Here is a 230,686-nt window from a genome sequence, read left to right on the forward strand (position 1 = left end):
TCAGAATGACCCCGGTTAGCGGCAGGGCTTCATGAAAAGCTTTTGCGGTATTTGCAGCATCTTGCCCGGTCATGCTGTCGACAACAAACAGGGTTTCAATTGGATTAATTTCTTTGTGCAGGCCTTTAATTTCAGCCATCATATCCGCATCAATATGCAAGCGGCCTGCTGTATCAATCAGCAAAACATCCATATATTGTTTTTTTGCGGCATCAAGCGATTTTTTTGCAATGGCAAGTGGCTGTTCATTGGCCTCTGCTGGAAAGAAGGTAACACCTATTTGATCGGCCAATACTTTAAGCTGTTGTATTGCTGCAGGTCGATAGACGTCGACGCTGGTTACCATTACTTTTTTATTCTCAGACTCTTTTAAATAACGAGCTAATTTCGCAGTACTGGTTGTTTTACCAGAGCCTTGCAATCCTGCCATTAAAAAAACTGCAGGTGGTTGGGTTTTAAAATTAAGCTCGGCACGCTCATCGCCCATGATATGGATTAATTCATCATGAACGATTTTAATAAAGGCTTGATCAGGATTTAATTCCGTTAAGACTTCTTGCCCTAATGCTTTTTGTTTTACTTGTTCAATAAATTCTTTAATAACAGGCAATGCAACATCTGCTTCAAGCAGTGAAAGCCTGACTTCGCGCAGGGCGTGTTGTACATTCTCTTCAGTTAATCGACCCTGTCCCCGTAAATTTTTAAAGGTGCGAGTCAAACGTTCGGTTAAGGTTTCAAACATAATGTAGTGCCCGAAAAAAATAGAAACTATAGCACAGAGAAGCCATGATATGAAACTGTTGGGAATATCGTCTCAACTTAAGGGGATGCAGCTCGGGTTGGAGCATGCCGTAATCCGCGATTAAGGCCACACTCCCCAAGCCGGCTAATATGGGCTCTATCTAAATATCAGTAGTGTCCACTTCTCTTGCGGGGACGAGTGATTTTGTGCATAAAGACAGGAAAAAAGGCAGAGATTTTCTGATTAAATCATGTTATTTTACAGTGCGTATTAAAAATTCGCGGGTTACCAAACAAAATTAAGGAACATTTTGTTTAATTATTACCCTATTATTAAGGGTTTCTTAAGCTAATTTCTATATAATTAAGCTTCTGCATGCCCAAAACTGCACTGAAGGAATGCGATGATCGATAAAAAACATTCACTGACAATTTTCAGTCTGACTATGATAACCGTTGGCTCTGTTGACAGCATACGCAATTTGCCTGCTACAGCCTTATTTGGTAGTCAATTAATCTTTTATTTTGTTTTGGGTGCTTTATTTTTTCTAATTCCCACCGCCTTGGTTTCAGCAGAGTTGGCTTCAGGATGGGCTCGTCAGGGGGGATTTATATCTGGGTAAAACAGGCTTTTGGTAAAAAAATGGGGTTCTTGGCCATTTGGTTGCAATGGATCGAAAATGTCATTTGGTATCCCACAATTTTATCTTTTGTCGCCGGAACTATTGGCTATTTAATCAATCCTGAGTTAACCAGCAATCCTGTTTTTCTATGGGCAATCATCGTCAGTTGTTTTTGGGGTGCTACGATTTTGAACCTGCGCGGAATGAAATCTTCTGCCGCATTCAGTAATTTGTGTTCTCTTGCGGGTTTATTGTTACCTATGTCATTAATTATTGGTCTTGGGGTTGTATGGATGACCCAAGGGAATCCCTTACAGATTCAATTTGATATTCCCAGTATCGTGCCTCATTTGTCTGATAAATCGATGTGGGTATCCTTAACCGCGATTATTATGTCCTTTTGTGGTATCGAGATTGCGACAGTCCATGCGAATGATGTCAACAACCCACAACATGCTTTTCCCAAGGTTTTAATCTATTCGGTAGGGATTATTTTAAGTACTTTAATTCTTGGATCCTTAGCCATTGCGATTGTTTTACCTGGAAAAGATATCAATTTAGTAGCGGGTATTATGCAAGCATTCGAGGCATTCTTTTCCAGCTATCAAATGTACTGGATGATGCCTGTAGTTGCTTTAATGCTGGTGCTGGGCGGTCTCGGTGGTGTGAGTAACTGGATCATTGCCCCCACAAAAGGATTATTGGTTGCTGCTGAGGATGGTAATTTGCCAGATTACTTCCAACGTACGAATGCAAAAGGTGCCCCAGTGGTGATGCTTTATACTCAGGCGAGCATTGTCACCGTCTTATCCGCCTTATTCTTATTTATGCCGAGTGTGAATGGCTCTTATTGGTTATTAACTGCTTTAGCAGCACAATTGTATATGTTGATGTATTTCATCATGTTTGCTGCAGCAATTAAATTGCGTTTTTCGGAGCCGCACCATCATCGACCTTTTGCAATCCCAGGCGGAATAGCAGGAATGTTATTTGTCGCAGGTATTGGCATCGTTGGGGTATGTGCTACCTTAGCGGTGAGTTTTATTCCGCCAGAAGGGATCAACGTTGGCGGTATTGTCCGTTATGAAATGACCTTAATTGGTGGCTTAATTTTAATGTGTTTACCCCCATTTATCAGTTCTTGGTCGCAAGAAAAAGCAGCAGTATTGGAGGCTGTTCCAGATTAACGATCCTTGCATACGTTTCTTGTCCTCAGTAAGAAGGGGCATTTATGGACCAAAGCATGATGGCCAAAGCAAATGGATAGACCAGCAGAATCTAATGAATTACTAAGCCAGTTAATGGCAAGGTTACCCGAATTGGAATGGAAAATTAGCGAGCTTGGTCCATTTTTTTCAGGTAAACGCTTGCCTAAAGGCCTATTCCGTCTTGATGCAGAAATCAGTGGTGCTGCATGTATTGCGGAAATTAAAGCAGACATCCACGCTTTAGGTAAGCAACAAAATAAACGCAGCGCGTTTTATTTGGCAGAACGAATCCGACAAAAAATTAATGTTTTGGTTGTCTTATGTCAAATGCATCAGGGTAAGAATAAACCAGAGGAAAAACCTTCATTTGGCATTAAGATGCTAAGTACTCGGCGGCAATGGATCAGTGATCTGGAGACGGAAGTCAAAACCTTGGAAGAACAACAGCAAGCAATGACTAAGGCTTTGGAACATCTGAGGCATAATCCCAATGCCAATGCGATTTTGCATTTAAAAGCAGAGTTAGGGGAAGTCGAGCGTCGCCTGACTTTAGCTAAAGAAACCCTCAATCGAGCGGTTTCTTAATCAATGAGAAATTGCCTGATATCAAGATTTAGGGCATAGACGCATGGATCCTGGCAAGCGTTGTCCAATTTCGTGCAGTGCCTTGTAGGCCAAGTTTTTTCTCTATCAATTGATGGGTTAATTTGGAACGGCCTATCCCATCAGGATAAGCCAAATAGAGACATTGATGACCACCAATGATTTGTTCTCGTCCCTGGATGCATTTGATGAGCGCTTCCAGGGCTGGAGATGAAGGATTCTTATCCACAACCATGACCAGCAAATGGCTTGGGTCGGAAATCGCCAGCGCAGAAAATGGGTTGTTGCGGATTATTTCAACGAGCGATTCTTTGCGGCGCACCAATACGGCAATGTCTAATTGCAATTGTTGATCAATAGCAGAGGCAATCTGCTGCTCAAGTTGTGTCTCCGACACGTGAGGCGTTGCCTCAAACACTATATTCCCGCTTTGCAGAATGGATTTTACTTGCTTGAAGCCCAGAGTCTCAAACAAAAGACACAAATCACGCATCGCAATTTTTTTGTGCCCACCCACATTGATCCCACGCAGCAATGCGACATATTTCATATTTTATCCCCTAAATCTTCAGCAAAGCGCAACATATAACCATCGGGATCTAAAATAATGAATTGGCGTTGGCCGATTTTAAGATCACCCGCTTGATACCATCGGTCTTCGATAGGCATAAAGAGGTTGATTTTATAGCGTTGAATGTGGCTGTATAATTGATCGACCGCAGTCGTTTTTATTTGTAAATTTATCCCCCGACCAAAAGGGACCTCGAGTGGGGCAGTTAACCATATTCGCCCCACTTGCTTTATTTCCTCCAACATCAAACGCGCTCCTTGACGCTCGAGCATCGCAAATTGTTCTTCGCTACGTTGATATTGAATATTAAATCCTAATATTTCGGTATAAAAAGACAAGCTAAGGTCTATATTAGAACAATATAACTCAGGTATAAGTGCTGTAGTCAATCGTGCGTTATTCATGGACTCAGATTGTATCGTGAAGGAATTTAAGCTAATAATTTACATTAAACGTCGATAAATAACAGCAGGCCAAGGTAGGTTTAGTCTTGATGCGTCAGGATTACTTTCCATGCCGATCAGCAGTCGAAATGTACCAAACAAAACATTGGGAGAAAATCATGCGATTTAAGGGAAAGACGGTGGTGGTTACTGGTGGAAGCAGTGGTATTGGTTTTGCTGTTGCAAAACGAATTACTGATGAAGGTGGGCGCGTGATCATCACCGGCCGCAATCAAACGAAACTGGAAGCTGCTGTAAAAACCCTTGGAAAAAAAGCGCACACCCTTGTTTCTGATGCCAGTCGCATCAGTGATATTGACGCCTTGTTTTCTTCAATTAAAAAAGAGGTGGGTCTTATTGATGGACTCTTTGCCAATGCAGGCACGGTACTCTTTGAACCGGTAGAAGCAGTGACGGAAGAGCATTTCGATTATCTCATGAATACCAATGTTAAAAGCGTCTTTTTTACCCTGCAAAAAGCAATTCCACATTTGGCGGAGGGTGCATCCATTGTGGTGAATTCTTCTGTTGCTGGAAGTACAGGTCGCGCAACCGCCTCAGTGTACAGTGCGACTAAAGCGGCAGTACGCTCCATGGCACGTACTTTTGCAGCCAGTCTTTTGGAGCGAAAAATTCGGGTCAATGCCGTCAGCCCAGGACCAATTGATACACCACTGTGGTTCGTCGAAGGGGGGCTTCCCGCAGATCAGGTGAATAAGGTTTTAGAAGATATCAAGGCTGCCAATCCGATGAAACGCTTTGGATCTGCAGAAGAAGTTGCTGCGGCTGTTGCTTTCTTGCTTGCCTCGGAGTCTTCTTATATTACAGGAAGTGAGCTTTTCGTTGATGGGGGAGTGACTCAACTTTAGAGGGTGTGCATCGTCATTGTCTTGAAAGGTATTGCTTTAGAAACCAGCCTTCCTTGGCTTATGTCCGATTTATAGAGTGGGGGTGTAGTGGGTTGACTCCTCCGGCATAAATCCGAATTTATTTTCTATGACATTCGTTCTATCTATAAATTGTTGCAACGTTGAGGCTATGTTAAACAACTCATCTTGATCTTGAGTTTTTGTTGTAGGGCTAGCTAAATTGCTGAAATCTTTATTTGCAAATAAAGATTCGTTAGAACGTTGTGTTTTTGCATTGATATCAGTAGCACCACCAAAAAATCTGTCCTGGAATCCAAGAGAGATCATGGAGTGAGTCAGAAGATTTAAATCAACATCGTCTAGTTTTTTCTTTTCATCAAGTGTTACTTGCTTGGATAGGCTGAGTTGTTTCTTAATATCCTCAAGAAACTCTTCGATTGGTTCTAATAATTCGTCTGGGTCCTGAATAATCTTTTTTGCTAACGCGTGGCTAAGTTTATTACGACTTTTTGCAACCTGCAGATTTGCTCCTTCAGCGAGTTGTAATGTACCATTAGTTTGCTCTAAGAGCATATCGGCAAAAAATTCATTGAGATCTGCTAATTTTGCTCTAATCTGTTTTAATTGTGGAAAATTAAGCGCGAACTTCTCTAAACACGCCAGAAAAGATTTTGTAGTTTGATAACAATTTTGAACTTTAACAAGAGGGTTTGATTTTATTGCATCAAAAGTTGGGTCGAACGCCGCAAAAGTACTTATATAATCAGTCAGATTTACTTTCAAAATGTACTCCAATTGGTTTTGTTTTAAATTGAAAAGCATTCCTTGCTGTATGTCCTTCAGAAGCTACCTAAATTTTTTAAATTGGCAAAAATCGCGCGATTGTAGCTTTTGAGTTAAAAAGAGTCAAAGCGAGGGTAATGACTATGTTTTTGATTTTTCTATTCTGGGAGGTTGCTGGAGTGGGTAAAGTAACCGCGCCATGCAAATAAAATTTCTGTTGGTTTATTTCAGCATAGTTTATAGAGAGCGGGATTTATTTTTCACGCTCAAGTTTTTGTATCGGGACGCAATTTCCAAAGTGCTAAGCCAGTGAGCAACCAGGTGGTCTATACTAACAGAAATAACATCCATTAAAGACTGAAGGAGATAGGACTATGGACAAAAAGGTGATTCAGGTACCTGAACTTCTTTCTTATGATAAGTATGGTTTTACACAATGTGTTCAATTCAATGATTTAATTTTTGTGACAGGACAAGCGGGAGAAGATAGGGACGGAAGATTGGTGGGTAAGGATATAGAGTCTCAAACCCGGCAATTATTCAAAAACATAGAATTTGCTTTACATGCTGCGAACTCCGATTTATCACAGATTCTGGCCATGACCTCCTATGTAGTTGATATAGAAAAAAATGGTTTAGCTTATTTTACTACCAGAAAAGAATGCATGCCCGTTTCTTCTTACACGAGCACATCAGTTGGAGTAGCGGCATTGGCTAATCCCGGACTTTTGGTTGAAGTCACCTGCATTGCAGCTGTGCATAACCATAAGACCTAGGGCATCAAAGTAAACGAGTTGGATAAACCATGGAAAAAAGACCTATTTTGATTCGTAATGGTTTGCTACTAGACAGAACGAACCCTTGGTTCATGCATCAAGTAGACATTTTAATTATCAACGACAAGATTAATGATATAGGGCCAAACATCGAAAAAAATGATGCAGAAATTATAGAAGCTCATGACATGATTATCATGCCAGGGTTGGTGAATGCACACATTCATGTATGGCAAGCAGGATTACACGGAGTGGCCGGAAATTGGAGCTTATCCGATTATTTTGAAAAAATGCTCGATACTCTTGGTTGTGAATTTACACCAGAAGATATGTATCTTGCCAACTTGTGTGGTGCTTTGGAACAACTGGATGCTGGAGTAACTTGCCTACTTGATTGGTGTAATAACATTAATGGACTTGATTATGCAGAGAGTGCTCTGAAAGGCTTGGAGGATTCTGGCATTCGAGCTGTATTTACTTATGGCACGCCTGGAATCGATGCTGCAAAGTGGTGGTTTAACAGTTCTGAAAGGCATTCCCATGATGCGGTTGAGTTTTTAAAGAAACACCATTCTCAAGCTGAGGGGCGAATACAAATGGGACTTGCTTTGCGAGGACCAGATTTCACAACGAATGAAGTATTTGTTAGCGATATTCAATTAGCCCGAGACTTGAATGTTTTAGCGAGCATGCATATCGGTGTAGGCTTGGCAAAATTAGGCGTGAAAAAGATACATGAGGCGGGCTTGTTAGATAGCCGAATTAACTTTGTGCATGGTAATAATCTGACATTGGAAGAATATCAAATGATCGCTGATCATGGTGCATCACTTAGCATAACACCTGAAGTTGAAATGCAAATGGGACATGGTTTTCCAGCAACTGGGAAATTGTTGCAAGCTGGTGGAGAGCCGGCTTTGGGAACAGATATTCCATCAAATATTTCTGGAAATTTATTCGCACAACTACGCTTTGCCCTGCAAACACAGCGCGCGCTTGATAATCAGACCCTATTAGACTCAGGTTCTGGAGTCAACGGTATTGGTCTCTCTTGTGATCAAGCTTTAGAGTGGATCACGATTAATAGTGCAAAGGCTCTCCATTTGGATAAATTAATCGGTAAGATAGCTAAAGACATGAAGGCTGATTTGATACTTATTAATCTTAAAGATATAAATCTTTGGCCAGTGCACAATCCTCTTCAGTCAATTCTTTTTTATGCTGAGAGGCACAATGTTGATACAGTGATCGTTGATGGCAAGATTGCAAAGCGTCAAGGAAAATTAGTTTATCCTGGTCTAAACAAGCTGAAAGAAAAACTAGTTGAATCAAGTACCCGCATAGTCAGGAATGCCAAATTACTTGGGAATAATTGAACAGCATGAAAGATAATACTCTTCAAATCTCCGCATTCAAAGATATTGTATTTTTTATCTTAGAGCCTGTTAAAAATAATCTGGGAATCCATGTAAATTACGTTAAAAATGCTGAGGAAGCGCATCATGATTTGAGGGATCACAGGTCAGACATCGTATTCATGTCTTATGACGATACTTTATCTATGGCACTTCAAGACAAATACACGGATATTGCGGCAATAATGCCTGTTCATGGAGGAATTTTAGATTTATGCGGAACTATAGATTTAAAAAAAGATGTGATTATCACCGGTATTGACACTCCTACAGGATATGCACGGCTTTTAAAATCATATTTAAAGCATATTTATCCTCAAGATTTTGATAAATTTGATTGGGTTTTAGCTGGTGCTACGAACATTCGCTTTGAAAAACTAAAAGAATGTTCATTAGATATTACCTTACTTAATCCTCCATTCTCATATGATCCAATCATAACTAAGATAATGAATATGTACGATTTTATTTCTGAATATCAAGGGGTTGTCATGAATGTGAATCAATCCAACCTCCAGGATCCATCTCAGCGGGTAAAAATAAAAAATTTTATTCATAATTTCCATCTGAGAATTACAGGACTGAAAAACGATTCAGAAAAATCAATCTCAGAACTTGCTTCATTCTATAGAATCTCCCTAAGCGAAGCGAAGTTAATCTATGCACGATTATGGCAACCCGATGGACTCAGCCAAACGAGTCGTTTTGAGGAAATGAGGCTAGTCCATACAGAAAATATTTTTAGTCAGGATACTGGAATTAAAATTCCGGCTAAACGAACGTGGCTTTATTGAAATCTCGAGCTACGTTTGAGATTAAGTGAACAACACATATGCACATATGGGGTCAGGCCTTGAATTGTGAATTTTCAATTATAAGTTCATTCATAATTCAAGGCCTGACGTTCAAACTCTAGACATTCCCTCGCGGATGGTGATTTCCGGCTCGTAACGCAGTACTGTCTTAGCGCGACTTATGTCCAGCGAAAATGGGTAGCCAATCAGCCGGACCAACTCTCGCGTCAGCGGCGGATCTCCAGGCAACCAACCGGTAGCCCAAAGCTTTTCTATTCCTCTACCCATCCACCAGGCAACCGGAGCAGGTACCGACATCCGTGGTGCCTCCAGCCCACTCGCATGCAGGCGTTGCGTTAGGAATTCGCGGAATGTGATTTCTTCGTCATCTGTCAAGAAGAACGCTCCGCTCACCTCGGAGCGCAATGCGAGCGCTATAGCGTGGCACAGGTTTTGAACATGACAGGTGGCATAGGGGTACTCCCCTCGATTGATCCACGCAAACTGTCGTTTACGGACTCGGTCGCCCAAGTCACCATCGACCGTATCGCCGGGCCCCCAAATGAGAGGCGGACGCAAAGCCACCGTACTGAAACCATCGGAATGTGCGGCTAAAACATGCGACTCGGAGATTGCCTTAGTTGTTGAGTAAGGCAGATGGCGCAACTCGGTCAATGGCCAAGACTCATCGGCATGGGCAATCGGCTTCGCCTCCTGCATAACCACGGAAGCGGCACTAACGTGTACAAAGCGCTTGATGCTGCATGCTTTCGCTGCATTAAGCACTTGATCCGTCAAGGTCACGTTGTTGACTTCGAAGTCCTCCCACGACCCCCACATCTTCAGGTGCGCAGCAATATGAACGGCAGCATCACACCCAGCCATTGCTTGCTTAAGTGCGGCCGGATCTGCATATTCGAGGACAGTCGACGATGCTCCAAGTGCGCGCAGCCGTTTACAGGCCACCTCAAGCCTAGCGGGCGCGACCACCGAATGCCCATCTGCCAGTAACCGCTTGATGCTATGCCCACCCACAAACCCAGTGCCGCCTGTGACAAAGACTTTCATACACTACTCCTGTAAAGGATTGCAATAAACACCTATGGGGTCAGGCCTTGAATAATGAATCAACTTATAATTGAAAATTCATAATTCAAGGCCTGACCCTCTAACTCCGATTAGCTGGATAAATCATGATAATTTTTGAACTATAATTTGGTGTAATATTAGATAAAGGATGACTAATGAATCAATATAAGTTATGCATTACTGATCCAGAATTAATGGCTTTAGTAAAAAAATACAAAGAATAAACACATATGGAGTCAGGATCAGGCCTTGAATTATGAATCAACTTCTATTTGAAAATTCACAATTCAAGGCCTGACCCTCTAACTCCTTTAATAAATAGATGTTAAAATTTTGTTCTTTACTGGCTAACAATAGACCACCATGAAATCTAAAGATGAAAATATTTCTCTCAAAAGAAAAGCAAGCGCAATAGAACAAGTCCAATTAGATGGGCCGAGAAGCCTAGAGGTAGATGGGATAATGGAAATAGGGAAAGAAGAATTCTATCAGCAAAAAGCGCCTAAAAGGCAAAAAGAGATCACTGATAACAGCTCTAATGAATTGCTACCCCCTACAATCATGGAAGAGCTACTGAAATTGATGTTTTCTCAACCGGAAGTTTTAACACCCCAACCACTGAATCCTAATTTATATTCATCCATATTTTCCCCACTTAATGAGCCACAACAAAAAGAGGTTATGACTCAAACAGTGGAGGGGAATAATGAAGGGGTACAGATCCTTACTATTGATGATGAAGACAAGGGAAGAGAGAAAGAGTTGGTGACAGACGACAACCGTTTTTCTACAACTACTCCTGCACAAAGTCACAGACCAATATTCTATCTTGATGATATTAATTCCATTCAAGAGCTAGAGAATTCAATTCACTTATCAGTCAATGGTTCCCAGGTTAACTTTCAATACAAAAGTGGCAAAAAAGACCAACCCGATCTGGTTTACATTGCTCCTCTGAATCTCATTTCATCACAGCAAATTCACTATGGTGTTTACGCCAGGCGTTTCATCAAAAAGGGAACTGTTTTATTCGAGTACACTGGTGAAAAAGTTTCCGATGAGGAAAATCAGGATGAAAAGAAAGACAGAGATTATTTTATGTTTTTGAAAAACAGAAACAAAATACTTGATGCAAAATACCAGGGAAATGTTTCTCGTTTTATTAATGCTTCAACCATTCAGGAAAATGTCGAATTTATAGAAAAGAAAAAGAGAATGTTGGTCGTTGCCGCCAGAGATATTTATGAAGATGAGCAATTATTAGTTGATTATGGTAAAGATTATTATTTTTGCTTTAAACCTCTCTTTTTACACCCTTCGGATAATTTTAGATGTGCTCAGGAAATTTTTGAAGAGTATCAGGATAACTATCATCCTGTTCCTTACAATTTTGCAAACTGTACATATGATCTTAGCCCCTTAGGTATTACCAAAGAAGATACTGCTTTTCTACCTAAACCTGTTTACGAAATGCTACAAAATAGAAATATCAGAAAATATGATTCTATTTCTCATTTGCCGTTACCAATTTTAAAAGTAAAAGATGGGCAATTCATGCCGCTGTGGCAGCAGGAGCGTATCACTTTACTTTTGATGGCCGCTTTTCTGGGTAACGTAACTGTATTGAAGAAATTACTCCAGAATCCTAAAATGGATACAACGATTCAGCAAGCAATGTCGGGCCGTACCGCATTACATCTTGCTTGCTTGGGTACCTCCCTAGATAGAACACCTCGAGACATAAAAAATCGATTAGCTGCTATAGATCTGCTTTTAGAAAAACCGGGCTTAGATTTCAAAGATAGGAATCATAGAACGCCTATTTTTACATTGATTGATAATGGTTCCCCCAATTATTTAAAGCATCTACTGCAGAAAATTAAACCTTCTGTTACTAATTTCCAACGTCATAAAAAAAATCAGCTTGACCCATTTTTCTATGCATTAAAAAAGAATAAAAAAGATCATGCTTCAGTTATTATTGATTATATGGATAGCATTGGAAAATTATCTAAATATGCTGAGCACATAAAAGAGTTTGTGCGTAAAGCGCTAATATTTAATAATGGTCGCTGTGATCTCAAATTAATCGCAGCGTGTAATGAAGTGCTTGAAAAAAAAGGCATCCCTGGGATAGTTGTTAAAATGCCAAACCTTTTCAAACCTCTAGTATCAATACCTAATGACCAGAATATGATTTGTCGAGGAAATTCTCAATCTAATTTGCCGCTATAGGATACCTAATCCAGATAGGAAGTGGTTTGACAGACACAACACGGGGACGGTCCGCACATATGGGGTCAGGCCTTGAATTATGAATCAACTTATAATTGAAAATTCACAATTCAAGGCCTGACCCTCTAACTCTTCATTGTGGATTTAGCTCCAGAGAAGAAAGCATAGGCAATCCTTGGTACAAATTATTCAAATCCACCTCTATTAAACCCTCTGTAGAAAATAACAATGAGGTCATGAAAAAACAGCAATATAAAATAGTAGAGGAACATGCCAACCTTAATGATGACAAGCCACTTCATACTCTTTCTATTAAAATGCCATGGTATAGCAATGAGAACGAAGTAATTGGATTATTTGGCTGTACGATTGTTTTAGGCAATCAACCTCTAGCTGATTCATTATTACAGCTCACCAAACTAAATCTTTTGAGCAGTAGTTCTTTTCCACATTTACCTAAAGGTGCACACATATGGGGTCAGGCCTTGAATTGTGAATCAACTTATAATTAAAAATTCACAATTCAAGGCCTGACCCTCTAACTCGCGAGAGAAAAAGCTTTAACAAAACAGTGTATTCAATCCCTATTTTTAAATGATGTTAAAAGCGATGGGTAAGAAAATTTGATATAAAAATAACTATAATTGTATAAATTTTACAAAAATAAAATTATAAATATGCTATATATTTAAAATAAATACATATTGAATTGGTTTTTTGCTCATGAGGTCAAAGAGTGATAATAATGTAGCATTTGTATCCGGTGGCGGGGACACTTATACTTCTGTCACTTTAAGTCATTACAAAGAAAACAAGAAAAATATAGAGTTTTGTCAACAATTTGTTGATACCCGAGGAAAGGAATTTGATTCAACTTATGAATATACTTTAGATTCGAAAGCGATGGACGAAACTGTTGCTAAATTTATAAGTAACCCGCCGGTTAAAAAAGCAAACGAGCCTTTAAAAGAAGCTGAAGATTTAAAAAAATCCTCCTTTATCATTGGCGAAGCCCATCAGCATATTAGTTCTAAACGATTTTTAATTGAAAACATGAAGATGTTAAAAAAAGAAGGCTTTGAAATTTTATTTATGGAACATTTTTTTTATGATACCGATCAAAATGATTTAGATAAATTTTTTCAAACAAAAGATGCTCCTTTATCAGGTACACTTCAAGCAAGATTAAGGGAAATGGAAAGACATCAGCTGATCATAGGTGAAGAAGTGGTAAAGTATAGTTTCACCGATGTTTTATATGCAGCGCGTGAGGCCGGTATAAGAGTTGTTGGAATTGATGTTAGCACGACTTATAAAGCACAAAAGATTGGCTATAACAATGAACAATTAGATGATAAAAGACAGAGATACATGAACTATACTGCTCATGAAATTATAAAAAAGGAAGCTGGCTCAGGGGAAAAGTGGTGTGCACTGATGGGCAACACACATGTTCATTCTTTTAAAGATGTTCCTGGTGTCGCAGAATTGACAGGTGCTAGAAGCGTGCAAATATTTGATACAGGAACTCATAATAAAAAAAGTGAAGTGACTTTAAATTCAAGTTATAAAGTAGGCGACGTTGAATTAAAAGGTGATTTAGTCATTACACAAAATCCTAAAGAGAGCACATTTAAAATTTTATTTCAAAAAGAATATGAAGAATCTATTAAAATTCAAAACTATTTAACTGGTTTAAAAAATAGTTTTAAAAAACAACATTGGAAAGATTTATTTAATGGAAATCCAGAAGACCCCAAACGTAAAAAAAAGGATGATCCTAAATACAAAGCAATCAGAGATTTAAAAGAAAAGATAGAAGATGCCAAGGATATGAAAACACTAGAGGAAGTTCAAAAATATTTAAGTCAACCGATTGCTAATGTGATAAAAACATCCAAGGATCAACAAGTTCATGATTTTATTCTTTTTAAGAAGGCGTTTAGAACTAGTCAAGTAGCTGACGATTTAGAAGAATTTTTAAAAAATACGCCTAAGCCTTAATTATCTTATAAATCCAATCCTAGCACACACATATGGGGTCAGGCCTTGAATTGTGAATCAACTTATAATTAAAAATTCACAATTCAAGGCCTGACCCTCTAATTCTGCGAGTCTTTGGAAACGAAAAAATTGCTTTCAACGCAGTTAGCTCTGAGCCAATTGGTACCACTGTGTTTCGTATGGGTATCAAGTACATAAGGTTCTAGAGGATCTCGAGATATCCAATCGACTATTTAAATAATAAATCTTGAAAGAAAAATCGGTTTAATAATCTTTATCTTAAACTTGAGTAATCAATATGATATGCTTGAGTTAAGTTTAAACTTGAAGGGAGTTAAGCCATGAGCATCGTAAAACTTCTAGAACAATTAGCTAGTACAGTGCATCATAAAGTCAATCTTGATATATTATTAAAAGATGAACCTTCTACAATTCAAAAAGCATTCTTTTATAATGATGCTGCATATTTTAAAAAAAATTTAAATGAGGATATAGCATTAGCTGATCGAACTACAATTTTTGAAATTTAAATTAATGTATGATATGTCTCATAAAGCTTCATTGATCGTTGTTGGTTGCGGTATTAAATTTTTTGCTCATCTTACGAATGAAGTAATAGCATATATCAAACAATCTGATATTGTACTTTACTTGGTGAATGATCCTATTCTAAAATTGTGGATTCAACAGCAAAATCAATATACAGAGTCATTAGATCAATTATATTTTTCATGCCCAAATCGCGCCGATTCTTATTGCCTGATAACAGATTATGTTTTAGAGCATTTATATCAAAATAAGCATATATGCTTTGTTCTTTATGGACATCCCAGTGTTTATGCTAAACCTGGTTTAGATGCTGTAAAAAAAGCAAAGAAAGAAGGATATTATGCAAAAATCCTACCTGCAATTTCAGCTGAAGCTTGTCTTTTTGCAGATTTATTAATCGATCCTGGCTCATCAGGTTCTCAATCATTTGAAGCTAGTGATTTTTTGATTCATCAACGGCAAGTTGATATAAGTTCTCATTTAATTCTCTGGCAAATTAACGCTATAGGAATTCTAAATCATGAAACAACAAACAATAAGAAAATAGGAATTTTGTTACTATTAGATTATTTAATAAAATATTATAAAGTTACAGATGAGATTATTATTTATGAAGCAGCGCAATATCCTGGATTTGAACCTACCATCAAACAAACTCAGTTAAAATATTTGCCTGATATTCAATTATCAAATCTTTCAACTCTATATATACCACCTACTAAAATTGCTGCTTGTGATCAAGCCACTTTAAAAGCTCTTGAACTCGCATAAAAATGTACAACTATTTTATCACTTTCATCAAAGATTATTCTGAAAACTATTTAGGACTACCCAAGTTTTGTTGGCAGAAAATAAGCTTAATTTGTATCAATGCATCTACTATTGGCATTTGTTTTTTTCTATCTTTGTATTTTGTGAATGAACAACAATTGGGCATTCCAACAGCTGGACTACTAATTTCTTCTTATGGTTTAGGTACTGTGATTGGTGGTTTCGTGGGGGGGAAACTCTCAGACAAAATTACACCGTATTTTGTTTCAATCATCAGTCTTTGCATCCAATCTGCATGTTTTTTCTTTTTAATGTATCTGCATTCTTTTCCGACTTTACTGATTGATCAGTTCTTTCTTGGCTTATCTGCCTATGGCTTTAAAACATCAAATAACATGAGTTTGCTAAGTTTATGTGCTAATGACTTCGATTTACGCTATAGAACCATCAGTATCTCTCATGTAGCATCAAATTTAGGACTTGGGTTATCAGGTATTTTTATTGCTGGAGTTGGAACATATGGATTTTTTATTATTTTTGGCTTATCAAGTTTAATTTTATTTGTTTCAGCAATTTATCTTGTACTACAAGGCAATATAACAAATCTCATAGCCCAAAAAGACACTGTAGAACACCATTCAAATCAAATAAAAAAGTCAGCAAAAATTAATATATTAATTCTTTCCTGCGTTTTTCTTGTAGGGCTTATCATTGCGCAGTTGAGTTCTACTTATCCACTATATGTTCAAGACTCATTTCCCAAATTAAAGGAATTAGCTGTTAGTATTTTATTTCTTTTAGATACCACTTTAATTGTGCTATTCCAAGCGCCACTGACTGTATTAGTGAGTAAACAAAATAAGCTGCTAATTACTGGGCTAGGTGCTTTATTTATGGGCGTAGGAATGTTAATTCTGAGTTTTTCATTCATATTTGCATTTGCTATTCTATCTTGTATTGTTTGGACAATGGGCGAAATGCTCTTTATATCTACTGCTCAACTGATTTGTTATGAAAACAGTGATAGTAAGAGAAAAGGGCAAACTTTAGGGCTTTTTCAATCTACCTTTGCTGTTAGTAACGTAGTTGGCCCTTCTCTTGGAAGCTTCATTTATCAATATTGTAGTGGAAATATATTATGGTATTGCAGCACAATCATTGGCGTATTTTGCTTCCTGCTTTGTTGGTATTTTAGCCGTTTTAATGCTAACACAGCCTCGTAAAAACGAAGCATCTGCAGCAAAGATTGCTCCCTGTTGTTCTTTTGCAAATTGAGAGTTATTGAATCGGCTATCAATATTTAATATTTCAAGGGAACTTTGCATGACGTTGTGTATGTCTTGTGTGTTATGAAAGTAGCTAAACTCAACTGATTTTGCAATTTTTCCAATAATGGTATCAGAAGACAAAGCATTATTTTTTGACAACTCTTGGATAAAAACACTCATTATATGCTCTAATTCACGCACCTATGGGGTCAGGCCTTGAATTATGAATCAACTTATAATTGAAAATTCACAATTCAAGGCCTGACCCTCTGACTCTTACAACTTGGTATTTCCTGTTTTCGAATTTTCATTAATTCCATATTTTCTGTAGAGTTTTTTGTAGCCGTTTATAACGAATGGACTAATGATTTAGTGAAAATCGATAGTGTAATGGAGTTTATAAAAGCGCAATGGGGTCAGACTCGATTGATTATTTCAGAATTTATTTAGATACCGCACAAGTTGGCAAGCCAAGCCTGGCTTTTGCGGCTAATTGATATAGAGCATTTTATGAATTTATTTTATTGCATCATCAATTTTATTGAGTAGGGCGTCATTATCTAATTCTTCGCCATAATTTTTTCCGGGACGTGTAAGTACATTTGATGATATAAAAGAAACAAGCAATTTTATTTAATTTCTAATTTTGGTGGAAAATAGGCTGTAGATAATGCTATTAATCCTTTTCCTCAATCAAATTAAATTCATTTATAGGGTTACATGCTTTTCTGAATCCGCGAGGTTTGTTCGCCCTCATTCACAACCTGGGGTATGTTGTAGTCGAAGATGGTGCTGCAAAAGATCGATTTAAAAACTAATAAATTGGAAATCCTTTTTCAGAAAATCCAGTTTTAGATTATGTTAGATATTTCTTAAATTCTTTTGGCTAGTTAAATTAAAACCCTCTGTATATAATAACTTATCAAAATGCTAAATTGTGGGAATTCTGTCACAAAGGAGATATAAAATGGATGACATTGATTTAATAAAAAAATATATAGGTTATGAATATCTAAGGGATGATATTCAGAACAACATTGAGATGGATAAGCTAGATAAAAAACAATATCCTCATACTAATTCTATATTTGTAATCAGTGGTAAAACAGATTGTTCACTATGGGTCGATTAATAGTAATTGGTTCTGGTATTAAATCGATAGCTCATTTAACTGAAGAGTCATTAGTCTTATTAAGAAATTCTGAGAAACTTCTTTTTTTAGTAAACGATAAGATTATGTCGGATTTCTTAAAAAGAGAGCATCAAAATAGTGAATCATTAGATGAGATATATTTCAACTATACCAATAGACAAGATTCATATAAAAATTTAACTGACAAAATTATCTCTGATTATTGTTTATACAGCAGTGTCTGTGTAGTTTTGTACGGACATCCTGCTTTTTTTGCTGATTTTGCTTTAAATGCTGTTATAAAAATAAGGCAGCAGGGAGGTACAGCTTATGTATTGCCAGCCATTTCTTCACTAGATTGTTTATTTGCTGACTTACTTATTAATCCGGGGCAAGGAGGACTTTGCGTTTATGATGCAACTGATTTGTTAATTTATAAAAAAAATATAGATGTAAATTCAAATTTAGTTTTATATCAAGTAAGTAGCTTGGGTATGAACGATATCAACATTTCCAAGTATTTAAATGTTCTTAAAGAATATTTAATGGCATATTATCCACCTGATCATGAATTGGCTGTGTACACTGCATCACAAACACCTGGCAAAATATTTTCTAATGAAGTAAAAGAATTAAAAGATCTAGCCATAGAAAATATTTCTCATATATCAACTATATTTATACCTCCTCTAAAGAGAGGAGAATTAAATTCTAATATATTGGAATTATTTAATTATATTATTTGATCTTGAAATTCTTAAACAACCTCTAAAAAACTTAGCATCATTAGATATATCTAATTTCTTATATTTGGAAATTTGAAATCTTACGTCATGCTCAGTAATTTGTTTTGCAAGTAAAATATTATCTTTTGGATCCGATGGCTTATTATGAAAAAAAGAAAGTTTTATGTTTTGACAAGCCCAATATAAATCGCTGCCGAAAGAATTGGAGTCATCTGAAGAAAATTCGTCTAAATAAGAGATAAGAATTTTCCTTAGTACAGCTAATTCTTGGTAAGTGCTGTTATTCATTCTAATTTTGAAAGTATTTATTTTTTTGCTTGGCTGCTGAAGAGAATAATATATGTGCTCTAAGTTATTATTAAAACTAGAAGGTACCATTAAGATCGGAGAATAAGTTAGCTGGTATATTTTATGGTATATTTCTTGTATAGGTTCTACAGGAAGAAGTTTAGAATTTTGTGCCGGAATATATCCAATACCTTTTCCCATTATTATATTGAAAATATATTTGGCAGTATCGATGAGAAAGGGAGTAGGTCTATGTTTATTTACACTGTTCGAAGTCATAAATAAATCATTATAAAATGAATTATACAAGTCCCGACTAATTCTTTTTCTTAAATTCTCTGAAAAAAAGAATTTTACACCTAGCCATGCTGGGTTATTTCTTATCTCATCTATCCATTGTTTCGAAAAAAATAAAATCGTGCTACGCCAGTCTTTGTAATATCCTGTTTTATATAGTATTTCTCTAAACAAAGCATAGTGCTCATTAGGATCTTTAGGGGCTTCAGATTCAATACCTAAGGCTAACTGAATTTTTTTATGGTGAACCTTGCATCCTATATTTGGTAACATAAAAATAGATTTTACACCTGAATGGAGAGATATAGTATTATTTTCAATTGTTTGTTCTTCCTGGAAAATAATTTGTTGATTAAAAATTGTACCTTCACCTTGCACTGCAAAAGGAAATATTACATTACTTTCTTCGTAAGACCATTCACAATAATTCTCCATTATTAATCCAAGGGGAGAGCTATTTTTTCCGTAATCCAAATCTTTTGCTATTTCATTTGGAATAATATTAGATCCTAGATAAGATTCATTACCAGTATGATCGGGGATAAAGAAATAACTTTTAGAGCCTATTACCTTACCATAATCATATGTAGCAAGATAAAGTGGCATAGAAGATACAGGAGATATACTTTCAATTAAATTAAAGAAATTTTTATTAATAATTTTGATTTTATCCTTGACTTCATCCCAATTAGTTTTAATTATAGTGCTCAATTTTTTATCCCTAATTTAATGTAAAAAAATCCCAGTTAAAAATTTACATAACAAAAATGATAGTTAAAATTATCATACAGAATTTAATCGGTAAAGGATTACAAAGTAATGTTTTCATTGAGAAAAAAAGGAATCAGCCTCAACTTACTTCATTTAATTAGCGGGATTGTTACATTTAGCTATGCAGTTTTGTTTTCATCGCTAGTATTATATTTAACTAGAGGATTGGGTTATACCAAAACTGAAGCCAATTCTTATATCGGGATGTTTTTGGCTTTTAATTTCGCATTACATCTTGTTGCTGGATATTTGGGAGGCCGAATTATTAGTAATAGGGTTCTATTAATCACATCCACATCTCTTCAGGTTATAGGTACATATATTTTAAGTTTGTCATCTTCAACTGGTTTAATGTATGGATTAAGTTTATTTTTGATAGGTTGCGGAATTAATTCTACTTCCTTAAAGTGCATTCTTACTCAGAAGATAGAAAATGATGCAAATGGAGAAATCTCATTTTTCATCAACTATTCAGCTATTAATGCTGGATTTTTATTGGGATTTTTTGTTGGTGGGTATTATGAGTTTTATTCTAATTATACTCGTCTCTTCGATATATGTAATATTTTTAATGTTCTCGCAGTTATCTCGATTATATTTAATTGGAGATCATATGAGTGTGGAATGGAACAAAGGATAATTAGCTTTTTTAAGGAAATAACATTGGCGTTAGGAATAATGAGCATATTGTGCTTCCTTATTATAATAGGCTTTAGTTATGCATATTTTTCAAATAGTTTAGTTGTTGTTTTAGGTGTTTTTACAGTACTATTCTTAATTCATCAAAGTAAGATAACAAAAATCATTACTGAAAAAAGGAATATATACGCGTTTATTTTATTATCTCTATCATCAATAATATTTTGGACTTTATTTTATATTGGACCAATGGGTATAACATATTTTTTAAAAGAAAATATAAAAGCCCAGATATTTAGAGTTGTTATTCCACCACAATGGTATATGAACCTAAACTCAATATTTGTGATTATATTCTCACCTATATTGGGTATTTTTTTCCAAAAACTAAAAAAATGCGGATTAGATTTAAGTCTATCCCACAAATTTATAATTGCCATAACATTTATTGGTATCTCCTTTTTTGTATTTTCATTGGGAATTATTAATTCAGATGATTCTGGTTTTGTATCTCCGTCTTGGGTTGCGCTTCATTTTATTTTGCAAGCATTTGGTGAGGTGTTTATAGCGCCAGTCGGTTATTCTATGGTAGGCGTATTAGCTCCTCAAAGGTTACAAGGTATAATGATGGGTTTTTGGATGATGGTATCTGGTATAGCGGCTTCTTTAGCTAATTTTCTCTCAAATTCGATTCACTATGAAATACCATTAGATCCATTGAGCAGCAATCCTAACTATTTAAGTTTTTTTGATAAATTAGGAGCATCCGCATTGTTTTTTGCAACTATTATGCTCTTTTTTTCAAAGAGAATTGATCACCTTATTGTAAAAAATTATGAAAACGACTGTTCCTGTCAGGGCACCTCATAAAAAATATTGAGATAGAATAGTAACATCTATCCTCGGTATCTGCTTTATTAAGAAGTATCCTCGATACTATTTTTACTCGCTAAAAAATATGTTGCTTTCTAGATTTCACCTCACCTTAACCCATCTCGGATGTTAGGGCTAAGGAAGATATTGGACCATTAGAATGGAATCATAAGATCAGTTAATTAAACTGTTTATAAAAACACCAGTAAGACTTTTATTTTCCATTAAAAATTTACATGTAAAAAAAAAATTTTTTCATTGTTTAATTACGACTAAATTGCTCATCGATAAGGAATTAATAATAAAAGGAGCAATCATGTTAGTTACAATGTTAAAAGCAAAAATTCATCGAGCAACAATAACTCAGGCAAATCTGAATTATATAGGAAGTATCACTATTGATGAAAATTTACTACAAGAAACTGGAATACAGGAAAATGAAAAAGTTCAAATTGTGGATATAAATAACGGTTCACGATTTGAAACTTATGTAATAAAAGGGCGCAAAGGAAGTGGGGAGATTTGTGTGAATGGAGCGGCGGCAAGGCTTGTTCATGAAGGTGATAAAATTATAATTATTTGTTACTGCAATCTTAATGAAAATCAGGTATCAAAACATATCCCCAAAGTTGTTTTTATGAATGAAGATAATACCATCCACAGTCGTTCAGACCAGGAACTTCCTAATACCTTATTTGTAAATTAGCTCAATATCAAAAATTCAAATAACAAGAAATTTAAACTAAATCGTTATCTCTCAAGATAATCAAATTACATCAATTGGAGAATTATTATGGACAATACTGTAAATCCCAAAATTAGCTTTATCTTTGGTGGTGTTTCTGTTGAACGCGATCTTTCTTTGAGAACTTTTCACAGCATTTATTCTGAGTTACAGCATCAAGTAAAAGATACAAACCTATATCAATATGTCTACTATGTAACTGAAGGAGGTTTTGTTATTAGAAAACCATGTGATTTTGAGAAAGATCCTGATTATTACATGACGAGCAAAAAAGCTCCAATCTCAATTATCGAAGCATTCCAACAGATTAAAAAAAATAATGAATATGTATTTTCTTTATTATATGGGCAGTTTGGTGAGGATGGACATATTCAAGGTTTAGGAAAAATATTCGATATAAAAAATTCGTTTGGATCAGTGCTTTCTTCTAGCCTAACTAAAAGTAAATTTCACTGCTCAAAATACATTGAATCCATGTATCCCGAGCTAGAGCCAATACCGATGCTCTCAATCAGAGATGCAAGCATCTCACATATCAAGTCAAAGTTATTGCTTTTTTATAATCAAGAAATAGTGATTAAACCTAATTCACTTGGCACAAGTATGTTTACTGAGCGTATGTTGCTCAATGAAAATTCAATCGATGCTGCGATAAACTTAATCATGGATATCTTAAAGATCGATAATATTGCTCTTTTACAGAAGTATATCCCAGGGGAGGAATATTCTTGTGGCTGCATTGAAAATCTGGGAACTATTGAGGTGTTACCTCTAATTTTGGTGAGAACCCGAAATAGATTTTTTGGTCGTAAAGAAAAACTATGTAAGTTTGGAGTGAGTGAGCGAATTATCCCCCAATCTTATAATAAATTTACAACTCAAATTGCTGATATCTCTAAACGAATTTTCTCTGATTTAATGTTTGAAAACATGTTTCGACTTGATTTTATTGTTTCAGAAGGGAAGATTTATTTCCTTGAAGTTAATTCATTGCCTGGATTAAGTCATGCTAGCTTTTTCCCGAAAATGCTCAAAGAAATCAATATCTCAATGTCTGATTTTATTCAGTTGACATTTAAAAACAGTCTAAACAGGAAGAATAAAACAAGTAATTATAATGAAGAAATGGACTTACGAGGTGCAGCATGAAGTGCATTGGTTTACTGGGTGGTGTTAGCTGGGCTTCTACAATGGAATACTATAAGCGACTTAATTTAACCATTAATAGAGCAAAAGGAAAAAATCACTCAGCCAAAATAGTAATGTATAGTTTTGATTTCGAAGAAATTCTTGAGCATCAAAAAAAACAAAATGAAGTGATGGAATTAAGATTACTTCAAGAAAAAGTGATTTTGTTGGATAAGGCGGGTTCAGATGTAATCGCAATTTGTTCTAATACTACGAATAAGTTGGCGAATCAATTGGATGCTAAGATCCACAAAAAATTAATTAACATCATTGATGCAACCGGTGATTATTTACATCGTTTGGGTGCACAAAAAGTGGGTTTAATTGGCACTCGTTATACAATGGAGCAAGATTTTTATAAAAATAATCTGCTTAAAAAAGGACTTCAAGTGGTAACTCCCGATGCTTATGATCGGGAGTTGCTTCATCAGATCATTTATCATGAACTATGTCACGGTATTGTCACGAGTAAATCAAAAGAGATCGTCCTAAATATTATTAATAAATTAGCCTCGAGTTACCATTTAGATGGGGTCATACTTGGTTGTACGGAGTTGCCTCTATTGGTATCAAAAGCGGATGTTAATATCCCACTGTTTGATACGATTGAAATACATGTAAATGCAATTATAACAAAAATTGAACGACTTAATTAGGGGTATAATAATGAGATTTTTTAACCCTAATTTAAAGCTGATTTGGTGTTTGCTATTTGGCATTGTTTGCGTGAACTCAGCAAAATTTATGTGCCTTCCTTTTTTAATCTTATTTCTTAATCATAATACCCACTTTTCATTATGGATAAGTGGTTTAGTCTGTGGAATTGCTCCCTTTTGTTCAATATTTGGTGGTTTTATTGGTGGACAATTATCGGATAAATATGGACGAATTCCACTATTATATATTTCGATTTTCACATCAGCCTGTATCTTTATATTATTAGGTTTAAGCTGGCAAATTAATTCTCGGTATCTTCAGTTAGCATTGATAGGCATGCTTAATGGAATGTTTGGGTTATTTTCTTCTTTCTTTCAACCGGTCGCACTCGCTTTAATCAGCGAATTAGTTGATAAAGAACATCGAGAGTTATTTTTTAACTTACGCTATGCCGCAATGAATATTGGTGCTGTTTTTGGACCTCTATTAGCAGTATATCTAGGAGTTACTTTATCTCCCATTGCTTTTTATATATCAGGCTTCATGTATTGTAGTTTTGGCTGTTTCTTGTATGTCGTTCTCTTAAAGGAACCCAAACAAATTTTTAGAAACAAACAAAGCAATGTATCTTTATCTGAAACTTTTCGTGCTATTTCTTTAGATCGTAGGTTATTAAATTTCATTCTCTTTAATATAATATTTGCCTTATGTTACTCACAAATCGATTCAACTTTAGCTCAATTCATATCCCAGCAAATCGATGAGGGAGTTCGTGTTTATTCTTTAACGATTGCATTAAATGCATTGTTTGTGCTGATTGGACAGCTTCCAATTTTTCTATTGTGTCGGGGAATACCGAAGCATCAAGCTATTTTTTATGGTTGCTTTTTATTTTTCCTTGGCTGTTTGGGTTTTTCTTGTTGTGGTAACAAAGCAAGCTACTTTTACTATTCTATTTTAATTATCACTGTGGGTGAGTTGTTCATATTTCCTTTTGCATTCTTGTTTGTTGATGATATGGCACCTTCGCATTTGAAAGGTTCTTATTTTGGAGCATTAGCTTTTAGAGAGTTGGGCCTGGCTTTAGGACCAGTTTTAGGTGGGGCTATCCTTGAATCTTTTGGAGGTCAGATCCTGTTTATCATAATTGGAATGCTGTCATTGATTTCATATTTTTTTGTTTATTTAGGTGAGTGCGGGAAACCCACTTATGAAGCAGTCTTTAGGAAGAGCGTTTAATAATATGGAGTAAATATGAGTAGAGCGATTTTATTTGTAAATGTTTCTGATAACCATAATTTGGTAAAAATAGAGGCTGCGAAAAATCTAGGGGTAAAGGTTTTTTTGATAGCTCCTCATTTGCCTGATTGGGCAAAAGCTATAGTTGATAAATTTATTCAGGCAGATACCACCAATTTTGCAGAGACTATTTCTGTTTTAAAAGAAGAGTATAAAGAGACACCTTTTGATGGTGTTATTACTATACTGGATAAGAGTGTTGAGTTGGTTGCAGCAATCGCTGAAGAATTTAAACTACCTGGTAGCTCACTTGCAGCAGCAACTACAGTGAAACATAAATACAAAATGCGAGAAGCGCTGAAGAGGAGCGAGGTTCCCCATCCAAAATTTCAATTGGTAAAAACATTCAAGGACTTGCAAAATGCAGCAAATACTATCGGATTCCCATTAATATTCAAACCCGTAGCTGCATCAACAAGTGTCGCGGTTTTTAAATTAAACAACCAAGCTGAACTCGAGGATGCATTTGCGCTGATGAGTACTTGTGATCGTGTCTCTTTTTGGTTGTATGCTGATGAGTATATTGCTGAGGAGTTTATGGCGGGGCAGGAAGTTAGTGTAGAAGGGATTATTAATCAATCTCAAGTTCATTTTGCGGGGATTACCAAAAAATTTGTAGAAAAGCCTGGTTTCACAGAATGGATGCATTGTTTCCCATATGAGCCGGAACCAGAGGTTTGTTCTTCAATTTATAAGGTGGTTGAAAAGGCCATTCATGCCGTTGGCATCAACAATTGTGCCTTTCATGTAGAAGTCATGTTGACCTCCGAAGGGCCTAAAATTGTTGAAGTGAACTCCCGAATGGCTGGTGGCTTTGTTTCAAGCCACCTTGTTCCACTAGCCTCCGGAATTAATTTAGCGCAAGCAAGTATACAAACCGCACTTGGTGAACCGATTGAGTTAAAAGCGACTAAAAATAAATTTGCATGCGAACGAAATTTATTCGCCACCGAGAAGGGTACCATTATGGATTGGAAGCATGTTGAAGAAATGAGTAATCAACCTGGGGTGAGGGATTTTAAAATTTTGCGACAGGTCGATGAGTTGGTTACGGTTCCGCCGCAAGGATATGACCATTTATTATGTGCCGTGATTACCGAGGGAGACACCTTTGAAATGGCAATCGATTTAGCCGATGCTGCTTTGAATCGGGTTCATTGTGTTTATCAGTAAATGCTTTTTAAGACCCTATTTTTTTACTTTTTGTAATTGTCCCTTCCAAACGCACAGAGGGAAATGAGGAGTGAGGAGAGGCGAGGCGAGCGTGGAAGTGGAGAGTACACGCAAGTACAGAAGCGATTTGAGCACTGCATCAATGAAGCAATTCCCCCCCTCAGTAGCGTTGGAAAAGAGGGGCAATTACAGAATGGGCGGGCCAAGGCACGACCTAGGTGTTCGTGTTTTCAAGAGGATAGGCGCTGAACTATTTATTTGCTATTTAAAAAATAAATTACGATGAAACCTCATGGGATAAAATGTTGATTAAGGTATCAGAATAAGGATTGAGCACCAGTTGCTCTTTTTGGTGTTTAGAAAGTTTTTTAATGTAGCGTTCTATGCGCATGGCGATGAGTTTGCCTCCTTTTATCTCCCAGCTTTGAGCAATGGCAAGCGGTTTAAAGCTTCGCGTATATTTACTGCCTTTACCTGAGAGGTGCTCTTGAAAACGTCTTTCGAGATTATCGGTATATCCTGTGTAATAACTTTGGTTGTTGCATTGCAAAATGTAAACCCAATAGCTTTTCTCAGACATGGTGCACGATATAATCCGATTTCAAGGTAGTTCAACTATAGTGAGATACGCATCATGAAGCAAACATTTAAAAATATCTTGGGAGAGGAAACTTCTACTAATTTAAGTGTGCTCTGAATCAAGAGGTTGCAAAAATAGTTGATTGATCTGAGCCAGTACTGTTGCAAAGGCCATGGATATCCTTAAAAATTATGGGACTAACAACTGAATACTTAAACCATAAGGTATAAAATCATATGCCTATAGACAAAATCGTTTGTGTAGGAAAAAATTATCTTGAGCATGCCAAGGAGCTTGGTGACCCAATACCAGAAAAACCGGTATTGTTTTTAAAACCACCCAGTGTTCTCAAACAAGCCTCTAGCTGGGGTGCGCATCTCCATCTTGATTTTCCCAATGAAGACAACGCAGTACAACCTGAATGTGAAATTGTTCTACGCATAGCCTGTGATGGCTATAAAATGACCCATGAAGAGGCCCGCAACGCAATTACGGACATTACCCTTGGTCTGGATATGACGTTAAGAGCACGTCAATCTGAACTGAAAAAACAAGGTCATCCCTGGACTACGGCCAAGGTATTTAAAGATGCGGCTGTTCTGGGTCCATGGATTGCCTCTCATCAGTTTCAGGATTATATGAATACTGAATTTCAACTGCTGATTGATGGCGTGCCTAAGCAACGTGCTCAAGGAGCAGACATGATGATGCGGCCTGAAGATTTATTAGTGTATATCAGCCAGTTTTTTCCCTTAAAATCAGGGGACATTATCTACACAGGAACACCAGCAGGAGTGACCTCAATATCAAAAGGCACTACTGCGGAATTACACTGGGATAATTACTCATACCGCGTAACCTGGGACTAGTGCTTGGTGTTTTGAGAATTAATTAACATTCTTTTCGGCGAAAAGATGGGTTTGCGGACTATTAGATGCTTAATTGTAATCTTTATCCCATGACGTAGCATCAGGTGTATCTGTATTTTCTGATTGAGGTTGTGTTGATGGGCTTTTGCTTTTATTGATTGTTGAAAATATTCCCAACCTTGTTTCAGAAATCCGAATAGGAGTATTGCCGCTCTCTTTGCCAGGAGCTACTTCCGGTTCGCGGCCAGAGTTTATAGGTGGCAATGATGTTAATTCTTGATATTGCGGCGATTTTAATAGCGCATACAACTTTTCAATGTTGGTGTTTAGCTCTTGGGGTAGTGAATTTTTTTGTATTGAGCCAGGAGGGGGTAATAGGGGGATTAACTCATTTAACATTAAATTTAATTGATGAGTGAATTCCGCAGACGACATATTGGTTACATTGGCCATGCTGGTAAAGCTAATGATGTTGCGCAATAGAGGATTATCAGCAACAAGATGGGCTAATGCCAGTTGGTTTTCGATTGCTATCAATAGTTCTCGTAAATGAATAAGAGTTTGGTTAAATACAATCTGATCGAGATAGGGAAGCACGGGTCTTGCTTCATCAAGATGTAATTCAGTAAATCTAAGGGTTTCTTTTACGTCGGTAACCAGATATTGGGTTTGCCCTGGTTTCAGTATTTCTTCTTCACCGGGATATGCCGACAAGCTGCTAATGTCCATTTCATTCGCGTTATTGATATAAAGCATGACGGGCAATTTTTCGTCGGTGGTAACGCCTGCAAAATTTTTAGCAGTTTCTACTGATGTAGAGGTGCTAGTCATTGCATCTTCAGTGAAGGTGCCATTGACTAAATAGCTGTTCATGATCTCGGGGACGGCTTTATTTTTCATTACCTCTGAAGAGGCTGTCATACCCCGCACGGTTTGAAAATGTAAAAGATGTAAATGTTCAGCAGGAATATGATTAATTACCTTATTAGTAATGGAATCAATTTGTTGGCGATAGGATTCAAGTGCATGAGAATCGGCTACAAAGCGGCTCAGCTTGTGTGGGTTCGTTGTGCAGCGTGATGAATTCATCAGCATATCATGTTCCGTTTGGGACAATTTTAAATCGATACTCAAATACGTTGCCTGATCATCCAGTTTTATAAAGCTTTTATTGTTAATAAAATAAGCTTTATAATCGAGCGACCCAGGGGGTGTATTGATTAGAACGATACCTGGTTTTGTAGATAATTTTTGATTTTTTAAAAAACTCGTTGAATCCATTGTTGCCTTGGCTTTATGGTCATCACGAATATCTTCTTCTATCTCTGAAATATCATTCGCTAAATAAAGGCCAATGGGTGCTTTTTTATTAGTTGCTTTTATCAAGATGGCTAATGTGGGAAGCGCCTCTTTAAATGCCTCTGCTCTTTGCCTATCGTCTTCTAATTGAATTGAACTGCTTTGATCTTTTCGTGGTAGGCTGCCAAATCTTAGTAATGCATTGAGTTCTTTATATCGATTAGTGGTATAAGTATGTATCGCTCTCTTTTCGGCATCTAATAAATCACCGGTATTTTCGACAGGATCTAATTCTTTCCTCTCTTTAATAAAACTATCTACGTCTATGGGTGTATCATTTTTCTTTTTTTCAGGTATCCCACTTTTATTAGCAGGATACATATACTGAAAATGTTTCGTGTTTGAGTAATATTTTTGCAGTATGGATTCATCAAACTCCATCACGCCAAAATCAATATATTTATATGCCTGGGTATAATTGATGACAATATCGCCTTCAATAATGGGTGGTTTACTGGGTGCTTGTGGTTTGGGTTGATTAAGACGTTCCGCTTGCTCGCATAATTTAATGTACTCTCTACGGTTTTTTGCATATTCATTAATCAGAAGGGTTTGCATCGTATCTCGAGGTATTTTTAGTATATATTCACCTCGTGCATTGATCTCAGTGTGAACATCCATCCCTAAAATAATCGCCTGAATAGCCTGTTCCATGGTTTTGGTCAGCAAAGTCTTCTGCCGTGGCCCTTGCAGTACATTCGACTCTTTTACTTTTTGTTCTTCTATAGCAGGATAACGTTCTTTATCCGTTTGCAGGAGTTGGGGTTTGAGCCAATCGATGACACTTTCTTTGGTTGCTTCTTTTAGGATAGCGATAAATGCATCCGTGGTGTTGAGGGGATTTTGCTTGCTCTTTTCTCTGCATTGTTCAATGTAGTGCAACAGATTTTGTGCATTTTCTTTATCTGATTCTTCTGCATCTTTTGAATTGACAATTAACTTGCAGCGAGTTAACAACAGTTCAATCGTTTCTTCAATAAATTTTATTTTTACTTCATTGTTATTGTTGCCATCACTGATGAGTCCCCTTAATTTTTTATAGTACTCATCCGTCGTTTGTAATCTATTCCATTTTGTCCCCTCGGTATCGAGTATTTTTAATACTAATTTCATGTATAAATAAACAGCATCTTTGTACTGTTCTGATTGGATATTTAATGCTTGAGTTTTTTTATTGATTGTTTCAGGCTTTGCATCATTAATTAATGCTTCAATTTCTAGTGCATGGCCGGGTGCTGCAGTGCCACTAACAACCGACATTGCTTTAGCAACACGTGGCCCATGTTTGCTCATTGGATAATTTTCATTTAAAAACTCTAGATTCATTGACTCAATTCTATTTATCAGTTCATTGATTTTTCTAATGGTATTGGATCTATCTGAGGCGCTCGAACTTTTACTGTTCATGTACATATCCTCTTCTTCTAATCTTATAAAAAATTATTTATTATTTAATTGATATGATTATAGACCAATTGATTAATAATTGATCCGGATGATTATTTATCGATCTTATTATAAATAAGAAACACTGAGTCACTTGTCACAAAATTGCTCTACAGAGTCCGCATTTTTGGGTGTGGAGAATTGATCCACGAATCAACGAATCTCACTTAAGCAGAGGGTGGAAAGGAGACTATTAAGGAGTTTTCGGGCCAAGGCCCGACCCAGGTTTACTTAATATTTTCTTAATATAAAGTAGTTATAATAAACATACGACATATCCTCTCCTTAGGGAAAGCTAGAGGACTGGTACTTCACTTAGTTTTAATCATTAAACGGGTTTGTCGCTGAGGCAAAGAATAAGGAAAAGCAAAAGGCTTTTTCTTGAGACTTTAATGCGGCGAAGCAAATCCTGTAAAGACCCATCCGAAGAATTTCTCACTTGCCTCTAATTACGTTTTATATTGATTTGAGCGATTGGAGCTATAACTATGGGCAATTTCTTACTATTCAAAGTGCAAGGTACTAAAGGTACCCCTCAAAAACAAACAGCAAATCTAAAAATGATACCTGATCGATGGGGTAGAAATTGGATTGATTGTCTTGTAGAGGAAGAGACGCCAATAACAAAAGAGCTTCTCAATGAAGCATTTGATTTGGTCGAGGACTTGCCGCTCAAAAAACCGGATATCATTATAACAAGTCCGGAAATGGCTGCAAAATTGGATCTGTTTCCCCCCAAATTCTCATCGATTATGTTTTTTCATTCAGTGTTTAACGCTCCTACTCCATCTGGAAAGGCGGAGCAGTCCAGGCAGGATTGCATCAAGTATCTAAGACAACTTCCTGATTTTATTACTCAGGTTCATTTTAATGTCTGCCATAAATGGAAAAATCCACAAGAAGTAATAAAGGCTATTCCAAAACAGGTCACTCATTTCACGATTAATGCAGACGTCATTGAAAATTGCACTCATCAGGAACTGAGTTCATTTTTTAGCAGTTTCCCAAATCATGTAAAAGAAATTTCTCTTTTAGGGAGTGACACAAAAAACCTCGTTATTGATGATAAGGTCTTACGTGATTTAATTATTAGATTACCTCTCTCTGTAAAAACGCTCAAGGTTCCTAGAGAGATCAGCATGTTCGATAATGGGGCAGAAAGAACAATAAACCTGGATGCATATAGAAAAAAAGAGTACTTCCCAAAGAGTTATGAAGAATTTACCTCAGAAAATTTATTTGATAGTGCGAAGGATCTTTTGAATGATTATACTAAAAATAACAATTGCCTCCCTGGTGTTGCCCGTTTTTTTACAGGTAACTGGTTTCGGCATCATGTGGATAAAGTAAATGAAATAGTGCAAAAAAGCACCGGCCTCGAGGATTTATTGAATGAGCTTGAAGAGATAAAGAGCCAAAAAGATTTCAATCACACAGGCTCTTTGGCACGCAGAATTCACTATATAAAACAGATGCAGTATCAGTCTCAAGAGGCCAATCATGAGGTGAAGCCGTTAAGTGGTGTAACCATGAATAGGTAAATTTAAAATATTCAAAAAGAAAACAAGCGATATAAGGTGAAAGGGCGTAGAAGGAAGCCATAAAACGATGCTTTTATAAAATGATACTCTTTTTAAAGTACTAAAAGGGTTTCGCTTTGCACTTGCTAACCGGGTTAGGATGGTTTTCGCCCCTGAGTTGTAAAACTTTAAGGGGCGAATAAATTAGAGAGAAAAACTCTTTTCTGAAGTTGTTTCTTCTTGGTCATTTTCAGGAACAGGATTTTGGTAAATCGTAAATCGGGTTAATAATGATGCGACTGAAACATCAGAAGGTATGGACAAGAGCTTACAAACAAAATCGGTAAGTGTCTTGATAAATCCAGCAACTTCATTTCTCATTTCGTGAATACTTTGGAATCGTTCCTTATCTTCATGTCGAAGGTAGGATAAATCCAGGTTTTGAATGGTGTCCAATACATGCTGAGGGTTTTTATGATGTTTTAATGCATCTTTCATTAAGCTTGAAATCTGCAGACTGGAGTAGCCACCATTTGCAATAAGGCGCTCAATAAAACAGGCCACTTCATGGTCATACGCTTCCTGATCAAGAGAGCCTTTTAACGATTGTAGCTTTAGAACTTTATCCAAAAAATTGGAACAAGTGCTGGTACCCGTTGGATCGATCCACATCCCCGTTGTCTTGCCTGTTGATAAATCCTTTACCTGGAGTAGATGGGTAAAACCAGAAGAATTGTTTTCGTTTTTATAATACAAAACAAATTGGTCATTTTTAAAAATTTCAAACATGATTATTCGCTACTGTGGATTAAAGAATGGGCGCATATTAGCATAAAATTATCTAAAACGCTTTTTCTATGAACAAATACCATTTTTAGTATGTACCCTTTGAAAGAGCCTCAAGATTTTATTTTTAACAAGAAAAGTCTGGAACAGTGGGTGGCCTGGCTCCTTGCAGCCAGGCTTTGCATGGATCGTTTGGAAGAAGCTCAGGTAGAGACTAATTCATTGTTAAGTCGGTCGATACCTCATCGTATGGCGTATTGATGTCTATGCCGTAGGTATCTTGCCCAAATTTTCTTAACGTTTCCCATGAATTTGGGAATTTATGCGCATCAAAATAGTGAAAGAAGCGATACAGTGTTGAACCATAGATCGTTGCTCCTTTTGCGTCGGTGCTGATATTGAAATGAAGTTGTAATGGTGCTTTAAATTGATCGACTCGTGCTAAAAAATCTGCTAATGATTCTGCCTCTTTAGCGTAGTCTACCAGGGCTTTTTTTAGCGCTTGCCAATTACCTTGGTTTTTTTGGCTTCGTGCCTCGAGTAATTGAGCTTTACTTTGTATGGGATCGAGTTTAGTTTCTACAGTCGCTGATTTGGATTGATTTGGTTTATTCAAAGCCAATTTATCCAGTTTATTTACGTCTGGTAATCCTGAATAAGGCAAAGGTTTATTCCCTGATAAAACACGTTCCAGGTTCCTGAGTTGATGAAATTTTTTGTGTAGACTGATTTGGTTTTCCTTGGTTTCATGGGAAATCACACTTAAAAAGTGATTTTCCTCTTCAAACGTTTTGATCCAATAAGCCCCATAACTTAAAGCATAGCGACGAAGCATTCGATCAACGATATTTCTAGCATACTCAGAAGCGGTAAGTTCTATGCGGGATGGGGCTGTATCCGTTCCATAATAGGGATTTTTCCGCTCAGTGAGTGTAAAAGTAGCTTTAGCATGAGGATTTGCCCCATGTGCAATTAAGGCTTGAATGACTTCAAGATGGTGATCCATAGCTTGAAACGGATCCTCCTCTGTACGAGTCATATTATCAACATAGAAATGCAATAACGACATGTTTTGTGCAGATACTTCTCTCCCTTGGTTATATAAAGCATCTTCGAAGGGATCTGCAGGAGAATGATAGTCGATGGTTTGATCAAACTCTAAACCCTTCTCTTTCAATTTGGGCAATAGTCCCAGAACATCCAATCGACTCAATCGATTCTCTTCTCTGTCCAGCAATTGAAAGAGTAAGTAATAGGGTTTCATTTGAGCCTGATGATGCAAAGTTCCTGCATCTGCCTGATCTACAAGGAGAGCAAACAGTTTTGGCAAGCCTACTTTCATGGCAAGCATCAAGGGGGTATAACCACGAGCATCGGTCACATCAAGAGAGGCACCATGATGAAGCAGTAAATTGACTGCCGCCAATGCAATGAATTCTTCGATATTGCTGCGAGTCATCCTCATAAGCAGGTGAATTAGTTGCGGTGCATCCTCTACATCGGGTGTCTGGGGACTGGAACCGTGTTCCAGTAAGTACTTTAATATCTCCAGCGTGTTCTTTTGACCATCAAGCATGGCGTTGATCGCGGTGCTAAGAACACTCATTCGACTGATATCGCCTGCTCTTTGCAGGCCTCCCGCAGCGCCTACCACCTGCTGAACCAAATCGATACGGCCCGCTTGAATGGCGACGTGTATGGGGAGCTCATTGAGCCACGCTTTTTTTAAATTTGCTTTTTTAAATGCTTCATCCAGCTTCTGATTTGTTTTTAACTTTGCCCAGGTGAATAGGGGACTTTCTTTGTCCCTTAGCACCCATTCAAATAATTCGCCTCTTTCATGGTAATGGTCTCGAGAAAAATAATGGTTTATAAAAAAGTCGATTGCCGATGGCCTATCAGGTTTGGGCTTCCAATAGGGATCAGCACCGAGTCCTACTAATAATTGAAATACGGGGATAGAGCCTGCGGCTATTGCCGCTTCAAGCGGAGTATGTACGTAATCAGAGTCCTCCTGGAACACATTGAGTGTATGGTGCTTTTTTAGAACTTTCTGTGCGAGTTCTTCAATTTTTTTTAATTGCGTTTCTATCTCTTTTTTATTTTTGATCTCTGCAATTGCTGCAAATAATTGTTTTATAGACTTACCCATGAGTCTTGTTATTCCTTAAGTTAATTAAAAAAGCCGATTAATCAGCAACTTATCCGCATGAATTCAATTTTTGATCTTAGTGTGCAATTTTACCACTAAAGGTTTTTAGGCTCAATGACAAGGGGATTTTCAGGTTAATGAGTCAGTTGCCCGATTACTCAGGCTAAAAATCTGAATTTAAGTCTATGCAACTGGGAGGGGTATTGAAATGTCATGCGTTCTAGCACGATGAGTTTCTAGTTGTTATTAATAATTTTTATGGCAAGGGTACTTGGAGGATATTCCGTTTTTTCACGCATATCTTGCAAACTCTTAAAGAAATTAAATGTCCAATTGCGATCTTGATAAGCTGCTGTACAGCATCCAGATGTTGTGCCTGCATCACGTTCAAGAAATCCTTTTTCAGTAGTAGAATCTGCAATATTAACTAGGGCATGAATGGGATTGGAAGCATCCTTTTTAACCAGACAAACTCCTTCATTTAAACCAATTGATGTAAAATCGCAATCAACAATTTGGTATTTTTCTGCACTGGTCAATGCACGAACAAGTAATTGGATGTCTGCAACTTGAGTACTTACCCTAATTTCAAAGACCTTTTTTTCCTTATTGTAGGTGATGCTGACATTATTTTGATTTAACGTATTATCGTATTGATGCATGAGACTTAAAATGGCTTTTGTTTCATGGCGGACATTAACTCGCTTTGAATTACTCGATAGGGCAATCAGATACATCACATTCTGTTTTTCTTTAGGTTCCAGCTCCGACTTAAAATCTGTCACTTCATCCTGCATCGCAACAACATGCTCTGTTGACGCCAAACAAGAAACGGGAAGTTTCGGGGCATTAGGATCGCGTGAAATCAGATAATGCTCTTTATCTATTTTTCGTTTTTTTACCATGGATGGATTGACTGCAACTTTCTTTCCCTTGAACAGATAAGCGGAATAACCTGATTCACGGGCCGTATTTGCCGGAGTGACTGAATGATGCGTTTTCATAAAGGCATCTATTTTTTGTTGCTCTTTTTTGTCGTCTATGACCACAATTTTCTTTTTCACTTCTTTGTAATAGTGCTGTTCGTGCTTATTTAATTTATATTTTCGTTTCAAGGTGCTGTTGCTCCTAATCACACAAAAAGATTAACAATTGAGCAATATTATATTGGAATAAGATTAAGAAATCATTAACGATTCATTTCGTGAAGGGGTTTGCAACTGGAGAAATTTTCCTGCGATTGAATCGGCAATAACATTTTTGGTGCGCACGAAGAACATTATGAGTGACCCTGAATCGTACTTATCCTACCATCTCCCTCTCCATCATGGGGAGAGGGTGGGGGAGAAAACCAGTCTCTTTCTTTACTCGACGGCGATGAGTAAATTCGGTATTAGCTAAGCTTTATTTTTTTTTGAAAACTCTTTTTCCAAAATTTCATCACATTTATTTTCTTCGTATTTAAATAGAGAATAGTATTTTCTTGCCTTGTTTGAAGAGGTCCAAGAAAGTTCCTTCTCTTGGCCTATCTGTAAAAATTCTTTTTTAGCCTCTATATAATTATCACTTTTTCTGGCTCGTTTTATAACCTCTAATTGTTCTGCTACAGTAGCCGGAATTTTCTTCTCTTTGCCCTCTACTTTTACTGTATGCGGCGTCCATTGAAATCCAACGTTCCAATCTTTAGTAAGCAGATACTGCTCCGCTTTATCCAAAAAGAGTTTGGCTTGGTATTCCTCGGAGGATTCAATTTTTTTGGTGTAATCGCTTACTTGTTTCAATAGGGCAGTGATTTCTTGATTATAATCAACCCCGGCTTCGTCTTTTAAATTGTGCGCCATATTTTGGTAAGGAACAATGTTGGCTAACTCGCCACATAATTTTGTCACCAGAGGTAATTGGCGATGGATTTTAAACTTATTATTTTTGTCAGGATCCATCTGTGTTATACATTTCTGGATAAAATCACAAAGAGAGAGGAAAGAAGGAACTACCTTCTCCTTATCCTTCGCACTAATATACTTATTAATAACAAGTGCCAACTGTTGCATGGCGCAAAGTTCATATTGCTCCGCTATAAATGCACTATTGAAAAGATCCATTTTTTTCAAGGTCGGATGAATCTCTTTCAGATAAACATGCGGTTCATTGGTTATCGCTTGTGTATAAAGCATTGCTCGAGTTTTATCATGATCTTTTTTAAACCGTACCTGTTCTGCTTCTACTATTAAATCATCAATATTTCCTTTAAGTATTCGATCAATCATTGACTGTAATAGCTTTGCCTCTGAACTTAAAAACGTTGGTGAAACTCCTTGTGCAAATTTCTCATCCTTTTTAATAATTTCAAGGAGAGGTTCTTTGAGCTTTCTTAACTCATCCATAAATTCTGACACTTTCAGTTTAGGGGCAGATTGGATTAGCTCTTTGAATTTTTGATTTATTCCTTTTAAAGCACGATTCGCGTCATCATAATAATGAGTCAGGAAATCATCTTGCAACTCTGTAGGTAATTGATCAAAACGCTCAATGGCAGCCTCAAAAAATTGCTCCATAAAGCGTTTTTGTACGGCTTCTTTTGTGCTTAATTCAGGTAGTTTGGCCAGGATTGTTGACATTTTTACATGCAATACCACAGGAGAATGCTGAAATTCGTGTTTGGTAAAATTGGGAATGGACTTTAGGTACGATTCTAATGTTTTGTTGATGCCCTTTGGCCCATAACCTATAGGGGCATGCTTTTTATCATCGTTTAAGTAAGCAATGACACCATTATAGCAACCCATCTCATAATTCAAATCAATCATGTATTGCAATGAGTCTTGATCATAATCACTTAATTTAATTGCCCGATAATTACTGAGTTGATGCGCTTGATCGATAAGGTCTTGCTCGGCCTTAAAAAATACGATTTCTTCTTCATGCAACATCGCGTCGCTTTCATACTTCGATTTTTGGATGGCAAGACGTTTTTGATAGAATGAGTCGATTTGAGAAATATATTGGAGGAAATATTGTCTATTTCCATTAATTTTCTCTATCGCTTCAGGCAATAGAGGGATATCAGCATATTTTTTCTGCAATACCTCGGGTCTATTGGCATCAAAAATAATATCTTTTAATACAGTTTGTAGTGAAGGCTTTGGTTTTTTAAGCGACTTAGAGTGCATTAGACTTTTGGCTAATCGAAATAAGTCAGTCCAAATTGCTCTTTTTTCTACAAAATCACTAATTCCTATATTTTTTGTTAGCTCAGGATTTTTAAAATCCTTTAAAACACCTCGTTCAACCGCTTGATAATAACGTTCTAAGTCTTTAAACCCATGAGAATGTCTGATGGCGTCTAAATTTAAAAGCGTGCCTGAGCTTAATCTAACGGGAACTGACTTCTCGTTTAAAGAATCAAGTTTCAGTTGTAACTTTTTGATAATGGCTTCTAATTTTTTCTTATCTTCTGTTGTAGGGATTTGAGCCTTTAAGCGTTCAATTTCTTGTTGCAAAGAAGAGGCTTTGTTTTGAAGATATTTAACTATGGCTTCATTTTCGTGACGCAAAGGAACAGAGTCTAAGTAAGTCACCTGATTCGAAATATCAATATTTGCTTGTTTGGCGATTACCTTTTTTAACTTGGTAATGAGTACTTGTTCCTCAGTATCTGGAGAGGGACTGTGATTTGTAGTAAGAACTACTTCTATATCTTGTTTCTCGGCATATTGTAGGACATTGATTAGTTCACGTACTCGTTTCTGTTGTCCGCTACTCATATCCACAAGAACATCATCGATATCAAACACAATGAGTTTGGGCCGATTAGGATATTGAATCGATTTAGGCATGTGCTTTTCAATGCGTGATTCAAAATAATCAATTTCATCGAGAGTGGTTTGGGAAGCGCCAGATTTAATCGCTTTAATTCTTAAAAGATTATCCAGCGAGTGGCTGTATTTTTCTGTTGCCGAGTCGAGACGAGACTGTTCTTCCTCATCGAGATCAACCCCTTTTTGGATTTGCACTTCCATTTTTGCCATCAATTGCTTTATTACCACATCCTGTGGGTTGCTGCTTAGATATTCCGATCTCAATGCATTAAAGCGTGTTTTTAATTCCTGAAACTCTGGAGTTCTCAATTGAGAATGCTTTTCCAGGCGTGAGAAATCTTTATCTAAATTTTCAAGCCGTACTCTCAGACCATCTGATGAGGTAATTAAAAAGGGAACATGTTTTGCAATTAACTGAAGAACTTGCTGTCGCGCTTGCTCACATTCCGTTTCAGTTAAAGGTTTGGGTTCATGAAGTAAATCAACTTTTTCTGGCGCGGGTTTTTTATAGCTGTCAGCTAAATCATTCATCTCGCCAAACAATCGGTGAATTTCTTTAGAATAAGCACCGTCGGCACTCTCACCGAAATACTCTTTGGGAAGCTCTTTGTAAGCGGCCTCCAATACGGCAAAACATAATTCACCTACATAATTTTCGAGGTATGCTGTTTTGATTTGCTTTTGTAAAACAGCCAATCTAAAGGGATGCGTGATGTGTTCTCTTTTTCCTTGGAATAAGTTATCCAAAGTGCGGAGTACATCGGGTTGTTCTTTATGGGGGTTAACAAAATTAAATACTGTTTTCAGAGCAGCAAACTGTTTTTTTAACTCGTCCCACTGTTGCGGACTCAGCTCGTTAGCGACATTTAATTCACCTAAACGTTGATAAATCAAATGCATTTTTGTAATGATACGTTCTTCCTCTACTTCAAAATGGTCATAACCTAAAACGAACAGCTGCTCTATGACTTCGCTGCGTTGGAGTAAGCTGTCGTCAAGCACTTTATGGTCTGCCCCATCAACCTTTTCCAAAAGCTCAATACGTTGTTTGCAGCGCTCGTACTCTTTTTGTAAATTTTCAAATGCTGCTCTGGAGAATTTGCTAGGAACGTGTCCAATAATCGCATCTGATATTCCAGTCAGTGTTGCTAAAACCTGATCATTTACTGCAATACATGCTTTTTGATCTTCTTCAGATATCTTATTCCAGTTTTTTAAACAAGCGTCTTGTAGGTGTGCTACGAATAAAGATTCATATTCTTTTGACTGTTCTTGTTTTTCTCGAGCCTGTTCAGAGAGTGCTTCACTCTGAGTTTCTTTGGTAATTTCATCAAGAAGAACCTGATAACCTCCACTGCGTGCCTGTAAATCAAAGAACACCTCCAGCTCATCAGGGTTCCATCTTTCTTTAAATGCGTGCACTAGTAAATCAGTAGCGCTTTTAATTGTAGACAATAATGTTTTTGTTCTGCTCGAAGGAATTGAGTTTTGACTAACTTTTAACACCCAATCTGCTAATTGTGGAAAAGGAGTGGCGTTTAACTCTTGATGGAGCTCCACCAAGGCAAGAAGTTCCTTATGCTCTTCTTTTACCAGTTTTTGAGATGGACTAATCTGCTTCAGGTAATGATCAATATCTTGCTTTAATAAAGTGCCATAAATGATATAAAGCTCGGGATTTTCGAATTCAAGAGAGGCGTCAGCTTCCTCTGCCGTCATCTGGGCAATTAATTGCTCCCGATTTACTTTTTGGTGTTGAGGATTTAAAGCGCGTAAAAGATCGGCGATTTGGGTGCTACTTCCTTTCCCGTCTCGGCAATGGGTATGAATATTTTGTTCAGGAAGAGTATTCTTGCCTACTTTTTCAACATAGGCTAACTCTTCTCGAGTGAACTTCAAGGGTTGTTTCTCTTGAATTGGAAAATGATGTACTTGGATGGGCTTACTGCCATTGATGCTGATTTCATAAGTTATAAATCGTCCGACTTTTTCAATGGGACGTGAAGTAATGTGGGTGTCCTTTAGTTCGGGAAGATGAGGAAGTGTCACTCGCCCGTTGGCATCAGGTATGAAATAGTCAATAAAATCTTTATCTAAACCCCCTTGCATTTGAGCATAGGGAAACACCCTGCCCATCGCAAAAACATGAGTCACATTATTGGTTAATAAGTTGTTTAAAAATCTTGCAATGTCACGTTGTGGTTCGTAAACTTCGGAACTCTTTGAAGGAATAAGTGAGCGGGCGGAATAAGGGCCTGGTGAAATTGAAACGTTGATGTCTTTCAATTTAAAATAACCCATACCCACCATTTGTTTGGCGGGAATTGCTAATTCCATGCTTAAGGGTTCTGTCAGTTTAAATTCTTTCACCGCTTCCCCAAATTCAGCAAAGCACTCTTTAGCTAATCCCTTCTTAGGCGTATGCGATCTGACATAGTCTAGTTCTTTTTTAATCGCTTCTTTTCTGCTTCGTGAGTTCGGGCTCCAATCATTTGCCAAAGACTTAAGCTCATCTTCGAGCATCATCTCTTTTTTACTGTTAGCGGTGGTGAGATCGTGAATTACCGAACTAATAACCGATTCAAAAATTATCATTTCTCGAAAGGAGAGATGTTTCAGTCCATAAGATTCCAGTCGTTTTTTAATTCGATTCTCTTCAAATTGAATCTCATATTGGGCGGCAATGCTTTTATTTACAGAACCGTCTGCATTAAATACTTTATAAGCCTCAAGTTCACGCAAGGATGCGAACTTGAATGTTCCGAATGTACTTTTTATTTTGGCAATTTCTTTGTCAAGAACGACTTTGTCTACCCTATCAGGATTAGAAAGTTGTTTCGCTAATTGAACCCAAAATTCACGTTTGTCCATTTCTGAAAACTGAAGATCTCCTCGTTCAATTTCTTCGCGTGGTACAGGTGCTAGGGGGCTGATTTCTAATGTTTTGGATAGCGCTCGACTTTTTTTGCGCAACTCATCATTTTTATTACCCTGAGTATCCAACACATTGATATAATCTTGATTGTACGCGCTACTGGGAGCGCCTAGTGCTTTCATTTTTTTATGGCTGTATGCACAGGTAAAATCACCGCAGGCATATACATCGCGTTGTGGATAAGTGGGGCCTGTGAGGGTAATGGTAATTTGATTCTCTTTTATTCCACATTTTGCTAATAAATTCAGCGTAAAGGCTTTGATTCCCTCCGCACCGCTGGGGCCAAAAGGGTCAAACAGTTCAAGCTGATATTTTCCTGCAGCCCTATCAGGTTTCGTTAAATAAATGCCTCGCCAATGACCTGGACCTACTGGAATGAAAATATGCTGAATACCTTCATTTTTTAAGGCTGCCATTAAATATTCTTGCACGTCGAGAGAGGTTGGATCGTAGCGATCTGCTGCGGCCAGTACTTCGATATTCCCATAAGATTGAGGCATTAACCGGTCCATATCATGGTCTTGCAATTGATCGTGCATACTACGTTGATCAATATATTTTTTATCGAAATGTCCTTGCGCGCGGTGCCGGCGTTGAATTTCAGCGGTTTCGCGGTCAAATTGATCGGTGATCTGAGAATAAATAGAAAGAACCACGTCTGGGAGTGCAGAGTCTTCAAAGGGGATTTCAAGGCTTTTACTAATCAGAGCAATTACTTCATTACTTTGAAAACCTAAAGGTTCATCATGAGCAGCAGCAAAAGCATTAACAGCTTTTAAAAGTTTTATCTTTTGCTCAGTTAACTTATTTGTGCAACGTTTCATTAATTGTTCTAAGCTTGATTGTTGCACTTCTAAACTTAATGCCATGCTACTCTTCCTCTAGTATGTTGCTAGTTAATTACTAAATTATAATTGACTATTTATTCTGAATTTCTCCGAGATATCAGCGTCAATCGCAATCCTATGGCCCTACAAAAAGGTCCCATGATTACTACAATATTAGTACACTCACATTACAGAACATGCACTACTCATTGTAAACCAAATGGATCATTTTGAATATTTTAAAATCAAATAGCTTAAAGGTAAACATTTTGAACAACAAATTGCAGAATTTTTACATCAGGAGCTCGATTGAATCAAAATATCTCATGTTATTTTTCCTGATCATCAAACACGCAGCACAATATGAAGGTAAAATTCGTGCATTAATAGGATAATTTGACTCTTGACCTTGCCGTTACGTAATCCCTTATCGTGTGAACTGTTCATTTAGAGGAAGATGAGATGCCTTACACAGTAAATAAATTAGCTAAGATTTCAGGAGTGAGCTCACGAACTCTCCGTTTTTATGATCAGATTGGTTTATTGAAGCCTGCTTATTATGGAGAGAATCAATATCGTTATTACGAGGAAGAGCAACTTTTGATGTTACAGCAAATTTTATTTTTCCGTGAACTGGGTTTTCCTCTCAATGACATACAGAGGATTATTAGTAGTGATGGGTTTGATAAAATTGAAACATTGACAACTCATAAATCAATCCTCTTGGAAAGTCTTGAAAGAGCGAAAGTGCTTATTAAGACCATTGATAAAACTATTTCACATATAAGAGGAAATTTAATCATGAGCGACATTGAAATGTATGAAGGATTTGATCCTAAAAAGCAACAGGAATACGAAAAGTACCTTGTTGAACGCGGTAATATAACCCAAAAAGAAATTAATGATAGCTGGAAAAATATTCGTCATTGGAAGAAAGATAACTGGGACGAACATGCCAAAGAGGGGGAAGAAATTAATCTCGGCTTGGTGAACTGCATGCTGAATCAAGATAAGCCGGGGGCTAAGAAGGTTCAGGATTTAATCCACAGACATTATAATTGGGTAAAACACTTCTGGACACCTACCCGAGAAAGTTATATTGGACTAGGGCAAATGTATCTTGAGCATCCGGATTTTAAAAACTTCTACAATAAATTCCATCCTGATTTAGTGGTATTTTTAGTTGAAGCAATGAAAATCTATGCGAAGGAACGATTGAATTAGCAGATGTAGGTCTGAGAGACTCTCAACTCGTGAGACACACGTTATTTTATCAACTAGGCAGGGCTATTTAAGCCCTGTCTATACTTTGCTTGATGTGCAGTACACCGAAAAAAACCTTTGATTACCCCCTTTATGATGCTCAATTTTTCCCTATACTGTTCTTGACAGCGCCATTATGAATCACAATAATTCGATGGATTTGTCGAAAACTCAGTTTGCTGCACGGATTGCCGGCTCTAACTAGGAAAAAATATGAAAAATAAAATAGTTATGTTGGCACTAACCTCTTTACCTTTTACATTTTGTCTCGATACTTATGCTGCTGATTACCGCTTGAATGGTTTGTCGTTAAGTACTTCGGTAGGAATTCTATCAGGTAAGGCCCACGAATATGTTTATTATCCAGATACAGAGAGTAAGTTAAGCCAGCTGGATTGGCGTATAAAAAACGCCGCAATAATCAACGGGGAATTCAATTATGATTTCCTCCCTTGGTTGAGCATCAATGGTAGAGGATGGACAACTCTGGCAAAAAATAAGGCGGCCATGGATGATTATGATTGGTTCAATCCAAATCAAGAAACCTGGACTGACTGGTCACATCATGAAAATACCCATCTTAATTATGCGAATGAATTGGATTTGAGCTTACGAGCATGGTTGATGCAAAAACCAGAGTACAAGCTCGGTTTGGCGGCGGGTTATCAATGGAACTCCTTTAGTTGGCGCGCAATGGGGGGGTGTTACCAATATAACAATGGCGCATATACCGGTTGTTTTTCTAGCGATCAGCCTGGCATTGGATACCGGCAAAAATTCAGTACGCCTTATGTGGGTCTGGCCGGAAAATATTCGATCAATAATTTTGAGTTTAATGCGCTTTTAAAATTTAGCGATTGGGTGTCAGCGCGCGATCATGATGAGCATTATGCCCGCAACTTAACGTTCAATGAGCATGGGAATAACTTCACCTATTATGCTGCAACCCTCAATTCAGGCTACTTTTTAACACAAAATGCGAAAATTTTTGTTGAAGCTTCATACAATCATTATTCGAATGGACATGCTGATACTGAAATAATTGATAACGATACAGGGGAACACGGCTATGAAAGCAATTCAGCGGGTTTATCCAACAAAAATTATACTGTCGCTCTTGGCATGCAGTATCTTTTTTAAGTACAGCTGAATCCATTTGAATGAGCCATTATGCATTGGCAAGAACATGTTGGGCCAAGGCCCAACCACACTTACGGTGGTCATTGATACTTCGTTCTGAGATGTGATTTGGCCAAAGACAGTCAGGATTTTACAATTCAATCGCGAGCGATTTCTATTTTATATTAGGGCTCAGTTGTGGTTGTTGTGGCATTTCTTGAAAAACTTGATTCACAAAATAATTCATTTTTCCTGATTCAGCTTTTTTTCTAAACAACATATTAACAAAATCTTCGGCTACAAGCGGCCAATGATCCTCAGGATTCGGCTCTTTTTTATTTTCCTCATCGATAAGTGCTTCATTTGCTTTTAAAAATGCATTTACAGCTTCTTCATCGTACGCTACAAGGGCTCCTGAACGAATACTTGCAAAACCACCCTTGGGAATGACTTTGTATTCCTTATTATCTGCTACATGCACGTATATATTTTTAGTGGGATTATAAGCATATAACTCTTCACTGGTCGCATTTGGAATCATGAAAACTTTGAGCCCCTTTTTTTTCAATAATTGAAAAACTTGAAATGATTCAAACCCAGAACCACGAATTGTCTCCAGTGGCAGATACCCCAATGCTTTTTTTGTTCCAACCTGAGCTAAATCGCTCATTTCTGGATGGGAGAAAAAGTCATAAGATGGTGGAGGTGTAAACAGTGGTTTGCTCATCGGTACATCATCGTGAGAGTTCACTTCATTAGAGGTTATTTCACTTTTTTTTTGTGAGGAGAATTTTTTAAGGAGTTCTTTGAATGCTTTCATAATTATCATGCCGATTAATATTTATTCAAATTATATGCAAAATATTCTGATGCAGCAAAAAAGTAGATTAAAATTTCTTAAAACATATAAATCATTACTAAAAGTTGTTCTGGTGACTATACTTTAAGGTATGTTCAAACGAGGAGTAAGCATAATGCCTCAAAATAAAAAGAAATTACTTCAAGATGCGTCGCTCCAGAATGGCGAGGTTCAAGGATATAAATTTCAAGAGGATAATTACGCAAATCAAATGGCTTATCTTTTTGGCGGTGATAAAGGAGAAAAAGCCGCAAAAAAAATATTAGACGATGCGAATGCGCAATTCCCAAATCCATTAGACCTTTTAAAGAAAAAGAAATTTATAGAAGATCAGGTAAAACAAAGAGCAGCTGAGGTTGATAGTGGTTTTCATGCTGGAATAAAAAACATTTTTGAGGGCTTAAAGAATATCGATCATCCAGTGAAAGGTGAAGAAGCAGGGAAGGAGGCAATGCTCAGCCTCATGAAAGGTCTTGGATTAAATGTTGATGATGATAATGTGCAGACACATTATTCACCTGGACCACCTCAGGTTTTCCAAGTCACTTGGGTCAATCGTCCCTCTGAAAATCTTGCGAAAGAAGACTCTAATGTCAATAAGCTTGCCCAATGTTACTCAGAATGTTTGTCACCGAAAACAGGCGAAAAAAAAGAGTTCGATACGGCTTGGCAAACCCATAAAGCCCATGCGCTGCAGGGTGGACCAAAAATCGAAAAATCCGAATTTCTAAGTCAGGCTGATCAATCGTTTGAAGCTCATTTAGAGTCCCTAAAAAATCCAATAAAACAAACTGCACCTCGAGAAGAACCGGTCAGCGATTCTAGATTAACCCATCATTGATCGATTAATTATTGGCTCATGAGTCAGTAGGGGGGATACATACACCTAGTCGCTGGGTTAAGAAGTGTTCACAATGCACTCCTAGCCTTCACTGCTATTAAGTTTGGAAACCCCTCTCCCATTCATGGGAAAGGGGCAGGGATGAGGGTATCCTCAACCCTCATCCGCCCTGACGGGCACCTTCTCCCGGTTGGGAAAAGGGAACTTTCTTGGTTACATATTCGCCATGGCGACAACAAAATTTGGAATATTAGGCGAACCAACTCCAACGCCATCATTCCAAAATTGATCTTCGGGCTCAAGAGTAAGCGCTGAATCCCAGCCAAACGTTTTATTCTTAATGCTAAATGCCGATGCGGGAGCAGGAATCCCCTGGATCGTTGTCGATGGTGGAGGGGTTGCGCCACTTATTATAAGCGATGGTGGAATAATCAGATTAATTGCCCTATTTGAAAGTAAAACATCATTCATCTGATACAAATAAGGTGCTGCATGGCCTATAGGTGTACCTTTATTGAGTAGGCTTCGTGCTTGATTGACTAAAATTAAAGTTGCCGAAAATAAGGGACACGCTAAGCTGGTGCCTCCATCCTGCACGGTTACGTCATCGGCAATAATCAGTAATCCTGTTTGCGGATCGCCCAGCATGGCGATATCAGGTAGTGCACGATGATTTCCATGATTACTAATGACCCCATAACCACCAGCCGTATAGTTGCTAATGGAGCTCTGCCAAGTCACTGGTCCATAAAAGCGGCTAATGCCCCCACCGGTACCCCCATCAAAGGCATAGCTCCCACTATCGTTTTTCACTGATCCCCAGACTGTTTCAAATGCATAACGGTAATTTGTATCTACAAATAAAGCAGTCGCCCCAACCGCAGTGACATAAGCCGAGCTGGAAGGATAATCAACTGTTGGTGAGGAAGGGCGGGGTGGAGTGCATTTTTTTTGCGTGACGTAAGTATTGTCACCACAATCGCCAGAAGAAAAGTTAACACTGATTCCCGCCGCCGCAGCTAATTCCAAGGTTTGTTCGAACGAAGTATCTAAAGTTTCTTCGCCACTCCAACTATTAGAAATCACATAAGCATTAGAAAAACCTGCAATGGTAAATTTATTCTGAATCAGCGTGTGAATCACATCCGTTAATATGCTCTTTTGATCCTTACCTAACACCAAAACGGTATTATCTCCAGGTGCTATAGTATGGGATGATTCAATGTCCAGGTCGATTTCATTACTAAAAGAGGATGCATTAGGGCATTTTGTAAAGGGCGTGCCATCAGGATTAATGATCGCAAAATTTTTCGCTGGTCCTGAGGTCACAAAAGGCTTGATATTATTCGCATTAAAATATTTATTGGCATCATGTAAAATTTGATGGGGCGTATTCGTGCCACATGCATCAACGACCACTAATGTTTGCCCCGTTCCATCGAGATGTTTGCCATTAATGCGAGGGATGTTTTTCAAATTATAAGTCTTTTGCAAATTGGCTCCTGTAAAGCCTTGCAATGAAATGTCTGTAGGAATTGCAAAGGGAACAAAAGAATTCCAGATAAAATTTAAATCATGAACTTCTTTAGCGTCATGTTGAAGATTCTCTATGTTTGAGTGAAATTGTGGGATGGTACTCAGGCCAGTAATTTCAGTAACATATTGAGCAATCTCCCGATTGAGTTGGGGAGGGGTTGTATTCGCATGAACGGTTTCGTTTTGATATTGATAATAGTTGATTTGTACATGAAGCGCTTGCTCAATTTGCGCCACGGTTCCTGTGACACGCACGCTGTGGTTAACCACTTTTGTTTGCATCCCTTGAGAAGAAAAAAATTGTTGTACCGTCTTTTCTGCTTCTTTGCTTGGTGCAAACTCTTGTTCATAAAGGTTTGCAGTTAAAAATTGATGATAACGGGGGCTGTTGGGATCATAAACCTCTTGAACAAGCCTATCTAATTCTGCCTTATTCCGTAATTTTAACCAGACAATAAATGAAATTTTTTTCTCAGAGGGCACTGGTTTTATCCAGGTTGCCTGATTGAGTAAATTTAACCCTGGATTGGGCAAACTCAATAAATCATTTTCTGGTTTTGCATAGGAAGTTGATGTTACAAAATTCAATGACAATAAAAGAACTACTACTTTTTTAAGTTTCAACATAATGATCTCCCTATGTTACCCGAAGAAAAATAAACTAGTGATTGGGCTGGATGTGATAAATCCCAAGTCATCGCCAGTGGTCAAGGAGAAAACATGACCGTTTTGTGTCCCGGCGTGTATCAAGCTTGCATCCGAATTAACAAACAAGGTGTACGTTATTTGGGATAAAAGGGTCCAGGTTGGATTTGGATCCGTCAAGCTGTTGGCGAAATAGGCATATTCAAAATTGATGGTTCCAGGGGGTAACGTACTGTTCGTTGAGGTTTGTCGTGTATTGACATAAAGTTGACCATTCACTGCAAAAACATTTTGGACTGGTACCGGAACACTTGATTCGGGGCCACGGATTTGATTCCAGTTCGTTCCATTATTCGTAGAATAATAGACATTGCCATCATTACTTCCTACATAAATCGAAGAAGGGGTCAAGAATATGCTGTTTATAGGACCGGTACCTGGATTTGTTGTGGTTGCAGTCCACGTCACCCCATTGTTACTTGAATAATATACTTTTCCTTCTTGTGTTCCGGTATAAATTGTGGAAGCAGTGGTAACAAAAACACTATTTACTGATGAAGTCCCTGGTGCATTAGTCGCAGTCCAGGAAGTACCATTATTGGTTGAGTAATATACTTTACCATCCGCGCTGCCTACGTATAAAGCGCTTGGTGTTGCAAAGACACTATTCACCGCATTACCTGGCGATGGCACAGAGGTCGCAGTCCAAGTTAAACCATTATCAGTAGAAAAGTAAACGAAACCTTTTGCAGTTCCTGAATATATTGTGCCGACGCGAGTAAAAGTTACTTCTACGGTGTGATTGTCATCAATATTGGCGAAGGTAAATGTCGTTCCCCCTTTTTGGGCTCTACCTCCGTCGACTATCCATTCATCCACTTGATAACCGGTGTTAGGGGTTGCTGTAAAAGTCAGACTGCTTCCTGCAATAACGGTTTGTGGGGTATTGGGATTAATAGTCCCATTTGCGCCAGCACTTGGTGTAATCATATAGGTTGTGACTGGAATGAGAGTAATGTTTAAAATGTTAGCTAAAGCAGGTTGATAGCACTCCAGTACTCTTCCTTGCTCACAGACAACAGGGCCCTCTTTAATATTATTTTGTAATGTGCTCCCATTGACGAACAAATTAAGCGTACAGGATTGATGGCCTTGCAATATAAATGGATTGGGACAATTTCCCGCTGAAGTAACCTGGGTAATCCCAGTAATGGACTTCATAGACAAGGTATGTGTTCGGCGAGATTGATTGGTAATCGTGTACTTAATGGTTGCCGATCCAATTGATGTGACCGAAACTGTTGGTGGATAATTAGGATCAGGTGTGAAAGTCCATACGGGTTTCACTGCATGACTTAGTGTAAAGAACAAAAAAGCAATTACAGCGATGAAAAGCTGGGGCAAAGTCATTTTAAATCGTTGCATCTTCAAATCCATTTTCAGGTACATTTTTAGTGAACTTTATCTTAAATTGAATACTTAATAGAGATCAATAAAAATAGAGGGATGAAAATACTTTTTTTTCAATGGGTTAAAAAATGAAAAATCATACACAGATTCTCAATTGGGCCACTGATTATCTACTCTCTAAAGGATATTTCCTACCCCGTTCACCCGAATTAGTATTAGAAACACCTTGGTCAAATGTGATTCGATTTCCAACCTCAAAAGGCGACGTCTATTTAAAACAGCCGGCACCCTTAATAGCCCAAGAGCCAAAAATCACACAACTATTGGCTACTCAATTTCGCGCCAATGTACCGATTGTGATCGCAATGAACGAGGAGTTGCATTGTTTTTTGATGAATGATGCTGGGCAATCACTGCGTGACTATCTAAAAAATGAATTTCAACTGGTCCTATTACGTCAAGCCATTCTGCAGTATACCGCGATGCAGCGATCGACAGAAAATCATATAGAATCTTTATTTGCCCTGGGAGTCCCTGATTGGCGATTAGATAAATTACCTCAACTCTATGATTACTTGATCAACCAGAGAGTTTTTTTAAAAGCTGAGGGTATGAACGACAACGAACTGCAAACCTTGCACGATTTAAGACCCCAAATCTCATCAGAAATTGAATCCTTATCCCGGTTTCAGATTCCTGAAGCTCTAGTTCAATCTGATTTTCACACGAACAATATTTTGATTCATCCGAAAACCAAAAAATTAACCTTCATTGATTTGGGAGAGATAGTGATCACCCATCCATTTTTTTCCTTACATACTTTTCTGCGTCAAGCCATCATGCACCATGGCCTAAACGAGCTCGATCAAACCTATCATCAACTTCAAGAAACGTGTTTCGAAAACTGGCTGGATTTAGCATCAAAAAAACAGCTATTTGAAGGATTTATGTTAGCCAAAAAATTATGGCCCATTTATTCCGCGCTCGTTTTTTATCGTATCCTACATAGCGTGGATCAACAGTCCTTTAAGTTGTTTTACGCCAATAGACCTAATCGACTCGCAGGTTTTTTTAGAGAGTATACGGCAGCTAGTGGTCTTTAGGTTTACCTGATCTTGGGGCTGAAGGATTAAATAAATTTTAATATGTGACGTTTGTCAAAATTATTGGTAATGTGGAAGGCTTTTAAAAGTAGGAAAAAATTTTACATATTTTCATGTTGCTAAAAAGTAATAGTACTGACGGTGAAAATTACCGAAAAGCGCAGTAACTATTTATGGCAGGAGCTAGATAGACTATAGGAGTAGTAAATGAAAAAAATCACTATAAAAGAAGCCCTAGATAACTATGATAATAATAAGGGTCATAGAAGAACCTATATCAAGGAAGAGCCCCATATTAGAGAATTGCGAAGCTTTTATGAAAACTTGCAGGAGGATGATTTATCTCCTTCGTCGTTAGTGAAATTAGCGCTGATTTTAATTGGCAAAAACACACGAACTGAGGAGAGTGCAAGCGGCAAAACATTCAAAGGCTTGGTTAATAAACTGGGAGGATATGAAGCACTTGACACCTTATACGCTGCAAAACAATTAACTGAAGATAATGTCGTATTTTTGGAAAGACACCCCAATGAAGCCAAAGCTTTAGCCCCTCTCATCATATCTATCGCCAAGAACCCAATGGGTTCCGATTTAAAGAAGACACTTTCTATAGCCGAAAAAATAAAAAATCCACACGAATTAATGGCTGTCTTTAAAGAGTTGGCATTAGTTGCACACTCTTATCACACCATTAATATTTTATTTCTGTTAAATCAACACAATTTAAATACAGATGAGGTAATGCCCCTATTAAAAGGATCTGATCAACATTTTATAATTATTAATCAAATACTTGTTACATTGGAAGAAATAAATCCATCGCTGATTACTCTACCTAATCTGACTAATATTTTAAAATTAAAACACCATTATGATTTCCATGCTCTATTAAAAATCCTGTCGCCAGATCAGGAAACCCTGGATAGCCTATTTCAATCAGGCGATAACTATACCTTGGGACAATATTATTGGATCGGAGAACTCGTTACCCAATTTAAAAACGCAAGTTGGGACTTTCACCCCTATTTAGGGATCATTCTAAGTGGGAAAATCAATGGCGTGGCCGTGAACAAAGCCATAACAGAATTGATTGAATTGAAAGTAAACCCTGAACTTTTACCCCTAATCATACCCACTATTTTGAACAACTCCCATGAGAGTGCCCAATTAATGGAGGCGTTGAAAACACTGCATAAAGAGGGTTTAGATGAAGGTTTTCTTAAAATTGCATTTGCAATACCTAAATTTTCCAACGAGCTTGCGGCAGCTCTTGTGATGCTGCAAAAAGCAAAATGTTTTAATGAGACCACAAAGGTATATATTAGTCTTAATCCGGAATATGCTTTGGGTTTGGCGCAATTTTGGATTGAATTCTCGAATGCAGGATGCGTCGATTTATCCCATCGTGCCGAGATGTTGAAACAACCCCAATGTGCTTCCTACACTGCTGAAGTGATAGAATTTTTACAACAACATAAACTTCATGATGAAAAGAATATTATTGCAGTTTGTAAAGCAAAATTAACGAGTAACGCGTTACTTAATTTGCTGAATCTTATGCTTGAAGCAAAAATTCTAAATCAGGACAGTTTAGATATTCTCTTGCCAAGATTAGCTTGGGTTAAAACTTTGCATCATGGGGCGCAGTGTCTGGCGAATGGTAATCAATTAAATGCATTGAATTTTGATTCACTGGTTTCTGATCCTATTAATGCAATTGCCTTAGCAGGAAACTTAGGGGGGAAACTTTATCCTAAAGACAAACCTTCCCTTAAAAACCCCGGAGCTCAGGATTTCGCCACCATTCGTAGAAATACCTTAATATTGTGTCAAGGTTATCGACAAGGACTTTTTTCCACCGGAATGTCTTCTGAGCAGAGAAAGGATTTCGAAAAGAAGCGTGGTAAGACTGTCGAGGAAGCACACAAGGAGGTTTTAGTAAAAATTGCTCAATATACAGGTAACCATGTGTTAGAAAGAGCAACCGAACATAACATTGCCCAAGAAACTTGTTCCTCCTCTTTAAAAAACAGATAGATAGTAGTTATCAGATGCTCCCGGTGTATTAGCCGCTCACAGAAGTGGGCGGTTTCTATCGGAAGGTTGCTTACAAAATGGAACAATTTTAGTCTTATCCCAGCGCTTAGCGTCCCCGCACACGCTGAGCAGCGTTCAATGAGTACAATTGCACCGTTCTTTTCGGATTAACCCGCTTTAAATCGACATTCAGGGTAATAATTTTCGTTTGGTTATTTTAATTCTACTATTTTTATAGTAGCATCTACTAAAAAAATAGTAGAGAGTGCTCTATTTCGTTACTGGAGAGGAAAATGTCCGTAAAAAAAGTATCGTCAGCCCATGATCGTCTGCTTACAGAAGTAGAGCTTGAATTAATGAATATTATTTGGAGTCTTAATAAAGTAACGATTAAAGAGGTTGTTGCTCATCTGTCACAAGAACGGCCTTTAGCTTACACCACAGTGGCGACGGTGGTAAAAGTGCTTGAACAAAAAGGGTTTCTTGAATGCCAAAAAAACTCCTATGCCCATGTGTTTGTGCCAATTGTTACAAAATCTGACTATGAAAATACCTGTCTTGATCATCTTGTTGCTAATGTTTTTGATGGAGAGCCTGTTGCTCTTGTCCAAAGACTCTTGATGGCCAAGAAATTACAACACGATGACCTGCAAGCCATAGAGGAGGCACTGAAACAATTAGCTACTGACACCCAAAAAGAAGGGGTGGAATAATGTTATTCATAGAAATCTTTCTGAGTATTCATTGCTTACTCATAATCAGCTCATACTTTATCGGGGGGCGTTGGTTAGCGAACCAGCCTTCTTTTAAACTGAAACTGGCCCGTTTTTTATTAGTCAGCTGTGTGGTTTCTCCATTAATTGTTCATTGTGTGAACTTTAATCAAATGCCGGAGCGCCCGAGCTCTGTTTCATTTGATACGCTGCAAGAATATATGAATCAGCCTATTTTAAAGCAAGAACCTGCAAAACGTGTAAACGAATCAGCATCTGAGTTAACCCTGAGAAATGTCAGTTATTGCCAGCTCTTTTATGTAATATTGGGTTTCATTATCTTATTTCGTGGTTATCACCTATTATCAGGCTTGGGCAGCTTACGCGCATTGCTGGATGAAGCAATTCCTTATCGACGCGCTGGAAAACTGATCATTAAAGTCTCTGATCGCTGCCATATTCCCTTCTCAGTATTTTTATTAAACAAAGCTTATATTGTATTGCCCGTATCCTTATTTTCTTCTTCCAAGAATGTGAACATTGCGATTGCGCATGAAGGGCAACACCATCGTAATGGAGATTGCCTATGGTCCTATTTTATTGAAACCTTGCGCATTATCTTCTTTGGAAATCCTGGTGTTACTCGATGGCATAACGTTTTAAATGAATTACAAGAATTTTCATGTGATGAAGTACTGGTTGGCCACCCAAAAATTTCGGCACATGACTATGGCCACTGTCTGTTCCAAGTGATTCAGACAGTATCTCAAAGTTCTCAGTCACCTAATCGAGAATTTGCATGCGCGGTGGGCATGGCTTTGAACAATGAAAACGAAGACTGTACTTTCATCATAAGGAGAATTTCAATGTTATCAACTTATCCATTTAATGCATCTAAGCCCTTTTGGTTAGGGATTGCATTGGTTGGGTTATGTATTTTGGCGCCCATGTGTGTGGCTTATTCAGCAGTAGGGTCCTTAAACAGTGCTAAGACAAAAGGAGTGGATACAACTCATTTAGATCCTAAAATGCAAAACATCGCCGAGAAAGAAATTAGCGCAGCGGTCAAGCGCTATCATGCAACATCTGGGGTTATTGCTATTGCTGATCCCAATACCGGCAATATCATTGCATTTGCTGAATCAAATCGGCAGGGGCAAAACAGTTGGCGAGCACGTGTTTTTTCACCTGGCTCGACAATAAAACCTTTTATTGCCGCCGCGGCAATCGACTCTGGTACAAGTTCTGCAACCAAAAACTATGATTGTCATTCACCTTATTCCCTAAAAGGGAAAACATTTGCAAACTACAATCCTGATGTAGGCTCTGCTTCTCTAACAGAGGCGATTGCACAGTCGATTAATGTTTGCCTTATTAAGGTGTCGCAAGAAACTGGAGCACCAATAATCCGAAAAAAACTTGCTGAATTTGGTTTTGATATGAATTCGTGGTGGCAAGCAGATCAAGACGACGAAGTGCAACTGGCAATGGCTTCTCTGGGTGAGAATATCCCTGTCACCATTGAGTCGTTAACAAAATCCTATGCTGTTCTTGCGAACAAAGGACGTCCATTTGCTCGAGGAGATAAACCTGTTATCTCAGAAACCACGACCAATGCGGTGAATCATATGCTTCAGTATGCTGTCGATAATGGTACAGGGAAACGTGCGGTGATTCCTGGCGTTGCTGTGGCTGGTAAGACTGGAACTGTTATCGAGAATGGGAATAAGCATCTTGCTTTATTTGCTGGGTATGCGCCAGCTGATAAACCTCGTTATGTGATGTTAATCGTGATTGAAGACGGTCATTTAAACATGAAGGGCAAGACATTGAACTCAGGCGGGGGATTAGCTGCTCCTGTATTTCATAATGTCGCGATGAATAGTCTGTATGGGACAAGCCGATAGCTGGCTCATCCGGTGAGTACCTCTTCCTCTTGAGAGAGGAGGAAAATTTCCTAATCTAATTAAAACAATTTTGAGGTTGTGATGAAAAAAAATATTGTATTCCTATGTATGGGTTTGTTCTTTTGCACTCCGATTTGGGCTCAAGGCACCTGCTTCTTGGCCTATGAAAATCAAACCGTGTTAAAACATGAAGGTGATGAGTGTAATCAGCGTTATGCACCCGAATCGACCTTTAAAATTGCATTAAGTCTTATGGGTTTTGATTCAGGGATATTAAAAGATGCCCTTCATCCTGAATGGCCTTATAAGAAAGAATATGAACTTTATCTCAATGTATGGAAATACCCTCATAACCCGCGTACTTGGATAAGAGATTCTTGTGTTTGGTATTCGCAGGTATTGACTCAACATTTAGGTATGAAGCGATTTAAAAATTATGTAACGGCATTTCACTACGGCAACCAAGATGTAACCGGCGATAAAGGTCAGGACAATGGACTAACCCATGCCTGGCTTTCAAGTTCGCTTGCCATTTCGCCCACAGAGCAAAATAAGTTTCTACAAAAAATAGTCTATAAAAAACTTCCAGTGAGTAAAAAAGCGTTTACTATGACTAAAGACATTCTCTATATTCAGGAATTAGCGGGTGGTTGGAAACTGTATGGAAAAACAGGAACTGGTCGACAATTATCGGCAGATAAAAGCAAGAAGCTTCCTTTACAACATGGATGGTTCGTAGGGTGGATTGAAAAGGATGGTCGCGTAGTTACTTTTGTGAACCATATTGCTGACAGCAAAGAAAAAGCGACTTTTGCGAGTTTTAGAGCGCGAAATGACGCACTTATTAAATTACATTACTTGATTAATGAGCTGGAAAAATAAAAGATCCTTGTCGAAACGCTACTGCAGAGGACAACTGCATTGTCGGAACAGTGCCCGAATCCGCATGGGAATAACACTCCGGTTCTGCGCTCCGTTCCTCTGCCCATTTGTTTCCGCGCAGCGAGTTTCAAAAGCGGTGTAATGACGCAAAAAGTTGAAAAAAATGCTTGACCCTATTGTTGCTATATACCTTACCTTTGTATTTAAGGAGGGAACATTATGACCCAATGGTTCGTTAAAGACATAAGTAAATTAACCGGTGTTTCGGTGCAAACCCTGCATCATTATGACCGTACTGGGTTACTTAAACCTTCATTGCGTCGTGCCAATGGGTATCGTGTTTACTCCGAGAAGGATTTATTGAGGTTGCAACAAATTATTGCTTTGAAATTTTTTGGTTTTGAGTTGTCACAAATAAAAACCTTACTCAATGAAGAGCAAAGCGTGCTGAAACATTTTAACAGCCAAGCCCAAGTCTTGGAACAAAAAGCAGCTGCTTTACTTGAGGGTGCCAAAACTTTGAGAAGCATAATTGACTCTGTTGACAACCATCAGTCGATTCCTTGGGAAACCATTATTCAACTTATTGAGGTATATAGAATGACAGCGCATCTTGAGCATGATTGGGTTAAAGAAATATTCACACCGGATGAATTAAAGCAGTATGTAGCGTTTGAACAAGAAATGAAAGCCAATGTGACACCAGAACAACAAGCCGCTTTTGAAAACAATTGGAATCAGTTGGTGGATGAGGTGAGCAATCATCTTAAGCACGATCCCAACTCAAAAATAGGGGTTGAGTTAGGAAAAAAACTTATGGATTGGGTTAATGGAGTATACGGTACAAAATATGCCCATTTAAGAACCAAAAAATTTGAAAAAGGTTTTGGGGAAGGCAAAGGTCTTGATGAGGTGGGTTTGACACCAGAAATCGTATCATGGATGGATAAAGCGATGGATGCGTACTGGCGGGAACGAATTTATGGCATTCTGCAACAGGTAGGAAAAACCTCTTCTTCAACTCTGTTAACACTTTGGAATGACGTATTGGTTGATATGTATGGAGATGAGACTTCGCGCCAAACAGGCATATATGACCTTCTTTTTAAGGATGATAAGGTGAGTACAGAGGCAAAAGCTTGGCTTAAAAGTATCATTAATCCTTAAAAATTGATGCCCTAGTAATAGCTTATGCAAGGTAGGTTTTGAACGAAGCTCTGCGTCGTTAGGTGATTTTTAAATCCCCTGAGCTCATACAATGTGTATACCGGATCAGTAATAGTACCGATCCGGTGACTTTATGAATAAAAGTGGAGCGTTCACTTATTTTTTTGATTCATGAAAAAAATTGCTGATTTCGTCCATAAATGCTTGATGTACTTGTTTTTTCTCCATTTTATTTTTCCAACGGTGATGATTTCCTTCGGCAACTAATTTAGCCAATTTCTCCATACGAATCATTTTGAGTTTTTAAAATATATGCTTTAATTTTGTCTATTAATAGCTCTTCCCATGCCTCATCAGCAAGCTCTAAAAGTAATCTGATGGCATTTCTTCTCCATGGGCATGATCACAATGGCCATGTTCTCCATGATGGTGTTCTTCATGCATATAATGACAAGGACAATGGCATTCGCCTTGAGCACATCCATAGCTTCCCATATTTTCTCCTTTAAGATTTTTTCAAAATTTGAAACATCGCCCCACATAAAAAGACAACCTTTCTAAAATAGATGGCAACTCAATTCATTGCAAGGGGGAAGCGGCATTAACGAACCAAACGAAGTTGGATAAGCATGCCGTCCAATTTTGGATGCAGTTGATTAGTTTGCTGCAATGGAGTATTTTTTAGATATCACAATTACCTTATGTTATTCACCAGAAATCCTAATAACTATTAAATAGCTAGATTTTTTGAAACTAGGTTACAAGGTAAGAAGAACTACTAATTTTGAATTGAATCATCACTTTTTAAACCATCTCTGGGGTTTTCTCCTATTTTTTATACATTTTGAATGAGTCTTTGTTGCTCTCCCTCCCCATGAGATTCTTGCGAGGGATTTATGTCTTTTGACAATGCACTGGATGCTAATCCTACTGAAACAATACCTGAATAGATCAACAAAAGTAAAAACGAAGCAATGCACATATTTTCTTGAGAAGAAACATTGCATTCTTGCTTATCAAACATTAAAGCAATTGCGAGACCAAATCGAGCTAAAGCGATAAGTCCTTGCAGTAAATGCAAAAGCTTTTCTGAAACATGGGAGTCACTATGGGAAATCGCATAAACTGAACCTATTGTTTGTGCCACGGTACCGGGTATAACCACTGAGGGTGCATAGGATTCCACGGTTGTTGTAAGTATCTGAATGATGCTATTAGAAACTTGTACATTATGGTGAACGGTTGAAGTCTGTTTCGAACCACTAAAAAATCTGGGCATGTTTTTTCCTTAAAATCATGAGTTACGATATTACTATACTCTTCATCAAGAGATCATCAAGCGCTGCTTGCTCCATCACCTCAGCAAATCTCACCCAGAAAACATCTAATCACGGATGAATTTAGGCTAAGTACTACACAGAAATTGAACTCATAATCGATCAATTAATCAAAAATCACATCGCTTGAATGTATAAAAAACAATCACTTAGATCGATTGTTGAATTATTATTTATATGCACTATGATAAAAATATATACATAAAAATGATTTTTGAATCTATTGGGGAGGCATCCATGAAAGGAAAACAAATTGTGCAGCACGGATTTTCGCATTATGTGCATCATGGAGTATCAGCTGGATCACAATCAAGGAGATTCCGTTTTCCACTGGATGCAACCTACTTTCAATATAAGCCCCAAGAAAGAACTGAAAGGATACAATTGCTTCGGGATAAAATACCGACTGGGCCCAGTTTGATATATCGAGGTTCAGAAGGTACTGCAGAGGTTCTCGCTACAATGAAGTCGAAGCGGTTAGGCAGAAAAGCTGAAGAAAGCAGAAAGACACCCACACATAATATCATAGGATATGTTCGTGATAATGACAGTAGTTTTTTCCTCTCCTTTACTCCCTGCAAAGAAACTGTAAAACCGTACACGGTAGGCTTATCATTAATTCCCAAAACGGGTTATATTTTCGTTACTGCACTACCGAAAGTTTATACGACCCCACAAAAGCTTCTCCTTTTGAATGAAAAAATGTTTGAGCGTTACGATAAAAGAATGCTTGAGTCTATGCCTCTGGATGAAGCTCGAGGATATCAGAGTATCGTAAAGATGACTAAAAATAATAATGAAATTACCGGGATTATTGGGGCCTCGTTAAAAGACGATTGGCGTTCTGATGTTGACAGGCGAGTGCATAGCGTTATTGAAGTTTGTGGTCCTGGGCGTATTGCATCAAAGGTTATGAGTTCTAATGAGCCCGCCCATGTAAGACAGTGGACAAATGAAGATTTTTCTCCTGAACTTTTTGCATTGGATATCGTGTTTGCTGATACTCCTGAAGAATTTGAAGAAATGAATGAAAAAGCAGTAGACATGGGACTTATGCCCAAAGGTTTTCGATTACCGACTATTGAAGATGCGTGTGCGGTGATGCGTTCGAATCAATTAGGAGTATGGGAAGGGATTTATGGTACCACTGAGACCATGAAAGTCGCGTCACTTCCGAGTCATATTAAACCTGGTGACACACCGGCTCTTCTCGAGTTTATGGAGGAACAACTCAAATCAAATCCATCCGTAAAACCGCTAGAAGAACTAAGATCTCCTTTTTCCCAATTATGATTCGAGGCAGTCAGAGTAGGATCTAATTATCCTACTCTTGATTTCAAAAAAAAAAGCATTTATTAAACTCCAACTGCTGTGCTCCACGGCTAAGAATCACGGTCCTTGCATGATTCAATGTAATCGTTTTGAGTTAATTGACGTTTGTAAAAATATATAATAGGGTATTCCAGCTGCATGAGGTTATGGAGCAAATTGTTAAGGATAATTATGCGCTTACCTAAAATACTCTATATTAGCTTTGCATTACCTATTGTTTGTTCTGCAGGGACTATGGGCAATGTAAGTCCTTCTAATCTCTGGTCTGTCCCCATTCAAGGAGGCTTTTTTGGAGCATCTCAGGGCAAAGAGCAACATATCGATATTGATGGGTTGATAGGTAACCAATATACCTTGGATAGCAATTCTCAAATTAGCGGACTTGTTGGTGTCGGGTTATATTTTAATGGTCCTTCTTTCCATTGGTTGCAGCTTTCATATGGAGTCGACGCTTTTTATTTAGGTCAAACCAAAGTCCGAGGTGATATTAATCAAGAGGACCTGTTTACTAACTTTTCTTATCAGTACAGTATTCAAAACGTCCCCGTCTATGCCGCTGCCAAGGCCCTTATATCGACGAACAACCCAAAGTACAATATTACGGTTGACGCAGGAATAGGTCCAAACTTTATGTGGACTTCTGGCTATCATGAAACACCATTAGAAGACTTTGCAATCCCTGATAATGCATTTGAAGGGGCCTCCACAACCCATTTTTCTGTAATGGCTGGAGCCGGTATTCGTTTAAACAATATTATTGGTCCAATGCCAGTGGAATGCGGTTATCGTTTCTTTTATTTAGGAAAAAGTCATTTAAATGCGGTAAATGATCAATATCTCGATAACTTAACTACTGGCGATACTTATGCCAATGCACTGGTGTGCGCAGTAACACTGTAATACATTTATTCGATAGCGATATTGCATGACAAAAAGGTATGGAGTGTCGTTTTTTTCATTGTAGAAACCTGAGCTTCTTATGAGGGCTCAGCATTATCCTATCCACTATAATGCGATAAAATCCATCTTGGATTATTCGAAAACCGCAACTGTCTTAAATCGTTTAATCTAAGACAGTTGTCGTTACAGGTTATGCTAATTTCATTGAGGATAAAGTGAGTTCTTCCAATTGAGCCTCTTCTTTTTTTAGACTTAAAAGCTCCTTTCCTAATTTATCGCGCTGAACTTTAAGATCCCAAATTTTGCGATGAGTTCCATTATCTATTTCCTTTTTAATCACACCAATTTGTTCTTTAGTAAGTTCCCCGGTATGACGATAGTAAGCGTAAAGTTGGGCACATATCTCCTCAATTTTTTCCTCATCACCTAATTGTTCATTCTCAGGTTGTAGATGAAAATCAATCACACAACATAATGTGGCACACACCTTGTTAAAATGAAGCCCTGATAAAAATGCACGGTAAGCAGCGCTGTTGCGAACAAATAAAGGAATAAGGGAGTTTTCTAAACTCGAGAAACCATCAAGTCTGACAACATGAATCGGGGTTTTATTCATCAATGCCAGTTTGGCTGCCCCTGTGTAGACTCTAGGTGGTTCTTGGCCTATTCTGGCAAAGTTACCTTGAGGGAAAAGTGCGACGCATCCATTTTCATCGAGTGCTTTACTTGCCAGTTCGAGCGAGTCTGCATTAGCAGAGCGTCCATTATTGCTTTTAGCATGTGCATCAACTGGTATCGTGTTAAACATTTTCAAAAAAGAAGCAACACCCGGTACCGAATTAAAAGAGGTGGTAGCAAAAAATCGAGGTGGAGTCCCCTTCATCTTGGAGGCAACAACAACGGCTTCCCACCCCGTTCGATGTGGGCCTATCGCAATGAGTTTCTTTTCATTTTCATTATTCGTAATTTCCAGATCACCACTTTTTGTATGCATCATACGCATCATGAGTACCAACAGACCGGCTATTATACGAGCAAAACGATTGTCAAAGTTAAGGCGATTATTTGACTCAGCGTATCGTGCAAGTGCATACGTTGCTACAGCAAGACCAGTGAGTAGGAACAATATAGTATAAGCACTTGATGCAGACTCATCAGAATTATTAAATTGATCTAAATGGCTATACATGAAAATTACTCCTTTAAAATCAGATACGAATTGTATTCTATGATTCGTTAATTGAATCACACTCCATTAAGTAGGTTGGCTTCGCTGTGCGTCAATGAATCAATAGAGCTCGCTCTGGCCAAGATTTGCTATAGTACCTTTAAAATTGATGTTGTCAATTAAATGGTGATGCAACTGCTTGAATACGTAAATGATCGATTCAAGCCAGTTGCTCCCTGGTTGATGCATCAGGACAGCAATTTTTAATTGAAGGCCAATAAAAGATCTTCCTCTTCAATGGGCGTAATCTCATCACAGAACTGATCAATATTTTTACCTAAATTATTTAATTGTTCCGTCATAGGGTTTTTTTGTGAAGAATAGATTCCATAAGAAAAACCACCAACACATAGAGCAGGAATTCCAATACTTGCGAGAGCGACTGCAAGGTAATCGGTAAAGTAACTTGCAGTAAGAAAACCAAAATACCAGGCACCGAATGAGGCACCGATGGTCAATGCGAGACTGAATAACAAGATGTACATACAAACCAGGGCAAGCTTATAATTTGCGCTGGGTAAATCAGTAGGGGTATGGATTGTAGCGGGGATGCTCAACGCATTAGTTTGTAGTTCTTTGCATGCCTCTGAAATTTTTTTTTCATGATCGGATGACTCTTTTGCTGGAGTTTCTGCAACTAATGACATGAGATTTGTGGTATTGCGAATTATCAGATTTAACTGTTCCTTGGTATAAGCGTCATCGGTTAATGCAAGGATACTTTGACATTGATCGATGATATTGGCACCACGTTTTGCGATTTTCTTCAGATCTAGAGTATCTTTTTTCTTTTTTTGGGGTTTCAAAAACCAATATTTGGATAATCGCATTTCTACATCATGTTTCATTGGTAACTCCTTATATTTAAATATCCAAACAGGGTAAGTCAGGGAAACGAACTAGCTTACTCCGCTAACACGTGTTAAATAGTACAACAAAAGCAGAGGATCTTTAATCTGGTTATCCTGTTGTCAACATGCCACAAGAAATGCCGGTGACCGTTTTTCTTAAAAGAGGTAAATCCTTTCTTTTCATCGCCTCGATTTGAATGAGATTTAAAGGATGAACCAGAGTTGATCTTAATTGAATGCTTTCCCCAAGCCAGGGTTGATGAAAACAAAAATCTTGCTCACCCGTTATCTGACGGAAGAATAAGATGGTTGACTTGAGTTCTGATTGAAAGGGCTTGAGGTATTCATTGGAGCCAGTCAATTGGACCAGGTATTGTTCCCAGATAGGGAGGTACACTTTAGAAAGCGTTACGCCTAATTGTTTTACAAAAGCTGCCAAAAGAGCATTTTCCTTATAAAGCACCTTAAGTCTATTTTTTCCAGATGCATCGAGCTCTAACCAAGTGGAACCAATACCCCACCAAGTCGGGAAAAGAAGTCGGGTTTGAGTCCAGCATAGGATCCATGGGATGGCGCGAAGTTTTCTTTGATCGGGGCCTGATTTTCGTTTGGTCGGACGAGATCCAATCTTTAGTTCGTTTAAAAAATGATAAGGCGATGCCTGCTCAATGGTTGGCCAAAACCATTCGCTTTGTATCAGTTCTTTATATTTCTGACTGACTTTTGCGGAAAATAATAATAATTCTTCGGGATAATCATTATCCATGTTCTTCTCTTTGTATGAATAGATATCAAGAAATTTATCAATCTGACTTTTAAGTATGGAACTGGAACCAAAAAGTCGAGCGACCATTTCACCTTGAATGGTCACTTTGTAATTACTCATCATCTCCTTGGACCAAGAAGCAGTTTGTTCCTTGATATCCCCACCTCCTCGTTCAATGCTGCCACCTGATCCATGAAAAAAGATGGGGCGAAGATTTTTATTTTCCAGGGTAGTCTGAATACGTCCTAGACTTTTTGCAATCATCAGTCGGGAAGGCAATACTCCGTTTTCTTTAGACGAGTCGGAATAGCCCAGCATGACCTCATAATTTCCATCCCACTGTTTCAGATGCTTCTGTCGAATATCATCAGTGATTGAATCATTTAATATAGTATCTGCGCTGGTAAGCGCGAGTTGATTTTCAAACAAGGGCACAACAGGTAAGGCGTAGCTTTTAAAAACTTGCTTCACCAGGTTAATTCCATTTTTTATATCCTCAGCAGATTCAACCATACTGAGAATAAAACCGCGTATATAGTTTTTGGGATCCGTCCCCTGAGTGATAGAGTAGACTTGCTCAAGCATTTTGGTAATCGTTGTTTTTTTGATGCTGCTTAAGCTTTCTTTTACTACAGCTGAATCTTCTCTGAGCTCTAATGGTATCACCAGAGTGGGGTAGAGCTGAAAAATACTGGAGATTATGGAAAATTGTTCGAGTTCGAAATTTAAAAACCGAAAGGTGTCTGTTTGTAACCCAGTTAATTCTTTTTTGAATGCAGCTACTGTTTCATGATCTCTTGGTTTTATTTTCTTAAGGTGGTTCGCTTTTTTAATAAACTGATGGAGCTGATTTTCCAAGACTTTATTTTCATTTAATGCGGTTGAGAGTTTGACAGTTTCCAATACTTCTTTGAGACATTCCTGGATATAATTGATAAAAAAAGATCGGGAAAGTTCGAGACTTTTAACCATGATTTTTTCATTAACCCCTGAATGCCCATCTTTATCACCTCCTACCCAAGTGCGTAATTGAATAGGGGCACCTTTAGATAAAAAAGAATGATACAGTTTGATGTTGTATGGATTGAGTGCGTATTGATAGATATATTGAGCCTCATCTTCTACGCTTGGTTTTTCATAAAAGGAAATATTAATCTGCAGTGCAATTTTCAGCATTTGATCAAGATAAGACTCATTCATCAAATAAGGGGATTTCAGCACTTCGACAAGATAGTCACGAATTGCTTTAAACAGTGTTAAAAATTCATTGGTGCGAGCTTCTGTCGGATGCGCTGTTAAGACATAATGAATTCCCTGAGGTTTGTCCGCGTAGATTTTTTCTTTTCTTTGATTAATACGAAAAATGCGGTAGGCATTCTCACAGGCATTAATGAGCTCCATCATCAGAGAAAAACCATGAGCAATGTGATAAAGCTGAGTACCATCAAGCTCGGAAAGCTCCATTTGAAGACTAGAAAGAGCAGCTCTAAGTGAATATGCTTCATTCCCAATGGTGTTTTGCATGGAGAGTCGGATGTGCTCAATTCGTTCGAATGTTTCTTTTCCATAAACTTCTGCAATCGCGTTTCCTAAACGAGTAAGGGACCAGGAAATCATATGACTGAGTTCTCTTGGTAGATGGGAGATATTTTGTTTCATCGAACACTCCGATTTTTAAAAGGTGTTCTGAATGTCTTACAGAGTGATTTTCCCTGGTTTATCGAAAAAATCATCCTTGACTCACGCAGATCATGCATAGGTTAACCTTCTGCTCGTGATCTAACGCCGATTAGACACCTTTATACGCCTTTTTTCAGTTTGGTAATTTACGGAAGCTAACAGATAAGCGGTTCCAACTATTAATCGCAATAATTGCCATAGTAAGATCAATGAGCTCCTTTTCACTGAAACAAGTTAAGGCTTCCTGATAAACATTATCAGGAACATGAGTTTCTGATAATAAAGTCACTGCTTCAGTCCAAGCTAAAGCGGCTCGCTCACGAGTTGTGAAAAACGGAGATTCTCTCCATACGACCACTGAATGGAGACGGCGTTCAGACTCACCTTCTTTTTTGGCTTCAGTACTGTGTAGATCGACACAATAGACACAGCCATTAATTTGAGAGGCACGTAGTTTAACCAGATTAATAAGGGTCTTTTCTAATCCACAACGATTAACGTACTGTTCAACGCCTAACATGGTCTTAACCGCATCAGGTGCTGCTTTATAAAAATCAATTCGTGAGTCCATTATGATTCTCCCTAAATTTTTAATCTTATTTATAGCATGCCCTTGCATTTTCTAGTACAAAGTTGAAGGTATTTTGTTGGCTGAACGCAATCATCACTTTATTTGCTCGTGGTCAAATAGCAAGCGTAGGCAGGGCTGTAAAGCCCAGCAAATGATGTATAGGCTGATACTTGAGTTAACTTGATGTTTTTAGCTAATAATCAATTTTTAGGTAACGTTCAAGATTGGGTGCTGCGCTTCGCAGCCCAGCCTAGGTTCGCTTTCGTGGCGTTAAAACTGCTAAAACAAAAGCAACGAGAAACAAAACCGGGACATCACCATATAGATGAGCAAAATGGTTGGGGTAGTACAATGCCTGGACGGTCATGATCAATCCATGTACCACACTGGACCAAACGGTAAACCAAATTAAACTTAAATGCTGAGTTGGATTTTTTGCTGCCAGGATTAAAAATACGCCTAATGTCGCATAAATTCCCAAGATCATTTGTAAATAGACGTTTTGGCCAACTTGATGCCAAGCCCATCCAGAAGGCCATAAAAGGGTTAATGGATATAGAGCGAAAATAAAAAGCAGTCCTATGATAACCAAAACAACCCGAAGTATTTTATAATCGTTTTTGGCGTCCATGATTAAGCTCCATTCCAAAATAAGTCCTAATGTTTTTATTATAGCAAGTCTGGATGAAACAACCTCTTATAAACTGGTCATTTGTTCGATTAAACTTAGTTACCCCGTTTAGATGGGCCTGAATGAGATTCGTCAGGTTCTGGTTGATCCAGTTTTAAAAAAGACTGCCTCGATTGGTACACCAACTCCCGCAGTTGGACACTTTTTGGCGTGGGGGCTTTTTTCATCAGTGGTGTTAGTGTATACCCTTCCAAAGCAAGCAGGTTAGGTAATCCATATTTACCCGAATTATGCATTGAACCACAGGCTACTAGCGTTGATTTTTTCTGAGAAAGAATATCATCTAACCAATATAGGTTCCGTCTTATTGCCGAATGTAAGAGGGGATTTGCTTTACTACGTTCATCAAGTTTCAAAGGGGCTATTGACGTTAAATATTGCTTGTTGAAATCTTCTTTGTCAGATTGTGTCGGTTCATCTTTTGTGCTTGTAGTTTGAAGCTTGACAAAACCTGACGCAGCGATAACAGTCCGATTTTCAAGAGACTTGAGATTTTTGTTTAATTCAATCGCTTTTTCTTGAATTAAATCATCAACAGAAGTTTCCACTCTTACCTCTGAGACTACTTCAACCATTACTTCATCGACTTTATCTACCACCCCTTCACATACATCAGCAAAATAATCTTTAGTATCCAACAGGAACTCATGACAGGTACTGAATAAATAAATTGGTGGACATCCCTCCTTCTCAGCTTTCCATAAAAATGCAACATCCTTCACAAGCTCAGGACAATCGGTGTATCTATTTTCAGCCTCATCCATTTTTTTACTAATGGTTTCTTGCTCTATTAATTTATCCGATAAGGAGTCGTCTAAAAAAAAGTTTTGGGATGATTCTGTGCCAATTTCTTTAAAATTCGCCTCAATCTGATTTTTTAAATCAAATAACCTGTTTTTAAGATTATTTAAATCATCGAGAACAAAGGGATTTATTGACTCTACACTTTCATCCTCAATGCGAATTGGCTCGGGAGCTGACTCAATTGATTTCAGCGAATCATGTCGATTGGATGCAATTTCAGGTCCGCTGCCCATAAGTCGGTCATAAGCTTCTCGAACTAATGTAAATTGACGCGCCGCATCTTCTCTCTCTTTCTGGCTCTTACCAGCCTGTTTATCGGGATGATACTTCAAAATAAGCGCTTTATACGCTCCTCTTATTTCTCCTCGTTTTGCAGATGGATCAATACCCAATATTTTGTACGGATTCATTTACAAACCTCTTATAATGCAATTAGATAAACATTAGATGGTTTTTCCATTCCTTGCAGAGATGGGCACAAAAATTAAAAACATCTAAGCTATCGGATAAAACTCATATTATTTATATTAAAGCACAACCCAAGGGGATTGTATAAAAATTACTCGATTTAGATTGAACATTTAATCCGGTAATTTTCTGATTGATTGTCCGTTTTTTGGCCCTCGTTTCTCGTTTTTCAGAGCATTTTCTCCCTAAAAAATTGCCATTCCTGAATTGTGTTATGATTCATAAAAATCTTGAACCTATAATAGGCTAAAGGGATGCCGCAGCGTTACAATAAGTAATAGACTCAAAAGGTTTGTTCTCCCTCGGGTAGAGAAAATATGATGATCCAAATTGAAAAAGTAAGCGGTGAATTGGCTCAAACTTTGTGTCAAACAATTACCAAAGATTTGCCTGAATACTTTGGCCTACCAGAGGCCAATGAGCACTATGCAACAGGTGTGACAACACGTACGAATTTTGCAGCGAAAAAAGGGGGTAGCTTTATTGGTCTTGTCTCGATTGATTTTCCTTATCCTAATAATGCCACTATTTACTGGATGGGTGTAAGACGCGACTTTCATCGTCAATGTGTAGGTAGGCAATTAATCGAAGCGGCTTGTCATTTTGCCAACACGCAAGGGGCAACGACTATAACTGTTGAAACATTAAGTCCTTCTGAAGCGGAAGAGAATTATCTTAAGACATACTTATTCTATCAATCCGTTGGTTTTAAGGCTCTTTTTGATTTAAAACCTGCTGGCTATGAATGGAATATGGTGTATATGGTGAAAAAGCTTAAGCCTTTATCAGTAATGCAACACTCAATTGTTATTAAGACACTGGAGCTATCTGATATTCCTATTCTCGTCGATGCTTTTCAAAAGGCAAATTGGCAAAAACCTGCATCATTGTTTAAGACGTATTATCAAGAACAACAAAACTCTGAGCGAGTGATATGGCTCGCTTATTTTCAAGACCAGATTGCTGGCTACGTTACTCTAAAATGGATATCACAATATGAGCCTTTTGCTCAGCAAAAAATCCCGGAAATTATGGATTTGAATGTATTACCTTCTTTTCGCAAGCGTGGAATAGGAAGTGCTTTACTCTCTGTTGCTGAGGAACAGGCAGCGAATCGGCGTGATCGAGTAGGCATTGGTGTTGGGTTATATGGAGGCTCTGATGGCGGATATGGACAAGCCCAGCGTCTTTATGTAAATCGAAGTTACATTCCAGATGGTTCAGGGGTAACTTATAACTATAAGCCAACGGTTCCCGGGCAAACATACCCTCTGGATGATGATTTAATTTTATGGTTTACCAAAGATCTAAAATAAAACTACTTAACTCTGACGCTCTAGGTTCTTTTTTTCGTACTCGGTCCTCTCAAGGAGATCAGTTAATCATCAATTTCTAGGTACGCTCAAGATGGGGCGCTGGGTTTTTGCAGCCCAGCCTATGGGAGCATCCATACAAAGAATAATCTGCACACATCTTGTCTATGGCAAGTACTTATTTTTAAAATCTGCTTAAAAATAATTTATCTTCTATGATAAAATTATGATCATTTTTTAATGGTTATCAATGAGGATTGAGGGTGTTTAATACATTTCATAGCGCTGGAGTAAAGGCATTTGATCAAAAAAACTATGGAATTGCTAAAGATTTTTTTCTGCAAGCAATTAATAAAAATCCAGAAGTAGCGGAAAGCTATTTTTATTTAGGACAATGTTTCTTTTTTGGTGATGAAAAACAACAAGCGATTCCTCCTTTAAAAAAATTCATTGAATTGAGACAAACTAATTCAGATGAAGTAGCCAATATTGCTTATGCATTCGACTTATTAGGCCAATGTTATGAAACGCAAAACAGGGACTCGGCTGCACTCAAATGTTACGAGACGGCAACCAAAATTTATCCCTCTGGTGCCTCTGCCTGGAATAACATGGGTTTGTTTTATATGAAATCCGCTCAGCATTATCTTGAGGCTGACTTGACCAATAGCGCGAAGCTGTTTAAAGGCGCATATGCTTTTATCAAAAAAGCCTTGGAACTATGTTGTAACAACCCTGTATTTTTACACAGTCTAGCCAGTTGGTATGAACAATACGTTGAACTTCTTGGACGAGTGGTTGAAGACGAAGAAACTGTTCAGAAGAATATCGCAAGCAGTTTTAATGATGCGATAGATTATTACCGAAAAGCATTATCAGCATGTAGCGAACAAGACGTGGCATTGAGAAACATTATTTTATCTAACCTCACAGAATGTCTCGCGCAATATGGCCATCATTTCTATCAAAATAAAGACTATAAAAAGGCGCAAGAGACTTATTTGGCAGCACTTTCTCTTGATCCAGAACATCTTGTTGTGATGAATCAAATTGGAATGGCTCTTTCTAAACAGGAGCATTACTTAGAGGCACGACACTATTTTTCTTCGATTTTGGATATAACAGAGGATAAACAAGAAATTGCGGATGCTTATTTAAATATTGCTTGTACCTATCGATTAGAGAAAGAGTGGGATAAGGCGGAAAAGGCACTGAGTGACGCTAAGAAATTTGCACCTGAGGACGCTTCTATTGCCGAAGAAGAAATAAAGTTGAATGAATCAAAATCAGCTGCTCTTCTTGTATCTACACCTCAAACCCTATTTGGCAACTCAAATTCAGACTCTCAAATTGTAAGTAAAACAGGTCCAGAATCAAGTTTTTCTATTTGAGTTTTAGCAAGTAGGATGGGTCATTTGACCCAACCTAACTTCTAATTTTGATCAAAAGAAGAATTTCTGTTTAGTTAATGGTTTTATTGAATCAATAAATCTTGGATTGAGTGTATTGTTGGAGCCAAATGACCAACCGAAGCTTGCTTAACAAAATATCAAAATTAGCTCATTTTTATTGGTGGAATTGATTTTAATTTGAGAAAATAGCGTTATTAGAAAACATTTAGTAAAATAATTAAATAAGTCTGTTATGTTTTTAGAGGTTAATCAGAAAATATCAACTTGAGTAAGTTATGACCCCCAAACAGAGTTCACTGGATATTCGCATTAAACGTATCTTGGCAGTATCCAAAGAGAGGAATTATTCTAATGATTGCAGAAAAGTTAAACATCAAGTTTGATATTGAGCGCATTCAAAATTATTTTAATCAACACGTCAAACATCTGCAGCCCGTCCAACAAAATGAGATGTTCGGTGGTTGGAGTATACTGAGTACAAGTGGTGATTATCGAGATGGTTTTCAACAAACAGAAAAGCGTTTCTACTTTGTTGATCAGGCTAGTGGCGAATATAAGTTTGACTATGAAAGAGCCCATCGTGAAATTGGTTATACATGGCCGAAGATGCATGTTAATCCCACTCAAGTAGCTACTGGATATATTGCTGACATTATTGAGACGATTGACAAATTAGGATTACAACCCCACCATGCTCGTTGGACAAGGATTTCGCCCCAAGGAACCACTATTTGGCATCGAGATACATGGGAAAATTCCTATAAAGTTCGATTGCATATTCCTGTGATCACCAATCCTGAATGTAAATTCGAAACTGAAGAAGGTGCATTTCACATGCCAGCAGACGGTTATTGCTATCTTGTTGCGGTTAATTGCTTGCACAGAGCATACAACCATGGCAATGAGGATCGCATTCATATCATCATGGATGTGATTGATGATGTCGGTATCAGCCAATATCACCGGACCGCCAAATGCCTTCAAACCAATAATCGTTTTATCAATTGGCCTATGCGCGTAATTAAAAAAATTTGGGGCTCTTAGGTCGCAAAAATGATGACTAAACGTAAGCCATAGTTCAAACTAGGGTTCTTATTATGATGATAACAAAAGTATGAGTATCACAAATATTAATCACATTACGCTTGCATGCACTGACATTAATCGGTCCTTCTTGTTTTACAAGGATATTCTGGGGTTTAAGCCTCTCGTAAAATGGGATAAAGGAGCATATTTTCTTATAGGGGATTTTTGGTTCTGTCTCAATGTTGATTTAGCCAGGAAACCTCAGCCTTGTTATACTCACTATGCCTTCAGTGTCAGCAGCGAAGACTTTCAATTTCTGGCTCAGAAGATTACTGAATCAGGGGCATATCTATTCAAAGACAACACTTCGCCAGGCGACTCACTCTATTTTCTGGATCCAGATGGACATAAACTCGAAATTCATGCTGGCAACTATCAAACCAGAATTGCAGCTAAAAAAATAGATATGGGTAATTGGAAGAATGTGGAATGGTTTGTATGATCAAAATTGATTTTTATAAGAAAACATCCACACCCTACACCCGAACTTTAGAGTGAGTTATGTGGGAAAAATAAAATCTTGGTTTGCATCTCAGTGGAATAAAATAGACCGTATTTTGACTCATAAATAAGGAAGGTTATGAAATAAGCTTCCTTATTTATTAAGCAAATCCAAGGCATTAAGAAATTAGGTCGAATCTTTCGATGCGTACTTCATCATCTGCTTCACTATCTAATTCAACCTTGGGGGTAGGTAAAGATTTCATTGGCTTTGCTGTAAATATACTTAATGGCCAGGCAATGGATGAACTGTTGGGAATAGCCCTGGGCAAAGCCATCATGGAAGCCTGATTCTCAAGACGAGTTAAACTCAACGCTACAGGTAGATATAAGCTTGCCCCAGGCAATTTAACGGGTCCAGTTAACAACTTCTCCAGAAGAGTATTTCGTTCTTGCGAGTCTAAAGGGATTAATTCATGTTGGGTAGTATGTTCACATGCGTCTTTAGCCTGATTGGAAAGAAAAACCTGCTGTAAATAACTACTATGGCAATCAGCATAAGAAGGAGCAACAAACTCGACTGTTCCAATTGGATTAGTACCGGTTTTTCTAAATGAAATCGAGGTAATTTGTGGTTTAGAAAAGTTGAAGCGTAATTTATTGGTCCCTTTAATTCCCACGAGCTCTTCTTCTAATTCAGTGGCAGCCGTTTCAACTACCAAATTATTTCCATTATAGAAATTTAGTCTTTTTTCTTCATCATGAGCTTCTAGAAAGCCACCGGGAACCGAGTATAATCCAAGAGCTGCCCTTTGTAATAACATCGACATGCCGTTGCGAGTTACCAATGGAGAAAGAACACCGGTCTTAAAAAAATTATGTTGATAAAGAGTACTGTACTCAGGGAATTTTTTATTACCCAGCGCGACAATAAAAGAATAAGGTACTTTTTTTGCCTCCAAATAGAGCGTATTGGTGCTTTCATTGTATGTTACTGCAGTAATAACCATTTGTTTGCCATCATAAAAACGTGGATTTTTGATTTTTTGTTCTGCAACTACTTTTAATCGAGCATCTTCTTCTTCCTGACTCAGATTAATTTCTGGTAAATCATCATAAAAATCAGTAGGTTCTAAAGTGGAACTATTTTTTACAAAAATAACCTTCGGGCTCTTTTTAAATTCAAAGCTTGATTGAGTTGTATTCGTATCAAAATTAATTGCGGCTTGTTTTGTATCAGTAGCATAAGAACGAGATAATTGATCGGTACTGGTGTGTTGAGATAAAGTTTTTTCCCACAAACGAATAAGATCTAACATTTAAAAACCTCACGAGATACTAAAAAAATGCAATTGTATTATAAATAAACATTAATAAATATCATCGCTTTCAAAATACCATCAACTATTGAAATGAAGTGATGTTTATTGGAAAAACAATTAGAGGTGAGCTCGTTGATTGATGCTCTGCTAAAAATTCACAAATAATTTCCATACTGCTTGATAATTGCTTGTTTTTTATTATATGTCTATGTGGTTTTAAATGATCGAAATTGAGAAGTATGAGTTAATCTACTATGATTTACCTGTACCAAAATAACATCGCATGGAATGCAATAAAAAACTCTACGATTCGAAAGGAGGCATCAAGATGAAAATTTTAAGAGCTCTTATTTCAACCTTCGCTTTTTTTTCCTTTTTATCATTAACTCCTATGACTGTATTTGCTGATGATTGTTCGGTGGAGTGTAAAGGTGAGAAAAAAGAAATTGATTGCCCAGGTAAAGGTTGTGGTTGTTGGTGCAATGAAGATAATAAGGCGGTCTGCAAATGTGGCGAACCGAATAATAGTAACGCACCTACTGATAATAACAAAAAGTAATGCCTAATTCATTCGATAAGAAATTAGTGGCTTCTCATATGGGTAAGTGAATTGGGAGTTAAGTTAAAATCCTGGTTGCTTGCAACCGGGGTTTATCCAAAGCAATAAAATGGAGTCATCAGTTTTTTATTCCAGATTATAAGATGTTATTTGGTTTAATCCCTATTTGTCTTGAATGATGTGCTCATTGATTGGCTTGATGATTAAGATCTTTGCAGGTCACTCTATTTGATATAGTGATCAGCGCTAGGTGCTGTACTATCCTTTTCAGTCGGTTCCTAGAACAACTTCGGTATGATTTTATTATGAGGATACTCTGATTCGGTTTGATTTTATTCTTCTGAGATTTTGTGTCGTTTCTCCAATAAGGTTGGGTCGATAAGGACCCACCTTATTGCATTGATCTGGACTTAATTTAATCCTGAATTTAAATCAACTTTTGGGGAAAGCAATGGATTGTCCTCATCATCATGAGTTTGAAAAAAAGAGCTTGCCGATCGTTTTATTTTGCTTAACTCTTTATCTTTTATCCCTTGTGGAAGCATAAAAGAATTATTTTTTTTAAGAATAGGTCTACTCTGAGCTGATTCTTTTTTCATAAAAAATCGTTCCAATAGATTCGGTTTCTTTTCTTTGGCTGGCGTTTGCTGCATCGTATAACTGCGCGTTAGACGCGGGGATGAGGGGGGGCTGTATGTTGAGGGTTCTGAAATGGTCTCAGTACGCTCTCGACCGTAGCTATGAGAAGGGGATAGCTCACTCTTCTCCGATTTATCATCTAATGTTATGAGATCCTTTTTTGTAGTGCATAAAAGCAATAAATCTTTACACTGTTTCTTAATCCCTTTATTTTCGATAGAAACTAACAAATCTATCGTCGTTAAATATTCTGGTAAATTAACAGCATCAAGGGGTTGTGTCAGATTTTTTTTAATATCTTCTAATATTCCTCTTGCTATGACCTCAAGAATTAGTTGACCTTTTCCGGAAGTGCTATCCATTAATTGGGTAACAAAAACCCGCAACGCATGTTGTAATTTTTGTTCATTCACCTCTTCGCCAAGATTCCGATATCCTTTTCCTTGTCTTGCACTATGAATTTGAGTTGCTAAATTACTTATTAGCTCTTCTTTTTTGGATCCTTTTTTCAATGCTCCAATTTCTAAGCTACGCGTTTCTAAGCCTTTTACTAAAGTGCTCATCTCATCACGAAAATCAAAATAAATGGTTCCTTTTTCTGGATTACTTTCTGAACCTAAAAAATGTTCTAGAGTATTCCAGGCATTATTAATTATCGTAGTAAATACAGCTACCTTAGCAGTCAATAGGTTTCTTCGTACCAATACTTCAGCCCGTTCCGATTCAGTGAATGCATGTAGGAGATCATCAGAAATTTTTTTGTTTTGTTTGTTTAACCAACTTTGTTGTATTCTGTAAATAATGGCACTGGCGATTTGATCCTGTATCTTTTGGATTTCTTTACTTATCTCTTCTTTTGTGGCTTCGCCTTGCTCAGTCTGAAGCCGCTCCCCGATTAATTGAACTTGCTTCTCCCAAAAGTTACGCCATGCTTCGCTTTCTTGAAGAGGCTCGAAAAAAATTTTATAAAAAATTGCTTTGGTGTGATTTAGATTCTTTTCATTCACTCGAGGCTTCCATTTATCGAAGAGTTCGCCAAATGTTTCGAGTACTTTGTCTTCACATAATGTTTCTAATAGCGCCGTGGGTTCTTTTATCTGAATATTGCCCAGCGACGGTGTAAAAAATAACCTTCCATTTAATTTATTTAACAGCTCCCCCACATCTTTACCACCTACAGGGCTGTTTTTCAGAGCATCGGATACATACTCTAAATATTCGACTAACATTTCCGCTGCCTTTTTCATTGCAAGAGTCTCTCTTTTAGTTCATGTTGTTCTATAGTTGACATCATAGTACCATTGTATTCCAGAAAAGGGCAGCAATCTCTGCTCCACATGAGATTAAACCGCTCCAATCAATCCAATCATTTTGAGGAGCTCAATGCGGTCATCTTTAGAGGCCCGTCATGGATTTCTAATTGAGCATGTAATCCATTCTTTGTATATATCTTGAGTCAGATTCTTCATCCCTTTGTTGCAAAAAGGACCGAGAAGCATGTTCATTGGCAAAAAAAGAACATAAAGTTTCTGAGACTCTTGGACTGGGAGTATCTTCCCTCCTGGATATAAATTCTTGCGCTGCGGAACGTGTATCGGTTGTCTCTTGACCATTGGTATCTTCATCAAAATAATCATCGCTAAACCAACGGCTGGTCAGCCTCTTACTCATAGAGGTAGATGCTGATTCAGCATCAGGAGCATCTTGTTGTCTACTCGAACTTGGCATTTCAGTGTCCGTTGCAGGAGGAGTAATAAGTTTTACTTGCTCTAGATTGCCTAGTTGCTCTGCAAAATTAGAGGGAGTTGCCCAAGGGTCGTTAGCGAAAGACTTGCCTCCAACCTCCAATAAATGCCCTGTAAGGGTAACGCAGTTATATACTTCAGTGTTCTTGGGAGTCCCTGAGAGAAGGCGGTGAACAAAGCCAGATGCTTTTACTCCGGGGAGAAGTTGGTAGCACACCTCTCCCGTATCCAATCCTTCTTTTATCCGAGTGAACTCATTGATCATTTTTTGCTTGTCGACGCCATGTACTACAAATACTTTATCGGGTTCTAATGGTAAAATTTCATCAGGCTGCATGAGATTTGCGAAATCTTCCCTTGGCCTAATCGCTTCTTGCATGCAATCATCTGCTAATTTTGTCGCTAAAGTGGCTCTTAATGGCCATATTGACGTAAGACCTCCAGCAGGGGTTGATTTGGGCCAAATACTCCAATACTGATCATCGCTAAATTTCATTGCGACATGACCAAGGCTATTAAATCCGCTTGACCAAACATAGATGGTGACTGAATCGTCTTCAAATGGGACTGGTTCTATACTAATGCTTTCCTTTTTAGCTAACATAAAGGACTCCTCCCTTTATTGGTTATTTAACAGCAAACCAAACCGATGCTGTTGATGCGAAGAACATCTTTGTTAAAAATTGCTCAGGTGATTATATGGAACAATGGAGCTGGTTGCAAGGTTGTTGCTTGCAGTAATTTGGGTAAGCTTCCTTGAGTACAATGAAAGATATACGCAATACAGAAACCTACTACCCGTTAAAAGAGAAGTAGGTTTAATTAGGTTACACGTCCTGTTAGTTGACCATGGAATCATATCTTGAGCAGTAATCTAGATCCGATTCATCGTCCCTTTGTTTGGCAATGGGCTCACTGCTAAAAAATGATTCAGAACATTCTGACGGTCTTGAAGAGGGGGGATCGTCACTTCTAGATGTTGGCTCTGCTGCTGGTGAGGGTATTTCTACCGGCGCATCTACTTGTTCAGGCTTCTCTACAGAACGGCTATCGTAAGTAGGCCAATCATAATCGTAGCTACTGGAGCTTTGCTGGCTTGGTTTCGTGTTGGAGGGAGTTTCTTCCGAAGTTTCTTGCCAGGTAAAAAAATCTCTTACAGAATTGAACATGCTTCGAAGCAAGCCAGGTGCTTCCTCAGTTGAACTCGGTTTACTTTGCTCTGTAGCTGCAACTGCATCTTCTGTTTTGTTAAACTGAGCAGCAAAATGACTATTGATGCGTGATGGTGCGGGAAAGGACATTATGCCTTCAGGTCTTTTTATACCACCTGCTTCCAGGATTCTACTCACTGCTTCCGCACAATTAATTACGTCAACTTGGGCAATTTCAGAATCAATGATCTCTCTATCGAGCATCTTCAATCCCAGCATCATACTTGAGGTGGAAGAATTAATGTTCAAAACTGCTGTTGCAGCTTTTGTTACAGAACTGGAGCTAAGCTAAAGCTGGCACGGCCTGAATTCATTAATTCGTTTAATTCGTCTATCTTTTCAATAACTGCACCCATATCTTGTATCTGGTCAGTAATGTCATAAGATGCATGTACAGGACTGTCTGAAGTAGAGGGGAACTATGATTTACTGCTTTTGTAGGAAAAATGTACATCGAGCTAATAACAAGAGGCGTAAATGGAGATAACTCCTGACTTGGATAAACACTAATTACGTGTTTTTTACCCTCATGAGTGGCCTCTATTGAAACGTGTCCGGTACCACCAACTTCGGGATGCTTGTGATAATTAATCACTACCTTTGAAGAGGTTTGATCAACCTCAAGTTCAATTTTCTCATGCATAATACACACCGTAAGTTTTAAAAAGCACAGAGTGTATTATAAATGAACAATATTAAGAGGGTATTAAGGGGTACTGCGTGCTCGTCTAAATCATCCTGCATCCAACGATATTGTTATATTGAGTTCAATAAGCTTATCAGCTTAAGATAACCATTTCGTAGTTTTAAAATTCAGAACAGAAATTGATTAATAAGTGGATTTATAATGCAATCAGAAGAAATAATAAATAAAATACCCAATGAAGAGAGGCCAACTCTCTCTGATGAAGCACTGCATGCTCAAGCAAATCAGTATATCGATGAATTTAAACAACTTATCTTTCAGAGTCTTCCCTCAGTCATATCGCAGATTATTGAACGGGAAGTTTGGAAAAAAAGAAATAATCCCTATAAAAATTTTGGCGAATATGCCCTTGAAAAATCATCCGATGGCCTGGGTATTACTAACAATGAAATGTTGTGGTTATTGCGGTCGGCTATGGATGTAAATACGCAGCATGTAGCTCACTGGGGTGATGTTCTTAATGTGGTAGATAACAGTGTCAGGGTTTATGCGAAGGAAAATAAAATCTCTATTAAAGATTTGAATCATGATCTTAGGGAGCAGGATAATACTAATCCTAATCTGCATCAGGAAAACAATATTACCTATTTACCCTCACATTCGAGATCTATTGATGGGCAACTTATGAAGTTAAAAAAGAAAGATCCTCTTGCCTATGAACAGGTGATACAAGGAAAAATGAAGATAAACGAGGCTTGGATCAAAGTTCCCAGAAAACAACAACAACCTATTGAATCAATAAAAAATAAATTTTTTAATTTGTCTCAAGCAGATCGCGAAGCTTTTTTGGAGTGGCTTGAACAAGAAAAAGATAATCTTCAAAATTAGGTCATGTTGACAATTTATCCTCACTGCCTACGTGCCGCGACTTGAAATTTTTTTAAAATATCTGCTTCCGGCCTACTGAGTTTAAATAAATACTTGGTCTCAATTTTAAGACAGCATTCCATTGTTATCCCGATATTTTTTGCATCTCATCATGATCCATAGAAGAAGGGGGGGAGTGCTGCAATGAGTCACTATTTGGCCAATGAGATCACCTGGATCAGGGAGAAAGGATGACATCATATTCCAATTGTAACGTTGGTCTGGGATTGTTCTTGCTAAAATTCGAAGGCAAATTATCGTTCATTTGTTCTAATTTGTTAAGGTAATCATCCTGTTTACTTTGAGTTCGATTTTTAAGATTTATTATACTTTCGCTACTCTTGCTGATTGTGTCTGTGAAGGAAAGCGGTAATTCTGATACTTAGTGCATCAGGAGTAAATTTAGCAGAACAAGCGAGCATTTTATTTACAATCCCGGGAATAATAAACAGTTTGTTTTTCTTGAAGCCTCGATAGGCAGTTGTAGCGATTTGTTCTGTAGATTTTATCCCAATAAAACCTCTAGCTAAAAAGCTATTTTCCATTCCCGCTTCTTTAAAAAAATCGGACTGAGTAGGACCTGGGCAGAGAATGGAAAGGGTAACTCCTGTTCCTTTTAATTCATAAGCCAGTGCTTCCGAAAAAGAGACAACATAACTTTTGGAGGCGTAATATGCTGCCATAAAGGGACCTGGTTGAAAGCCCGCAGTAGAAGCAACTTGGAGTATTTTGCCCTGGCCTTTGTGTACAAATTTTTTAGCAAAATAATAAGTAAGCATCGTCAATGTCGTCATATTGAGTTGTATCAACGAATTTAAATACTCTGCATCCATAGAGACGAAGTGACCAAGGTAACCTATGCCTGCATTATTCACTAAACAATCAATTTCTATGTTGAGGGCCTCGACTTGCTTGAATAAATCAGCAGCTGCTCCGGGGCTACTTAGATCCAATGCAATGACACTTACTTTGACTGAATACTTTTCCTTGATTTGCACAGCGAGTTCTTCCAATAAACGCTGATTCCGTGCGGTTAAAATTAAATCGTGACCGTGGCGTGCAAACTCAAAAGCTAACGCTTGACCAATTCCTCGTGAAGCACCAGTGATGAGAGTAATCATTTGTAAAAGTGAGTAGGTAGTATTCTTTTAATTATATGACTCCTGGTGAAGGATTCAAATTCTTAAAATAGGCGTGGCGTATCGAATCCTAGTTGCAAAACTGATTGTTTAATAAGTATCGATTGATTTTATATGTCTCCAGATTTTAATCAATCGATACGTACCTCGTCGTTTAAAAAACCTCATTATTTATTAATAGGAGGGGGTCAAAACTCTTCTGCTCTCTAAAGTCGGGTCATCATTGGCCCCTTCACTCAACCGCTCATCAAAAAATCTTGGCCCACCTTGTCTGATTTTAGGATGATTAGTTTTGGGAGATTTTTCTGATGTTGGTAATAGAGCTTTATATTGAGGTGCTTCTGAAGTATCGCTTTGACCCATTTTCTCTATGGATGGCTTCTCCATCAGCGAAGAATCTTGAGTTGATTTTTTTCTATTAAAAACGGTAGGCCAAGTAAAAGCTATCGATACGAATACTAAAATGACTGGAGACAATATTGCCATGGTAACGGTTAATGCAAATTTTGCCCCCATTGCTTCTCCAAGGGTTTCGCCAACATGAATTCCGCTTCGGATGCCACCAGCAACTGAATAAGCAAGAGAATCGCCTATCAATGCACATAACTTGAGCATATTGAGGAATCCCTGCTTTAACTTTTGTGCGTCTGTTTGGTCTTCTTCTGGTGGTTGATAAATTGATTCAAATTTTTCTTTGAGATCGACATAGGTTTTCGGGTTAAAGACTTTATATACTTGTGAAAAAGTATTAACAAACATGGTTGTCGAAGTACATATCATCGCAATGACATATGCTAAAAGCGTATCGGGAGTGGCACCTATAGCGTTAAAAAACTTATTAACCCCTGATACAGTAGTAAACCAGGTTAACGTTGCATAAACAGCTAAAAAGATCGTACTGACGAGTCCTAATAAGACACATCGCAGAAGACCATAGGGTTTTTTATAATCTTCAATAAAAAGATTTTTAAATTTGGTATAATTTTCACGTATGCCTACCGCTTGAAACGAATAAAAAGAAATCGCAGCGATCACCGATAATCCGATTGTAACTGCCATAACTAGAGGGTTAGAGATGAGCAGACCTGCCCCCAAAAAAGTGAGAAGTCCTACGAGACCAGCATATCCAGTAATACCGGCAGAAATGCAGGCCAACAAGGTCACCATACCAAACAATAATTTCTGACCTCTGTCGAGTATTGTTTTTTCCTGTGCATTTTCTTCAGGGGTCTTGAATGTTTTCTGTTTGCTCGGTTGAAAGCCAGCACTATCCAGCATCGCTTGCCCACGACTTAATAAACATACTATTCCGTTACATAAGGAAAGTACTATCGCTAAGCCGAGGCTAAAGCCAAAGGGAGCTCCTAAAGTACTTAATAATCCCAGGCAAAATACCATACACAGCGCCATGGAGGTAACAACCTTACCAATGACTAAGGGCACACCTTTTATCAACCTATTTTTATTTTGCTCGGGGGTTCTTGTAAATTCTTGGCCATTCCAAGAGCAGGTAGCAATTTGTAAGACCTCTTGTTTGGATAATCTTTTTCCACCCGAAAGTATCTCTCCCCACTTAAAGGTCAGGAAACTCCAAAAATAGTGGGAAAAAGGACGTATTAGAATATCTGTTATGCGAAGATCACCATTTAGAATGGCTTGTTGAACTTTAGCTGATTCTTTGGTGTTAAATTGATATTGGTTGAACGAGGCAATAATCCAATCTTTTTGAGTACGAAATTTTCTTTTTAAAACCATGATGACTTCTGGTTTATAAAGAGTAGAATCGATTTGATCTTGTTCTAATATATCAATTATTTCATTCATTTCGACAAATCCTTTTTTAATACAGGTTGCGTAGCTTATTTATAATTTCACAAGAATTCCATTAAATTTTTAAAAAATTAATTATCAATAGGTACGAACCTTTATCATTTTCGTTAGAAAGGATTTGACATAGTGTCCAAGTTACATTCTAATCGTATTTTTTATCATGATATGGACAATCATGGGCTTTTTGAAATTTCTAAAACCTGCACCTTATCTTCATGAAATTCAAGATAAAACCATTGTCAAACAGCAGTATCGGTATTGGCGTATTCGTACTTTTTATGCAATGTATATAGGGTATGCTTTGTTTTATTTTACGCGCAAAAGTTTTACCTTCGCGATGCCTGCATTACAAAGTACTTTGGGGATGTCCAAAACAGAACTGGGAATGATTGCAAGTATTTTGAGTTTAAGTTATGGCATCAGCAAATTTTTGAGTGGAATTCTCGGTGATAAGTCAAACCCTCGTTATTTAATGGCGATTGGACTCATTTTGACAGGTATTTGTAATATCTTGTTTGGATTGTCTTCTACCTGGTGGTTATTTGCTATTTTTTGGGGATTGAATGGTTGGTTTCAAGGCTGGGGATGGCCAGGATGTACTAAATTATTGACCCATTGGTATTCTCAATCCGAACGTGGCCGTTGGTGGAGTATTTGGAATACATCACATAACGTTGGTGGTGCATTAATTCCATTGATTGTTGCTGTATGTGCGCAGTATTTCGGCTGGCGTTCAGCCATGTATGTGCCTGGAATCATCTGCATTTTAGGCGGTATTTTTTTAATCAATCGTTTAAGGGATACCCCGCAATCGCTTGGTTTACCTGCGATAGAGGAATATCGAGAAGATTTTTCTGGTTCATCAAGCCACCACCCAGAAAAAACAGAACTTTCAGTCAAAGAAATTCTTTGGAATTATGTGTTAAGTAATCCTTATATTTGGATATTGTCCATTTCTTATTTGTTTATTTATATTGTTCGCACGGCACTGAATGACTGGAGCATGTTGTATTTAACGGAAGTGAAGGACTATTCCTTAATCACAGCAGGTAGTTGTATCATCTGGTTTGAGGTTGGTGGCTTTTTCGGAAATCTGGTTGCCGGCTGGCTTTCTGATAAAGTATATCAAGGTAAACGCAACCCGATTAATATTCTCTTTACTGCAGGGGTATTTGTCACTTTGTTGTTATTTTCATTGACCAAGGCATATACCCCATTTCTCGACTCATTATTTCTCTTTTTCTTTGGTTTTTTTATCTTTGGTCCCCAAATGATGATTGGTATGGCCTGTGCGGAGTTAACCCATAAAAAAGCAGCGGCAACTTCAACCGGCTTTGCGGGATTTTTTGCCTATTGTTTAGGTGCTGTCCTGGCTGGTGCTCCTTTGGGTGCAATTATTAAAAACTACGGCTGGGATAATTTCTTCCTTACATTATTTATTTGCTGCCTGATTCCATTTTTTATGATGCTGCCACTCTGGCACGTGAAATCACATCCAAGAGTTCGTAAATCAGACTTTTCAGGAACATCTGAGTTTGCTTCGTGAGGCGCCTGCCAAGGTGAGCCAACACCAATAAAGGATGGTGTAAGTAAATGTAGGCTGGGTCGAAAAGCCCAGCATCTTCAACTCATCCAATTGGTAATGTTCAAGAGAAATCTATTAGAGAATAGAAATCATCGCTGGGCTTTTCAGCCCAGCCTACGTTAAACCAAGACTAATTCATTCTGGGCGACTTAATTAAAAGACGGCGCCTAAGGCCTTGTTTATTGCCTTCATTTTGACCAAATATGCTACAATTATTTCATTATTTATAAAAACAGGTATGAATCATGTATATTAAACAAGAAGTAAGGAAATCGAAACAAGCAGAATCATCACCAGCCAATCAATTCTTTGAAGTTGACCTTATTAAAAATACAGTAAATTTAATGTCAGGGTATGTTTCTTCGGCTCAAGCAGCAATTACCATGCGAAAAGTTACAGTAGACCCAAACAAATTATTAGCAGATGTTGGGATGGAATTTGATAGCATGGACGACCCAATTTTAAGAGCAAACTTTTTGTTTAAAGCGATGCTGCTTGGAAATTTTCATAAGCTTATTGTACTTAAAAATAGTTCTAAGCTTGAGCCGCTTACGTTAATCAGCTCTTTGAATGAGGCGGGAATTAAACTATTAGATGAAAAAAGTTTACATGAACTAGAAAAAATTATTAAGAAAGCTACCAACATACGGATCGAAAAAATTTTAGGTACTGATGTCAGTAAACCAGCTCGCTATGTACTCGCTATCCAGTGCCCAGGTGAAGACAATTTTGAACTAGAAATTGCCGATATAGGCCGCTTAGGATTAATGGTTAAGCAAATCATCACACCCAAACTGGCAATGCCCTATGCAGATTGGGACGATGAGGTCGAAATGGGGGAGTATCGAAAAATTTTTTTAAAAGAATACAATCTCAGTGGGTTTCAAACTATTTTTAATGGTCATTTTTCTATTTCGTCTCAGCACCCACGATTTTATATGGAAAATAGTGATGAAGAAAAAAAACTTCTCTCTGCATATGGTAATCTCGAAATTGCCTATTATTTGCTGACTCAAGAAAATGTGACTGACGAGGATTACGATACAGCAAAACAATTTTTTGCCAAAGCGGTTTTTGCGTTTAATAAATTTTATTTTTCTGGTGGCAATGTCAGTATGCATTTGGCATACATCGTCTCTCCGATGTTGGCAACGATGAATTTGCTGGCCAGCAGAGAAAAAAACCAGAATACAGTTGAATGCATTAAAATTTTGGAAGCAGCGAGTATTTTCCATGATGTTTTTTTAGAGAAAATGAAAGAAATTTATAAAGATAAATTTGGACAAGTTAGCTTTGACTTTCTAAACGAATCAGCCAAACTGGAACAATTATGCCAAGAGGTGGTAAATCAGATTAAAAGTTCTCAATCAGCATCATTGGCTAATATGTTTTTTAACGCCAAAAATATATCTCTGGGAATGAAATGCAATCTTTTGGATGGGTTGCAGCTAACCAATGAAGAAAGACAAAAGATACTGCAAAATTTAGCGATACAAGCGGATGCATTGTGGTATCAAGCGGACATTAAAGAAAAAAGGTTAATGATTTTAAAAGTGTACCAACCCTTAATTGAGTTAATGAATAAAAAAGAACTGGAATCGTTACTTAACTCATCAGAGGCTTCAATCGAAATCAAGACAATGATTTGCCGAAATTTAGTTGGTAGAACCGATATGACTGACGTTAAGGCAGTAGATCATTTAATAAAACTTATTAATGATTTTCGTATTACTCTTAAAGAAACGAAATTAGACGAAAACAATTTAAAAGATAAAGAGGAACTATGCGGTATTCTGCATCATTTATTAGCGATTCAGATGAATTTTGATTGTGGATTCGAGGAGGTAGTTTTAACTGATGAGTATTTAGATAAATTAATTGTTCAATGGAGTCAATTTCCAAACGACAAGAAACAAGAAAAAAAACAAGAAGAATCCATTGAGAAAAAAGAACAAAGGCCGGGACTGTTTTCCCAAACTGAATATCAGCGGGTGCAGCTACAACAAATCCAAAAAGAAAAAGCGATTAAATATTATTTAGAAACTGTACCCCCTATGTTAGATAAGTTATCTACGCAAGTAGTACAAACTCAAGGTTTACTTTCAAAATTAAAAGAAACCATGGCTCATGTAATAGATAAAGAAGAATTTCATTCAACCTATTTTCCAGATAAGGAGGATAAAGAGCAACTCGAATCACCGTTAATTACAAACGTTAATTCATGCCTTGGGATGCTTAAAGAGTTAGAAGACATGTTTAAAAAAAATCATGATATTATCATGGAGCTAAAAAGAAAAAATCATCCCCAGGCAGATGATCGATATGATCCATTGCACGAGAATGTGCAACAAATAATTGCCGCCGCAAAGTCAAGTACTACTTATAATCTTGACGTTCAAGTGATTAAGCTTGAGAAACTGTTTGCTAAAGCGAATGAGCAATTTAGACAATTGTCTACCGAATTGGGTGTGAAAAATAGATCACTCAAAGACATCTACAATGATTCTTTAAAACCGGCTGAGAAAACTTATTTAGAAATGGAAAAACTCGCTGGCGAATATTTAGAATTAGCTAAAAAATTAGATGCTATTGTGGAAGATAGTATACAAAAAGTAAATAATCAGGAATATTATCCTATACAACAGATTCCGTCGCAAAACTAATTACAGAGGCTTTGTGGTTCTAATGTAATGAACCATCATACCGACTAAGTTGGTAATTTATAGTAACCAGCATAGTCGGTGGGATGGTTCACTACATGACAATGGATAAATACAGTTCGTATTGACCATGGGTATTGGAGAGTAAGAATTTTTGAGTTGTGTTGATATCCCAAGTCGCTGGTGCTGATTTTTGATTAGGTACACTCCATTGCGAATGTAAAATTCCTTTTTCATTTTTTAATTCAATACGAATTGATCCAATAATATCATCTGGATTTAAAGGTTTTGAGTCTTGATCCATCAGAGATACAATCAAAATAACTTTTTCTTCGTTTTTGATGGGTTCAGACCATAGAGGAGTTGACTTAAGAGTATTGATTTTTGATGGTGGCAAATGAAGTGGAAACTCTGGGATGCGAATATATTTCATTGGCTGTTTGGCTCGTAATACACTGATATCAAAATATAAATCATCACCCAACCACTCTCCCTTTTTTATCATTTTAATTTGATTCAAGATAAGCTTAGGAGATAGCTCCTGATCATTCACTGCGAAAGCCATGGATGAGAAACAAAAAACAACAAGTACACACCAACGTAGCCATTTCATTTGCTGACTCCTGTCAATAATTTTTTGCATACCCATAACCATTTGTAGGGGCTGCTTATATTCAGTATGGTATAAACCAGTAATAATGGCTATAAATCAATATCCGATCACATAATAAATAATAAAAACACCTTAAGCATTAGCGTTTGGGGGTAATTGGCGACGGCGTGATTAATATAAAAATTAAGCATGGATAGGGCTCGTTGCAAAAAAAACGAGATGCGCAGAGTGGTGAATCGAGTCATTTCCCTGATGTGGATTAAATGGACATGTTAAGAAAATCCGATTTTTTTACATAATGAAGCTGCACAAGCAAGCGTAGTACGGATGAAGTGAAACGAGATTCCGTGATCTTTGAAGCCCAATATCCCGGATTACGGCTGCACCTGCATCCGGGCTGCGCTTGCTGTCGAATCTAAACTAAGGTTAGAATTAATATTAAACAGTTGTAGTAATTATTATGACCAGAATTTATATATTTGGACCCTCTTGTAGTGGAAAATCAACCCTTAGCATAGAATTAAAAAACATATTTGGCGATGAATGTGAGTACATTGATCGTGACGACCTTATAGAGCAAAAAATATGTCCAGAAGAGATGGCAGACCTTACTGTGGATGAAATAGTCAAGGATATTGAAAAAACAGTTATAGTTGATTCGCAGATTCCTTGGCGAGAGAAAAAGGATGGTGAGCTTTTTTTTCTCCTTTTTCCACCGCTTCAAATTCTTTTAGCGCGTAATGAGAAAAGAAATGAAAACCTCAACCGCGCTCGATCACGTTCAGAAATCTGCAAACAATTTGTAATCGAGACTTATGAAGCATTAGATAAAATATCAAAAGAACAGTTCGATGCTGTTTTTGATTCATCGTATGTCACAATATACGAAATAGCGGATGAAATTGTACAAATTATCCAAAATAAAAAACGTATATCAAATATTATCTAATGATTCATAAAACAAGTTAATACAGCAAGCGTAGCCCGAATGAAGTGCAGCGAGATCCCTGATCTTTGAAGCCCAAAAGCCCGGATTAGAGCTGTACTCGCCTCCGGGATATGCTAGTTTGTTCCAATTTATTGGGGATTTTGTCCAGGAGAAGCGAATCCATTGTGGTCAAAATGGATGGAGCAAGCATAACGATATGCTGATTTTTTAGGAACTTCTTTTCCATTCCTAGTCATATCGACATTGGTATAACGACAAAGAATGCTTTTTCCCTTACGATATAAATGCCCTGCAGCCCCTTCTTCTTGCACCTTAGAACCTGTGAGTTCATTGTAGAGTTTTTTTGCCTGCTTACCATGGATATTAAATTGCATGGCATAGGATGTTGATATGCTGAAAAGGTAAATTGAAGTAAAAAAGAAGACAACTTTTGCTAAAAATTTCATACTAACTCTCCCTTTATTTGCACTGCGTATTTGGATAAGCTCATGTTCCATGAGCATGATCCATTATATGATGATTTTAGACCTCATACTCAATCCAGGTGTTTGTTTACCCACTTTACTAAATCTTGTGAACTTATGACACCGGCATTTCTCGCAATTTCTTTGCCGTGACGGAAAAGAACGAGCATGGGGATACTCTGAATCGTAAAGCGTGAGGCTAGATAGGGTTGTGCTTCAGTATCAACTTTGGCGAGCCTTACCCTGGGTTCCAGAAGGCGTGCTGCAGATTCGAATTGTGGTGCCATCATTTTGCATGGGCCACACCATTGAGCCCAAAAATCAATCAGCACAGGGATATCATTCCGTTCGATATGGCGATCAAATTGATCCTGTTGCAAACTTATCGGTTTACCATTAAAAAGCGACTGTTGGCACTTTCCACAATTTGGATGTTGACTCAAACGCGAGGAAGGTACTCGGTTAATTGTATTACAATGAGGACAAACAACATGCAAACTTGTATTCATGAGTTAAACTCTCATAGAACTAATGAGTGAATGGGTATTGTAACGTATCATAAACTGGTACAAAGCTATAGAGCCGGAAAAGACAAAAAGCAGGGACAAAAGCGACTCGTGGGGCACCCGTGTCATTGCTGAGCCAGCGCTGTCCTCGCCTCACTTTCCCTGATTGGGGCTCTGGTTACATACGAAGCAAAATGGATGGTGAACGATACATAGGAGTATCTATTCTTATGATTTTGCTTAAGCATCAGGGCTGCGCACAAGAAGTACTGGTGTTGTGGCAATTCGAACAACATTCTCCGCCACGCTACCCAGAAAGAGACGACTAAAGCCACGCCGGCCATGCGTGCCGATCATTAATAAATCAGCAGGCCATTCTTTTGCTGCGTCAACAATTACCTCAGCTACTCTTCCCTGAAATGGCTTTAATTCCAAAATGAATGTTTCAGGTTTGATAGATGATTGCTTCGCTATTTTTTTTGCAGCATTAGCTAATATCTTTTCCCCATCTTTCTTCCAAGCAGCAATAATTGAAAGATAGTCAAAAGAAGGTCCACCATAACGAATACCGCTTTCATCAATAACATGGATAATCCGCAGCTTAGGGCTCTGGTCTTTAGTGAGTTTAATTACTTCGTCTACTAAGGAGTCAGATACCTTGCTCCCATCAAGTGCTAGCATAATATTCTGATACATTATAATGGCTCCTTGCCCGTAATCACTTCACTGAAATTGTAGCAAGCGTAGTCTGGGCTGAAAAGCCCAGTCTTCGTTTGCTTTTAACTCGCTTCAAGTGCAAGCATGTTCCCAAATGGGTGAGTACTCCAATTGCATTATTTGGGGTTGCTGCATCAGAGATTAATCGAGCTGATGTACATTTGTATCCCTCTTCTCTAATCCCTTATCGGGAATATGACAAAAACTTAGGCATCAGAAATGAGCAATAATATCCATTGCACCTAAAACAGTATAACGTTTGCTTGGAGGAATCCCTGCATTCACATTGCCATTAAATGCATTCCTATCCAGTGCATAATCGTAATCAATTTCTGGACGCAGTTCGATTTGTGGTGATAGCCAATGTTGCCAACCAAGTCCAAAGTTAAGATAACGAGTTTTTACACCGGTACGTTGTCCCTGTTTGTCGTCATAAAATTCAGGTCTCAATGAAATATTATCGAGAGGGGAGAATTGATAATTAATGTAGGCTACGGTAGCCAATACTGAAGCCGTACAAGTAAGCGCATTAGTGTTATTACATTGTGCTGCATTGGGTGCGTTAAAAGGAATATACTCTGGCGAAAAAGGGGTTCCTCCAACGGCAATGGCGGCAGCTGCAATAGGATTGTTGATGTTAGCCACCTTATGTTGATGGAGTGTGTAAAGCTCATAGGCAATATGCCAACGATCATTGAATTTATGATAAAAAGTGAATCCATACCACTGTAGATTATTGTAACCCCATACGCCATTATTAATACCATCCATACAAGGATAGAACGTATCTTTGCCATCATTCCAGGTAATGCGAGCACAGGCAACGGCTGATACTCTAGCTCCTGGATCTTTGAGAAAAGTTGAATCTGGATATAAAGGATTGGGAGCAGGATTCTTTACTTTCTTCCCTATATTCCAAATCGCGGTATCAGTTCCTCCGACTAGACCTAACTGGAAGATGACATTTTTGGCTACCGCTAAACTCGCAACAAGCCCTTCGTTGGTATAGTTATCAAAAGTGTAAGTCATGGAGTGTGAGTACATGTAATTATTTGGTGCAAGTTGCGCTTCAATATCAGGGATTGAGATATAACGTCCAACTCGAAACAGTAATCCTTGAGCTACATTAGGGATATATAACTCACCATAAACCATAGGAAAGTCATAGCCATAAACCGAGTTGTTATTTAAAAGCTGATAACTGGCAATTCCGTATGCCGTGGTATAGCGGTAGTTTTCCCCATAAATTCCCGATAGCCTAAAACCCCAATCAATATGGCTTGTTTGAACCGTATCGGGAACACGCTCAATATAAAGCACTGCTTGATCCAGCTGTACCGTATTAGGCGTGTACATATAGGCCATAGGTGCATTACCACCTGGCTTTACTGTATTGGTACTAATATTGCCTCCGCCATTGACCCAACCGTATGCTTGAATGTGGTTTTTTTGTAACCATTTTCCAGTCGAGGTATTAGCAATGCCAACCATAAATGGACTATCAACGGCATTAGGTAGGCTTACGCCTAAAGCCGTGGTAGCACCATAAGGCCATTCTGTAAAAGGCATTGGTGGTGTGGACTCTGGGGTTGCTGGCCAACCTACTCTATGAGAGGAGGGGGCATGAGGATCAGATGGTGTTGTTGCATGTCCCATTTCCAACTCATAATAACGAATAAAACGTGTAAAAAAAACTTCCCCTAAATAGCTATCCAAACACGCATAGTTATTATAAGGGTCACATTTTGATAGGGTTTGATCGGGTATTGTTCTATCTTTTGCCCAGACTGAGGGTGTAGTTGTTGTAGCCAAAATGAGATAAAAGAACACTTCTAAAAAAATAACGCTTCTCAAATTAACATCCTGTAAAAACATACAAATTAATCTTTTGAATAAAATAACAGAGTAATGTAGTGAATAATAGTTAACGTTCAAACAAAAACAGCGATATAAATACTTGCAGTTCACATTTTTATCTTTCTCCAGAGAAGTTCCCCACAATTTTGAAGTGGGTTGAATGTGCCTGCAGCATAAGGTGAGTACGATCATTAATTCTGGCAATCACATGTGCTTGGCTATACGGTGAACCATTTCCCGTAACCAACGATGCCCAGGATCAACATCATCTTTTTGGTGCCAATATTGATAGCAATTAAAACGGTCAACCTCAAAGGGTACTGAAGCAATACTTAATGGTATCAACTGAGCCAGCTTTTCAGCTACCTGGCGAATACTTAAGGTCAGATAAAGCGAGTCATTTAAAACAAGTAAAGGCATGATCCCCTGTCCTAAGGTAATAGAAACCCGTTTATCATGTCCTAGCCGACGTAAATAGCGATCGAAATAATTGTAAAAAGGAGTTTCTCGTAATGAAAATTGAATTAATGGGTACTTAAATAGCTCTTCCATGCAAATTTTGCCTTTTTTGATTCCCGGATGGTTTCTGCCCCCAACGATGACGGCTTCATCCTGAAACAATTTTTGTTGCTTTAAGTTTTCTGGAACTCCTTCAAACATACCAATCATTAAATCAATATCACCCGACTCAAACACTTCCACGGTATTTAAATAACTCGGATGTTTGATATTCAATTTTACTCCGGGAGCTTCTTGCTCCAATCGTTGTATCAAGCTTGGAGTCAATAAAATAGACATCAAATCAGTCATACCAATTGAGAAGCTTCGTTCTGAAATTAAGGGATTAAAGAGTTCGGTAGTGTTAAATAGTGTTTCAATCAGTGAGAGTGCTTGTCGGGTTTTGCCGATTAACGAGTGCGCTAAGGGAGTCAATTGCATGATGTTGCCTTGGCCGCGAACCAGTAAATCATCATGGAACTGCTCACGCAGTTGCTTCAAATAAACACTCATTGAGGACTGGCTTATACCCATTTTTTTACTGGCAAGAGTTAGATGACGACAGGTTAATAACGCATGCAGTGCGCGAAGTAAATTGAGATTAAGTTTATCCATAAATAGCGGACCTAATTGTAATTCATTTTGATGTTTATTAAAACACCAAGCCCAATCTCCCGCTATTTAAAAGCTTAATTTCAATCAAATTCTTCGCGCGGGCGAGGGCTTATCCACTGTAAACTTGCTGTGGTAGTTGGTAAATGAATAGAGTTTTATAATATCTATTTTCAAGGAAGGACATTTTCATATCATTATCGATTTATAGGATTACATCCGCAGCTAAAAGATGTCGCTGACTTAATTAGTGAGCCAGCGTAGCCTTGCGGTGATAACAACCTCATAACACAACAAGAATACAGACTATAATTATGTATAAATGGGTTTTGGAGGTATGACAAATGCAAAAGAAAGAAGAGTTAGCCCCTATTCGTAATTTTAATATCTTCATTCAGGGTAATAGCGATGTTGAACTAAGTGCCTTAATCGCGAGATTAAATCAAATCAGTGAGGACTCCGCCTTAAACCTTAAGAAATTTCGATTCAATTTTGTTGGAAAACCCAAAGAGATTTATACCAATAAGTACAGGAACAAGCAGCTCTGCATGATAGTTTGTGATTTGGATAATTACAATTCAATAGAGGATTTAAAGCACTGGATGCAGGAGCTTGAGCGATATTTAAACAATAAAGTCGTTCGCATTATTGTTGCGAAGGAAGGTAAAACTCCCCAGGCGTCAGCTAACTGGAACTTAGTTCAAAATTATTGTAAAGAAAACGATATTTTTTTTGCTAAAGTCAATACCGAAAATGATGTCGGGATGAGTGCTTTATTCGAACAAACAGTCTTGTTACTGACGAATACTAAATACAGAGATATGTTAACAACTCAGGGAATTTGTCTGACTGAGTTAGAAGAAGGCAAAGGATTCGGTCTTGTAATGAAACTGACACTGTTGGCTAACGCTAAAGTGAGGCTCAACAATAAGGAATGGGATAACAAAGAAAGAGGCTTTTTCAGCCAAACAACACCTCCCGATATCGTAAAACTGAGAAAAACACTCGATGTTTCTTTAGATACCTTAACACCAGATAAAATTCTACAGTTATACAAAAAATATTCCGACCAATTGAACGAAGCTTTCAAAAAGTCCAAAAGCAGGGATCCCTTAGTAGTAGAACTATACAGACAACTCCATTTGGTTCAATATCTTCCTGAAAGAAAGTTGCATCAAGCTGCCAGTACTTTACTTCAACAATCACCATTGCCACCAGAAATTATTGAGCAAATTATTGTTTCGGCAGGAGGAAGTTTAAACGTATCTGAACGTGATGCCATGGATACTTTTGCGGATGCTCAAACCTATGAATTGAGTATGGGAAATATGAAAAATTTTTGCATCATAATGAAACGAATTTTAAAAGACATGAATAATCAAAAAGATAATCCGTCTATTATTGCTCTAAGATCAATTGAACAAACCTTCATCGATGAGCGAAGTGGGGTAAAACGGCAAACCCACAATGTACATCAATTAAATTCTATGAAAAACGAGTTAATCCAACAACATAAGAAAGAGATCATAAATCATTATGGTGAGGGCGCACGCCCAATTATTGAAAAACTATTGAAAACAAGCCTAGTTGATCATGAACAGTTCAATACTTTATTAGAGGATTTTAATGAAACTTGTCCACCAGAAATACCTGCTATATACAAACGAAATTTGTGAACAACTATTCACTGATGTTGGCTAGCGCATCAATAGGTCAAGTCCTGAACACAATCATATCAAAAGACACGATTTTTTCGCACGAACATAGAGGGTCAGGCCTTGAATTTTGCTTTGGTAAAAATTAAATCAGTTAAAGAATAGTTAACTAGTATAGCCCGTATTAGACGAAGTCGTAATGAGGGAACAATCTCGGCTTCCCCCACATTTTTATTAATAGGCAAGAATCCATCACCCAGTAAAACAATGGTATGCTCCACACCAGCGAGAAACCCGCATTACGACTTCGTCTAATAATACTACGCTTGCTAAAAATACCGATTAAAAGCAGATAGTTATGTTTGGTCGCGACTCAATCTTGCTGATTTATCTTGTTAGTTTCTTATTTTGTTTCCATTTTGATGCTTGCGTTTATGCCCAGTTTCATTAACATCAATTCATGATTAGCAAAATCCCCAATAATATATCTTTTAGGGGCAGGAAGTAATTTGACAACTGTTGGAATCGCGAAAATTTCATCAGATTGTGCACGCTTAGGATCAAGCATTAAGTCAATGACTTCAATCACATATTGTTCAGGAAGATACTGATTACAGAAATTTTTCAAGTTTGCTAAAGTTAGCATACAATGAGGGGTTTGACCTGCAATGTAAAGAATAAATCGCCATTCCTTACCAGAACCTTTGGATGACTTTTTTGAAGCAGCTGAAGTAGTTGTTTTTTTACTCATCTTACTTCTCTTTTTTGTCCGGTTTATGGGGTATTAAAATTCTAGTGTCGCGAACTTTTTTAAGACCTTCATCTGTTATTTGTTTAATTCGTTCCTGGTTGGCATATAACATTTTCATATTGTCATTAATGTTATTAAGCTGTTCGTTTAATGCGTTGATATCTGATTCAACTTTATTTTTTTCGGCTTTAAGCTGATGCATTTGTTGGTTAAATTCTTGCTTTTTGACAATATCTTCTATTTCCTCTTGCATCGCTTGAACAACACGAGCAGAGCCGACTAAAATTTTTCCAGCACCCATGTACACTTCATTGAGTGTAACTCCTTTGCTACTTATACGCATTTCGCGCATTAGATGAGAATGGGCCATACCACGTGATTTTTTAACAATAAGTAATGTGTTTTGCTCTAGATCAATTTCAATATTATTTAATAAAATCCAAGTGTCCATTATTGAAGAGACACCTATTTGTTCTTGCCCAGTAGTTTCATGCAATAAACTGGTCATAATGGTTGTGATTTGATTCAGCTTAAGAAAATTGATTAAGCGCGCTAACATTAATTTAACGCTATATTGAGAGCCTATAAGGTTTAAGTTGGATATAGGATCGATGACAACATTTTCAGGTTTAAATTGCTGGATCAGTTGCGTCATTTTAATTAAATGAGATTCTAAACCATAAACGCTAGGTCTTATAGAATGAAACAATAATGTACCATTGTTCTTCCATTGCTCCAGATTAATATTAATTGATTTCATATTACGTATTATCTGGTCAGAAGATTCCTCAAAAGCAAAGTAAATACACTTTTTACCTAATTTGCATTGACTGTCTACGAATATTGAGGCAAGAGTGGTTTTGCCAGTTCCTGCAGTTCCGTTAATCAATACACTTCCGCCCACATAATAACCCTTGCCACTTAGCACGTCATCCAATGTTTTAATTCCAGTTGAAACAAAATTTTTGGGAACAATAAAATCGAGGGTAATTGAGGTGATTGGCGAGAGGGTAATCCCTTGATAATCAATGATAAAAGGAAATTCATTAGAGCCATGGGATGACCCACGATATTTGATGATACGTAAAAAACGGGTGGCTAATTCATTACTTATCCTGTTATCAAGAAAAATAACACAATCAGCAACATACTCCTCCAGGCCATAACGGGATATTGTGTTTTGTCCTTTCTCACCCGTAATGATTGAGGTCACATTTTTGGTGCTTAACCAACGAAAAAGACGTTGTAATTCTGAGCGAATAATGCTGGTGTTATCTAGATGATTAAATAATACTTCAATTATATCAATAACAACTCGCTTTATTTTATACTTATCGATTAGATAACCTATTCGAATGAACAGCCCTTCCAGATTGTAGGTGCCTGACTCATCAAATTCAGCGCGATCTACGTGAATGTGTTGCAAAACCAGTTGCTCTGTTTTAATTTTTTCATTTAAATTGAATCCCAATGAATTGCAATTTGTAATCAGATCCTGTTCTGATTCTTCAAATGAAACAAATAAACCGGGCTCCTTGTTTTTTACGCCGTTGATTAAAAATTGCATACCAAAGAGCGTTTTACCGCTTCCTGCTTGGCCAATTATTAAAGTAGATCTGTTTCGGGGAAGACCTCCAAGTGTAATTTCATCAAAACCTTCGATTCCTGTTAAACATTTGATTAACTGCTCAGATGAAGGCGTCTTAGTTTTCTTTCCTTTTGCCATAGCAATGAACCTTTTTTTACCCTTACTTAGATAATTATCTTCGGTTGCCTGTTACGGTACATAACATCCAGCTCTATTCAGTATAGACTAGGAAAAATCTTATATGCGTTTTTCATATTGGATAAATTGTAATCAAAGCGATCTGTTCTACACTTTAAAGAGTAATAATTGGTTCTTAGAACTAGAATCTATTAAATAGGTTTTCTAACAGAAAGCGTTAGCATAATAGGAAATTATGGAAAGGCTTATTTTTACTTCAACAATAAATACCATCATCAGTGTCATTTTAACTGTTGGTGTTATTTGCATTGTTATTTTTTATATGATGCGCTCTAAAAAAAAATCAAGAACAATTCAATCTAAAATTCCTAATATTGAACAATTATTTTTAGAATTTACAGAAAATACTCAGCAAGTTTTATGGCGTATGTCAGTCAATACAAATAGATTAACTTATATTAGTCCTTCTGCTGAAAAAATATTTGGACGACCAGTTGAATTATTAAATAAAGATTCCGATAACTGGTTGAGTTTAGTTATTCCTGAAGATAAGCCAAAGTTAATGGCTGCTATTAATCAAGTGAAACAAGGTACTCCTATCATCACAGTCGATATTAAAATTTTGCGGGCAGATGGGTTCATTGCATTTCTATCAAATCTACTCTTTTCTTCAAAAGATGAGCAGGGAAAGCTAATCGCAATCCTCGGCGTTACCAGTGATATGACAGCACAATATTATATAGCCTTGCAAGAACGTCTGAGCTCAGAATTAAATAAACATTTAAGTCAAACATACAACATGAAACTCTTTGCAAAAAAAACACTACAATCGATATGCTTGGCTATAGGTTATGATATTGCTGAGCTTTGGATATTTGATGAAAAAGAGAGTACTTTAGGTTATTTGGTTAATTGGGCTCGGGATGATTTGAAGGTTAAGTTTTATAACAAAAAAACATTAGCGCTCTCCAAAAAAACAGAAAATATTTTTCAAGTCATGTGCTTACAAAATAATATTATCCAATACAGTACTCAATCTTCGCATCTTAAACAGATTTATTTAGGAGCTTCCATAAACCTGAAAGAAGTTGTTGGAATACCTATAGTGGCATCCAATAGTAAAATTGGGGTGATGTGTTTTTATAATCGACAAATATTAAATCTGGATAATGATGGTTATAAAATATTATCGGAATTTGCTATAGAGTTTGGCGAGTACCTTCAAAATAAGCTACTGATTGATCAGGTCAAATTTTATTCTGATTATGATGTATTAACAGGTCTATACAATCAAGCTTCATTTCTGCATAAAATAAGCGAGCTGATTAAGGAGAATGTAAAATCTATTGTTGTTATCAAGTTGCGAATCAATAATTTTAATCTCATTAATTACGCATTGGGCTATGATGTTGGGAATAAAATACTGCATGATGTGAGTAAAAAAATTACTGAATTTACATCGTCTTATAGCACTTCATTATCCAATATCGATATGGTTGCTCTCACTGAACCTGGAATATATGCTTTTGTATCGCATGAATTTAATGATCAAAACAGCATTATTGATTTTGTGAATAAATTGTTAGAAATAGTAAAAAAACCAATCAAAAAAAATAAACACGAAATTTTCTTAACAGCTAGTGTGGGAATTAGCCGATATCCACAAAATGGTACAATCCCTTCTCAACTATTGAGAAGTGCTATTTTGGCTCTTATTGACTCTTCAAAAGAAGGGAGCAATCAGTTTAAATTTGCAACAGAAGACACGATAAAAAAAACATCAACTCAAATTGAAATTGAAAATACAATGCATAAGGCTCTTAAGAATAATGAATTCGAGCTTTATTATCAGCCCAAGGTATCTCTAAAAACAGGAAAAATTATCGGTACTGAGGCACTAATTCGTTGGCATGATCCCAAAGGTACTATTCGTTTACCAGGTTATTTTATTCCTATTTGTGAAGAATCAGATTTGATTATAGAAATAAATGATTGGGTATTGGCTACTGCGATTAATGATATAGCACGAAGTGAGAATCCGATACAAACTTCTATTAATTTATCAGCCCGTCAATTCACTACTTCCTACAACTTATTAGAAAGATTAAAGCAATTGATAGCAAAATCTGGGGTGAATTATAAATATCTTGAGATGGAAGTTACCGAAACCTTATTGATGACTAATAGAATGCAGGCAACACATGTTATTTTGGAATTAAAAAAAATGGGGATTAGCCTTTCACTTGATGATTTTGGAACAGGGTATAGTTCTTTTGCCTATTTAAAAGATTTTGCGCCAGATGCTATCAAAATTGATAAATCATTTATTGACGGTGTGCCTGGAGATAATAATAGTATTAAAATAATCAATGCGATGATTTCAGTTTCTCATAGCTTAGGCTTGCGGTCTATTGCGGAAGGGGTGGAAACAGCTGATCAAGTCAAATTTTTAATAAGTGCTGGTTGTGATGAAATCCAAGGATACTATTTTTCTAAACCTATAACGTTTTCTGAAATTCAAGCGATGATTAAAAGTGATGTAAGCTTAAATTTTCCTGAGTAGTTATGCTTGAAAGTGTAAAGAGTAGTCCATTTAAATTATTGAGTACGTGCTTAGGTGCTCTGCGGGTGATTATAGCTGCCCCCTTAAATGGGAGAGAGCCAAATTTTGGGTCTACATTAGGTCTAGATGACTTTTTCTAACTTTCCAAAAACTACCGTAACTACTTGATTTTATTGGTGGGCCCACAATGACTTGAACCTAGGACCAACGGATAATGATCCCCCAACTTAATTTTTAACCAATTGATTTTATTATAAATTTTTCCGATGGGTTTTGCTGCAAATGGCTTACTGTGTCGTACGATGTTTCAAATACGACGATCGCCCGAAGTAGATATTTTACATTATTTACACTCAGCAATATATCTTCCTACAAGCTGTGAAATAAAAATAGCTAAATAGGCTTGACCACAGAAGGCTTCCATCCAGGACAAGCATTGCATAACAGGGCCAGTAGCTACTACATCGCCAAATCCCACAGTAGTTAAGGTGATGAAAGAATAGTAAATTGCTCTGGTCTCAGCATAAGGCTCCAAACCTGATATCGATTGAGGAACCAGTTCATAAATAAGCAAGTATAAATAGGCAAAGGTTAATCCAATAAAAAGATAAGCAGAGAGGGAACCAAATAAGGTTGTGATGCTAATCGTTTTATCTTGCAATGTCAGCCTTATACAAGTAGCAGTCATTAATAGGAAAAAAAGCATTCCGAAAAGTAATTTTAGAATATGTTCGGGAAAACTTATTATCCATATGTTAATTGCAATCAGAACTATTTCGAACACTCCTAAAACGAATAGACCGCGAAGAAATTTTTGCTTATGCTCGGCGATTACTATTAAGCTCATGATAATAAGGGTAATTAAAAACAAATCTGCAATTGGCCAAAGGCCAGTTTGTGCATCAATAGCTCTGAACATACAAAAAATCAAAATAACAAAGAATAAAAAAAGAAAACGTAATTTTTTTATAAGAGCTATCATTAATAGTCCATTAATTAAATTCCAGTCTATTTAGAAATTATAGATTCTAATTGGCAAAACTTTAACCCCGAATGATCGTATTTTGTTGAGGACTAAGGGGAACAATTCCCTATCTAAAGGAGGGCAGTAGGTCCCATTTTATTTTCATTTTTAATTATTCAAAAGACTGAAAAAAGATCAATCATTCATATTATTTATATTGATAGTAGTTACCATATTATTGGTTAAGGTTTTGTTGTTTCTTCTCAGGATTAATCCGATACAAAATGCAATAAAAGACTGGAACTAAAAACATGGTGAGTATCGTACCTACAGTCAATCCGAACATGATTGTTACCGGCCAAAGAAACCCAAAAAACATCTTGCAATAAAGGGATTACTCCCAATATGGTTGTCACAGCTGCATTCACTACGGGTGATAACCGACTTAACCCTGCTGCAATGACCGCTTCATAAGGCTTCATTCCACTGGTAATATTTATACTCACTTGATCCAATAACACCACTGAATTTTTGATCATCATCCCCGAAAGGCTCATCGCTCCTAACAAGGCAATAAACCCAAAAGGAACTCCTGTAATGAGCAAACCGAAAGTGATCCCAATCATCACAAAGGGTATCACTGCAATAATGATAAAAGAAGGTCGGTACGCATTAAATAACATCACAATAATTAATAGCATGATGATTACTGCTGGAAAAAGCCCAGGTTTTAATGCGTCAGCAGATTCTTTACTGCTTTTATATTCTCCATCCCACGTCAACGTGTATCCTGGAGGTAATTTAATTTTTTCGAATTCTGGCAAGATGCTTTCACGTAAAGTATTTGCAGTGACTTGATAAGGAGAACATTGAACGGTGATTGCTCTTTTACGATCCCAACGCCAAATAATGGGATCTGTCCAAGCAAGCTTAATACCATTAACTACTTGAGAAACAGGGATTGTTTGAGTACTCAATTGTGAATTGACTTGCAACAAGGGCAAGTCAACCGCTGCTGTATCTCGCTCACTAAGCGGCTGACGTAATATAATAGGAATCAGATTATCTTGCTCACGATAAAGCCCAACGTTAATCCCATCACTGGCCCTTTGAAATGTTTGGGCTAAATCAAGGCGTGAAATATTCGCCCAACGGGCACGCTCTTGCTGATACTCTGGAACTATTTGCAATACAGGCTCACGCCAATCTGTTCGCACATCAATAGCATGGGGATTAGCCCTTAGTATAGCTACTGCTTGATCCGCAAGATTTCGTAAAACGGTTGGACTTGCATTTGCCGGCCCACTAAATCGAGCAGCAATTTTCCAATTATTAAATGCCCCAACCGCATATTTGCGAACTCGTACCATGGATTGCGGAAAATTTTTATGATTCCATACGGGTAATGTAGCGACCAAACGATCTACATCTTGCAAACTCTTCATGTTAACAATCAATTGAGCATAAGAAGAATAAGGGAATTCTGATTCGACGGGTAAATAAAAACGAGGTGGGCCTTGACCAATAAAAGTACTCACACTCGTAACGCCTGGATCTTCAAGCAGCTTTTTTTCAAGTTTTTCAAGATCCTCAGAAACCACCTGGATACGAGTCCCCTCTGGTGCCCAATAATCTATCATTACTTGCAATCGTGATGAGTCAGGAAAATACATGATAGGGACATATCGAAAACCAATAATAGAGAGAGCCAACAGGCCACACATACTAAGAGTAAAAAGCCTGCGGTAATTTACTACTGTTTCCAATAGGTACTTATATCCTTTATAAAACCGACTCGTATATGCATCCTCTTGGTTGGCTACTTGCTTGGGGTCTGGTATAAATAAAATACAAAAAAGAGGTGTGGCTGTTTGGGAAAGTACCCAACTTAAAATAAGCGAAACTGCAATTACGGTAAACAAACTTCCTGCATATTCCCCAGTATCATAGGTCGAAGCAAAAATGGGGTAAAAAGCCATGCATGCAACAATGGTTGCACCCAACAATGGCAAGGATGAAATACTTGCTGCATCTACAGCTGCTTTTTCTCGTGCTACTCCTTGCTGCAATCGACTAATAAATCCATCAACTACCACAATCGCATTATCAACCATCATCCCCATGGCAATAATTAATGCGCCTAATGAAACACGTTGAAGATCAATGTGTACCATTTGCATTATGATAAAAGTACCTAAAATTGCCAATATCAGCCCGGAAACACCGATTATCATGCCGGCCCTTATTCCCATTGTGAAAGCCAACACCAATAAAACAATGAGCACTGCTTCAACTAAATTGATGAGGAAAGAATTGATGGATTCAGCAACGATATCGGATTGCCATGAGATTTTATGAATCTCTATTCCTCTTGGAAGTTTAGCTTGCAGCTCCTCAAGGCGTTCATTGACATCTTGGCCCACTTTTACTGCATTCACACCGGATAATGGCGCTAATGCGATACCAATTGCTGGCAGACCTGAATAGCGCATCAACTGCTCAGGGGGATCGATATAGCCCTCTTTAACATCCGCAAAATCACGGATCCTGATGATTTCTTCGCTTTTCTTAGGTTTATTTAATTTTAACTGTGGAATAATCGCCAAATCACCAATAGCATCCGCCGTAGTAAATTCACCTGTTGGTGCAATTCTCATCCGTTGAAATTGATAATCTACATGACCTGCATCGACAACCTGGTTTTGAAATTTTAATGTGCGCTCCAAATCAGCAATGGTCACTTCTAATTGAGAAAGTTGAGTATTTGAAATATCTAAATAAATTCTCTTTTTCTGGACACCCCATAAATCAACACGTGCAACTCCAGGAACAATACTAAGCTCCTTTTGTATTTCTTTTGTATAGTTTTCAAGTTCAGCATAGCTGAATCCATCTGATGTCACTGCCAAGAGAAAGCCAAATACATAGCCAAAATCATCTCCTACAAAAGGTGAGTCTGTCCCTGGAGGTAAATTACTTTTGATATCCTGTACTTTTTTTCGTAAATTGTCCCAGACTTGTGGCAAGCGGTCAGACCAATATTCGTTTTTAATGTTGACTTTGATAATAGAAAGTCCAGGTCTGGAAATTGAAGAAATGTCCTTCACCTCCGACATTTCTTGAATTTTTTTTTCGATGAGATCAGTAACTTCCAACTCAACTTGTTCTGCACTGGCGCCTGGATAATGTGTGGTAATTGTTGCTGTTTTAACTGTAAATTCAGGATCCTCCAAACGCCCAAGTTTAAAGAAACAAATAGAGCCGGCAAAGACCAGCAACATCAAAATAAATGAGGTTACCGTTTTATTTTTAATTGCAAAGTCGGCTAAGGCCATATCTAATTATCCTGCTCATTTAAAATAGTGACCTTCTCTCCTTCCTCTAAGCTATGAATACCTGCAGTCACTACCCATTCTCCTGCATGCAAACCTTTAATAACAGAAATACCTGTCGGGGTAAGTTCTCCAATCTGTATTTGACATCGATGGACTTGGTAGGTTTTTGGATTAATTATCCATACATAAGTCTTTTTTTCGGAGTCAGTAGTCACCACAGCAGAAGATGGAATCGTAAATTTATTTTGCGTATTCTTAGTTTGCTCAATATGGCCAGTAGCTTTACCGGCCATACCGGGTAAAATTTCAACATCTTTAGGTTGTTGCATGATTAAAGTTACTGGATAAGTTCGGGTTTCAGGAGATGCTTCATTACTGATTTCTTTTATTTGTGCAGGAATTGCGACATTGGGAAATGAATCAAAATGAACAACAATATCTTTTACATTAGGAATATAGCTTATCACTCCCTCAGGCATCTGCAGTACCATTTCAATTTGAGAAGTATCTAATAATCTGGCAATATTCTGTTTGCTCGCTATCGTCTGATAATTTTCAACATATAAGGTTGAAATTTTTCCATCAAATGGAGCCTTGAGTACACTATCTTTAAGTGATTTTTCTGCTAAATCTTGATTTGCTTTAGAAACCCCAAGTTTTGCTTTTAATAGATCATAATCAGCTTTTGAAATATGACCTTTACCTACCAATGCCTGAGCCCTGAGAAAATTTTGTTGATCTCGGGTAAACTCAGCTTGGGCTGATTGTAATTTTGCCTCAAATTCCAACGGGTCAAGTTTTGCAATTAATGAACCTTTCTTAACGTTGTCACCAATCTTAACCGGTAACTCAATTAAAGAGCCACTCACATTAAATGACAAATTGACTTGTTGAAAAGCTCTTGCTCGACCTGGAAACGCGCGTCCATTGAATGCATTGGTGTTACCTATTTGAATGGCTTTAACAGGTCTGGTTTGTCTAGGAGTATGATTCTTATCATTTTGGCTGCATGAAATCCCAAAGGCAGAAACTATGAGTAAAATAAAATAATAAACTCGTGATGAAACTAGTTTTCTCATAAAAATCATCCTTGACTATAGAGCTTTTACTATTCATTGATATTAAATTTCTTTGATATTTATTTGTGCTGCATTGCCATTTTCAGTATAGTTTAAAAAAGCATTATATACCTTTTATTTTATTGAATTTTAATTATTTTTGGAAAAATATGAGCAATGTGCAACAAAATTTTATCCTTAAGGTTCATAATCTAATCGATATTGTTATTCTTCCCCTACAAGATCCCTTTTCAGAATATGCGCCCGGAGCAATAGTCCGTTGGTTCTAAAAATAAATTGATAATAAAACGATATCTTACGGAATGTATGTATACTGTTTTGCGTGTTTTTTCGTGAAAATTAACCCACAAAGTCACACAATATTTTTAGATAATTGGGAAATAATTTGTAACTTGTTGAATTTAAATAATTTTGTTGGTGGGCCCACTAGGACTTGAACCTAGGACCAACGGATTATGAGTCCGCTGCTCTGACCAACTGAGCTATGGGCCCGGAGAGGGGGTCATTTTAAACTTAATTGGCTTAATGTGCTAGTTTTTTTTGAGATTTTTTAGAGATTTTTCTGTGTGTTTGAGGAAAGGGGGATGAAATTCTTTTATCTTTGGAGATAGGAAGAAACCCGCATTATGCTTGTGCTAATGCGGGCTACGTTTCGTGATAACCTTTTAGCCTTCATCGCCTTCTAAGAAGCTTCTCAGTTTTTCTGAACGAGAAGGGTGGCGCAGTTTGCGGAGCGCTTTGGCTTCGATTTGACGAATTCTCTCGCGAGTTACGTCAAATTGTTTGCCCACTTCTTCCAGGGTATGGTCGGTATTCATTTCGATACCAAAACGCATACGCAGTACTTTGGCTTCTCTTGGGGTTAAGGTTTCCAAGATTTCCAGAGTCGCTTCGCGTAAACCTTCGGCGGTTGCCATATCAATTGGCGATTCGATGTTGTTGTCTTCAATAAAGTCACCTAAGTGTGAATCATCATCGTCACCGACTGGGGTTTCCATGGAAATAGGTTCTTTGGCTATTTTTAAAACTTTGCGAATCTTGTCTTCGCTCAATTCCATTTTTTCCGCGAGTTCTTCAGGGGTGGCTTCACGGCCAGTTTCTTGAAGAATTTGTCTGGAAATGCGGTTAAGCTTGTTGATCGTTTCGATCATGTGTACCGGAATACGGATGGTACGTGCTTGGTCGGCGATGGAGCGGGTAATTGCCTGTCTAATCCACCAGGTTGCATAGGTAGAGAATTTGTAACCACGACGGTATTCAAATTTATCTACTGCTTTCATGAGGCCGATGTTACCTTCCTGAATCAAATCAAGGAATTGCAAACCACGGTTGGTGTATTTTTTCGCGATGGAAATAACCAAACGTAAGTTGGCCTCAACCATTTCTTTTTTGGCGCGACGTGCTTTGGCTTCACCAATAGACATTTTGCGATTGATGTCTTTAATTTCTCCGATCGTCAAACCATATTCCACTTCGAATGCGACCAAACGAGATTGGATGCGCAAAATTTCGTCGGTGTTTTCCTGGATACGAGCCATATCGAGCTTTTTGCCGTGTTTGGCAATAATGCCATTGAGCCATTCCATATCCGTTTCTTGGCCTGGAAATGTATCAATAAACAGTTTACGTGGGATTCGCGCTCTTTCGATACAAAGACGCATTATACCGCGCTCGAATTCTCTAATGTGGTTACGCAATTGACGGAAATGACGCGTTAAGCGATCAACTTGTCTGGAAGTGAGCTTAAGCTTTAAGAACGATTCAGACATTTTCTCCAAGGCTTTAAGCGTTTTGGCATGTTCTCTACCATGCTCTTTTAACGCCACCATGGCTTCTTCATACGTATCACGTAACTCATCAAAATAAATTTTAGCTTGTTCTGGATTGGGACCGTCATCGACTTCGCCAATACCGCCTTCGCCATCTTCATCTTCTTCATCAGACAACAGTAAGTCATCGATTTGTTGCTCTTCCAGCATGGAGCCAATGCTTGCAGCGGGAGCTACTTCATCTTCAACGTCAGAGAAGCCACTGATAATTTCATTGAGGCGAATTTCTTGGGCATTAAAGCGCTCATAGTCATCAAGTACTAATTGAATCGTTTCTGGGTAACTTGCCAAAGATTTAAGTACTTGGTAAATCCCTTCTTCAATGCGTTTCGCAATGCGGATTTCACCTTCGCGGGTTAGCAGCTCTACGGTACCCATTTCCCGCATGTACATGCGAACTGGATCGGTTGTGCGTCCAGTTTCTTTATCCACAGAAGCAAGTACCATTGCGGCTTCTTCGATATCAGGTACTTCTTCTGTATTCAGCAGAAGTGCCAGTTCATCATCGCCGGGGGGTAACTCAAATACTTTGATGTTCATGCCTTCCAGCATGCTGATAATGACATCAAAATGTTCTGTGTCGACTATATTAGGCAAAAGGTCATTGATTTGGCTGTAAGTCAAGTAACCCTGCTCTTTTCCCAAGCTAATGACTTTGGTTATCTGTGAGCTTTGCTGTTCTTGATCGTTCATGGTCATAGGCACTTCTCTAGGGACAATTAGACACAATCCTAAAAAACAAATAAACCACGTAGCATTTAAAACACCAGTTGGAAATAATTGCTTCTTTAGGATTACAAAATCTTACAATTATAGACCGGTAGTTTGCAACATACTAGTAATTTTTCACTGCTTTTTTTAGAACATCCTATTTATGAGGCTTGGGTTCATTATGATGAGGCGTCACGTTATCATATTTCATACAAAATGCACAATAAAATCCATTTTGGTTGTTGTTGACCATCAATGGCTTGCATTGAGGAACCTCGGTGCAAGAGAGACGCAAGCGAACCAGTTACACGCCGCTGTTTCAAATATGCCGTTCTTTTAACATTTCTTGCAATTGTATTTTTTCTTCTTCATTCAACCCGTGCTGGCGTGATTTATTAATCAGTTGGCGTATGGTTAATTCACGATTTTGCTTTTGTAAAAACAGGATAATATCAATGAATTCCTTGACTAATTCTTGTTCGGGAACCAGATGGTCCCAGGCCGCAAGTTTGTTCAGGGACTCAAAATAAGGATGATTACGCCACGATTCAATTAATGTAGCCGTAGTGGCTTGCGGGTTTGCTTCCAGTTGATCTAACACGCTCAGTAAAATTTCATGCTCTTTCGCATCCAAAAGCTCAAGATTGATTTGTTGTTTGATCTGGCTATAAATTTCCGGATGTTGTAAGAGGAGGGCAACCGCAATACGCATTGGCGTACGGGCAATGGTCATTGCCTGTTCTTGCTGGGGCGATTTAGACTCCTCAGTAACTAACTGGGTTAATCGGTGGGTTTCGATATGAGTTAAACGCGCCAGATCCTCAATAAGGAGTTGTTTATACGAACCTTCATCCATTTTTTGTAAAAATGGTTTGGCCAAATTGATGAGTTGGGTTTTGCCTGCGGGTCGAAGTAAATTGAGGTCTTTGGCTAAGTTATCAAAAAGAAAACGGTGCAATGGGGTAGCTTGCTTGAGTCGTTTTAAAAAATTGTCTTTACCTTCCTCTCGAACCAAACTGTCCGGATCGTGCCCATCGGGTAAGAACATAAAACTGGCATCCAGGCCTAAATTTAAATGCGGCAAGCTGCTTTCAAGGGCACGCCATGCTGCTTGTCTTCCGGCATTATCGCCATCAAAACAAAAAATTAATGACTTGGTATGTTTGGCAAGCAGTTGAATGTGATAGGTACTGGTCGCAGTGCCTAAGGTGGCTACCGCATTCATAATTCCATGTTGGGCTAATGCAATCACATCCATGTACCCTTCAACTACAATTATGTACTCTACTGCTTTTTGTTGGCTTAGAATTTGATGTAAGCCATACAATTCTCTGCTTTTTTGAAAAATGACGGTTTCAGGAGAGTTAAGGTATTTGGGTTTTTGTTCCTTATCCAGTACCCGTCCACCAAAACCTATAATGCGCCCATGGCGGTCATGAATAGGGAACATGACGCGGTTACGGTAGCGATCATAGATTTTTCCATCTTCATTTTTAATCAACATCCCTGTTGCAAGCAGTTCGCGTTGATTGCGGGGGAATGCTTTTTCGAGGTGGTGCCATCCTTCGCTTGCATAACCTAATTGATACAGTTTGGCAATTTCGCCGCTTAAACCTCTACCTCGCAAATAATCAATCGCAGGTTGCCCTTCATGCTTTAATTTTTTTTGATAATGAAGACTCACCGCCGACAAGAGTTTATAAAGATCCTGGGAGGGATTAGTTTTCTCAGTTTGTTTGTCCCGCGGAATTGTTAAACCGACACGGGTAGCCAGGGTTTCCACTGCATCAACAAATCCCTGGTTGAGGTAGTTCATGACAAAGCTGATGGCATTTCCTGAGGCGCCACAACCAAAGCAGTGATAAAACTGTTTTTTGGCAACGACATTAAATGAAGGGGATTTTTCATTATGAAAAGGACAGCACGCAATATGACTGTTCCCTCGTTTTTTCAAGGGAACATAGCTGTCAATTAATTCAACCAGATCCGTGCGGTGGAGAAGATCATCAATGAATGGCTGCGGGATTAAGCCAGACATAGGGATCCTTAGCTTAGCTTAGCCTTAATCATGGCACTGACTTGCGCCATATCAGCACGTCCTTGCAAGCTGGGCTTTAAAAGTGCCATAACTTTACCCATGTCTGCCATCTTTTCAGCGCCAGTTGAGGCAATCGCCTCTTGAACCATATTCTCAATTTCTGCAGCAGACAAAGGCTCAGGCAAATATTTCTTCAGGATATCCAGTTCAAATTGTTCTTGAGCAACCAGATCATCTCGGTTGGCTTTTTCATATTGCGCGATAGATTCTTTACGTTGCTTGCTCATTTTATCTAAAATAACCAACATACGCTCATCATCGACTTCGATACGTTCATCGACTTCAACTTGTTTGACGGCAGCAGTAATTAAACGAAGTGCGGCTAACAATTCTTTTTCTTTGGCTCGCATTGCATCTTTAACATCATTATTGAGACGTTCTTTAATAGTCATTTTTTATTCCTTAAAATCGAATGAGCGGCTCGGCCCTATGTAAGGAAACCTCTGTCCTCACTACCATGAGTTTGGGAAGAAGTTTAATCTATTCTAAAAAGCGAAAGGCCACTAAATACAACATCATAATCATCTATCAAATTGTGACTATGCGAAGTACATGTGGCCTAGTAAAAAATACAGGACAGGCAAAAATCCTATTTACGTCGGCGTTTGCCGCCTTGTTGTTTTGCTGTCATATCACGAGAAATTTTCTTCAGATGACGTTTTACTGCAGCAGCTTGCTTGCGCTTACGTTCAGCAGTTGGTTTTTCATAAAATTCACGACGGCGTAACTCGGTTAAAATACCGGCTTTTTCACAAGAGCGCTTAAAACGGCGCAGTGCGTATTCTGGATTTTCGCCTTCTTTGACGCGAACTGTAGGCATTAAATAGTCCTCTGGTTATTTGATCTTAATAGGTGGGCAATTCTAGTGCTAGTTGAAGCCCTCGTCAAGTTTTAAATCAACAATTTTATTTTTTAATAAGTACAGCTTGAATATTGGGTAATCTGAGGAGGGCACACCTCTTAGGCTACACCCCCCGCGGTAAGGGCGGACTTAGAAGATTCAGGAGAAGCCAGCTGAAACTGGTATCGAGCAGTGAGTTTTCCGTCTCCGCCGCGTTTCACCCAGTCTCTATGATATATGGTACAATGACTGAATTTTTTTATCAGGTCCTTTTTATGTTGGTTTTAGGTATTGAATCCTCTTGTGATGAAACTGGAGTAGCGATTTATGATTCCGATGCTGGTTTGTTAGCGCATGCGTTGCATTCGCAAATTGACACCCATCGAGTGCATGGTGGTGTGGTACCTGAGCTTGCTTCCCGGGATCATATTAATTATTTGGTGCCTTTACTCGATAAAGTATTACAACAGGCAGGGCTTGATAAAAAAGCATTGGATGGAATTGCTTATACGGCAGGCCCAGGGCTAATTGGTGCATTATTGGTTGGTTCCTGTTTTGCCAAAAGCTTGGCCTATGCATTACAAATTCCTGCGTTAGCCATTCATCATTTGGAAGCACATCTTTTGGCGGCAAAAATGGAAACGCCTTCACTCGAATTTCCTTTTATTGCGCTTTTGGTATCCGGCGGCCATTGCCAACTGGTTGACGTCAGGGATTTGGGGCAATACAGCATACTCGGAGATACTCTCGATGATGCGGTGGGTGAGGCGTTTGATAAAACCGCCAAGTTAATGGGAATACCCTATCCTGGAGGTCCGGTACTCGCAGCGCTTGCTGATCAATGTGAATCAACTCCTTATCGTTTTCCTCGTCCTATGACCGACCGCCCCGGCCTTGAGTTTAGCTTTAGTGGTTTAAAAACATTCGCCTTAAATACTTGGAATCAAAGCGCAAAAGATGAATGTGCACGCGCTGAAATTGCCAAGGCATTTCAGCAAGCCGTTGTGGATACCTTGATGATTAAATGCAAACGCGCGGTACAAGAATCTGGGTGTAATCAATTGGTAGTTGCAGGGGGAGTAGGGGCGAACAAAGCCTTACGTTCAGGCTTAAGTGAATGGATTCAGAGTATTGGCGGGACGATTTATTTTCCAGCTTTAGAATATTGTACCGATAATGGTGCGATGATTGCTTATGCCGGATGTTTGCGGATGTTAAGGGGGGAAAAGGATTTAAGTGATGCAGTAGAAGTTAAGGCACGATGGCCTTTGGCTTAATCATTTGATATGTGTTAAAATAAATCAATATGATACTTATTTATATTGAGAGGCAGAAAATGGGCAAAAGTAAATGGGTAAAATTCCATAGTGCACACAGTCCATTGCAAATTGAAAAAGTTAATTCTGGAGAAGGGATTAGATTAGGGGAGGATTGGAATAGGGCTATGAAGTACACAGGTGATCCTGAGCAACGCAGGCAAATATTAATAGATGGGAAACCGATTACCACATTTGCTGATGATTATGGTTTACTGAGTGACGTAGACGATGTCGAAAAATTTTTTAAAGAAGTGATTTTGGGAAAGATGGATCCTAAACTTAAAGAAAAAGATATGAAAGAAGCCATTGATTTTCTAAAGAAAACCTTCCATCAAGGAGGACTTATGCATCCAGTGTCAGGTGCTCTTGCCACATCCATGGAACGAGATGCACTGCCAGGTGAACCGGATGCTCGAGATGGAAAAATTGCTTATGGAACAATAACGAACATGCAGATAGTTGTTAATATTATTCCTACAAAAGAGGGATTTAAGGTAAAAGAAAATGTTGGAGTACAAAACATCATTGTATCCGAAAATGGTTTTGAGAAATATGGTATTAAATACAACACACAACGCACTAAAGACGGAAAAGTATATAAACTAGCAGACGATCCGACCATTTCTCGAGAAGATAAAGGAAATATTATCGAAGCACAAGGAGAAATTGCAGTCGATTTGTCACACGCTGAAAAACCAAAAATATCTATCGAGAGCAACGCAATAAACTATGGGGATCACAGAGTCGAGGCAGCGTTGCACAATCATTCTTTGATGCAATGGATAATTGATTTTGTCAAAAATGCTTTTGGTTATAATAAAATTGAAGTTTTAGAGCCGGTAAAAGCTGAGCCATTCGATATCGATGCTGAAGAAATGCAATCTATAGGTCCAAACACATTTTAATCACTGCATAAAGATAGTGATGCGCATAAAAAACTGCCAGAGGGACACCGACCAGTATTTAACTTTTGTGTTCGTTTTAAGTCCCTAAAAATCTTAAAGAAGATTTTTAGGGATTTTGATATTTCGTATGATTTTATTCCGCAGGAGGTTTCTTAGTTTTTACTTTCGGTGCAGTTGCTTTTTTAGCAGGCTTGGCTTTCTTTTCAGGGGACTCGGCCTTTTTAGTGGTTGTTTTTGTAGTTTTAGTTGTTTTTGTTGCTTTAGGTGGAGTCACTACGGTTTTGGTAATGGTGATGGTTTCTACTTCAATTGCTACTTCAGGGGCAGATGCTTCTGTTTTTCTAACGGGTGTCACAGCCTCGGGCGGCTCATCCTGCATAATGTCGTTAATCACATTATTCTTTAATTTAATTTTTGGTTCTTTTTTGTCAATAAGTCGCACAATATTGTCTTTGTGCTTGTAGAGCACTAAGAGGGCCATGATGAAAATAGGGGGGAAAATATCCAAACGTTGGATAAGTAACAGCGAATAAAATGGGGAAAAACCTACAGCAGTAATCGATGCCAAAGAGGAATAGCGGGAGAATTTAGCGACCAACAACCAAGTTGCTGCGACTAAAACACCGACCAGAAAATGAAATCCCAAGAGCGCTCCAATTGCCGTTGCAACCCCTTTTCCCCCTTTAAAGTCAAAGAAAACCGGGTACATATGGCCGATAACTGCTGCTAAAGCAGTAAACCCTACTGTAGCAGGACTGGCATCCAAGAGTTTGGCGATGAGTACGGGAATAGTGCCTTTGAGTATATCGGTAATCATAACCAAGGCTGCATATTTTTTTCCTGCAAGCCGCAAAACATTCGTTGCGCCAGGATTTTTTGAGCCCTCAATCCGTGGGTCAGGTAAAGAAAACGTTTTACTCACAATGACTGCAGAGCAAAAAGATCCCATTAAATAAGCAAGAACTACCAAGAATATGAACAATATCACCGATTGCTCCTTTTTCGGAAAGTAACTTATTATTAAATAATCTTTATTTTCAAGCAAGTGGCTGCGTTATCGTGTGAGTGTAAATCGTGGAGTCTATGAGTTTTAGAGTAGAGTTGCCCTCACCCTGCCCCTCTCCCACAAGTAAGAAGCTGCTCGTAGGGCGGATGAAGGAACTTATGCTACAAGTACAGAGCTTGTAAATCATTGGTGTAACGTCTTCCTAAAGCAGTTACTTGCCAGTGGGTTTCTGTTAAAGCGATGAGTTTCTTATTTGCCGCAATTTGGAGTTTGGGGAGTAGATGACTTAGTGGCAACCCTGTGGTTTGAGTAAAGAGCGCTAAAGGAATGGCTTGTTCCAAACGCGTTGTGTTGAGCATAAATTCAAAAAGAAGATCGGGAGTGTTCACCTCTTCTAGACTGGCTAAAAAGGGTTTTTCTGAGTCGAGATACTCTCGAGGTTGACGGTGCTTGCGCGTTCTTAGTATTCGCTCTTTCGTTGTGATTTTGCCGTGCGCTCCTGCGCCTATGCCTAAGTAATCGCCAAATAACCAATAATTTAAATTATGCCGGGCTTGTCGATCCGGTTTAGCAAAGGCAGAAATTTCATAGCGTGAAAAACCCGATTCTTTAAGTAAAGCGAGTCCTTCTTCCTCGAGTACCCACGCTTCATCTTCAGAAGGTAATGGCGGTTTTACTTTGTAAAATACCGTATTAGGTTCTATGGTTAATTGATACCAGGATAAATGTTCGGGTTGATGCGCGATTGCCGTACGTAAATCATCGATTCCTTGAGCGACACTTTGTTTGGGCAAACCGTGCATAATGTCTAAATTGATGTTATCGAACCCGGCATTGCGGGCGGATTCAATGGCACGATGCGCTTGTTGGGCATCATGAATCCGACCTAAGGCGTCTAGATGCTCTGGGTTGAAGCTTTGAATGCCCAAGGAAAGCCGATTAATACCAGTTTGTCGGTATTCAGTAAAGCGTTGTTGCTCTACAGTACCTGGATTGGCTTCCATGGTAATTTCTATATCCTTGGCAAAGGTCAAAAGACGCCTCAATTCAGTAAACAAGGTGTCGTAGGCTTGAGCAGAAAAAAGGCTCGGGGTGCCACCGCCAATGAAAATAGAGTAAATCTCACGCGCTTCAATGTATTGCAAATCAGTTTTTAAGTCAGCAATAAGCGCTTGAATATAATTTTGTTCTGGCAAAGTTTCAGGACTTTTGTGGGAATTAAAATCACAATAAGGGCATTTGCGGATACACCATGGAATGTGAATGTACAACGATAAAGGGATCATTACTCTTTTTTATACTGGCTTGTTTGGGAATGCAATAGTATCATGTTGCGAGTTTTGTAACAAAAAATGTAATCATGCATTGAGCTTTCTTTCCCGCTTCGTAAGAGAGAATCTGCAGGGGTTACCTAAAAAATAAGAGGAAATCACATGGCAAATAAACGAGTTAGAGTTGCTATTACTGGGGCAGCTGGGCAAATTGGTTACGCATTATTGTTTCGTATTGCTTCCGGACAAATGTTTGGTGCGAACACGGAAGTAGAATTAAATCTGCTTGAGCTTGAAGCAGCGCTTCCTTCTCTAGAAGGAGTTGCAATGGAGCTTGATGATTGCGCCTTTCCTTTATTGAAGCGTGTTGTCTGTACTGCAGATATGAATAAGGCAATGGACGGTGTGAACTGGGCATTACTGGTCGGTTCTGTGCCACGTAAACAAGGGATGGAACGCGCTGATTTATTGGAAATTAACGGCGGGATCTTCACCAAACAAGGCCAGGCAATTAATGATCATGCAAGCGATGATGTACGCGTTTTTGTAGTAGGTAATCCGTGCAATACAAACTGCTTGATTGCAATGCACCATGCCAAAGATGTACCCAATGATCGTTTTTATGCCATGACTACTTTAGATGAATTGAGATCACGTACTCAGTTGGCTAAAAAAGCAGGTGTCGATATCACAGCAGTTACTCAAATGACTATTTGGGGGAACCATTCTTCCACTCAATATCCTGATTTTTATAATGCGAAGATTAATGGGGTTTCTGCAGCTCAAGTGATTGATGAGTCTTGGCTGAAAGATACTTTTGTTTCTACGGTACAACAACGCGGTGCAGCAGTAATTAAAGCACGTGGTTCTTCATCTGCTGCTTCAGCAGCTAATGCCATCATCACCGGTGTGAATCATTTGGTTAATGATACTCCAGCAGGTGAGTCATTCTCTATGTGTCGTAGTTCTCAAGGTGAATATGGTGTGGATGAAGGATTAATCTTCTCATTCCCTTGTCGTCGCGAACACGGAGAGTTAAGTGTCGTTGAGGGATTACCTTTTAATGCGTACGGTCGTGAGATGTTTGACAAGACATTGAATGAGTTGAGACAAGAGCGTGATACCGTTAAGTCTTTAGGGTTGTTGGATTAAGGATAATTTCCTTTCTCTATTCTATGTTTCCCCTCTCCCGATGACGGGAGAGGGGATTTTAAAATTTTCCCTCTGTAGGATAGGAATAGGCTTTTTTCTTTTTCAAAGGGTTAGATACTTTTGAATCCCTTCTCCCCTGGGGGAGAGGGTGCCTTTAGGGCGGATGAGGGTCACTTCGGTATATTTGTCATACTCATCGAATTAAAATCTTTTTCTTCAAACGAAGAATGTTCTTGACGATTTTTATATTCTTCACTCTGATATATTCTAAAAAATTCTGAAAATTCTGATCGAGTTAAAATCTTTTCGGCTACAGAATTGCGTAAAAGTGTAGAAATAGAGCGTCCATTAGATAATATTCCATTGAGTTTATCCATGAGTTGCTCTACTTGGACTAGGGGATCTGGATGGTTTTGCAGCAAGTCAGGTATGTATTTAACTATTGCTGTGGCGAGTTGTTCGTCGGTTAAGTACAGAATTAAACGTGTGCTTGCAATCTGAATAAAGTTTTCTTTAGATTCCATAATCAAACGTGATAAGAATTCCGGATCTTTTTTCAAATGAGAGTTTAGCCTTTTGCTAAACCCCAGAAAATTCCTATGCGCAATTAACATGGCCGGTAATTCGGGTTCTTCTTGCGGGGAAGTTCTTTCAGATATGGTGTTTAGCCAGGGGATAAGCTCCACATCATGTTGAGGATTTTGCAAAGCGTAAAAATGGAGTCTGGATGAAATTTTAGGACGGTGAATGAGGTATTTATTCCAGTCAACAACGTCCTTGTGTTGCTCAGCCAGCGAATCAACGGATTTTTTGATAGGCTCAAAATTAATTCCCCACTTTTCAAAATGGGGTAATGCTGAACCCAAAGCTCTTACCAATTCACGGAAACTCGTTTTTTCATTAGCCTCATAGTTATCCATCGCGTCTTTGAGCTGTTGAATTTCATCATAGGTATATTTTCCATTTCTCATGGGGATCAAATGAAAAACGGATTCAATGGCTTCGTTTAAAGAAGCAAAAGGGTCATCCATAGATTCATCCTCATTAGGAGCAGGCCCTTCTTTAAAAGTAGTTTATAAAAAAAGAAAATGCCAAGCTTTTTTACATATTGAGTTAATAAAGTGTTATTTTGTAAAAAATAGTCTTAAAATCAATGATTTTGTGTTGCAATGCAGCATTTGTGCGCTCTAAATGAACAGTGAAAAGCAGCGGTTTTGCTGTGCTTGAATGAACCTGAAGCGACGTGATTGTATAGGATAATTCAGGTACAATAAGTCCATTATTTTTTCCCAAAGCAGGTGCGCACCATGCAGTCGTTCAAGGTAAGCTGTGTCATTATTATTGCCATTGTTTTTTGGGCTTCAGCATTCGTTGGAATACGGATTGGTTTAGCCGGCTACTCTCCAGGAGCACTTGCTCTTTTACGATTTATTGTTGCATCACTGTGTATGTTGGTCATTTACTATAGTTTAGGAATTAAGAAACGAGTGGTATGGAAGGATCGTATTCAACTGCTTCTTGCTGGGATGGCCGGGATTGGGATTTATAATATTTGTTTGAATTATGGGGAGTTAAGCGTCTCTGCAGGAATAGCCAGTTTTGTTATTGGTTTAATGCCGGTGATGACCGTACTTTTATCACTGGTTTTTTTACGGGAAAAACTGACGCGCGGCGTTTGGTTCGGTATCTTCATCAGTATATTGGGTCTGGCTTTATTGGCGATTGGAGAGAGTTCAGAACCTGGAATGCAACAGGGAATTCTCGCGATTTTGGTGTCTGCATTGATGGGTGCTATCTTAACCATCATTCAAAAGCAATTTGTGAGTGTTTATCATCCTGTGGCAATCATTGCTTGGGTTATGTGGGGTGGCACTTTATTGTTAGCCCTATTTTTGCCTGACATGCTCCAGCAAATTCAAAGTGCTGATTTTCAAACTACCGCCGCTGTTATTTATATGGGTATATTCCCAGCCGCGCTTGCTTATTTGGCATGGGGCTACGTGTTGAAATATTTATCTGCTTCCAATGCATCCATCACACTTTATGCGCTGCCCATCGTATCCACCTTAATGGGTGTTTTTTTCTTGGATGAACATATTTCACTACGCTCGCTTGCAGGATGCAGTATTACTCTGCTAGGTGCTTTTGTTGCCAATCACTTCCAGGCGCGTCGAAAAGCCAACTTTGGCACACAAGTCTGAATTTTCCTCTAGATTTTCTACTTCGATGAAGCCATAAGTTTCTTACATATTCTCTGTGAAAAGATGCCAACAGGGTTTATACTTTTATTTTTCGTTTTGATGTCCCTTTGTGAGAGCACTCATGGAATTGAGAATTGATAATACCCCGTTTAAGGCGTTATTCCAGCCTTTAGATTTAGGCTTTACCCAATTAAAAAATCGTTTGTTAATGGGTTCTATGCATACTGGCCTTGAAGAAGATAAGGAAAGTTTAAATCGTTTGGCACAGTTTTATCGAGAAAGGGCACTTGGGGGAGTAGGATTAATTACCACCGGTGGCTTTGCACCCGATCGCGCAGGACGTTTAGCACCATTTGCCGCTAAATTGACGAACAGTAAAGAACAGCATCGGCATGAATTAATTACCCATACTGTACATGAAGCCGGGGGCAAAATTATCCTGCAAGCCTTGCATGCAGGTCGTTATGGCTATCATCCATTTATTGTGGCACCCAGCGGCATCAAATCGCCCATTAGCCCTTTTAAGCCTTGGGTAATGAGCCAGTACCGTATTAAAAAAACCATTAAACATTTTGCACGTTGCGCTCGTCTTGCTCAATTGGCAGGTTATGATGGTATTGAAATCATGGGCAGCGAAGGATATCTGCTGAATCAATTTATCGTCACCCATACCAACCAACGTCAGGATGAATGGGGTGGCAGTTATGAAAATCGTATTCGTTTTCCCATTGAAGTGGTTCGCAGTGTGCGCGAAGCCGTAGGCGAGAAGTTTATTATTATTTTTCGTTTGTCGTTGCTTGATTTGATTGCGGATGGTAGCAGTTGGGATGAAGTAGTGATTCTCGCTAAAGCGATTGAAGCAGCGGGGGCGACGCTCATTAACACGGGTATCGGTTGGCATGAGGCGCGAATTCCAACAATAGCAACCATGGTTCCCGCTGCAGCGTTTACTCATCTTACCCAACATTTAAAGCCGGAAGTTAAAATTCCAGTAATCACCTCAAACCGGATCAATACACCTGAATTAGCGAATGAATTAATTGAGTCTGGGGTTGCGGATATGGTCTCTATGGCTAGACCCTTTTTAGCGGATCCATTATTTGCTGAGAAGGCTAAAAGAGGAGAAAGTGAGGCGATTAATGTGTGTATTGCGTGCAATCAGGCATGTCTTGATCGCGTTTTTGTCAACAAAACCGCTTCTTGCCTAGTGAATCCCCGTGCTTGTAATGAAACAGAATTGATTTATGAGGTCACTGCACAACCTAAATCCATTGCAGTTGTCGGCTCGGGCCCAGCGGGGCTTGCATTTGCAACAGTTGCTGCAGAGCGAGGCCATCAGGTGACCTTATTTGAAAAAAGCGATCAAATCGGCGGTCAATTTAATTTGGCCAAACGCATTCCAGGAAAGGAAATTTTTCAACATACATTGGATTACTTTAATTATCAGCTGCAGAAATTTAAAGTGAGCATCCGTTTAAATACCGAAGCCACGGTAGAACAATTGCGCGATTTTGATGAGATTGTTATAGCCAGTGGGATTAAACCACGTATTCCCATGATTCCTGGGATTGAGCATCCCAAAGTGGCGAGTTATATCGATGTGATTACGGGGAAAAAAGAGGTAGGGCAACGGGTAGCGATTATTGGTGCAGGCGGAATTGGTTTCGATGTGGCTGAATTTTTAACGCACCAACACCCAGTTCCCAGGGAACAGTTTTACAATGAATGGGGCATTGATATTTATGGAACATTTCGAGGTGGACTTAAACCTGCAGAAATTACTCCCAGTCCTCGTGAAGTTTATTTGTTACAACGTAAAAAGGAAAAAATGGGCAAACGTTTGGGTAAAACCACGGGATGGATTCATCGTGCCAGCTTAAAGCATAAACAAGTCAAAATGATTTCCGGGGTACAGTATGATGCGATTGATGATCAAGGCTTACATGTACACATTAATGAGAAACCTCAAATTTTACCTGTAGATACAGTGGTGATTTGTGCCGGACAAGTCGAATTGGCTGAATTGTTCGTCCCCTTAAAAGAGGCAGGAAAAGTCGTACATTTGGTCGGTGGTGCTTATAAAGCCTTAGAGTTGGATGCGCGTCATGCAATTGACCAGGCATGCCGTTTGGCGGCTTTGATTTGAGGAACATTTTATCAGATTCCTTTAAAAATCCTCCCTCCACTGGTGGGGGAGGGGGGATGGGAAAGCTGTTCACTTTAATGGCAGTTACCCTAGACAGATTATGTGTTCTCCGCTAATTTTTTTGAGAAGCAAAATAGTCCGTCTTTGCATTAAAATTCGAACTAAATAGTAAGGGATGCAGGCTATAAACCAGGCTCTCACTCTTAAAAAATTACGGTTGAGTTTATTTGATAATTTTATAAATATAGTGCATTATTTTGTTTATTTTGTTATTATACTGTTCAATTTTTATATCGCTTAGCCTTTTGTAGGTTATGTTTTAATCGATCAGGATTTTTATGTCTCAAGAAATAACAAGCTTCGCGTCCTTTAATTTTTCAGATGCTTTAAACAAAGCACTAGAGGATATGAAGTTTACTACTCCTTCTCCAATTCAAGTACAAACGATACCTTTACTGATGGAAGGTCGAGATGCGATTGCTTTGGCGCAAACAGGAACAGGAAAAACGGCTGCTTTTGCTTTGCCTATATTGCAAAATTTATCTCCTAATGTGCAAGGTACTCAAGCTTTAATTTTGGCTCCAACTCGCGAATTGGCGATTCAAGTTGCCGAACAGTTTGAATTATTGAGTGCCAAACAACGGGGTGTTAGTGTTGCTGTTTTATGTGGTGGTCAAGATTATGGCCGTCAATTAAAGCAATTAAAAGCAGGTGCTCAAGTTGTGGTAGGAACTCCTGGCCGTATTTTAGATCATATCGACAGACGTACTTTAAATCTCGATAATTTGCGCACATTCATTCTTGATGAAGCAGATGAAATGTTGCGTATGGGCTTTATTGAAGATATTGAAACCATCATGGCAAAACTGCCTGAAAAGAAACAAATAGGTCTGTTTTCAGCAACTATGCCTCATCGTATTCGACAAATTGCCAACACTTATTTGCATGATCCTGTGTCCATCGAAATACGAGCAGAAACCGCTACTGTAAAAAGTATCGAGCAACGATTTTTATTTGCTTCTGGACACCAAAAACCTGATGCTCTCTTACGTGTATTGGCTGTAGAAGAATATCAAGGAGTGATTGTATTCGTACGTACTAAAAGCAGTACCGAAGAAGTTGCCGAACTCTTGCAACAACAAGGCCTGCGGGCTATGGCCATACATGGTGATATTACCCAAGCATTACGTGAGCGGATTATTGCGCAATTCAGACAAGGAGCGATTGATATCCTGGTCGCTACGGATGTGGCTGCTCGCGGTTTGGATGTGGAGCGAGTAACCCACGTAATAAACTATGATTTACCGCATGATAATGAAACCTATGTTCATCGCATTGGAAGAACAGGGAGAGCTGGGCGTTCCGGGGTAGCTGTTTTATTTGTAACCCCCAAAGAATCGCGTTTAATTAGCAGCATTGAGCGGCATACGCGGCAACGTATTGCTAAAGTGGCGGTGCCCAATGACCATATGATTCAAACTGCACGTCAACAACGATTTATGGCAAATATCACAGCACGTTTAGAACATGCAAACTTGCCTTCATACAAACGAATTATCGAAGAATACATTAAAGAAAATAATGTTTCTGCAGTTGATGTTGCGGCCACACTTGCTTTGTTGTTAAACAAGGATTTGCCTTGGCAAAAAGAGCAAGTATTACCTAAATCACCCCGTCCGGCTAAAGAAGGTCGTGCTGAGCGTGGCGGCAAATTTGAACGTTCTCGAACAGAGGAGCGAAAAGGTTTTGCTGCGGACAAGAAAGGGTTGCGTGATGGACGTAAAAAATTTAATGATGAAGTGGTGGCACAGGACTTATTCCGAATCGATGTCGGTAAAATTCACGGTGTGAAACCAGGTAATATTGTAGGTGCCATTGCGAATGAGGCGGGTTTACAAAGTAAACATATTACTGGTCTTAAAATTCATGACGATCATTCAACGGTGCGCCTGCCTAAAGGCATGCCCAAAGAGGTAATGAGTGATTTAACTAAAGCTTGGGTTTGTGGACGTCAGCTCAATATTACTTTAATTGGCAGTGCATAATCCGTAACCTGGGTGCTTGAACCCAGGCTCTCTATGCTTTGTAAGCGAATAAAGCTGCTGTTGTCGCTGCAGCAGCTAGAACGACCAAGCCAGCGGTAACCGGGGTAAAAAAAGCATATGGATTTTCAGCGCGTTCTATTTCATTTTTCAGTTTAGTTTTCATACGTACAATCTTTTTTTTCACGGAATCAATTCGTTTGTTAGGGTCAGTATTTTCAGTCAGAGCCGGTAAAAAGTGTTCTTGAAATGCTGTAATCGCTGCATTTATTTCATATGCTCGTTCCTCGTTTGTTGCGTAAAAAGATAAAGAAGTGCGGGCAATCGCTTCAAAAAGAGAAGCGCTGAAGCACAGCTTATCGTGTTCGATCCATTGTGACGAGTCATTAATCTTAGAGTTTAATTGATAGCGCGAATTATCTGCTTTATTTTCGGTGAAATGACCAATCGCTTCTTTTAATTCTTTTTCATCAGAAAGAATTTGCTCCATATAATCAAGACATTTGAGGATAAAATTTTGTTCAAAAGCCATTGTACGAGCCTCCTTGGCAAAAAATATTAATATAAATATCTTTTGCTTAGGGCGCAATCGAAAGACCTTAAAGTCTCTTTTTTGTGCAGGAAATAAGCATATTTGCTTTATTGTATTGTTTCTAAGAAGGGTTATATTGTATTTAACTAATTGATAAATATAAAAAAAATTTGAAAAACACGCGCACTTAAAAAAATTGCTTATAAAGGATCTTTCATACTATAATGCGGAAGGCTTTTGTTTTTAAAATAACCAGATAAACTCTTCAAAATTCAGTGCGGTAGCGCTCTTTAATCAAGATGACGCTGCTTTTTTTAGGATTAGAACTTAAGGGTATTCATGAAACTGTTAGCAACTATAGGGGCTTTTTTATTCTCTGGGATTGTATGGGCTACACCTCTTCATAATATAGTTGTATTTGGTGATAGTTTGTCTGATAACGGTAATTTATATAAGTTTATGAAATATCAATTACCTCCATCTCCTCCTTATTTTGATGGTCGTTTCTCTAATGGACCCGTCTGGATCGAACATGTAATCGCTTCTTACTTTCCTAAAAATGCTGGTGCTCATTTATTAGATTATGCTTATGGTGGCGCGGGTGTATCTGAGGAAGAAGGGGCTGACGATGTTTTATTTACCCTAAGAAGGGAAGTGAACAATTATTTATCAGAGCATCATGATAAAGCCAGTGAAGACAGTCTTTTTGTTATATGGATAGGTTCAAATAATTATCTTGCATTTCCTTCAGAGGTTGAACAAACATTACAGGATGTGCATACAGGAATTATACACAGCATACAACGTTTAGTTGAAAAAGGTGCGAAACATATTTTAGTCGTTAATTTGCCGGATTTAGGAAGAACCCCTGCAGCAATTGAATTTGGTTCCGTTAATGAGATGACTTATTTTGCCAAAGAACATAATAACATGCTCAGTAAGTCGATTGATGAGCTAAAACAAGAGCATCCCGATGTACAGTGGCTGTATTATGATCTGCATCAAGCTTTTGAAGAGTTGATGTCTCATCCTCAAGATTATGGGTTTACCAATTTAACGGGTACTTGTGTTAATTCAGCAGTTGAAGACATCACCAAAACATCGATTCTGAAAATGGTCGCATCAGTCAAACCTAACGTGCCTCAGGATGCGTGTACAGGTTATTTGTTTTTTGATTTAGTACATCCAACTAAATTGGCACATAAAATTCTTGGCGATAAAGCCAGAGAAATGTTGGATCAGGCGGGTATAGAGTTAGCTGACTAGATGCAGTACATTCATCTATATAGTCTGGATTTGATGAAGTGCCCTTGATCTGCCGTTAGCCCGTGCGACGTCATCCCGGATATAGTGAGGGATGACGATAAAAGGATTGGATGACGGCCCGCTTCGCTTAACGAAGCGATTTGATTTCATTTTTAATCGATCAGAATCCAATTTATTAGGACGATATGAAATATATTACAAGGATAGTTTTAATATTTTTCTGTTTATTTTCTATTGCTTTTGCGGACAAACTACAAATTAAAGTTGATGGCAAAAACATTGACTTACCTTATTGGCCTGCAAAAAAGGATAAATATGGAGCCGTATTCCTGGTTAATGGAGGTGAGCAAGCACAAGCCACCGCATTGCTCGATAATTTGGCCAATCAATTGGCGCAAAATGGATGGCAGGTTGTATTACTCAATAATGACAGTAGCATTACTGTGCCCTGGATCAAACAATTCCCAGAAGTGATTACTGCTTTACGAAAACAAAAAAACATGCGTGTTGTACTTTTGCATTATGGGGAGCAATTAAAACAAACATTTGATTTCTTGGGCAAATCTCCGGTACCTGAAATCGAAGGCTTGGTTCTGTTGTCTGCGTACGATGTTCCTCCTCCCAATAATACAGATAAAAAACCTGAATTAAAGATGCCTGTTTTTGATATTGTTGGTCAGTTTGATTATGATATGACCAAACAAGAAATGGCGGCTAGAAAAAAAGAATTTGGACCAAATAAAGATAATTATCTAGCGATAGAGATACCTGGCGCTCACCATGATTATGAATATTCGCGGCAGCTACTTGTTTCCTTTATCCATGGTTGGATGGTAAAGCTTCCTGAGTTTCAACCTAAACCTCCTCCGGTGATGTACTCTTATTTGGCTCCAATCAGATTGTTTTTCAAGGAACAAGTAGCAAAAAATCAGGATTCTGATTGGAGCGGATATTTTGAGCATCCTCTTGAGATCGACTAAAATGGGTATTCATCTATAAAATAGAGTTGTTTTTAGAAAGTAATTACAAAAGGTGACTGATAGTACATGGAAAAATTAAAGATTTTGTTCATCAAGGGGGATTATTTAAATAAAATAGGTAAAGATGTAGGCGATATTTTAGTAGTTGAAGACTCCTTATTCAAAGTCATTATCTTTTGTATTACAACTTATGGGTTTATCAAGACAATTTCTCGTTTATTTTTCTATACAAAGAACATAAAGAATCAATCCCTTTATTCTAATAATATTATGAGGCGATTAATCCGTGTACCTCATTTTTTTAGAATCCCCTTAATAGGGAAAATATACCAAACGATGAAAAATGTTCATTGTCATTTTTTGCTTTTATATTTTGAGTCTCTTCTTAAGAAAAATAAACCTGATTGTGTTTTTGTTTGGAATGGTTCGCTGATGCCTGAATCAGTTTTGATTTCAGCAGCCAAGAGACAAAATATCAAGATAATTTATTTTGAGTTTGGTTTTTTTCCTGGGACCCTACAAGTTGATGCAATGGGTATTAATGGTAACAATTCAGTAGTAAAAAAACCTGAGTTTTATTTAAACCAGTCTTTTTCTGATACGATTCTCCCCACGGAACTCAATGTCAGGAAGTCAAAACATCGTAGTGATTCTAGGCACACTGTAAAGGAAGATTATATTTTTGTTCCATTCCAGGTGCCTAGTGACATGCAAATTCTTAATTTATCGCCCTGGATTAAATCGATGGTTGATTTTTATGAGGTGATTTATGAATTGGCACAAAAGTTTCCTAATGAACGATTTGTAATTAAGGAGCACCCCAGTTTTAGTCTATCCATTATCAATAAGGTGAAAAAACATCATAATATTTATTTTGCCAATTCTGAAAATACAAGAAACTTAATTGAAAAAGCCAAATTTATTATTACGATTAATTCAACAGTAGGGATTGAATCTATTTTGTTAGGTAAGAAAGTGATTAGCTTGGGGATAGCTTGTTATAATATCGAAGGATTAGTTTTACATTCTGACAACATGCAAGCACTTATTTCGTGTATAAAGGACATTGATAAGTGGCAATACAACGATGAACTTCGCTCGAATTTCTTAAAATATATTTATCAGCATTATCTGCTGCAAGGCAATTTGAACAACATCGATGAGCAGTTCATCGAGAATATTCGACGCAGAGTAACAAAGACTGATGCGCACTCACAGTTTATAACTTATTTTGAAAAAGAAGCGGAATTACCATCCTTTACTGGTGCAAATTAATTCATAAGCTTTCACAATCTTCTGGGTTTTTTCATTTGCCATTTTAATCATTTCCTGTGGTAAGCCTTGCGCAATTAATTTGTCGGGATGGTTGCGGCTTAATAAACGTCGATACGCTTTTTTCACTTCTTGCTTGCTGGCATCCGGTGATACTTCCAAAAGAGCATAAGCATAATCCATGTTTGTTTTAGTCGGTTGATAATTATATCTGCTGTAGGATGAGTACGAATGGGATGAGGAATAGGATTGTTGCGATTGTTCTGATTGTTGCTTGCTGCTATTTTGTGACTCGGATGAATAACTTGTGCCAAAATCTTCATAAAAGCGATATTGATTGTGAAGGGGGGCAAAGCCGAGCCTGGAAAAAATTTTATCCAGTACTTGGATTTTCTTGGCATCAAGTCCATCTGCTTGTGCTGCACGATATTGAATATCAATAAATAACCGTAATAAGTCTCGGTTATCCTTACAGGTTTTTTTTAACTCATCAAGCATTGCATCAAGATTGAACTTGGGTTGTTTGCCCTCATTAAATAAATGCTTTGCCCGCTTTTTTTGTTCGTTATTCAAACGCATTTCGTCCATGAATAAACGCGCCATATCCAGTTCTTGTTCTGTAACGCGACCATCTGCTTTGGCTAAATGCCCCATAATCGAAAAGGTGGCGTCAAAAAAGATTTTTTGGATTACTTCACGTTTTTCAGCGTAATACAACCAATGAGGGTTGGAAAAATAGTTGTACAAACCGCGATCAAAAAAGTTACCCACCAAGAGGCCGAAAATTGCCCCTGTAGAACCGGCGATTAAATAGCCGAAAAATGCGCCAATGATTTTTCCCCACCAGGTTGAGATGATAAAGAAGTCCCGAAGAGACATTAAAATGATTCCTTAAATTCGTTCATTAAACTGATTTTATCGCTTTATACCACATTTTAAGTATATACTGTCGCCTTTTGGGTTTGGTTTTATATGCGATTTTTTTACTCTTTTTTGATGTATTTGCTTACTCCTTTTATTCTAGTCCGTTTATTGTGGAAAGGAAGAAGCTTACCTGCCTATAGGGAACGTATATTAGAACGTTTTTTTCTTGCGAAACAGGAATATAAACCGGTTGACGTCTGGATTCACGCCGTTTCTTTGGGGGAGGTTATTGCGGCTATTCCATTGATTGATGCGATGTTGGATAAAAATTGGTCTTTATTTGTGACCACGATGACGCCAACAGGTTCTGAGCGCGTACAAGCACGTTTTGGTAACAAGGTAACACATCAATACCTGCCCTATGATCTTCCCGGCATACTGAAACGCTTCTTTAAACAAATTCAGCCTCGGGTAGGTGTGATTATGGAGACTGAGTTATGGCCGAATTTAATTTATCAAGCACGGGCAGCAAAAGTGCCGTTACTGCTCGCTAATGCACGGATTTCGGATGATTCATTAAATGGCTATAAAAAGATCAAATTTCTAATTAAACCGATTTTGAATCAATTCTCTGCTATTTTGGCGCAAGGTGAAGAGGATGCGCGACGTTATATCACCTTAGGAGCAAGAAAGGAGATAGTGCATGTTTTAGGAAATATGAAATTTGACCTGCAAACTAATACAATCGACAGCAAACGTTTTAGTGATTTGAAAAGTCATTGGGGAGCTGAGCGGATAGCGGTGATTGCAGCCAGTACCCATGAGAATGAAGAAGCACAACTTTTATCTCATTTAAAACGATTGCAACAAGCAATTCCTGGCGTGATTTTTTTAATAGCTCCACGTCATCCAGAACGTTTTCAAACCGTATATCAATTGTGCCTTCAATCAGGATTTAAGACTGGGTTACGTTCTGATTTAAATACCTTAAGCCCGGAAAATGAAATTGTGGTATTAGACAGCTTGGGTGAGCTTTTAGGTTTATATCAAATCAGTGACTATGCTTTTGTTGGTGGCAGCTTGGTTCCGGTTGGTGGGCATAATGTATTAGAACCCATCGCGATGAATGTCCCGGTGTTAAGTGGCAGCCAGGTTCATAATTTTAAAGCCATTTGCAATGATCTAAAGTCAGCCCAGGGTATCCTATTAGTACAACAAGCAAATGAAGTAATTGACGGAATCATTAAGTTGCATACGGATCCCTCATTTCGTCAGCAGATGATTAAAAATGCTAATGCGGTTTTTGAAAAAAATAAGGGATCGGTCATGCGGCATTTACAGCAAATTGAAGGGGTGATTTAGGGCAGGTATTCGTGCCCTATTCACCGAACGGCTCAAATACAAAATGCTGCCTGTTTTCGGATAAAAACTAATGCCTCTATACCCCAGGTTTCGTTTCGCTCTACCCAGACCACGTTTGATTTAAGGCTGATTTAATTAAGAGGAGTAGAAGAGACCTCTTCCCGACTTGCGGGAGAGGTTCACAATATTAGGAGCCTTGATTTTGCTTTTCTTTAATCTCAGACAAAGTTTTACAGTCGATACATAAAGTCGCAGTGGGTCTTGCTTCCAAACGTTTAAGGCCAATTTCGATACCACATGCTTCGCAATAACCAAAATCTTCATTTCGCAAGCGCTCTAACGCATCCTCGATTTTCTTAATCAGTTTACGTTCACGATCACGAGTACGCAATTCAATACTGAACTCTTCCTCTTGACTCGCTCTGTCTGAAGGATCAGGGAAATTAGCCGCTTCATCTTTCATGTGCGTTACTGTTCGGTCAACTTCTTCCATCAATGATTGACGCCAAGCGAGCAATATTTTTTCAATATGTGCTAACTGGTTTTCATTCATATATTCTTCACCTGGGGTTTCCTTGTAGGGGGTGATACCCATACTACCTATTGCGTCGTTTTTCACGTTCTGTCGTCTCTCATTGTTTTTATCAATTAATTGTTCGATCATTTTAGCCTCCGTACCCAACTCGTACAACCTGGGTTTACAGAAAGCGGTTAGGTATACCAAAAAACTATTCTATCATCAATAAAATTATCGCCAACCCCCACTTACTCTGTCATTGCCCTGAATGTCTTGCCAACAGGTTACGTTCTTATATTGTAATTCATTAAGTATAGCTTGTACTTTTAATTTTTGATCGTACCCATGTTCCAGCAAGATCAGGCCACCAGGTAAAAGGTACTCATGACCTTGTTTAATAATACATTGTAGATCACCTAAGCCTTCTTGACTACTCACTAAAGCATTTCGTGGTTCAAAACGCAGATCACCTTGTTGTAAATGCGGATCGTGTTCTGCAATGTAGGGAGGGTTAGCAACAAGGGCATGATAGGGTCTTTGTGGAATGTTATCAAACCAGTTCGATAAATAAAAACTGACATTGTGTATTTTATGATTTTGTGCATTTTCTTTTGCGATATTTAAGGCCTCTTGACTGATATCTCCAGCAACAATATTCCAATTGGGCCTTTCTTTAGCAAGTGCCAAAGCAATTGCTCCGCTTCCTGTACCCAATTCAAGCACACAGGTATTGGGTTGATTGGGGATGAGCTCTAAGGCTAATTCAACTAATCGCTCTGTTTCATGTCGCGGAATTAACGTGTGTGGGTTAACTTTTAAATTGAGCGACCAAAACTCACGCTCTCCTGTGAGATAGGCAATGGGGGTCCCTTGGGCTCTTTGAGCCATTAAATTTTGAAAGGTCTCCCACTGTAACGGGGTTAATAATTTCTCAGGATGTGCATAGAGATAAGTTCTGGTTTTATTTAAAACGTGACAGAGTAAAATTTCTGTTTCCAGATCTGGAGTTTTTCCCAGAGCTGTACGAATATTAATCATTTCGTCCCAGCTCTGCGAGCAATTCGGCATGGTACTCACGTTTTAATGGATCGATGACCAATGTTAAATTACCTTCCATTACATCACCGAGTTGATAGATCGTCAAATTAATGCGGTGATCTGTCAGTCGGCCTTGTGGGTAGTTATAAGTACGAATTCGTTCGGAACGATCACCAGTACCTACCAGCGATTTACGAGTTTGCGCCTGTTCTTTCTTCTGTTTGCTTTGTTCTGCATCCAGTAAGCGGGTTTTAAGTAATGACATCGCTTTAGCACGGTTTTTGTGCTGAGAACGCTCGTCTTGGCATTCCACTACGACACCCGTTGGGATATGGGTGATGCGTATGGCTGAATCGGTTTTATTGACGTGCTGGCCCCCAGCGCCTGATGAGCGGTAGGTATCAATGCGTAAATCATCAGGATTAATTTGGATGTCATCAATTTCATCAACCTCAGGCATAATCGCAACCGTACATGCAGAGGTATGGACACGACCTTGAGATTCAGTCTCAGGAACACGTTGAACTCGATGTGCACCGGATTCAAATTTGAGTTGTGAATAAACCGAAGGTCCACTAATTCGTGTGATAATTTCTTTATAGCCGCCGTGCTCACCATGATTGGCGCTGATTAACTCTTGTTGCCAACCTTGAGCCTCCGCATATCGACTGTACATCCGATAAAGATCGCCAGCAAAAATTGCGGCTTCATCACCACCGGTTCCGGCCCTAATTTCGAGGTAAACATTCCGTTCATCATCTGGATCTTTGGGAATCAGATGCCATTGCAGTTGTTCGTCAAGTTCTTCCACTTGCTTTTGGGCGCCTTCCAATTCTTCTGCCGCCATTGAGGCTAATTCTTTATCGTCACCTTCGAGCATTTCGCGCAGTGATGATAAATTATTTTGGGCTTCAATATAGGTTTCATAACATGTCGCAACAGGCTCGAGTTGGGCGTATTCTTTTGAAAGCGTTTTAAATTGATTCTGATCGGCAATTATGGAAGCTTCCGATAGTAAACGACCCACTTCCTGATATCGCTCCAGCATTTGCTGTAGTTTGAGTTCAAGAGATTTCTTCATAGGATGTTTGATGTGTTGTTGTATTAAAAAGATATTGAGCTAAAGTAAATAAATCTTCTCGACCATCTTTGGCTATTTGTCGTAAACCCGCAGTAGGATTATGCGTCAGTTTATTTACTAGGCGTTCACTAAACTCATTCAAAACGAGTTGCTGACATTGTCCTGCAGAAAGTTTTTTTAAAGCGCGTTGCAGTTCCTTTTGTGCCAAATCTTGCATTTGACTGCGGTAGTCACAAATGACCTTTTTGGCTTTAAGCGAACGATGTTTGCGAATGTACTTATTCAATTCCTCATCGACTAATTGCTCTGCATGTAACGCAGCATGGCGTCTTTCTTCCATTCCTTTATCGATCATGGTTTGTAAATCATCGATATTATAAAGATGAACGTGTTCTAATTCTTTAATGCTGTCTTCAACATCTCTAGGAACCGATAAATCCAAAAAGAACATCGGCGCATTATTTCTTTGATTTAGCGCCTGCTCAACCCAATTTTTATTAATAAAATGGATGGGACAATTTGTTGCCGAAACAATAACATCTGCCTGCGGTAGATATTCGGCAATGTGGGTGATCGGCGTAGTCTGTCCATTAAATGAGTGGGCAAGTTTCTCTGCATTTTCTAATGTTCTACTGGCGATCATGAACCGTTCAACACCTTGTTGACGTAAGTATTTAGCAACTAATGAGGCGGTTTCCCCTGAACCAATTAAAAATACATTGAGCGATTTATAGTTTGTAAACAGTTGGCCTATTAATTGTGTTGCAGCATAGGCAACTGATACGGGGTTCGTGCCGACGCCACTTTGGGTGCGTACTCGTTTCGACGCACTAAATACATATTCAAAAATGGGTCTTAATTCTGTTTTTATTGCGCCAAGGCTGCATGCATGTTGGTATGCTTGTTTCATTTGTCCAAGGATTTGAGGCTCACCGATCATCATTGAATCCAAACCACTGGCAACGCGTAAAAGATGTTTGATTCCCTGATGCCCTTTATGCATATAGATAAATGGGGATAGTGAATCTGCAGGTAATTGATGCTCTTGGGTAAGCCAGTGGGTGATGATCTGTGGATCTTGAGTCTCACAATAAATTTCTGTGCGATTACAGGTAGATAAGATTGCAGCTTCGCTGACCTCAGGAAGGCACAACAAACTATCGAGTACGGAATCCTGGGTAGCAGGAGATAATGCGACTTTTTCACGCACGTTTATTGGAGCAGTTTTATGATTTAGTCCGCAAGCAACAAACACCATAGAATATGAATTATTAGAATATGAATTATTGAGTTAATCGTGGGATTGTAAACGATTAGCCATTAAATTTGTAGTGTACGCTGCCTTATTTCTTTCTTCTGACCCACGAAATGGTATTCTGCGGCTGATAAAAGTGCTCTGATCATCCCAATTGCAGCGAAGAGTCTCTACTTCATAGCCCGGGGAAGTAAAACCGGAGCTAATCGCTGCACTCAGGTTGACGAAAAAAAAAACTCCTTGTAAAATTAAAGTACATCTTTATTCAGCCGCTAACAAGAGTAGAGGGTTTTATACAAAATCCCAAGTTATGGGGAGTCGATCATGGACATAATCCTGCAAGGTGCTCACAGTGGCGAAGAGGCAGCAGAAAGTTTGGCGCGTGTATTAGAATTATTTAAAGAACGATATCATATCGCTGGATTTCGTGAAATTCATTTAACGGTTACGTTAGTTGATGAACAAGGCGATGATGTTGAATTAGTTGATAGTGAGTCGAATCAAGCGTATCGAGTTTTTGAAGTATATCGTAAAGGTTATGAATTAGGTGGTAGAAAAGGAACACCAGTACTAGAATTGATCGTAGATAACACTCGCCCTTGGTGAAGGAGTAACTTATGTTTTTGGCAATTATCGCCATCATTCTGACATTAATTTTAGTAGTCGGCATTCATGAAGGGGGGCATGCATTAGTAGCACGCATTTTTTCAGTAAAAATCAAAAAAATTTCTATAGGTTTTGGTAAACCCTTATTGCGCTGGCAAAGCCGAAGCGGTTGTGAATGGGTTTGGGCATTTTTTCCTTTAGGAGGGTATGTTCAATTAGAAAATACACGCATTAGCCCAGTGGAACCTGCACAATATCCTGAATGTTTTGATAAAAAACCTGTTTGGCAGCGGATTCTTATTCTATTAGCTGGGGCTGCTGCAAATTTAATTGTTGCGTGGTTTGCTTTTGTTTTAGTGTACACAATTGGTTTGACGTACACTTTGCCTGAAATCAAAGAAGTACTTCCTAAAAGTACCGCAGCCCAAGCAGGAATGCTCCCAGGCGATCAATTCATCTCCATTGATGGCAGAGCTACTCCAACATGGAGTGATGTGGGGATGCGCTTAGTGATTCTATGGGGGAAAAAAAATATTCCAGTCACCGTGAGTCGTGCGGATGGGAAAGAATCAATCGTTGTGCTTGATTTAAGTCAAGAACACTTTCGTGGGGTAAAATTATCTTTATTGACTCAGCTCGGGATTCAACCTAATCTGGCAGCGGCCAAAAGCACACTACAGGCTCCATCACTCCTGGATGCGGTCCATCAAGCCAATCAGTTTATGTGGGATATGGTTTATTTTTTTATGATGACCTTAAAGCAATTATTTACTGGGGTGATCCCTTTTTCTGTGTTGTTAGGACCAATAGGTATCTTTGCAGCTTCTGTATCATCACTGATGCAAGGAACCATTGTATTTTTGTTTTTTATAGCCAGCTTAAGCCTTGCCGTTGCTGTGATTAACCTGTTTCCTATCCCTGGCTTGGATGGAGGTTCAATTGTTTATGCAATTATTGAAAAAGTTCGTGGTAAAGCGGTTTCCGTGCCCATGGAGCTCTTATTGCATCGACTGGTCATAATAGTGTTTTGTGTCCTCTTGGTGCACTTATTGATGAATGATCTGCAACGACTGTAATCCGCAACGTGCGGCATTTGTTGCACTCATAATGATTGGCATAGCACCTAAGTTTGGGATATAATTGCGCGGTTTAGTTAAAAAAAGGACGAAGGGCAAAGAAAAACCAAGCTTGGAATCAAAACCATGATTCCCATTTCCATAGATAGTTGGGCCTAAGAGAAAAATTCATCTCCATTGAGAGCACAATTTAGTCAAGAAAGGATGTTCCATGAAATCACAACTATATAAGAATACCCCAAAAATAGAAAAATTATTTTCCACAGAAAAGTCGGTAGAAGAAAATCCAATACAAGATGATACGATTCGTATCGCGTTGAGTAATACTTATTTATACCTCGAGAAAGGTCAATTTGAAGGGAGCTTAGAGCTCGCTCAAGAAGCAATTCAGGATTTTTTAGATAAGAATGCGGCAACTTATACTGCATATGGACAAGGTTTTGGTCTTTTACAAATTAACGATGCGAGGCGCGATATTACTCCCTATGGAATTGATATTCCGATGATGTTGGAGTTTTGTGGGATTGACCAGTCAACACTGAGTACGCAAATGGGTATGAAATAAGGTCCTATCCTTAACTGTATGGAGACAGAAGACAAAGCTGCCAAAGTATAATTTCCCTCCGTCATTGCGGATGCAACGAGGAATCTCCCAGTGCGCACACGGTTCTATAACGAGGAGATGCCTCGCTATCTCAAGATGACGAGGTCAATGGACCCTCAACTTGTCACTCTGCCATGAGTGGTAGAGGCGATTTCTTAATAGTTATAGTTAATGTGTCTACAATTTACCTACGGTTCGTGCACAACACCAAATATCCACCTGTTTCACCCCTGATTTTTTTAAAGTGAATGCCAGTTCATTCGCTGTGCTTCCTGTAGTTAAGAGATCATCAATAATCGCAACATGCTGCCAGGGGAGTTTTTTACTTTTGAAGGCATGGCGTAAATTTTTTTGTCTTTGTTCTCCATCAAGGCTTGCTTGCGGTTCGGTATTGCGAATTTTTTGACAACTGGTGATATCGTAAGGTAGGCCTAATTTTCTAGCCAACAAACGAACCAAAACTGCGGCTTGATTGAACCCACGTGCTTTAATGCGTTGTGGATGCATGGGAACTGGGATTAAACACTGGGGTAGATTTTCAATGTTTGGTAGCGAATTAACCATTAAATGACTTAAAAAAGAGCCTAGATAAAGCCCCTCATGATATTTAAATTGATGTAAAAGACTGCGTAGCGGTTCTTCAAAAGTATAATTAATATAGGCCCGATCAAAGTGAGGTGCTTTTTTAATACAACGACCACAGATTTGCAGATGGGGATCCGGTAAAGGATAAGCACACCGTTGGCACGCAGGGCCTAGATGAGGCATGAAGTCAATGCAAGGGGTACAAACGGCCATTTTATTATTATGAAATTGATTACATAAAGTACATATTGAGTACAAGCGTAAACTTTGTGTTAAACTCCATATTTTCTGGCGCACAAGTGTTGGATTCCTTTAATTTTTCCTGGTTTTATAATGGCTGTTATCTACGAAATTAGCAAGACATTTAATCAACATGCTTCTGAATATGAATTGGCTGCCAAAGTACAACAAGAAATTGGGGTGCGTTTATTAGAGCGTTTGCAGTATTTGAACATCAAGCCACAGCGTATCCTGGATCTTGGATGTGGACCTGGCTTTTTTTCTTATGAATTGACTAAGATCTATCCTAAAGCACAGATCGTAGGTTTGGATTTGGCACAGTTCATGTTGATTCAGGCGCAAAAAAAACAAGGCTGGCGACGAAAGTGGCCTTTAGTGGCGGCAGATATGCGAAGTATGCCTTTTGTCACAGGGGCGTTTGATTTAATTTTTGCCAATCAAGTGATTCACTGGGGTGGTTCGTTGACACCTGTTTTTCGTGAATTGAATCGAGTCATGAAAGCCAATGGTTGTTTGATGTTCACTACTTTGGGTCCTGATACATTCAAAGAATTGAAGCAGGCCTGGGCGGGAGTCAATCATTACGCGCATGTCAATGAATTTGCTGACATGCATGACGTGGGGGATTGTTTGATGGCAGAGCATTTTTTAGAACCAGTAATGGATATGGAATTATTGTCGGTGCATTATCAAACGTTGCCTAAGTTATTACAGGCTTTGAAAGCTCAGGGAGTAAAAAACATTAATCCGAACAGAAACCAAGGTCTAACCGGAAAAACAGCTTGGCGACATTTTGAACAAAATTATGCCGCCCTGCAAACGGATAAAGGAAAATATCCACTGACTTATGAAGTGGTATACGGTCATGCCTGGAAAGGGGAGCAAAGAAAAACCGAACTTGGAATCGAAACCATGATTCCCATTTCCCAGATAGTTAGGCCAAAGAGATAAATACCTCAGGGTCTACTGGTGCATTGGATTTCCATAATCATAATTCGCAGTTGCACCAGGTTACTTGTCCAAATTACTACGTTCTTGTAATTTCTTGGTTAAGTTAATCAAAGTAGATGCTTTTTGATCAAATATTTTCAATGCATCCAAAGCGATTTGATAATGTTTGCTGATTTCGTCTTCTAATTTATTTTGAGTATAAAGCGCTGCAAAGGTGGTTTTTTGATTCGCCAAATCGGATGAGCGCCCTTTACCCAATACCTCAGCAGGTGCATAACGATCGAGATAATCATCTTGCATTTGAAAAACTATGCCCAGATGACTGGCATAAGTGCGTAAAGCGGCTTTATCGGTTTCAGATATGGAAGCATGGGCATTGAGCACCATTTCAATACACGCCAAAATAAGTCGTCCGGTTTTAAGATAGTGAATTTCTCTCAGTTGTTCTTCACTAATAGATGATTTGGATAACTCCGATAAATCCAAACTTTGCCCACTCACCATTCCACTAATGCCACTGGCTTTAACCAGCTCCAGCGTGATGGCAATCACTTGCTTGGGCTGCAGCAGAAGAGAAAGATGGTTTAATAATACTTCAATGGCCAAGGCCTGCATGCCATCACCAACTAAAATGGCAGTTGCCTCATCAAAAGCCTTATGACAACTCGGCTTGCCCCGACGGAGATCGTCATTGTCCATAGCTGGGAGATCATCATGAATTAAAGAGTAGCAATGCGTTAATTCTATAGCCGCAGCAATCACATCCAGAATTTTTAGATCCAGATCAAGCAGGCTCCCGGTTAAATAGACCAGTATGGGGCGGATTCTCTTTCCGCCAGGGAAAAGAGAGTAATTGATTGCAGAACGTATGGTTGCAGCAGGTACCGAAGATTCATTAATGATTTGACTAAGAAACTCTTCATGCCGTTGTATGTAATTACTGATCACTTAATTGTTCATCCGAGCTGCGTTCAGCAGAGGTTAATATTTCTATTTTTTGTTCGGCCTTTTGTAACACATCCTGACATCGTCTGGCCAGACTAATTCCTTTTTCAAATTGTTTGAGCGAATCTTCTAAAGAAAGCTCTCCTTTTTCGAGTTGCCTGACAATTTCTTCTAGCTCCATGATCGATTGTTCAAAATGCATGTACTGGCTCATAGATTTTGTCCTGATTGTTCAAAATGTACTGATTATACTGAGTTGTTCTCAGGATTCAATGTAGGTGAATTAATTTTAATGAAAATTGGAAATCTTGGTGAAGGCAAAGCCGCAACCTAAGCTCTTTTTTGCTTTTAGATAAATCGTGTATATTAGCGCCAACAGAATTTGATGGAATAAGCATGAAAACAAAAACCCAATTTGTATGCAGTCAATGTGCCGCGATTTCTAAACAATGGGCGGGACAATGCACCCATTGTGGCGCATGGAATTCGATTGCGGAAGAAGGTATCCCGGTGAATCGTAACTCCCGCAGTGGGTCTTGGGTCAATCAACGCTCTGTAATTACTGCAGTCGAAGATGTCGTTATGGATAAAGAAGTACGTATGGATTGCGGTTTATCAGAGCTTAACAGAGTACTTGGCGGCGGATTGGTGTATGGTTCGGTGGTTCTTATCGGAGGGGATCCGGGTATTGGTAAGTCCACTTTGTTATTGCAAACCTTGGCTAATCTTTCCATGCAGGAAACGGTTTTATATGTCACGGGTGAGGAATCTCTACAACAAGTAGCCATGCGGGCCAAACGCCTGGGACTGCCTTTAGCGGGATTAAGGCTTTTAGCTGAAACACAGGTTGAATCGATTGTTGCACACGCTCAAAAAGAAAATCCTAAAGTGATTGTGATTGATTCCATCCAAACTATTTTTACCGAGACTATCAGCTCTGCTCCCGGTGGGGTAAGCCAAGTACGTGAATCGGCAGCTCAATTAGTTCGTTTTGCTAAACTCACCCAGACTGCAGTGTTTTTAGTGGGGCATGTGACTAAAGAGGGTGCTTTAGCCGGACCACGTGTTTTAGAGCATATGGTAGACAGTGTTCTCTATTTTGAAGGTCAAAGCGACAGCCGTTTCAGAGTCATTCGCGCCATTAAAAACCGTTTTGGCGCAGTCAACGAATTGGGTGTATTTGCGATGACCGATAAAGGATTAAAAGAAGTAGCTAATCCGTCGGCAATTTTTTTATCGCGTCAACCAGAACCTACTTCAGGGAGTGCAGTCATGGTGACTTGGGAAGGATCACGCCCCATGTTAGTCGAGGTACAAGCTTTGGTTGATGAAGCACATGGGCAACAATCCAAACGAGTGACTGTGGGGCTTGAATCGAATCGATTAGCCATTTTACTCGCTGTGCTCCATCGACATGGAGGAATTGCTACTTACGATCAAGATATTTTCATCAATGTAGTCGGTGGTGTGAAAGTGACAGAAACTGGCTCAGATCTTGCATTATTAGCTGCAGTAGTATCCAGTTTGCGTAATCGGATTTTTGACAGGGAAACGATTATTTTTGGTGAAGTGGGTCTTGCTGGTGAAATCAGACCAGTACAAAGTGGGCAGGAACGTTTAAAAGAAGCGGCAAAACATGGATTTAAACGAGCTATAGTCCCTTTTGCCAATGCGCCCAAGCAACAACACGATTCTTCAATGGTTATCGAACCCGTCAAATATTTACATGAAGTTTTGGAAAAAATGTAAGTCCTGTGTGCAGCTGGTATTAAAGCAAAACCAATAATCTACGGTCACTCCAAGTGCAACTACGGATCTTCCTACTAAAGCACCACGTTAGGATGAGGAGATTTCTCGTTTGCACTCGGATGACGGGGACATTCGTCGTACCCAGATGACACAAGCAGTCTTCGTTGTAAACGTTTTAAGAGTTTAAGACACAGTCTTTATCGTATTGAAACAAACCAACATAGGAGCAATGATGACTTTTCCCACCCAGCTTAAACGTGACTTTATGGATATGTTAACTCGCAACAAAATTTCTCACAGTCAAGGTTGGTCCAATTTTATGGGGAATGTGAGGAATCCCGCTGCTGTGGTTGTTGATGTTGAGAGCGAAGCGCAAGTTCAACTCATCATGAAAGAAGTGAAGAAGATGAATGAAAAACGGACGCCACAGAATAAGATTACTTTAAGAGCGAGTGCTGGTTGGGAAGATAAGAAGAATGCAGGTTGTTGTTTATTTCCTTGGTCTAAAGTTCAAGATGAAGAATATGCAGGCAGTTTCTCTTTCTCGGAAGTAGTAGGGGGGCGAACATCACCTCAAAGTGAGGGGACTGACATTATTATTCGTTTTAAAAAGAAATATCATAAAGCCAAAGTATTAGGACCCCTTGATACCAAGCCGTCATGGATTAATCCTGACAATCCAATTCATCAACTTCCAGCCATGCTCGTGGAAGTAAACGCAGGAACTCAGATCGCTGAATATGCAGAATTTTTACGAAAGAATAATTTATCTTCATCGACACTCAGTATGCTGAGTTGGGCGAGTCTGGTAGGCTTATCTATTCCTGGTGGGCATGGAACGGGGCGTGATGAACCGGCTGTAAGTGGCCTGATTGAATCCATCAGAGTGTGCGATTTGGATGGAACCATTCGGGAACTGACTCCTGAGCATCCTGATTTTGAGACCTTACGTGCGGCAAACAGTGGTTTTTTAGGGGTTGTTCTGAGTGTGAAGTTGCGTGCAGTGAAGGCCTTTAATTTACGTGAAACGGTAGAGCTGTTTCATAACACAGAGGAAATGAAAGGCAAACTGGGAGACATATTAAAAAACAATCACTATGTGAGTTTTATTGGAATGCCCAGTTCTGCTGAATCGGAACTTAGCGAACACATTCACCAATGGCAAGTCCGGAAGTGGAATTTTACTACAGAGAAACCAACCCAATCCAGCAAACCGACTTATGCGCCCTCAATCACTTCCTTTGTTCAAGAATTGGAGTTAAGGCTGGGTGCGGATTTGATGAATTTTTTAGTTAATTCAGAATTAAGAAGTTTATTACCCCAATTCATGTTAATTGCTGCCGCTGAAACGATTGAAAGTCGTGGCACCAAGCCTATAGTTGACTTTGAAAACCATATTACCCATCCACAAGTCGCTTTTCCAAAGGTATTACGTGATGTGGATTATTTTATCCCTGTAAATGATGAGAAGGCAGGGGAACAGTTGGAAGAAATACTCCAGCAAATTGAAAGTCAGATAAAAAGTGCGGCAAAACAAGGTGAGAATCCGGTAACCTATGCGATTTACGTTCGCTATTTGAAAGGTACCAATGGAGGATTGTCTCCAACCAGTACTCAGGCACCTGATGAACGTATTATTGCTTTGGATGTGGTCACTCACCCGCAGGCGAGAGGTATTGCTCGTTTTGAAACAGTTTTTATGGCCAAATTAAAAGAAAAAGGATTTGAAGTCAGAAATCATTTAGGAAAAGAGTTTCCCGCGGGAGTAGTTCGTTATGCTCAATTTTTAGATCCCCAAAAAATAAAACAATTTATTGAAGCGGCAGAGCGTTGGAATGCAACCCCAGGTCAGAATGATGGGGCAGAGCGTTTGGCCATGGCTCCTTATTATACAAATTACTTTCAAGAGATGCTTGATCTGAGTCCTCAATTGGCAAGTGAGGAAGAGAAGAGTACAAAAGACGAAATTCTTCCACCCAAACAGACGTCTTTGGAATATACTAAAGAGGAGCATACACAATTTTTAACTCGCTTACGTGAGGTTGTTGCGTTAATGCCTGTGCATCATGAAGCTGCAAAAAATGCGAAGGCGGCTTTTTTACAGGCGTGTGACTGTGAGTTGGAAAATCGAAGAATACGTGATTTGGTGATTAGTTAAATGGATTGATGTAGCTGGATGCAGGGCAGTGATGTTGCCTTTAAGTTAGGAAGAATCCCCTCTGCCAAATGAGAGGGGGATGGGGTGAGGGTTCATGAGCTGCAATCCATTCCCTCATCCGCCCTAGCGTTGTAGCTTCTCCCTTGTAGGGAGAAGGCAATGCAACTGTGTGAGACCCAGGCTACGTTTCAAATGATACGAAGGTGATAAATGGACATAACTCCTTTTTTTAAATTAATGGTCGATCGAGGGGCTTCAGATTTGTTTTTTAGTGTGGGTGCACCACCTAATATTAAAATTGAAGGAGTTATTTCCCCGGTGGGGCAGGCACCTCTCAAGTCGCAACAAATGGCTGAAATTGCTTTATCACTGATGAATGATGATCAGCGTAAAGAATTTGAGGCCACCATGGAGCTGAACATGGGGCTGTCTATTAACCAGGTTGGACGCTTCAGAATCAATTTATTTCGTCAGCGTGGTGATATTTCAATGGTGGTGCGCTACATCAAAAATAAAATCCCTTCAATTGAGCAGTTAAATTTACCTCTTATTTTAAAAACAATCGTGTTGGAGTTACGTGGGCTAGTTCTTGTAGTAGGTGCTACCGGTTCGGGAAAATCAACCACTTTGGCCGCCATGATCGATTATCGCAATGAAAATCAAAGCGGTCATATTTTAACGATTGAAGATCCGATAGAATTTATTCATCAACATAAAAAATCCATAGTGGATCAACGTGAAGTAGGCATTGATACCATGAGTTATGATAATGCTCTAGTCAATGCAATGCGTGAAGCGCCCGATGTGATTTTAATCGGTGAAATACGGGAGCGTAATGCCATGAAACATGCTATTGCCTATGCAGAGACAGGGCATTTATGTATTTCAACTTTGCATGCGAATAATGCGAACCAAGCGATGGATCGTATCATTAATTTTTTTCCAGAAGACGCACGAAAACAAGTGTTGATGGATTTATCCCTAAATTTGCGAGCTATTATATCGATGCGGCTGGTCCCAGGGGTGAACAATCAAAGGGTGGCGGCTGTGGAGCTCTTGTTAAACACTCCTTATGTATCTGATTTAATCGAGAAAGGCAAAATTGATGACATTAAGGAAGCGATGGAGCGTAGTACGGAGCAAGGGATGCAGACCTTCGATCAGGCTTTATTAAAATTATATCGAACTGGGGCGATTTCCAAGGAAAATGCGATCAAATATGCTGACTCGAAAAATAATGTGGGTTTACAAATTCGTTTGAATAGCGCTGGAGATTTTGATTCACAAGATGACAGTTTGAGCATAGAAGATAATTGATATTTTTTTGCCTTATGTTAAAATTTCACACAAATTGATTTCCTTATGTGATCCTTTGGCTCCCTTGATGTATGGCAGAATTTTTTCATATAAAAGACATAAATAAAGGTCCAGCGACACAAGCAACCGCGCATGTGGCGTTTCTCAATGCCATATATACTCCTCCCGATAACCAAAATTCGCCCTACAGAATTATCTATAAAAAAAATAAGTACGGTTTACCCGAGTTGTCGCGTCTTGAAGTGATGTTTAGCCAATTGGCTCGTCTTTTTCTATTACCAGAACTCACGCCTGCTAACAATTTAGTAGTTAATGAAGACCATCGTATTCTTGGTTTAGCAGTCCAGCATCTGTGCTATGTCATCGCCAATAGGGAAGGCTTAGAGCATCATTTTTATACCTTAAAAAATACGGATGATGGGTGTGATTGCGCTCCTAAAAAAGTGGAAGTCCCCACCAAAATACCTATTTATTTTCTAGATAAGCTCCCCCAAGGATTTTTTGCAGACTTAGTGAACGCTGAGGAGGCTGAACAACTAACCATTGATTATGAATCACTGGCTAGTATCTTTGCGACTTCTTATACCCTGGAAGAGGATGATTTACATAAAGGAAATTATGGTTTTTATTTGGTAGAGCGTGCGGGCAAGCCCCATGCGGTATTTTTCAAAATTGATCATGATTTAATGTTTGTAGACAGCATCATGGGATTTAAAACCAGAAGACCTTTCCATTTATTCCATGGTCCTCATGCGTTTGATATCACGGTGGATGATCTTGAGTCGCTCATGTGCTTAAGCACTTCATGCAACGCTTATTGGCCTACGAAATTTGGTTATGTTGCTAATCCTTTTGATAATAAGGAGTATCGTAGTTATGCTGAAATCAATGCTTTTGCTCAATTAGGGAATAATTCTCGTTTTATCAGAGCGAAATGGAAATCCTTTTTTAAACATATTCTAATGCCCCAAGAGCTCATTCAGCAGACTTTACATGACTGTGCTGATATGAGCAAAGCCTCAGAGCGTGCGCAAGTTGCCTTGATGATCCAGGCCACTACTGCCAGGCTTGCGCGTTTGCGCGCTGTATTGTTTTCCAGCCAAGAATTTCGTAATTATGTGAGTCAATTAGATGAACAACAAGCACATGCTTTCGTGAAAGAAATCATTCCCCTGCGTTGGGCAACAGAAAAGGTCCTGCAGCAAATCAAGGACTCAATTGCTCGTTTTAAAGAGTTATCTCAAAATGAAGATGGATTTGATCCTGAAGATACTCCGCTGCATGTTGCAATTAAGCTTGGCGAATATCGGTATGAAGAAACCTTGGATATGTTTGGCGAATTCATCAATGTCCGCAACAGAGCGGGCAAGACTCCTCTAGATATTGCACTGGAGCGTGTTCAAGTGGAACCGATTGATCACGACACGGTACAAAACAATGGTTTCTTAATCGCCAAACATTTATTGATAAACGAGGCGCAACACGCTAAAGAATACAAAAGTGAGCTCTTGTTAACCATTAGATCGTATCATTTTAAAAACCCATACTTAAAAAGAATTAGTGAGGATATGGATTATCGAGATTTCAAACAGATTTTAAGGGATATAGGTGAAGATCATCAGTTTGGTTTGAAATTTAAAAAGGATTTGGCCCTTGGATGCATAAAACATTTTATTCAGTTGAATAAGGGATGCCCTGATTTTAATGACCAATTACAGCAATTAAAGGACGATATAAATGGTAGCTCCTCTGAAGAAGAAGCTGCTGGGGTGAAATATATCCGCCAGTTACGCAGCAGGTTATGGATTATTCGCCAATTACGCGGATTATATGGTTGGACTTCAACCCAATGGGAAGCCAACACCTTGATTAACCAGGCTATGGCGCAACATAAGCCTAATGAGCACAGTTTATTTTCATTCTTTTCTTGTTTTTCTGCTGGCGAGAGAGAACGCCCTATTCGTTCTGAAGAGCAGGATCTAGGTTGCGCAGGCACCATTGCTGTGTGCTAAACGTAAGTTGGGCCTTGGCTCAACCTACATCGTATGCAGATCTGTAGTCCGACTTTTTGCTAATGGGTTTGCATTTCTCCCAAGTGGAAGGGGTAATCATGACGGCAACGGGCGTATGCGGCGCCAATTTTGGCGGGGTTAGGGTAAAAGGCGTAATGGGTGGCCTTATAGGCACAACAGGGAACGGCGCTGACAAAACAGCCTCTTTTAGCGTTCCAGCGGTAATGACCGTCTTCTGCAAGTTGCAATGTTCTGCCATCAAAACAGACATAACGCGGTTGGGAGGGGATTTCCCCAATGACACAGCCTTGAGCATAAGCACCGTTTATTAATGCAAATAATAGTCCAGTTAGTATGATTTTCACACTTAATCCTTTAATCTTGCTATAATAATGTTATAAAGTTAGTCCATCTTACCGCCTTTATTCAAGCAAGACATGCATAGGCGATGAAATTTAAGGTTATTTTAATAAAATAAGGTTAAAATAAAAACATCATGGTTTGCGGAGTTTGTGATTATGACAATGAAGAACAAAGAATTTTTAGCTGCGTTAAATAATACCCCAGCATTACGAGCTGCAAAACCGAGCGATAGAGATCGTGCATTAGAAGCAATATTGTTGGCTGATGAAAGGAGCCAAACAGCTTTTGAAAAGGCGGCGGTTGATCATGTAGCATTTTGGGGCACAATTGATAATACACACCTTGCAAATCTGAAGGCGAGACCCCAATACTCGTATTCTTATGACTATTTGGACTTAAACCCCAAAACTTCAGATACTTTTGCAAGCATGAAGCAAGCTGCCGCTGAACAGCGTGTCAAATTTGCATTATCCGGTGCGGCACCAGATGTTTTAGTTGGCCTTTTAACCACTGATTTCAAGGATAATGGAACAATACTTAGGCAATATGTAAAAAGCAAGGAAACTTCCTTGGGGCTTGATGGGGTTTTACTTAATGGGGTTCCTTGGGATCCAAACGATGATAAGCTCCTGACACAAACTGCATTGGATAAAATTAGAAAAGAAGCAGCAAATCAGCTATTACTAAAAGTAATGGCTAACCCTGGAATCACTGATCCTAAATTATTTGATGATCTAGCCAAGGCTGCAACTCCGGGAGATTATCACTCAGCTGCAAAAGCGCTTGCTACTGCAGCAGGAATGACTGCCGCTCCGGGAAAATCACTGGATGAAACGCTCACTGCTTTTACTGATGCTTTAGTTTTGTCTCAGGATATTATTGATGCAGCTACAAAGCACAGAGAGGCAATATTTGATGCACCGGCCATAGTTGGGTTCGAGAGACAACTGCAAAAATTTAAAAGCAGTGCTACAGATGCAGAAGTTTTGGGAATGAAAACCCTCCTCAAAGAGGCTGATCAAAAAACATTCACAACTGATCTAGCTGCGCATGCCAATTTGAAAGAGGATCCCCAGAACCCATATAAGGCAAGAATGGCGGGCTTGCCTGAAGACAAAAAAAAGGCCCTTGCAACGACTCATCAACAACCCTTATGTGAACAGTATCTAAAAGCAAAGATATTATCTACAAATAAATTGATTAATGATAAACATTTAATTAAAGCATTGAATGACGCAAATAAAAGTAAATTAATAACCCATTTAGAAAAGTTCACCGGGGCAGACGCTGATGATAAGGCAATCATCGGTAAAGCTGTAACAGATACCAACATGGCCACTTTCAAAGTCGCTTTAACAAAGAATGCTATTAAAGCAATAGGTGCAGGTGGTACTCCGGCTCATCTTACCTCTTTAAAAGAACTTGAGACAGCTGCTAATAAAGATTTAGCGAGTTTCCGCAAAGAGCTCGCGAAAAAGATACCTGGAGTGGCTTCTTTTGATTTTGTGCAGGAAAAGGATTTACCTGAGTTAAGAAAAGCACTGGGTGCGCAGATAGGGGCCTTCGCACGAAATGATCGCGCGGCTCAGTTTGAAGCAGAAGTTAAAAAATCTCGTCTTGATGCAGGAAAGCCCGCAGCCACCCATAAGGAATTAGTAGCAGTATTTAAACAACTTCCTGATGCAAAACAACTTGAGATATTAAAAGACATAGATAAAACTAAAAAGCATGAGCTGCTAATCAGTGCGAAAACTAAGGAAGAGCTTCAGTATTATTTGGGGACGAAAAATGCTGAAGGGGGACCGCTTCAACTGACACGATTAGTTGAGGAAAATGCACGAGCTGCTCTGTTTAAGCAAATACATAATCCTACAGTAGCTAAGGTTTTGATGGGGTTTGAACCCAGTATTACTCCTACTCCCACTATGATTGATGATATAAATACAGCTCTAAAAAGTGCAGCAGCTCCAGCCGCAGTGGATATCTCTCAGCAAGCCAATCTTAAAACGGTGGTTGATGCTATTAGTCAAGCCTGTTACAGCAGACAGAATGATCTTTCAGACGCAGAGTTTTATAAAGCTTTTGGTTTTACAGATCAGAGCGCTACTACTTTAGGCGTATCACCAATACCTGCTGCTGCTCAAGCACAACATGCTGTTAACGTACCCTTGTTTGCTGGTCTTCATGGTGCCACCTTAGACGCTGCAGAGAAAGAGTTTGTGAAAGTTCTTTTAAGAGTCGGGGAAGCTATTCCTGGACTACCTTTGTCTAATGATGTAGACATCCGAAACGCTCATAAAATACTTCGAAATAATGCTAATGTTCACAACTTTCTAACTGAACTTCTTAAAGACCCAGGTGTTTCTGATCAGTTAAAAGAAAAGGTAAGCAGGGAGTTTACCCCAGATGTATATCGTGAATTAAAAGGTGCAAGACTTGCTCAACGCTTTAGTGGAACCGATCAAAACAAATTGAACGTTATAGGATATGTTGGCAAAAATTTAACCGATATTCAGGAAAAATCGCCTGCCGTTGAAAAACATAAAAGCCATTTAGAAAAACTTGAAGAGGAACTTGAAGCACTCCCTGGTCTATTTAGCGGGGCTAATGAGCCCAAGGCAAAGAATAAAGCTCAGAAAATGATAGGGGAATATCGAGCTTTGTCAGAACAATGTGGGACGATCATAGAGCATTTAGCAAAAACTAAAGAAAATCTTAAAGTGTTTCGTGATAACACCCCTGTATCTGGTGCCGGAGCTAATCAGGAAGTGATACAAAAATTAGCAAAACTGCATGAGAGGCTAGATAAAGAAATAAAAACAATAGACGAGCAGCTAGAGTTTTATAAAGGAGTAAAAACAAAAATCGATGGAAAAGATGGCGCCATAGCAAACATCGAAAAAGTGATGCAGGGTAAGGCTACTGTGCAGGTCGAGAAAGCAACGGTTAGTTATTCAGTAATTCCTATAGGCCAGGAAAAAACAGCAACACTTCAATCAAAAGCCGGCGAAAATGTAGGCACAACGACTGCCATCACTAACATTGATCAAAGTTCTCCTAACTATAAAATTCACGAAATCCCTACAAAAGGTAATGTGTTCAGTGCTGACTTGGTTCACAAAAAAGATAATCCCCAGCGCGGTAGACCCGGTCAACCTGATGAGATAGATGACCCCAATGGCCAAGCCCGTGTTACTGTAAATTATCATCCTGAGGGTCAACCGAGCACCTCCGGTTCTAAGCCTATCAGTGTAAGCCTGCCAATAGTCGCTAAGGATAAAAACTATCTGGCAGAACAATGTATGGAAGCAGCAAAACAACTGTTAAAAGACTGGGATGGTAAAAGCCCTATTAGATTAAGAGGGGTGAATGGAAAGGAGAAAGAATTAGCCTATTTATGGACCGCAGTGTGCGTTCTAGGAGAGCATCACCCAAAATTTTCAATGGATAAGATCGAGTTTAGAGGTTCTTGTGCGTGGAGACCTGATCAGGGTAAGGATAAAGAGTTAGGGGGGATCCGCGGGAAAAGTTTTACTAAGACTTCTCTTTATAATACAGTATTCAAAGGTACAGCCAGAGGACTTGTTGAGGAGGTTGAAAGGGAGTTTAAGGCTATGGTTGATCCAAAGAAAAGAGATCAAGTCGATAAAACTGTGGTCAGCGCCACCAGCCTCTTTAGAGATAAGATGAGCCAGGGTAGGCCGAGTGATATTGCTTCAATAGTTGAGCTGGATAAAGGAAAACAAGTACCTCGTGCTCCATCTTTAGGTCTTAGTAGTGGGGATGAGGACTAACAATAAGGGGGATTCAATTGAATTCAAGCCAACTGGCGATTGGTGTATTTGACTCTGGGATGGGCGGACTAACGGTTTTGCGGGCATTGCGAGAGGGCTTGCCACAAGAATCGTTTATCTATTTAGGGGATACAGCCCGGCTGCCTTACGGTACTAAAAGTCCAGATACTGTAAAACAATATGCAATGCAAATGGCAAAGTTGCTGGTAGAGCGGCAGATTAAGGCTTTAGTGATCGCCTGTAATACCGCAACTACAGCTGCATTGCCTTATTTGCAGGAAATGCTACCCGATATGCCGGTGCTTGGTGTGGTGGCTCCAGGTGCTGCAGCAGCTGTTGCGGCAACTGAGAACAAACGCATTATTGTTTTAGCGACTGAAACCACAATTGCATCCAACGCATACCAGAAGCTCATCATCCAAAAACTACCGCAGGCAGTAATTAATACGCGTGCGTGCAGTGTTTTGGTTGCCCTGGCTGAGGAAGGTATGGTGGACAATCAGGTAGCACGTGAAGCGTTAAAACATTATCTCGATGGATTTACTAACGAAGATACAGTTTTGTTGGGATGCACCCACTTCCCGGTATTTAAGCCTTTGCTACACAGTTTATTGCCGCAAGGAGTGACTATAGTCGACTCAGCACATGCCACATCGCTGGCATTGCATCAGTTGCTCGAAAAGCAGGATTTACTGAATGATACCCCTTCCTTGAATCGCAAAGTCAATTATTTAGTAACCGATTCCATCAAACGTTTCCAGATTGTAGGCGAGATATTTTTGGGTGAGCAGTTGGCATCGGAAGATATTGAGCTCGTGGATGTTAGGAATTAAATAGAACGTATCCCTCATCCGCCCTGACGGGCACCACCTCCCCTGAGGAGAAGGAAAATTAGCGAGGTCGCTACCAAAATCCTCTCTCCCGTTTCCGGAGAGGGGCAAGGGGTGAGGGATTTAAAAGAACCTTATTCTTCTTTCGGTGGACGACTCATTAGATTTTGCACCACCTGTTTTGGAGTAATTTTTCCTTGTAGCAGTGCGTTAATTTGTTCACATATCGGCATTTCCACTTGATATTGCTTGGCGATGAAGCAAACTTGCGATGCATTATATTTTCCTTCCACAACTTGGCCAATTTGCTTTTCTGCATCATTGATGCTGATGTTTTGCCCTAAAAGTAAACCAAAGCGACGGTTTCGTGATTGATCATCGGTGCAGGTCAACACTAAATCACCGACACCCGCCAAACCAAGAAAAGTCTCTGCACGAGCACCTAAAGCAAGTCCCAGACGCTCCATTTCTGCCAGGCCGCGGGTTATTAATGCCGCTTTGGCATTAGCCCCATAGCCTAAACCATCACTGATTCCACAGCCAATAGCCAAGACGTTTTTTATCGCACCACAAATTTGCACTCCGATCAGATCATCGCTCAGATAAACACGGAGGTTGTGATGATGAAGTAGTTCACGAATATTTTTTTGATAGTGCGGATCGTTGGAGGCTAAAGTGACCGCTGTAGGTAAAAAGTGAGCCACTTCTTTGGCAAACGATGGACCTGAAATAATTGCTTGTGGAAAGGTAGCACCAAAAGTTTGACTCACCAGCTCACTTAATAATTGATGACTTTGTGGATCGATACCTTTAGTTAGCCATGCTAAACCTTGGGGTGATTTTTTAATTTTTGCAATAATTTCTGCAAATGCATGGGAAGGAACAGCAATAATGACGTAATTGGCTTCATTGATGCATTGATCCAAATCAGCCAGGGGTTCCAAAGTATCAGGAAAAGCGATATCGGGTAAATAATTTGGATTTGATTTTTTTCCCTTCATCAGCGCAACATGTTGGGGATCATGCCCCCACAACAAAACACGATGACCCGCTTTGGCTAGGTGAATTGCAACAGCAGTGCCCCACGAGCCGGCACCTAATATAGCAATGGTTTTTTGGTTCATTTTATGTTCTTGAATAGGGGTTAATTAGAATTGGAAGCAGGGTTTTGGTTCTCATTAAATTAAGGACTTCCCGCTCCCCAAGCGGCAGTGGGGCAGGGGTGAGAGTTCATTAATCCATACCCTCATCTGCCCTCACAGGCCCCTTCACTTTATCCGCGTTATCCCTCGTTGAACTCGGGATGACTGGGGCGGGGTAAGAAGGGGAATTCCTTACTTATGTGATACAATTTCGCCTGCACCCTGTTGCTCTTGTTAGGGCACTTGTAATTTTAAGCTTTGCCTTCTTTTTGTTTTTCTGCAAGTTGTTGCATGTACAGCGCATCAAAATTAATCGGTGCCAGTACCAGTTGTGGGAAACTGCCACGAATTACTTGGGAAGTAATTGCTTCCCGAGCATAAGGGAATAAAATATTAGGGCAGAAACTGTTTAGCAAATGATCCAGTTGATTTGCTGGAGCGCCTTGAATGGTGAAAATACCGGCTTGTTTTACTTCAACAAGGAACGCAGTTGTTTTGTTATTGGTTACTGTGGCAGTAACTGTTAATACTACTTCAAAAACACCTTCTTCCAGTTTTGTATTGGTGGTATTGAGCTCAAGATTCAGTTCAGGTTCCCATTGTTGCTGAAATACAGCTGGGGTATTAGGCGTTTCAAAAGATAAATCTTTAGTATAAATCCTTTGAATCATGAATTGTGTTTCATTTTGATTTTGTTGCGCCTGGTTTGCTTGATCGTTCATGTTGTTGTTATCCTCTTAGTAATTTATCGAGATTCCCCTGAGCATCCAGGGCATATAAATCATCGCAGCCACCCACATGCTGGCCATTAATGAAAATTTGTGGAACAGTACGTCTGCCACTTTTGGTTATCATTTCATCACGTAATTCGGGTTGTACATCAACACGAATTTCTGTGAATGAAACCTGTTTTTGTTGCAATAACTCTTTGGCTCGGACACAGTAAGGACAATATGCGGTACTGTAAATAATGACTTCAGCCATAATTTATTTTCCTTTAACTAAGGGTAACTCGGCATTTTGCCAAGCAGCGATTCCACCACCTAACACGTGGGGCTGGTAGCCTTGAGCACGAATTTTATTGGCAACAGCCTGAGCATCAAAAGCGCGTGAGGCGATCAGAATAATGGGTTTATTTTTATATTTCTCCATTTTCTGTTGTTCAAAATCTTCGCTTTTAGCATGGATCGAATCAATTATGTGTCCTTTCGAAAACGCTTCTTTGTCACGCAAGTCAATGACCACAGCATTTTCATGATTGATTAAATCGACAGCGGCTTGAGGGGTTAATTCCTTTGCTTTCCTTTTTTGGGTGATTAATTCGTTGATAAAAGTTAATAATAAAATCACGATAAAGGCAAGCCATAGCTGCCAATGATGGATGATAAATTGACTAAAGTGTTCCATGTTCTCTCTTGCATATTTTATTAATTTGGGAATTATCACCAGAATGAGGCATTAACGCAAGTCACAGAACTATTTTCTATGTCCCGGCGGCACCTTATAGCGAAACCCGGGATCTTTTACGGTTATCCCGAGGGTGGCGAGAGCGCTATTGCAATTGGGTGCTACAGGGTGGTGAGCTTTCGGCGTGCTTGGGATGACGTAATTATCGGTTTCTCTTAAGCAGCACATAAACTGCACCACTTCCTCCATCCTTGGGTAAGGCACTGTGAAAAGCCAAAACCTCATCTAACTGGGGCAGCCAACGATTGAGTAAATTTTTAATCACAGGGGGGGCTCCTTGGTAACCGCCCTTACCGTGAATAATTAAAATGCATCTGCTGTTCTTTTCGGCCTGGGTTTGAATAAATTGGCATAAGGTATCGCGGGCATTTTCACTTTTTAGTCCATGCAAATCCAAGCGGGCTTCCCATGGGATTTGGCCATGTCTTAATGCTTTAAATCGTTGGCTGGCAAGGCTGGGATGAGAATAAGATAAAATGGTTTCGGAAAGAACCGTGTCAACAATCATATCGGATAAGTAATACTTCTTTTTTTCGTATGTTGCCTGGGGTGTACTTTTTTTAGGCTGGACTGAAGGCTTTGGTTGAGCCACTTTGACCTGCTTTGATTGTTTCTGCAATGGTTTTACAGAACGCATGTGTTCGCGAAACAAGGCTTTGTCTTCATCGGACAAAAAATCGTCAGCCATATTTTACTAAAAATAATAAGTGATATGAGAAGTATAACCCGGGTTTCGCTGTGCTGCACTCAAATCCGAGTTTTCATCAAGGTAAAACATACAACTACTTTTGTTGATTAACATAGGGTACAATTTGTACTTTTTCTGGATGAGAATTGACCCCCCATGAGCAAATATATACTTAAGGAAACGGAAGAATTAGTTACGATTTTGGATTTTTTACGTTTTAGTGTGTCCTGTGCAACTCATGCGAATTTATATTATGGCCATGGCACCGATAATGCTTGGGACGATATGCATTCATTAATCCTGAGAAGCTTGTCTTTGCCTTATGATTTAGACCCCAATTGGCTTAATGCACGTTTAACTACCAGTGAAAAAAAATATTTACACCAACAATTGGAAAAGCGAATTAATCAACGCGTACCAGTGCCTTATTTGATCAAAGAAGCTTATTTTTGTGATATTCCCTTTTATGTGGATGAACGAGTTCTTATACCGCGTTCACCAATGGCAGAACTGATTAAAAATGAATTTTCTCCCTGGGTCGATGCGGAAAAAGTACATCGTATTTTGGATTTGTGTACGGGCAGCGGATGCATTGCGATTGCCTGTTGTTATGCTTTTCCTCAGGCAGAAGTTGATGCAGTCGATATTTCTAGTGAAGCGCTTGCTGTTGCTGCGAGGAATCGCGAACAGTTAGGGGTTGAAGAGCAACTGACGTTAATTGAGTCTGATTGTTTTTCCAAAGTACCAAAGGTAGGCTATGATTTAATTGTCAGTAATCCTCCTTATGTTGGTAAGGAAGAGATGCAGACTTTACCTGATGAATTCCGTCATGAACCTGTTTTAGCTTTGGAAACTGGCAATAATGGATTAGCTATTGTTGAAACAATTCTGCACAATGCGTCTGAGTATTTAAATGAAGCGGGTGTCCTGATTGTAGAAGTAGGGAATAGTGAGGAGGCTTTATGCGATGCCTATCCCGATGTTCCTTTTACCTGGCTTGAAATGAGCCATGGAGGACAAGGTATATTTTTATTAACGAAGCAGCAGTTAGACGAGTATTTTAATGTCCGGTAATACATTTGGAACTTTATTTACGGTAACAACATTTGGTGAAAGCCATGGTCCGGCCATTGGCTGTGTGGTCGATGGCTGCCCACCCGGATTAATGTTGCAGGAAGAAGACATTCAACCATTTCTCGATAAACGCAAGCCAGGCCAATCCAAATATACAACACAACGCCGTGAGGAAGACAAAGTACAAATCCTTTCTGGTGTATTTGAAGGTAAAACGACAGGCGCGCCTATTGCCTTATTGATTCATAATACCGATCAACGATCTCGGGACTATGAAGAAATCAAAAATTTATTTCGACCAGGCCACGCAGATTTTACTTATCACCATAAATACGGTCATCGAGATTATCGCGGTGGCGGGCGTTCTTCAGCGCGAGAGACTGCGGCACGCGTAGCAGCCGGCGCGATTGCACGTTTGTATTTGCAACGTCATTTAAATTTGGTAATAGTGGGTTACTTACAGCAAATGGGCGATTTGATTCTGGACTTTGTTGATGAGACGGAGATCCCTAACAATCCTTTTTTCTGTCCAAATAATACTCAAATCCAGGATCTTGAGGAGGCAATTGAACACTTAAGACGTCGAGGCGATTCAGTGGGGGCCCGGGTTAAAGTGATCGCAAAAAATATGCCTGTAGGATTAGGTGACCCTGTATTTGATAGACTGGATGCAACATTAGCTTATGCTATGATGTCAATTAACGCAGTTAAAGGCGTCGAAGTGGGGGCAGGGTTTTGCGTCGGTAAATCAGTTAGGTTCTGTGCATCGAGATGAAATGACTCGTCAGGGTTTTCTCAGTAATAATGCGGGTGGAATTTTGGGTGGTATTTCTACAGGACAAAATGTAGAAGTAAGTATTGCATTAAAGCCTACTTCAAGCATTATTACCCCAGGAAGGACGATCAATACTTCTGGGGACGAAGTGACTGTAGTGACTAAGGGTCGGCATGATCCTTGTGTAGGAATTAGGGCTGTGCCTATAGCTGAAGCAATGATGGCTTTGGTGCTGATGGATCACTATTTGAGAAATAAGGCATTATCCTAAACTCTCCTTAATTATTTCCCTTTTCCCCGAAGCAGGAGAAGGGAGTTTTTTTCCCTTCTCCCATGGAGAAAAAATGATAAAAGAATTCAGAAGAGGTTAATCATGAGCAGAGAATTAAATATAGCGATTGTTGGTGCTACTGGGGCAGTTGGTGAAACTTTTCTAACCGTATTGGAAGAACGAAATTTTCCTATAAAAAACCTTTATCCATTAGCAAGTTCTCGTTCTGTGGGTAAAACAGTAGAATATAGAAATGAACAATTTGATGTAATAGATCTGGCTGAGTTTGATTTCAGTAAAGCGGATATCGCTTTATTCTCAGCAGGTGGTTCTGTATCTAAAGAATATGCACCCAAAGCTGCTGCAAGTGGATGTGTGGTGGTCGATAATAGTTCTTGCTTTCGTTATGAAGAGGACATTCCTTTAGTCGTTCCCGAAGTCAATCCTCACCGTATTATTGACTATAAAAATAGAGGCATTATTGCCAACCCCAATTGTTCTACGATTCAGATGGTTGTTGCCTTGAAGCCTATATATGATGCGGTAGGAATTGCTCGAATTAATGTGGCGACGTATCAATCAGTTTCTGGTACGGGAAAGAAAGCGATTAGTGAGCTTGTTTCCCAAGTAGGTGATCTTTTGAATGGTCGGCCTGCGAATATCAATGTGTACCCACAACAGATTGCTTTTAATGCGATTCCGCACATTGATCAGTTTGAAGAGAATGGATATACCCGCGAAGAGATGAAAATGGTGTGGGAAACACGTAAAATTATGGAAGATGACAGTATCATGGTCAATCCTACTGCAGTTAGAGTACCTGTTATTTACGGCCATTCTGAAGCCATTCATTTGGAATTAAAAAAGCCCTTAACTGCTGACGAGGCGCGTAAGATTCTTTCTAAAGCTCCAGGAGTGAAAGTCGTTGATAATGTGGCTAAGGCAAGTTATCCCACTGTTCTTAAAAACGCTATAGGGCATGATGAGGTGTTTGTTGGACGAATTCGGCAAGATATTTCTCATCCTAATGGATTAAAATATGTGGGTCGTTGCGGATAATATTCGCAAAGGTGCGGCATCCAATGCAGTACAAATTGCTGAAATTTTGCAAAGAGAATTTTTGTAAGATATTTTGTGCGTTATTGTAGCCTGAATGATAGGCCCGTCTTCCCGAACGCTAGTGAGGGATCTCCGCAGTACTGTGTATGATGACGAGAGATCCCTCGTAGCACTCGGGATGACGTCTAAAGATCCCGGATTACACTGCACTAATCCGGGCTACAAAACATCCAGGCTTCAAGAATCACATTTTTTGTACAATAAGCAGAACTTTAAAAAAATCCTCCTACTTTTTGCAACCTAAGTTATACTTTGATTAACATGATTGGATTTTTAAACTATGCTAAATGAATATTATTTAACCGATGATATTGAAGAGCCTGTTCTTGCAAGTAGTGTTTTAGCTTATGTGACACCCAATGTTTCTGGTAAGCGGTTTAATGAATTAAAAACTGCGCAAATTCCTTGGGAAGCAAAACTGGATCTTTCAAATTTAAAGCCAGATGATGCGCGTCGGGCTTTGTTGGAATTTATTCTAAAACAGGTAAAGAAGAATAAACATACCTTACTTATTGTCCATGGTACACAAAGCGCTAGAAATGCTCCCCCTCTGCTAAAGAATTTAGTGAATCACTGGTTACAGCAAATCCAAGAGGTCATTGCGTTTCATAGCGCGAAGCCTAGTGATGGTGGTACTGGTGCGGTGTATGTTTTACTTAAAAGAGTATCGGATCTTCCTGTATTCACTCGTACGGAAAGCTCTTCCTTTTTAGTTGTTGAAACTAAAGCTATGGAGCGACAGAGGCGTCTGGCTGAACAGCAAGGTGAGCGGCGAATGGCGTCGGTGAAAGCTCGTGAACACTCCAATTATGAGGCTCAACCGGGTCTTGAAGGGGAGTTGCAAAATAATATTTTGCAACATCCTGCGTTAGACAGCCAGCGTTTTGATGGCATTGATGCACCTTTAAATCCTGAACCTCCTTTAAATACGGATGCGCGACGCGAATACGATAATGAACGACGCAATCAGGAGCAAGAAAAACAACTGCGTTTAGGTAATATGCCTCGATTCACTAATACACCTAAACCTAGAGGTCCTTAATGACAATTGCAAGTGACATAATCAGCCATCGAATGCCTGATTTTGAAGCTTATCTTCGAGCAGGGGAATCGTTGGATGACATTGATGAATATGGTTTTACACCCTTAATTGAGTGTGCTATTACACGCCAAACGCACATTGCTGAGCAATTAATTGTTCGTAAAGTCAATGTGAATAAAGCCGACGTGACTGGGCGTACCCCCTTACATTGGGCGGTGGATAATAATGATGTCGAAATGGCGCAATTGTTATTAAATAGTGGCGCAGATCCCAATGCCTATACGCGCAATGGACTTTCTGTATTGGTTTATCCAGTATTGCGCGGTCAAGAGACGCTTAAACGGTTACTCTATCAATATGGAGCTAAACTTGATTTTGCCCTTGATTTCATTAACGGCAAACTTATTGGGCATCGTTTTGAGTTGCAAGGGGATGTTGATATAGTCAATGCCAAGGGCGAATTTATTGAACTGGATTATGAAGGTTTTATCCTTGAATTTACTGTTGCCGTGATAAGGGATGCTTTAAGACGTTTTATCAGCAGCTATTCAACACGCCATTTACGAGACTATTTTCCATTGGCTTACGTCATTATCGATGGCTTTACGCTTGCAGAGGAGCTTTTACAATATCAGCACTTGCCTTATTTGAACGAACAACAAATACGACGGGTGCAGGAATTTTTAAAAGCACCTATGTTGATTCTTCCTGCAGCCAGTCGCGGCCATGCTATGGGATTTATTCGTTTTGGTCCATGGTGGGCTAAAATTGATCGCGGTGAAAACAGCTTACAGGAGGGGAGTGTTAATATCTATAAAATGAGTAATCCCGAAGCCTTGAATGTTCGTTTTCTGCAAGATTTTCTTTATAAAAAACAACCGAGACGTTATTTCCATCAAGTAATTAACCAGCAATTAGGGTTGATTCCCGTCGCAAAAATGCCAATTAGTTCGCAAATTAGTGGTAATTGCTCTTGGGCCAATATACAGGCGATTGTTGCAGTTGCTTATGCCATTCAAGAATTACAAAAGAATAATTTTATTAATTTCGATCCAGCGATGAGCTTTTATGATGAGTGGGTATCTTGGGACAAGGAACGAGCTATCGATGAATGCATTCAACGTTTTTATTTGGCTAATCCTCTCCGTAAAGCCAGTATTGCCGCCATGTTAGGTGGCGTTTTATTCCAAGCCTGTCATTATAACAATGCGCGCCATTTGGAAATGGCAGAGAAAATACTCAAGATTCTCACCTTGCCTGATTATGAATACATTTTAAAAAGTTATCTTGAAGAGTATTGCATCAAACGGTTAACCAAAAAAGGGAATAATTTACTCAAAATTCTTGATGATTGCGGTATCAATCCCAATATCGGTGTGAATCCCATTGCCACCGATTTATGATTGGAATTGGACGTAGCGAGGGATGACGGTTTCCCTTTAACCAGCCTACGATCCTACAGTTTTTCATTACCCCCACTTTTTCAACTATACTCAAAATGTACGAATTATCGATTAAGATAAGGAGATCATCATGTTAAAGTGGGCGCTCATTTTTTTGGTAGTCGCCATTGTTGCAGGTTTATTTGGTTTTCGCGGCATTGCGTCCACGGCAACCAGTATTGCCAAAGTACTCTTCTTTTTGTTTATCGTTATTTTCTTGGCATTTTTAATTTTGAGTTTATTTGGAACCACATCACTTAATGCGGTGCCGTAGATTTGGCCTAGGCGAACTAAAGGACCCTCATCATCCCTCGTTAGACTCGGGATGATGAGCGGGAGTTATCATAGAGTGGCGATATCAATGACAAAACGATAGCGGACATCGCTTTTTAGGACACGTTCATAAGCTTCGTTAACTTGTTCTATGGGAATTAGTTCAATATCGGACACAATGTTGTGTTTGCCACAAAAATCGAGCATTTCCTGGGTTTCTTTAATTCCGCCAATTATCGAACCAGCCAGACTTCTACGTTTCGCTATCAGAGAAAATGCATTCAGTGGAACAGACTCTTCTGGAATACCAACAACAACCATGGTTCCATCGCGTTTGAGTAATTGGATGTAATCATTCCAATCGATTTTAGCGGAAACAGTACAGATAATGAGATCAAAAGAATTGTTTAACTTTTTGAAGGTTTGAGGATCCGATGTAGCAAAAAAATGATCGGCACCCATGCGTCTGCCATCAGCTTCTTTGCTGAGCGAATGACTCAAAACGGTCACTTCAGCTCCCATTGCATGCGCCAGTTTGACGCCCATATGTCCAAGTCCACCCAAACCTAAAATACCAACACGTTTTCCAGGACCAATCTGCCAATGCTTTAAGGGGGAGTAGAGGGTTATTCCTGCACAAAGCAACGGTGCAGCTGCGTCCATAGGCAAGTTTTCAGGAATGTTCAAAACATAATTTTCGTCTACAACAATTTGGGTAGAGTAGCCGCCTTGAGCCAAATTACCGTGACGTTTTTCCACATTATTATAGGTTAAAGTCATTCCTACTTCGCAAAACTGTTCCAATCCTTCATGACAGCTGTCGCATTGCCGGCACGAATCAACAAAACAACCGACACCCACGCGGTCGCCTACTTTAAACTTAGTGACCGATGGACCTACTTGACTGACTACACCCACAATTTCATGACCTGGAACCATTGGAAATAAGGAACCACCCCATTCATCTTTTATCTGATGAATGTCTGAGTGACAGATGCCACAGTAATGAATGTCAATCAGCACGTCATTTGTTCCAACATCACGACGCTCAAATGAATAAGGTTTAAGAGGGGCTTTTGCACTTTGAGCCGCATAACCTTTTACGGGTATCATCTAAAACTCTCCTTGTTATGTCGAATTATTTTTCTTTTACTAATGAAGGTGAAGTCCTTTATTCGTGGAGTATCCCTTTCTGGGATCGCTCCTGAATTGTAGCCAGGGTGAAGACAAGGCCCTAAGACGGGGGACTATTTGCCGTCATCCCGAATGCAACGAGGGATCTCCCGTCATAACAACCTGCTATCGGGGAGATCTTTTGTGTCATCAGGCTAAAGAGTCCGCTTTATTCTTTTGCTGCGGTCTCTCTTTTTTTCTGGCCATCTGCTTTAACAACTGCTTTGATGTTTCCTTGTTGCTGTGGTCCAGTTCTTCTACGATTCTGGTTTGAAGCAGTTGGATTATTACCTGCACTGGCTCTTTGTTGTTGGTTACCATTGGGCCGACGTCTTCTATTTTGCGATCTGCGGTCACCACCAGAACCTTTAGACGTTTTTGCCTGAGCTTGATGACGGCCTGGTGCTCTTTTAGCCTGGCTTTGTGGCACTGAAACCGAAGTGTCTGCATGTCCACCAAATAAACTGGACCATAAGCGCTTGATAAAGCTGGTTTGAGCGCTTTTTACCGGTTGATGTTCTGTTAATGGTTTGACTGCAGGTTCATCTCGTAAAGAACTATCAACCTCACTACCGGGAACATGTAATTCAGGCTGTTGGATTAGAGAATAACTAGGCTTTTTCGATTTACCTACATTATCTTCTTTCAGACGAGTGATTGAGTACTGTGGTAAGTGCATGTAAGGATTGGCGATAATCATTACTGAAACACTATGCCTTTTCTCAATGTCTTTAATGAAATTACGCTTCTCATTCATAATGAAGGTTGCCATTTCTGCAGGAAGCTGTACTTGGATTTCAGCGGTTTTTTCCTTTAATGCTTCTTCTTCAATGAGACGTGTAATTGCCAACCCGTGAGACTGAATGTTACGAACCGTACCTCGTCCTTCACAACGTGGACACACCTCCTGAGCACTTTCCCCTAGTGATAATCTCAGACGTTGACGCGACATTTCCAAAAGACCAAAGCGGGAAATACGTCCGACTTGAATACGTGCTCTATCCGCTTGCAATGCTTCTTTCAGGCGATTTTCGACATCCCGTTGATTTTTACTGGAGCTCATATCAATGAAATCGATAACAACTAAACCACCCAAATCACGTAGACGTAACTGGCGAGCGATTTCGTCGGCTGCTTCAATATTTGTATTGAATGCAGTTGCTTCGATATCTGATCCACCCGTTGCTTTAGCTGAGTTGACATCAATTGAAACCAGAGCTTCGGTTCTGTCGATCACCAAAGCACCTCCAGACGGCAACATCACTTGGCGCTGGAATGCAGTTTCTATCTGACTTTCAATTTGATAGAAGTTAAACAGAGGGATGCTGCTGTTGTAGAGCTTCAAGTTAGGTAAGAATTCTGGTTTTACTCGCTCAATATATTGCTTGGCTTTAATGTAAGAAATCTGATCATCGATAATGATTTCGCTGATGGACTTACGTAAATTATCACGAATAGAACGAATGATGACATCACCTTCTTGATGAATCAACGAAGGGGCAAGTTCCGAATTATAAGCTTGTTTGATGGATTGCCATTGATTGCACAGCATATCCAGGTCATCTTGTAATTCTTCTTGGCTTTTGCCTACACCCGCCGTACGGATAATAAGTCCCATGTCTTCAGGTAAAGTCAATGCATTGAGTGTCTCTCGCAGTTCGTCACGCTCTTCACCTTCGATACGTCTGGAGATACCGCCTGAGCGAGGATTATTAGGCATGAGAACTAGGTAACAACCTGCTAAAGTAATATAGGTTGTTAGCGCGGCTCCTTTGCTGCCACGTTCTTCTTTGTCAACCTGAACCAACAATTCCTGGCCTTCTCGGATTAAGGAAGTGATGGGTGGTTTTTCATCGCCAAATTCTTCAGGATTTTTGCTTAAATATTCAGGTGCGATTTCCTTAAGGGGCAAGAAGCCTTGACGTTTAGAACCATACTCTACGAAAACTGCATCGAGACTCGGTTCTCGTCTGGTGACGGTTGCTTTATAAATATTACCCTTTTTTTTCACTTCACCGGGACATTCAATATCCAGGTCAAATAAATAACGATCTTTAACTAGTGCAACACGAACTTCCTCAGTTTGCATTGCATTGATTAACATTTTTTCCATCTGTTACCCCATAATTAAGGGCGCCATCATTCAAGTTGAGATAGGGTCTCTTTACCTTTCTATTATCTTGGCCAAAATGGTTTGATTGTCGGCGTTTCGATGCGCACCTGCTTCGTAGAGGTTGCGCTTCGATACTCGAAAATCAAGCCATTTTTGGCTCAAGCTAGCGAAACGTGAAAAAAACCTAATATAAGGCTCAAAATACCTTAGAGGTTCAATAGGATTTACTGATATTTCGATGCTTTTGGCTGAGGTCTGGATTTTCTGTGCTACATGGCATACCTCGGTATGCTCTGTTGCAATATTGGAAAATCCGGGGTTTTCACCGCAAGTAGGTAATCGATCAGTAGCACCTGGGATTGAACAATAAGCGATGTGATCTTTAGGCGAACCCATGGCCTTATAAACAGACGTTACACATGTACCCTGTTCAACAGAATCCTTATGTACTGACGTGTACACTGCAGTTCTGTGCTCCGTTCCTCCTAGCATTTGTCGCTCTACAGCGAGTTTCGAAAGAGGTCTGATGAGAGGTGCATACTGTGAGATATACTGATTACAAACCAAACGGGTTGAAATAGGAAGCCAAAGGCGTGCGAAAGCCCTGAAATAATTCGTAATCGGTATAAAGCATGTCTGGCATGCGTAGGTTTCTGTCAAAAATATGGTCAATTTATCTCTGGCATTGGGTCGCTTCCTTATATCTTATGCTTAAATGGAAGCGCTATTTTTATGTAACTCTATTTAACAAATAATCATTCATTTAGATGGGCCAAAGCCTTTCTTCCTCAATGATTAGCATATACTTTAAAGTAAATAGTTACGCTTTTTTTATTTAAATGCGTTATAATTCGGTTGCATGGAAATTTTCCCACGCTACAGGCGATCATATCAAAAAAATCACGCCCAGCAAACAGGTTTATTGACAAATGAGTGAAGTAAGTTATAGAGAAATCAGTAATGAAGAAGAAGGGCAACGTCTGGATAATTATTTGATTCGCATTTTAAAGGGTGTTCCCAAAAGTCATATCTACAGAATTATCCGTGGTGGTGAAGTTCGGGTTAATAAAAAAAGAGCACAAATCAATTCACGATTACATGCCGGGGACAATGTTCGTATTCCTCCAATTCGGGTTTCCGAATCAAAAGAGGTATTTGTAGGCGATGCTTTGGCCAAGCGATTGAAAGACTGCATCATTTTTGAAGACCCTTGCTTTTTGGTCATTAACAAGCCAGCAGGCATTGCGGTTCATGGTGGAAGTGGTTTGAGTCTTGGTGTAATCGAAGCGTTGAGAAAAACCCGAAACGATTTAACTTATCTTGAATTGATTCATCGCCTTGATAAAGACACTTCGGGATGTCTTTTATTAGCTAAAAAAGAAGTACCTTGAGAGCAATGCATGCATTACTTGAGGCACGCGAGGTGCAAAAAACCTATTGGACCTTATTGACTCATCGCTGGGAAGGTAAAAAACAAGTCACCGTTCGTGCGGCACTTGAAAAAAATACTTTAAAATCAGGTGAGCGTATTGTGTCGGTTAAAGAAGAAGGAAAAGCTTCTGAAACGGTATTTAAACTTCTTGAAAATTATCAACAGGCATGTTGGGTCGAGGCCAGTCCTAAAACCGGGCGTACGCATCAAATTCGTGTACATAGTGCCCATTTAGGACATGTTATAGTCGGGGATAAAAAATATGGGGCACTTGCAGGAGATGTAGAAGGGATAGATAATCAGCATCATCGTCTTTTTTTACACGCACGATCGATTCAATTTGAATTAAATGGCACAAAGCATGTGTTTCAAGCTGATGCAGATAACCATTTTTCTACCGCACTAAAACAATTACGTGCGAGGAGCGTAGTGAGCAATGAGCAATCCATATGATTTGGTAGTATTTGACTGGGAAGGTACTATTGCGGATACTTTAGGGATAATTTTACATGTTGTTGCTACAGAAGCGAATTTGCTAGGGTTTGGCGATTTTGACCCCAATCAGGCGAGAAAATTTGTTGATTTAGGTTTGGTACAGGCTTTAAAAAAAACTTATCCGCACTTGACTGAACCACAACATCAACAATTATTGCATGCAGTGCAATTGGCCATGCATTCTCGTTCCGCAGATGTCTGTTTGATGCCTGGTGTACGTGAACTGATCTATCAATTACATGAAGCCGGGATAAATCTGGCAGTTGCAACCAATAAAGGACATCAATCCTTGTCTCGTGCTTTGCAGGCTGCAGGCCTTGATAAACTATTTAAAGTAACTCGCTCTGCGGGACAAGTACCAGCAAAACCTTGTCCACAAATGTTAGAAGAAATTATTGAAGAATACGGCGGAACTGCAGCGACAACTTTGATGATAGGTGATTCTCTTACCGATATGGAAATGGCAAAAAGTGTTAAAGTAACTGCGGTAGGAATAGATATTTATCATCAGCAAGAAGAAGCTGTCCTTATGGCAGCTGGAGCAGTAGCCGTGTTTGATGATTATAAACAGGTAGCGGATTTTTTAAATTTATCCAAATGGAGTTAATTGCATCCATAGCTATTTGTTTTTGTGTGGGTATGAAAAATAAAAACTGCAGAATTCCGGGTGGACGTTATCGCTTCACCTAGGGTACGTTTTTATATGGACACTCATAGGACCATTGTCGTTAAGCTTAAGGATCCCTTCTCCCACTCGTGGGAGAGGGGCAGGGGTGAGGGTTCATCGGCCATTATCATGCCCTCATCCTCCTTCAGGCATCTTCTCCCCATGGAGAGAAGGGAAATTCCTTAACCTAATGGCAGTGATTCATACAAACGGGAGTTGCTTTATTTAGTCATATGTAAAGGGAGTATCAAACGTTGAGTACATTAACCAGTTTGCCTAATTTATTAACTTTGCTGCGTATCGTGCTGATTCCAGTATTCGTTATCGTATTTTATATGCCGTTTTCGTTTGCACATATGTTGGCAGCCAGTATTTTTGCTGCGGCAAGTTTTACGGATTGGTTAGATGGGTACTTGGCACGCAAACTGAAGATGATGTCTCCCTTTGGTGCTTTTCTTGATCCTGTTGCAGATAAGCTATTGGTTTCTACGAGCTTACTGTTGCTCGTAGGCGCTAAGGAAATTAATTATATTACTATTCCCGCTATTGTAATTGTTGGACGGGAAATTGTTATTTCAGCATTAAGGGAATGGATGGCTGAAATTGGTCGGCGTGCCAGTGTGACGGTCGGTTATGTCGGCAAGATAAAAACTTTTTTACAAATGGTCGCTTTATTTTTATTGTTGGCTTTTAATTCTTTAGATACTTGGGGGGGGATTTTCGGTTTTATCTTACTGTATGTGGCCGCAATTTTAACGATTTGGTCGATGATTATTTACTTGGCGATTGCTTGGCCAGAATTAACGAAAAAAAATTAATTTTATTATTGACAGGGTGTTAAATTTCGGTAGAATCACACCCCGTAGAGACGCGGGAATAGCTCAGTTGGTAGAGCACAACCTTGCCAAGGTTGGGGTCGCGAGTTCGAGTCTCGTTTCCCGCTCCAAATTAAAGCGACACAGAAAGTCGCTTTTTTTTTAAGAGCTTTAAGAGATAGACGTATCAGAAGTATCAAATGAGGCTGTGTGGCAGAGTGGTCATGCAGCGGCCTGCAAAGCCGTGTACGCCGGTTCGATTCCGGCCTCAGCCTCCATAAAGAAATTGCCCAGGTGGCGAAACAGGTAGACGCAAGGGACTTAAAATCCCTCGGAGCTTAACCTCCGTGCCGGTTCGATTCCGGCCCTGGGCACCAATCACCAATCATTCTGTAGCAAGTAAGATTAACGCAAGAATCGCAAAAACCATTCCCAATCCATGTTTGAATGTTAATTCTTGCTTTAGAAACACGACGCATAATAATAGAGTAATCATAGGGTACATGGATGTGACGAGCACTACCGGCATCGTAGGTCCATTTTGTAGTGCCAAAATGAAAAAAATACAGGCAATACCACTCGCTAAACCGTTCAATAACCCATACGTTCCCCCCCGGGGACAAAGATCCAATTTAAAATCAAGTAATACCAAGGCGATGATGCCTGAAATTAATACGCCAATACTTGAGTAAAAGGTAATGGAAAGTGGATTGATAAAACTTGACGCTCTTGTGCCCCAATAGCCCCAGGCACCATAAAGACATAAAGCAATGAGTGAAGGAAAATACCAAGAGCTCGGATTCATACAAATTACCTTACCTGTTAGCGGGTTTACAAAATGTTATATAGGATAACTGGTAGTCTATTAAAAAGACACTACTCAGTATTTTCTTCTTATTCCTTGGTACGGTTGTGCCTAAGCAAGGGAATGAGATTCCCGTCAGAGAGGTAGTGATGATGGTTCATTTGTCGCAATCAATCTTCTCATCTACCCTGACATGCATCCTCTCCCCGACGGGGAGAAGGGACATTCCAACAGTCTACTTTAACCGGGAGTTGAACGAGCAGCTGCTGATTGACCGGCTTCTAAATCCAATTCTCTTTGTTTTCCTAGCCATTCAATTAATCGAGTACGAAATGTTTTAAAAAATAAGTTAAAACGATTAGAGGAACGAATTTGAGCGCCCTCGTCCCTTTGATACAACTCCATTATCTCATCGGAACTGGTTAATTTTAAATTTAAGGCTATTTTATCTGCATGAAAGGCAATATCTGTTAAAGCGGAATTTTTTAATTTGAAATTATCTTCGATAATTTCATGCCCCTCTATTTTGAAATCAACGAGTGTAAATTGGTGCTTTGCGAAATAGGTGCTGCTTTTTCCATTTGCGGTCTTTATTTTTTCATTAGCGCCTGCAGCAATGAGTTCCGCAGCTAAACTATCAAAATGGTATAATCTTGCCCAATGAAGCGCAGTCATCCCGTGGTGATCAGCCTGATTTACATCACAGCCTAATTCGCGCATTCGTGCCAAAATAAGCTGTGCAGATTGTTTATCAGCCAGTTTGCACGCTAATACCAAGGCTGTATTTTCATATGAAGTCGCTAAAAGGAGTTTGGAATTCGCTAAGCGTAATGCTTGTTTTAGACTAAAAAGATTACGTTGGATAACCGCCAGGTGTAAGGGAGTGTTTGTAGTCACCACATCATCAAAATTACCGGCATCAGGAAGAGACAGTTGGCAATATAGGGGCAGTTTTTCTAATGCTTCTCGACATGAGCTCGCGGACTGCAGTTCTTCACTATAGATGGAGAAAAAAATCTTAAGCACATCTAGATAATGCAACCAAGGCAGTGCATGGTCTAAAACCTGGGGATGGAGCAAATCATTTTTTTGTAAAAAGAGCAGCAAGGATTGGAGATTCTCGATGTTCCTTTTATTATTGAGTTGGGGCAGCATCACGGTTACTATTTCGTAGTGTAACAGCTTGAGTTTATCTAAATGACTTAGGAATAATCCAAGGGCTTGAAGATCCTCCGCTGAAGGATTCGTAGTGCATAAATGTTTGGCAAGTAAGGGAATTAAATCGTGAGGTAGATTTTTACAAAGTCCAAATAAGTCAAACAGCAAATACCATTCCTTGCATTCTTCCTCCACATATTTGGGTTCCTTGGCACTCCCGGATTTATTTACAATCATGGCAAAACGCAGTGGCGTCACATGGGCTATGTCGGAGTAGCGTGCCAGCTTTTCATTTTGAGCTAAAATGCAGATAAGCTCATAAATTTTATCATCACGTGCAGGTGCCATTCTAATCGCGTTAACGAGTGCTTTTGCTGTTTCTGGAGTTGTATTTTTATCCGCAAATATTTGTAGCGCTCGAATAGGATCAGAAAAGTGTTTTAAACGAATGAACGTAACTAAATGAATGAAATCAGTTAATTGATCGAGTGCTTTTCCTCCTGGAACAGTATTGAGTTCTGCATCCAACAGAGCATTAATTTCTTCAATACACACGTGAGGGGTGTTAACTAAGGCTCTAAGCTTATCACTGAGAATGATTTTTTTTACCTGGAATGGTGATGAAGCCATGGGATACTCCTGTAATTTTTTTTGATAAAACAGTTTACTTTAATTCAATATAATTCACAATTTGTAGAATTAATGGCTTGAAAACATCCCTTAACTGCTGCCTAACAGCCTATAAATATCCACAAATTCTGTGGATAAGTATGTGGGTTATCTGATGACGAAACAATAAAATAGCAGAACTGCTTATGAGGTATATCTCTTGGATGATTTTTTCTCTACAATAAGACTTTAACTCTAACTAATAGCAATTATGTATAAACCATTAGCTCTTTTTATGGGCTTACGCTATACGCGTTCTCGAAAAAAGAATCATTTTGTCTCTTTCATTTCTCTGAGCTCCATGCTGGGTATAGGCTTAGGAGTGATGGTTCTTATTACTGTTTTATCAGTAATGAATGGTTTTGATGAGCAAATACATAACCGTTTTTTCGGTATGGCGCCTGAAATCACGGTCTCTGGCCCCAACGAGCGACTCAATAATTGGCCTGAAGTAGCTAAAAAGATTCAAACAGTTCCCGAAATTAAAGCATTAGCCCCTTATGTTGGTGGACAGGGATTAATGGTGCATGAAGGGCAAGTTTTACCTATTGTCTTAACGGGAGTATTGCCTGAAAAAGAAGAAAAGATGAGTCACTTACAAGATAAATTGCTGGCCGGTAGTCTAAGCAATTTAAAAGATTTTGGCATTATCCTAGGTAGAGGTCTCGCAGACAGTATGGGCACCATGATTGGCGATAAGGTCACGGTGATGATCCCTCAAGCAACCGTGACTCCTGCTGGAATGATTCCTCGTTTTAAGCGATTTACTGTAGTTGGTGTTTTCTCTGCGGGCACTGGATTTAATTTTGATACAAAGTTGGCATTTATCAATATGGGAGATGCCCAAAAGCTATTGCAAATGGGTGATGATGTCACCGGGATCAAAATGAAAATAGATAACGTGTACCAAGCACCCGAATTGACTTCTCGATTATCTCATTTGCTGGGAGAAGAATATCAGGTCGGCAATTGGACACAGCAATATGGTGCGTTTTTTCAGGCTGTCAAAATGGAAAAAACGATGATGTTTATGATTTTATTGCTCATTATCGCCGTAGCTGCATTTAATCTGGTCTCTTCTTTGGTGATGGTTGTTAATGACAAACAAGCAGAAATTGCCATTTTAAGAACCATTGGTGCGACCCCTTCTACGATATTGTGGACATTTATTGTGCAAGGAATGATGGTAGGAGTCGTGGGGACATTTTTTGGTTTGCTGGGTGGATTAGTATTGGCTAAAAATGCGACCACAATTGTGAACCATCTGCAATCCTGGTTTCATTTCAAGGTCTTGTCATCCAGTATTTATTTTGTTGATTATTTACCTTCCAAGATTATGTTAAGCGATCTATGGACCGTTTGTGTTATGGCTTTATTAATGAGCTTTCTGGCAACAATTTATCCTGCCTGGCGTGCCTCAAAAACAGTGATTGCGGAGGCTTTGCATTATGAGTGATGTTATTTTAAATGCTACAAATTTATGTAAATCATACAATGATGGCGCTTCTAAAGTAGATGTGCTGCGAGGAGTCGATCTGTCGATTGCTAAAGGCGAACGTTTGGCAATTATTGGTCCATCAGGATCTGGGAAAAGCACCTTATTGCATCTAATGGGCGGGTTGGATAAGCCAACTACTGGCGATGTATTAATTAAGGATGTGAATTGGCAAAAAGTAAATGAAAAGCAACGTTGCCGATTACGTAATCAAGGTTTGGGATTTATTTACCAGTTTCATCACTTGTTACCTGAGTTCACCGCACTTGAAAATGTTGCTATGCCTCTGCTCTTGGCGAATATCTCAGTAAAGGATGCTACGGCTGAAGCAAGTAAAATGTTGGATGATGTTGGACTTAAAGAAAGAAAAACACATAAACCGGCTCAGCTTTCAGGAGGCGAGCGGCAACGCGTTGCCATTGCTCGAGCTTTGGTACATCAGCCTTACTGCGTGCTAGCTGATGAACCTACAGGCAATCTCGATCAGACAACGGCAACCAAAGTGTTTGATTTAATGCTGGAGCTGAATCGAAAAATGAATACGGCTTTGGTTATTGTGACTCATGATCAGCAGTTAGCGAAACAAATGGATCGCGTTTTAGTGCTGGGCGATGGTCTTTTATCTGAGTTTAAATAAATTTTGTATCAGGGGTTTGTTTTCCTGAATGATTACTGATTCAGGGTCATCAACAGAAAAAGGGGTAAACAACTATGTTTAAAAGAAAGGAGGGGGTTGGTAGCCCTCAACCAGCTGCAGCCAAGAAAAGTTTATTCGATGGAATCAGAGAAGATAAAGTAACTTATGATTTGGTCGATATGGGGCGCTCTGTAAATGCTCATCGATTTTTAAAAAATAAAAGTTCAAAAATTAAAGCCCCTCGATTACCGATCATTATTGAGGAAGTCGAAGCCGTAGAGGATAACCTGCCTGAAAATAAAGCTCCCTTAAATTTATAATCTGGGCAAGTATAACCTTCGTATGTAGCCTGGGTGCAGCGACGCGAAAACCGGGTTTCTGAGCCAAGCGGGAATAAGATTTGTAAATCAAGGAGCCTAATGGGTTGCATTCAAATCTCCTGGGTTACGGCTGACGCCTTCACCCAGGCTGCAAATCACCCAATGGAGCAAGAGATTTATTTAATAGTTTGCATGCCCTGGTGTGCGTGGGAAAGGAATGACATCGCGTACGTTAGCTAAGCCTGTAACATAGCTGACCAAGCGTTCAAAGCCCAAACCAAATCCTGCATGGGGTACCGTACCATATCGACGTAAGTCTCTATACCATTGATAGCTTTCTTTATTTAAATTGCATTCTTCAATGCGCTTATCCAGGATATCCAGGCGTTCTTCACGTTGACTGCCGCCAATGATTTCACCAATTCCAGGTGCTAAAACATCCATAGCCGCAACGGTTTTTTCATCATCATTGAGACGCATATAAAACCCTTTGATTTCTTGAGGATAATTAGTCAGTATCACCGGTTTTTTGCAGTGGATTTCTGCCAGATAACGTTCATGTTCTGATTGTAAGTCCAATCCCCAGCTTACAGGGAATTCAAATGATTGACCGCATTGTTCCAAAATTCTGATGGCATCAGTATAAGTCATGATTTCAAAATTAGAATCCGCGATGTGTTCTAGCCGTTCAATACATCCTGGAGCGACAAACTGATTGAAAAAGTCCATATCATCTGCACGTTCATCCAGAACTGCTTTGCATAGATAACGCAACATCTTTTGGCTTAAGGTACAAATGTCATGCAAAGTGGCAAAAGCGATTTCAGGTTCAATCATCCAGAATTCAGCCAAATGGCGGCTTGTATTCGAGTTTTCAGCACGAAAAGTCGGTCCAAAAGTATATACTTTCGACATGGCCATGCAATACGCCTCAAGATTTAACTGTCCTGAAACAGTGAGAAAAGTCTCTTTTCCAAAAAAATCTTTACTGAAATCAATTTGACCGTATTCATTTTTAGGGATATTTAAGAGGTCTAAGGTCGATACGCGGAACATTTCACCGGCCCCTTCACAATCACTGGAAGTAATAATGGGGGTATGTATCCAAAAGAAACCCTGTTCGTGGAAAAAGCGGTGTATGGCTTGTGACAAACAATGACGAATTCGCGTTACCGCGCTTATCGTATTAGTACGTGGACGTAGATGAGCTACATCACGCAGAAATTCAAGTGTGTGGCGTTTGGCCTGAATAGGATATGTATCTGGATTCTCTACCCAACCTACTACTTTAATCGAGTCAGCCTGAATCTCAAATGCTTGGCCTTTACCTTGAGAGGCTACCAATTTTCCTGAAGCAATGATAGAGCATCCAGCCGTCAGTTTACTGACTTCATCAAGGTAATTGTCCAAATTATCTGTTGCTACGATTTGAATGGGAGCAAAACAAGAACCATCATGTAAGCTAATAAAAGATAAACCCGTTTTGGAGTCGCGGCGAGTCTTAACCCAACCTCTAACGGTAACGTGTTCATCAATGCTGATTTCACCATCTAAACACTGCTTTATGGTAAAAACTTCACTCATTTTTTTTACTCCTCACTCTGATTATACTTTGCGCACTCACAAAGGGCACAGTTTGGGTGCATTTAAATTCTATCAGTCGACGTACGCTTATTAATCAGCGCAAGTATTTGCATTACACCAAGCATTTCCCGATTGAAGAATTCGTCTGGTTAGCGAGACTGGGCAATGCCAATCCCGATTTGTGGCTTCGCGAAGTATAGATACCTTTAACTAAAAATGAGATGATACACCGGGGTTATCAGCATTTCTACTATCTTAGTGCTAAAACATGTTGATTTTCTTACTTCATTAAGATAACTCCAAATTAGAATGAAAGTGCTTTGATCTCAACTGCTTTTTCGAGGTTTATCATTGAGGAAACATTATGTTGCGAAAAGTGTTCTGTATCTCATTGTTTATTTGCTCTTTAGGAGCTGCAGCAGATGATACGATATTAAAATTATATAGACCCTTTGGTGATGTGACGAATCAAGCGATTCCGCAAGTGAAAAACACACTTATGGGTGAATGTTATTCTCAATCCCAGTTAATTGTGCGGGAAGATGCCTGGCGTTGCCTGGCAGATGGCAAAACTTATGATCCGTGTTTTGTTAAGTCAGGACCAGAGCGGACAGAGGCATTATGCCCTCAATCTCCTTGGATTGGAGACAGTGTACTGATTAAAGTGAAAGAACCATTGCATAATGAGCAAAATAAAACATTAGATATGGCGCTTACTTATCCTTGGGGCATTGAGCTGACTAATGGTGAACATTGTATGGCGATTAATTCTGGAAAAATTTATGATCAAATGCCGGTGCGATATAAATGCAGCAGTAAAAATTATCTAGTTGGCCATTTACAGCGATGCAAAAATGTTTGGAGCATGCTTCAGAAAACGCCGCAAGGTGTGGTTACCGTAGAATTAAAGAAGGCTTGGTTTTGAAAGAGACTCTTATTGACAAAGGATTAAGTAATGTAGGTTGGGTCAAAGCCCAACCTGGAACAATTATTGAATCTCGGGGGCTGCTTTTTGAAAGGGTTCCAGTGTCAAACAATGCGCGTTGATTTCATTGATAAGGGGGTAGCTGTCCATAGCAAAATGAAAACGATGCGCATTATAGACTTGGGGGATAAGACAAAGATCGGCCAAGGTCACTGTATCGCCAAAACAAAAAGATGGACTGCGTTTTATCTGTTTTAATTTCATTTCAAAAGCGTCAAATCCTGCTTTAAGCCAATGGTGATACCAGTCTGTGACTTGTGTTTCATGTGCTTGAAATTGCTCTTTTAAGCGGTTTAATACCCTTAAATTATTCAGCGGATGCATGTCACAAGCGACAATTAAGGCAAGGGATCTTACAATAGCTTTATCCCAAGGATCAGAGGGCAATAATGCAGGATTAGGGTACGTTTCATCCAAATAATCGATTATGGCAAGTGATTGACTAATCACTCGCTGATTGATTTCTAAGCTGGGCACTAATTCTTGGGGATTAACCTCTCGGTATTCTGGACTATGCTGTTCTCCACCATGATTCACCAGGTGAATATTTATTTTCTCATAGGCAATATTTTTTAAGTTCAGGGCTATACGGACGCGATAACACGCCGTGGAACGAAAATAATCATAGAGTTTCATCGCTTATACCTGCTTCACGACTTGATCGATTGCCCCAAACAGGCTGTTGCCTTGTTTATCGAGCATTTCAATACGAATTCTGTCGCCAAAACGCATAAAAGACGTTTTTGCTTGGCCTTGCTCTATGGTTTCCAGCATACGCTTTTCCGCGATACACGATGAACCTTTGCTGCGATCCAGATTAGAAACTGTACCTGAACCAATAATGGTTCCTGCACGGAGGACTCTGGTTTTTGCAGCATGTTCAATCAGTTTTGGGAAGGAAAACGTCATATCTATCCCAGCGTTGGGTTGGCCAAATAATTGCTCATTCAGATGACTTAATAAAGACAGATGCACTCGTTGACCATCCCATTCAGATCCTAGTTCATCAGGTGTGATGGCTACAGGAGAAAAACTGCTGGATGGTTTCGATTGGAAAAAACCAAAACCTTTAGCCAGTTCATTGGGTATTAAATTACGCAATGAAACATCATTGACCAGCATGAGTAGCTTAATATGTTGCCCTGCGTTTTCATGGCTTATGCCCATAGGAACATCATCAGTAATTACTGCAACTTCTGCCTCAAAATCGATGCCATATGCTTCATCTGCTGCCAAGATGGGATCTCTGGGGCCCAAAAAGGAATCAGAACCTCCTTGATACATCAAAGGATCAGTCCAGAAATTCTCTGGCAATTCTGCACCACGTGCCTTACGCACCAGTTCAACATGGTTAACATAAGCACTGCCATCCGCCCATTGATAAGCACGAGGCAGGGGGGATTCACAGTGTTGTGGATCAAAACTAAAGGTATGCTCCAAAAGTCCTTCATTAAGTTGTTGATAGACTTGTTGTAACTGTTCCTCTACTGCATTCCAATGATCTAGGGCATATTGCAAATTGGGTGCAATTTGAGGTACTCGTATTGCACGAGTCAATGCTTGATTGACCACGCATAATTCCCCATCGCGTGATGATGTTGATTTTAGACTGGCAAGTTTCATAAGTTCCTCATTGAGTTGTAGTCCGGGATAAGTTAATCCCCTCTCCCACTGATGGGAGAGGGGTAGGGGGGAGGGGTTCATTAGCCGTAACCAATACCCTCATCCGCCCTTTCGGGCACCTTCTCCCTTGGGGAGACGGGAATCTTTACCCTATGTGCCCAGGCCATAGTTTTGTTAGGCAGACTTTTCTTTCAAAGTTCCACGTTTGATCTGATCTCTTTCAATCGCCTCAAATAAGGCTTGAAAGTTACCTTCACCAAATCCTTGATTTCCTTTGCGTTGAATGATTTCAAAAAACACCGGCCCAAAGATATTTTCAGTAAAGATTTGCAGCAATAAACCATGTTTGGGATCGCTTTCACCATCAATCAAAATTTTCTCTTTTTGAAGTTGACTCACTGATTCTTGATGCCAAGGAAGACGATCATGCACCATTTCATAGTAGGTATCTGGAACATCAAGGAATTTAACCCCTTGCTCCCTTAATGTATGCACCGTCTGGTAAATGTTGTCCGTAGTTAATGCGATATGTTGGATGCCTTCACCTTTGTAATCATGTAGAAATTCTTCAATTTGCGATAAATCATCTTTAGATTCATTCAAAGGAATTTTTATTTTTCCACAAGGACTACCTAGAGCACGACTTAATAATCCGGTCATTTTCCCTTTAATGTTAAAATAACGAATTTCCTGGAAGTTAAAAATGGATTCATAGAACTCAGCCCATTTATCCATATTGCCACGAAACACATTATGGGTTAAATGATCAATCAGTACTAAGCCATTACCCGTTACTTTTTTATTGGCTTGTTTTTCCCAATGCGTTGAGAAGGGTTGATGTTGATCATCAACAAAATAAATGACACTACCCCCTATAGCTTGGATACCTAATAAACCATGATGCGCGTGAGCGCAATCTTCAAATGCTTTGGCTCCATGTTGGAGTGCATATTCGAATGCTGCCTTGGCATTCTTTACTTTAAATCCCATGGCGCAAGCACCCGCTCCATGAGTTTTGGCATGTTCTTCTGCTTGGCAATTTGTTGCTGCATTGACAATAAATTGAATCTCGCCTTGTTGAAATAAGGTGATGTCCTGGTTTTTATGATGCGCGGTAGCCTGGAAACCCATATCCATGAACTGTTGATGCAGGTGTTTTTTATCGGGACCTGAAAACTCTAAGAAAGCAAAACCATCTAATCCACATGGGTTGTTATTTGTTTGCATTGTTGATTACTCCTTTAAAATGATTCGGTACTTAAAAACTCCTTTCTCTATAGGAGATGGGTAAAGTAAGATTACCTTGCCTGGCTCGTGGCCACTGTCATTTACTTCAGGAATTGACCTTTTTCCTTGCCCGTCATCCCGAGTGCAAGCAGCGATCTCTCCAGGGTGAACACTGTTCTAAAATGGGGAGAGCCATCACTATGCTCGGAATCACGAAGACAAAGGAGAAGGTGCCCGTTAGGGCCGATGAGGGTATTGATTGGGTTAATGAGTCCTCATCTCTATCCCTCTTCCACGATAGGGAGAGGGATTCCTAGCTACTTGTTGTCTTAAGATGGTTGTACTAAAAATAATCCATCTGCTATAGGTAACAAACTAACAAACACGCGTTGATCGTTTTTAATCAGATCATTCAGTTTTCTAATTTCTCTGGTTTGTCCGCCTAGTTCATTTTCATCAATTACTTTACCATCCCAGAAAATATTATCTATAGCAATTAACCCTTTTGGTTGAATCAGTTTTAAGGCCAATTCATAGTAATGCACATAATTGGTTTTATCGGCATCAATAAAAATGAAATCAAACTTTTGTTCCCAGCCTTCATTGAGGAGGTTGTGTAACGTATCTAATGCACGGCCAAGTCTTAATTCAATTTTATGGTCTTGCTGTGCTTCTTTCCAGAACGGATGGGCCTTGCTTGTCCACTCGGAATTGATATCACAGGTAATGAGCTTGCCATCATCAGGCAAAACCAAGGACATGGCTAAGGCACTATAGCCCGTAAATGTTCCCAACTCCAAAACATTTTTGGCGCGGATCAAGCGTAGGAGCAATTGCATAAATTGTGCTTGTTCCGGCGCAACTTGCATGTTCGCCAGCTCCATAGTGGAGGTCACCTTGCGTAGACCAGTTAGGGATGGATGTTCGCGCAAAGATTTGTCCAGCATGTATTCATAAAGTTCGGGAGTCAGGTTTAAATGTTTCATAGATTCCTAAGTTCTATTATTTGGGCCAAAATGGCAATGGCTTTTAAGTGTCCAATGCTCATCTACTACTCCGTCGAGTGCCGGAATCTCCTGTCATAACACTGTGCTACAGCATGGAGATTCCCGTCGCACTCGGGATGGCGAGAGCCCTAAGATAACTTCTCTTTTGCCAAATTATCTGCGATTTCACTAGTAGGTAAATTTTCTTGAGCAGATCGTACAAAAATTTCAGTTAGATGGGTATAAATCGCATCGATTTGTTCGTTAATTTTTTCTTCTGGAGTATGGAGATATTTAGATGCTGCAAAAATTAATCCTCCAGCATTAATGACGTAGTCCACAGCGAATAAAATGCCTTTATCATGTAATTTATTACCATGATAGGTATGCGCCAACTGGTTATTTGCCGCCCCGGCAACAATCGTTGTTTGCAATTGAGAAATGGTAATGTCATTGATAATTGCACCCAAAGCACAAGGAGCAAAAACGTCACAGGGAACTTTATGAATTTGATCCGAACTTACTGATTTAGCGCCGAATTGGGTAACAGCGCGATCTACTGCTGCTGGAGAAACATCTGCAACCGTCAATGTCGCCCCTAATTCATGTAAATGTTTGGCGAGCAAAAATCCAACATGACCTAAACCCTGGATGGCCACATGAATTCCTTGCAGGCTTTCTTTCCCCAGTTTAAATGCAACAGCTGCTTGAATGCCTCGTAGAATCCCTTTTGCAGTAGAAGGGGAAGGGTCTCCATCATATTTGGATAAACTGGCTACGTAGGGTGTGTGTTCTGCGATGATGTCCATATCAGGTAATTCAGTTCCGCTATCAAGAGCAGTAATGTAGCGACCATTTAATTCATTAACGAATCGACCAAATTGATGCATATATTGGGCACGATCAAATGGACCTTTGGGTTTAATAATAACTGATTTACCGCCTCCCAAGGGTAAGTTGACTGATGCTGCTTTAAAGCTCATTCCCCGGGCAAGACGCATGGCATCTTGAATTGCTGCATAAGTATTGGGGTATTCAATAAAACGACAACCACCTAAAGCGGGACCTAATTTGGTATTGTGGATGGCGATTATTGCTTTCATTCCAGTCTTAGGATCTACTTTAAAGTGCAAGTCACCAAAATCATGAGAGAGGGCGTAATCGAGGAAATCATCTTCGGTTGCTATTTGGTTAGTATTTGATATATTGTCCACAGAAATCATTGTATATGCTCCTCTTGCAAATATTTTTGCAGAAGTTATATTCCTATTTTTTGATTAAATCAATGGTATATCCCAAGAAACTCTAAAATGCTATTTTTATCTTATTGCTTTTCTCGCTCCGTTAGTTTATGACAATTCGCAATAGAAGGTGGCTATTCCCCCTCATTAAAACTTCCAAGACAAAAAATAAATTGCCAATCATAGTATTTTAAAGTTTCTTAGGCACAGCTAATAATTTGGTATCTTAAGGCATGCTGGTATACACTAATTTGATTATTCATCAGATCGGAGAGGGTTATGCGCCAAATCGTTACCAGAATCCTGGTTTTATTGGTTATCACACCGTTTGCTTTTGCTGAAGATGTTTTACCACCCCCTCCTCCACCACAACCTCAATTGGTTCTTGATAAAATTGATTTTCAACTCTCCGCAAAACAGTGGGTTACAACGCAAACAGCTTTATTGGGTGTGAGTATTAATGTGACATTGACCAGTGCTGATTTAGTGAAGGCGCGTGCTGATATCATGGAACGCTTAAATAAAATCGCCAAAGGGGATTGGCATTTAATTGAATTTGACCGTTCTCAAGATAGCTCAGGACTTGAAAAGCTCTATGTGCAAGCACAAGCGCGAGTCAATCAGGAAGCATTAACGGAGATTTATAAAAATGCCAAGGATGTCAGTTTACCGGGTGCCAAATATGAAATATCCAGTGTAGATTTTAAACCGAGTTTTGATGAAACCCAGACTGTTTTAAGTCAAATTCGACAACGGTTGTATCAGCAGGTGAATGATGAATTGGCTCGTATTAATAAGGCATACCCAAACCAAAATTACAGTGTGAGCAATTTGGTTTTTGTTGAGGGAAGTAATCCGTCGCAGCCAAGACCTTTGCAAGCGAAAGCAATGAATACCATGATGGTCGGCGAAGCATCTGCTCCGGCTCCTGCTTTAACGGTAAGTAATGAATTAATTCTAACCGCGCTCGTTGAGGTTGCTTCGAATCGTAAACCAAATACAAAGTAATTGACTCGCTAAAACTCCCTCTTCAACCAGGGGGAGAGGGGTAGGGGTGAGGGAATTACGACATTATCCTCATCTGCCCCGGGCGGCACTTTTTCCCTATGAGGGGAAAGGACATTACATTTTACAAAAAGGGGAATGAATTTTGTTGGTTGTTGAAAAAATTATTGGGCACCGAGGCGCAGCCGCTTATGCCCCTGAAAATACATTAGCTTCATTCGACAAGGCGCTGACTTTAGGCTGTCATTTCATTGAATTTGATGTCATGTGCAGTGTTGATGGGGAACCTTTTGTAATTCATGATGATAATTTAAAAAGAACAACAAATGGACGTGGTGATGTAGGCTTGGTGGAGTCAGCCTATTTGCACTCTTTGGATGCGGGCTCTTGGTTTTCCCGCCAATTTAAAGGCGAGCATATTCCCCATTTTAAAGAAGTATTGAAGTGGTTGTCTTTTTCAGGTGTACAGGCAAATATAGAAATCAAACCTTATCCTGGTACCGAGGAGCAAACTGCAGTCGCGGTGATGAGCCACATTCAACGTTATTGGCCGCAGGGAAAAGAGTTACCTTTAGTTTCCAGTTTTTCTTGGGATGCTTTGGTTTTATGTCGAAGTATTGCTCCAGAAATGCCATTAGGTTTACTTCTGCATGCTTGGGATGAGCAATGGTCGCAAAAAGCAAAGCAATTAGACTGTTTCTCCATTCATTTTAACCGTAGGGTTTTAACTGAGGAACGTGTTAAGGCAATTAAAGCAGCAGGCTATGTTCTTTGTGCTTATACGGTGAATCGCAAACGCTTGGCTAATAAGTTATTTAGCTGGGGTGTTGATGCGGTTTTTAGTGATTATCCTGACTTATTAGCATGAAAAAAATTATTCTTTTTTTATTCGTCATTTTTTTTGCTCTATCTGCCCAGGCAAAACCGATTGAACTGGTGTTTTGGCATGCAATGGCAGGGCATTTGGGAGATGAGGTCAGATTACTCGCTGATGATTTTAATCAAAGTCAAAAAGAATACTTGATTAAGCCCGTTTATAAGGGCAATTATGTTGAGACATTAACGAGTTTTGCTGCTGCATTCAGAGCACATCATCCACCGGCGATCGTACAAGTTTTTGAAGTGGGAACGGCTATTATGGAATCCCCAAAAGGAACCATCAAGCCTGTAGATGAACTGATGCAGGAACAAGGGATAAGCTTGCCTAAAGAGGACTTTATCCAATCTGTTCGTGAGTTTTACAGTAAAGAGGGACAACTCATGGCGTTGCCTTTTAATCTCTCTGTTGCAACGCTTTATTACAATCTAGATATTCTTGCTAAAGTAGGTTACTCCCCAGCTAACTTTCCACGCACATGGGCTGAGATGGAAGTATTGGCTGAGAAATTAAAAAAAGCAGGCTATGATTGTACTTATACAACGGCTTACCCAGGCTGGGTACTTTTTGAATCTTTTTTAGCGATTCATGGGTTGCCGCTGACTCAAGATAATCCTGCGCGCGCTGTTTTTAATACGCCACAATTAGAGAGCCATTTCGCACGTTTGAAGCGTTGGCATTTATTGCATTATTTTCGCTATGCAGGAAGGGTTGATGATGCCACGATTTTATTTACAAGTGGCGTTTGTCCTTTGTTTAGCCAATCTTCTGGGGCTTATAATAGTTTGTCTGCCTTAGTTCCCTTCCGCTTAGGAATTGCCAGCATGCCTTTGGATACCGAGGTAAGTAAGGTGCGGCATGCCAATGTTGCTGGTGGTGCGGCATTATGGGCTGTAGCGGGACAAACAAAAGAGCATTATAAAGGAATCGCCCAATTCTTTGCGTTTATCACCAAACCAGAAATACAAAAGCGTTGGCATGAGCATACAGGCTATTTTCCTATAGGTTTAAACGGTATTTATGCTGATATTTTGCACAGCAGCCACCATCCCACTTTATTGATGGCGCGTACTGATTTAGCAGGGGCATCGCAAGACAAACCCTTACCCCGTTTTGGTCCACAGAATCAGATTCGTGGGATTAACGATGAAATTTTGGAGGCGATGTTTGCAGGATTTTTAAGCCCCAATGAAGCATTGCGCGAATCTGCGCTACGTACCGATCATGTGTTGTCGCGTTTTGTGAGGAATACTACAGGATCATGATGATAAGGACATCAAAAATAATTTGTGTTGTCGCAATTGCTTTTTACTGTTTTCTTGTTGTTTTGGGTAATGTTACCGATTATAAAAACAATTATGTTCTGGTAGAGCGTACGTTAATGATGAACGACCTCTTTGCAGACTCTCAAATTGGTTATCGAGCTATTTCTAATCCCACAGTACATCGTGCAGCATACCTTATTATCATGGGCTTAGAAACGTTAACCATGGTGCTTTGTGCAGTAGGTGCTTGGAAGTTATTTAAAGTAAGGCACGCAAGTGCTCTCATTTTTAATAATACTAAACGTTGGGCGATAGGCGGTCTAACTTCGGGTTTTTTAACTTGGCAAGTCACTTTTATGTCGATTGCCGGTGAGTGGTTTGGTGTATGGATGTCTTCCTCGTTAAGAGGATCTTTAACCATAGCGTTTCAAATATTTATTACTTTTTTGGCTCTTCTAATCTTTTTAATTATTAAGGATGAGTAAAGTGAGCGTTAAAATGAGGGATAACGGGTATGATTAAGAATGGTGTTTGAATCGGAAATTATATTTGATTTCAAATGAATATAAAAAAACCCTCCGCAGAGGGAGGGTTAAATAGGAGACAAGTTAAGATAATTCAAACTGCCTGCTGACTTCTTCCATTTTTTGGATCATTCGCACTTCCTCTTCTTTCAGTTTGTCTAGCTCTAAACTTCCATCTCTGATCGTTACTTGAAGTTCACTTATATCTTTTTCTAGTGCCTCTATTTCAACTTCAAGTGCCTTGATAGTTTGTACTACTTCTTTTGTTTCCGATGCGAGTGTCGCTCTTTTAAGAGTTGCTTTTACCCAGGTTAAGTAAAGAGAAGGATTTCGTGCATACTCCGATGGAAGTGGAATTGCTCCATCCTTATCTTTTCTTCCTGGTACTATATACAATTCTTTATCAAGATCATCGATTTCTTTAAGAAGAGATTTCTTGCTCGACTCATGTTTTTCAGAAGTTCTAGCCAGTTTATCCTTTTGGACGTCGAGAGTTTTCTCTTGATCCATTAATAAATTCTTGGCTATGTCCAGTTTCTCAATAAGTCCCTCAATCCTATCATGCAAAGGTACACATCGTTGAAATAATGTAAACGCATCGAAACCTTTTAACTCAACCTTCAGAAGATGGAGAACCTTTGCTTCTTTTTGAGCTTGTTTTTCTCTATTCAGCATCACTTCCCTTGTTTTTGTAGCTGAATTTTTAGGATCAATAATATCATCTACAGTAAGAATGAGACCTTTGTCCTGATATCGTTTATCGATATACTGTTGCGCCCGCGCCTCAACGTCTTTATTTCGTACGCAACGTCCTGTAGCTTGAGGTCCTGACAGTATTCCATTAATCGCATTGATATTTGATTCGATTACTGGCGAATTAGAATTAATCACTTGTACGTTCAAGATATCGCGAATACTTACTCCTGTGGCAATGACCTCGTCGGCTACAATATGTGTTCTCAATCCTACTTCAATTTGCGCAAGCTGTGCATCAATGACATCCTGTTTTGTTTTCATATCAATTGCACTGGCGTAATTCTCCGTTGCTTTTAATGCCGCTAAATCAACAGGAGCAGCCTTGGTAACCACATCAGATATAGGTTGTGATGTTTTGATTTTAGCGACCATTGCTTCTGCTCTATCCAAAATCAATTTAACCATGGCTTCTTTTTGCTCAGCAGGCAATTTAGAAATAGGCGCTCCCAATTTTGTCAAAGCTTCATTTAATTTTACCCTATTTGTTCCTTCACATACTTTGAGCTTGTTTAAAAACGGAGGAGGTATTTCTCCATCTTTTGTTTTGTATTTCTTGATATGCTCATCACATTCCTTTACATATTCCTCGAGTTTATGAGTTCTGTCTTTCTCAGCAATATCGGTGAACTTTTCATTAAAGATCAATGCAAGAGCAAAACTATTGATTGTTCTTTGAATGTCTTTCTGTTGTTCTGTGCGGATATCATTTTTTAAATTCACTTCACGTAAAGGAACCTGACCACGCACCGCTACTTCATCCACAGCCCCAAATCTTTTGGCCAATTCTACCCTGGCTCGCGATTCAGATTCTTTTCTGAGTTCTGCTACTTTTGCTTGATATTTTTCAAGAGTAGCTTCATCCCCATTTGCTAATTTCTGATAGGTCTCAGCCAATTTTTCACGTGTTGCTTTGTCATCAGAAAAGCCCATGTTGCGTTGAGCACGGATACGGTTCAATTCTAAAGCGTGATCAATGGCTTGTTGTTGTGCAACAGAGTCTTCAATCCCACTATTTGCTTTTTTAATCTGTTCTTTTAATTCGACTGGATCAACATAACCATTCATTCCCTCTTGGAGATAATAATCATCAAAGTAATGAATTACTGCTTGATCAACCAAATCTTTTTCTTCCAAATAAGCCACTTCAGGTTTAATTGGACGAATGGTCCCTAACTGAATTGCAGCACCAAGACTTAAATCATCCAAAGGCGTACCAGAAAAGAGGTTGTACAACTCGGAAGTCGGAGTAGCTGTTAATGCCAAAATGGAGTTACGCCCTTTTAAGCCTTCTAAAATTTTTGTGTCTTCCTCAGTAAAGGTATGACGATGGCTTTCATCAATTAACACCATTGAATCTTTGATTTCGCTGGCAATGATCTTGAATAGGGGATGTTCAGCTTGTAAAACAATCTGATCAAAATGTTCGGTACCAGCAATCACTTTAGCAAAATATTCCTTAATTTTTAGCTTATCCTCTTCTTCCATATCACTTAAATCGTCCTTCAAATCATCCCAAAACACATCTACTTTTGATTTAATTGTTTCTAAGGTAAAAACAGTAGGAACATGCGAAACGCCATTGATTTTTCCTGCACCTAACATTTTTTGGGTTTCACCAGATTGCTGATCCACTAATGTCTTATCGGGAACAATCATCACGGTACGTCCAACAGCTTGAGCAATACCTGCCATTACAATACTCTTGCCTGATCCGGTGCCCATCACTGCAAGACGTTGTTCATTTCCTGCACTTAGGCTGTCAGTAAATTTGGCTAATATTTCATTTTGATATGCATGTGGAACAAAAGATTTTGTATCTACAGCTAACCCTTTCTTAGTCACCGCACGAAGATCACCTTCTTTATCGTAGGTTAATTTAACAGTGGCTGAATGATCGTGATCGAAAAATAATTTGCCTCGGCTCACTTCGGCATTTAATTTGCTGGTTATATTAACAGTGTATTCTTGTTGATCATCTTTTATGCCATTATAAGTAAAATCGACTGTATAAACCGCGCCGCCGATGGTAATGGCTGCTTCAAGATGCAATCCGTCTGCTTTTTGAATCCATTGACTTCTTTCTTCTCCGGGGCTACCTGCTTTCGCTAAAATCGCTTTCACTACATTTCCAATCTTAGGATCCTTTTTTGAGTTTTCTACAGCAATTATCTCTTTTGCTGAACCTACGGTAACCACTGCTCCATTGGTTACAACTTCTTTTAATAAATGAACTGCTGCAACGGTATCTGTGTAATCCTTAAGATCTGCAATCTGTTTTTTAACAATTTCGCTATTCGCGCCCATAAGAATCTCCCCATAGAATAATTTTTAAAAAATAAAAATATAATCTCGATCCTTATAAATTATATTTGGGTATTTAGGTGACAAGTCGCCTAAGGTTTTCGATTATACAAAATGAATATTAAGTGACCATTAAGTGATTTAATAATTTAATTTGTAGGTTAAGGCTCACCATGTACTTAATATTTGCGATTATACAAAAAGAATATTAAGTGACCATTAAGTGATTTCGTTGATGCTAAATTGATCATCACGGGGGTGTATGGTATATAGTAGATAGACCTTCTGTATTTTAAAATCCAATTATTTGATAGTATCTTGACCTTGGTGAATCTTTTTTGATGATAAACTCAAAGATAACAGATAAAAATTTTTACAGCAGATAGATGACACAGGAAAGTGAGGCGGCAAATGGCATTTATGAAGTTCAATCAAACAACTGAGACAAGAAGTAAGATCATGGCACGTATCGATAAATTAGGTTTGAAGTCTGATCCACGGATGATCCAAACTCTTGAGGAAAATTTTCCCTATCTCAATCGATTGACCTCCTTATTCAATGTGTTAAAAAAATGCAACATTACTCTGGATGATAGTCTCCATCAAATCATTGCAAATAATGTTTCTAATGCCAGCTATGTGGTAAATCTTTTAGAATTTATGTGCGAAGAAGGAATTGATACGGCGATTATTCCAATAGAACTTTTGTTTCAGGTTGCTGAATCAGAAACAACACTAAAGCATGGAATGCGCCAGCTTATCAAACATAAATCGCTTGATGCGGCCACTTTAAAACTTATATTTTCTTATCCGGAGCAGTCTTATTTACTTGCCGATTTAATTATTAATTTTCAAGCTCATGCCTATCCTACTGAAAAAATAGTGGAAAAGTTGGGACAATTTTCGGTACAAAGTATGAATGCAGTAATCGAGTTACTTACTTTGCTTTTAAATAACAACCTCTATTATTTTGACTGCCTCGACATTTTTTTAGGACAGCAAGAGTATCTAGGTAAAATATTCGAGGGAGCAAAAAAACTTGCTGTAGCAAATAAACTTTCATCAAGTTATTTTGATGCCGTTGGAAAAAATCCCCAAAATGCCAATATTCTTGCAAATCTTATTTTGCTTCTACAGAACCTTTCAATTATCGATTATAAAAAAACCGAAGATCTTTTAATTGCAAGCCAATTGGGGGCTGGTGCATTGCACTTGTTGACGCATTTGCAGCAATCAGGAATGTTAGATGCTGAGAACTATAAAAAAGTGAGTCAGCATCATTCCATACTGAATTCCCAAAAAGTCAATGATGCTTTATGTGGTCTTCCCTTATTCGCCGCCTTCGACAAGGAAGAATTAGAACATATGCTTATTTTGATCACTAAAGAACCCCGCTCGGCTAACGATCAAAATGAATTAATTGAAATGATTCAAAAGCATGATTTAACCAGCAAACTTCATTGGTAAAAAAAATGGAAAATTGCTTTAAGACAGTCATTTGTGTTATATTTGTGCTCTTAGAGACCAATTAAGGGACAATTATGGGTGGAACAGACAGCAGCACCAATAGAATGATTACAAGCTTAAAGCCTAATGGAATCAAGAAAATATCTGAGACACCCCTAGTGCCGGTGGTACCTGTCGCACCTGTAGTATCTGACGGAGCTACTGATCCCTTTATTAGCCGCTTGCAGAAATTAAATTTAGGAAATGATACTCGAATGGTGTCTCTGATTCGGGCACATTCTAATTTTGGTAATCGTTTGATTTCTTTATTTAAGGCACTCAAGGAATTTAAAATCGATTTGACGGATGGTCTTGAGAGCACGATTAGGGAAAATATTTCTCAAGTTGGCGGGGTTGTCAGTTTATTAGAGTTAATCAAAAAAGATGTTCCTATTAACCTTGACTCTCTGCCAATAACGCTCTTATTTAATGCCGCGAAATTTGAAGCATCCGTAACACAAAGCATACGAGATTTGGCTTTACTGGGGATGCTTGACTCAAATATTTTTAATTTATTGCTTGCCTATCCGGAGCAAGCGCTTAATATCTCCCAATTGCTGATTAAGTTTCAAGAACGTGCTTATTCACCCACAATTTTAGTGGATAAACTTAAGGATGTCTTAATTGCTCGAGAGTGTATGGATACAGTGATCGGTTTGCTTGATTTAATATTAGAAAATAATCTCTTTTACCCTGGTGTGGTTGATATTCTTCAAAGACAAGAAAAACATATTGATAAAATTTACGAAGGGGCTCAAAAGCTTGCCGCAGAAAACGCTCTATTCGCTGACTATTTTACGCTCATTGAAGACAATCCTCAAAATGCCAATATCTTTGCTAAAAATATTTTGTTACTCAAGAGCGAATCTCTGATAGATTGTCACAATCCTGAGTGCTTATTTGCCATAAGTCATTTAGGGGCTGGGGCATTTCACTTTATGAAACTGTTACAACACGCCTCTATGTTAGATGAACATAATTTTAAAATAATCTGTCGACAAGAAAATAATATATTAAATCGCAATGAGGTCATTGATGCACTAAGCAATCTTCCTTTGATTGTTGAGTTCGAAAAAGAAGAATTAGAAAAGATGTTGAATTTATTGAATTACCCAACAGTGTCTGCTCAGGATATTCAAGAATTCAATGGAATAATACAAGACCATTTTATTCCTCAGTTTTCCTGTCAATTCTCCAGCGCATCTATTTAATCAATAAACACATGCAATAACCGCTTGCGTTCATCGATCGCTGCTCTTCAGTTGAGCTAATGATTAAGGATGAATAGCCATGGTATTGAGTTGTTGTTGAATTGCCTGTTGCTGAGCGGCTTCATTTTGCTGTTGGCTAGCGGCACTGGAATCATTCATGGCATTGATGGCATCTTCTTGCTGGACAATCGCAGGACTGTCTATTGAAGTATTTGCATCTAAAGGTACATCGGGATAAGCCGCTTGCGGGGGATTATATCCAGGAGCGAAAGTGTAATTGGCTGGTGGATTTGATGTACCCACTACATAAGCAGTCGGAGCGCATCCTGCTAAAATAAGTATTGTTCCAAGAAGACTTATAGAACCGGTGGTCTTTATCATAAAAAAACGCCCTTAAGAATACAAAAATAAAGTGTATTGCCTTTCCGTCTGTATTGTATAATTATAGGACATATTGAGTATAAAATTATCTTTTGTGGGCGATGTAGACGATATTTGTAACCTTGGGTAGTGCAGAGAACGCAGGCTCTTTGTTAGCATCTCCAGTGCAATGAGCGATCTCCTATCATCAGAACCCTGCTACTACCTGGAGATCGCTCATTGCCCTCGGGATGATTCAGGTCATGAATAAATTATAATGGCTCCAGGAAATTACCTAAATTAGGTTTTTGGCCCATGCGGTATTGGTACACTACATAAAAAGCCATGATGTTTTTTAGGTAGTTGCGTGTTTCTTGCCAAGGTAGAGTCTCTATCCATACATCAATTTCCTTGGGCGGATGCGTCCTTAACCAATAAACGACTTGTTTAGGGCCTGCATTGTAAGCCGCAGCAATCAGTATGGGATGATTTCCAAATCGCTTCGCAAGTTGTTTTAAATAAGCAACACCAATGTTAATGTTCTTTTGGGAAAGAAATAATTGCTTTTGATCATTATATGGAATCTTATCTGCCCTTGAGACAACTCGAGCAGTATAGGGCATAACTTGCATTAATCCTCGAGCCCCTACAGAAGAGGTTGCATCATCTCTAAACCCACTTTCCTGACGAATAATGGCATAAATAAACTCTGGGGCAACAGCATATTTTTTAGAATAGAGTGAAATACTGTCTTTATAAGCCAATGGAAATCTTAACGAAAGTTGATTATTTAAGGTTTCGTTGTTACTTAAATAAACGGATTTACCATGCCATTGCAGTTTCTGATCAATCCAATAAACTAATGCACTTGCTTCGTCTTTAGGTAACTCACTAATAAAATCATTGAGTAAGCGCGATGCTTGCAGCGTTTGTTTGCTCATGTAAAGGGTTTGAATTTGATCAATGAAGGTTTGATAGGGCTTCAATACGTCCAGATTTGTTGTTGGCGTTTCATTGGTAAAACTGGGTGTTTTATTGAGACGAAGACTGGCAAGAAATCCATAATATTGCCTGTTTTTGGCTAAAGGTTCGTAAATGGCTTTAGCCTCTGCTTTCTTTCCCTGTTCTTCTAAAGATCGTGCTAACCAATATTGCCAACAAGGTTCATCTTTATTCTTCGAATCATTAATTAATGTGGTCACTTGCCTCCAGTCTTTTCTTTTCAATGCAAAACGTATTTCCCAATCCAGTAACACATCGTTGTAATATTGAGGTTTGACTTTAGCAAACCATTGCAGCGCATCTTCATGATTGCGCATGGCTCTATAAAGTGCTACATGGGCTAAAAATGCTTGCTTTTGTGCTTGGTTAAGCATTTTTTGAGTTTTGCTTTGCTGCCATAACAGCAGCGCTTTATTCATATTAATAGAAACCATACGCTTCAAGCCGTAAAGGTAAAAGTCACTATTTAAACCACCAGGGTTTAGCTTGCTGATGTTTGCTGGGTTTTGATAAACGAGGTTTAAAGTATTTAACTCAGATGTATGCGGTGTTCTGTATTGCTTTAATAAATATCGAGCCAGTTGAATATTGCGTCGCTCCAAAGCCAGAACGATTCGTTGAGTAATTAAGTTTTGATCAAAGTTATTATCTTTTAAAAGCAAGTCAAATAAACTGTTGCATGAAGGGGGCCTTGAATCACCGCTTAGCCATAGTGGAATAGATGCTTTTAATGCTTCTTCCTGCTTGCCTGTATTGTAGTTTGCGATTTGCTCATAACAAACAAGATTCAAATCATTAGACGGTTGATAGTATTGACTAAAGGTTATCCAATTCTTATTTTTTGCCAGTTCATACAACCACTTTTCCCGTAGTTTTGTGGATAAAGGAGCGGTTCCTTTAATAAAATCCAGGAAAGAAGCACTGGGTGTCGTTGTAGGAAGGTTTTGGCTAAACGACAAATAAGTATTAAAGCGCTCCATGTAAGCCTCTCCCGAGAGGGCAATACAGGCCTGAGAACTAATGAATCCACATAAAAATAAAATAATTTTTTTCATAACTTTTCTTAGATTAAAATTTAAACAGTCCCTAATTGTTTTCGCATGGAGTCAATTGTTTCTTTATAATTCTTGCTGTTGAAAACAGCAGCACCGGCCACAAATTGATTCGCTCCTGCACGTGCCAAAGTAGCAATATTTTCTATGGTTACCCCACCGTCAACACAAAGATCAATTTGGGGGTAGAGCTTGCGGATTTGAGGGATTTTATCAATAATTTCAGTGATGATTTTCTGTCCTCCAAAGCCAGGATTTACCGTCATGACTAATACAAAATCGAGTTTATGAGCGCACCAAGTCAATACTTCAATGGGTGTTGCCGGATTTAATACAAGACCTACTTCACATCCTAAATCTTTGATCAGTTTTAAGCTGCGATCCAAATGGATTGTCGCATCGGGGTGAATACTAATTCGTTTTGCACCTGCTTTTGCAAATGCTTCAATTAGTGCATCAACAGGTTCTACCATGAGATGAACATCAATGGGAAGTTTAGGGAAACGTTTGAGCAAAGCCTCACAGAACGCAGGACCAAACGTTAGATTAGGAACGTAATGATTATCCATAACATCAAAATGTATAAAATCAGCTCCTGCATTCATTACGGATTCTACTTCATTGCCCAGGCAAGTGAGATCAGCAGACAAAATCGAGGGTAAAATATGATAAGTCATAGAGTATTTTTTTAATTTGGAGGAATAGGTATATCATATTCTGTCTTGGAAAAACATTCCACGTGTTATGTAACTAAAGTGTGTGTCTCCCAGGTCTTGCATCTTGAGAATTTGGTTGAAATATGAGACAATATGCTTCTATTTTTGCTCTTGTAATTTGGAAGTTATCTCAATATGATAGCAAAATTACAGAGATCCTAATCATGCTTTTTAGGGAGAATAATATGAATCAAAACTGGCCTACCAGAGACAAAGATTTACAAGCCGCCCGCGTGATTATGGAAGAGTATGCGAGTGATCGCGAAAGTGATACCTTAGGTCTTTTTGAAATTGTCGTGGATCAAGCGGAAAAAAAAAATGAATTTTCGTTTGTCGGGTTGGGTGGTTATTTTGGCCAAACATTTTAATTCAATTTATGGTGTGAGTCAGGGGGATTTTGTAACCCGACAAATTATTACCCGCTGTTTGACGCAAGGACAAACACTTCATTAATTTCACGGTTTACGGAGCGGCGGTATTTGGCACATCGTCCACGACTTGTGCTCACATCCAACCGCTCTTCAAGATTCAAGCATGGCTCTAAACAGTGCCTTCCATCGTTTAGAATTCAAGCAAGTACTTATTATAATTTTGTTTGTATTCATCCGAATTTTGAAATTTGACTAAGGCTTGGTTTATTTCGGTTAATAAATTTGGTTTAGCAGGATTAATGACTATTCCATAACCCGATCCATACATGTAGGGTGGTCCTATCAGTTTAAATGCATCTGATGAGTTAGATGCCCAATAAATGGCGGTTGCATTATCAAGTAGAATAATGTCTACGTCACCCCTGCTTAAGGCCGCAAGCTGATCCTCAATACCCGAATATTCTTTAATATTGGGATTATTTACACCCATCTCCTTAAGCTGTTCTAAAAATACGGTACCGGTTTCTAATCCTATTTTTTTGCTGTTCAAAAGATTTAAACTGAAAGTATCTTTTGAATTAGACTGTTTTTCTAAAAAACGAGAATAACTGAGTAAATAGGGTAGGCTGAAATTTACTATTTTTGCGCGTTCATTAGTAATCGTGATGGAGCTTATCGCAATATCTAATTTATTATTAACTACTGCATCGATTAATTTATCAAAACGCATCACATGAAAGACACACGTCTTATTCATAATTTTGCATAAACTGTTCATCATATCAACATCAAAGCCGTAGGCTTCATTACGGGTTCCTTGCATGACGAAGGGGGGATCAAAACTTTCAATCCCTACATTGAGTGTTTCGCCTTGTGCGAAAAGCGAGGAGGTGAAACAAATAAATGCAATTAAAATTAATCGAGTCATTTTTTAATTATAGAATTATTTATTGATTTTTATAGAGTATAACGAGAGTATTAATTTGGGAAATGAAAAATATAAATTTATGACAATGGAAATCCCTAAATTATTGGAATCAAAAGCATGGTTCCTTGAAAAACACCTGTCGGATTTGCATCATCCCCTGTATGACCAGGTCGTCAAGTTGCTTCTTGTCAGTGATTATGCGTGCCGACAGATTCAATTATTAAAAACCTTAGTCAAGGAAGATGAGTGCTGTTCTTTGTTGTCTCGTGAGGATTATTTTCATAGGGTGCAGGATGTCTCACTTAACTTGGCCCAGGCTGCATATTTTCGTGCATTGCGACAATTTCGCAATACGCATTTTTTGCGGTTACTTCTTCTTGAACTATCCGATATTGCCAGTACGGCACAGATTATGAGTTCCTGGTCTGATTGTGCTGATGCACTTATTTTGCATGCGATCAATTATTGCAAACAAGGATTATCTTTACGTTATGGGATCCCACGCGATGAAAAAGGGAATGAGGTCGAATTATTTGCTCTGGCGATGGGTAAATTAGGAGGCAGGGAGTTAAATTTCTCCTCGGATGTGGATCTTATTTTTGCCTATTCTGTTGTGGGCGAAACTGACGGTGTTGAGCGCATTGATAATCAGCACTATTTTAGTAGGCTAGTGCAACAACTGGTACAGACCTTACAAAATGTAACGCCTGATGGCTTTGTTTTTCGAGTCGATTTACGATTAAGGCCCAATGGAGACAGTGGCCCACTGGTTTCTAGTTTGGCTGCCATGGAAACTTATTATCAAGAGCAGGGGCGCGACTGGGAACGTTATGCAATGGTTAAAGCACGGGTGATTGCTGAATCAGCGGATGAGGTGCCTCCCTGGTTTACACGGTTGATCATACCTTTTGTCTACAGGAGGTATGTGGATTTTAGTGTGATCGAATCGTTACGTAGCATGAAGGCTATGATTGAACGGGAGGTGCAATTAAATCCACGATTGGATGATATAAAGCGTGGCAAAGGCGGGATCAGGGAAGTAGAGTTTGTCATTCAAAATTTTCAATTAATTCGTGGTGGCCGCTTACCGCAATTGCAGGTACAGAATGCTTTGCTTGCACTGACTGTTTTAAAGCGAGAAAAATTGTTATCGCACACGGATGCTTTAAAACAAGCTTATTTGTTTTTACGTAAGCTTGAAAACACACTCCAGAGTCTAAATGACCAGCAAACCCACTCGTTACCCGATGATTTAGTGAAACAAGAGCAAATTATTTTAGCGATGGGATACAAGTCATGGGACGATTTGCTTAATAAATTACATAAATATCAGAGGATCATTAGCTATGCATTTCATTCAGTGCTCGGGAAGGTCAAAGATTATGAAGATGAGAAACGATTATTAGCGAATCAATTAGCCAGTCTTTGGCAAGGACATGTAGAAACCAGTATGGCAATTAATTTGCTCACTAGTTTAGGCTTTACCAATGCCTCTCATTGCTATCAAATGATTCATTCTTTTCGTCATAGCCCTCGTTGCAGACGTCTTACGCAAGGTGCACGGATGCGACTGGATCGGTTCATGGTGATGTTGCTTGCCGAGTTAACCCATGTTGAAAAAACCGATGAAGTTTTATTGCAAGTGATGCATTTACTCGAAAATATAGTAGGCCGTAGCGCCTATCTTGCTTTATTAACTGAGAACCCTCAGGTCTTAACTGAGTTGCTGTTTTGGTTTGCCCAAAGTCCGTTTATTACCTCCTTACTCGTAAACCAACCTTTTTTGTTGGAGGTGTTGTTGGATCAGGGGGAGGAATGGCGACCCCAGTCGTTGCATCAATTACAAGGGCAATTAATTGAAAAACTGACCCATCATCATGATGTGGAAGCACAAGAAGAAATATTGCGTCAATTTAAGCTAACCCATTGGTTAATGGCTGCACGGGCAGAGCTTTATGGTTTATGTAATGCCGTGCGCATTGGACAATTTTTGTCGGATGTGGCTCAAGTCATCGTAAACCAAGTGTTAATCATTGCTAGTGATCAATTGTGTGTGCGATATCCGGAAATGAAGCAGGCAAAATCGCACTTTGCAATTATTGCTTATGGAAAATTGGGGAGCAGGGAAATGAATTATGCCTCTGATTTGGATTTGGTTTTTTTACATTCGGCACCCCTGTCTGAAGAAGCATTGATTACCCGTTTAACGCAAAAAATTTTACATATGTTGACTACTCGTTCCCAGTCAGGGGTCCTCTATACAGTCGATACACGTCTTAGGCCTTCTGGTGCGGCGGGATTATTGGTAAGTCATGTTGATGCCTTTGTCGAGTACCAAAAAAATCAAGCATGGACCTGGGAGCATCAGGCGTTATTGAAAGCACGTATCCTGAACGGAAATACAAAGATTAGAAATACCTTTTTACAGTTGAAAAAATCGGTATTGTTCATGACGCGTGATAAACCGACGCTGCTGCAAGATGTATTGGCGATGAGATCCAAAATGGAGCAACATCAAGATCGCAATCCTATTTCTGGTGGGTTATTGGATTTGGAATTTTTGGTGCAGTTTTTAATACTTCATTTGGGAGCCCCTTCTTTATCACGATATACGCATACGTTAAGTCAAGTCCATCATTTGTTTTTAGCCGGTGTTTTAAGCAAAGAGCACTACAGTTTTTTAAAGAAAGCATACAAAAAACACCATCAGTTATTGCATCAGAATATATTGCGTCCGGGGGTTGTGAATCATGAAAACATGCAAGATGAGATATTGAGTGTGTGCAAAGAACTTTATAATCAGGCGAAATAGTTTTTTATCTGTAGCCCGTATTGGCGTAATACAGGCTAACAGATCCTGAGGAGAAGCTTATCTTTTACTTGAATTCCGCATAGAGATCATAATCATCACTATCGGTAATCAGGACTTCCGCAAACGATCCCACTTTAACGCCGGGAGTTGGTGGCAGAATAACAAGTCCGTCGATTTCTGGGGCATCACTTTGGCTTCGGGCAATAATTTGTTCTGCGTTGACTTCATCGATTAATACGGTTTGCATACTGCCAATTTTATTTTCTAATTTATCGCGGCTAATTTCTGCCTGTAATTGCATAAAGCGATGGTAACGTTCCTCTTTAACTTCTTCCGGTACGGGGTCGCTTAATTCATTCGCTTTAGCCCCTTCAACTGGTGAGTACTTGAAACAGCCTACGCGATCTAACTGAGCTTCCTCGAGAAAATCGAGTAATTCCTCAAATTCTTCTTCAGTTTCTCCGGGAAAACCAACAATAAAGGTTGAACGTAATGTTATGTCGGGGCAAATTTCTCGCCAAGAAGCGATACGCAGCAAGGTATTTTCACTACTTGCAGGACGCTTCATTGCTTTAAGTACCCGCGAATTAGCATGCTGTAATGGGATATCTAAATACGGAAGAATCAGACCATCTCGCATTAAAGGGATGATCTCATCGACATGCGGGTAAGGATAAACATAATGCAGGCGAATCCAAATGCCTAACTCTCCTAATTGTTCGCACAAATCATAAAAACGAGTATCAACGCTTTTTCCTTTCCAGGTTATCGGTTGATAGCGAGTATCCACTCCATAAGCGCTTGTATCTTGGGAAATCACTAAAATTTCATTAACCCCTGCGTCTTTTAATTTTTGCGCTTCGGTTAATACTTGGGCCATGGGGTAGCTTTGCAGTTTTCCACGCATAGTAGGAATAATACAAAACGTACATTTTTGATTGCAGCCTTCAGATATTTTCAAATAGGCATAATGACGTGGCGTTAATTTAATCCCTTGGGGAGGAATCAACTGTGTAAACGGATCGGCGGGTGGAGGTAGATGCTGATGAACGGCATTCACTACTTCTTCATAGGCATGCGCACCACTAATGTGCAGAACATCTGGACAGGCTTCTTTGATAATCTCGGCTTTGGCACCGAGACAACCTGTAACAATAACACGTCCGTTCTCCGCCATTGCTTCTTTAATAGTGTCCAAAGACTCCTTGACGGCGCTATCAATAAACCCGCAAGTATTAATCACTACAACACCTGCATCCTGATAACTGGATACCAATTCATATCCCTGCGCACGCAGTTGGGTAATGATGCGCTCGGAATCTACCAGAGCTTTGGGACAACCCAAGCTAACAAATCCTACTTTATGATTCATAAAACTCTAACTGTAAAAAAAGTGAACGAATTATACCTCTTAATGAGTATTATTGTCGACAAGATTATGGAGGTTTTAAGTATCTGATTGCATTTAGGTAAATGAGTGGTTATTTTCAAAATGCAGGTGGGCCCAACCTACACGCTCTGCTGTTTCGGGAGACCCACATCCGTCCTTAAGGCATTTTCATTCCTAGTGGAGGAAGGATATTTTTTTCTGTCTAATTTATCTGCTGTACGATTTTTAAAAATTTATTTGCAGAGACTTCGCCAACCAGCTTGAGCTGATTAAGTTCTTTGCCTTGCTCATCAAAAAAGATAAAGGTTGGGGGAGCCACAACATGAAAGTAATTGAGGATGGCTTTATGTTCCGCAGTGTTTGCGGTGACATCGATTTTAATTACCGTAAAACGCGCCAAAGCTTCTTGTACACGAGGGTCTTTAAATGTGGTTGCATCCATCACCTTACAGGATGTACACCAGTCAGCATAAAAATCAAGCATCACCGGATTGCCTTTGGCTTCAGTTAACGCTTTTTTTATAGAGCTCAAGGTCTGTTCTTGTTGTGTTTTAATCGCAGTATTAACAGGAGCCGCATTTGCTGATTGGACTGTAGTTAAGGGTTGCAGCGGATTTGTTGCCCCCATGCTTGCTCCCACCAAAATCAAGAAACCATAAACCAGTAGGATGAGGCCCACTCCTTGATTGAATTTTTCACGATGGGTTGCTGAATAGGTAAGGGCGCCACTGTAGATTCCTGAAAAAATAAGCAAACTTGCCCATAACATCATACTGAACAAGGGGGGGGTGATTCGCGAAATAAGCACAATCGCCACCGCAATGAAAATAATACCAAACAATGCCTTGATGGTATTCATCCAGCTGCCTGTTTCAGGCAACCATTTGCCTGCAGAAGTACCAATAAGCAATAAAGGTGTACCCATTCCCAGGCCTAGAACAAATAAGGTAAGGCAACCTAAAAGAACATTCCCAGTTTGCGCAATGTAGGTTAATACCCCAATTAATGGCGCTGTAACACAAGGTGAAAGAATCAGGGTGGATAAACAACCCATGATCGCAGCCCCGAGATAGTGGCCTCCTCTTTGATTGCTGGAGCCGTGTATTTTTGCTTGCCAGGAATGCGGTAACTTGAATTCATAAAACCCAAACATGGATAAGGCTAACAGCAAAAAAATTAGGCTAAATACACCTACAGACCACGGTGATTGCATGCTCACTTGCAGATTGGATCCGAGTAAAGCGACAACTGCGCCAATGATTGAATAGGTAATCGACATACTCACTACGTAGCTTAATGAGAGAAAAAAGGCTTTTCGCGTAGTAATTTCCTTACCGTGACCCACAATAATCCCAGACAAAACCGGCACCATGGGCAAGATGCAGGGAGTGAATGATAAAAGCAAACCAAAGCCATAAAAAGTAATCAAAATGAGCAACCAATTGTGACTCGAAAAAACTTTTGTGATTCCCTCATTTTGCGTTTCTTCAGCAACCGCAGGTTGCGTATTGTTGCTTTGCTCCAGGCTTGCTTGGGTTAAAGCCAAACTGTCATCGATAGTTAACTGAATTGCTTGGGTTTCTGGTGCATAGCAAAAACCATCATCAGAGCAGCCTTGATAGTGTAAGTTCACCAAAGCTTTTCCAGGTTTATTGCCCAAAATACCTACTGGAATGGTGACGTGATTACGATAAACAGGATACACATGTCCTTGTTTATCTACTTTTTTCTCTGTAGAGGGGAACCGAAGGGTGCCTATTTGCACCGTACTGTTCGTTTTGGTCGTTAATTTAATTCGATCGCTGTAGAGAAAATAATTAGGCTTTATCTGGAAATTAATGGCAAATGTATTCGGATCCACTGTAGTTACATTGACTTGGAATACTTCTGCAGCAGGAAGAGGGGTTGCATGCAGAGCAAATGTGGTTATGCAACAAAATAACAATAAAAACCATTTTCTCATTCTGAAACCTTTATTATGATTATGACAATGAAGCCTGGGTAGAGCACAGCGAAACCCGGGATTAGAAATTCATCTAAAAAATTCCCGGGTTTCGCTGTGCTCTACCCAGGATACAGAATTTTACTGATATATACTGTAACTATATCAGAACATCGAGTGGTGTGAAAAAAATAAAATTAAAATTTTTTTTATTTTTACCCTTGAAACTCTCTTCCTTGTCCCCATATGGCTCTCAGTAACATTGCAAATTGACTTTTAAAGATTAATTAATCAGGAGATAGAAGCATGAAAATTCGTCCTTTACACGATCGAGTTGTTGTTCGTCGTATGGAAGAAGAACGTACCACAGCGGGTGGTATTGTTATTCCAGATAGCGCTACTGAAAAACCAATGCGTGGTGAAATCATTGCTGTTGGCGCCGGTAAGGTATTAGACAACGGTGATGTTCGCGCTTTAGCTGTAAAAGTGGGTGATATTGTCCTGTTTGGCAAATACTCAGGTACTGAAGTGAAAATCGACGGTAAAGAATTAGTTGTGATGCGTGAAGACGACATCATGGGTGTAATCGAGAAGTAATCGTTTCATTTAGGAGATAGAGATAATGGCTAAAGAATTACGTTTTGGTGACGATGCGCGTCTACAAATGTTAGCTGGTGTTAATGCATTAGCTGATGCAGTACAAGTAACTATGGGCCCACGTGGTCGTAATGTTGTTTTAGAAAAAGCTTATGGTGCTCCCACTGTAACTAAAGACGGTGTATCTGTAGCGAAAGAGATTGAATTTGATCAACGCTTCATGAATATGGGCGCACAAATGGTTAAAGAAGTTGCTTCTAAAACTTCTGATACTGCTGGAGATGGTACTACTACTGCTACTGTACTGGCTCGTGCGATTGTTGTTGAAGGGTACAAGGCAATTGCTGCGGGTATGAATCCTATGGATCTGAAGCGCGGTATCGACAAAGCGGTTGCTGCAATCACCAAAAAATTGCAATCTATGTCTAAGCCTTGCAAAGACAATAAAGCAATTGCTCAAGTAGGTACTATTTCTGCTAACTCTGATGAAGCAATTGGTTCTATTATTGCTAGTGCAATGGATAAAGTAGGTAAAGAAGGTGTTATTACTGTTGAAGACGGTAATGGACTTGAAAATGAATTATCTGTTGTTGAAGGTATGCAGTTTGATCGTGGTTATATTTCTCCATACTTCATCAACAATCAACAAAACATGACTTGTGAGCTTGAGCATCCATTCATTCTGTTGGTTGACAAGAAAATCTCCAGTATTCGTGACATGTTGTCTGTATTGGAAGGCGTTGCAAAATCAGGCCGTCCATTATTGATTATCGCTGAAGATGTTGAAGGCGAAGCTTTAGCAACTCTAGTTGTAAACAACATGCGTGGTATTGTTAAAGTATGCGCAGTTAAAGCTCCTGGCTTTGGTGATCGTCGTAAAGCAATGTTGCAAGACATCGCAATTCTGACTCGTGGTGAAGTAATTTCTGAAGAAATTGGCAAGAGCTTAGAAGCTGCTACTTTAGAAGATTTGGGTTCTGCAAAACGCATCGTAGTAACCAAAGAAAACACTACGATTATTGATGGCGAAGGTAAAGCGGCTGAAATCAATGCGCGTATTGCTCAGATTCGTGCTCAAATTGAAGAAACTACTTCTGATTACGATCGTGAGAAATTACAAGAGCGTGTTGCTAAACTTTCTGGCGGTGTTGCGGTTATCAAAGTGGGTGCTGCTACTGAAGTCGAAATGAAAGAGAAAAAAGCTCGTGTTGAAGATGCATTACATGCTACTCGTGCTGCTGTAGAAGAAGGTATCGTAGCCGGTGGTGGTGTTGCTTTAATTCGTGCCCAAAAAGCTCTGGATTCTTTGAAAGGCGACAATGACGATCAAAACATGGGTATCAACATTCTTCGTCGTGCTATTGAATCGCCAATGCGTCAGATCGTATCAAACGCTGGTTATGAAGCTTCAGTTATTGTAAACAAAGTATCTGAAAACAAAGATAACTATGGTTTCAATGCTGCGACTGGTGAGTTTGGTGACATGGTTGATATGGGTATTTTGGATCCAACTAAAGTAACTCGTATGGCATTACAAAATGCTGCTTCTGTAGCTAGTTTAATGCTGACTACTGAGTGCATGATTGCTGATTTACCAAAGAAAGATGAAGCTGCTGGTGACATGGGCGGCATGGGTGGAATGGGCGGTATGGGAGGCATGGGCGGCATGATGTAAGCCTCCTCTCAATTCCTATTCCTTTAAAAACCCGCCGTAATGGCGGGTTTTTTTATTTATAACAGATCCTACCCTAGAATTTTTGAAATGTATCATCCACAATAATTGAGAATTTATAAAGTCAGGAGTGATGATGGGAACAATAATTAAAAAGTTGGAAGTAGTTTTGGCCGATACATATGCTTTATACCTTAAAACGCAAAATTATCACTGGCATGTTAAAGGCGTGCATTTTAAAAGTTTGCATGAATTATTTGAAATGCAATATAAAGAATTGGCCGAAGCCGTGGATGCTATTGCCGAACGCATTTTAATTATGGGGCATAAGGCTCCTGCGACATTTACAGCACTAAATCAATTAAAGACAATTAAGGATGGTGATTCCAACTTCGATGCGAATCGAATGGTGAGCGATTTAGCTCAGGATCATGGCGCTTTGGTTAAGGATTTAAATGCAACAATTAAACTGGCTCAAGAGCATGGTGATGAAGGGACTGTGGCGTTACTCAGTGAACGCATTGCGGCTCATGAAAAAGCACGCTGGATGTTAAATGCCTCTACTGTTTAGTATTTTTCGAGATTATTGATATTCATCAAGCCCCGGTTAGGCGCAAAGCTCTAACCGGGAGTCGTTTAGGACCTTTGAACAGAAGGATTGCATTTGGCGCATCTTCTGTGAAAATAATGCTTGGGTAGCCTCATATATTGATATATGGTCCGTTTTATACGGTATTTTTTTTCAATCTGAACCAAAATAACTCCCCTCCCAGGATTGAAGCATACCTCATGCACGGTTAAGTCCCAGTTCTGAATTGTCGCATGTCTAGTGAGTACTCTTATTCGTGGTATCACCAGTATTGATGGTATTCGAATTACTAGTATTAGACTGTATTTGATTACTCGGATTTGACTTATTGATCATAATATGATCACCCTTTAAAATTAAATTCTCATTAGGGCTGCTTTTCATAACAATAATACTGATTCGACGATTTTCAGGGGCATATGGGTCTTTTAAATTTAGGAGCATCGTTGAACCAAAACCAGATACCCGTTTGACACGATCTGGGTTTAGCCCGGCTTTAATGAGTGCGCGGCGAGCTGCATTTGCTCTTTGGGTAGATAATTCCCAGTTGGTGTACTCTAATTCATCTGGATTATGGTAGGGATGAGCATCGGTATGTCCTTCGATTATAATTGCATTGGGAACGGTGCTTAATAGTTTGGCAATCTGTGCAAACATAGGGTCCATATTGGGGTTGAGCTTATCTGAACCCACATCAAACATAGATTGATCTTTATTATCAACTAATTGGATGCGCAACCCATTGGACACAATACGCATTAGTAATCGATTTTTTAATCCTGAAAGAGAAGGATCTTGTTGGATGCTTAAATTAATTTGTGATTTTAATTCTTCAAGTTTTTGGGTTTGCTCTTTATCTGATTGAATGACTTGAATGTCTTGGGCTTGTTTACTTTGCGTGGATGCCTTATCAGTTGTAGAAACTTGACCATTGGTGTCCTTGATATTGGGTCCTCCGCCTTTAAGATTTATTTGCTGATTGCCTACGTTTTTACCGCCAAAAAAAGTTATTTTCATTGGCTGTTTAAAATATTCCGCAATACCATCTTTTTGCGCTTTATTCAGTGATGCAATCAGCCACATCAACAAAAAGAAGGCCATCATGGCGGTAACAAAATCGGCAAAAGCGATTTTCCATGAGCCTCCATGATGCTTGTGTTGATTTTTTTTGATTTTTCGAATTATTGGGCTTGAACCCGCTTTTCCTTTACCACCATTGTCACTCATGCTGTAACCTCATTAACTCGGGGTAGGTTCAGCAGCAGAACCCTCAGCGCTGGATGAGGATGCGGCCGGTTTGAAATTTTTAATTTCGTCATTAAGCTGGGAGAAAGAGGGACGTTGACCCGAAAACAATACCTTACGCCCAAATTCAACGGCAATAATGGGAGGATTATTATGTAAACTCGCTAGAATTGTTGCTTTAATGCAGTGCAGCATCAACTGGGTCTGATTGGCATGATGTTCCATTGCTGATGCAACGGGACCAATAAAGCCATAACCGATTAAAATACCTAAAAAAGTACCTACCAGAGCATGGGCAATGAGTACTCCAAGTTCAGGCGGAGGCAAATTGATCGATTCCATCGTATGGACTACGCCAAGAACTGCAGCAACTATCCCAAAGGCAGGCATCGCATCAGCGAGTTTCGATAAGGCATTGGCTGGAATCATTTCTTCTTCATGATGTGATTCAATTTCCATGTCAATTAAAGCCTCAAGTTGGAACGGTTGCAGGTTTGAAGTGATGATCAATCTTAAGTAATCACAAATAAACTCAATCACATGATGGTTTTTCATTAACGAAGGATAAGTATTGAAAATAGGACTTTCTTCTGGTGAGTCAATGTCTGCTTCCAAAGACATCAATCCTTGCTGCCGCGCTTTATTCAGTAGATTGTATAAAAGGCCTAATAAATTAGTATTGTTCTCCTTCACGGATTTTTCACCACGAAATACTTTAGGTATGGCCTTTAACAGGGATTTTAAAACTGAGGCACTGTTTGCCACGATAAGTGAACCTATGGCAGCCCCAGCGATAATGAGCAGTTCAATAGGTTGAAAGACTGCTGCGAGATGGCCTCCAGCCAAAGCAAATCCTCCAAAAACACAGAGTAGTATGACTATATAGCCGATTATAATTAACATTTTTATTCGCTCTCCTAACCTCTATTTAAGATAATCGTGAACAACGCGACCATAAGGCAAGGTGAGATCGGTTAATAAATGGACTCCATTTACTATGCGTCGTATGGGAAGATTCGCTACCGGAGCCAAGGCATGGTGTGCTAATTGCAGTTGAGCTGGTCCTTGCCATGCACCTTTAACCACAACATCTTCAAGATAATACTCAACCAATTCACAAATTCGCACACTACCGTCCACATGAGGAATAATCTTAAGTAAATAATTGGGAGTACTCATTGATTCGGCAACCTTTTTTACATCTAGTGCTTCATATTTGTAACCCATAGTGGCTGTCGCGATACGACAAGGTCCATATTCTAAGGTACCTAACAAAGTTTCATGGACAACTTCCAGTTTGGGTTGGGCCAGTTTTTTAGGGAATCCCCATATTTCACGACCACCTGCTATGGGAGGGAGATCATCTAAAAACATTGCATGGGTGTAATTTCCCATTTTACCCTTGTAGCGAACAGGGATGACTTGCCCAGACTCGGTATAGTCACCAAATCCCGTGGAATCTGGCATCCGAATGAATTCGAATTTGACTAAAGGCTCTACTACCTCCAATGGGGCAGGAACTACTTCCCGCAACACATCCATGTCAGTTTCATAGGTAATTGTTAAAAACTCCCTGTTAATAAAACGGTATGGGCCACGAGGATAAGATGGACTGACGAGTGGCATGGCAAATGCTTGTTTTTTTACCTCTGCTTCATTCATTTTCAAACTCCGATTTTAAATGTTTGTTAGGTGACATATCGTAAACAGCAATCCCTGTTGTTTGAGAAACCTTTTGATTCCAAGGTGATTTTTTAATGGCTCTTCTTCCATCTAAGTAGCCATTATTTATGCGTTCTAAAATACTTTTTTGTGAAAATTCATAGTCTTTTGAAGAAAGCTCTGACTCATCGTACTCATATAAAAAACGAACCACAGAGACTGTAGATTGGTGTCCACGTCCGATACAAAGTTTTAGTTCTGGGTTTCCTCGTTCCTCTTCTGGAACATAGCGAGAGAGTATATGAATGGTATTCTTTAAAGCATGGATCTGTTGATACATGCTAATCGCCTGGGAAAACCGGCTGGAGTATTCTATATCTTTTTGTCGCTTCATCACTTCATCTAGAGAGGTTGGATACAAACCATAAGAGTCAAATAAGTGAATCGCAAAGCAAAGTAAATCGCGAGGGCATCGATTTACCGATAATACGTAAGTTGCTGGTGAGTTGCTGGAAATTCCACCATCCCAATAATATTCTCCTTCAATCTCAACAGCCGGAAAACCAGGGGGTAATGCACCACTGGCCATAATATGTTCGGGTCCGATTTTGGTATCTTGTGAATCAAAATACACCATTTCCCCTCTGCGAATTTCAACAGCGCCGATACTTAAACGAATTGATTTGGAGTTGATGCGATCAAAGTCGATAAATTGCTCCAGAGAGGATTTTAAGTATTGGGTATCATAAAAACTTATGGTATCGGGTTTGTCATAATATCCCATGAGCAAAGGAGGGAAACGAGGTGTAAAAAAGCCCGGTTGACCCCAAAGTAAAGCGCATTGAGCAGATAAAAAATGTTCAAGTTTTCGACTTTCACCATCATTAGGTAGAAGGTTAGGCTTGATGAAAGAGGGGGTGGCAATCTTTTGCCAAAATTGATACATTTTTTCGACGCGTACCCCAGGCGGGTTACCGGCTGCGATAGCTGCATTAATCGCGCCTATTGAGGTGCCAACAAACCAATCAGGGTCGTAACCGGCTTCATCCAAGGCATGTACCACTCCCACTTGATAGGCGCCTAAAGCGCCTCCACCTTGAAAACAGCAGGCAACATGTAGATGCTTGTTCGATTTACTTTTTTTTGTCCGGGCCATAGGACTACTCCATGAACCATCCGTGACTCACCACCAATGATTGACCTGTCAGCGCATTGGATGCAAAAGAGGCAAAAAATAATGCGGTTTGTGCCACATCATCTGTAGTAGTAAATTCGCCATCCACGGTATCCTTAAGCATGACGTTTTTAATGACTTGCTCTTCAGTAATTCCCAGTTCTTTAGCTTGTTCTGGAATTTGTTTGTCCACTAAAGGTGTGCGTACGAAACCTGGGCAAATGACGTTGGCTCGGACATTATGAGCAGCCCCTTCCTTGGCGACCACTTTACACAAACCAAGTAATCCATGTTTTGCAGTGACATAAGGTGCTTTCAATTTAGAGGCTTCTTTAGAATGGACTGAGCCCATATAGATAATACTGCCTCCCTTACCTGAGGCATACATATGTTTTAGTGCAGCACGAGTGGTTAGAAAAGCTCCATCCAGATGAATGGATAATAATTTTTTCCAATCCGAAAAAGCCAACTGTTCTAGTGGGCTGATAATTTGAATCCCAGCGTTACTGACTAACACATCCACGCCGCCAAAGTATTTTGCAACCTCATCAACACCTTTATTGACTTCATCTTCATTGGTGACGTTCATGGCAACTGCCATCGCTTCTCCACCCTTAGACTTTAATTCTTCAGCTGTATTTTGGGCTTGCTCGAGATTAAGATCGGCAATAGCAACCTTAGCTCCTTCTTTGGCATAAACAAGGGCGATTTCTTTACCTATTCCACTGGCCGCACCGGTAATTATTGCTACTTTATTTTTTAAGCGCATGATTACAATCCTTGTATTTTTTGGGTTAATGATCAATCGGTTAGGATTAACCTGAAATTCCTTTTAAAAAGTATAGCAATGGAAATTTGATATTGCTTTATATTATTAAGTTTTTTTATTGGTTAAAGAAAATTCCATAAAACATGTTCTAATTTTTTGCAGAAAAATAGTGTCTTTCACTTTGATTCATCATGAGAATAAAACACCCTTAACCTCAAAAAAGGTTAAGGGTATTTTGGATTGTATTAGTAATAGTAATAATTGTAACCAGGACGATAGTAGTGATGACGATAATAGTATGCTCGTCGGTCTTGATCTTGGCCGATTGCATTGCCTACTAATGCGCCAGCTCCGGCACCAATCACAGTTCCAACGGCACTGCCTCCAGTTACTGCATACCCTATACCAGCTCCTGCGGCTCCACCAGCAGCAGTACCCACTTGAGTGTTAGTGCAACCCCCGAGCATAAAAGCGGATAGACCAACAAAACATAAGGGAGCAATAATTTTTTTCATAGTGAACTCCTTTTTACAGTTTTCAGGACTTCTGCATTGATAAGGCAGATTCACGGCAGGAAAATCCTGGTTTCTTCATCTTCACTATGATTTTAGTACAAAAAAAAAATTTAATGTAAAATAAGTGATCATATTTTATTTTTGAATGCGGCTTTTTACGATCAGATTTTACTCTTACCCTCATTTTCCAGTAGTATTAGAAATATAAATAAAAAGAACAGAGGATTGTATGTTTAAAGGAAGCATTGTTGCTTTATTAACCCCCATGAAGAATGATGAAGTTGATGTTCCACGTTTACGGGAATTGGTCGAATTTCATATTGAAATGGGCAGTCATGGTCTTGTTGCGGCGGGTTCTACCGGCGAATCAGGTACTTTATCTCATGAAGAAAAGTTATTGGTCATTAAAACAGTCATAGACCAAGCAAAAGAGCGAATCCCCGTAATTGCTGGTACCGGTATGAATGCAACACGGGATTGTATTCAATTAACCCAGGAGGCGATGGAGTGTGGCGCGCATGCAGCATTAATTAAGACTCCTGCCTATATTAGACCGACCCAAGAGGGGTTATATTTGCATTACAGTCAAATCGCCAAAGCGGTCGCTATGCCTATTATTCTTTATAACGTGCCAACGAGAACGGCTTGTGATATGTTGCCAGAAACAGTGGCTCGACTTGCTAAGATTTCCAATATTGTGGGAATAAAAGATGCTACAGGACAGATGACGCGGTTACAGCAAATTTTACGTCTTTCAGAAGGCAGCATCGATGTATTTAGTGGCGATGATTTCACCGCAGCATCCTGGATGCTGGCTGGAGCTAAAGGAAATATTTCCGCAGCAGCTAACGTGGCTGCAAAATTAATGGCCAAATTATGTGATTCTGCTTTAGATGGTGATCACGCTGCATCCTTACGTATCAATGAACAGCTCGCACCTCTTTATGAATTATTGTTTATTGAAACGAATCCAATTGCGATAAAATGGGCCGCAAACAGAATGGGGTTAATGGATAACGAATTAAGGATGCCATTGACTTGTTTGTCTAAAGAGCATCATGAACCATTAGAAAAGATTATGAAAAGTTTGGAGTTGATTTAAGTGAAAAAATTGTGTTTTATTGTTTTTGTGGCGCTCGTACTCTCTGGATGCAGTCGTTATGCCAGTAATGGTGAGAGTCTTTATTTGAGCAGCCGTAATGGTCCTTCATTAGAAGTGCCGCCGCCGTTAACGAGAGCAAATATTAGTAATTTTTATGATTTGCCTCAACAGAACCAAGATGCACGTGTGAGTATCGCACCACCTGTATCATAGGGGATTTATTATGACACCATCAGAATCAGCTGAATTGCTCATTGTACAGGAATTATCACAGCGTATTGTGGATGCGCAACGCAAAATCAGGATTCTTGATAGTATCAAATGGGATGAATCAATAAAAAAGGAATTTTTTAAATATAAAGGTAAAAAGCTTCCCGCTGTTGATAAAGAATATTATGAAAAAAAACCTTTGCCTTTTGATGTCCACGAAAAACAAGAAGAGTTTCGGATTATTTTGCGCGACACCCAGAATCAACTCGGGCAATACTCTACCTTAACTCGTTTAATACGTCGCCAGTGCGAGGAATATAGTCGTGCCACCCAAATGCTTGCTGCGCGCGGCACTCCTGCATTTTCTGAACTGGCGATGGAATTGTATGGTAGCCCCAATGATGTGTTTTACGCAGGTGGCCCACGCATGTCAGAGATGGGTACTTTACTTTTTGATGTGTTAACAGGTCTTAGTGTTCAATTACAATCTGAAGCGGATATCAAGCGTTATACCCCAGAGCAGGCTCAGGAAATTTTGCAATCGCGTTTAGGGCAGTTTTTTGATAAACACCCTGGCAAAGTAACCGTCATGGTCAGCGACGAAATGATTGCAGATGCCTCTGCTGGTGCGGACAATATTAAATTAAGCCAGCAAGCGATGTTTAGTGATCGTGACCTTCGTTATCTTGAAGTACATGAGGGTTGGGTTCACGTTGGGACCACCTTGAATGGTTCGATGCAGCCCAATTGTTTTTTTCTTTCTAAGGGTTCTCCTTCGAGCAGCGTCATTCAGGAAGGTTTGGCAGTGATTACCGAGATAGTTACTTTTTCTTCTTATCCCAGTCGGATGTTAAAGATTACCAATCGTGTTATTGCATTGGATATGGTGACGCAAGGGGCTGACTTTCTGGATATTTATAATTATTTTATGGATTGTGGTTTGAGCGAAGAGGACAGTTATAACCAATCGGTACGTGTTTTTAGAGGAAGTACACCAACAGGTGGTCCTTTTACCAAAGATTTATCTTATGCCAAAGGTTTTGTATTAATTTATAATTACATACGTTTTGCAATCAGTAAAAAGCATGTGGATTCGATTCCCTTATTATTTACTGGCAAGTTGGTTTTGGATGATTTGCCTTTACTCACTGAACTCAAAGAGCGTGGCGTTTTAACCAATCCCGTCTATCTTCCTCCTCCATTTCAAGATTTAGCGGCTTTAAGTGCATGGATGAGTTTTTCTCTATATTTAAATCAATTTGATTTGAATGAGATTCAAAAGAATTTTCGATTCTTGATTGTTTAAATGTTCCGTCATTCCATGAGTAGCCTGGATGCGTGCAAACAGGCTACCGTTTTTAAGGTTAAGCGTTATACGCTACCGTTTCCAAGAGTTCAATTGGTTCTTCTTTTTCCCGTTGTGGCGTGAAGAAACGATGAGCGAGTCCATAAGTTAAATGAGGCTTCGCTTGTTCTTTTATTGTTTTTGCTAACTCAGAATATTCATCTAAGAGCAATTGAGCCTGATCTTTAATGTAAGGATCACCCGATTTATTGATCATATTCATATAATGGGCTGCTTTTTTTAGATCGCTCGCATCATTTGAGTTGCCTAAAACTTGCACCATAACCAGCATCGCGTTAGTACACCCTAAGTTAGCTGCTTGGCGCATGGTTTGTTTGTATTGAGAAGAAGTAGGTGGATAAATATGAGCTAAATGGTATAAAGCCATAGGGTTATCTTGAGCTAAAGCCATCATTTTAGGTAAATGTTGCACTACAGCCTGTTTCAAAACAGGATCATTAGGTGTTTGATGTAATTGCTTTACTAATGCAGCAAATTCATTACTTGAAGTGGCCATATCCTACCCCCCCTAACTTTCATTACATTCACTTGTAGGATAAAAGATGAAGGTTAAGACAAAATTAAGGGGGGAGTGCTTTACGATTTTTTTACATTTTCCAATGCAGCCCATCCCAAATGAAATAACATATGGGACAAAATCGCAGCAATAAGTCCATACTTCCAAAATAGATATCCAAAAAGCACGGATTGGTACAAACTCAGTATAATTATAGAGTAAATGAAACGGCGGCTTCGGGTACAACCGGCAGCAAGGTAAATTGGAATTTGGCTAACTGCATAAATTAAGCCGCTAATAAAAATTGAAATCCAGATAAGCAAATTGGGAAATTGTTTCGTAAACAGCAAGGCAAAAAAAGTAGCAAGATTCAATAATCCCCAGCGTCCAATGACTTCCTCAACCACACCGCCATAAAGAACACAGCCATCAACACCAAGAACGGTACGAATATTGGCCATGATTTGCATATTTTTTTTATCGATGAGGCGTGCAATCAAGCCATAAAAGAGTACTAAAAACACCATTAACCCAAAAAAGGCATACAATACGGTAGGCAACATGATAGGAAGTAATGCTTTTACATGGGTGGTTCCTTGTAAAAGTCCTTCAAGTAGGGCGTCATGTAACCCGGTCATAGGCGATAACATCGCACCGGCAAGACTGAGGATAAAAACCATCAATAAAGTTTGCAAAATGGCAAAATAGCTTATTCGTTTTTTCAACGCTTCAGAGTTATCAGGCAATAAAAAAAAGATTAAACGTTTTATTGCGATGAGCACCCCGGGAATGGATAAGCAGAACAAAACAGTAATTAAAGGCCAATTGATTGTCATTTTTCATCCTTAAATAGTACTGAGTAGAAAAATCCGTCCATACCTTGTTCCCCTGGCAAAATTTGTTGGCCATGACCTGTTGCATGTCCCCAAGTCCTCGGCTCTTTTAATTGGATGCAGTCAGGGTGAGCAGCAACAAAATTTGCGATTTGTTGTTCATTTTCTACCGACATTACGGAACAGGTTGCATAAACCAGTAAGCCACCTTTGGCTAACAAAGGCCATAAACAATTCAGCATATCACGCTGTAGATTGGTTATAGTAACAATTTCTTCGTTATTGCGTAATAATTTGATGTCAGAGTGACGGCGGATAACCCCTGTGGCGGAACAAGGCGCATCCAGTAAAATGCGGTCAAAGAGCTGCCCATCCCACCACGAAGAAGGAGTTAAAGCATCTCCCTGAACTAAAGTTGCCTGTAAATTAAGCCGGTTCAAGTTCTCTTGAACACGTTTTAATCGTTTGCTATCCACATCCAAAGCAATACATGCCGCCAGGTTGGGCTCCTTTTCTAAAATATGACACGTCTTACCTCCAGGTGCGCAACAGGCGTCAAGAAGACGTAATCCTGGTTTTAAAGACAATAGAGAAGCTGCCAATTGTGCTGCGCCATCTTGAACCGAGACGCTTCCTTCTGCAAAAGCGGGTAATTGATGTACATCACAGGGTGTGTTTAAAGTAATTCCTTCAGGTGCTACAGGATGGGGTTCGGCAGCAATCCCTGCACGGTTTAAAATCTGCAGGTATTCTTGAACCGAATTTTTTTGGAGGTTCACTCGTAAGGTCATAGGAGGATGTGCGTCATTTGCTTGAGCTATTGCTTGCCAGTCATTCGGCCAATCCACTTGCAAGCGCTCTACTAGCCATTGGGGTTGGCCATGTTGAAACAAAGGATCTTTGCTCAAACGGCTGATGATTTCTTTTTGTTGACGACAGAAGTTGCGCAATACGGCATTAACCAAACCTTTAGCCCAAGGTTTTTTGATTTTTTCGAGCAAAGCAACAGTTTCTTTAACTACCGCGTAATCAGGTTGCTGCATGAAGTGTAATTGATAAAGACCTATCAGTAATGCCACCCAAATTTCGAGTTCTTTGGGTCTTTTCTGCAGCAAACACTCTGCAATGGCTTGCAAACGTAAATAATGGCGGCAAAAGCCAAAGCAGATTTCTTTGGTCATGGGGGAAACTTCAGTTGCCGACATTAGTTGGGATAAGGATGATTTTTCAGCGAGCAAGCGTGTTAAAATTTTTAAGGCATGCAATCGTTCATTTTTGTTCATTAAAACACATATCCTACGCGCGCTTGTGACTTAGAGGAATTTAACCAATCGGCTATAGAAATTACTTTACCTCCAGGGAACTGAATTTTTTCTATAAGCAACCCTTGGTCGCCTGTCGCAACTAACATGCCCTTTTTATCAAGGTGAACTACTGTACCTGGAGCTTGTTGCGCTTGCAACGCAACAATTTGCGCTTGGTGAATCCGTAAAATTTCATGCTCAAAGGTTGTATAAGCGATTGGCCAGGGATTGAATGCGCGAATGAGTCGATCAATTTCTATTGCAGAGTGCTGCCAGTTGATGCATGCATCTTCTTTATTAATTTTGTGCGCATAGGTCGCTAATTCATTATTTTGAATTTCAGGTTGAATGGTTTGGTTGGCTAATTCGTCCAAAGTTTGCAATAAAGGCTGAGCGGAGATCTGGGCTAACTTGTCATGTAAACTTTGTGCGGTTTCTGATGCACTGAGGGAACAACTTACTTTACGAAGCATTGCTCCGGTGTCCATACCCACATCCATTTGCATTATAGTTACCCCCAGTTTCAGTATCACCGTGAAGAATTGCCGATTGAATTGGAGAGGCACCACGCCATCGAGGTAACAAAGATGCATGCACATTAATACAACCTAAGCGTGGAATATCAAGAACTGCTTTAGGCAGAATTAACCCGTAGGCAATAACAATCATGACATCGGGTTTTAATGCGGCGAGCTCAGATATTGCCTCAGGGTTTTTAAAATTCAGGGGTTGATAAACGGGAATATTTTGCGTCAAAGCCCATTCTTTTACTGCCGAGGCCTGAAGTTTGCGACCACGTCCGGCAGGTCGATCGGGTTGAGTATAAATGGCTTGAATATGATGTTTAGAATGCAGTAAGGCATCAAGACAAGGCAAGCCAAATTCTGGGGTTCCAGCAAAAATAATGTTCAGTTGACTCATGGTAAGTACTCAAGGTAAAGGGGCACTCAGTATGGAGGAACGGCCGTAACCGTCCACCTGGATTTTTATATTTTTGTTTTTTTACAGGACATATCTTGAGAATGCCTAGTAAACAGTGCAGCAAATTATTTTCGTGCGTGTTGGCGTTTGAACTTTTCAAGTTTTTTGCGGGCCATGGCTTTTTTTAATGGAGAAAGCAGATCGATAAATAACTTGCCATTCATATGATCAATTTCATGTTGCAAACATTCAGCGAGCAGGCCATCGGCCTTAATTTCAAAAGGTTTTCCATTTCGGTCCAAGGCAGTTACGGTAACTTTTTCTGCGCGGGTCACGGTATCATAAGCTCCAGGAACAGAAAGACAGCCTTCTTCAAATTTTTTTGCACCCTCAGAGGCAACGATTTCAGGGTTGATAATCACGATTTGATTCTGCTTATCCCCTTCAATATCAATCACTGATAAACGTAAGCTCACCCCAATTTGCGGTGCAGCAAGTCCAACACCACGGGCGTCATACATGGTCTCAAACATGTCGTCAATTAACGTTTGCAATTTATCATCAAAATGAACAACAGGTTTTGCTACATCTCTTAATCGAGCATCAGGTAAATATAGAATCGTATGAATAGCCATCGTTTATCTGGTTCTCTGCGTAAAAATCATGTTATATTATCCTCCATATATTGCAATGCTGCAAGATCGTAATAGGCTACGTGGGATCTAAAAGTCTTGATGAGCGGTCGAATCACGCAAGATATTCCAACAAAGGATTGACTCTGATGAGATTTATTCTCTTTATAATCTTCTTTTTCTTTTCTACATTGAATTATGCTCTAAGCTTACGCACAGATGCTCCTGAGCGTTATGTGGTTCAACATGGGGATACTTTATGGAGCATCGCCAGTCGTTATCTGCATAATCCCTGGGAATGGAAAGAGCTTTGGCATGCCAACCCTAAAATAAAAAATCCCAATCGATTGTATCCTGGAGCGGTTCTGGTTTTAGCCTATTACGAAAATAAACCTTACCTCAAAGTACTCTCGAACGGCACTATCAAATTATCACCTAAAGCCCGTCCTATGCCCTTAGAGGACCCGGTGCCGCCAATTCCCCTAAATGAAATCAAGCCTTTTTTAAATGAATCCCTGATTTTGGATCAGGATGTCCTCAGTCGCGCTCCTTATATTGTTGCTTTAGTAGGGGAACATATGATGGGTGGCCAAGGCGATCAAGCTTGGGTTCAAGGGCTGCATCCTTCTCGAGAATTACCTACTGGGGGTATTCCCGCTTATTCTATTTTTAGAGGGGGAAAAAATTATGAGCATCCCAAAACCAGGGAGCTCTTGGGATATCGAGCAGATTTAGTAGGGTATGCTGAGTTAGTTGCGGGAGGAGAACCTGCCACCATTTTATTAACCAGTATTAATGAAGGGATTAAAGTTCAAGACAGTGTTTTAATCAATGATAGTCCTGAGTTTAATTTACTTTTTGAACCTAAAGCGCCTCGATTTCTCGTGCGGGGATTTATTATTGATATGCCTGATGGGATGCCCAATGGGAATGTCCAGGAGGCAGTGGGTGGTGTGGTAGTAATCAGTTTGGGAGCACGTGAAGGATTGGAAGCAGGAGATGTACTGGGAATCTATAGAGATTCAGGTACTGTCAGTGACCCTAGAAATAAACTGTTTCCTATCAAATTACCGCCTGAGCGTATTGGCGAACTTATGGTGTTTCGCGTATTTACTAAAACCAGTTTTGCCTTAATCGTTCGTTCTACTCGCGCTGTTTATTTATCAAACTTTGTGACTAATCCATGAATAATTTATCCTACTACCTCGCATTAAATCGAATGGAAAGAGTGGGGCCGCGTACGGTTGCAACATTGCAAAAACGCTGGCCTGATCTGCAACAAATGTTCCAACTCTCAGCAAAAGAGCTTGAAGATGCGGGACTATCTCCTACTTTGGCACAAACCATAGCGGGTTTTGATTTGCATTTGATTCAAGAAGATCTCAGCTGGCTAGAGGCTGCTGATACGCATCATATACTGACTTGGGATTCGCCTGACTATCCCGCCTTATTGAAGGAAATTATCGATCCTCCTATCGTTTTGTACGTTAAAGGACAGCTTGCCTGCTTAAAACAACCTAAATTAGCTGTGGTAGGCAGCCGTAATCCAACGATAACTGGCAGAGAAAATGCCCGCCAATTTGCAAAAGCTATCGCCTCGCATGGAGTGACCATTGTCAGTGGTTTAGCTTTAGGAATTGATGCTGAGGCTCATGAAGGATGTTTGGAGGCCGGAGGACAGACAATAGCTGTTTTAGGGACCGGAATTGATCGGATTTATCCCTACCGACATCAGTCACTTGCGCAAAAAATTGAGCAAGTCGGGCTATTAATGAGCGAATTTCCTCTAAAAAGTCCTCCGACTGCTGGACATTTCCCACGAAGAAATCGTATAATAAGTGGTTTATCATTGTGCACTTTGGTTGTTGAGTCAGCAATAAAGAGTGGTTCTTTAATCACAGCACGAATGGCCCTGGAACAAAATCGAGATGTTTTGGCAATTCCTGGTTCCATTCATAACCCCCTGGCTCGAGGGTGTCATTACCTGTTGCAGCAAGGAGCTAAATTAGTCACTTCAGTTGCCGATGTTCTTGAAGAGTTGCGGATTGATTCAGAACAGCAAACAACTGATAAAGCGATTTTACCTCTTGCCAGCGGGAATAAAAACCTAGTAAAGTTCATTGGCTTTGAAATGACAACTGTTGATCAGATCATTTTACGTAGTGGATGCACCGTTGAGCAAGTCACTAGTGAGCTTGCAAAATTAGAATTAAATGGGGCTGTTGTATCTGTGCCCGGTGGCTATATGAGGTGTTAGTATATGAAAGATAACTTATTTGAAATGTTATTGAGTTTATTTGAACAAAGTCTTACCCAACTGCAAAAAAGCCATAAAACCGCTGATCAGGATGCAACGGAACTGAACGATGAAGAGAGTTTGGCTTCGGAAGAACAAGTTTTGTATTTGAAGTTACAACAACAAACATCAATGCGAGTATTTACTTACGAAGAGCAAATGAAATTGACTAAAGCCAGTTATCAATTTCTCATTCGTATGAAACAATGGAAAATTCTTAATGAAGAATCATTTGAAATGATTATGAATCAATTGCAATTTTCTGACTCGCGAATCGTGACGCTTCAAGAAACTAAATGGACAATTAGAAATACTTTAGCCAGTACTTTGAATGAAGAACAATTGGCTTTTCTTGATTTAGTTCTTTATCAATCAGAAGATCAATTGACATTACATTAAAAGATCATCTATTCCTATACTACTAGAAGTTGTTGCTATTTCATATTCAGCACCAATCCCCCATTTTTTTCTGCAATAGGGGATATTTGGTGGCTTAAGGATGAAGTGAAAAGGATAAGGTTAACGTTACTATGAGTAAACATTTGGTGATCGTTGAGTCACCCGCCAAAGCGAAGACGATTCAAAAATATTTGGGCAGTGACTATGAGGTTGTTGCCTCTTATGGACATGTTCGTGATTTGCCAGCACGCAAAGGATCGGTTAATCCCGATCAACACTTTGCTATGACTTATGTTCCGATTGAGAAGAACTCAAGACATATCGAAACCATTGCAAAAATGCTGAAAAAATCAGATTCCTTATTACTGGCAACGGACCCTGATCGCGAAGGCGAGGCCATTTCTTGGCATATTTATGAATTAATGAAAGAAAAAAATCTAACCAAGGATAAACCGATTCATCGGATTTTTTTCAATGAAATCACCAAATCAGCAATTCAGGATGCAATCAATCATCCCCGTTCAATTTCTATGGATTTGGTAAATGCCCAACAAGCACGACGCGCGTTAGACTATTTAGTGGGTTTTAATTTGTCTCCGCTGTTATGGAAAAAAGTCAGAAGAGGACTGTCAGCGGGTCGAGTACAAAGCCCGGCACTGCGGCTTATTGTCGAGCGAGAAGAAGAAATTGAGCGTTTTGTACCTCAAGAGTATTGGAAGATTTTGGCTCAATGCCTTCATACTAAGGTGTCTTTTGAAGCCCGGTTGACGCACTTCAAAAATGAAAAATTACAACAATTTACCGTAAATAAAGAAGATCAGGCACAACAAATCAAAGAACATTTGCTGCGTGAGGCACAAGGATATTTACAGGTCAGCCAAATTGAGAAAAAGCAACGTAAGCGTAAGCCTTCACCTCCGTTTATTACCTCAACCTTGCAACAAGAAGCAGCACGAAAATTAGGTTTTACTGCGCGAAAATCAATGATGGTCGCCCAACAATTGTATGAAGGGATAGATATCGGGACAGGAACAGTGGGTCTTATCTCGTATATGCGTACCGATTCGGTAAATTTATCGACGGAAGCAATAGAGGAAACCCGACAGTTTATTACAGAGCGCTATGGTGCCGACAATTGTCCTTCAAGTCCAAGAATTTATAAAACCAAATCCAAAAATGCTCAAGAAGCCCATGAGGCGATTCGACCCACATCGATTAAGCGTACGCCTGAAATGGTGCAATCGGCTTTGACCGCGGATCAATACAAACTCTATAGTCTTATCTGGAAACGAACAGTAGCTTGCCAAATGGCCGATGCAATCCTTGATACGGTTGCTGTGGATTTAAATTGTGGGGAAGGGAACATCTTTCGTGCGAATGGTTCTACCATCACTTTTCCTGGCTTCCTCTCTGTATACGAAGAAGGTCGTGATGATACCAAAGACGATGAAGGTGAAGGTTCATTACTCCCGGCATTCGTTGTTGGTGAAAAGGTTAAGGTACAAGACATCCAGGCCAATCAACATTTCACTGAGCCGCCTCCAAGATATTCTGAAGCAACTTTAGTTAAGGCATTAGAAGAATACGATATTGGCCGCCCATCAACCTATGCGTCCATTATTCATACCTTACAACAGCGTGAATACGTGATTGTAGATAAGAAAAGATTCTTCCCAACCGATGTTGGCCGTATTGTGAATCGTTTCCTGACTGGTTATTTTACGCGTTACGTAGACTATAAATTTACCGCTGAGCTTGAGGACACATTAGATGCGATTTCGCGTGGTGAAAAAGAATGGATTCCCGTTTTAGAAGAGTTCTGGAAACCTTTTGTACAACAAATAGAAACTACGGATCAACAGGTACAGCGTAAAGATGTCACTACGGAAGTTTTGGATCAACAATGTCCTAAATGCGGAAAGCCACTGTCCATAAGATTGGGTAAACGAGGACGATTTATTGGATGCACAGGTTATCCGGAATGTGATTACACGCAGGATATTGCCGGCCAAGAGCACGAAAAAAATGAACCCGAAGTGGTTGAGGGAAGAGCTTGTCCTGTGTGCTCCAGTCCATTACACATAAAAAATGGGCGTTATGGCCGCTTTATTGGTTGCAGTAATTATCCTCAATGCAAGCACATGGAGCCTATAGAAAAACCAGCTGATACGGGTGTGGAATGTCCCAAGTGTCATGAAGCAAAAATTTTGCAGCGTAAATCAAGAAAGGGCAAAATTTTCTATTCTTGTGGCAATTATCCTAAATGCGATTATGCTTTATGGAATGAACCGATCAACCAACCGTGTCCCAAATGCAATTGGCCGATTTTAACGGTAAAAGAAAGCAAAAAATTTGGTCGACAAATTCTTTGCCCACAAGATGGTTGTGGTTACTCTGCCAAGGATGAAGAAGAATAATTCAGTGGGACAAGCTAATCACCTGTCGCTGCTGCAAATCCTGGGTTACTGCTTTTGCTTTCACCCAGGTTGCAGTGGTTTAGATCAATAAAAATCAATTGTAGTTGTCGTTACATCCAGAGGACCGACAGGATAAGAATAAACGGTTACGGGTTGTACAACCGGTGTAACAGCAGGCCGAACAACAACGGGTCTGTAGGATACTACAGGTTTATAGGTGACCACTGCTGGTGCATATGCTGGTGTGTAGTATACCGTGTTACAACAACATCCAACCATCAAAGCCATACTTCCTAACAGAATAATCCATTTCATTATGAAGCCCTCTTAGTGGATTCTTACGAAAAGTGTAGATTATTTAAACAATAATATCCAGAATTGATCAGCTTGCGTTTTGTTTGTTGAGTGGCGCTCGAAAGCGAACAAAAAAATTTACCCTCTCCCGTTCTCGGGAAAGGGAGTAGGGGACTAATACAAACTCATTCTTCCTGTTCATTTTGAATCGGTATATACTCATCATCTTCTATTAGAAAATAACTCAAACAGGATGTAGTGATGTTAGACAGGACTATTGTAGTTGATGAGCAATTTATAAATCGAGTCCAACAAGCAGACTTTCCAAAACCCAATAGTATAATGAGTCCAGAAACGGCGGAATTGGATAAGAAAACTGCCATAGAGCTTTTTGATTCGCAAATCAAATCCCGTCTCCTTGATTTGATCGCCAGGCAGCTTAAGGAAAAAGGGTTGTCTTTTTATACCATAGGCAGCAGTGGACATGAAGGAAATGCGGTTTGGGGACAGGTTTTTCGTCCCGATGATATGGCATTTTTGCATTATCGGAGTGGCGCCTTTTACTTACAACGTGCTAAAAAAATAGAGGGCACTGATGGGGTTAGGGATATTTTACTGTCTTTGGTTGCCGCAGCAACCGATCCCATTTCAGGAGGACGCCATAAAGTTTTTGGAAGTGTTCCTTTAAATATTCCGCCACAAACCTCAACTATTGCATCGCATTTACCCAAAGCCCTGGGCGCTGCCTTATCGATTACTCGTGCAAAAGAATTAAATACCCCCAGCAATTTACATCCGGATTCGGTGATCATTTGCACGTTTGGTGATGCCTCGACCAACCATGCATCGGCACAAGCTACCTTGAATTCTTGCTCATGGATTGCACAGCAAAATTATCCTTTACCCATTGTATTTATTTGTGAAGACAATGGCATAGGAATTTCTGTGCCCACCCCCTCAGGCTGGATAGAACGTTCCGTCAGTGCTCGACCTGGTTTGCATTATATTGCGTGTGATGGTTTGAATCTCGCTGATGCTTATGCCGCGGCACAAGAAGCAGAATATTTGGCACGTGTAAAAAAGCAGCCGGTTTTTTTGCATATGCGCTGTGTGCGTTTGCTAGGGCATGCAGGTTCCGATATTGAATCCCAATATTGTACCCCAGAAGAAATAGAAGCCAGAGAGGCCCAGGATCCTTTGCTGCATACGGCAGGCATTCTCTATCGCGAAGGCTGGATGAGTATTGCGGACATGCTGAGCCTTTATCAAAGTAATAAAGATTTGATCCAAGCCAAAGCGGTCGACGCAATAAGGCAGCCTAAACTCTCCAGTGCTGATGCAGTGATGTCGTCGCTAATCCCTTCGGTAGCTAAAAAGCCAGCACTTCCTCTTCCCAGTGAGGAGCAACGAACCCAAGTTTTTGCCAATGCGTTCCCGCAATTAGCCCAGAAACGAAATTTATGCCAACAAATTAATTTTGCTTTGACTGATTTAATGATGCAATACCCCAACCTGTTGGTATTTGGTGAAGATGTAGGTAAAAAAGGGGGCGTATATCGAGTCACTGCGGATTTACAGGCGCGGTTTGGACAACGGCGAGTATTTGATACCCTTTTGGATGAGACTACGATTTTAGGTACCGCCATTGGCTTGGCTCACAATGGATTTATCCCGGTTCCAGAAATTCAGTTTTTGGCTTATTTGCATAATGCCGAAGATCAGCTGCGCGGGGAAGCCTCCACCTTATCCTTTTTCTCCAGTGGTCAATATCAAAATCCCATGGTTCTGCGTATTGCGTCGCTGGCTTATCAGAAAGGATTTGGGGGCCATTTCCATAATGATAACTCCATTGCCGTACTCCGCGATCTACCCGGAGTGATCGTTGCCTGCCCTTCAAATGGCCCAGACGCTGCAAAAATGTTACGTACTTGTGTACGTATGGCTTATGAGGAAGGTAGGGTCATCGTCTTTTTAGAGCCAATCGCGTTATACATGACGAAAGACTTGCATGAACCGGGGGATAATGGGTGGCTTTTTAATTATCCTGCGCCTGATACGGTGATTGCGCCAGGGGAGGTGGGTGTCTATGGAGAGGGGACCACGGTTATCTTAACCTATGCTAATGGTTATTATTTATCACGACAAGCTGCAAAGGTCCTGCAGGAAGAACATCATATTTCCGTAAAAATAGTCGACTTACGATGGCTTAGTCCCTTACCTGTCGAAGGGATTTTGAAAGAAATCGCCAAAGCGAAAAATGTATTAATTGTAGATGAGGGCCGACAAAGTGGTTCGGTCAGTGAGGGCTTGATGACTTTGTTATTAGAAGAGGCCTCAACGAGTTTAAAAATCAAGCGAATTACCGGTAAAGATTGCTTTATTCCCTTGGGTAATGCCTGGCAATATTTATTACCCAGTAAAGAAAGTATTATTGAAGCCGTGATTGCGTTACAGTCAGATAAAAGGGAGAAAGAAAGTGGACGACTTGTTGTTTCTTGATGAGCAGTTGAATGGTGATGAGCGCATGATACGCGATAGCGTCGCGCGTTTCGTCAGCAATGATGTAATGCCTTTGATGGCTGAGTCTTTTGAACACGCTCAATTTCCACGAGAGCTTATTAAAAAATCCGCCGAATTGGGGTTATTGGGTTTGACTTTGCCCGCAGAATACGGTGGTGCTGAAGCGTCTTATGTTGCGTACGGTTTAGTTTGCCAGGAGTTAGAGCGCGGTGATAGCGGCTTACGTAGTTTTGTTTCCGTGCAAAGTTCTTTATGCATGTATCCTATTTTTCGTTATGGTTCTGAAGAGCAACGCCTACGTTTTTTACCCGGGATGGCTGCGGGTGAGATTATCGGTTGTTTTGGTTTGACTGAACCTGATTTTGGTTCAGATCCGGCTGGGATGAGAACCACGGCGAAGAAAGTGAAGGGCGGCTGGACTTTGAATGGTGCTAAAATGTGGATCACCAATTCACCCATCGCTGATATCGCGATTGTTTGGGCAAAAACCGAAGAGGGGATCCGTGGCTTTATTGTGGATGCTCACTCTGAAGGATTACGTCGCCCTGAAATCAAATTAAAAATGTCACTACGGGCTTCAAATACTGGGGAGTTGGTGTTTGATGATGTTTTTGTTCCCGATGAAAATTATCTTCCTGGAAGTGACAAAGGTTTGGGTGCGCCTTTAAGTTGCTTAAGCCAGGCGCGGTATGGCATTGCCTGGGGCGTGATGGGGGCTGCAATGGCCTGTTTCGATATAACTCGAGATTACCTGTTAGAGCGTAAGCAATTTGATAAACCTTTAGCATCATTCCAGCTTATTCAAAAAGACCTGGCAGATATGTATACTGAAATTATTAAGGCACAATGTCTTAATTTACAGATAGGCCGAATAAAAGATAATCATCGCGAGAATCCGGTGATGATTTCTCTTGCTAAAGGCAATGCCTGTCGAGAAGCATTGAATATTGCGCGAAAATGCAGGAATCTATTAGGAGCAAATGGTATCAGCCTTGAGTACCATGTGATTCGTCACATGCTTAATTTAGAATCAGTCTTTACCTACGAGGGTACGGACAATGTCCATACGCTAGTACTAGGAAAACATATTACAGGAATTAATGCTTTTGCTTAAATCAGGCAGCAAACGGTTAAGCACCAGGATCAATGACTTAATGTAACCTGGAAATTGGATCCAGGTTACTTTTTGTTCTATAAGTTATTGGCATCGCTAGGGTTTAACAGGAGTTCTTTCTCAGATTAGAACTTATTCTTCATGCATCAGGATTGCGTGAAGCGAAGCAGGTTTATTCGGCAACTTACAGGAGTATCCCTATGTTTAAAATGACTTTAAAAACAGCCTTAATTTTAACTTTACCTGTATTCAGTATGAATGTGCAGTCCGGGCCAAGCAAAGAATTTTTAGCTAATCAGTGCTATGAGCTTTCTCGAGTGATTGTCTCTTTGGCGGACAACCAAGAGAAAAAAGTCTGCATTAATAAACTCTATATGGCTTCAGTACAAATGAGTTCTGCAGCTTATTTAATTATGCAAGACTCTTCTGATGTGGCAAAAGAGCTTTTGAATAATGCAGTAGCTGCCTTGCAATATGCCGAGCTATTGAGCTGCAAGCAATACATTCAAATTTCACATTCTAAATTTGAAGCCCATAAGATTAAAACATTATTATAAAAATAAGCCTGCTCCTCGGGTATTCATTACAGACTTGAGGAGTTGGGTAGCAGGAGCCAGGACGTGTACTCATTTTTAAAAAATAGTTTATTCATCCTTATCATCTTTATATTAGGTATTGCTGTTGGCAGCTATTACCACGGATCAATTCAAGAGTTAATGAATAGGGTGTGGGTAGACAAAGGACAAGAAGAAAAAACTCCAGAACTCCACTTTTGTCCGCCCGCAGCAGAAGTTGTAAAACATCAATACAACGCTGAAGCATTCCAAATCGGGACATTACATTGGCAAATGGATTATCAAGAATGGAAGGCGCCGGATGATGTAGGATTCATGCAAGCGCTGATAAACCCAAACAATAATCTGGTTTGCTATTATCATTGGCCAAATCCAAAAGAGAAGGGCACCTACCTCTGGATGACCATTCACTTATCACCCTCAGTGAATCAAATCGTCAAACCTTATGGAGCCTATTGGGCTAAAGAAGAAAAGCAAATGTTGTGTACCGCAGGAATTGATGCCTGTGCGTTTACTCTTTCAGAAAGTTCAAAGCGAATCATTCCGCAACAATAAATGAAGCCAAAGCGCTTTGTAGCCCGGATTAGCGAAGCGTAATCCGGGGACGGAGTACCTCAGAGCATCGCGGCGCACAATCCAGGCTACAAAGAAAACGATAAACTGATAAACCCTTGTTATTTTCCCCAGACTTCGCTATCATTTCCCACCTAATCGGGGCGTAGCGCAGCCTGGTAGCGTACTAGCATGGGGTGCTAGTGGTCGAAGGTTCAAATCCTTCCGTCCCGACCAGTTAAATCAATGAGTTACGCAAAATTTAATTTTCTAATAAATTTATTTGGTACCAATTTTGGTACCTGTCTCTAGGTCAAATCGTGATAAATAAAACTCTTCACTGTTCTGAAGAACTCATTTCTGAATTATCCAGTTTGCAGCAGAAAGATTTTATTTTTCGCGGCCATTCCAGTGGTTTATATCGTTTAGAGCCAAGTGCATTTAGAAATGATATCTTAAAAAAGCATGCTGACATTTTTCCCTCAAAAGAAATCTCAAAGCAGTGGCGCTCTTCTAAAGAGGTCAATCAAGTTATAAAGTTTTGGGGGCAAGGTATCCCTGAGCAAATTATTTCTAGAGTTTTTAATTATATAATGCACCTAATGCACTATAATTTTGCATTACATACTGTTTATTTATCAAAAAAAGACGGGAAAAATATCAACGATAGCAGACTACTTTCAATATTTCCAAAAGATTATTGGGCTCAGGAGGATACTTTTGTTCGTTTTTTTCAATATATTTGTATGGGACTTCCATATAGGTGGGATGAGCACGGAAAAATACTACAAAAACCTTCTTATTTAGAGGAAGTAACTGGTTTTGATGAAACACTGCCACAGCATTACCAATTTAAGACCGCTTTGATAGATTGGTCATACAATCCGTTGGTGGCTATATACTTTTCCTTGGGTAGTAGCTTGGTGGAAACAAAGAAAACTGAAAGAGGGTTCTACATAGAATCCAGTATTCCAAGCAATCCTAGCCATCTATCTATCTACGCATATCGGCAAGTCACTTTTGAAAATGCTGCAGTAAAAATTGAGCCTGCCATGCAAGAAAAAAACAACATGAGACTACAAAATCAAGAGGGAACGTTCACTAGATTTACAAATCCTCTCAAGTTCTATCTAGAGTACGGTTATTTTCCCACCATTGAGGAACTATATAAGAAAAATAGAGCTGTTTCTCAAATATCATTTGAATTGGTACGATATAATTTGGAACGAACCTTAGCTAACTTAAAGGGTTTGAAGATGCATATTGAACTTCATGGCATTAATGAATTCTTATTGTTTCCTGATCCTGAGGTCACTTGGGCATATTAAGGTAGGTAAGATTATAAAGCTGTTCTTTTTGGATAAAGACAAATGGATGAAATAAAACAGCAAGGTAGAGCTTTTACTCTTCCCCATTGTATTTTATCTGACGCATTTTTTGGTTTTAATCTCTAAATAAAGCTTTTCAAATTTGATGTAGAATCCAGGATCTTTTGTTTTGCGTCTATAAGCTATATAGATACTGAAAATATCATAAAAGTAAATGATGGAATTACCTATTAATTCGCTAACCTCTTCTGTTGTTATGGCTTCTCTAGAGTGTAGATAGCCAATAGTTTCAAGAAAATCCAAGAAGTTTAATAACTTAATAAATTGCTCTATTTGGGTTTCATCGTCATTTAAATCCATGATAGCTTGAGCAATGATAGGTTTTATTTGCTGATTTTCATATTGAGGGTATAATTTTTTGGCATCAAGATATAATTTATGAATGACCTCTCTAGCTCTAATTATTTCAGGACTTGCCCATCGCTCATCAATTCTTAATAAATAGTTTATTCTTGATTGTTCAATTGCCTCTTGAGTTTTTAAATAAGCCAATAATATCAAAACAGTAGAAAAGAAAAGCGCCAACACAGAATAAAGTAAATTAGATTCAAAATTTTGATGTTCATTTAAGTGTAGGCAGTAATAACCACAGATAAAAATTATTCCAAGGATGATGAACAATATAAATGACGACCATATTGGATGATTTTTAATAAGCTTCATTATCGTGTTCCAAGATAATTTATTTAATTTTGTATCGTCATTTTGCTAATTATCTTGATTTTTCTAAAGAGCAAGCAAACAGTACTAATTATCTAAAATTTTCAACAGCAAGATTGATGAAGTATGTTGACTCAACTTACACTTGCTTCTTTTCAAATTTTGAGACACTATTCATAAAATATTTGTTCTATAATTAATTAAAGAAAATATTTTGAGCAAAGGGAACTGATATGACAACAAGTCGTAAAGTTGCTAAAAAAGCCTCAAAGGAATTAAAAAATCCTAAGTCAACTAAAAATGAAAAATCAGTTGCTGCAAGCGATTTATCTCAGTCAAAAAAGAAAAAGAAACCCTCAAAAAAATAGTGAATTAGTAAATGATTTTTCTTATATTCTTAGCTTAAAATGAAAGGCATCGAGCAACTATGTTAAAAGGGAAAGATAAGTCTACTGGGTGGGAATTAGGTTATTTGGTTTCTGTTATAGCAATATTAGGAGCTATATATCTTTGTTTTAAGGTTTATTACGATGTTCAACAGCTAATTGATAAGTCCGGAAACCAACAAGCAGAAATAGAACAGTTACAAAGAAAAGTTAAAGAGCTTTCTAGTATAAATAGTAATCTAGTTAATCAAATAAATTTACCTTATAGCGATAAAAAAACGTTTATAGACGAATTAAAGAAAATAGATATTGACTGGTATGTTTATACTAATGAAGGCAATACTAAAAATGAAACCCTTGTGCCTAATTCAAGGAAATGATGTTTTGAATGTACTTATCTGATTATGTTAAAAAATAACCAATCAACCCAAACAAAAGTCCAGCTGGAATACATAATGCTGAAAAATAACCAATCCTAATAATATGTCGAATGTCAGTCCCAGTGAATTCATTTACTTTTTGATAAACAATTTTATTTGAGAAATATTCTTTTAGGTTATTCTGGTATTGCATGTAACTATCATAAGAGTTTTTGAAGTCTAAAAATGTCACCAACAACGCAGACAGTAATCCCAACAAAAAAATTATTAGGGTTATATAAAGTAAAGTTTTCGCACAATAATTAGTTTTTTTTATATATGCTAAAACAGTTACTACCCCACCAGCGTTCAGTAAAAAAAGTGTTTTAAGGCTTCTTTCTACAGACCCTAAGTATAAACTTTTTAAATTTTCTTCTTGCCTAAAGACTAGATATAAAATTTGATTTCGTTGGGTCGAATTTAAATTATCATACTGACAAAGGAAAATATTTTGATTTTCTTGCATATTTCTCTCCAGTTTAAACTGGTCACTTAACTGAGTTGGTTAGATCCATAAAACCAAATCATAATATATCCTTAAATTGTCAGATAAAGTATATGTGGTGAACAATTTTAATCTCTCTTAGCATAGAAAATCAGATCGAGATAAAAAGTGTCTGTAATGGCCAAGAACAACTAAAAAATATTTTATCAATCACAAACATGCAATTAGCTGCACTTAAAGATTTTATAATTTATAAATTCTAAGAAAAGGCTAAAGACAAAATAAATTTCAATAAAAAATGAGATAACACACAGACCTATCGCATCATAAAAATATGCATTATATCCATCTGATTAATAACAATTTTTTAACAAAACGCATGAGATAAATAGCAAAAAATTGCGGTGAATGTATGATGAATTAGGTGATGCACGAAAGAGCTAGTGTTTATCTGGGATAAATATAACTCCTGCATCATTTATTCATCATGAGTTCACCATGAAAAAAACACCAATGGGGTCAGGCCTTGAATTGCAGAACACCAATGGGGTCAGGCCTTGAATTGTGAATTTCAATTGAAGATTGATGAATCTATTGACGCTTGGAATGGAATGAATTAAAAACATGTCAAGGAAAAGATAATTAATAGTCCAACATGGCAAGATCGCTACCACTTATGGGGTCAGGCCTTGAATCGCACTTATGGGGTCAGGCCTTGAATCGTGAATCAACTTTTAATTGAAAATTCACAATTCAAGGCCTGACCCTCTAAGTCAGTACAGGTATTTAACATTCATAGTTTTGAAGATTTAGAAGAGAAATTTAAAAAGACAACTTATACTCTCAAAAAAACAGTTTTAAATTATGAGTTTGCTGGAGTCACACCTCCGGGAATAAAGTTTGTTGCTTTTATGTGTAAGAAATCTTGTATAAAAATTAACAATACAAGTAATTCCCCAAATCCTCATTACTTATTTTCTATAGGCTCACGTAGTGTATGTGGAATGCTTTTAGAAAACCCTTATTTAAAGGGAGATGATTCTTATTATTTAATGATAACTTGCGAACCTACAAATTTTGGAGTCGAAAAAGACAATTCTTCATTATTATTTTTAGGTGGATTTGATATTCCTGATATTTCGCTAAACCATGCATGTGATACGGAATATCTGTCTTTAATTTACCCTGCGGGAGAGCCCTATTTATCATTATTAGAAAAAATTGGAACAGTTGATTTCACTCCTCCCTTTTTGTAGAGAAGGGGAAGGTCCAGTCCCTCCCTGTTAATCCAGTGTATATTTGTAAAGTGTAGGCTAAACAATGAGTGATTCTTATTTCTTTAATTGTCTGTTGATATTTGCATGCCACAATTAGGGCATGAATATCTATATCCGCTCCTAAATAAAAAATAAAGAACCCCAGGTAATAAAAAAAACATGCATAATATTAATCCAACAATAATACTACCCCTTGCTTCTTTTTTTGGTTTTCCTATATAACCGCAATTAACATTTGGGCAAATCATTTGATTCATATATCCCTCTCTTGTTTTTAATATACCTAGCTACATATTTTCTTCATTCATGTTTAGTAAGGCGTACTTAGGCTGGGGTCAATTCTTGACTTTGCTCTTCTTGCACTTATGGGGTCATCACTTATGGGGTCAGGCCTTGAATCGTGAATCAACTTTTAATTGAAAATTCACAATTCAAGGCCTGACCCTCTAAGTCAGTAGTAATTTCTTCTCAATAAGGCCGGCTTAATATCAATTGGCACTGCGAAACACAAGCATTATTCTGTTGAAAACAGGCTATATCCATAGATTGCCACTCGGCGCGATTTCTAGCTAAATTTCTTGATTGAGCAAAACAGCTTTCTCTGTTGGCATAGCACTGCTTGTTACAAGTTTCATATTCCTTATTTTTATAGTTATTAATATCCGTTTGAGAAGTCATAGCGTGGATTGTTGGTAAATAGGCGCCACAAAGTAATATTACAAAAAATAAGTTATACCATTTAACCATTATTGAGTTCCTTCTATATAAATGGCTATTTTATTGTTACTACTAATATCTTAGACTATTTGTAAAAAATATGTATTAAATTACAAATCTGAGACGAATCCAAATTAGACTCAAACACATATAGGGTCAGGCCTTGAATTATGAATCAACTTTTAATTGAAAATTCACAATTCAAGGCCTGACCCTCTAAGTCATTTTGAACAATTTAAATTGGGTGCGTGATGCTGGGCTTTTCAGCCCAGTCTACACTTGCTAGATAATGGTTAGAGCAATTTTGGACCATATCAAAATTGAAAAGTAGGTTTATATACTTTTTATGGATTGTGGTTTTTCGCTTTCCTCAAGATCTTGCATCAGTTGATTCAGTTTTTTATCGGTCTCGCAGCGAAAGGTTTCTAACTTGACAATGAGCTTGTTGTCGAAAGAATCTTTAACGATAAAGTCGTCAATGCGACTCATGTAACCACTAACAAAATGAGTGAACCCCAATCCTTGCGGGAGATATTGATCTGGATCGAAGCTTGGGTCCTCTGTATCTAAACTTAACTCTTCAATTAGCTTTTCTAAATCGAGCATATCAGGTTTGTCTGGTGATTCGTGGTAAAAGGGTATGGAATACTCATGCTCAGCTTTTTCAGCAAATTGATGAGGATAAAGTGCTTTAGCTAACTCAAGATGCAGCAAGCTTTGCAAAAAGCCA

The 230,686-nt window shown here is 39.1% G+C and carries 195 protein-coding genes, 5 tRNA genes and 7 pseudogenes (2 of these 207 running past the window's edge); 108 read left to right on the forward strand and 99 right to left on the reverse strand.

The window, feature by feature from the left end; all coding sequences use genetic code 11:
- Positions 1-742 carry the 5' portion of a signal recognition particle protein gene (gene ffh / locus EL022_RS05740; RefSeq protein WP_028381309.1) on the reverse strand. 638 nt of this gene lie to the left of the window's left edge, so the window shows 742 of its 1,380 coding nt (coding positions 1-742); it begins with the start codon at positions 740-742; its stop codon lies off the left edge, out of view.
- Between the two features lie 445 nt (positions 743-1,187).
- Between ffh and EL022_RS05745 the strand changes: the two are divergent.
- Both EL022_RS05745 and EL022_RS05750 read left to right on the forward strand, forming a co-directional pair.
- A pseudogene (locus tag EL022_RS05745) lies at positions 1,188-2,551 on the forward strand (APC family permease).
- A gap of 72 nt (positions 2,552-2,623) precedes the next feature.
- Positions 2,624-3,157, forward strand: coding sequence for a hypothetical protein (locus tag EL022_RS05750; protein ID WP_028381307.1), 534 nt, complete (start codon positions 2,624-2,626; stop codon positions 3,155-3,157).
- Positions 3,158-3,185: 28 nt separating this feature from the next.
- Here EL022_RS05750 and EL022_RS05755 read toward each other — a convergent pair whose 3' ends face one another.
- Together EL022_RS05755 and EL022_RS05760 are read right to left on the reverse strand one after the other, a co-directional pair.
- The gene (locus EL022_RS05755) at positions 3,186-3,725 is read right to left on the reverse strand and encodes a DUF1697 domain-containing protein (RefSeq protein ID WP_028381306.1); all 540 of its coding nucleotides are present in this window, start codon (positions 3,723-3,725) and stop codon (positions 3,186-3,188) included.
- Positions 3,722-4,150, reverse strand: a complete 429-nt coding sequence (locus EL022_RS05760) for a bleomycin resistance protein (RefSeq protein ID WP_028381305.1) — start codon at positions 4,148-4,150, stop codon at positions 3,722-3,724. Before EL022_RS05760 ends, EL022_RS05755 begins: the two co-directional genes overlap by 4 nt.
- A gap of 158 nt (positions 4,151-4,308) precedes the next feature.
- On the opposite strand from EL022_RS05760, the gene EL022_RS05765 reads away from it, so the two are divergent.
- Positions 4,309-5,058, forward strand: a complete 750-nt coding sequence (locus tag EL022_RS05765; protein ID WP_051544463.1) for an SDR family oxidoreductase — start codon at positions 4,309-4,311, stop codon at positions 5,056-5,058.
- A gap of 69 nt (positions 5,059-5,127) precedes the next feature.
- Here EL022_RS05765 and EL022_RS05770 read toward each other — a convergent pair whose 3' ends face one another.
- Entirely contained in the window at positions 5,128-5,841 is a 714-nt protein-coding gene (locus EL022_RS05770) for a hypothetical protein (RefSeq protein WP_126325115.1), read from the reverse strand.
- A gap of 374 nt (positions 5,842-6,215) precedes the next feature.
- Between EL022_RS05770 and EL022_RS05775 the strand changes: the two genes are divergently transcribed.
- Genes EL022_RS05775 through EL022_RS05785 form a run of 3 tightly spaced genes read left to right on the forward strand, consistent with a single transcriptional unit; the run spans position 6,216 to position 8,826 of the window.
- Complete coding sequence (locus EL022_RS05775) at positions 6,216-6,617, forward strand: RidA family protein (protein ID WP_028381302.1); 402 nt, start codon at positions 6,216-6,218, stop codon at positions 6,615-6,617.
- 29 nt (positions 6,618-6,646) lie between these two features.
- On the forward strand, positions 6,647-7,993 hold the full coding sequence (locus tag EL022_RS05780; protein ID WP_028381301.1) for an amidohydrolase family protein: 1,347 nt from the start codon (positions 6,647-6,649) through the stop codon (positions 7,991-7,993).
- A 5-nt stretch (positions 7,994-7,998) separates the two neighbouring features.
- Positions 7,999-8,826: a hypothetical protein gene (locus EL022_RS05785; protein ID WP_028381300.1), complete on the forward strand. Its 828-nt coding sequence runs from the start codon at positions 7,999-8,001 to the stop codon at positions 8,824-8,826.
- A gap of 111 nt (positions 8,827-8,937) precedes the next feature.
- Here the strand turns inward: EL022_RS05785 and EL022_RS05790 are convergent, their stop codons facing one another.
- Positions 8,938-9,894, reverse strand: a complete 957-nt coding sequence (locus EL022_RS05790; RefSeq protein ID WP_028381299.1) for an NAD-dependent epimerase/dehydratase family protein — start codon at positions 9,892-9,894, stop codon at positions 8,938-8,940.
- Between the two features lie 384 nt (positions 9,895-10,278).
- Between EL022_RS05790 and EL022_RS05795 the strand changes: the two genes are divergently transcribed.
- From EL022_RS05795 to EL022_RS05830, 8 genes are all read left to right on the forward strand, one after another.
- On the forward strand, positions 10,279-12,150 hold the full coding sequence (locus EL022_RS05795; protein ID WP_028381298.1) for an SET domain-containing protein-lysine N-methyltransferase: 1,872 nt from the start codon (positions 10,279-10,281) through the stop codon (positions 12,148-12,150).
- 236 nt (positions 12,151-12,386) lie between these two features.
- Positions 12,387-12,662 (forward strand): hypothetical protein, encoded by a 276-nt coding sequence (locus EL022_RS05800; RefSeq protein ID WP_028381297.1) that lies wholly within the window; start codon positions 12,387-12,389, stop codon positions 12,660-12,662.
- Between the two features lie 211 nt (positions 12,663-12,873).
- On the forward strand, positions 12,874-14,154 hold the full coding sequence (locus EL022_RS05805; RefSeq protein ID WP_028381296.1) for a membrane-targeted effector domain-containing toxin: 1,281 nt from the start codon (positions 12,874-12,876) through the stop codon (positions 14,152-14,154).
- 341 nt (positions 14,155-14,495) lie between these two features.
- Positions 14,496-14,684: a hypothetical protein gene (locus tag EL022_RS05810; protein WP_028381295.1), complete on the forward strand. Its 189-nt coding sequence runs from the start codon at positions 14,496-14,498 to the stop codon at positions 14,682-14,684.
- Positions 14,685-14,697: 13 nt separating this feature from the next.
- A complete protein-coding gene (locus EL022_RS05815) occupies positions 14,698-15,474 on the forward strand; it encodes an SAM-dependent methyltransferase (RefSeq protein ID WP_035900932.1) in 777 nt (258 codons plus the stop codon).
- 2 nt (positions 15,475-15,476) lie between these two features.
- Entirely contained in the window at positions 15,477-16,697 is a 1,221-nt protein-coding gene (locus EL022_RS05820) for an MFS transporter (RefSeq protein WP_028381293.1), read from the forward strand.
- 1,012 nt (positions 16,698-17,709) lie between these two features.
- On the forward strand, positions 17,710-17,874 hold the full coding sequence (locus tag EL022_RS16060) for a hypothetical protein (protein WP_155832651.1): 165 nt from the start codon (positions 17,710-17,712) through the stop codon (positions 17,872-17,874).
- Positions 17,862-18,620: an SAM-dependent methyltransferase gene (locus EL022_RS05830; protein WP_028381292.1), complete on the forward strand. Its 759-nt coding sequence runs from the start codon at positions 17,862-17,864 to the stop codon at positions 18,618-18,620. The genes EL022_RS16060 and EL022_RS05830 overlap by 13 nt, the downstream gene beginning before the upstream one ends.
- Here EL022_RS05830 and EL022_RS05835 read toward each other — a convergent pair.
- On the reverse strand, positions 18,600-19,916 hold the full coding sequence (locus EL022_RS05835; protein WP_028381291.1) for a hypothetical protein: 1,317 nt from the start codon (positions 19,914-19,916) through the stop codon (positions 18,600-18,602). The two genes, EL022_RS05830 and EL022_RS05835, sit on opposite strands and share 21 nt — an antisense overlap.
- 108 nt (positions 19,917-20,024) lie before the next feature.
- Here EL022_RS05835 and EL022_RS05840 point away from each other — a divergent pair, with 108 nt between their 5' ends.
- The 6 genes from EL022_RS05840 to EL022_RS05865 all read left to right on the forward strand — a co-directional run bounded on the left by EL022_RS05840 (position 20,025) and on the right by EL022_RS05865 (position 26,550).
- The gene (locus tag EL022_RS05840) at positions 20,025-21,485 is read left to right on the forward strand and encodes a peptide MFS transporter (RefSeq protein ID WP_028381290.1); all 1,461 of its coding nucleotides are present in this window, start codon (positions 20,025-20,027) and stop codon (positions 21,483-21,485) included.
- A gap of 319 nt (positions 21,486-21,804) precedes the next feature.
- Complete coding sequence (panD, locus tag EL022_RS05845) at positions 21,805-22,194, forward strand: aspartate 1-decarboxylase (RefSeq protein WP_028381289.1); 390 nt, start codon at positions 21,805-21,807, stop codon at positions 22,192-22,194.
- Positions 22,195-22,281: 87 nt separating this feature from the next.
- Positions 22,282-23,382 carry an ATP-grasp domain-containing protein gene (locus tag EL022_RS05850; protein WP_028381288.1) on the forward strand — a complete coding sequence of 367 codons (1,101 nt, stop codon included), beginning with the start codon at positions 22,282-22,284 and terminating at the stop codon, positions 23,380-23,382.
- Complete coding sequence (locus EL022_RS05855; RefSeq protein ID WP_028381287.1) at positions 23,379-24,077, forward strand: aspartate/glutamate racemase family protein; 699 nt, start codon at positions 23,379-23,381, stop codon at positions 24,075-24,077. The genes EL022_RS05850 and EL022_RS05855 overlap by 4 nt, the downstream gene beginning before the upstream one ends.
- Positions 24,078-24,087: 10 nt before the next feature.
- Positions 24,088-25,317 carry an MFS transporter gene (locus tag EL022_RS05860; protein WP_028381286.1) on the forward strand — a complete coding sequence of 410 codons (1,230 nt, stop codon included), beginning with the start codon at positions 24,088-24,090 and terminating at the stop codon, positions 25,315-25,317.
- 15 nt (positions 25,318-25,332) lie between these two features.
- Positions 25,333-26,550, forward strand: coding sequence for an ATP-grasp domain-containing protein (locus tag EL022_RS05865; RefSeq protein ID WP_028381285.1), 1,218 nt, complete (start codon positions 25,333-25,335; stop codon positions 26,548-26,550).
- A gap of 277 nt (positions 26,551-26,827) precedes the next feature.
- Here the strand turns inward: EL022_RS05865 and EL022_RS05870 are convergent, their stop codons facing one another.
- Positions 26,828-27,130 carry a GIY-YIG nuclease family protein gene (locus EL022_RS05870; RefSeq protein ID WP_028381284.1) on the reverse strand — a complete coding sequence of 101 codons (303 nt, stop codon included), beginning with the start codon at positions 27,128-27,130 and terminating at the stop codon, positions 26,828-26,830.
- A gap of 236 nt (positions 27,131-27,366) precedes the next feature.
- On the opposite strand from EL022_RS05870, the gene EL022_RS05875 reads away from it, so the two are divergent.
- Entirely contained in the window at positions 27,367-27,999 is a 633-nt protein-coding gene (locus tag EL022_RS05875; RefSeq protein WP_051544462.1) for a fumarylacetoacetate hydrolase family protein, read from the forward strand.
- Between the two features lie 69 nt (positions 28,000-28,068).
- Here the strand turns inward: EL022_RS05875 and EL022_RS05880 are convergent, their stop codons facing one another.
- Positions 28,069-30,765, reverse strand: coding sequence for an ADP-ribosyltransferase (locus EL022_RS05880; protein WP_028381283.1), 2,697 nt, complete (start codon positions 30,763-30,765; stop codon positions 28,069-28,071).
- A 527-nt stretch (positions 30,766-31,292) separates the two neighbouring features.
- Here EL022_RS05880 and EL022_RS05885 point away from each other — a divergent pair.
- Positions 31,293-32,345 carry a DUF5617 domain-containing protein gene (locus tag EL022_RS05885; protein WP_028381282.1) on the forward strand — a complete coding sequence of 351 codons (1,053 nt, stop codon included), beginning with the start codon at positions 31,293-31,295 and terminating at the stop codon, positions 32,343-32,345.
- Between the two features lie 183 nt (positions 32,346-32,528).
- Here EL022_RS05885 and EL022_RS05890 read toward each other — a convergent pair whose 3' ends face one another.
- The 4 genes from EL022_RS05890 to EL022_RS05905 form a co-directional block, all read right to left on the reverse strand.
- Positions 32,529-33,113 (reverse strand): hypothetical protein, encoded by a 585-nt coding sequence (locus tag EL022_RS05890; RefSeq protein WP_028381281.1) that lies wholly within the window; start codon positions 33,111-33,113, stop codon positions 32,529-32,531.
- Between the two features lie 211 nt (positions 33,114-33,324).
- A complete protein-coding gene (locus EL022_RS05895; protein WP_028381280.1) occupies positions 33,325-35,262 on the reverse strand; it encodes an ankyrin repeat domain-containing protein in 1,938 nt (645 codons plus the stop codon).
- Between the two features lie 236 nt (positions 35,263-35,498).
- Positions 35,499-36,377 (reverse strand): hypothetical protein, encoded by an 879-nt coding sequence (locus tag EL022_RS05900; RefSeq protein WP_028381279.1) that lies wholly within the window; start codon positions 36,375-36,377, stop codon positions 35,499-35,501.
- Between the two features lie 282 nt (positions 36,378-36,659).
- The gene (locus EL022_RS05905; protein WP_035900869.1) at positions 36,660-42,884 is read right to left on the reverse strand and encodes a hypothetical protein; all 6,225 of its coding nucleotides are present in this window, start codon (positions 42,882-42,884) and stop codon (positions 36,660-36,662) included.
- Positions 42,885-43,304: 420 nt separating this feature from the next.
- On the opposite strand from EL022_RS05905, the gene EL022_RS05910 reads away from it, so the two are divergent.
- Both EL022_RS05910 and EL022_RS05915 read left to right on the forward strand, forming a co-directional pair.
- The gene (locus tag EL022_RS05910) at positions 43,305-44,066 is read left to right on the forward strand and encodes a MerR family transcriptional regulator (RefSeq protein ID WP_028381278.1); all 762 of its coding nucleotides are present in this window, start codon (positions 43,305-43,307) and stop codon (positions 44,064-44,066) included.
- A gap of 252 nt (positions 44,067-44,318) precedes the next feature.
- The gene (locus EL022_RS05915; protein ID WP_028381277.1) at positions 44,319-45,245 is read left to right on the forward strand and encodes an omptin family outer membrane protease; all 927 of its coding nucleotides are present in this window, start codon (positions 44,319-44,321) and stop codon (positions 45,243-45,245) included.
- A gap of 154 nt (positions 45,246-45,399) precedes the next feature.
- Here the strand turns inward: EL022_RS05915 and EL022_RS05920 are convergent, their stop codons facing one another.
- Positions 45,400-46,044 carry a hypothetical protein gene (locus EL022_RS05920; protein WP_028381276.1) on the reverse strand — a complete coding sequence of 215 codons (645 nt, stop codon included), beginning with the start codon at positions 46,042-46,044 and terminating at the stop codon, positions 45,400-45,402.
- 154 nt (positions 46,045-46,198) lie between these two features.
- Between EL022_RS05920 and EL022_RS05925 the strand changes: the two genes are divergently transcribed.
- On the forward strand, positions 46,199-46,924 hold the full coding sequence (locus tag EL022_RS05925) for a hypothetical protein (RefSeq protein ID WP_028381275.1): 726 nt from the start codon (positions 46,199-46,201) through the stop codon (positions 46,922-46,924).
- Between the two features lie 213 nt (positions 46,925-47,137).
- Here the strand turns inward: EL022_RS05925 and EL022_RS05930 are convergent, their stop codons facing one another.
- The gene (locus EL022_RS05930; protein ID WP_028381274.1) at positions 47,138-49,087 is read right to left on the reverse strand and encodes a S53 family peptidase; all 1,950 of its coding nucleotides are present in this window, start codon (positions 49,085-49,087) and stop codon (positions 47,138-47,140) included.
- Positions 49,088-49,102: 15 nt separating this feature from the next.
- On the reverse strand, positions 49,103-50,530 hold the full coding sequence (locus tag EL022_RS05935; protein WP_028381273.1) for a DUF6242 domain-containing protein: 1,428 nt from the start codon (positions 50,528-50,530) through the stop codon (positions 49,103-49,105).
- A gap of 113 nt (positions 50,531-50,643) precedes the next feature.
- Between EL022_RS05935 and EL022_RS05940 the strand changes: the two genes are divergently transcribed.
- The 6 genes from EL022_RS05940 to EL022_RS05965 all read left to right on the forward strand — a co-directional run bounded on the left by EL022_RS05940 (position 50,644) and on the right by EL022_RS05965 (position 58,324).
- Positions 50,644-51,618: a phosphotransferase gene (locus EL022_RS05940; RefSeq protein WP_028381272.1), complete on the forward strand. Its 975-nt coding sequence runs from the start codon at positions 50,644-50,646 to the stop codon at positions 51,616-51,618.
- 207 nt (positions 51,619-51,825) lie between these two features.
- Entirely contained in the window at positions 51,826-53,655 is a 1,830-nt protein-coding gene (locus EL022_RS05945) for a hypothetical protein (protein ID WP_028381271.1), read from the forward strand.
- Between the two features lie 293 nt (positions 53,656-53,948).
- On the forward strand, positions 53,949-54,368 hold the full coding sequence (locus EL022_RS05950; RefSeq protein ID WP_028381270.1) for a BlaI/MecI/CopY family transcriptional regulator: 420 nt from the start codon (positions 53,949-53,951) through the stop codon (positions 54,366-54,368).
- Positions 54,368-56,275 carry a M56 family metallopeptidase gene (locus EL022_RS05955; protein WP_028381269.1) on the forward strand — a complete coding sequence of 636 codons (1,908 nt, stop codon included), beginning with the start codon at positions 54,368-54,370 and terminating at the stop codon, positions 56,273-56,275. The genes EL022_RS05950 and EL022_RS05955 overlap by 1 nt, the downstream gene beginning before the upstream one ends.
- An 81-nt stretch (positions 56,276-56,356) precedes the next feature.
- Complete coding sequence (gene blaOXA / locus EL022_RS05960; protein ID WP_028381268.1) at positions 56,357-57,157, forward strand: class D beta-lactamase; 801 nt, start codon at positions 56,357-56,359, stop codon at positions 57,155-57,157.
- Positions 57,158-57,376: 219 nt separating this feature from the next.
- Positions 57,377-58,324: a MerR family transcriptional regulator gene (locus tag EL022_RS05965; RefSeq protein WP_028381267.1), complete on the forward strand. Its 948-nt coding sequence runs from the start codon at positions 57,377-57,379 to the stop codon at positions 58,322-58,324.
- 156 nt (positions 58,325-58,480) lie between these two features.
- Here the strand turns inward: EL022_RS05965 and EL022_RS16570 are convergent, their stop codons facing one another.
- The 3 genes from EL022_RS16570 to EL022_RS05970 form a co-directional block, all read right to left on the reverse strand.
- Positions 58,481-58,609 (reverse strand): hypothetical protein, encoded by a 129-nt coding sequence (locus EL022_RS16570; RefSeq protein WP_277873324.1) that lies wholly within the window; start codon positions 58,607-58,609, stop codon positions 58,481-58,483.
- Positions 58,610-58,687: 78 nt separating this feature from the next.
- On the reverse strand, positions 58,688-58,819 hold the full coding sequence (locus EL022_RS16575; protein WP_277873325.1) for a hypothetical protein: 132 nt from the start codon (positions 58,817-58,819) through the stop codon (positions 58,688-58,690).
- 340 nt (positions 58,820-59,159) lie between these two features.
- A complete protein-coding gene (locus tag EL022_RS05970) occupies positions 59,160-59,603 on the reverse strand; it encodes a hypothetical protein (protein ID WP_051544461.1) in 444 nt (147 codons plus the stop codon).
- Positions 59,604-59,898: 295 nt separating this feature from the next.
- On the opposite strand from EL022_RS05970, the gene EL022_RS05975 reads away from it, so the two are divergent.
- Both EL022_RS05975 and EL022_RS05980 read left to right on the forward strand, forming a co-directional pair.
- Positions 59,899-60,954, forward strand: coding sequence for a hypothetical protein (locus EL022_RS05975; protein ID WP_028381265.1), 1,056 nt, complete (start codon positions 59,899-59,901; stop codon positions 60,952-60,954).
- Positions 60,955-61,164: 210 nt separating this feature from the next.
- On the forward strand, positions 61,165-61,893 hold the full coding sequence (locus EL022_RS05980; RefSeq protein ID WP_035900864.1) for a hypothetical protein: 729 nt from the start codon (positions 61,165-61,167) through the stop codon (positions 61,891-61,893).
- Positions 61,894-62,083: 190 nt separating this feature from the next.
- Here the strand turns inward: EL022_RS05980 and EL022_RS05985 are convergent, their stop codons facing one another.
- The 6 genes from EL022_RS05985 to EL022_RS06010 all read right to left on the reverse strand — a co-directional run bounded on the left by EL022_RS05985 (position 62,084) and on the right by EL022_RS06010 (position 68,894).
- Positions 62,084-63,082 (reverse strand): lysophospholipid acyltransferase family protein, encoded by a 999-nt coding sequence (locus EL022_RS05985; RefSeq protein ID WP_028381263.1) that lies wholly within the window; start codon positions 63,080-63,082, stop codon positions 62,084-62,086.
- Positions 63,083-63,324: 242 nt separating this feature from the next.
- Positions 63,325-63,969: a hypothetical protein gene (locus tag EL022_RS05990; protein ID WP_028381262.1), complete on the reverse strand. Its 645-nt coding sequence runs from the start codon at positions 63,967-63,969 to the stop codon at positions 63,325-63,327.
- 112 nt (positions 63,970-64,081) lie between these two features.
- Entirely contained in the window at positions 64,082-66,397 is a 2,316-nt protein-coding gene (locus tag EL022_RS05995) for a phosphoenolpyruvate carboxylase (protein WP_028381261.1), read from the reverse strand.
- A gap of 154 nt (positions 66,398-66,551) precedes the next feature.
- On the reverse strand, positions 66,552-66,989 hold the full coding sequence (locus tag EL022_RS06000) for a carboxymuconolactone decarboxylase family protein (RefSeq protein WP_028381260.1): 438 nt from the start codon (positions 66,987-66,989) through the stop codon (positions 66,552-66,554).
- 250 nt (positions 66,990-67,239) lie between these two features.
- A complete protein-coding gene (locus tag EL022_RS06005) occupies positions 67,240-67,620 on the reverse strand; it encodes a DUF6632 domain-containing protein (protein ID WP_028381259.1) in 381 nt (126 codons plus the stop codon).
- Between the two features lie 95 nt (positions 67,621-67,715).
- Complete coding sequence (locus EL022_RS06010) at positions 67,716-68,894, reverse strand: DnaJ domain-containing protein (protein WP_051544460.1); 1,179 nt, start codon at positions 68,892-68,894, stop codon at positions 67,716-67,718.
- Positions 68,895-69,272: 378 nt separating this feature from the next.
- Between EL022_RS06010 and EL022_RS16670 the strand changes: the two are divergent.
- From EL022_RS16670 to EL022_RS06030, 5 genes and pseudogenes are all read left to right on the forward strand, one after another.
- Positions 69,273-69,653 (forward strand): annotated as a pseudogene (locus tag EL022_RS16670) (GNAT family N-acetyltransferase); the annotation flags it as partial.
- A gap of 60 nt (positions 69,654-69,713) precedes the next feature.
- Positions 69,714-70,268, forward strand: coding sequence for a GNAT family N-acetyltransferase (locus tag EL022_RS16675; protein ID WP_337589251.1), 555 nt, complete (start codon positions 69,714-69,716; stop codon positions 70,266-70,268).
- A gap of 260 nt (positions 70,269-70,528) precedes the next feature.
- Complete coding sequence (locus tag EL022_RS06020; RefSeq protein WP_028381257.1) at positions 70,529-71,656, forward strand: tetratricopeptide repeat protein; 1,128 nt, start codon at positions 70,529-70,531, stop codon at positions 71,654-71,656.
- 372 nt (positions 71,657-72,028) lie between these two features.
- Positions 72,029-72,721 (forward strand): aspartyl/asparaginyl beta-hydroxylase domain-containing protein, encoded by a 693-nt coding sequence (locus EL022_RS06025; protein ID WP_028381256.1) that lies wholly within the window; start codon positions 72,029-72,031, stop codon positions 72,719-72,721.
- 70 nt (positions 72,722-72,791) lie between these two features.
- Entirely contained in the window at positions 72,792-73,205 is a 414-nt protein-coding gene (locus EL022_RS06030) for a fosfomycin resistance glutathione transferase (RefSeq protein WP_028381255.1), read from the forward strand.
- A gap of 178 nt (positions 73,206-73,383) precedes the next feature.
- Here the strand turns inward: EL022_RS06030 and EL022_RS06035 are convergent, their stop codons facing one another.
- Positions 73,384-74,523 (reverse strand): hypothetical protein, encoded by a 1,140-nt coding sequence (locus EL022_RS06035; RefSeq protein ID WP_051544459.1) that lies wholly within the window; start codon positions 74,521-74,523, stop codon positions 73,384-73,386.
- A gap of 331 nt (positions 74,524-74,854) precedes the next feature.
- Here EL022_RS06035 and EL022_RS06040 point away from each other — a divergent pair, with 331 nt between their 5' ends.
- Positions 74,855-75,085, forward strand: a complete 231-nt coding sequence (locus EL022_RS06040; RefSeq protein ID WP_028381254.1) for a hypothetical protein — start codon at positions 74,855-74,857, stop codon at positions 75,083-75,085.
- Between the two features lie 410 nt (positions 75,086-75,495).
- Here the strand turns inward: EL022_RS06040 and EL022_RS06045 are convergent, their stop codons facing one another.
- The 4 genes from EL022_RS06045 to EL022_RS06060 form a co-directional block, all read right to left on the reverse strand.
- Positions 75,496-76,971 (reverse strand): hypothetical protein, encoded by a 1,476-nt coding sequence (locus EL022_RS06045; protein WP_028381253.1) that lies wholly within the window; start codon positions 76,969-76,971, stop codon positions 75,496-75,498.
- Positions 76,972-77,140: 169 nt separating this feature from the next.
- Positions 77,141-78,073, reverse strand: a complete 933-nt coding sequence (locus EL022_RS06050; RefSeq protein WP_028381252.1) for a hypothetical protein — start codon at positions 78,071-78,073, stop codon at positions 77,141-77,143.
- A gap of 235 nt (positions 78,074-78,308) precedes the next feature.
- Positions 78,309-78,884 (reverse strand): hypothetical protein, encoded by a 576-nt coding sequence (locus tag EL022_RS06055; protein WP_126325122.1) that lies wholly within the window; start codon positions 78,882-78,884, stop codon positions 78,309-78,311.
- A gap of 127 nt (positions 78,885-79,011) precedes the next feature.
- On the reverse strand, positions 79,012-79,323 hold the full coding sequence (locus EL022_RS06060) for a hypothetical protein (RefSeq protein ID WP_126325124.1): 312 nt from the start codon (positions 79,321-79,323) through the stop codon (positions 79,012-79,014).
- 204 nt (positions 79,324-79,527) lie between these two features.
- Here EL022_RS06060 and EL022_RS06065 point away from each other — a divergent pair, with 204 nt between their 5' ends.
- Positions 79,528-80,214, forward strand: coding sequence for a hypothetical protein (locus EL022_RS06065; RefSeq protein ID WP_028381250.1), 687 nt, complete (start codon positions 79,528-79,530; stop codon positions 80,212-80,214).
- A gap of 374 nt (positions 80,215-80,588) precedes the next feature.
- Here EL022_RS06065 and EL022_RS06070 read toward each other — a convergent pair whose 3' ends face one another.
- Both EL022_RS06070 and EL022_RS06075 read right to left on the reverse strand, forming a co-directional pair.
- Positions 80,589-81,374 carry an SDR family NAD(P)-dependent oxidoreductase gene (locus EL022_RS06070; protein WP_028381249.1) on the reverse strand — a complete coding sequence of 262 codons (786 nt, stop codon included), beginning with the start codon at positions 81,372-81,374 and terminating at the stop codon, positions 80,589-80,591.
- A gap of 192 nt (positions 81,375-81,566) precedes the next feature.
- Complete coding sequence (locus EL022_RS06075; RefSeq protein WP_028381248.1) at positions 81,567-83,216, reverse strand: hypothetical protein; 1,650 nt, start codon at positions 83,214-83,216, stop codon at positions 81,567-81,569.
- 181 nt (positions 83,217-83,397) lie between these two features.
- Between EL022_RS06075 and pgtP the strand changes: the two genes are divergently transcribed.
- Positions 83,398-84,768 carry an MFS transporter gene (gene pgtP / locus EL022_RS06080; RefSeq protein ID WP_028381247.1) on the forward strand — a complete coding sequence of 457 codons (1,371 nt, stop codon included), beginning with the start codon at positions 83,398-83,400 and terminating at the stop codon, positions 84,766-84,768.
- Positions 84,769-85,052: 284 nt separating this feature from the next.
- Positions 85,053-87,470, forward strand: a complete 2,418-nt coding sequence (locus EL022_RS06085; protein ID WP_028381246.1) for a hypothetical protein — start codon at positions 85,053-85,055, stop codon at positions 87,468-87,470.
- Between the two features lie 91 nt (positions 87,471-87,561).
- Here the strand turns inward: EL022_RS06085 and EL022_RS06090 are convergent, their stop codons facing one another.
- Positions 87,562-88,080 (reverse strand): hypothetical protein, encoded by a 519-nt coding sequence (locus EL022_RS06090; RefSeq protein WP_028381245.1) that lies wholly within the window; start codon positions 88,078-88,080, stop codon positions 87,562-87,564.
- A 460-nt stretch (positions 88,081-88,540) separates the two neighbouring features.
- On the opposite strand from EL022_RS06090, the gene EL022_RS06095 reads away from it, so the two are divergent.
- The gene (locus EL022_RS06095; RefSeq protein WP_051544458.1) at positions 88,541-89,029 is read left to right on the forward strand and encodes a DEAD/DEAH box helicase family protein; all 489 of its coding nucleotides are present in this window, start codon (positions 88,541-88,543) and stop codon (positions 89,027-89,029) included.
- A gap of 128 nt (positions 89,030-89,157) precedes the next feature.
- Here EL022_RS06095 and EL022_RS06100 read toward each other — a convergent pair whose 3' ends face one another.
- From EL022_RS06100 to EL022_RS06120, 5 genes are all read right to left on the reverse strand, one after another.
- Positions 89,158-89,475 (reverse strand): hypothetical protein, encoded by a 318-nt coding sequence (locus EL022_RS06100; protein WP_028381244.1) that lies wholly within the window; start codon positions 89,473-89,475, stop codon positions 89,158-89,160.
- Between the two features lie 89 nt (positions 89,476-89,564).
- Positions 89,565-90,002: a thioredoxin TrxC gene (gene trxC, locus EL022_RS06105; protein ID WP_028381243.1), complete on the reverse strand. Its 438-nt coding sequence runs from the start codon at positions 90,000-90,002 to the stop codon at positions 89,565-89,567.
- 237 nt (positions 90,003-90,239) lie between these two features.
- The gene (locus tag EL022_RS06110) at positions 90,240-90,695 is read right to left on the reverse strand and encodes a universal stress protein (RefSeq protein ID WP_028381242.1); all 456 of its coding nucleotides are present in this window, start codon (positions 90,693-90,695) and stop codon (positions 90,240-90,242) included.
- Between the two features lie 234 nt (positions 90,696-90,929).
- The gene (locus tag EL022_RS06115) at positions 90,930-92,570 is read right to left on the reverse strand and encodes an outer membrane beta-barrel protein (protein ID WP_197718072.1); all 1,641 of its coding nucleotides are present in this window, start codon (positions 92,568-92,570) and stop codon (positions 90,930-90,932) included.
- Between the two features lie 207 nt (positions 92,571-92,777).
- Positions 92,778-93,686: a LysR family transcriptional regulator gene (locus EL022_RS06120; protein WP_028381240.1), complete on the reverse strand. Its 909-nt coding sequence runs from the start codon at positions 93,684-93,686 to the stop codon at positions 92,778-92,780.
- A gap of 341 nt (positions 93,687-94,027) precedes the next feature.
- Here EL022_RS06120 and EL022_RS06125 point away from each other — a divergent pair, with 341 nt between their 5' ends.
- The gene (locus tag EL022_RS06125) at positions 94,028-95,359 is read left to right on the forward strand and encodes a P-loop NTPase family protein (RefSeq protein ID WP_028381239.1); all 1,332 of its coding nucleotides are present in this window, start codon (positions 94,028-94,030) and stop codon (positions 95,357-95,359) included.
- A gap of 382 nt (positions 95,360-95,741) precedes the next feature.
- On the opposite strand, the gene EL022_RS06130 is transcribed toward EL022_RS06125, so the two are convergent.
- Together EL022_RS06130 and kaiC are read right to left on the reverse strand one after the other, a co-directional pair.
- On the reverse strand, positions 95,742-96,089 hold the full coding sequence (locus EL022_RS06130; protein WP_028381238.1) for a circadian clock KaiB family protein: 348 nt from the start codon (positions 96,087-96,089) through the stop codon (positions 95,742-95,744).
- Between the two features lies 1 nt (position 96,090).
- On the reverse strand, positions 96,091-97,815 hold the full coding sequence (kaiC, locus tag EL022_RS06135; protein WP_035900861.1) for a circadian clock protein KaiC: 1,725 nt from the start codon (positions 97,813-97,815) through the stop codon (positions 96,091-96,093).
- A gap of 235 nt (positions 97,816-98,050) precedes the next feature.
- Here kaiC and EL022_RS06140 point away from each other — a divergent pair, with 235 nt between their 5' ends.
- Entirely contained in the window at positions 98,051-100,378 is a 2,328-nt protein-coding gene (locus tag EL022_RS06140) for an EAL domain-containing protein (RefSeq protein ID WP_028381237.1), read from the forward strand.
- 343 nt (positions 100,379-100,721) lie between these two features.
- On the opposite strand, the gene EL022_RS06145 is transcribed toward EL022_RS06140, so the two are convergent.
- The 8 genes from EL022_RS06145 to rpsU form a co-directional block, all read right to left on the reverse strand.
- Positions 100,722-101,360 (reverse strand): ion channel, encoded by a 639-nt coding sequence (locus EL022_RS06145; protein ID WP_028381236.1) that lies wholly within the window; start codon positions 101,358-101,360, stop codon positions 100,722-100,724.
- A gap of 251 nt (positions 101,361-101,611) precedes the next feature.
- On the reverse strand, positions 101,612-104,677 hold the full coding sequence (locus EL022_RS06150) for an efflux RND transporter permease subunit (RefSeq protein WP_197718073.1): 3,066 nt from the start codon (positions 104,675-104,677) through the stop codon (positions 101,612-101,614).
- A 2-nt stretch (positions 104,678-104,679) separates the two neighbouring features.
- Positions 104,680-105,756 carry an efflux RND transporter periplasmic adaptor subunit gene (locus EL022_RS06155; RefSeq protein ID WP_028381235.1) on the reverse strand — a complete coding sequence of 359 codons (1,077 nt, stop codon included), beginning with the start codon at positions 105,754-105,756 and terminating at the stop codon, positions 104,680-104,682.
- A gap of 415 nt (positions 105,757-106,171) precedes the next feature.
- Positions 106,172-106,248: transfer RNA gene (locus EL022_RS06160), tRNA-Ile, on the reverse strand.
- A gap of 173 nt (positions 106,249-106,421) precedes the next feature.
- Positions 106,422-108,284 carry an RNA polymerase sigma factor RpoD gene (rpoD, locus tag EL022_RS06165; RefSeq protein ID WP_028381234.1) on the reverse strand — a complete coding sequence of 621 codons (1,863 nt, stop codon included), beginning with the start codon at positions 108,282-108,284 and terminating at the stop codon, positions 106,422-106,424.
- Positions 108,285-108,615: 331 nt separating this feature from the next.
- Entirely contained in the window at positions 108,616-110,334 is a 1,719-nt protein-coding gene (dnaG, locus tag EL022_RS06170; RefSeq protein WP_028381233.1) for a DNA primase, read from the reverse strand.
- Positions 110,335-110,342: 8 nt separating this feature from the next.
- Complete coding sequence (locus EL022_RS06175) at positions 110,343-110,786, reverse strand: GatB/YqeY domain-containing protein (protein WP_028381232.1); 444 nt, start codon at positions 110,784-110,786, stop codon at positions 110,343-110,345.
- A 197-nt stretch (positions 110,787-110,983) separates the two neighbouring features.
- A complete protein-coding gene (gene rpsU, locus EL022_RS06180) occupies positions 110,984-111,214 on the reverse strand; it encodes a 30S ribosomal protein S21 (protein ID WP_010652681.1) in 231 nt (76 codons plus the stop codon).
- 296 nt (positions 111,215-111,510) lie between these two features.
- On the opposite strand from rpsU, the gene tsaD reads away from it, so the two are divergent.
- Together tsaD and EL022_RS06190 are read left to right on the forward strand one after the other, a co-directional pair.
- Positions 111,511-112,512 (forward strand): tRNA (adenosine(37)-N6)-threonylcarbamoyltransferase complex transferase subunit TsaD, encoded by a 1,002-nt coding sequence (gene tsaD / locus EL022_RS06185; protein ID WP_028381231.1) that lies wholly within the window; start codon positions 111,511-111,513, stop codon positions 112,510-112,512.
- 59 nt (positions 112,513-112,571) lie between these two features.
- Entirely contained in the window at positions 112,572-113,459 is an 888-nt protein-coding gene (locus tag EL022_RS06190; RefSeq protein ID WP_028381230.1) for a hypothetical protein, read from the forward strand.
- A 133-nt stretch (positions 113,460-113,592) separates the two neighbouring features.
- Here EL022_RS06190 and plsY read toward each other — a convergent pair whose 3' ends face one another.
- A complete protein-coding gene (gene plsY / locus EL022_RS06195) occupies positions 113,593-114,447 on the reverse strand; it encodes a glycerol-3-phosphate 1-O-acyltransferase PlsY (protein ID WP_028381229.1) in 855 nt (284 codons plus the stop codon).
- Positions 114,448-114,626: 179 nt separating this feature from the next.
- Positions 114,627-115,751: a radical SAM family heme chaperone HemW gene (gene hemW / locus EL022_RS06200; protein ID WP_028381228.1), complete on the reverse strand. Its 1,125-nt coding sequence runs from the start codon at positions 115,749-115,751 to the stop codon at positions 114,627-114,629.
- A gap of 147 nt (positions 115,752-115,898) precedes the next feature.
- Between hemW and EL022_RS06205 the strand changes: the two genes are divergently transcribed.
- Complete coding sequence (locus EL022_RS06205) at positions 115,899-116,888, forward strand: malate dehydrogenase (RefSeq protein ID WP_028381227.1); 990 nt, start codon at positions 115,899-115,901, stop codon at positions 116,886-116,888.
- A 170-nt stretch (positions 116,889-117,058) separates the two neighbouring features.
- On the opposite strand, the gene EL022_RS06210 is transcribed toward EL022_RS06205, so the two are convergent.
- Positions 117,059-117,919: a hypothetical protein gene (locus EL022_RS06210; protein WP_028381226.1), complete on the reverse strand. Its 861-nt coding sequence runs from the start codon at positions 117,917-117,919 to the stop codon at positions 117,059-117,061.
- 276 nt (positions 117,920-118,195) lie between these two features.
- Between EL022_RS06210 and EL022_RS06215 the strand changes: the two genes are divergently transcribed.
- The 3 genes from EL022_RS06215 to EL022_RS06225 all read left to right on the forward strand — a co-directional run bounded on the left by EL022_RS06215 (position 118,196) and on the right by EL022_RS06225 (position 123,280).
- Positions 118,196-119,089 (forward strand): DMT family transporter, encoded by an 894-nt coding sequence (locus tag EL022_RS06215; RefSeq protein ID WP_028381224.1) that lies wholly within the window; start codon positions 118,196-118,198, stop codon positions 119,087-119,089.
- A 121-nt stretch (positions 119,090-119,210) separates the two neighbouring features.
- Positions 119,211-121,235 (forward strand): NADPH-dependent 2,4-dienoyl-CoA reductase, encoded by a 2,025-nt coding sequence (locus tag EL022_RS06220; RefSeq protein WP_028381223.1) that lies wholly within the window; start codon positions 119,211-119,213, stop codon positions 121,233-121,235.
- Between the two features lie 338 nt (positions 121,236-121,573).
- Complete coding sequence (locus EL022_RS06225) at positions 121,574-123,280, forward strand: DEAD/DEAH box helicase (RefSeq protein ID WP_028381222.1); 1,707 nt, start codon at positions 121,574-121,576, stop codon at positions 123,278-123,280.
- 31 nt (positions 123,281-123,311) lie between these two features.
- Here EL022_RS06225 and EL022_RS06230 read toward each other — a convergent pair whose 3' ends face one another.
- A complete protein-coding gene (locus EL022_RS06230) occupies positions 123,312-123,809 on the reverse strand; it encodes a hypothetical protein (protein WP_028381221.1) in 498 nt (165 codons plus the stop codon).
- A 339-nt stretch (positions 123,810-124,148) separates the two neighbouring features.
- On the opposite strand from EL022_RS06230, the gene plaA reads away from it, so the two are divergent.
- From plaA to EL022_RS06245, 3 genes are all read left to right on the forward strand, one after another.
- The gene (plaA, locus tag EL022_RS06235) at positions 124,149-125,075 is read left to right on the forward strand and encodes a GDSL family lysophospholipase PlaA (protein ID WP_028381220.1); all 927 of its coding nucleotides are present in this window, start codon (positions 124,149-124,151) and stop codon (positions 125,073-125,075) included.
- A gap of 185 nt (positions 125,076-125,260) precedes the next feature.
- Positions 125,261-126,055: an alpha/beta fold hydrolase gene (locus EL022_RS06240; RefSeq protein WP_028381219.1), complete on the forward strand. Its 795-nt coding sequence runs from the start codon at positions 125,261-125,263 to the stop codon at positions 126,053-126,055.
- Between the two features lie 66 nt (positions 126,056-126,121).
- A complete protein-coding gene (locus EL022_RS06245; protein ID WP_051544457.1) occupies positions 126,122-127,330 on the forward strand; it encodes a capsular polysaccharide export protein, LipB/KpsS family in 1,209 nt (402 codons plus the stop codon).
- On the opposite strand, the gene djlA is transcribed toward EL022_RS06245, so the two are convergent.
- Positions 127,304-128,206 carry a co-chaperone DjlA gene (gene djlA / locus EL022_RS06250; protein ID WP_028381218.1) on the reverse strand — a complete coding sequence of 301 codons (903 nt, stop codon included), beginning with the start codon at positions 128,204-128,206 and terminating at the stop codon, positions 127,304-127,306. The genes EL022_RS06245 and djlA overlap by 27 nt on opposite strands.
- A gap of 93 nt (positions 128,207-128,299) precedes the next feature.
- Here djlA and waaA point away from each other — a divergent pair, with 93 nt between their 5' ends.
- Positions 128,300-129,553: a lipid IV(A) 3-deoxy-D-manno-octulosonic acid transferase gene (gene waaA, locus EL022_RS06255; RefSeq protein ID WP_028381217.1), complete on the forward strand. Its 1,254-nt coding sequence runs from the start codon at positions 128,300-128,302 to the stop codon at positions 129,551-129,553.
- Between the two features lie 187 nt (positions 129,554-129,740).
- Here waaA and dksA read toward each other — a convergent pair whose 3' ends face one another.
- From dksA to hemA, 4 genes are all read right to left on the reverse strand, one after another.
- A complete protein-coding gene (dksA, locus tag EL022_RS06260; RefSeq protein WP_028381216.1) occupies positions 129,741-130,217 on the reverse strand; it encodes an RNA polymerase-binding protein DksA in 477 nt (158 codons plus the stop codon).
- 84 nt (positions 130,218-130,301) lie between these two features.
- Positions 130,302-131,108, reverse strand: coding sequence for a peptide chain release factor N(5)-glutamine methyltransferase (gene prmC / locus EL022_RS06265; RefSeq protein ID WP_028381215.1), 807 nt, complete (start codon positions 131,106-131,108; stop codon positions 130,302-130,304).
- Complete coding sequence (gene prfA, locus EL022_RS06270; RefSeq protein WP_028381214.1) at positions 131,101-132,189, reverse strand: peptide chain release factor 1; 1,089 nt, start codon at positions 132,187-132,189, stop codon at positions 131,101-131,103. The genes prmC and prfA overlap by 8 nt, the downstream gene beginning before the upstream one ends.
- Positions 132,173-133,447 carry a glutamyl-tRNA reductase gene (hemA, locus tag EL022_RS06275; protein ID WP_028381213.1) on the reverse strand — a complete coding sequence of 425 codons (1,275 nt, stop codon included), beginning with the start codon at positions 133,445-133,447 and terminating at the stop codon, positions 132,173-132,175. The genes prfA and hemA overlap by 17 nt, the downstream gene beginning before the upstream one ends.
- Before the next feature lie 321 nt (positions 133,448-133,768).
- Here hemA and EL022_RS06280 point away from each other — a divergent pair, with 321 nt between their 5' ends.
- The 3 genes from EL022_RS06280 (at position 133,769) to EL022_RS06290 (ending at position 135,691) form a co-directional block, all read left to right on the forward strand.
- Positions 133,769-134,050, forward strand: a complete 282-nt coding sequence (locus tag EL022_RS06280) for a hypothetical protein (RefSeq protein WP_028381212.1) — start codon at positions 133,769-133,771, stop codon at positions 134,048-134,050.
- An 11-nt stretch (positions 134,051-134,061) separates the two neighbouring features.
- Positions 134,062-135,126 carry a M50 family metallopeptidase gene (locus EL022_RS06285; RefSeq protein ID WP_028381211.1) on the forward strand — a complete coding sequence of 355 codons (1,065 nt, stop codon included), beginning with the start codon at positions 134,062-134,064 and terminating at the stop codon, positions 135,124-135,126.
- 211 nt (positions 135,127-135,337) lie between these two features.
- Positions 135,338-135,691, forward strand: coding sequence for a hypothetical protein (locus EL022_RS06290; RefSeq protein ID WP_035900856.1), 354 nt, complete (start codon positions 135,338-135,340; stop codon positions 135,689-135,691).
- A 216-nt stretch (positions 135,692-135,907) separates the two neighbouring features.
- Here EL022_RS06290 and EL022_RS06295 read toward each other — a convergent pair whose 3' ends face one another.
- Positions 135,908-136,612 (reverse strand): ComF family protein, encoded by a 705-nt coding sequence (locus EL022_RS06295; RefSeq protein ID WP_338418470.1) that lies wholly within the window; start codon positions 136,610-136,612, stop codon positions 135,908-135,910.
- Between the two features lie 36 nt (positions 136,613-136,648).
- On the opposite strand from EL022_RS06295, the gene bioC reads away from it, so the two are divergent.
- Positions 136,649-137,506 (forward strand): malonyl-ACP O-methyltransferase BioC, encoded by an 858-nt coding sequence (gene bioC / locus EL022_RS06300; RefSeq protein ID WP_028381208.1) that lies wholly within the window; start codon positions 136,649-136,651, stop codon positions 137,504-137,506.
- Between the two features lie 60 nt (positions 137,507-137,566).
- Here bioC and EL022_RS06305 read toward each other — a convergent pair whose 3' ends face one another.
- The gene (locus EL022_RS06305; RefSeq protein ID WP_028381207.1) at positions 137,567-138,454 is read right to left on the reverse strand and encodes a polyprenyl synthetase family protein; all 888 of its coding nucleotides are present in this window, start codon (positions 138,452-138,454) and stop codon (positions 137,567-137,569) included.
- Positions 138,444-138,665 (reverse strand): exodeoxyribonuclease VII small subunit, encoded by a 222-nt coding sequence (locus EL022_RS06310; RefSeq protein WP_028381206.1) that lies wholly within the window; start codon positions 138,663-138,665, stop codon positions 138,444-138,446. Before EL022_RS06310 ends, EL022_RS06305 begins: the two co-directional genes overlap by 11 nt.
- A 182-nt stretch (positions 138,666-138,847) precedes the next feature.
- Here EL022_RS06310 and radA point away from each other — a divergent pair, with 182 nt between their 5' ends.
- The 4 genes from radA (at position 138,848) to ankK (ending at position 145,687) form a co-directional block, all read left to right on the forward strand.
- A complete protein-coding gene (gene radA, locus EL022_RS06315) occupies positions 138,848-140,200 on the forward strand; it encodes a DNA repair protein RadA (RefSeq protein WP_028381205.1) in 1,353 nt (450 codons plus the stop codon).
- A gap of 229 nt (positions 140,201-140,429) precedes the next feature.
- Positions 140,430-142,358: an FAD-binding oxidoreductase gene (locus EL022_RS06320; protein ID WP_241972256.1), complete on the forward strand. Its 1,929-nt coding sequence runs from the start codon at positions 140,430-140,432 to the stop codon at positions 142,356-142,358.
- 210 nt (positions 142,359-142,568) lie between these two features.
- A complete protein-coding gene (locus EL022_RS06325; RefSeq protein WP_028381203.1) occupies positions 142,569-143,675 on the forward strand; it encodes a PilT/PilU family type 4a pilus ATPase in 1,107 nt (368 codons plus the stop codon).
- A 71-nt stretch (positions 143,676-143,746) separates the two neighbouring features.
- The gene (gene ankK, locus EL022_RS06330) at positions 143,747-145,687 is read left to right on the forward strand and encodes a Dot/Icm T4SS effector AnkK/LegA5 (protein WP_028381202.1); all 1,941 of its coding nucleotides are present in this window, start codon (positions 143,747-143,749) and stop codon (positions 145,685-145,687) included.
- A 59-nt stretch (positions 145,688-145,746) separates the two neighbouring features.
- Here ankK and EL022_RS06335 read toward each other — a convergent pair whose 3' ends face one another.
- Entirely contained in the window at positions 145,747-146,052 is a 306-nt protein-coding gene (locus EL022_RS06335; protein ID WP_028381201.1) for a hypothetical protein, read from the reverse strand.
- A gap of 153 nt (positions 146,053-146,205) precedes the next feature.
- Between EL022_RS06335 and EL022_RS06340 the strand changes: the two genes are divergently transcribed.
- A complete protein-coding gene (locus EL022_RS06340; RefSeq protein WP_028381200.1) occupies positions 146,206-149,844 on the forward strand; it encodes a hypothetical protein in 3,639 nt (1,212 codons plus the stop codon).
- A 17-nt stretch (positions 149,845-149,861) separates the two neighbouring features.
- Positions 149,862-150,677: a glutamate racemase gene (gene murI, locus EL022_RS06345; RefSeq protein WP_028381199.1), complete on the forward strand. Its 816-nt coding sequence runs from the start codon at positions 149,862-149,864 to the stop codon at positions 150,675-150,677.
- Positions 150,678-150,808: 131 nt separating this feature from the next.
- Here murI and EL022_RS06350 read toward each other — a convergent pair whose 3' ends face one another.
- The 5 genes from EL022_RS06350 to EL022_RS06370 all read right to left on the reverse strand — a co-directional run bounded on the left by EL022_RS06350 (position 150,809) and on the right by EL022_RS06370 (position 153,971).
- Positions 150,809-151,798 (reverse strand): NAD(P)H-dependent glycerol-3-phosphate dehydrogenase, encoded by a 990-nt coding sequence (locus EL022_RS06350; RefSeq protein WP_028381198.1) that lies wholly within the window; start codon positions 151,796-151,798, stop codon positions 150,809-150,811.
- A gap of 269 nt (positions 151,799-152,067) precedes the next feature.
- Positions 152,068-152,538, reverse strand: a complete 471-nt coding sequence (gene secB, locus EL022_RS06355; protein WP_028381197.1) for a protein-export chaperone SecB — start codon at positions 152,536-152,538, stop codon at positions 152,068-152,070.
- 7 nt (positions 152,539-152,545) lie between these two features.
- Positions 152,546-152,800, reverse strand: coding sequence for a glutaredoxin 3 (grxC, locus tag EL022_RS06360; protein ID WP_028381196.1), 255 nt, complete (start codon positions 152,798-152,800; stop codon positions 152,546-152,548).
- Positions 152,801-152,803: 3 nt separating this feature from the next.
- Complete coding sequence (locus EL022_RS06365; protein ID WP_028381195.1) at positions 152,804-153,223, reverse strand: rhodanese-like domain-containing protein; 420 nt, start codon at positions 153,221-153,223, stop codon at positions 152,804-152,806.
- 202 nt (positions 153,224-153,425) lie between these two features.
- The gene (locus tag EL022_RS06370) at positions 153,426-153,971 is read right to left on the reverse strand and encodes a Smr/MutS family protein (protein ID WP_028381194.1); all 546 of its coding nucleotides are present in this window, start codon (positions 153,969-153,971) and stop codon (positions 153,426-153,428) included.
- Between the two features lie 156 nt (positions 153,972-154,127).
- Between EL022_RS06370 and prmB the strand changes: the two genes are divergently transcribed.
- The 6 genes and pseudogenes from prmB to EL022_RS06400 all read left to right on the forward strand — a co-directional run bounded on the left by prmB (position 154,128) and on the right by EL022_RS06400 (position 159,968).
- A complete protein-coding gene (gene prmB / locus EL022_RS06375) occupies positions 154,128-155,045 on the forward strand; it encodes a 50S ribosomal protein L3 N(5)-glutamine methyltransferase (RefSeq protein WP_028381193.1) in 918 nt (305 codons plus the stop codon).
- Positions 155,035-156,091: pseudogene (aroC, locus tag EL022_RS06380) on the forward strand (chorismate synthase). The gene prmB and the pseudogene aroC overlap by 11 nt, the downstream one beginning before the upstream one ends.
- Positions 156,092-156,193: 102 nt before the next feature.
- Positions 156,194-157,217, forward strand: a pseudogene (locus tag EL022_RS06385) (aspartate-semialdehyde dehydrogenase).
- A gap of 273 nt (positions 157,218-157,490) precedes the next feature.
- Complete coding sequence (locus EL022_RS06390) at positions 157,491-158,252, forward strand: Smr/MutS family protein (RefSeq protein ID WP_028381190.1); 762 nt, start codon at positions 157,491-157,493, stop codon at positions 158,250-158,252.
- Entirely contained in the window at positions 158,252-159,655 is a 1,404-nt protein-coding gene (gene ankH, locus EL022_RS06395; protein ID WP_028381189.1) for a Dot/Icm T4SS effector AnkH/LegA3, read from the forward strand. The genes EL022_RS06390 and ankH overlap by 1 nt, the downstream gene beginning before the upstream one ends.
- A gap of 130 nt (positions 159,656-159,785) precedes the next feature.
- Positions 159,786-159,968, forward strand: a complete 183-nt coding sequence (locus tag EL022_RS06400; protein ID WP_028381188.1) for a DUF1328 domain-containing protein — start codon at positions 159,786-159,788, stop codon at positions 159,966-159,968.
- 68 nt (positions 159,969-160,036) lie between these two features.
- Here EL022_RS06400 and EL022_RS06405 read toward each other — a convergent pair whose 3' ends face one another.
- From EL022_RS06405 to EL022_RS06415, 3 genes are all read right to left on the reverse strand, one after another.
- Entirely contained in the window at positions 160,037-161,080 is a 1,044-nt protein-coding gene (locus EL022_RS06405; RefSeq protein WP_028381187.1) for an NAD(P)-dependent alcohol dehydrogenase, read from the reverse strand.
- Positions 161,081-161,309: 229 nt separating this feature from the next.
- Positions 161,310-163,253, reverse strand: a complete 1,944-nt coding sequence (locus EL022_RS06410) for an Rne/Rng family ribonuclease (protein ID WP_051544455.1) — start codon at positions 163,251-163,253, stop codon at positions 161,310-161,312.
- Positions 163,254-163,304: 51 nt separating this feature from the next.
- Positions 163,305-163,745, reverse strand: a complete 441-nt coding sequence (locus EL022_RS06415; RefSeq protein WP_028381186.1) for a hypothetical protein — start codon at positions 163,743-163,745, stop codon at positions 163,305-163,307.
- Between the two features lie 437 nt (positions 163,746-164,182).
- On the opposite strand from EL022_RS06415, the pseudogene EL022_RS16680 reads away from it, so the two are divergent.
- The 6 genes and pseudogenes from EL022_RS16680 (at position 164,183) to EL022_RS06445 (ending at position 167,039) form a co-directional block, all read left to right on the forward strand.
- Positions 164,183-165,138: pseudogene (locus tag EL022_RS16680) on the forward strand (RluA family pseudouridine synthase).
- On the forward strand, positions 165,122-165,787 hold the full coding sequence (locus tag EL022_RS06425) for an HAD family hydrolase (RefSeq protein ID WP_028381184.1): 666 nt from the start codon (positions 165,122-165,124) through the stop codon (positions 165,785-165,787). The pseudogene EL022_RS16680 and the gene EL022_RS06425 overlap by 17 nt, the downstream one beginning before the upstream one ends.
- A gap of 314 nt (positions 165,788-166,101) precedes the next feature.
- Positions 166,102-166,665 carry a CDP-diacylglycerol--glycerol-3-phosphate 3-phosphatidyltransferase gene (pgsA, locus tag EL022_RS06430; protein ID WP_028381183.1) on the forward strand — a complete coding sequence of 188 codons (564 nt, stop codon included), beginning with the start codon at positions 166,102-166,104 and terminating at the stop codon, positions 166,663-166,665.
- Between the two features lie 52 nt (positions 166,666-166,717).
- A tRNA-Gly gene (locus EL022_RS06435) sits at positions 166,718-166,793 on the forward strand.
- Between the two features lie 73 nt (positions 166,794-166,866).
- Positions 166,867-166,940 (forward strand) — tRNA-Cys (locus tag EL022_RS06440).
- Positions 166,941-166,950: 10 nt separating this feature from the next.
- Positions 166,951-167,039 (forward strand) — tRNA-Leu (locus EL022_RS06445).
- 8 nt (positions 167,040-167,047) lie between these two features.
- On the opposite strand, the gene EL022_RS06450 is transcribed toward EL022_RS06445, so the two are convergent.
- Both EL022_RS06450 and ankQ read right to left on the reverse strand, forming a co-directional pair.
- Positions 167,048-167,467: an EamA family transporter gene (locus EL022_RS06450; RefSeq protein WP_028381182.1), complete on the reverse strand. Its 420-nt coding sequence runs from the start codon at positions 167,465-167,467 to the stop codon at positions 167,048-167,050.
- Between the two features lie 240 nt (positions 167,468-167,707).
- A complete protein-coding gene (gene ankQ / locus EL022_RS06455; RefSeq protein ID WP_028381181.1) occupies positions 167,708-169,255 on the reverse strand; it encodes a Dot/Icm T4SS effector AnkQ/LegA10 in 1,548 nt (515 codons plus the stop codon).
- A 250-nt stretch (positions 169,256-169,505) separates the two neighbouring features.
- On the opposite strand from ankQ, the gene EL022_RS06460 reads away from it, so the two are divergent.
- The 3 genes from EL022_RS06460 (at position 169,506) to EL022_RS06470 (ending at position 171,746) form a co-directional block, all read left to right on the forward strand.
- The gene (locus tag EL022_RS06460; RefSeq protein WP_028381180.1) at positions 169,506-170,750 is read left to right on the forward strand and encodes a lipoprotein-releasing ABC transporter permease subunit; all 1,245 of its coding nucleotides are present in this window, start codon (positions 169,506-169,508) and stop codon (positions 170,748-170,750) included.
- Positions 170,743-171,426, forward strand: coding sequence for a lipoprotein-releasing ABC transporter ATP-binding protein LolD (gene lolD / locus EL022_RS06465; protein ID WP_028381179.1), 684 nt, complete (start codon positions 170,743-170,745; stop codon positions 171,424-171,426). Before EL022_RS06460 ends, lolD begins: the two co-directional genes overlap by 8 nt.
- A gap of 74 nt (positions 171,427-171,500) precedes the next feature.
- Positions 171,501-171,746, forward strand: a complete 246-nt coding sequence (locus tag EL022_RS06470; RefSeq protein ID WP_028381178.1) for a hypothetical protein — start codon at positions 171,501-171,503, stop codon at positions 171,744-171,746.
- Positions 171,747-171,926: 180 nt separating this feature from the next.
- Here EL022_RS06470 and asnS read toward each other — a convergent pair whose 3' ends face one another.
- Positions 171,927-173,330 carry an asparagine--tRNA ligase gene (gene asnS / locus EL022_RS06475; RefSeq protein WP_028381177.1) on the reverse strand — a complete coding sequence of 468 codons (1,404 nt, stop codon included), beginning with the start codon at positions 173,328-173,330 and terminating at the stop codon, positions 171,927-171,929.
- A 364-nt stretch (positions 173,331-173,694) separates the two neighbouring features.
- Between asnS and EL022_RS06480 the strand changes: the two genes are divergently transcribed.
- A complete protein-coding gene (locus EL022_RS06480; protein ID WP_028381176.1) occupies positions 173,695-174,255 on the forward strand; it encodes a hypothetical protein in 561 nt (186 codons plus the stop codon).
- Between the two features lie 63 nt (positions 174,256-174,318).
- Here EL022_RS06480 and maiA read toward each other — a convergent pair whose 3' ends face one another.
- The 5 genes from maiA to EL022_RS06505 form a co-directional block, all read right to left on the reverse strand.
- A complete protein-coding gene (gene maiA / locus EL022_RS06485) occupies positions 174,319-174,951 on the reverse strand; it encodes a maleylacetoacetate isomerase (RefSeq protein WP_028381175.1) in 633 nt (210 codons plus the stop codon).
- Between the two features lie 3 nt (positions 174,952-174,954).
- A complete protein-coding gene (locus tag EL022_RS06490; protein WP_028381174.1) occupies positions 174,955-175,938 on the reverse strand; it encodes a fumarylacetoacetate hydrolase family protein in 984 nt (327 codons plus the stop codon).
- Between the two features lie 174 nt (positions 175,939-176,112).
- Positions 176,113-177,165 (reverse strand): 4-hydroxyphenylpyruvate dioxygenase, encoded by a 1,053-nt coding sequence (gene hppD / locus EL022_RS06495; protein WP_028381173.1) that lies wholly within the window; start codon positions 177,163-177,165, stop codon positions 176,113-176,115.
- Positions 177,166-177,494: 329 nt separating this feature from the next.
- The gene (locus tag EL022_RS06500; RefSeq protein ID WP_028381171.1) at positions 177,495-178,151 is read right to left on the reverse strand and encodes an O-methyltransferase; all 657 of its coding nucleotides are present in this window, start codon (positions 178,149-178,151) and stop codon (positions 177,495-177,497) included.
- A gap of 149 nt (positions 178,152-178,300) precedes the next feature.
- Positions 178,301-179,374, reverse strand: a complete 1,074-nt coding sequence (locus tag EL022_RS06505; RefSeq protein ID WP_028381170.1) for a Leu/Phe/Val dehydrogenase — start codon at positions 179,372-179,374, stop codon at positions 178,301-178,303.
- A 297-nt stretch (positions 179,375-179,671) separates the two neighbouring features.
- Here EL022_RS06505 and EL022_RS06510 point away from each other — a divergent pair, with 297 nt between their 5' ends.
- The 4 genes from EL022_RS06510 to EL022_RS06525 all read left to right on the forward strand — a co-directional run bounded on the left by EL022_RS06510 (position 179,672) and on the right by EL022_RS06525 (position 183,024).
- Entirely contained in the window at positions 179,672-180,400 is a 729-nt protein-coding gene (locus EL022_RS06510) for a hypothetical protein (protein ID WP_028381169.1), read from the forward strand.
- Positions 180,401-180,545: 145 nt separating this feature from the next.
- Positions 180,546-181,265, forward strand: coding sequence for a glycerophosphodiester phosphodiesterase (gene ugpQ / locus EL022_RS06515; RefSeq protein WP_028381168.1), 720 nt, complete (start codon positions 180,546-180,548; stop codon positions 181,263-181,265).
- The gene (locus EL022_RS06520; protein WP_028381167.1) at positions 181,262-182,539 is read left to right on the forward strand and encodes an extracellular solute-binding protein; all 1,278 of its coding nucleotides are present in this window, start codon (positions 181,262-181,264) and stop codon (positions 182,537-182,539) included. Before ugpQ ends, EL022_RS06520 begins: the two co-directional genes overlap by 4 nt.
- The gene (locus EL022_RS06525) at positions 182,536-183,024 is read left to right on the forward strand and encodes a DUF2165 family protein (RefSeq protein WP_028381166.1); all 489 of its coding nucleotides are present in this window, start codon (positions 182,536-182,538) and stop codon (positions 183,022-183,024) included. The genes EL022_RS06520 and EL022_RS06525 overlap by 4 nt, the downstream gene beginning before the upstream one ends.
- A gap of 123 nt (positions 183,025-183,147) precedes the next feature.
- On the opposite strand, the gene EL022_RS06530 is transcribed toward EL022_RS06525, so the two are convergent.
- On the reverse strand, positions 183,148-186,123 hold the full coding sequence (locus tag EL022_RS06530) for a DEAD/DEAH box helicase family protein (protein ID WP_028381165.1): 2,976 nt from the start codon (positions 186,121-186,123) through the stop codon (positions 183,148-183,150).
- A 408-nt stretch (positions 186,124-186,531) separates the two neighbouring features.
- Here EL022_RS06530 and EL022_RS06535 point away from each other — a divergent pair, with 408 nt between their 5' ends.
- Together EL022_RS06535 and EL022_RS06540 are read left to right on the forward strand one after the other, a co-directional pair.
- Positions 186,532-187,587 (forward strand): hypothetical protein, encoded by a 1,056-nt coding sequence (locus EL022_RS06535; RefSeq protein ID WP_028381164.1) that lies wholly within the window; start codon positions 186,532-186,534, stop codon positions 187,585-187,587.
- A gap of 74 nt (positions 187,588-187,661) precedes the next feature.
- Positions 187,662-188,837 carry a hypothetical protein gene (locus EL022_RS06540; protein ID WP_028381163.1) on the forward strand — a complete coding sequence of 392 codons (1,176 nt, stop codon included), beginning with the start codon at positions 187,662-187,664 and terminating at the stop codon, positions 188,835-188,837.
- Between the two features lie 63 nt (positions 188,838-188,900).
- Here the strand turns inward: EL022_RS06540 and EL022_RS06545 are convergent, their stop codons facing one another.
- The 3 genes from EL022_RS06545 to rpe form a co-directional block, all read right to left on the reverse strand.
- Entirely contained in the window at positions 188,901-189,218 is a 318-nt protein-coding gene (locus EL022_RS06545; RefSeq protein ID WP_028381162.1) for a hypothetical protein, read from the reverse strand.
- Between the two features lie 251 nt (positions 189,219-189,469).
- Positions 189,470-191,254: a transglycosylase SLT domain-containing protein gene (locus EL022_RS06550; protein ID WP_028381161.1), complete on the reverse strand. Its 1,785-nt coding sequence runs from the start codon at positions 191,252-191,254 to the stop codon at positions 189,470-189,472.
- A gap of 20 nt (positions 191,255-191,274) precedes the next feature.
- Positions 191,275-191,928 carry a ribulose-phosphate 3-epimerase gene (rpe, locus tag EL022_RS06555; protein ID WP_028381160.1) on the reverse strand — a complete coding sequence of 218 codons (654 nt, stop codon included), beginning with the start codon at positions 191,926-191,928 and terminating at the stop codon, positions 191,275-191,277.
- Positions 191,929-192,152: 224 nt separating this feature from the next.
- Here rpe and EL022_RS06560 point away from each other — a divergent pair.
- A pseudogene (locus EL022_RS06560) lies at positions 192,153-192,420 on the forward strand (hypothetical protein).
- 108 nt (positions 192,421-192,528) lie between these two features.
- Here EL022_RS06560 and EL022_RS06565 read toward each other — a convergent pair.
- On the reverse strand, positions 192,529-193,266 hold the full coding sequence (locus EL022_RS06565) for a transporter substrate-binding domain-containing protein (RefSeq protein WP_028381158.1): 738 nt from the start codon (positions 193,264-193,266) through the stop codon (positions 192,529-192,531).
- 79 nt (positions 193,267-193,345) lie between these two features.
- On the opposite strand from EL022_RS06565, the gene glnE reads away from it, so the two are divergent.
- The gene (gene glnE / locus EL022_RS06570) at positions 193,346-196,078 is read left to right on the forward strand and encodes a bifunctional [glutamate--ammonia ligase]-adenylyl-L-tyrosine phosphorylase/[glutamate--ammonia-ligase] adenylyltransferase (protein WP_028381157.1); all 2,733 of its coding nucleotides are present in this window, start codon (positions 193,346-193,348) and stop codon (positions 196,076-196,078) included.
- 64 nt (positions 196,079-196,142) lie between these two features.
- Here the strand turns inward: glnE and rimO are convergent, their stop codons facing one another.
- Together rimO and dsbD are read right to left on the reverse strand one after the other, a co-directional pair.
- Positions 196,143-197,450, reverse strand: coding sequence for a 30S ribosomal protein S12 methylthiotransferase RimO (gene rimO / locus EL022_RS06575; protein ID WP_028381156.1), 1,308 nt, complete (start codon positions 197,448-197,450; stop codon positions 196,143-196,145).
- A gap of 220 nt (positions 197,451-197,670) precedes the next feature.
- Positions 197,671-199,431, reverse strand: coding sequence for a protein-disulfide reductase DsbD (dsbD, locus tag EL022_RS06580; RefSeq protein WP_028381155.1), 1,761 nt, complete (start codon positions 199,429-199,431; stop codon positions 197,671-197,673).
- A 285-nt stretch (positions 199,432-199,716) separates the two neighbouring features.
- Between dsbD and groES the strand changes: the two genes are divergently transcribed.
- From groES to EL022_RS06595, 3 genes are all read left to right on the forward strand, one after another.
- The gene (groES, locus tag EL022_RS06585; protein ID WP_028381154.1) at positions 199,717-200,007 is read left to right on the forward strand and encodes a co-chaperone GroES; all 291 of its coding nucleotides are present in this window, start codon (positions 199,717-199,719) and stop codon (positions 200,005-200,007) included.
- A 25-nt stretch (positions 200,008-200,032) separates the two neighbouring features.
- Positions 200,033-201,682, forward strand: coding sequence for a chaperonin GroEL (gene groL, locus EL022_RS06590; RefSeq protein WP_028381153.1), 1,650 nt, complete (start codon positions 200,033-200,035; stop codon positions 201,680-201,682).
- A 133-nt stretch (positions 201,683-201,815) separates the two neighbouring features.
- Positions 201,816-202,250 carry a Dps family protein gene (locus EL022_RS06595; RefSeq protein WP_028381152.1) on the forward strand — a complete coding sequence of 145 codons (435 nt, stop codon included), beginning with the start codon at positions 201,816-201,818 and terminating at the stop codon, positions 202,248-202,250.
- A 255-nt stretch (positions 202,251-202,505) separates the two neighbouring features.
- Here the strand turns inward: EL022_RS06595 and motB are convergent, their stop codons facing one another.
- The 6 genes from motB to EL022_RS06625 all read right to left on the reverse strand — a co-directional run bounded on the left by motB (position 202,506) and on the right by EL022_RS06625 (position 207,633).
- Positions 202,506-203,495, reverse strand: a complete 990-nt coding sequence (gene motB, locus EL022_RS06600) for a flagellar motor protein MotB (RefSeq protein ID WP_065235785.1) — start codon at positions 203,493-203,495, stop codon at positions 202,506-202,508.
- A gap of 12 nt (positions 203,496-203,507) precedes the next feature.
- Positions 203,508-204,416, reverse strand: coding sequence for a flagellar motor stator protein MotA (gene motA / locus EL022_RS06605; protein ID WP_028381151.1), 909 nt, complete (start codon positions 204,414-204,416; stop codon positions 203,508-203,510).
- A 21-nt stretch (positions 204,417-204,437) separates the two neighbouring features.
- Positions 204,438-205,175, reverse strand: coding sequence for an acetoacetate decarboxylase (locus tag EL022_RS06610; RefSeq protein ID WP_028381150.1), 738 nt, complete (start codon positions 205,173-205,175; stop codon positions 204,438-204,440).
- A complete protein-coding gene (locus tag EL022_RS06615) occupies positions 205,168-206,331 on the reverse strand; it encodes a patatin-like phospholipase family protein (protein ID WP_028381149.1) in 1,164 nt (387 codons plus the stop codon). Before EL022_RS06615 ends, EL022_RS06610 begins: the two co-directional genes overlap by 8 nt.
- A gap of 4 nt (positions 206,332-206,335) precedes the next feature.
- Positions 206,336-207,118, reverse strand: a complete 783-nt coding sequence (locus EL022_RS06620) for a 3-hydroxybutyrate dehydrogenase (protein ID WP_028381148.1) — start codon at positions 207,116-207,118, stop codon at positions 206,336-206,338.
- A gap of 245 nt (positions 207,119-207,363) precedes the next feature.
- On the reverse strand, positions 207,364-207,633 hold the full coding sequence (locus tag EL022_RS06625) for a glycine zipper domain-containing protein (protein ID WP_028381147.1): 270 nt from the start codon (positions 207,631-207,633) through the stop codon (positions 207,364-207,366).
- Between the two features lie 229 nt (positions 207,634-207,862).
- Here EL022_RS06625 and dapA point away from each other — a divergent pair, with 229 nt between their 5' ends.
- The 3 genes from dapA to EL022_RS06640 are packed head-to-tail and all read left to right on the forward strand — an operon-like array spanning position 207,863 to position 210,251.
- Complete coding sequence (dapA, locus tag EL022_RS06630) at positions 207,863-208,735, forward strand: 4-hydroxy-tetrahydrodipicolinate synthase (protein WP_028381146.1); 873 nt, start codon at positions 207,863-207,865, stop codon at positions 208,733-208,735.
- Positions 208,736-208,948 (forward strand): hypothetical protein, encoded by a 213-nt coding sequence (locus tag EL022_RS06635; RefSeq protein WP_028381145.1) that lies wholly within the window; start codon positions 208,736-208,738, stop codon positions 208,946-208,948. It begins immediately after the preceding gene.
- A gap of 10 nt (positions 208,949-208,958) precedes the next feature.
- Complete coding sequence (locus EL022_RS06640) at positions 208,959-210,251, forward strand: flavohemoglobin expression-modulating QEGLA motif protein (RefSeq protein WP_028381144.1); 1,293 nt, start codon at positions 208,959-208,961, stop codon at positions 210,249-210,251.
- Positions 210,252-210,309: 58 nt separating this feature from the next.
- Here EL022_RS06640 and EL022_RS06645 read toward each other — a convergent pair whose 3' ends face one another.
- The 5 genes and pseudogenes from EL022_RS06645 to def form a co-directional block, all read right to left on the reverse strand.
- Positions 210,310-210,807 (reverse strand): hypothetical protein, encoded by a 498-nt coding sequence (locus tag EL022_RS06645; RefSeq protein WP_028381143.1) that lies wholly within the window; start codon positions 210,805-210,807, stop codon positions 210,310-210,312.
- Between the two features lie 80 nt (positions 210,808-210,887).
- Positions 210,888-211,643, reverse strand: a complete 756-nt coding sequence (locus tag EL022_RS06650) for a hypothetical protein (protein WP_028381142.1) — start codon at positions 211,641-211,643, stop codon at positions 210,888-210,890.
- The gene (gene rsmB, locus EL022_RS06655) at positions 211,640-212,923 is read right to left on the reverse strand and encodes a 16S rRNA (cytosine(967)-C(5))-methyltransferase RsmB (protein WP_028381141.1); all 1,284 of its coding nucleotides are present in this window, start codon (positions 212,921-212,923) and stop codon (positions 211,640-211,642) included. The genes EL022_RS06650 and rsmB overlap by 4 nt, the downstream gene beginning before the upstream one ends.
- Positions 212,923-213,865 (reverse strand): annotated as a pseudogene (fmt, locus tag EL022_RS06660) (methionyl-tRNA formyltransferase). The gene rsmB and the pseudogene fmt overlap by 1 nt, the downstream one beginning before the upstream one ends.
- A gap of 125 nt (positions 213,866-213,990) precedes the next feature.
- On the reverse strand, positions 213,991-214,500 hold the full coding sequence (gene def, locus EL022_RS06665) for a peptide deformylase (protein ID WP_028381139.1): 510 nt from the start codon (positions 214,498-214,500) through the stop codon (positions 213,991-213,993).
- A 146-nt stretch (positions 214,501-214,646) separates the two neighbouring features.
- Between def and EL022_RS06670 the strand changes: the two genes are divergently transcribed.
- The 4 genes from EL022_RS06670 to topA all read left to right on the forward strand — a co-directional run bounded on the left by EL022_RS06670 (position 214,647) and on the right by topA (position 219,609).
- A complete protein-coding gene (locus EL022_RS06670; protein WP_028381138.1) occupies positions 214,647-215,684 on the forward strand; it encodes a LysM peptidoglycan-binding domain-containing protein in 1,038 nt (345 codons plus the stop codon).
- Positions 215,681-216,754, forward strand: a complete 1,074-nt coding sequence (dprA, locus tag EL022_RS06675) for a DNA-processing protein DprA (protein WP_028381137.1) — start codon at positions 215,681-215,683, stop codon at positions 216,752-216,754. Before EL022_RS06670 ends, dprA begins: the two co-directional genes overlap by 4 nt.
- A 3-nt stretch (positions 216,755-216,757) precedes the next feature.
- Positions 216,758-217,192 (forward strand): DUF494 family protein, encoded by a 435-nt coding sequence (locus EL022_RS06680; RefSeq protein ID WP_028381136.1) that lies wholly within the window; start codon positions 216,758-216,760, stop codon positions 217,190-217,192.
- A 131-nt stretch (positions 217,193-217,323) separates the two neighbouring features.
- Complete coding sequence (gene topA, locus EL022_RS06685) at positions 217,324-219,609, forward strand: type I DNA topoisomerase (RefSeq protein WP_028381135.1); 2,286 nt, start codon at positions 217,324-217,326, stop codon at positions 219,607-219,609.
- A gap of 84 nt (positions 219,610-219,693) precedes the next feature.
- Here the strand turns inward: topA and EL022_RS06690 are convergent, their stop codons facing one another.
- Entirely contained in the window at positions 219,694-219,924 is a 231-nt protein-coding gene (locus tag EL022_RS06690; protein ID WP_028381134.1) for a hypothetical protein, read from the reverse strand.
- A 240-nt stretch (positions 219,925-220,164) separates the two neighbouring features.
- Here EL022_RS06690 and EL022_RS06695 point away from each other — a divergent pair, with 240 nt between their 5' ends.
- The 6 genes from EL022_RS06695 to EL022_RS06720 all read left to right on the forward strand — a co-directional run bounded on the left by EL022_RS06695 (position 220,165) and on the right by EL022_RS06720 (position 225,992).
- Positions 220,165-222,402 (forward strand): thiamine pyrophosphate-dependent enzyme, encoded by a 2,238-nt coding sequence (locus EL022_RS06695; protein WP_028381133.1) that lies wholly within the window; start codon positions 220,165-220,167, stop codon positions 222,400-222,402.
- The gene (locus EL022_RS06700; protein ID WP_028381132.1) at positions 222,380-223,537 is read left to right on the forward strand and encodes an acyl-CoA dehydrogenase family protein; all 1,158 of its coding nucleotides are present in this window, start codon (positions 222,380-222,382) and stop codon (positions 223,535-223,537) included. Before EL022_RS06695 ends, EL022_RS06700 begins: the two co-directional genes overlap by 23 nt.
- 200 nt (positions 223,538-223,737) lie before the next feature.
- Positions 223,738-224,094 carry a hypothetical protein gene (locus EL022_RS06705; RefSeq protein WP_028381131.1) on the forward strand — a complete coding sequence of 119 codons (357 nt, stop codon included), beginning with the start codon at positions 223,738-223,740 and terminating at the stop codon, positions 224,092-224,094.
- 63 nt (positions 224,095-224,157) lie between these two features.
- Entirely contained in the window at positions 224,158-224,667 is a 510-nt protein-coding gene (locus EL022_RS06710; RefSeq protein WP_028381130.1) for a hypothetical protein, read from the forward strand.
- A 157-nt stretch (positions 224,668-224,824) separates the two neighbouring features.
- Positions 224,825-224,901, forward strand: a tRNA-Pro gene (locus tag EL022_RS06715).
- Between the two features lie 83 nt (positions 224,902-224,984).
- Positions 224,985-225,992: an FRG domain-containing protein gene (locus EL022_RS06720; RefSeq protein WP_028381129.1), complete on the forward strand. Its 1,008-nt coding sequence runs from the start codon at positions 224,985-224,987 to the stop codon at positions 225,990-225,992.
- A gap of 93 nt (positions 225,993-226,085) precedes the next feature.
- Here the strand turns inward: EL022_RS06720 and EL022_RS06725 are convergent, their stop codons facing one another.
- Positions 226,086-226,715 carry a DUF4760 domain-containing protein gene (locus EL022_RS06725; RefSeq protein ID WP_028381128.1) on the reverse strand — a complete coding sequence of 210 codons (630 nt, stop codon included), beginning with the start codon at positions 226,713-226,715 and terminating at the stop codon, positions 226,086-226,088.
- A gap of 230 nt (positions 226,716-226,945) precedes the next feature.
- Here EL022_RS06725 and EL022_RS16590 point away from each other — a divergent pair, with 230 nt between their 5' ends.
- Both EL022_RS16590 and EL022_RS06730 read left to right on the forward strand, forming a co-directional pair.
- Positions 226,946-227,080, forward strand: a complete 135-nt coding sequence (locus EL022_RS16590; RefSeq protein ID WP_277873328.1) for a hypothetical protein — start codon at positions 226,946-226,948, stop codon at positions 227,078-227,080.
- A gap of 59 nt (positions 227,081-227,139) precedes the next feature.
- The gene (locus EL022_RS06730) at positions 227,140-227,478 is read left to right on the forward strand and encodes a hypothetical protein (protein ID WP_028381127.1); all 339 of its coding nucleotides are present in this window, start codon (positions 227,140-227,142) and stop codon (positions 227,476-227,478) included.
- 22 nt (positions 227,479-227,500) lie between these two features.
- Here the strand turns inward: EL022_RS06730 and EL022_RS06735 are convergent, their stop codons facing one another.
- Positions 227,501-227,983 (reverse strand): hypothetical protein, encoded by a 483-nt coding sequence (locus EL022_RS06735; protein WP_028381126.1) that lies wholly within the window; start codon positions 227,981-227,983, stop codon positions 227,501-227,503.
- Between the two features lie 983 nt (positions 227,984-228,966).
- Here EL022_RS06735 and EL022_RS06740 point away from each other — a divergent pair.
- Positions 228,967-229,218, forward strand: coding sequence for a hypothetical protein (locus EL022_RS06740; protein WP_126325126.1), 252 nt, complete (start codon positions 228,967-228,969; stop codon positions 229,216-229,218).
- Positions 229,219-229,707: 489 nt separating this feature from the next.
- Here the strand turns inward: EL022_RS06740 and EL022_RS06745 are convergent, their stop codons facing one another.
- Entirely contained in the window at positions 229,708-229,986 is a 279-nt protein-coding gene (locus tag EL022_RS06745) for a hypothetical protein (protein ID WP_028381124.1), read from the reverse strand.
- 303 nt (positions 229,987-230,289) lie between these two features.
- Positions 230,290-230,686, reverse strand: partial view of a hypothetical protein gene (locus EL022_RS06750; protein ID WP_028381123.1) — the 3' end only. It continues 785 nt past the right edge of the window; 397 of the gene's 1,182 nt are visible here — the last part of the coding sequence; its start codon lies off the right edge, out of view; the stop codon is at positions 230,290-230,292.

It is taken from the genome of Legionella cherrii (assembly GCF_900635815.1).
In the GTDB taxonomy this organism is placed as follows: Bacteria; Pseudomonadota; Gammaproteobacteria; order Legionellales; family Legionellaceae; genus Legionella; species Legionella cherrii.

Coding starts and splice junctions, on each gene's coding strand:
- EL022_RS06410 (WP_051544455.1), bottom strand. CDS start 163,253: ATGGAAAAAATGTTAATCAATGCAATGCAAACTGAGGAAGTTCGTGTT.
- EL022_RS06280 (WP_028381212.1), top strand. CDS start 133,769: ATGGACATAATCCTGCAAGGTGCTCACAGTGGCGAAGAGGCAGCAGAA.
- EL022_RS06535 (WP_028381164.1), top strand. CDS start 186,532: ATGGCATTTATGAAGTTCAATCAAACAACTGAGACAAGAAGTAAGATC.
- EL022_RS05880 (WP_028381283.1), bottom strand. CDS start 30,765: ATGAACAGTAAAAGTTCGAGCGCCTCAGATAGATCCAATACCATTAGA.
- EL022_RS06095 (WP_051544458.1), top strand. CDS start 88,541: ATGACCAGAATTTATATATTTGGACCCTCTTGTAGTGGAAAATCAACC.
- EL022_RS05920 (WP_028381276.1), bottom strand. CDS start 46,044: ATGAAAGCATTCAAAGAACTCCTTAAAAAATTCTCCTCACAAAAAAAA.
- EL022_RS05805 (WP_028381296.1), top strand. CDS start 12,874: ATGAGGTCAAAGAGTGATAATAATGTAGCATTTGTATCCGGTGGCGGG.
- EL022_RS05885 (WP_028381282.1), top strand. CDS start 31,293: ATGGGCAATTTCTTACTATTCAAAGTGCAAGGTACTAAAGGTACCCCT.
- EL022_RS06050 (WP_028381252.1), bottom strand. CDS start 78,073: ATGTTAGCTAAAAAGGAAAGCATTAGTATAGAACCAGTCCCATTTGAA.
- groL (WP_028381153.1), top strand. CDS start 200,033: ATGGCTAAAGAATTACGTTTTGGTGACGATGCGCGTCTACAAATGTTA.
- EL022_RS06245 (WP_051544457.1), top strand. CDS start 126,122: ATGGAAAAATTAAAGATTTTGTTCATCAAGGGGGATTATTTAAATAAA.
- EL022_RS06365 (WP_028381195.1), bottom strand. CDS start 153,223: ATGGAACACTTTAGTCAATTTATCATCCATCATTGGCAGCTATGGCTT.
- EL022_RS05785 (WP_028381300.1), top strand. CDS start 7,999: ATGAAAGATAATACTCTTCAAATCTCCGCATTCAAAGATATTGTATTT.
- EL022_RS06175 (WP_028381232.1), bottom strand. CDS start 110,786: ATGACTATTAAAGAACGTCTCAATAATGATGTTAAAGATGCAATGCGA.
- EL022_RS06065 (WP_028381250.1), top strand. CDS start 79,528: ATGCAATCAGAAGAAATAATAAATAAAATACCCAATGAAGAGAGGCCA.
- EL022_RS06480 (WP_028381176.1), top strand. CDS start 173,695: ATGTTGCGAAAAGTGTTCTGTATCTCATTGTTTATTTGCTCTTTAGGA.
- EL022_RS05870 (WP_028381284.1), bottom strand. CDS start 27,130: ATGTCTGAGAAAAGCTATTGGGTTTACATTTTGCAATGCAACAACCAA.
- rimO (WP_028381156.1), bottom strand. CDS start 197,450: ATGAATCATAAAGTAGGATTTGTTAGCTTGGGTTGTCCCAAAGCTCTG.
- EL022_RS05850 (WP_028381288.1), top strand. CDS start 22,282: ATGGACAATACTGTAAATCCCAAAATTAGCTTTATCTTTGGTGGTGTT.
- EL022_RS06695 (WP_028381133.1), top strand. CDS start 220,165: ATGTTAGACAGGACTATTGTAGTTGATGAGCAATTTATAAATCGAGTC.
- plaA (WP_028381220.1), top strand. CDS start 124,149: ATGAAACTGTTAGCAACTATAGGGGCTTTTTTATTCTCTGGGATTGTA.
- EL022_RS06205 (WP_028381227.1), top strand. CDS start 115,899: ATGGCAAATAAACGAGTTAGAGTTGCTATTACTGGGGCAGCTGGGCAA.
- EL022_RS05760 (WP_028381305.1), bottom strand. CDS start 4,150: ATGAATAACGCACGATTGACTACAGCACTTATACCTGAGTTATATTGT.
- dprA (WP_028381137.1), top strand. CDS start 215,681: ATGAATAATTTATCCTACTACCTCGCATTAAATCGAATGGAAAGAGTG.
- EL022_RS06040 (WP_028381254.1), top strand. CDS start 74,855: ATGAAAATTTTAAGAGCTCTTATTTCAACCTTCGCTTTTTTTTCCTTT.
- EL022_RS05905 (WP_035900869.1), bottom strand. CDS start 42,884: ATGGCATTAAGTTTAGAAGTGCAACAATCAAGCTTAGAACAATTAATG.
- EL022_RS06725 (WP_028381128.1), bottom strand. CDS start 226,715: ATGAAGCTTATTAAAAATCATCCAATATGGTCGTCATTTATATTGTTC.
- EL022_RS06545 (WP_028381162.1), bottom strand. CDS start 189,218: ATGATAAAGACCACCGGTTCTATAAGTCTTCTTGGAACAATACTTATT.
- EL022_RS05945 (WP_028381271.1), top strand. CDS start 51,826: ATGAAAAAAATCACTATAAAAGAAGCCCTAGATAACTATGATAATAAT.
- EL022_RS06100 (WP_028381244.1), bottom strand. CDS start 89,475: ATGAAATTTTTAGCAAAAGTTGTCTTCTTTTTTACTTCAATTTACCTT.
- EL022_RS06310 (WP_028381206.1), bottom strand. CDS start 138,665: ATGAGCCAGTACATGCATTTTGAACAATCGATCATGGAGCTAGAAGAA.
- EL022_RS06525 (WP_028381166.1), top strand. CDS start 182,536: ATGATGATAAGGACATCAAAAATAATTTGTGTTGTCGCAATTGCTTTT.
- EL022_RS06210 (WP_028381226.1), bottom strand. CDS start 117,919: ATGGATGACCCTTTTGCTTCTTTAAACGAAGCCATTGAATCCGTTTTT.
- bioC (WP_028381208.1), top strand. CDS start 136,649: ATGGCTGTTATCTACGAAATTAGCAAGACATTTAATCAACATGCTTCT.
- EL022_RS06490 (WP_028381174.1), bottom strand. CDS start 175,938: ATGAAACTTGCCAGTCTAAAATCAACATCATCACGCGATGGGGAATTA.
- EL022_RS06145 (WP_028381236.1), bottom strand. CDS start 101,360: ATGATAGCTCTTATAAAAAAATTACGTTTTCTTTTTTTATTCTTTGTT.
- EL022_RS05915 (WP_028381277.1), top strand. CDS start 44,319: ATGAAAAATAAAATAGTTATGTTGGCACTAACCTCTTTACCTTTTACA.
- EL022_RS05995 (WP_028381261.1), bottom strand. CDS start 66,397: ATGAAACAAAATATCTCCCATCTACCAAGAGAACTCAGTCATATGATT.
- EL022_RS06425 (WP_028381184.1), top strand. CDS start 165,122: ATGAGCAATCCATATGATTTGGTAGTATTTGACTGGGAAGGTACTATT.
- EL022_RS05765 (WP_051544463.1), top strand. CDS start 4,309: ATGCGATTTAAGGGAAAGACGGTGGTGGTTACTGGTGGAAGCAGTGGT.
- EL022_RS16575 (WP_277873325.1), bottom strand. CDS start 58,819: ATGGGAAGCTATGGATGTGCTCAAGGCGAATGCCATTGTCCTTGTCAT.
- EL022_RS05980 (WP_035900864.1), top strand. CDS start 61,165: ATGCGCTTACCTAAAATACTCTATATTAGCTTTGCATTACCTATTGTT.
- EL022_RS06225 (WP_028381222.1), top strand. CDS start 121,574: ATGTCTCAAGAAATAACAAGCTTCGCGTCCTTTAATTTTTCAGATGCT.
- EL022_RS05790 (WP_028381299.1), bottom strand. CDS start 9,894: ATGAAAGTCTTTGTCACAGGCGGCACTGGGTTTGTGGGTGGGCATAGC.
- pgtP (WP_028381247.1), top strand. CDS start 83,398: ATGGGCTTTTTGAAATTTCTAAAACCTGCACCTTATCTTCATGAAATT.
- glnE (WP_028381157.1), top strand. CDS start 193,346: ATGACAATGGAAATCCCTAAATTATTGGAATCAAAAGCATGGTTCCTT.
- kaiC (WP_035900861.1), bottom strand. CDS start 97,815: ATGGCAAAAGGAAAGAAAACTAAGACGCCTTCATCTGAGCAGTTAATC.
- EL022_RS06285 (WP_028381211.1), top strand. CDS start 134,062: ATGTTTTTGGCAATTATCGCCATCATTCTGACATTAATTTTAGTAGTC.
- djlA (WP_028381218.1), bottom strand. CDS start 128,206: ATGTCTCTTCGGGACTTCTTTATCATCTCAACCTGGTGGGGAAAAATC.
- EL022_RS06415 (WP_028381186.1), bottom strand. CDS start 163,745: ATGCTAGGAGGAACGGAGCACAGAACTGCAGTGTACACGTCAGTACAT.
- panD (WP_028381289.1), top strand. CDS start 21,805: ATGTTAGTTACAATGTTAAAAGCAAAAATTCATCGAGCAACAATAACT.
- EL022_RS06690 (WP_028381134.1), bottom strand. CDS start 219,924: ATGAAATGGATTATTCTGTTAGGAAGTATGGCTTTGATGGTTGGATGT.
- rpoD (WP_028381234.1), bottom strand. CDS start 108,284: ATGACCATGAACGATCAAGAACAGCAAAGCTCACAGATAACCAAAGTC.
- motB (WP_065235785.1), bottom strand. CDS start 203,495: ATGAGTGACAATGGTGGTAAAGGAAAAGCGGGTTCAAGCCCAATAATT.
- EL022_RS06290 (WP_035900856.1), top strand. CDS start 135,338: ATGAAATCACAACTATATAAGAATACCCCAAAAATAGAAAAATTATTT.
- EL022_RS05990 (WP_028381262.1), bottom strand. CDS start 63,969: ATGAAACATGATGTAGAAATGCGATTATCCAAATATTGGTTTTTGAAA.
- EL022_RS06705 (WP_028381131.1), top strand. CDS start 223,738: ATGTTTAAAATGACTTTAAAAACAGCCTTAATTTTAACTTTACCTGTA.
- EL022_RS06640 (WP_028381144.1), top strand. CDS start 208,959: ATGACACCATCAGAATCAGCTGAATTGCTCATTGTACAGGAATTATCA.
- EL022_RS16570 (WP_277873324.1), bottom strand. CDS start 58,609: ATGGAGAAATTGGCTAAATTAGTTGCCGAAGGAAATCATCACCGTTGG.
- EL022_RS06550 (WP_028381161.1), bottom strand. CDS start 191,254: ATGAAAAAAATTATTTTATTTTTATGTGGATTCATTAGTTCTCAGGCC.
- EL022_RS06140 (WP_028381237.1), top strand. CDS start 98,051: ATGGAAAGGCTTATTTTTACTTCAACAATAAATACCATCATCAGTGTC.
- EL022_RS06745 (WP_028381124.1), bottom strand. CDS start 229,986: ATGGTTAAATGGTATAACTTATTTTTTGTAATATTACTTTGTGGCGCC.
- EL022_RS06670 (WP_028381138.1), top strand. CDS start 214,647: ATGAGATTTATTCTCTTTATAATCTTCTTTTTCTTTTCTACATTGAAT.
- EL022_RS05795 (WP_028381298.1), top strand. CDS start 10,279: ATGAAATCTAAAGATGAAAATATTTCTCTCAAAAGAAAAGCAAGCGCA.
- EL022_RS06230 (WP_028381221.1), bottom strand. CDS start 123,809: ATGGCTTTTGAACAAAATTTTATCCTCAAATGTCTTGATTATATGGAG.
- EL022_RS05910 (WP_028381278.1), top strand. CDS start 43,305: ATGCCTTACACAGTAAATAAATTAGCTAAGATTTCAGGAGTGAGCTCA.
- EL022_RS06645 (WP_028381143.1), bottom strand. CDS start 210,807: ATGGCCACTTCAAGTAATGAATTTGCTGCATTAGTAAAGCAATTACAT.
- EL022_RS06090 (WP_028381245.1), bottom strand. CDS start 88,080: ATGAAATGGCTACGTTGGTGTGTACTTGTTGTTTTTTGTTTCTCATCC.
- EL022_RS06520 (WP_028381167.1), top strand. CDS start 181,262: ATGAAAAAAATTATTCTTTTTTTATTCGTCATTTTTTTTGCTCTATCT.
- EL022_RS06615 (WP_028381149.1), bottom strand. CDS start 206,331: ATGGCCCGGACAAAAAAAAGTAAATCGAACAAGCATCTACATGTTGCC.
- EL022_RS06610 (WP_028381150.1), bottom strand. CDS start 205,175: ATGAATGAAGCAGAGGTAAAAAAACAAGCATTTGCCATGCCACTCGTC.
- dapA (WP_028381146.1), top strand. CDS start 207,863: ATGTTTAAAGGAAGCATTGTTGCTTTATTAACCCCCATGAAGAATGAT.
- EL022_RS06070 (WP_028381249.1), bottom strand. CDS start 81,374: ATGATTACTCTCATCACTGGTGCTTCACGAGGAATTGGTCAAGCGTTA.
- groES (WP_028381154.1), top strand. CDS start 199,717: ATGAAAATTCGTCCTTTACACGATCGAGTTGTTGTTCGTCGTATGGAA.
- EL022_RS06125 (WP_028381239.1), top strand. CDS start 94,028: ATGCAAAAGAAAGAAGAGTTAGCCCCTATTCGTAATTTTAATATCTTC.
- dsbD (WP_028381155.1), bottom strand. CDS start 199,431: ATGAGAAAATGGTTTTTATTGTTATTTTGTTGCATAACCACATTTGCT.
- EL022_RS05860 (WP_028381286.1), top strand. CDS start 24,088: ATGAGATTTTTTAACCCTAATTTAAAGCTGATTTGGTGTTTGCTATTT.
- topA (WP_028381135.1), top strand. CDS start 217,324: ATGAGTAAACATTTGGTGATCGTTGAGTCACCCGCCAAAGCGAAGACG.
- rpsU (WP_010652681.1), bottom strand. CDS start 111,214: ATGCCTACAGTTCGCGTCAAAGAAGGCGAAAATCCAGAATACGCACTG.
- EL022_RS06390 (WP_028381190.1), top strand. CDS start 157,491: ATGCTAAATGAATATTATTTAACCGATGATATTGAAGAGCCTGTTCTT.
- EL022_RS05815 (WP_035900932.1), top strand. CDS start 14,698: ATGTCTCATAAAGCTTCATTGATCGTTGTTGGTTGCGGTATTAAATTT.
- EL022_RS06120 (WP_028381240.1), bottom strand. CDS start 93,686: ATGGATAAACTTAATCTCAATTTACTTCGCGCACTGCATGCGTTATTA.
- EL022_RS06450 (WP_028381182.1), bottom strand. CDS start 167,467: ATGAATCCGAGCTCTTGGTATTTTCCTTCACTCATTGCTTTATGTCTT.
- EL022_RS05810 (WP_028381295.1), top strand. CDS start 14,496: ATGAGCATCGTAAAACTTCTAGAACAATTAGCTAGTACAGTGCATCAT.
- EL022_RS06010 (WP_051544460.1), bottom strand. CDS start 68,894: ATGAATCCGTACAAAATATTGGGTATTGATCCATCTGCAAAACGAGGA.
- EL022_RS06155 (WP_028381235.1), bottom strand. CDS start 105,756: ATGAGAAAACTAGTTTCATCACGAGTTTATTATTTTATTTTACTCATA.
- EL022_RS16675 (WP_337589251.1), top strand. CDS start 69,714: ATGGTGAAAAAGCTTAAGCCTTTATCAGTAATGCAACACTCAATTGTT.
- EL022_RS05895 (WP_028381280.1), bottom strand. CDS start 35,262: ATGGGTAAGTCTATAAAACAATTATTTGCAGCAATTGCAGAGATCAAA.
- dksA (WP_028381216.1), bottom strand. CDS start 130,217: ATGATCGAACAATTAATTGATAAAAACAATGAGAGACGACAGAACGTG.
- rsmB (WP_028381141.1), bottom strand. CDS start 212,923: ATGAACAAAAATGAACGATTGCATGCCTTAAAAATTTTAACACGCTTG.
- EL022_RS06680 (WP_028381136.1), top strand. CDS start 216,758: ATGAAAGATAACTTATTTGAAATGTTATTGAGTTTATTTGAACAAAGT.
- EL022_RS06620 (WP_028381148.1), bottom strand. CDS start 207,118: ATGCGCTTAAAAAATAAAGTAGCAATAATTACCGGTGCGGCCAGTGGA.
- hemA (WP_028381213.1), bottom strand. CDS start 133,447: ATGGTGTTTGTTGCTTGCGGACTAAATCATAAAACTGCTCCAATAAAC.
- EL022_RS05800 (WP_028381297.1), top strand. CDS start 12,387: ATGAAAAAACAGCAATATAAAATAGTAGAGGAACATGCCAACCTTAAT.
- motA (WP_028381151.1), bottom strand. CDS start 204,416: ATGTTAATTATAATCGGCTATATAGTCATACTACTCTGTGTTTTTGGA.
- ankK (WP_028381202.1), top strand. CDS start 143,747: ATGGCAGAATTTTTTCATATAAAAGACATAAATAAAGGTCCAGCGACA.
- EL022_RS05955 (WP_028381269.1), top strand. CDS start 54,368: ATGTTATTCATAGAAATCTTTCTGAGTATTCATTGCTTACTCATAATC.
- hemW (WP_028381228.1), bottom strand. CDS start 115,751: ATGATCCCTTTATCGTTGTACATTCACATTCCATGGTGTATCCGCAAA.
- EL022_RS06735 (WP_028381126.1), bottom strand. CDS start 227,983: ATGCAAGAAAATCAAAATATTTTCCTTTGTCAGTATGATAATTTAAAT.
- EL022_RS05875 (WP_051544462.1), top strand. CDS start 27,367: ATGCCTATAGACAAAATCGTTTGTGTAGGAAAAAATTATCTTGAGCAT.
- EL022_RS06565 (WP_028381158.1), bottom strand. CDS start 193,266: ATGACTCGATTAATTTTAATTGCATTTATTTGTTTCACCTCCTCGCTT.
- EL022_RS06625 (WP_028381147.1), bottom strand. CDS start 207,633: ATGAAAAAAATTATTGCTCCCTTATGTTTTGTTGGTCTATCCGCTTTT.
- grxC (WP_028381196.1), bottom strand. CDS start 152,800: ATGGCTGAAGTCATTATTTACAGTACCGCATATTGTCCTTACTGTGTC.
- EL022_RS05975 (WP_028381265.1), top strand. CDS start 59,899: ATGAAAGGAAAACAAATTGTGCAGCACGGATTTTCGCATTATGTGCAT.
- EL022_RS06130 (WP_028381238.1), bottom strand. CDS start 96,089: ATGAGTAAAAAAACAACTACTTCAGCTGCTTCAAAAAAGTCATCCAAA.
- EL022_RS06650 (WP_028381142.1), bottom strand. CDS start 211,643: ATGACAATCAATTGGCCTTTAATTACTGTTTTGTTCTGCTTATCCATT.
- EL022_RS05865 (WP_028381285.1), top strand. CDS start 25,333: ATGAGTAGAGCGATTTTATTTGTAAATGTTTCTGATAACCATAATTTG.
- EL022_RS06325 (WP_028381203.1), top strand. CDS start 142,569: ATGGACATAACTCCTTTTTTTAAATTAATGGTCGATCGAGGGGCTTCA.
- lolD (WP_028381179.1), top strand. CDS start 170,743: ATGAGTGATGTTATTTTAAATGCTACAAATTTATGTAAATCATACAAT.
- EL022_RS05970 (WP_051544461.1), bottom strand. CDS start 59,603: ATGCCCAGATTTTTTAGTGGTTCGAAACAGACTTCAACCGTTCACCAT.
- EL022_RS06025 (WP_028381256.1), top strand. CDS start 72,029: ATGATTGCAGAAAAGTTAAACATCAAGTTTGATATTGAGCGCATTCAA.
- EL022_RS05935 (WP_028381273.1), bottom strand. CDS start 50,530: ATGCAACGATTTAAAATGACTTTGCCCCAGCTTTTCATCGCTGTAATT.
- EL022_RS06505 (WP_028381170.1), bottom strand. CDS start 179,374: ATGATTTCTGTGGACAATATATCAAATACTAACCAAATAGCAACCGAA.
- EL022_RS06470 (WP_028381178.1), top strand. CDS start 171,501: ATGTTTAAAAGAAAGGAGGGGGTTGGTAGCCCTCAACCAGCTGCAGCC.
- EL022_RS06045 (WP_028381253.1), bottom strand. CDS start 76,971: ATGAAAAAGGCAGCGGAAATGTTAGTCGAATATTTAGAGTATGTATCC.
- waaA (WP_028381217.1), top strand. CDS start 128,300: ATGCGATTTTTTTACTCTTTTTTGATGTATTTGCTTACTCCTTTTATT.
- EL022_RS16060 (WP_155832651.1), top strand. CDS start 17,710: ATGGATGACATTGATTTAATAAAAAAATATATAGGTTATGAATATCTA.
- hppD (WP_028381173.1), bottom strand. CDS start 177,165: ATGCAAACAAATAACAACCCATGTGGATTAGATGGTTTTGCTTTCTTA.
- EL022_RS05950 (WP_028381270.1), top strand. CDS start 53,949: ATGTCCGTAAAAAAAGTATCGTCAGCCCATGATCGTCTGCTTACAGAA.
- EL022_RS06085 (WP_028381246.1), top strand. CDS start 85,053: ATGTATATTAAACAAGAAGTAAGGAAATCGAAACAAGCAGAATCATCA.
- EL022_RS05890 (WP_028381281.1), bottom strand. CDS start 33,113: ATGTTTGAAATTTTTAAAAATGACCAATTTGTTTTGTATTATAAAAAC.
- EL022_RS06540 (WP_028381163.1), top strand. CDS start 187,662: ATGGGTGGAACAGACAGCAGCACCAATAGAATGATTACAAGCTTAAAG.
- blaOXA (WP_028381268.1), top strand. CDS start 56,357: ATGAAAAAAAATATTGTATTCCTATGTATGGGTTTGTTCTTTTGCACT.
- EL022_RS05965 (WP_028381267.1), top strand. CDS start 57,377: ATGACCCAATGGTTCGTTAAAGACATAAGTAAATTAACCGGTGTTTCG.
- EL022_RS05930 (WP_028381274.1), bottom strand. CDS start 49,087: ATGTTGAAACTTAAAAAAGTAGTAGTTCTTTTATTGTCATTGAATTTT.
- EL022_RS06035 (WP_051544459.1), bottom strand. CDS start 74,523: ATGTTAGATCTTATTCGTTTGTGGGAAAAAACTTTATCTCAACACACC.
- EL022_RS06240 (WP_028381219.1), top strand. CDS start 125,261: ATGAAATATATTACAAGGATAGTTTTAATATTTTTCTGTTTATTTTCT.
- EL022_RS05840 (WP_028381290.1), top strand. CDS start 20,025: ATGTTTTCATTGAGAAAAAAAGGAATCAGCCTCAACTTACTTCATTTA.
- EL022_RS16590 (WP_277873328.1), top strand. CDS start 226,946: ATGACAACAAGTCGTAAAGTTGCTAAAAAAGCCTCAAAGGAATTAAAA.
- EL022_RS06075 (WP_028381248.1), bottom strand. CDS start 83,216: ATGAATGAAATAATTGATATATTAGAACAAGATCAAATCGATTCTACT.
- EL022_RS05830 (WP_028381292.1), top strand. CDS start 17,862: ATGGGTCGATTAATAGTAATTGGTTCTGGTATTAAATCGATAGCTCAT.
- tsaD (WP_028381231.1), top strand. CDS start 111,511: ATGTTGGTTTTAGGTATTGAATCCTCTTGTGATGAAACTGGAGTAGCG.
- EL022_RS06340 (WP_028381200.1), top strand. CDS start 146,206: ATGACAATGAAGAACAAAGAATTTTTAGCTGCGTTAAATAATACCCCA.
- EL022_RS06215 (WP_028381224.1), top strand. CDS start 118,196: ATGCAGTCGTTCAAGGTAAGCTGTGTCATTATTATTGCCATTGTTTTT.
- EL022_RS06595 (WP_028381152.1), top strand. CDS start 201,816: ATGGGAACAATAATTAAAAAGTTGGAAGTAGTTTTGGCCGATACATAT.
- prfA (WP_028381214.1), bottom strand. CDS start 132,189: ATGAAGAAATCTCTTGAACTCAAACTACAGCAAATGCTGGAGCGATAT.
- EL022_RS06220 (WP_028381223.1), top strand. CDS start 119,211: ATGGAATTGAGAATTGATAATACCCCGTTTAAGGCGTTATTCCAGCCT.
- EL022_RS05750 (WP_028381307.1), top strand. CDS start 2,624: ATGGATAGACCAGCAGAATCTAATGAATTACTAAGCCAGTTAATGGCA.
- dnaG (WP_028381233.1), bottom strand. CDS start 110,334: ATGTCTGGCTTAATCCCGCAGCCATTCATTGATGATCTTCTCCACCGC.
- EL022_RS05925 (WP_028381275.1), top strand. CDS start 46,199: ATGCCTCAAAATAAAAAGAAATTACTTCAAGATGCGTCGCTCCAGAAT.
- EL022_RS06055 (WP_126325122.1), bottom strand. CDS start 78,884: ATGCTCGATAGAGAGATCATTGATTCTGAAATTGCCCAAGTTGACGTA.
- prmB (WP_028381193.1), top strand. CDS start 154,128: ATGAGCAAATATATACTTAAGGAAACGGAAGAATTAGTTACGATTTTG.
- EL022_RS06530 (WP_028381165.1), bottom strand. CDS start 186,123: ATGGGCGCGAATAGCGAAATTGTTAAAAAACAGATTGCAGATCTTAAG.
- ankH (WP_028381189.1), top strand. CDS start 158,252: ATGACAATTGCAAGTGACATAATCAGCCATCGAATGCCTGATTTTGAA.
- asnS (WP_028381177.1), bottom strand. CDS start 173,330: ATGAGTGAAGTTTTTACCATAAAGCAGTGTTTAGATGGTGAAATCAGC.
- prmC (WP_028381215.1), bottom strand. CDS start 131,108: ATGATTAATATTCGTACAGCTCTGGGAAAAACTCCAGATCTGGAAACA.
- rpe (WP_028381160.1), bottom strand. CDS start 191,928: ATGACTTATCATATTTTACCCTCGATTTTGTCTGCTGATCTCACTTGC.
- EL022_RS06730 (WP_028381127.1), top strand. CDS start 227,140: ATGTTAAAAGGGAAAGATAAGTCTACTGGGTGGGAATTAGGTTATTTG.
- EL022_RS05780 (WP_028381301.1), top strand. CDS start 6,647: ATGGAAAAAAGACCTATTTTGATTCGTAATGGTTTGCTACTAGACAGA.
- EL022_RS06740 (WP_126325126.1), top strand. CDS start 228,967: ATGCTTTTAGAAAACCCTTATTTAAAGGGAGATGATTCTTATTATTTA.
- EL022_RS06150 (WP_197718073.1), bottom strand. CDS start 104,677: ATGGCCTTAGCCGACTTTGCAATTAAAAATAAAACGGTAACCTCATTT.
- ankQ (WP_028381181.1), bottom strand. CDS start 169,255: ATGGCTTCATCACCATTCCAGGTAAAAAAAATCATTCTCAGTGATAAG.
- trxC (WP_028381243.1), bottom strand. CDS start 90,002: ATGAATACAAGTTTGCATGTTGTTTGTCCTCATTGTAATACAATTAAC.
- EL022_RS06510 (WP_028381169.1), top strand. CDS start 179,672: ATGCGCCAAATCGTTACCAGAATCCTGGTTTTATTGGTTATCACACCG.
- EL022_RS06460 (WP_028381180.1), top strand. CDS start 169,506: ATGTATAAACCATTAGCTCTTTTTATGGGCTTACGCTATACGCGTTCT.
- EL022_RS05775 (WP_028381302.1), top strand. CDS start 6,216: ATGGACAAAAAGGTGATTCAGGTACCTGAACTTCTTTCTTATGATAAG.
- EL022_RS05820 (WP_028381293.1), top strand. CDS start 15,477: ATGTACAACTATTTTATCACTTTCATCAAAGATTATTCTGAAAACTAT.
- EL022_RS06000 (WP_028381260.1), bottom strand. CDS start 66,989: ATGGACTCACGAATTGATTTTTATAAAGCAGCACCTGATGCGGTTAAG.
- secB (WP_028381197.1), bottom strand. CDS start 152,538: ATGAACGATCAAGCAAACCAGGCGCAACAAAATCAAAATGAAACACAA.
- def (WP_028381139.1), bottom strand. CDS start 214,500: ATGGCTATTCATACGATTCTATATTTACCTGATGCTCGATTAAGAGAT.
- EL022_RS05855 (WP_028381287.1), top strand. CDS start 23,379: ATGAAGTGCATTGGTTTACTGGGTGGTGTTAGCTGGGCTTCTACAATG.
- EL022_RS05755 (WP_028381306.1), bottom strand. CDS start 3,725: ATGAAATATGTCGCATTGCTGCGTGGGATCAATGTGGGTGGGCACAAA.
- EL022_RS06400 (WP_028381188.1), top strand. CDS start 159,786: ATGTTAAAGTGGGCGCTCATTTTTTTGGTAGTCGCCATTGTTGCAGGT.
- maiA (WP_028381175.1), bottom strand. CDS start 174,951: ATGAAACTCTATGATTATTTTCGTTCCACGGCGTGTTATCGCGTCCGT.
- EL022_RS06030 (WP_028381255.1), top strand. CDS start 72,792: ATGAGTATCACAAATATTAATCACATTACGCTTGCATGCACTGACATT.
- EL022_RS06320 (WP_241972256.1), top strand. CDS start 140,430: ATGATGACTTTTCCCACCCAGCTTAAACGTGACTTTATGGATATGTTA.
- EL022_RS05940 (WP_028381272.1), top strand. CDS start 50,644: ATGAAAAATCATACACAGATTCTCAATTGGGCCACTGATTATCTACTC.
- EL022_RS06405 (WP_028381187.1), bottom strand. CDS start 161,080: ATGATACCCGTAAAAGGTTATGCGGCTCAAAGTGCAAAAGCCCCTCTT.
- EL022_RS06005 (WP_028381259.1), bottom strand. CDS start 67,620: ATGGACGCCAAAAACGATTATAAAATACTTCGGGTTGTTTTGGTTATC.
- radA (WP_028381205.1), top strand. CDS start 138,848: ATGAAAACAAAAACCCAATTTGTATGCAGTCAATGTGCCGCGATTTCT.
- EL022_RS05985 (WP_028381263.1), bottom strand. CDS start 63,082: ATGTATAGCCATTTAGATCAATTTAATAATTCTGATGAGTCTGCATCA.
- EL022_RS06190 (WP_028381230.1), top strand. CDS start 112,572: ATGGGCAAAAGTAAATGGGTAAAATTCCATAGTGCACACAGTCCATTG.
- EL022_RS06350 (WP_028381198.1), bottom strand. CDS start 151,798: ATGAACCAAAAAACCATTGCTATATTAGGTGCCGGCTCGTGGGGCACT.
- EL022_RS06500 (WP_028381171.1), bottom strand. CDS start 178,151: ATGAAACATTTAAACCTGACTCCCGAACTTTATGAATACATGCTGGAC.
- EL022_RS06060 (WP_126325124.1), bottom strand. CDS start 79,323: ATGCATGAGAAAATTGAACTTGAGGTTGATCAAACCTCTTCAAAGGTA.
- EL022_RS06110 (WP_028381242.1), bottom strand. CDS start 90,695: ATGTATCAGAATATTATGCTAGCACTTGATGGGAGCAAGGTATCTGAC.
- EL022_RS06370 (WP_028381194.1), bottom strand. CDS start 153,971: ATGGCTGACGATTTTTTGTCCGATGAAGACAAAGCCTTGTTTCGCGAA.